The 230,686-nt window shown below is 38.0% G+C and carries 184 protein-coding genes, 1 tRNA gene and 1 pseudogene (2 of these 186 only partly in view); 127 read left to right on the forward strand and 59 right to left on the reverse strand.

Annotated elements, in window-relative coordinates; genetic code table 11:
* Together ACFOOI_RS13580 and ACFOOI_RS13585 are read right to left on the reverse strand one after the other, a co-directional pair.
* A protein-coding gene (locus ACFOOI_RS13580; protein WP_379838528.1) for a 3-keto-disaccharide hydrolase crosses the window boundary here: on the reverse strand, nt 1–443 show its 5' portion. It extends 229 nt beyond the left edge of the window; 443 of the gene's 672 nt are visible here — the first part of the coding sequence; it begins with the start codon at nt 441–443; the stop codon falls past the left edge of the window.
* Nucleotides 444–458: 15 nt separating this feature from the next.
* The gene (locus ACFOOI_RS13585) at nt 459–1,712 is read right to left on the reverse strand and encodes an acyltransferase family protein (RefSeq protein ID WP_379838529.1); all 1,254 of its coding nucleotides are present in this window, start codon (nt 1,710–1,712) and stop codon (nt 459–461) included.
* 173 nt (nt 1,713–1,885) lie between these two features.
* On the opposite strand from ACFOOI_RS13585, the gene ACFOOI_RS13590 reads away from it, so the two are divergent.
* The 8 genes from ACFOOI_RS13590 to ACFOOI_RS13625 all read left to right on the forward strand — a co-directional run bounded on the left by ACFOOI_RS13590 (nt 1,886) and on the right by ACFOOI_RS13625 (nt 9,646).
* Nucleotides 1,886–2,629: a hypothetical protein gene (locus ACFOOI_RS13590; RefSeq protein WP_379838530.1), complete on the forward strand. Its 744-nt coding sequence runs from the start codon at nt 1,886–1,888 to the stop codon at nt 2,627–2,629.
* Between the two features lie 24 nt (nt 2,630–2,653).
* Nucleotides 2,654–3,937, forward strand: a complete 1,284-nt coding sequence (locus ACFOOI_RS13595) for a D-alanyl-D-alanine carboxypeptidase (protein WP_379838531.1) — start codon at nt 2,654–2,656, stop codon at nt 3,935–3,937.
* A 426-nt stretch (nt 3,938–4,363) separates the two neighbouring features.
* On the forward strand, nt 4,364–4,975 hold the full coding sequence (locus tag ACFOOI_RS13600) for a Crp/Fnr family transcriptional regulator (RefSeq protein ID WP_379838532.1): 612 nt from the start codon (nt 4,364–4,366) through the stop codon (nt 4,973–4,975).
* 107 nt (nt 4,976–5,082) lie between these two features.
* A complete protein-coding gene (prfA, locus tag ACFOOI_RS13605; protein ID WP_379840223.1) occupies nt 5,083–6,153 on the forward strand; it encodes a peptide chain release factor 1 in 1,071 nt (356 codons plus the stop codon).
* A 14-nt stretch (nt 6,154–6,167) separates the two neighbouring features.
* Nucleotides 6,168–6,752: an RdgB/HAM1 family non-canonical purine NTP pyrophosphatase gene (gene rdgB / locus ACFOOI_RS13610; RefSeq protein ID WP_379838533.1), complete on the forward strand. Its 585-nt coding sequence runs from the start codon at nt 6,168–6,170 to the stop codon at nt 6,750–6,752.
* Between the two features lie 189 nt (nt 6,753–6,941).
* Nucleotides 6,942–7,802, forward strand: a complete 861-nt coding sequence (locus tag ACFOOI_RS13615) for a helix-turn-helix domain-containing protein (RefSeq protein WP_379838534.1) — start codon at nt 6,942–6,944, stop codon at nt 7,800–7,802.
* Between the two features lie 86 nt (nt 7,803–7,888).
* Nucleotides 7,889–8,731, forward strand: a complete 843-nt coding sequence (locus ACFOOI_RS13620) for a 1,4-dihydroxy-2-naphthoyl-CoA synthase (protein ID WP_379838535.1) — start codon at nt 7,889–7,891, stop codon at nt 8,729–8,731.
* A gap of 150 nt (nt 8,732–8,881) precedes the next feature.
* A complete protein-coding gene (locus tag ACFOOI_RS13625) occupies nt 8,882–9,646 on the forward strand; it encodes a hypothetical protein (protein ID WP_379838536.1) in 765 nt (254 codons plus the stop codon).
* A gap of 6 nt (nt 9,647–9,652) precedes the next feature.
* Here ACFOOI_RS13625 and ACFOOI_RS13630 read toward each other — a convergent pair whose 3' ends face one another.
* The 7 genes from ACFOOI_RS13630 to ACFOOI_RS13660 form a co-directional block, all read right to left on the reverse strand.
* The gene (locus ACFOOI_RS13630; RefSeq protein WP_379838537.1) at nt 9,653–10,225 is read right to left on the reverse strand and encodes a hypothetical protein; all 573 of its coding nucleotides are present in this window, start codon (nt 10,223–10,225) and stop codon (nt 9,653–9,655) included.
* A gap of 271 nt (nt 10,226–10,496) precedes the next feature.
* Nucleotides 10,497–11,111 carry a hypothetical protein gene (locus ACFOOI_RS13635; protein WP_379838538.1) on the reverse strand — a complete coding sequence of 205 codons (615 nt, stop codon included), beginning with the start codon at nt 11,109–11,111 and terminating at the stop codon, nt 10,497–10,499.
* Nucleotides 11,112–11,202: 91 nt separating this feature from the next.
* Nucleotides 11,203–12,096 (reverse strand): DUF4249 family protein, encoded by an 894-nt coding sequence (locus tag ACFOOI_RS13640; RefSeq protein ID WP_379838539.1) that lies wholly within the window; start codon nt 12,094–12,096, stop codon nt 11,203–11,205.
* Nucleotides 12,097–12,114: 18 nt separating this feature from the next.
* Nucleotides 12,115–14,415 carry a TonB-dependent receptor gene (locus ACFOOI_RS13645; RefSeq protein WP_379838540.1) on the reverse strand — a complete coding sequence of 767 codons (2,301 nt, stop codon included), beginning with the start codon at nt 14,413–14,415 and terminating at the stop codon, nt 12,115–12,117.
* Between the two features lie 49 nt (nt 14,416–14,464).
* Complete coding sequence (locus tag ACFOOI_RS13650) at nt 14,465–15,418, reverse strand: hypothetical protein (RefSeq protein ID WP_379838541.1); 954 nt, start codon at nt 15,416–15,418, stop codon at nt 14,465–14,467.
* 224 nt (nt 15,419–15,642) lie between these two features.
* Nucleotides 15,643–16,242 (reverse strand): Crp/Fnr family transcriptional regulator, encoded by a 600-nt coding sequence (locus ACFOOI_RS13655; RefSeq protein WP_379838542.1) that lies wholly within the window; start codon nt 16,240–16,242, stop codon nt 15,643–15,645.
* 84 nt (nt 16,243–16,326) lie between these two features.
* Nucleotides 16,327–17,655, reverse strand: a complete 1,329-nt coding sequence (locus tag ACFOOI_RS13660) for a DUF3667 domain-containing protein (RefSeq protein WP_379838543.1) — start codon at nt 17,653–17,655, stop codon at nt 16,327–16,329.
* 273 nt (nt 17,656–17,928) lie between these two features.
* Here ACFOOI_RS13660 and mraY point away from each other — a divergent pair, with 273 nt between their 5' ends.
* Nucleotides 17,929–19,119 (forward strand): phospho-N-acetylmuramoyl-pentapeptide-transferase, encoded by a 1,191-nt coding sequence (mraY, locus tag ACFOOI_RS13665; RefSeq protein ID WP_379838544.1) that lies wholly within the window; start codon nt 17,929–17,931, stop codon nt 19,117–19,119.
* A 58-nt stretch (nt 19,120–19,177) separates the two neighbouring features.
* Nucleotides 19,178–20,005 (forward strand): ion transporter, encoded by an 828-nt coding sequence (locus tag ACFOOI_RS13670; RefSeq protein WP_379838545.1) that lies wholly within the window; start codon nt 19,178–19,180, stop codon nt 20,003–20,005.
* Here ACFOOI_RS13670 and ACFOOI_RS13675 read toward each other — a convergent pair.
* The 5 genes from ACFOOI_RS13675 to ACFOOI_RS13695 all read right to left on the reverse strand — a co-directional run bounded on the left by ACFOOI_RS13675 (nt 20,002) and on the right by ACFOOI_RS13695 (nt 25,418).
* On the reverse strand, nt 20,002–21,057 hold the full coding sequence (locus ACFOOI_RS13675) for a hypothetical protein (RefSeq protein ID WP_379838546.1): 1,056 nt from the start codon (nt 21,055–21,057) through the stop codon (nt 20,002–20,004). The two genes, ACFOOI_RS13670 and ACFOOI_RS13675, sit on opposite strands and share 4 nt — an antisense overlap.
* Entirely contained in the window at nt 21,039–21,596 is a 558-nt protein-coding gene (locus ACFOOI_RS13680) for a hypothetical protein (protein ID WP_379838547.1), read from the reverse strand. Before ACFOOI_RS13680 ends, ACFOOI_RS13675 begins: the two co-directional genes overlap by 19 nt.
* Nucleotides 21,597–21,709: 113 nt before the next feature.
* The gene (locus ACFOOI_RS13685; RefSeq protein ID WP_379838548.1) at nt 21,710–22,585 is read right to left on the reverse strand and encodes a hypothetical protein; all 876 of its coding nucleotides are present in this window, start codon (nt 22,583–22,585) and stop codon (nt 21,710–21,712) included.
* 20 nt (nt 22,586–22,605) lie between these two features.
* A complete protein-coding gene (locus ACFOOI_RS13690; protein WP_379838549.1) occupies nt 22,606–25,110 on the reverse strand; it encodes an Hsp70 family protein in 2,505 nt (834 codons plus the stop codon).
* Between the two features lie 8 nt (nt 25,111–25,118).
* On the reverse strand, nt 25,119–25,418 hold the full coding sequence (locus ACFOOI_RS13695) for a hypothetical protein (RefSeq protein WP_379838550.1): 300 nt from the start codon (nt 25,416–25,418) through the stop codon (nt 25,119–25,121).
* Nucleotides 25,419–25,735: 317 nt separating this feature from the next.
* Here ACFOOI_RS13695 and dinB point away from each other — a divergent pair, with 317 nt between their 5' ends.
* The 3 genes from dinB to ACFOOI_RS13710 all read left to right on the forward strand — a co-directional run bounded on the left by dinB (nt 25,736) and on the right by ACFOOI_RS13710 (nt 28,742).
* Nucleotides 25,736–26,968 carry a DNA polymerase IV gene (gene dinB, locus ACFOOI_RS13700; protein ID WP_379838551.1) on the forward strand — a complete coding sequence of 411 codons (1,233 nt, stop codon included), beginning with the start codon at nt 25,736–25,738 and terminating at the stop codon, nt 26,966–26,968.
* A gap of 391 nt (nt 26,969–27,359) precedes the next feature.
* Nucleotides 27,360–27,896 (forward strand): hypothetical protein, encoded by a 537-nt coding sequence (locus ACFOOI_RS13705; RefSeq protein ID WP_379838552.1) that lies wholly within the window; start codon nt 27,360–27,362, stop codon nt 27,894–27,896.
* Between the two features lie 252 nt (nt 27,897–28,148).
* On the forward strand, nt 28,149–28,742 hold the full coding sequence (locus ACFOOI_RS13710; protein WP_379838553.1) for a hypothetical protein: 594 nt from the start codon (nt 28,149–28,151) through the stop codon (nt 28,740–28,742).
* Between the two features lie 41 nt (nt 28,743–28,783).
* On the opposite strand, the gene ACFOOI_RS13715 is transcribed toward ACFOOI_RS13710, so the two are convergent.
* Nucleotides 28,784–28,972 (reverse strand): hypothetical protein, encoded by a 189-nt coding sequence (locus tag ACFOOI_RS13715; RefSeq protein WP_379838554.1) that lies wholly within the window; start codon nt 28,970–28,972, stop codon nt 28,784–28,786.
* A 315-nt stretch (nt 28,973–29,287) separates the two neighbouring features.
* Here ACFOOI_RS13715 and ACFOOI_RS13720 point away from each other — a divergent pair, with 315 nt between their 5' ends.
* The 4 genes from ACFOOI_RS13720 (at nt 29,288) to ACFOOI_RS13735 (ending at nt 31,080) form a co-directional block, all read left to right on the forward strand.
* Entirely contained in the window at nt 29,288–29,455 is a 168-nt protein-coding gene (locus ACFOOI_RS13720; RefSeq protein WP_379838555.1) for a hypothetical protein, read from the forward strand.
* Nucleotides 29,456–29,467: 12 nt separating this feature from the next.
* On the forward strand, nt 29,468–30,244 hold the full coding sequence (locus tag ACFOOI_RS13725) for a hypothetical protein (protein WP_379838556.1): 777 nt from the start codon (nt 29,468–29,470) through the stop codon (nt 30,242–30,244).
* Between the two features lie 31 nt (nt 30,245–30,275).
* On the forward strand, nt 30,276–30,803 hold the full coding sequence (locus ACFOOI_RS13730; protein ID WP_379838557.1) for a hypothetical protein: 528 nt from the start codon (nt 30,276–30,278) through the stop codon (nt 30,801–30,803).
* Between the two features lie 118 nt (nt 30,804–30,921).
* Nucleotides 30,922–31,080, forward strand: coding sequence for a hypothetical protein (locus tag ACFOOI_RS13735; RefSeq protein ID WP_379838558.1), 159 nt, complete (start codon nt 30,922–30,924; stop codon nt 31,078–31,080).
* Nucleotides 31,081–31,148: 68 nt separating this feature from the next.
* Here ACFOOI_RS13735 and ACFOOI_RS13740 read toward each other — a convergent pair whose 3' ends face one another.
* Nucleotides 31,149–32,381, reverse strand: a complete 1,233-nt coding sequence (locus ACFOOI_RS13740) for a hypothetical protein (RefSeq protein WP_379838559.1) — start codon at nt 32,379–32,381, stop codon at nt 31,149–31,151.
* Nucleotides 32,382–32,390: 9 nt separating this feature from the next.
* A complete protein-coding gene (locus tag ACFOOI_RS13745; protein WP_379838560.1) occupies nt 32,391–32,951 on the reverse strand; it encodes an RNA polymerase sigma factor in 561 nt (186 codons plus the stop codon).
* Nucleotides 32,952–33,102: 151 nt separating this feature from the next.
* On the opposite strand from ACFOOI_RS13745, the gene ACFOOI_RS13750 reads away from it, so the two are divergent.
* From ACFOOI_RS13750 to ACFOOI_RS13770, 5 genes are all read left to right on the forward strand, one after another.
* A complete protein-coding gene (locus ACFOOI_RS13750) occupies nt 33,103–33,522 on the forward strand; it encodes a QcrA and Rieske domain-containing protein (RefSeq protein ID WP_379838562.1) in 420 nt (139 codons plus the stop codon).
* 10 nt (nt 33,523–33,532) lie between these two features.
* Nucleotides 33,533–34,423, forward strand: a complete 891-nt coding sequence (locus ACFOOI_RS13755) for a DUF5777 family beta-barrel protein (protein WP_379838563.1) — start codon at nt 33,533–33,535, stop codon at nt 34,421–34,423.
* Entirely contained in the window at nt 34,420–34,962 is a 543-nt protein-coding gene (locus ACFOOI_RS13760; protein WP_379838564.1) for a YceI family protein, read from the forward strand. The genes ACFOOI_RS13755 and ACFOOI_RS13760 overlap by 4 nt, the downstream gene beginning before the upstream one ends.
* Nucleotides 34,963–34,986: 24 nt before the next feature.
* Nucleotides 34,987–35,769 (forward strand): hypothetical protein, encoded by a 783-nt coding sequence (locus ACFOOI_RS13765; protein ID WP_379838565.1) that lies wholly within the window; start codon nt 34,987–34,989, stop codon nt 35,767–35,769.
* Between the two features lie 193 nt (nt 35,770–35,962).
* Nucleotides 35,963–37,381 (forward strand): amidohydrolase, encoded by a 1,419-nt coding sequence (locus tag ACFOOI_RS13770; protein ID WP_379838566.1) that lies wholly within the window; start codon nt 35,963–35,965, stop codon nt 37,379–37,381.
* A gap of 80 nt (nt 37,382–37,461) precedes the next feature.
* Here ACFOOI_RS13770 and hemA read toward each other — a convergent pair whose 3' ends face one another.
* Nucleotides 37,462–38,718 carry a glutamyl-tRNA reductase gene (hemA, locus tag ACFOOI_RS13775; RefSeq protein WP_379838568.1) on the reverse strand — a complete coding sequence of 419 codons (1,257 nt, stop codon included), beginning with the start codon at nt 38,716–38,718 and terminating at the stop codon, nt 37,462–37,464.
* Between the two features lie 170 nt (nt 38,719–38,888).
* On the opposite strand from hemA, the gene ACFOOI_RS13780 reads away from it, so the two are divergent.
* The 3 genes from ACFOOI_RS13780 to msrA all read left to right on the forward strand — a co-directional run bounded on the left by ACFOOI_RS13780 (nt 38,889) and on the right by msrA (nt 43,064).
* On the forward strand, nt 38,889–40,082 hold the full coding sequence (locus tag ACFOOI_RS13780) for a sensor histidine kinase (RefSeq protein ID WP_379838570.1): 1,194 nt from the start codon (nt 38,889–38,891) through the stop codon (nt 40,080–40,082).
* Between the two features lie 159 nt (nt 40,083–40,241).
* Nucleotides 40,242–42,440, forward strand: a complete 2,199-nt coding sequence (gene ppk1 / locus ACFOOI_RS13785; protein ID WP_379838571.1) for a polyphosphate kinase 1 — start codon at nt 40,242–40,244, stop codon at nt 42,438–42,440.
* A gap of 81 nt (nt 42,441–42,521) precedes the next feature.
* On the forward strand, nt 42,522–43,064 hold the full coding sequence (msrA, locus tag ACFOOI_RS13790; protein ID WP_379838572.1) for a peptide-methionine (S)-S-oxide reductase MsrA: 543 nt from the start codon (nt 42,522–42,524) through the stop codon (nt 43,062–43,064).
* A gap of 64 nt (nt 43,065–43,128) precedes the next feature.
* Here the strand turns inward: msrA and ACFOOI_RS13795 are convergent, their stop codons facing one another.
* Both ACFOOI_RS13795 and ACFOOI_RS13800 read right to left on the reverse strand, forming a co-directional pair.
* Nucleotides 43,129–44,304, reverse strand: coding sequence for an acetyl-CoA C-acyltransferase (locus ACFOOI_RS13795; protein WP_379838574.1), 1,176 nt, complete (start codon nt 44,302–44,304; stop codon nt 43,129–43,131).
* Between the two features lie 37 nt (nt 44,305–44,341).
* Nucleotides 44,342–46,750, reverse strand: coding sequence for a 3-hydroxyacyl-CoA dehydrogenase/enoyl-CoA hydratase family protein (locus ACFOOI_RS13800; protein ID WP_379838575.1), 2,409 nt, complete (start codon nt 46,748–46,750; stop codon nt 44,342–44,344).
* A 238-nt stretch (nt 46,751–46,988) separates the two neighbouring features.
* Between ACFOOI_RS13800 and ACFOOI_RS13805 the strand changes: the two genes are divergently transcribed.
* The 8 genes from ACFOOI_RS13805 (at nt 46,989) to ACFOOI_RS13840 (ending at nt 54,380) form a co-directional block, all read left to right on the forward strand.
* On the forward strand, nt 46,989–47,384 hold the full coding sequence (locus ACFOOI_RS13805; RefSeq protein ID WP_379838576.1) for a MerC domain-containing protein: 396 nt from the start codon (nt 46,989–46,991) through the stop codon (nt 47,382–47,384).
* A gap of 183 nt (nt 47,385–47,567) precedes the next feature.
* Entirely contained in the window at nt 47,568–48,599 is a 1,032-nt protein-coding gene (locus ACFOOI_RS13810) for a rod shape-determining protein (protein WP_379838577.1), read from the forward strand.
* A gap of 76 nt (nt 48,600–48,675) precedes the next feature.
* Nucleotides 48,676–49,530, forward strand: coding sequence for a rod shape-determining protein MreC (gene mreC / locus ACFOOI_RS13815; protein ID WP_379838578.1), 855 nt, complete (start codon nt 48,676–48,678; stop codon nt 49,528–49,530).
* Complete coding sequence (locus ACFOOI_RS13820; protein ID WP_379838579.1) at nt 49,531–50,049, forward strand: hypothetical protein; 519 nt, start codon at nt 49,531–49,533, stop codon at nt 50,047–50,049.
* Between the two features lie 5 nt (nt 50,050–50,054).
* Nucleotides 50,055–51,245, forward strand: coding sequence for a serine hydrolase domain-containing protein (locus tag ACFOOI_RS13825; protein ID WP_379838580.1), 1,191 nt, complete (start codon nt 50,055–50,057; stop codon nt 51,243–51,245).
* Nucleotides 51,246–51,256: 11 nt separating this feature from the next.
* Nucleotides 51,257–52,579, forward strand: a complete 1,323-nt coding sequence (locus ACFOOI_RS13830; protein ID WP_379838581.1) for a vanadium-dependent haloperoxidase — start codon at nt 51,257–51,259, stop codon at nt 52,577–52,579.
* 49 nt (nt 52,580–52,628) lie between these two features.
* A complete protein-coding gene (locus ACFOOI_RS13835) occupies nt 52,629–53,462 on the forward strand; it encodes a 1-acyl-sn-glycerol-3-phosphate acyltransferase (RefSeq protein ID WP_379838582.1) in 834 nt (277 codons plus the stop codon).
* A gap of 9 nt (nt 53,463–53,471) precedes the next feature.
* Nucleotides 53,472–54,380 carry a DMT family transporter gene (locus tag ACFOOI_RS13840; protein ID WP_379838583.1) on the forward strand — a complete coding sequence of 303 codons (909 nt, stop codon included), beginning with the start codon at nt 53,472–53,474 and terminating at the stop codon, nt 54,378–54,380.
* On the opposite strand, the gene ACFOOI_RS13845 is transcribed toward ACFOOI_RS13840, so the two are convergent.
* Together ACFOOI_RS13845 and priA are read right to left on the reverse strand one after the other, a co-directional pair.
* Nucleotides 54,377–54,739 (reverse strand): phage holin family protein, encoded by a 363-nt coding sequence (locus ACFOOI_RS13845; protein WP_379838584.1) that lies wholly within the window; start codon nt 54,737–54,739, stop codon nt 54,377–54,379. The genes ACFOOI_RS13840 and ACFOOI_RS13845 overlap by 4 nt on opposite strands.
* A gap of 13 nt (nt 54,740–54,752) precedes the next feature.
* Nucleotides 54,753–57,248 carry a replication restart helicase PriA gene (priA, locus tag ACFOOI_RS13850; protein ID WP_379838585.1) on the reverse strand — a complete coding sequence of 832 codons (2,496 nt, stop codon included), beginning with the start codon at nt 57,246–57,248 and terminating at the stop codon, nt 54,753–54,755.
* Between the two features lie 365 nt (nt 57,249–57,613).
* Here priA and ACFOOI_RS13855 point away from each other — a divergent pair, with 365 nt between their 5' ends.
* Genes ACFOOI_RS13855 through ACFOOI_RS13865 form a run of 3 tightly spaced genes read left to right on the forward strand, consistent with a single transcriptional unit; the run spans nt 57,614 to nt 60,489 of the window.
* Complete coding sequence (locus ACFOOI_RS13855) at nt 57,614–58,135, forward strand: RNA polymerase sigma factor (RefSeq protein WP_379838586.1); 522 nt, start codon at nt 57,614–57,616, stop codon at nt 58,133–58,135.
* Between the two features lie 38 nt (nt 58,136–58,173).
* Entirely contained in the window at nt 58,174–59,640 is a 1,467-nt protein-coding gene (locus ACFOOI_RS13860) for a phytoene desaturase family protein (protein ID WP_379838587.1), read from the forward strand.
* Between the two features lie 12 nt (nt 59,641–59,652).
* Nucleotides 59,653–60,489: a phytoene/squalene synthase family protein gene (locus tag ACFOOI_RS13865; protein WP_379838588.1), complete on the forward strand. Its 837-nt coding sequence runs from the start codon at nt 59,653–59,655 to the stop codon at nt 60,487–60,489.
* 48 nt (nt 60,490–60,537) lie between these two features.
* Here ACFOOI_RS13865 and uvrA read toward each other — a convergent pair whose 3' ends face one another.
* From uvrA to ACFOOI_RS13900, 7 genes are all read right to left on the reverse strand, one after another.
* Entirely contained in the window at nt 60,538–63,390 is a 2,853-nt protein-coding gene (gene uvrA, locus ACFOOI_RS13870; protein WP_379838589.1) for an excinuclease ABC subunit UvrA, read from the reverse strand.
* A 192-nt stretch (nt 63,391–63,582) separates the two neighbouring features.
* Nucleotides 63,583–64,653, reverse strand: a complete 1,071-nt coding sequence (locus ACFOOI_RS13875) for a DUF3810 domain-containing protein (protein ID WP_379838590.1) — start codon at nt 64,651–64,653, stop codon at nt 63,583–63,585.
* Between the two features lie 133 nt (nt 64,654–64,786).
* Nucleotides 64,787–66,301: a Do family serine endopeptidase gene (locus ACFOOI_RS13880; protein WP_379838591.1), complete on the reverse strand. Its 1,515-nt coding sequence runs from the start codon at nt 66,299–66,301 to the stop codon at nt 64,787–64,789.
* A gap of 182 nt (nt 66,302–66,483) precedes the next feature.
* Nucleotides 66,484–66,906, reverse strand: a complete 423-nt coding sequence (locus tag ACFOOI_RS13885) for an Hsp20/alpha crystallin family protein (RefSeq protein WP_379838592.1) — start codon at nt 66,904–66,906, stop codon at nt 66,484–66,486.
* A gap of 260 nt (nt 66,907–67,166) precedes the next feature.
* On the reverse strand, nt 67,167–70,736 hold the full coding sequence (locus tag ACFOOI_RS13890; RefSeq protein ID WP_379838593.1) for an ABC transporter permease/M1 family aminopeptidase: 3,570 nt from the start codon (nt 70,734–70,736) through the stop codon (nt 67,167–67,169).
* A gap of 5 nt (nt 70,737–70,741) precedes the next feature.
* Nucleotides 70,742–71,626 carry an ABC transporter ATP-binding protein gene (locus tag ACFOOI_RS13895; RefSeq protein ID WP_379838594.1) on the reverse strand — a complete coding sequence of 295 codons (885 nt, stop codon included), beginning with the start codon at nt 71,624–71,626 and terminating at the stop codon, nt 70,742–70,744.
* A gap of 449 nt (nt 71,627–72,075) precedes the next feature.
* Entirely contained in the window at nt 72,076–72,735 is a 660-nt protein-coding gene (locus tag ACFOOI_RS13900; RefSeq protein ID WP_379838595.1) for a response regulator transcription factor, read from the reverse strand.
* 524 nt (nt 72,736–73,259) lie between these two features.
* Between ACFOOI_RS13900 and ACFOOI_RS13905 the strand changes: the two genes are divergently transcribed.
* Nucleotides 73,260–74,027, forward strand: a complete 768-nt coding sequence (locus ACFOOI_RS13905) for a sensor histidine kinase (RefSeq protein WP_379838596.1) — start codon at nt 73,260–73,262, stop codon at nt 74,025–74,027.
* 61 nt (nt 74,028–74,088) lie between these two features.
* Entirely contained in the window at nt 74,089–74,832 is a 744-nt protein-coding gene (locus ACFOOI_RS13910) for a LytR/AlgR family response regulator transcription factor (protein ID WP_379838597.1), read from the forward strand.
* Here ACFOOI_RS13910 and ACFOOI_RS13915 read toward each other — a convergent pair.
* Nucleotides 74,822–77,857, reverse strand: coding sequence for a lantibiotic dehydratase (locus ACFOOI_RS13915; protein WP_379838598.1), 3,036 nt, complete (start codon nt 77,855–77,857; stop codon nt 74,822–74,824). The two genes, ACFOOI_RS13910 and ACFOOI_RS13915, sit on opposite strands and share 11 nt — an antisense overlap.
* Nucleotides 77,858–78,163: 306 nt before the next feature.
* On the opposite strand from ACFOOI_RS13915, the gene ACFOOI_RS13920 reads away from it, so the two are divergent.
* The 27 genes from ACFOOI_RS13920 (at nt 78,164) to ACFOOI_RS14050 (ending at nt 106,667) form a co-directional block, all read left to right on the forward strand.
* Nucleotides 78,164–78,469 (forward strand): TOMM propeptide domain-containing protein, encoded by a 306-nt coding sequence (locus ACFOOI_RS13920; RefSeq protein WP_379838599.1) that lies wholly within the window; start codon nt 78,164–78,166, stop codon nt 78,467–78,469.
* 107 nt (nt 78,470–78,576) lie between these two features.
* Complete coding sequence (locus ACFOOI_RS13925; RefSeq protein WP_379838600.1) at nt 78,577–80,514, forward strand: adenylate/guanylate cyclase domain-containing protein; 1,938 nt, start codon at nt 78,577–78,579, stop codon at nt 80,512–80,514.
* A 457-nt stretch (nt 80,515–80,971) separates the two neighbouring features.
* Nucleotides 80,972–81,301 (forward strand): NHLP leader peptide family RiPP precursor, encoded by a 330-nt coding sequence (locus tag ACFOOI_RS13930; RefSeq protein ID WP_379838601.1) that lies wholly within the window; start codon nt 80,972–80,974, stop codon nt 81,299–81,301.
* Between the two features lie 12 nt (nt 81,302–81,313).
* Nucleotides 81,314–81,493, forward strand: a complete 180-nt coding sequence (locus tag ACFOOI_RS13935) for a hypothetical protein (protein ID WP_379838602.1) — start codon at nt 81,314–81,316, stop codon at nt 81,491–81,493.
* A 33-nt stretch (nt 81,494–81,526) separates the two neighbouring features.
* Nucleotides 81,527–81,874 (forward strand): TOMM propeptide domain-containing protein, encoded by a 348-nt coding sequence (locus tag ACFOOI_RS13940; protein ID WP_379838604.1) that lies wholly within the window; start codon nt 81,527–81,529, stop codon nt 81,872–81,874.
* Nucleotides 81,875–81,905: 31 nt separating this feature from the next.
* The gene (locus ACFOOI_RS13945) at nt 81,906–82,271 is read left to right on the forward strand and encodes a class IIb bacteriocin, lactobin A/cerein 7B family (protein ID WP_379838605.1); all 366 of its coding nucleotides are present in this window, start codon (nt 81,906–81,908) and stop codon (nt 82,269–82,271) included.
* A 17-nt stretch (nt 82,272–82,288) separates the two neighbouring features.
* Nucleotides 82,289–82,675 (forward strand): class IIb bacteriocin, lactobin A/cerein 7B family, encoded by a 387-nt coding sequence (locus ACFOOI_RS13950; RefSeq protein WP_379838607.1) that lies wholly within the window; start codon nt 82,289–82,291, stop codon nt 82,673–82,675.
* A gap of 95 nt (nt 82,676–82,770) precedes the next feature.
* Complete coding sequence (locus ACFOOI_RS13955; protein WP_379838608.1) at nt 82,771–82,920, forward strand: hypothetical protein; 150 nt, start codon at nt 82,771–82,773, stop codon at nt 82,918–82,920.
* Between the two features lie 201 nt (nt 82,921–83,121).
* Complete coding sequence (locus tag ACFOOI_RS13960) at nt 83,122–84,309, forward strand: hypothetical protein (RefSeq protein ID WP_379838609.1); 1,188 nt, start codon at nt 83,122–83,124, stop codon at nt 84,307–84,309.
* Between the two features lie 40 nt (nt 84,310–84,349).
* On the forward strand, nt 84,350–84,964 hold the full coding sequence (locus ACFOOI_RS13965) for a class I SAM-dependent methyltransferase (RefSeq protein WP_379838610.1): 615 nt from the start codon (nt 84,350–84,352) through the stop codon (nt 84,962–84,964).
* A gap of 46 nt (nt 84,965–85,010) precedes the next feature.
* Nucleotides 85,011–86,546 (forward strand): type 2 lanthipeptide synthetase LanM, encoded by a 1,536-nt coding sequence (locus tag ACFOOI_RS13970; RefSeq protein ID WP_379838611.1) that lies wholly within the window; start codon nt 85,011–85,013, stop codon nt 86,544–86,546.
* A gap of 307 nt (nt 86,547–86,853) precedes the next feature.
* The gene (locus ACFOOI_RS13975; protein ID WP_379838612.1) at nt 86,854–88,200 is read left to right on the forward strand and encodes a glycosyltransferase; all 1,347 of its coding nucleotides are present in this window, start codon (nt 86,854–86,856) and stop codon (nt 88,198–88,200) included.
* Nucleotides 88,197–89,807, forward strand: a complete 1,611-nt coding sequence (locus ACFOOI_RS13980) for a cysteine peptidase family C39 domain-containing protein (RefSeq protein ID WP_379838613.1) — start codon at nt 88,197–88,199, stop codon at nt 89,805–89,807. The genes ACFOOI_RS13975 and ACFOOI_RS13980 overlap by 4 nt, the downstream gene beginning before the upstream one ends.
* 257 nt (nt 89,808–90,064) lie before the next feature.
* Nucleotides 90,065–92,332, forward strand: a complete 2,268-nt coding sequence (locus ACFOOI_RS13985) for an alpha/beta hydrolase family protein (protein WP_379838614.1) — start codon at nt 90,065–90,067, stop codon at nt 92,330–92,332.
* Between the two features lie 375 nt (nt 92,333–92,707).
* Complete coding sequence (locus ACFOOI_RS13990; protein WP_379838615.1) at nt 92,708–93,016, forward strand: transposase; 309 nt, start codon at nt 92,708–92,710, stop codon at nt 93,014–93,016.
* Nucleotides 93,013–93,648 (forward strand): IS3 family transposase, encoded by a 636-nt coding sequence (locus ACFOOI_RS13995; protein WP_379838616.1) that lies wholly within the window; start codon nt 93,013–93,015, stop codon nt 93,646–93,648. Before ACFOOI_RS13990 ends, ACFOOI_RS13995 begins: the two co-directional genes overlap by 4 nt.
* Complete coding sequence (locus ACFOOI_RS14000) at nt 93,611–93,934, forward strand: integrase core domain-containing protein (RefSeq protein ID WP_379838617.1); 324 nt, start codon at nt 93,611–93,613, stop codon at nt 93,932–93,934. The genes ACFOOI_RS13995 and ACFOOI_RS14000 overlap by 38 nt, the downstream gene beginning before the upstream one ends.
* A gap of 398 nt (nt 93,935–94,332) precedes the next feature.
* Nucleotides 94,333–94,986, forward strand: coding sequence for a helix-turn-helix transcriptional regulator (locus tag ACFOOI_RS14005; protein WP_379838618.1), 654 nt, complete (start codon nt 94,333–94,335; stop codon nt 94,984–94,986).
* A gap of 14 nt (nt 94,987–95,000) precedes the next feature.
* Nucleotides 95,001–95,279 (forward strand): hypothetical protein, encoded by a 279-nt coding sequence (locus ACFOOI_RS14010; protein WP_379838619.1) that lies wholly within the window; start codon nt 95,001–95,003, stop codon nt 95,277–95,279.
* Nucleotides 95,280–95,413: 134 nt separating this feature from the next.
* Nucleotides 95,414–95,935, forward strand: coding sequence for a cyclic nucleotide-binding domain-containing protein (locus ACFOOI_RS14015; RefSeq protein WP_379838620.1), 522 nt, complete (start codon nt 95,414–95,416; stop codon nt 95,933–95,935).
* Nucleotides 95,936–95,951: 16 nt separating this feature from the next.
* The gene (locus tag ACFOOI_RS14020; RefSeq protein WP_379838621.1) at nt 95,952–97,523 is read left to right on the forward strand and encodes a TolC family protein; all 1,572 of its coding nucleotides are present in this window, start codon (nt 95,952–95,954) and stop codon (nt 97,521–97,523) included.
* 12 nt (nt 97,524–97,535) lie between these two features.
* Nucleotides 97,536–98,801 (forward strand): NHLP bacteriocin system secretion protein, encoded by a 1,266-nt coding sequence (locus ACFOOI_RS14025; RefSeq protein WP_379838622.1) that lies wholly within the window; start codon nt 97,536–97,538, stop codon nt 98,799–98,801.
* A 15-nt stretch (nt 98,802–98,816) separates the two neighbouring features.
* Entirely contained in the window at nt 98,817–101,024 is a 2,208-nt protein-coding gene (locus ACFOOI_RS14030) for an NHLP family bacteriocin export ABC transporter peptidase/permease/ATPase subunit (RefSeq protein WP_379838623.1), read from the forward strand.
* An 11-nt stretch (nt 101,025–101,035) separates the two neighbouring features.
* Nucleotides 101,036–103,936, forward strand: coding sequence for an NHLP bacteriocin export ABC transporter permease/ATPase subunit (locus ACFOOI_RS14035; RefSeq protein ID WP_379838624.1), 2,901 nt, complete (start codon nt 101,036–101,038; stop codon nt 103,934–103,936).
* Nucleotides 103,937–103,939: 3 nt separating this feature from the next.
* Nucleotides 103,940–105,064 (forward strand): DUF7005 family protein, encoded by a 1,125-nt coding sequence (locus ACFOOI_RS14040; RefSeq protein WP_379838625.1) that lies wholly within the window; start codon nt 103,940–103,942, stop codon nt 105,062–105,064.
* A gap of 71 nt (nt 105,065–105,135) precedes the next feature.
* Nucleotides 105,136–106,020: a YitT family protein gene (locus tag ACFOOI_RS14045; RefSeq protein WP_379838626.1), complete on the forward strand. Its 885-nt coding sequence runs from the start codon at nt 105,136–105,138 to the stop codon at nt 106,018–106,020.
* 56 nt (nt 106,021–106,076) lie between these two features.
* Complete coding sequence (locus ACFOOI_RS14050; RefSeq protein ID WP_379838627.1) at nt 106,077–106,667, forward strand: HD domain-containing protein; 591 nt, start codon at nt 106,077–106,079, stop codon at nt 106,665–106,667.
* A gap of 286 nt (nt 106,668–106,953) precedes the next feature.
* Here the strand turns inward: ACFOOI_RS14050 and lpdA are convergent, their stop codons facing one another.
* On the reverse strand, nt 106,954–108,345 hold the full coding sequence (gene lpdA, locus ACFOOI_RS14055) for a dihydrolipoyl dehydrogenase (RefSeq protein ID WP_379838629.1): 1,392 nt from the start codon (nt 108,343–108,345) through the stop codon (nt 106,954–106,956).
* Between the two features lie 169 nt (nt 108,346–108,514).
* Between lpdA and ACFOOI_RS14060 the strand changes: the two genes are divergently transcribed.
* The 3 genes from ACFOOI_RS14060 (at nt 108,515) to greA (ending at nt 111,297) form a co-directional block, all read left to right on the forward strand.
* Nucleotides 108,515–109,423, forward strand: coding sequence for a DUF4249 family protein (locus ACFOOI_RS14060; protein WP_379838630.1), 909 nt, complete (start codon nt 108,515–108,517; stop codon nt 109,421–109,423).
* 110 nt (nt 109,424–109,533) lie between these two features.
* The gene (locus ACFOOI_RS14065) at nt 109,534–110,544 is read left to right on the forward strand and encodes a hypothetical protein (protein ID WP_379838631.1); all 1,011 of its coding nucleotides are present in this window, start codon (nt 109,534–109,536) and stop codon (nt 110,542–110,544) included.
* Nucleotides 110,545–110,826: 282 nt separating this feature from the next.
* A complete protein-coding gene (gene greA / locus ACFOOI_RS14070) occupies nt 110,827–111,297 on the forward strand; it encodes a transcription elongation factor GreA (RefSeq protein ID WP_379838632.1) in 471 nt (156 codons plus the stop codon).
* 59 nt (nt 111,298–111,356) lie between these two features.
* On the opposite strand, the gene ACFOOI_RS14075 is transcribed toward greA, so the two are convergent.
* Together ACFOOI_RS14075 and ACFOOI_RS14080 are read right to left on the reverse strand one after the other, a co-directional pair.
* Nucleotides 111,357–114,203 carry a T9SS type B sorting domain-containing protein gene (locus tag ACFOOI_RS14075; RefSeq protein WP_379838633.1) on the reverse strand — a complete coding sequence of 949 codons (2,847 nt, stop codon included), beginning with the start codon at nt 114,201–114,203 and terminating at the stop codon, nt 111,357–111,359.
* A 228-nt stretch (nt 114,204–114,431) separates the two neighbouring features.
* Nucleotides 114,432–116,063, reverse strand: a complete 1,632-nt coding sequence (locus tag ACFOOI_RS14080; RefSeq protein WP_379838634.1) for a carboxylesterase/lipase family protein — start codon at nt 116,061–116,063, stop codon at nt 114,432–114,434.
* 107 nt (nt 116,064–116,170) lie between these two features.
* On the opposite strand from ACFOOI_RS14080, the gene ACFOOI_RS14085 reads away from it, so the two are divergent.
* Together ACFOOI_RS14085 and ACFOOI_RS14090 are read left to right on the forward strand one after the other, a co-directional pair.
* A complete protein-coding gene (locus ACFOOI_RS14085) occupies nt 116,171–116,875 on the forward strand; it encodes an NUDIX hydrolase (protein ID WP_379838635.1) in 705 nt (234 codons plus the stop codon).
* A 144-nt stretch (nt 116,876–117,019) separates the two neighbouring features.
* A complete protein-coding gene (locus ACFOOI_RS14090) occupies nt 117,020–118,228 on the forward strand; it encodes a pyridoxal phosphate-dependent aminotransferase (protein WP_379838636.1) in 1,209 nt (402 codons plus the stop codon).
* Nucleotides 118,229–118,310: 82 nt separating this feature from the next.
* Here ACFOOI_RS14090 and ACFOOI_RS14095 read toward each other — a convergent pair whose 3' ends face one another.
* Nucleotides 118,311–119,174 carry an AraC family transcriptional regulator gene (locus ACFOOI_RS14095; protein WP_379838637.1) on the reverse strand — a complete coding sequence of 288 codons (864 nt, stop codon included), beginning with the start codon at nt 119,172–119,174 and terminating at the stop codon, nt 118,311–118,313.
* A gap of 320 nt (nt 119,175–119,494) precedes the next feature.
* Between ACFOOI_RS14095 and ACFOOI_RS14100 the strand changes: the two genes are divergently transcribed.
* The 4 genes from ACFOOI_RS14100 to ACFOOI_RS14115 all read left to right on the forward strand — a co-directional run bounded on the left by ACFOOI_RS14100 (nt 119,495) and on the right by ACFOOI_RS14115 (nt 125,044).
* Nucleotides 119,495–120,637, forward strand: a complete 1,143-nt coding sequence (locus ACFOOI_RS14100) for a Gfo/Idh/MocA family protein (RefSeq protein WP_379840224.1) — start codon at nt 119,495–119,497, stop codon at nt 120,635–120,637.
* A 30-nt stretch (nt 120,638–120,667) separates the two neighbouring features.
* Nucleotides 120,668–122,044, forward strand: coding sequence for a Gfo/Idh/MocA family protein (locus ACFOOI_RS14105; RefSeq protein ID WP_379838638.1), 1,377 nt, complete (start codon nt 120,668–120,670; stop codon nt 122,042–122,044).
* Between the two features lie 206 nt (nt 122,045–122,250).
* Nucleotides 122,251–123,600, forward strand: coding sequence for a 3-keto-disaccharide hydrolase (locus ACFOOI_RS14110; protein WP_379838640.1), 1,350 nt, complete (start codon nt 122,251–122,253; stop codon nt 123,598–123,600).
* Between the two features lie 106 nt (nt 123,601–123,706).
* Nucleotides 123,707–125,044, forward strand: a complete 1,338-nt coding sequence (locus ACFOOI_RS14115) for a Gfo/Idh/MocA family protein (protein WP_379838641.1) — start codon at nt 123,707–123,709, stop codon at nt 125,042–125,044.
* Nucleotides 125,045–125,388: 344 nt separating this feature from the next.
* Here ACFOOI_RS14115 and ACFOOI_RS14120 read toward each other — a convergent pair whose 3' ends face one another.
* On the reverse strand, nt 125,389–125,745 hold the full coding sequence (locus ACFOOI_RS14120) for a hypothetical protein (protein WP_379838642.1): 357 nt from the start codon (nt 125,743–125,745) through the stop codon (nt 125,389–125,391).
* 275 nt (nt 125,746–126,020) lie between these two features.
* Between ACFOOI_RS14120 and rlmF the strand changes: the two genes are divergently transcribed.
* The gene (rlmF, locus tag ACFOOI_RS14125; RefSeq protein WP_379838643.1) at nt 126,021–126,950 is read left to right on the forward strand and encodes a 23S rRNA (adenine(1618)-N(6))-methyltransferase RlmF; all 930 of its coding nucleotides are present in this window, start codon (nt 126,021–126,023) and stop codon (nt 126,948–126,950) included.
* 7 nt (nt 126,951–126,957) lie between these two features.
* Here the strand turns inward: rlmF and ACFOOI_RS14130 are convergent, their stop codons facing one another.
* Nucleotides 126,958–127,839 (reverse strand): MerR family transcriptional regulator, encoded by an 882-nt coding sequence (locus ACFOOI_RS14130; RefSeq protein ID WP_379838645.1) that lies wholly within the window; start codon nt 127,837–127,839, stop codon nt 126,958–126,960.
* Between the two features lie 260 nt (nt 127,840–128,099).
* On the opposite strand from ACFOOI_RS14130, the gene ACFOOI_RS14135 reads away from it, so the two are divergent.
* The 9 genes from ACFOOI_RS14135 (at nt 128,100) to ACFOOI_RS14175 (ending at nt 144,003) form a co-directional block, all read left to right on the forward strand.
* The gene (locus ACFOOI_RS14135; RefSeq protein ID WP_379838646.1) at nt 128,100–129,986 is read left to right on the forward strand and encodes a helix-turn-helix domain-containing protein; all 1,887 of its coding nucleotides are present in this window, start codon (nt 128,100–128,102) and stop codon (nt 129,984–129,986) included.
* Between the two features lie 153 nt (nt 129,987–130,139).
* Nucleotides 130,140–131,273, forward strand: coding sequence for a glycoside hydrolase family 53 protein (locus ACFOOI_RS14140; protein ID WP_379838647.1), 1,134 nt, complete (start codon nt 130,140–130,142; stop codon nt 131,271–131,273).
* An 82-nt stretch (nt 131,274–131,355) separates the two neighbouring features.
* Nucleotides 131,356–134,277, forward strand: coding sequence for a SusC/RagA family TonB-linked outer membrane protein (locus ACFOOI_RS14145; protein WP_379838648.1), 2,922 nt, complete (start codon nt 131,356–131,358; stop codon nt 134,275–134,277).
* Between the two features lie 18 nt (nt 134,278–134,295).
* Entirely contained in the window at nt 134,296–135,873 is a 1,578-nt protein-coding gene (locus ACFOOI_RS14150) for a RagB/SusD family nutrient uptake outer membrane protein (protein WP_379838650.1), read from the forward strand.
* Between the two features lie 21 nt (nt 135,874–135,894).
* On the forward strand, nt 135,895–137,226 hold the full coding sequence (locus tag ACFOOI_RS14155; protein ID WP_379838651.1) for a SusE domain-containing protein: 1,332 nt from the start codon (nt 135,895–135,897) through the stop codon (nt 137,224–137,226).
* A gap of 251 nt (nt 137,227–137,477) precedes the next feature.
* On the forward strand, nt 137,478–138,875 hold the full coding sequence (locus ACFOOI_RS14160; RefSeq protein ID WP_379838652.1) for an alpha-amylase: 1,398 nt from the start codon (nt 137,478–137,480) through the stop codon (nt 138,873–138,875).
* A 6-nt stretch (nt 138,876–138,881) separates the two neighbouring features.
* Nucleotides 138,882–140,729 (forward strand): glycoside hydrolase family 13 protein, encoded by a 1,848-nt coding sequence (locus ACFOOI_RS14165; protein WP_379838653.1) that lies wholly within the window; start codon nt 138,882–138,884, stop codon nt 140,727–140,729.
* 250 nt (nt 140,730–140,979) lie between these two features.
* Complete coding sequence (locus ACFOOI_RS14170) at nt 140,980–142,587, forward strand: GMC family oxidoreductase (protein ID WP_379838654.1); 1,608 nt, start codon at nt 140,980–140,982, stop codon at nt 142,585–142,587.
* Between the two features lie 12 nt (nt 142,588–142,599).
* Entirely contained in the window at nt 142,600–144,003 is a 1,404-nt protein-coding gene (locus ACFOOI_RS14175; RefSeq protein WP_379838655.1) for an aldehyde dehydrogenase family protein, read from the forward strand.
* Nucleotides 144,004–144,193: 190 nt separating this feature from the next.
* Here the strand turns inward: ACFOOI_RS14175 and metG are convergent, their stop codons facing one another.
* On the reverse strand, nt 144,194–146,266 hold the full coding sequence (gene metG / locus ACFOOI_RS14180) for a methionine--tRNA ligase (RefSeq protein WP_379838656.1): 2,073 nt from the start codon (nt 146,264–146,266) through the stop codon (nt 144,194–144,196).
* Nucleotides 146,267–146,325: 59 nt separating this feature from the next.
* Between metG and ACFOOI_RS14185 the strand changes: the two genes are divergently transcribed.
* The 7 genes and pseudogenes from ACFOOI_RS14185 to ACFOOI_RS14215 all read left to right on the forward strand — a co-directional run bounded on the left by ACFOOI_RS14185 (nt 146,326) and on the right by ACFOOI_RS14215 (nt 152,580).
* Nucleotides 146,326–146,529, forward strand: a complete 204-nt coding sequence (locus ACFOOI_RS14185) for a hypothetical protein (protein WP_379838657.1) — start codon at nt 146,326–146,328, stop codon at nt 146,527–146,529.
* Between the two features lie 158 nt (nt 146,530–146,687).
* Entirely contained in the window at nt 146,688–146,900 is a 213-nt protein-coding gene (locus tag ACFOOI_RS14190) for a hypothetical protein (RefSeq protein WP_379838658.1), read from the forward strand.
* A 70-nt stretch (nt 146,901–146,970) separates the two neighbouring features.
* Nucleotides 146,971–147,177 carry a hypothetical protein gene (locus tag ACFOOI_RS14195; protein ID WP_379838659.1) on the forward strand — a complete coding sequence of 69 codons (207 nt, stop codon included), beginning with the start codon at nt 146,971–146,973 and terminating at the stop codon, nt 147,175–147,177.
* A gap of 141 nt (nt 147,178–147,318) precedes the next feature.
* Complete coding sequence (locus ACFOOI_RS14200; protein WP_379838660.1) at nt 147,319–148,638, forward strand: Gfo/Idh/MocA family protein; 1,320 nt, start codon at nt 147,319–147,321, stop codon at nt 148,636–148,638.
* A gap of 209 nt (nt 148,639–148,847) precedes the next feature.
* Nucleotides 148,848–148,970: pseudogene (locus tag ACFOOI_RS14205) on the forward strand (HIT family protein); the annotation flags it as partial.
* 82 nt (nt 148,971–149,052) lie between these two features.
* The gene (locus tag ACFOOI_RS14210; protein ID WP_379838661.1) at nt 149,053–152,070 is read left to right on the forward strand and encodes a 3-coathanger stack domain-containing protein; all 3,018 of its coding nucleotides are present in this window, start codon (nt 149,053–149,055) and stop codon (nt 152,068–152,070) included.
* A gap of 120 nt (nt 152,071–152,190) precedes the next feature.
* Entirely contained in the window at nt 152,191–152,580 is a 390-nt protein-coding gene (locus tag ACFOOI_RS14215; RefSeq protein WP_379838662.1) for an HIT family protein, read from the forward strand.
* Here ACFOOI_RS14215 and ACFOOI_RS14220 read toward each other — a convergent pair.
* Nucleotides 152,575–154,089 carry a lipopolysaccharide biosynthesis protein gene (locus ACFOOI_RS14220; RefSeq protein ID WP_379838663.1) on the reverse strand — a complete coding sequence of 505 codons (1,515 nt, stop codon included), beginning with the start codon at nt 154,087–154,089 and terminating at the stop codon, nt 152,575–152,577. The two genes, ACFOOI_RS14215 and ACFOOI_RS14220, sit on opposite strands and share 6 nt — an antisense overlap.
* Before the next feature lie 178 nt (nt 154,090–154,267).
* Here ACFOOI_RS14220 and ACFOOI_RS14225 point away from each other — a divergent pair, with 178 nt between their 5' ends.
* From ACFOOI_RS14225 to ACFOOI_RS14250, 6 genes are all read left to right on the forward strand, one after another.
* Nucleotides 154,268–154,897: a hypothetical protein gene (locus ACFOOI_RS14225; RefSeq protein ID WP_379838664.1), complete on the forward strand. Its 630-nt coding sequence runs from the start codon at nt 154,268–154,270 to the stop codon at nt 154,895–154,897.
* 3 nt (nt 154,898–154,900) lie between these two features.
* Nucleotides 154,901–156,127, forward strand: coding sequence for a hypothetical protein (locus ACFOOI_RS14230; protein WP_379838665.1), 1,227 nt, complete (start codon nt 154,901–154,903; stop codon nt 156,125–156,127).
* Between the two features lie 171 nt (nt 156,128–156,298).
* On the forward strand, nt 156,299–156,940 hold the full coding sequence (locus ACFOOI_RS14235) for a response regulator (RefSeq protein ID WP_379838666.1): 642 nt from the start codon (nt 156,299–156,301) through the stop codon (nt 156,938–156,940).
* Nucleotides 156,930–158,630, forward strand: a complete 1,701-nt coding sequence (locus ACFOOI_RS14240) for a sensor histidine kinase (protein WP_379838668.1) — start codon at nt 156,930–156,932, stop codon at nt 158,628–158,630. Before ACFOOI_RS14235 ends, ACFOOI_RS14240 begins: the two co-directional genes overlap by 11 nt.
* Nucleotides 158,631–158,945: 315 nt before the next feature.
* Complete coding sequence (locus tag ACFOOI_RS14245) at nt 158,946–162,851, forward strand: endo-1,4-beta-xylanase (protein WP_379838669.1); 3,906 nt, start codon at nt 158,946–158,948, stop codon at nt 162,849–162,851.
* A 57-nt stretch (nt 162,852–162,908) separates the two neighbouring features.
* Entirely contained in the window at nt 162,909–163,214 is a 306-nt protein-coding gene (locus tag ACFOOI_RS14250; RefSeq protein WP_379838670.1) for a LytR/AlgR family response regulator transcription factor, read from the forward strand.
* A gap of 145 nt (nt 163,215–163,359) precedes the next feature.
* Here the strand turns inward: ACFOOI_RS14250 and ACFOOI_RS14255 are convergent.
* Nucleotides 163,360–163,432, reverse strand: a tRNA-Phe gene (locus ACFOOI_RS14255).
* Between the two features lie 180 nt (nt 163,433–163,612).
* On the opposite strand from ACFOOI_RS14255, the gene ACFOOI_RS14260 reads away from it, so the two are divergent.
* Together ACFOOI_RS14260 and ACFOOI_RS14265 are read left to right on the forward strand one after the other, a co-directional pair.
* Nucleotides 163,613–164,944: a 4Fe-4S dicluster domain-containing protein gene (locus tag ACFOOI_RS14260; protein WP_379838671.1), complete on the forward strand. Its 1,332-nt coding sequence runs from the start codon at nt 163,613–163,615 to the stop codon at nt 164,942–164,944.
* Between the two features lie 70 nt (nt 164,945–165,014).
* Nucleotides 165,015–166,211 carry an anhydro-N-acetylmuramic acid kinase gene (locus ACFOOI_RS14265; protein ID WP_379838672.1) on the forward strand — a complete coding sequence of 399 codons (1,197 nt, stop codon included), beginning with the start codon at nt 165,015–165,017 and terminating at the stop codon, nt 166,209–166,211.
* A gap of 21 nt (nt 166,212–166,232) precedes the next feature.
* On the opposite strand, the gene ACFOOI_RS14270 is transcribed toward ACFOOI_RS14265, so the two are convergent.
* The 3 genes from ACFOOI_RS14270 to ACFOOI_RS14280 all read right to left on the reverse strand — a co-directional run bounded on the left by ACFOOI_RS14270 (nt 166,233) and on the right by ACFOOI_RS14280 (nt 169,914).
* Entirely contained in the window at nt 166,233–166,661 is a 429-nt protein-coding gene (locus ACFOOI_RS14270) for a DUF2141 domain-containing protein (RefSeq protein ID WP_379838673.1), read from the reverse strand.
* Nucleotides 166,662–166,724: 63 nt separating this feature from the next.
* Nucleotides 166,725–168,356: a DUF1501 domain-containing protein gene (locus tag ACFOOI_RS14275; RefSeq protein WP_379838674.1), complete on the reverse strand. Its 1,632-nt coding sequence runs from the start codon at nt 168,354–168,356 to the stop codon at nt 166,725–166,727.
* A 7-nt stretch (nt 168,357–168,363) separates the two neighbouring features.
* Nucleotides 168,364–169,914 (reverse strand): DUF1800 domain-containing protein, encoded by a 1,551-nt coding sequence (locus ACFOOI_RS14280; RefSeq protein ID WP_379838675.1) that lies wholly within the window; start codon nt 169,912–169,914, stop codon nt 168,364–168,366.
* Nucleotides 169,915–170,119: 205 nt separating this feature from the next.
* Here ACFOOI_RS14280 and ACFOOI_RS14285 point away from each other — a divergent pair, with 205 nt between their 5' ends.
* Nucleotides 170,120–170,812: a 3-keto-disaccharide hydrolase gene (locus ACFOOI_RS14285; protein ID WP_379838676.1), complete on the forward strand. Its 693-nt coding sequence runs from the start codon at nt 170,120–170,122 to the stop codon at nt 170,810–170,812.
* Nucleotides 170,813–171,039: 227 nt separating this feature from the next.
* Here ACFOOI_RS14285 and ACFOOI_RS14290 read toward each other — a convergent pair whose 3' ends face one another.
* A complete protein-coding gene (locus ACFOOI_RS14290; RefSeq protein ID WP_379838677.1) occupies nt 171,040–171,528 on the reverse strand; it encodes a methylated-DNA--[protein]-cysteine S-methyltransferase in 489 nt (162 codons plus the stop codon).
* A 70-nt stretch (nt 171,529–171,598) separates the two neighbouring features.
* On the opposite strand from ACFOOI_RS14290, the gene ACFOOI_RS14295 reads away from it, so the two are divergent.
* Complete coding sequence (locus tag ACFOOI_RS14295; RefSeq protein WP_379838678.1) at nt 171,599–172,888, forward strand: UDP-N-acetylmuramoyl-tripeptide--D-alanyl-D-alanine ligase; 1,290 nt, start codon at nt 171,599–171,601, stop codon at nt 172,886–172,888.
* Nucleotides 172,889–173,010: 122 nt separating this feature from the next.
* Complete coding sequence (locus ACFOOI_RS14300) at nt 173,011–173,463, forward strand: SRPBCC family protein (protein WP_379838679.1); 453 nt, start codon at nt 173,011–173,013, stop codon at nt 173,461–173,463.
* 69 nt (nt 173,464–173,532) lie between these two features.
* On the opposite strand, the gene ACFOOI_RS14305 is transcribed toward ACFOOI_RS14300, so the two are convergent.
* Nucleotides 173,533–174,984: a UDP-N-acetylmuramoyl-L-alanyl-D-glutamate--2,6-diaminopimelate ligase gene (locus tag ACFOOI_RS14305; protein ID WP_379838680.1), complete on the reverse strand. Its 1,452-nt coding sequence runs from the start codon at nt 174,982–174,984 to the stop codon at nt 173,533–173,535.
* Between the two features lie 161 nt (nt 174,985–175,145).
* Between ACFOOI_RS14305 and ACFOOI_RS14310 the strand changes: the two genes are divergently transcribed.
* The 14 genes from ACFOOI_RS14310 to ACFOOI_RS14375 all read left to right on the forward strand — a co-directional run bounded on the left by ACFOOI_RS14310 (nt 175,146) and on the right by ACFOOI_RS14375 (nt 201,027).
* Complete coding sequence (locus tag ACFOOI_RS14310) at nt 175,146–176,366, forward strand: MFS transporter (RefSeq protein WP_379838682.1); 1,221 nt, start codon at nt 175,146–175,148, stop codon at nt 176,364–176,366.
* 139 nt (nt 176,367–176,505) lie between these two features.
* A complete protein-coding gene (locus ACFOOI_RS14315) occupies nt 176,506–177,168 on the forward strand; it encodes an ABC transporter ATP-binding protein (protein WP_379838683.1) in 663 nt (220 codons plus the stop codon).
* A gap of 15 nt (nt 177,169–177,183) precedes the next feature.
* The gene (locus ACFOOI_RS14320; RefSeq protein ID WP_379838684.1) at nt 177,184–178,488 is read left to right on the forward strand and encodes a TolC family protein; all 1,305 of its coding nucleotides are present in this window, start codon (nt 177,184–177,186) and stop codon (nt 178,486–178,488) included.
* A 106-nt stretch (nt 178,489–178,594) separates the two neighbouring features.
* Nucleotides 178,595–179,926, forward strand: coding sequence for a sigma-54-dependent transcriptional regulator (locus ACFOOI_RS14325; protein WP_379838686.1), 1,332 nt, complete (start codon nt 178,595–178,597; stop codon nt 179,924–179,926).
* Complete coding sequence (locus ACFOOI_RS14330) at nt 179,923–181,248, forward strand: sensor histidine kinase (protein ID WP_379838688.1); 1,326 nt, start codon at nt 179,923–179,925, stop codon at nt 181,246–181,248. The genes ACFOOI_RS14325 and ACFOOI_RS14330 overlap by 4 nt, the downstream gene beginning before the upstream one ends.
* A 145-nt stretch (nt 181,249–181,393) precedes the next feature.
* Nucleotides 181,394–182,644 (forward strand): efflux RND transporter periplasmic adaptor subunit, encoded by a 1,251-nt coding sequence (locus ACFOOI_RS14335; protein ID WP_379838690.1) that lies wholly within the window; start codon nt 181,394–181,396, stop codon nt 182,642–182,644.
* Nucleotides 182,645–182,689: 45 nt separating this feature from the next.
* Nucleotides 182,690–183,367, forward strand: coding sequence for an ABC transporter ATP-binding protein (locus ACFOOI_RS14340; RefSeq protein WP_379838691.1), 678 nt, complete (start codon nt 182,690–182,692; stop codon nt 183,365–183,367).
* 59 nt (nt 183,368–183,426) lie between these two features.
* Entirely contained in the window at nt 183,427–185,862 is a 2,436-nt protein-coding gene (locus ACFOOI_RS14345; protein WP_379838692.1) for an ABC transporter permease, read from the forward strand.
* A gap of 56 nt (nt 185,863–185,918) precedes the next feature.
* On the forward strand, nt 185,919–188,276 hold the full coding sequence (locus ACFOOI_RS14350) for an ABC transporter permease (protein WP_379838693.1): 2,358 nt from the start codon (nt 185,919–185,921) through the stop codon (nt 188,274–188,276).
* A gap of 51 nt (nt 188,277–188,327) precedes the next feature.
* Complete coding sequence (locus ACFOOI_RS14355) at nt 188,328–190,754, forward strand: ABC transporter permease (protein WP_379838694.1); 2,427 nt, start codon at nt 188,328–188,330, stop codon at nt 190,752–190,754.
* Between the two features lie 48 nt (nt 190,755–190,802).
* Nucleotides 190,803–193,196 carry an ABC transporter permease gene (locus tag ACFOOI_RS14360; RefSeq protein ID WP_379838695.1) on the forward strand — a complete coding sequence of 798 codons (2,394 nt, stop codon included), beginning with the start codon at nt 190,803–190,805 and terminating at the stop codon, nt 193,194–193,196.
* A 225-nt stretch (nt 193,197–193,421) separates the two neighbouring features.
* Nucleotides 193,422–195,836, forward strand: a complete 2,415-nt coding sequence (locus ACFOOI_RS14365; protein ID WP_379838696.1) for an ABC transporter permease — start codon at nt 193,422–193,424, stop codon at nt 195,834–195,836.
* Nucleotides 195,837–196,035: 199 nt separating this feature from the next.
* Nucleotides 196,036–198,507, forward strand: coding sequence for an ABC transporter permease (locus ACFOOI_RS14370; protein WP_379838697.1), 2,472 nt, complete (start codon nt 196,036–196,038; stop codon nt 198,505–198,507).
* Between the two features lie 54 nt (nt 198,508–198,561).
* Entirely contained in the window at nt 198,562–201,027 is a 2,466-nt protein-coding gene (locus ACFOOI_RS14375; RefSeq protein ID WP_379838698.1) for an ABC transporter permease, read from the forward strand.
* A gap of 155 nt (nt 201,028–201,182) precedes the next feature.
* Here the strand turns inward: ACFOOI_RS14375 and ACFOOI_RS14380 are convergent, their stop codons facing one another.
* The gene (locus ACFOOI_RS14380; RefSeq protein WP_379840225.1) at nt 201,183–202,058 is read right to left on the reverse strand and encodes an alpha/beta hydrolase; all 876 of its coding nucleotides are present in this window, start codon (nt 202,056–202,058) and stop codon (nt 201,183–201,185) included.
* A gap of 198 nt (nt 202,059–202,256) precedes the next feature.
* On the opposite strand from ACFOOI_RS14380, the gene ACFOOI_RS14385 reads away from it, so the two are divergent.
* On the forward strand, nt 202,257–203,354 hold the full coding sequence (locus tag ACFOOI_RS14385) for a Gfo/Idh/MocA family protein (RefSeq protein WP_379838699.1): 1,098 nt from the start codon (nt 202,257–202,259) through the stop codon (nt 203,352–203,354).
* Between the two features lie 227 nt (nt 203,355–203,581).
* Nucleotides 203,582–204,763, forward strand: a complete 1,182-nt coding sequence (locus ACFOOI_RS14390; RefSeq protein WP_379838700.1) for a mechanosensitive ion channel — start codon at nt 203,582–203,584, stop codon at nt 204,761–204,763.
* 142 nt (nt 204,764–204,905) lie between these two features.
* Here the strand turns inward: ACFOOI_RS14390 and ACFOOI_RS14395 are convergent, their stop codons facing one another.
* Nucleotides 204,906–205,106: a helix-turn-helix transcriptional regulator gene (locus ACFOOI_RS14395; RefSeq protein ID WP_379838701.1), complete on the reverse strand. Its 201-nt coding sequence runs from the start codon at nt 205,104–205,106 to the stop codon at nt 204,906–204,908.
* Nucleotides 205,103–205,438 carry a hypothetical protein gene (locus ACFOOI_RS14400; protein ID WP_379838702.1) on the reverse strand — a complete coding sequence of 112 codons (336 nt, stop codon included), beginning with the start codon at nt 205,436–205,438 and terminating at the stop codon, nt 205,103–205,105. Before ACFOOI_RS14400 ends, ACFOOI_RS14395 begins: the two co-directional genes overlap by 4 nt.
* Nucleotides 205,439–205,851: 413 nt before the next feature.
* Here ACFOOI_RS14400 and mnmH point away from each other — a divergent pair, with 413 nt between their 5' ends.
* From mnmH to ACFOOI_RS14415, 3 genes are all read left to right on the forward strand, one after another.
* Nucleotides 205,852–206,880 carry a tRNA 2-selenouridine(34) synthase MnmH gene (gene mnmH / locus ACFOOI_RS14405; RefSeq protein ID WP_379838703.1) on the forward strand — a complete coding sequence of 343 codons (1,029 nt, stop codon included), beginning with the start codon at nt 205,852–205,854 and terminating at the stop codon, nt 206,878–206,880.
* Nucleotides 206,881–206,892: 12 nt separating this feature from the next.
* Nucleotides 206,893–207,933: a selenide, water dikinase SelD gene (gene selD / locus ACFOOI_RS14410; RefSeq protein ID WP_379838704.1), complete on the forward strand. Its 1,041-nt coding sequence runs from the start codon at nt 206,893–206,895 to the stop codon at nt 207,931–207,933.
* Between the two features lie 66 nt (nt 207,934–207,999).
* Nucleotides 208,000–209,886, forward strand: a complete 1,887-nt coding sequence (locus ACFOOI_RS14415) for a mucoidy inhibitor MuiA family protein (protein ID WP_379838705.1) — start codon at nt 208,000–208,002, stop codon at nt 209,884–209,886.
* 114 nt (nt 209,887–210,000) lie between these two features.
* Here ACFOOI_RS14415 and ACFOOI_RS14420 read toward each other — a convergent pair whose 3' ends face one another.
* The 7 genes from ACFOOI_RS14420 to ACFOOI_RS14450 all read right to left on the reverse strand — a co-directional run bounded on the left by ACFOOI_RS14420 (nt 210,001) and on the right by ACFOOI_RS14450 (nt 219,143).
* Nucleotides 210,001–211,362 carry an NAD-dependent succinate-semialdehyde dehydrogenase gene (locus ACFOOI_RS14420; protein ID WP_379838706.1) on the reverse strand — a complete coding sequence of 454 codons (1,362 nt, stop codon included), beginning with the start codon at nt 211,360–211,362 and terminating at the stop codon, nt 210,001–210,003.
* Nucleotides 211,363–211,523: 161 nt separating this feature from the next.
* Entirely contained in the window at nt 211,524–212,459 is a 936-nt protein-coding gene (locus ACFOOI_RS14425; RefSeq protein ID WP_379838707.1) for a polysaccharide deacetylase family protein, read from the reverse strand.
* A gap of 14 nt (nt 212,460–212,473) precedes the next feature.
* Complete coding sequence (locus ACFOOI_RS14430) at nt 212,474–214,798, reverse strand: acyl-CoA dehydrogenase family protein (RefSeq protein WP_379838708.1); 2,325 nt, start codon at nt 214,796–214,798, stop codon at nt 212,474–212,476.
* Between the two features lie 158 nt (nt 214,799–214,956).
* The gene (locus tag ACFOOI_RS14435) at nt 214,957–215,925 is read right to left on the reverse strand and encodes a glycoside hydrolase family 16 protein (RefSeq protein WP_379838709.1); all 969 of its coding nucleotides are present in this window, start codon (nt 215,923–215,925) and stop codon (nt 214,957–214,959) included.
* A 776-nt stretch (nt 215,926–216,701) separates the two neighbouring features.
* Nucleotides 216,702–217,835 (reverse strand): DEAD/DEAH box helicase, encoded by a 1,134-nt coding sequence (locus ACFOOI_RS14440; protein WP_379838710.1) that lies wholly within the window; start codon nt 217,833–217,835, stop codon nt 216,702–216,704.
* Between the two features lie 85 nt (nt 217,836–217,920).
* Nucleotides 217,921–218,781, reverse strand: a complete 861-nt coding sequence (locus ACFOOI_RS14445) for a dienelactone hydrolase family protein (RefSeq protein WP_379838711.1) — start codon at nt 218,779–218,781, stop codon at nt 217,921–217,923.
* Between the two features lie 41 nt (nt 218,782–218,822).
* Nucleotides 218,823–219,143 carry a hypothetical protein gene (locus ACFOOI_RS14450; protein WP_379838712.1) on the reverse strand — a complete coding sequence of 107 codons (321 nt, stop codon included), beginning with the start codon at nt 219,141–219,143 and terminating at the stop codon, nt 218,823–218,825.
* 231 nt (nt 219,144–219,374) lie between these two features.
* Between ACFOOI_RS14450 and ACFOOI_RS14455 the strand changes: the two genes are divergently transcribed.
* The 3 genes from ACFOOI_RS14455 (at nt 219,375) to ACFOOI_RS14465 (ending at nt 222,813) form a co-directional block, all read left to right on the forward strand.
* Entirely contained in the window at nt 219,375–222,119 is a 2,745-nt protein-coding gene (locus ACFOOI_RS14455) for a glycoside hydrolase family 2 protein (RefSeq protein ID WP_379838713.1), read from the forward strand.
* Between the two features lie 104 nt (nt 222,120–222,223).
* Nucleotides 222,224–222,508: a hypothetical protein gene (locus ACFOOI_RS14460; RefSeq protein ID WP_379838714.1), complete on the forward strand. Its 285-nt coding sequence runs from the start codon at nt 222,224–222,226 to the stop codon at nt 222,506–222,508.
* 74 nt (nt 222,509–222,582) lie between these two features.
* Nucleotides 222,583–222,813, forward strand: coding sequence for a hypothetical protein (locus ACFOOI_RS14465; protein WP_379838715.1), 231 nt, complete (start codon nt 222,583–222,585; stop codon nt 222,811–222,813).
* 91 nt (nt 222,814–222,904) lie between these two features.
* On the opposite strand, the gene ACFOOI_RS14470 is transcribed toward ACFOOI_RS14465, so the two are convergent.
* Together ACFOOI_RS14470 and ACFOOI_RS14475 are read right to left on the reverse strand one after the other, a co-directional pair.
* Nucleotides 222,905–223,498, reverse strand: a complete 594-nt coding sequence (locus ACFOOI_RS14470; protein WP_379838716.1) for a methyltransferase domain-containing protein — start codon at nt 223,496–223,498, stop codon at nt 222,905–222,907.
* 99 nt (nt 223,499–223,597) lie between these two features.
* Entirely contained in the window at nt 223,598–224,887 is a 1,290-nt protein-coding gene (locus tag ACFOOI_RS14475; protein WP_379838717.1) for an alpha/beta hydrolase family protein, read from the reverse strand.
* 276 nt (nt 224,888–225,163) lie between these two features.
* Between ACFOOI_RS14475 and ACFOOI_RS14480 the strand changes: the two genes are divergently transcribed.
* The 3 genes from ACFOOI_RS14480 (at nt 225,164) to ACFOOI_RS14490 (ending at nt 228,482) form a co-directional block, all read left to right on the forward strand.
* Nucleotides 225,164–225,976 (forward strand): metallophosphoesterase family protein, encoded by an 813-nt coding sequence (locus ACFOOI_RS14480; protein WP_379838718.1) that lies wholly within the window; start codon nt 225,164–225,166, stop codon nt 225,974–225,976.
* 89 nt (nt 225,977–226,065) lie between these two features.
* Nucleotides 226,066–227,130, forward strand: a complete 1,065-nt coding sequence (locus ACFOOI_RS14485; RefSeq protein ID WP_379838719.1) for an alpha/beta hydrolase — start codon at nt 226,066–226,068, stop codon at nt 227,128–227,130.
* A 182-nt stretch (nt 227,131–227,312) separates the two neighbouring features.
* Entirely contained in the window at nt 227,313–228,482 is a 1,170-nt protein-coding gene (locus ACFOOI_RS14490; protein WP_379838720.1) for a PepSY-like domain-containing protein, read from the forward strand.
* A 90-nt stretch (nt 228,483–228,572) separates the two neighbouring features.
* Here ACFOOI_RS14490 and ACFOOI_RS14495 read toward each other — a convergent pair whose 3' ends face one another.
* The 3 genes from ACFOOI_RS14495 to ACFOOI_RS14505 form a co-directional block, all read right to left on the reverse strand.
* On the reverse strand, nt 228,573–229,247 hold the full coding sequence (locus ACFOOI_RS14495) for a 3-keto-disaccharide hydrolase (protein WP_379838721.1): 675 nt from the start codon (nt 229,245–229,247) through the stop codon (nt 228,573–228,575).
* A gap of 7 nt (nt 229,248–229,254) precedes the next feature.
* Nucleotides 229,255–230,055 (reverse strand): glycosyltransferase family 92 protein, encoded by an 801-nt coding sequence (locus ACFOOI_RS14500; RefSeq protein ID WP_379838722.1) that lies wholly within the window; start codon nt 230,053–230,055, stop codon nt 229,255–229,257.
* 85 nt (nt 230,056–230,140) lie between these two features.
* On the reverse strand, nt 230,141–230,686 hold the 3' portion of the coding sequence (locus tag ACFOOI_RS14505; protein WP_379838723.1) for an NIPSNAP family protein. It continues 204 nt past the right edge of the window; 546 of the gene's 750 nt are visible here — the last part of the coding sequence; the start codon falls outside the window, past its right edge — the gene reads right to left on this strand; the stop codon is at nt 230,141–230,143.

The following is a 230,686-nucleotide window of genomic DNA, read 5'->3' on the forward strand; positions in this document are numbered from 1 at the left end:
CCGGCAGGTTTAACTACATTCATGTTTAATGGAGCTTCGATGTCGTAATTAGCACCTGTTTTTTGGCTATCTTTTATTTTATCTGGATAATTTTCATCGTCAATAATTTGAAATTCTGGGCCAGAGGCATAAGTGGCAAAAAGGCTTTTATCTTCGTCGTTTTCCAAAACTTTATAAATCACACCGCTATTTCCTTTGGGAGCACACTTAAACTCAAACTCTAAGATATAATCACCGTATTCTTTATCCGAAACCAAGTCGCCGTTTCCGCCATGCGTCATTAAGACGCCGCCCATTACGTGCCAACCTTTTACTTCATTTAGTTTCCAGGTATGCCAACCGTTTGTGGTTTTTCCATCAAATATATTTTGCCATTTCTTCTTTTGGGCGGATGCCAAAAAACAGATAAAAACTAAGGGTAAAATTAAACGTAAGGTTTTCATAGATAAATTGTATAATTATACTTTAAAGATAAGATTTTTCTTTTTAAAGATTAACAAAATGACGGTCCATATCCCAACAAAACAAAGTGCTCCAACCAAGGAGCTAACTTTAGGTTCTGAAAACAAGGGAGATATCCAGTCAAAATAAATATAGTCTGTTAGGCCTTCTTGCTCAGGGCCCACTTTTATCATATTTAAAGCCCGAGGCACAATACCCGAACCAAAAAACACAATCATAGGGTTAACGCCCCACATTACCAAAAATGATGCTACCTTGTTTTTTTCTTTCACTCCAAAAACTACTTCTATCAATGTAAACACCAAAATGGCCCACCCGCCGGCGTATAGCACGTACGAACTCGTCCAGAGGGCTTTGTTTATAGGAAAATATACGTCCCAAAGCTTTGCCACCAACAACAAGCCTAAGCCAATCCCAAACAACTTAGCCCTAAGGTTTTGAGGTTTTGAAAGGATAAACTCGGTGGTCCAGATACCTAACAATACCGTAACTACTGCTGGAAAAGTGCTCAATATTCCTTCAGGATCCCAGGTTTTTGAAGAAGCCCAAAGATGCCCCGGCAGCAGGAAGTTATCTAACCATGCCGCAAGGTTTGTGCCTACTTCATAGTTGGCCGCACCCACACCCGGAACCTGAATTAAACCCATAGCAGCCCAATAGCCAAGTAGTAGAACCGCCGCCGCCACTAGCCTCCATTTAAAAGTCAGCGTTAGTTGAATAAGCATAGCCAAAAAATACACAATACCGATCCGCTGAAGCACACCCGGAATCCGCACATTGGCGAAGTCTTCTGGCCCCAAAAAGGCTAAACCAATCATTCCGAAAAAAATACTCAAAGCAAGTACAAGTTTAGTTTTTGAAGAAAAATTACCCAAAAGAGCTACTCCAACTAAAACAGTTACTGCCAGCCTTAAAACCATCAAAGGGATTCCTTCTAAGCCAAAAAAGTGGATTTTGGAGAAGAAATTTAAGAACAGGCCAAGGTTAAATATGCGTAATGAACGTGTTAATATTTTTATAAAAAGAGCTTTATCTAAAGTTGTTTGAGTTTTAACCGCAAACGGAACTGCCATGCCCATAGTAAAGACAAAAAACGGAAAAACAAGATCGGTGGGCGTACATCCGTGCCAGTGGGCATGAAGAAATGGCGGAAAAACGTTATCCCAATCACCGGGATTGTTTACGATGGTCATCAAGATCATAGTTAGACCTCTAAAAATATCAATTGACTGAATTCTTGGTGCTTTCAAAATGGCTTGATTTAGGTTAGGTTAAGGACATCAATCAAATATATTAATTTTTTTTAATAATATATTACATTTCTCTTCCTCCAAAACACAATCCTTAGATAATTGACCTAAAACAAACGACGTAATAAATAATGCCTTATTTTGCATATTGATAAAACACTTAATAATCGACAATGAAAAAAATTTACAAAATCCTCCTTATAGTTTTAGGACTTATAATAGTAGTATTAGGAGGTTTATACTTAGCCTTCAACGAAAAAAAACCAACAGGAATAGTCAGTAAAGACGCTGACACTTTAGCACTAAAAATGACCACAGCATTAGGCAAGTCTGTTTGGGATAGCACAAATGTAATAAAATGGACATTTAAAGGCGTTCACACTTATGTTTGGAACAAAAAAGACGAGCAAGTATTGGTAAAGTGGGACGAATACGAGGTGTATTTAAACCTAAAAGATTGGCAAAAAGGCAAGGCTTTTGAGAATGGCGTAGCTGTTGCAGATAAAAAAATGGACATTTACAGAGGGCGTGCTTATGAGTTTTTCTGCAACGATTCGTTTTGGCTTATGGCACCATTTAAGGTTTTTGACGAAGGTGTAAGTAGACAAATAGTAGATACACCCGAAGGCCAAAATCTGCTTGTAAGTTATACCTCAGGCGGAGTTACGCCTGGCGACAGCTACCTGTGGCAAATCGGTGAAGACGGCAAGCCCGTTTCATATAAAATGTGGGTAAAAATCATTCCGATTGGAGGCGTAAAGGCCACTTGGGAAAGCTGGATAGAAACTCAGAAAGGGTTATTTTTGGCACAAAACCACAAACTAGGCTCACTTAGCCTAGAAATGGAGAACATAAAAACAGGGCAGTCGCTTACCGCAGTTGGCGAAAGCGAAACTCTTTTTGATAAAATAAAGTAAAACCCTTTTGCAGCAGAAAGGCATATGAAAACATATTCTTTGATAATAGGACTGGCACTCAGCCTCGCCTCGTGTATAGGCCAAGGACCTCGGTTACAAAACCAAGTAAACTTAGAAAAAGTAGTAGCCGAAAATAACCTGGGCGAAAACCACCATTGGGGCCTTATGCTATTTGACCCACAAACGGGTGAAACTGTATATTCAAAAAACGCCAACATGTATTTTGTACCTGCATCAAACGTGAAAATCTTAACGCTTTTTGCAAGTTTACAAGTCTACGGCGACAGCCTTCCTGCCATGAAATATATACAAAAAGGTGACTCCACGGTCTTTTGGGGACTAGGCGGCCCTGGGCTTTTTCACCCTTATTTGCCTGATATTAATCCTTTTGGCAAATTAAAGTCAGGTTCAAATTTATTCTTTTCGGGAGTAAATTTTAGAGAACAAAAACTGGGGTCTGGCTGGTCGTGGGACGACTACAACGACGACTACCAAGTGGAACGTGGCTCGTTACCTGTATTCGGGAATATTCTGAAAGCCACCCAAGAGAAAAACTATATTTCGTATACGCCTAATCTGAGTTTTTTTAATTCAAAAACAGAATCAGAAATAACCGAAATAAAAAGAGACCTAAACAAAAATGACTTTGGTTTGCCCGTAAATTTCAAGAAAAACCAAGATGTGCCGTTTGTTACTTCAGATAGCCTAACACTTGCAATTTTAAATAAAACACTAGGGACAGAAATAAAAAGAAGCAGCCTAGTTTCAGAGAAAAACGCAGAGATCATTTATGGCTATAAAGCCGACACCGTGTACCGAAGAATGATGCAAATCAGCGACAATATGCTGGCTGAGCAGTTACTATTGGGCACTTCGAGTACATTTTCAGATACCCTTTCTACCACCCATGCGATTGCGTATTTTCAAAAAAACTACTTAGCAAATACACCACAAAAAATCAAATGGGTAGACGGCTCGGGCCTTTCGAGGTACAACCTTATTACACCGGAAACTTTGGTGTATATCTTGAATCAACTTTGGCAAAAAACCGACCACGACTACCTGTTGTCATTACTGGCATCGAGCGAAGCAGAAGGAACACTCAAAAACCTCTATGGCAACCAAAAAGCGGCCATATTTGCTAAGTCGGGGTCTATGTCGGGGGTTTATAACCAAAGCGGATATATGTATACCGCCACAGGTCGCTTGCTGATTTTTAGTGTAATGAACAACAACTTTACGGCATCTGTGAGCCAAGTGAGAAAAGCTACTTCAAAACTCATCTCGGAGCTCTCGAGTAGCTTATAATAATTTACACCCAACGGTCAATCAGGGTTAAGTGCGGTTTATCTACTTTTAACTGTACCCTATTTTAGTACAAAAAATTAAGTGGTATTTAAATAAACAAGCAATAAAAATAAAACACCCGAAGCATCGATTTTTATAGGGTTTTTCTAACAAATGTTAGTTTTAGTCCTAAAAAACAAATACTTGTTTGTAATTGATAAAAAACAAAATCACATTTGCTAAAATTTTTCTATTCCGTTACTAATTATTCGCAAAAAAGAAATTTTAAACACTGCTCTACATCCACACAGAAAAAAAGGCTCGTGACTTATCACGGGTCTTTTCATTGTTAACTTAAATTTTTTTTTAGAATAGATTTATAAAATTACCCATACTAGCAGACAACCGGCTAGAATTAGAAAAACATAACCCGCTCTATAAAAGAAAATGAAAATCTCACGAAGCTTCTTAAGAGAATTTGTAAACCAATACATATCACTTAAAGGAGAAGAATTTCAACAGTTTGCAGATATTTTTACCGAAATTAATTGTAAAAAAGGCTCTATTTTAACCGAAAGTATAGACATTGACGACAAGATAATTTTGATAACAAAAGGAATAGTAAGGGAGTATTCCATCATAAATAATGAAGACCACACCATTTGGATTAATGGCGTAGGAGAAATAGTGATGGACCTCAGCACCCTGGCAGTAGATTCCCCAAACAATATAATGGCCGAGGCTCTCACCAATGTGCACCTTTTGGTTGCCGAAAAATCAGCTTTCGAAGAGCTGATGATTAATATGCCTAAAATCAGCATTTTAATGAACATGGTATATCAACACACGCTGTCTTCGTTTCAAAAACACATGCTACTTCTCAAAATTTCGCCAACCATAAAAAGAGAAGAAATGCTTTTTAAACTCAAGCCTTTTTTGTTTAGAAAAGAAGTAAAAGTGAAGCATTTAGCCTCTCTTCTAAACGTACACCCAAACTCTTTGAGCCGCATTCACAACCAAAAAGTGGTACCAAGTTTAGAGGAAAACACCACATTTTAAGGTTTTAAGTATCAAAAACTAATCATTTAGGGAATTTACAAACCGCTAAATGCATTATCTATTTATTAAATCGTAATTTTGTCACGATTTTAAGAAATTACAATATGATACTAGAACAATTAGCAGCTATCCAAGAACGCTTCGAAGAGGTGTCACAGCAGATTACCATGCCCGAAGTAGTCTCTGACATGGACAAGTTTAAGAAAATCAGTAAAGAATACAGAGACCTCGAAAAAATAGTAGAGGAATATAAAAAATATCAGCTCATACTTGCCAATATAGATGAAGCGAAGCAAATTCTCGTAACCGAAAAAGACGAGGAGATGCGGGAAATGGCCAAAATGGAGCTAGATGAACTTCAGCCCAAAAAAGCAGAGCAAGAAGACCTATTAAAGGAGATGCTCATACCCAAAGACCCCAACGACTCCAAAGACTGTATATTAGAAATTAGAGCCGGAACTGGTGGCGACGAGGCCTCTATATTTGCGGGAGACTTGTTTAGAATGTACCAAAGATTTGCCTCTACCCAAGGCTGGCAATTTAATGTAATGGATTTCACAGAAGCTCCATCGGGTGGATACAAAGAAATAGTAGTCAGCGTAAAAGGCGAAGACGTATACGGAAAACTCAAGTTTGAGTCTGGCGTACACCGGGTGCAGCGAGTTCCCGCTACCGAGTCACAAGGCCGTATACACACATCTGCTGCCACTGTGGCCGTAATGCCCGAAGCTGACGAAGTGGATGTACAAATAAACATGACCGACATAAGAAAAGACACCTATTGCTCGTCAGGAGCTGGTGGTCAATCAGTTAACACCACATATTCGGCCGTAAGGGTAACACACATACCTACGGGACTAGTGGTGCAATGCCAAGACGAAAGATCACAAATCAAAAACTTCGATAAGGCCATGACCGTTTTGAGGTCGAGGTTATTCGAAATAGAACTTGCCAAACAAAACGCTCAAATAGCTGGCGAAAGAAAGTCCTTGGTAGGCTCGGGCGACCGCTCAGACAAAATTAGGACGTACAATTATCCGCAAGGCCGCGTAACTGACCACCGCATTGGGTTTACGGTATACAACCTGCCTACCGTAATGGAAGGTCAAATAGGCGAGTTTATGGAAAAACTCCGTATTGCCGAAAATGCTGACAAAATGAAAGAAGGGGTAATCTAAATTCAATAAAAAAAATGTCAAAAACAACGATTTGTGTTGCCTCAAACAACACCCATAAAATAGAGGAATTGCAGCAAATGCTTGGTGCTCAGTTTGACCTAAAAACTATGGCCGAAATCGGTTGTCATGACGAAATAGAAGAATACGGCACCACATTTCAACAAAACTCACAGATAAAGGCTGAGTATATTTTTCAAAAATATGCCCTCAACGTAATCGCTGACGACTCGGGGTTAGAGGTAGAATATTTGGATAACAAGCCGGGCGTATACTCTGCCCGATATGCGGGTGAACCCACCAACCACGCGGCCAATATTCAAAAACTGCTCCAAGAATTAGGGGATGCGTCTAACAGAAATGCGGCTTTTAAAACTGTGATAACCTTAATTTTAGACGGAAACACCTACTTTTTTGAAGGAGAAATAAAAGGAACTATCACAAAAGAGCTCAAAGGAGAAGGCGGCTTCGGCTATGACCCTGTTTTTGTATCCGAGGGTTTTGAAAAAACATTTGCCGAACTGGGCTCAGAAATAAAAAACAGCGTTAGCCACAGAGGAAGGGCAATAGCCAAAATGCTTGATTTTTTGCAAAAAAAATAGCGAAGACCAACTCCCCGCCATTTCTCAAAAAAGGTATATTTAGTATTTTCAATCTTCGAAAGGCATTCCTTTCAATCATTTATACAAAATTCTAAAAAAAATATACACCATACTACATCCATATTTTCAAAAAATAATGCCATATTAACATCAGAATCTATTTTTTACAAGAAATGACGTTAATTAAGCATGAAAGTAGAGTTTGAAAAAATAGCTCCCGACCAAGGCAGTTCCTTTAAACTGATACACTGGAGGTCGCAAGACGACCGTTTTTTTTGGCACCAACACCCACAATATGAGATCATTTACGTAAAAAAAGGCTCCGGAAAACTTCACGTGGGCAATCACCTTGGGCAGTATACCGAAGGCGAAGTCATGTTTATTGGCCCCAATTTGCCACATTCGGGACTTGGCTATGGCGTTATTGGTAAGCGTGAAGATATTATAGTTCAACTAGATGAAAATTTCCTGGGACAAGACTTTATGAATGCCCCCGAAATGGTACACGTCAAAAAAATGTTTGAGCGTGCCATTTACGGAATAATATTTAGGGGAGAGGCACGAAAAAAAATAGGAAAAAAGATAGAAGGCTTACTAAACAAAAGTGGCCTAGAGCGACTCATATTACTCATGGAGATTATTAGGCTTATGTCTGAAACCTCCGACATACAAATACTCAACGACCTCGACTCCCGGTTTGCATTTAGGCATCAAGACGAAGAGCGAATTGACCGAATCTACACCTTCGTGGAAAACCACCACCAAGCCGAAATAAACATAGAAGAAGTGGCGACATTGACCAACCTGACGGTACCATCGTTTTGTAGATATTTCAAAAAAATGACCAACATGACCTTCACCGATTTCTTAAATGAATTTAGGATAAACAAGGCTTGCAAACTCCTTCACGACGAAATGAGCATATCTCAAGTGTGTTTTGAGAGCGGATTTAACAACATCTCGCATTTTAATAAAACCTTTAAAAACCAAAAAGGCCAAAGCCCCCGCGACTACCGAAACGAGATACGACTCATGGAAAATCCAAACTGATTTTAATCCATTTAAATATTAGCTTCCACTTTTGTGGATGCGTTTCATTATTTTTAGCTTTGTAACGTAAACTTTAAAACCAATACATGTCAGAAATAAACTGGATAACCGCCAAAGAATACGAAGACATTACCTACAAAAAGTGTAATGGAGTAGCTCGAATAGCATTCAATAGACCCGATATAAGAAACGCCTTTAGGCCCAAAACCACATTTGAACTATACGATGCTTTTGAAGACGCCACCCATGACCCCAAAGTGGGCGTGGTATTGTTATCGGGCGAAGGCCCTTCATCAAAAGACGGCAAATGGGCTTTTTGCTCAGGCGGGGACCAAAACGCCCGCCAAAAGGGTGGCTACCGTGCCGAAGATGGCAGAGACAGACTAAATATACTGGAAGTGCAGCGTCAAATTCGCTTCATGACCAAGCCAGTGATAGCCGTAGTGCCAGGCTGGGCTGTAGGTGGCGGACATAGTTTGCATGTGGTGTGTGACTTAACACTTGCCAGCAAAGAACACGCAATATTTAAACAAACGGATGCTGACGTGGCCAGCTATGACGCCGGTTATGGTTCGGCCTATTTGGCCAGACAAGTGGGCCAAAAAAGAGCTCGTGAAATCTTCTTTTTGGGTAGAAGCTATTCGGCTCAAGAGGCTTACGACATGGGCATGGTAAATGCCGTAATACCACACGATGAACTGGAAGACACCGCCTACCAATGGGCACAGGAGATATTAGGAAAAAGCCCAATGGCAATCCGTATGCTCAAGTTTTCGTTTAACTTAATTGACGACGGCTTGGTGGGTCAGCAGATATTTGCGGGCGAGGCCACACGCTTGGGTTACATGACCGAAGAAGCTCAAGAGGGCCGCAATGCCTTCTTAGAAAAACGTAAACCAAACTGGGACGATTTCGAGCGATATTCTTAATACACAATATTCATTAATACAAGAAACTAAAAACGGTGTTTGGGAAACTTACCACTGCTTTTAGTTTCTGTTTTGTAACAAAACAAATTCTGATTTTTTCAATAAATCAAAACCGATTACGTTCCTTTCTTTTTAAAATAAACTGACTTAATGAAAAAGCTTTTAATACTCTTAACTACCTCGATCATTGTGTTTTCGTGCGGAACATCTGACTCTGACACTAGTACCGAAGCACCTAAAAAAAACAATTACACCTTGGTGTTTTTTGATAAAACCCAAAGCGTAGACCTCGATAAGCCATTTGTAAGAAACAAATACGAAAACGCCCTAAAGGCACTTTTAGACCAACATATACAGAAAGAAGGCGACCAACTAGATGTGTATTATATCCACGAAAACACACAAAAGTCAAAAGCCGTTAGCCTGATAACCCGTACCACTAAAGAGGAAACCGAAGGCTTGAGCCAAACAGACAAAGAAGCCGCCGAAACCAACTATCAAATGAGCATACAGAAAGAACGCAAAATGATGCTTCAGATAGTTACACAAAAGATGCTAGAAAAAAACACGGGTTCTTCAAATGCCGAAACCAATGTATCAGCAAGTGTGCCGGCAGTTTCTGCAGCTGGAGAAGGCGGAAAGTTGGTATTTGCTTACTATTTCTCTGATATGGTAGAAAGCCTAAAAAATGGCCGAGACTTTCACAAAATGGCACCTATCAGCCACGACCAAGCCGAAGAGTGGGCAAAAGCAGACATAGAAAACTACAAAAACTACAGCCTAATTAACTCCAAAGTGTTTATCGTATTGCCTTTTGAGCCTACCAGCTCAACAAAAGAAAACAACCCAAACGTAACCGATTATTGGAAGGTATTTTTTGACGGTTTGGGGGTTAGTGGGGTTACGGAGATTTGAACCAGTTTATTTGAAATTATATAAGGTAGTAATTCCAAGGATAGAATTGCTACCAACTTTTTTGAATGTTGAAAATCCAAAAGAGCCAACTATTGAAATTTTTTTAATTATTGCTATATCAATTTCAGAATATAAACTTAGTCCGACATTGACTTCTTTTGTCATAATCTTTTTATATTCAATAATCTGATTTGGGGAATCCAGTGAAAACCTTATTTGCTTAACTAAATCATCATCTCTATACCAAAATGATGGCCCAGCCCCAATCTTAAAATAATTGGATTTATACTTCAATACAGCAAAACTAGGCCTTATATCCAACATAATCCTTTTCCTATTTTCAGGTATTGACTGTGAAAAACTGTCTTTGCCTGAATAATTAACGTATCCCATTTTGGTTGAAATAAATAACCTTTTATTAAACTGCTTTTGATAATTTATGTTAGGTGAAAAAACCATGTCGTCTGGCAAATCCAAAGACAAATAATCTATTCCCATACCAATTCTTCTTTGGCTCATTTGAGCTTTCAGACAAAAAACGAAGAGCAAAAAGTAAATTATTAAAAATATTTTTTTCATGTGATTTTAGTTTTTATTTATCTAATAATAAGCATATTAAAATCCTATTTTATAAGAGTCTTTAAAGAAAGCATGATAGTAATTGGCTCTTCAAATCGATTAAAGTATTAAAAATACCAAAATTTCAAACATTGACCGTCAGAAGACCGATTAACACCACTTCATAGTCAGAAGAATCGAAGTAGAGTGAAGAAAATCGACTGACACTTATTCTTAGACCAAAATATTGAAGATAAGGGTTTTAAAAAAACTAGAAAATCAAAAAGATAAACTACTTACTTAATTTGTATTTGAAATTAATAGGAAATGACCAAATAAGAACATCCTTAAGTTGTAAATACGAAAAAGACAAACCGACAATTGCATTTTTCGAAATTGAATACTGACAATTAATATTTGCTGTGGGGCCAATAGAAGTGTTTTTTAGTTTATCTTGATAATAAATTTGATATATTGGTAAAGAGAAATTCGTAATATCTGGAAAAACAATTGAATACTCATTCGGACTGGTTGTTATTGTTCGAGAAACAGTACCAGCAACCCCGATAGCAACTTTAAATTTATTATCTATCACATAATAATTAAGCCCTAAGTCAATATGATTAATCAAAACTAAATGTCTAAACTCTGCTAATTGATCAAATGGTCCGGAGCTTGTCGTTCTATAATAATACTCATCTGAACGAGAAAATTGATAACTTCCCAACATTACATTTGCCTCAAAATTCTTTTTCAATTTCTTTTGAAGACCTATTTGAAAATTATTCCCCCTAAAGTCTCCTTTTGAATAAAAGGAGCGGCTATATAAAGTATTTATAGATATTTGAGAAAAGGAATAAACTGGCATAAAAAATAAAAGAATTTTCAGAATGCTATTTTTAAACATAAAAATAAATTGAAAATGATAAAATTAAATTTGAAAAACAATACGGCTGCTGTATTGAGTCTGAAGACTGAGGAGAGCGAGACTTTTGTATTTATTTATTTATGTTAATTTCATAAGAAACTTGGTTAATTGATCCTGCAACACCCAAGCCATTTTCTATGTTGGAATATGAATTAGAAACATTATTAAAAATTCTTTCTATTCCTTCAGGAAGGAAATCAGATATTAAACTTTTGTAAGATTCAGAAATATGTTGAACTTTAATCTTTATTTTAGGGATCTCCACATATTTGCTCAATTTTTGTGAATAACCTCGTATTTCAAATCCAAGATTTAAACGAAGAATAGAGTCAGTTGCACAACTACTATCATACCAATAGATTCCATAATTTACTAATTGTCCACACGGATCTCCTATCTCATTTGATTTATATGGATGAAAGACATTTACAGGAATTACTTCATTACCATTTAATCCTACTATTTGCATTGCATAAAATGGATTTGTAAAGTCACTAATTTTTACTTCTATTTCTAAAGAATATGCTTTACTGTTTCCAAATGGAGACTCAACTTCTATTAAGTCATGAATGCCTTTTACAATAGGCTTCTCAACAAATTTTATTTCAGGTGTTATTATGGATTGGTTGTTGTTTTTAACCTCAACTTTATATGTAAATTCTGGGTTGGGTATTAGTGTTTTTGAGGCAAAATTGTTTTGACCAATGTTTTTTAAGGTTTCCACTAATTTTTCATTCTCATAAAGGAGCACAATTGGCTCAAAGTTTGTATAATCGGGATAAACCTTACCAATTGATGGAAAGGTTTTATCAACTATTAAATGGACGGGTTCCTCACTATTTAATATAGCATAAAGTACAGTCTGTTCTTCAAAATTTGTATTATCAAAAATTAGTTGTTTTTCGCAAGCCAGAAGACCAAAGGATAACGAGGTTAGTACGATTATTGTTAGTTTATTTTTCATAATTCTTCAAACTAATTATTACCTTAAGGTTTTACTAAAATTAAAATACGGTAAAAATGGAAATATACTATAGCCGATTAAACTGCCCTCAAATCCGGTTGTCTTTATTATAGATCCATTTTGTTCATAAATATTTTTAACCTTGTAATCTGTATAGAATATGTTTTTAGTAAAAAGGGCATTATATATTCCAAAAGTTATTGATTTATCAGATTTGCCTTTGGCAATAAAATGTTTGGTATAGCTCAAATCTACCCTATGATAAGTTGGAAGTCGATATTTGTTTTTTCCCGGGGAATAGTACTTGGCAGTAATTCCAAGAGCTTGATTATAGGAACGATAAATTGATTCTGGGAAATTTATTGGCACTCCTGAAGAAACTGATAATAGGAGATTAATTTCGTATTTATTTGACGGTTTATAAGCAATATTACTAGAAATATAAACAGGTTTGTCAAAGTTTGCATTGTACCAGTCACCATTATTTAAATTATCAAATTTCCTTTTATTTTTCATTAAGGTTAATGAAAACCAGCCACTTAATTTTCCTTCATTTTTTTTGAGCATAAATTCCAGCCCTGTAGATTTTCCAATCCCACCTGTTTCAACATTGTTTTCATATGGATTAGTATAGTTTGTCAAAAAACCTGATCTTGAATTATATTCAATCAAATTGGAATATTTTTTATAAAATCCTTCAATTGTTAATGAATAACTATTTATCTCTTTCTGAAAACCCACAGAAAATTGTTTTACTTGCTCCGGTTTGATTTTTTGGCTTGACGGTATCCATACATCATTCGAAATGCCGGAATTGTTGCTAAGAAGATGTATGTTTTGAGATCCAGATAAATAACCTAGGTATAATTCTGAATTATCATTAATGGGGTAGGCAATCTTTAATCTTGGCTGACTTGAAAAATATTGGTTCATGCCATTTCTGAAAATCACATTTCGCAAGCCAATATTAAATACGAAAGGTTTTGATAATATTTTTGCCTCTGTAAATTGCACAACTTCTTGAGCATTAAATTTTCTATTTATGGTGTTTAACAAGTCCATATTAAATGAATAGGACGTATTTATAGCTGATGGCTGAAATAAATATTTGACAAGCTCAAAACCAATATTGATTGAAAGCTTGTCGTTACAATAGATATCCAAACTTTGTTTGATAGTAATATCATGCAATTTCGAATTCGCCTTAAAATCGCTTGTAGTAAGTTTTAGTTCTGATTCCTTTAATGAAAACCCAGAATTGTAATTAGAATATGTCAATATTGACTTTGAAAATACTTTTGGCCCTAATCTGGTGATGTATCGAAGTGTAGCTGTCTGATTCGTCCAACCAAATGTATTTTTTACCTCTACATCTTCATTCTTAGATTTACTTAGAAAAATATCTTTGCCTGAAAAAAAAGACAAGAATAATTGCTGATTGTTTTTCAGTTTAATGTTGTATTTGGCATTTATGTCATACATCCAATAGTTCGAAATATTGTTTCTTTTATCATTTTTGTATTGTAAATAAAAAGGGAGTGCTAAAATACCCAGATATGAACTTCGTGCTGCTATTAAAAAGGAGGATTTTGAATTAATTGGACCTTCAGCAATGACCCTTGAGTTTATTAGTCCTACCGAATACTTTAGTTTGAATTTTTCTTGAGTACCTTCACGCATAGACAAATCGACAACGGAGGACAACCTGCCTCCATATTCAGCTGGGAAATACGATTTATATAACTTAATATTGTTAATAGCATCGGGATTGAAAGTAGACACTAGGCCAAAGAGGTGATTTGTATTATAAATGATCGCCTCGTCTAGTACTATTTGATTTTGATCTGGGGTTCCACCCCTTACAAACAAACCACTGCTTCCCTCTCGTCCATTTAATACCCCTGGAAATGTGGTTAAGGCTTTTAATAAATCAGGTTCCCCCATTAACATCGGAATCGCACGAATACTTTCTGAATTAATGTTGATCATGCCCATTTCATTTTTTTGGCTTTTAACTTCTATTTCTTTTAATTGTGTAACGAGGGTTTCTAAATAAATTTCTTTTAATTTAAATTCCGAGGAATCTAATTTATAGGATTGATATCCTACACAACTGAGTACTAATGCCAATGTACTTTTGGGGGTAGAAATAGTAAATTGTCCATACTTGTTAGTAACAATTACCTGACTTTCTGGAATGGTTTTTATAATAACATTGACTAATAGTTCTTTACTGTTTTTATCTTTCACTATTGCAGATATTGTATTTTGGGCAAAAGCCGAGACTGAGAAAATAATTAGTAACAATATTTTATTCATAATCTGAGAAGAATAAATAACAGGCGGCAGAAACCTGTTATTAATTAAATTAAAGATTTACTTGTTTCCAGTTTCCATCCAAACCTATACCTTTATGTGTTGTACTTGATCCAGTCACTATGCCTGATGAGCAATACGTTCCGCCAGGAACAGGACTACAATAACTTGGGACATAATAATTAGTATTTGAGGCGTTAGTGGTAACCATATTAATTGATACTGGACTGTAATCAACATAAGCAGTTCCGGATAAGGAAATAGTACTTATTACCGAGGTGTACCAAATAAAGCCTAAGGTTCTAGTTTGATGTTCCGTTGTAAAAGTAGTATATGTTTTCCCACTGATTCCTGGAGAGTAATATAAAGAATAATTTATTATACCACATAAACGTCTTTCATTTCCTGAATACCGATATTGATCACAGGATTTGATTTCTGCACTCGGTTTTAAATTTTTCAATTCTTTCAATACAACCTTATGTTCTACAGGATAAGTTTCGTTTACAGAACTTATTCCTGTGGGTGCGTAGCTAGCAACAAGAACTTTATCGTAAAAAAATTGGTGAATTTTGTTACCAATAATTACTTTACCTTCTTTATTTATTAGCAAGCCTAATGGTGCATATGTAATGTTTCTAACAATTTGAGGTTCGCTACCGTCAACCCTTTGAATGTTTAATATATTTTCGTATCCACTAGTTTTATTTGATTTTGAAATTTGAGAAAACTGACTTTCTGTAATATTATCATAGGCTTGATAATTTGATTCGTAATTTTCAAACTCAACAATTGCACCTGTCATTTTTTCAATGTCTTTCATTAATGATAACTTTGAAATAGTAAGTTGAAAATGATCTTCATCAACAAACTTTAGGATGCCATTTTCCACTTTAATATTTTCCATTAAACTAATTTGATTAGCATCACTGGGCTTTTGTATGTCTTGGTTATTACAAGCCACAAAAAATAATGATGCTGTCATTAAAATAATAAATTGTTTCATACATTTACATGTTTAATTTTGTTAAAAGATTAAATAGCCAAAGCCTCCCTGTGTCTGCCAAGATCTTCGGGGGGCTTTGTTGCTTGTAAAGGTCTGAAAGGTTTTTGAAAGAAAAAATTGCCAAATGTTAATAAAAAAATTGCCAATTGTTCATTTGGAGGGCTTTGGGGGATTATTATTATTGGGGATTAAATAACAATAGCTGATGTTTTACCAAAAATTATTTACCCATGGGCTCGTTTGTTTCTAATGCGGCTTAGCTGCTGAGGTGTAACGTTTAAATAAGAGGCCAAAACTTTACCAGATACACGGTTTTGGATATTGGGCTGCATTTTTTCAAAAACTTCTAAACGGAGTTCGGCACTTTTGATTCGGTGAAAGGCATTACGGTGTTCAAGTTGTAAAAGATATTTCTCATAAATTTTTATCATTACATAGGCCAAAGAAGGTATTTCAGAAACGAGGCGTTCTAAGTCTTGCTTTATTATGTAAAATGCCTTAATGGGGCTTAGTGCTTCAATACAACACGCTGAAGGTTTTTCTAAAAGGAAACTTTCTATTTGATATATCCACTCATTTTCGGCCAATATATGGTGGGTTAAAGTTCTTGTGTCTGTGTCTGTGTCTGTGTCTATGTCTGCATCAATATAAGAAAATTCTCTTAGAACCCCTTCGTAGACATAATATACCTTATTGCAAATTTCCCCTTCGTTTAACAATAATGATTTGGCATCAAATGAAATAGGTACAAAAGCATTACAAATTTTCTCGACTTCAGCTTCATTGAAAGTATTGAAGCTTTTTATCAAATTGGTGATTATCATATTTTTTATACTTGTTGTGATAACCAAAATTAAAAAAACAAATCAGTTTTAAATCATAAAAGTGAGATTTAAAACAGCTTTAAATCAAAATAAAGCGGAAGCAAGAAACACTACAAAAGCCAACCCAAATAATGTAAAAAAATACAAAACTGCGGTTATGCCGCCTTCTAAAATTGTTTTAACGCGAGAGGTTCCGTAGAAATATTTCTGGGCTTTATAATAATAGAAATATATGCCTGCAAAGAATATGATAAACAGCCAAGCGATTAGATCTGTGTCAAATTTATATTTCTTAATTAAGGAGCTTATGCCTATAAATATTGAGATGCAAATAAAGATAAAGGTGTGTAAATGCATTGAAAACAAAAAATGAGGAAAATAGTATTTTTGCCTTCTATAAAACAATAAAAACAAATACAAAGCAGAAAGGGGCATCATAATATACATAGCGATGGAGCCGTATTTGGTAACATTATGCGATATTTTCTCTAAAACTACTTTCTTTTCGAGCACATTACCAAAAGTAAAAATATAGCCTAATTTGAAGTTGTTCTTTTTCGCCATTTTCTTGTACCAAGGCAAATCACTTTTAGCTATAAGTGAGTCTAACTTATGTTCGTCATTATAATAATCCTTTGCATCAAATTTTGTGATGCTTAAGCCTACGGTATCATATTGTGGTTTTACTGAAAAAGAAAGTCGGTAACGTATACTGTCAACCTTATCGGTTGTTAGCTCTTTTTCTTTTCCCATTACATTGACAGTAACCTTAGTCTTAAGTATTGTTTTTTCTAAAACAATATCTGTTTTTCGTGCTTCCAATGAAACTGAATCATACGCGTTTTTATTAATGAAATCCGAAAACATAGCCTTTGATATCACTTGTGTTTCATTACCTTCTTTGTCTTTTTTATCTAAATCAATTTTATTGGTTTTCACCATATCCAAAACAGCCTGTCTTAGCTCATTCTGACTCTTCCATTTTTTTAAATCTTCATACTGAGCTTTATCTATTCCTATTTGGTGTGTAGTACCCACTTTTTTAATCGAATCTAACTGTTTGCTCGAATCCAAAATAGATTCCACCAGTTTTGACAAAACGATATTCATCACAAAGAAGAAAATAAAAGCTACAAAAATATAAAGGCGGACAGGCGGCACATATCGGACGCGTTTGCCCTCAATAAAATCTTTGGAAAGCTTGCCAGGAGAAACAAAAAGTGTTTTTAGTGAACTAAATACTTTATTGTCGAAATGGGTGATTCCCTCTACAAACTCATAAAGCATGGCTTTTATGGTGAGGTGGTGGTCGTGGTTTTCTTGTCCGCAGTTGGGACAATAAGAATCGTCGGCTTTAAGCTTTGCTTCACAGTTTCTACATTCTACCATCGGAACCCTATTCTTTCTCGCCATTTTACTTGTTTTGTTATATGGATTGCAAATAAACCAAAATAATAATTTTCAAACAAAAGAATTCTTCGTTCAAGTCAATTTTGATAGACCGACCACTTTTTTATCAAGAAAACAAAAGAATAAGCCAAAGGATTTTAAAAATATAGAAGAGCCTAATTGCGAAACCACATCTGTACTATATTAATTATTTCTGTTCACATTTTTACACGTTCTATAATTTGCCAACAAAAAACTTTAACTTTGCTTACCTAGACTAAAATACGACCATAATTTATGCTTTACTATTTATTTAGTTATCTCGACCAAATGTTCGACTTCCCGGGTGCGGGTGTTTTTCGATATATTTCATTTAGAGCCTCTGCAGCCACTATTTTATCGCTTTTTATTGCGGCATTTTACGGCAAACCCATTATAAGCAAACTGCAAAACCTGCAAGTAGGCGAAAGCATCAGAGACCTTGGCCTTAAGGGTCAGCTTGAGAAAAAAGGAACGCCAACCATGGGCGGTTTCATTATTTTGGCCTCACTAATGATTCCAGTTTTGCTTTTTGCCAAACTAGAAAACGTCTATATCATTTTGCTTATCACCGCTACCCTTTGGACTACCTTAATCGGCTTTATAGATGATTATATAAAAGTTTTCAAGAAAGACAAAGAAGGCCTCAAAGGCACATTTAAAGTTATCGGGCAGATAGGCTTGGGGCTAATTGTAGGCCTTACGCTTTTTTATAACGACAACGTAAAGGTGCGAGAGTACGTAAACGGTCAAGCCGTAGACATAGACAAGCTGACCACCACGGTTCCGTTTCTGAAAGGAAACGAACTTGACTATACTTTCCTTTCTAGTTTTTTTCCAGAAAGTTTAGCTTGGGTGCCCTATGTATTCATCTGTATTTTTATCATCACGGCGGTATCTAACGCGGCCAATATCACGGACGGTATAGACGGACTAGCGGCTGGTACCTCGGCTATCATCGGACTTACGCTCGCTATATTTGCATATTTGTCTGGCAACCAAGTTTTTGCCGAATACCTAAACATCATGCTATTGCCAAACACAGGCGAAGTCGTAATATTCTGTGCGGCCTTTCTGGGTGCCTGCATCGGTTTTTTATGGTATAACGCGTACCCCGCTCAGGTTTTTATGGGCGACACCGGCAGCCTTATGTTAGGTAGTGTGATAGCTACTCTGGCTTTGATTTTAAGAAAAGAACTTATGATACCTGTTATGTGTGGTATTTTCTTGGCTGAAAACATTTCGGTGATACTTCAGGTGGGTTATTTTAAATACCAAAAGCGTAAAAAAGGCTTGGAATATGCCAAAAACAACCGCTTGTTTTTAATGTCACCACTGCACCACCACTTTCAGAAAAAAGGCTACCACGAAGCCAAAATAGTTACCCGATTCTGGATAGTGGCCATAGTGTTAGCAGTAGTGAGCATTGTGACACTTAAGTTGAGATAATTGTATTCCTTTCAAAGGGACAGCCATTTTATAAACCGAATTTTTTTTGAAATAAAACATGGCACAAACTATTCGAAATAAGGTATTTAATGCCTTAGAAATCAGTTATTCTAAAAGAAAAGGATTGAGTTTTGCGGTAAACATTACGCTCTCAATCCTAATTTTTTTCAATTCTATTGCCATAATATTATCCACGGTGCCCACCTTCTCGGCCTCGTATCACCACCTTTTTGTAGAGTTTGAGCTGCTGTCCGTATCTATTTTTACGGTAGAATACTTACTGCGTATTTGGTCTTATGTAGAAAACCGACAACACAGCCACCCGATAAAAGGAAGGCTGTCTTATTTCTTTTCGTTTTGGGGCTTAGTAGACCTCCTGGCTATAGCTCCGTTTTACTTCACAATGTTTACGGCTGACTTCGGTTTTATCCGAATATTGCGACTACTCCGAATTCTTCGTTTGTTTAGAATGAGTCGTTATTTTCATGCATTTCGGGTGATAAACAATGTGCTTAGGAGCAAGCGAGAAGAGCTCATTTTGAGTTTTTCGTTTATCTTTTTCTTAATGATTATTTCCAGTTCGTTGATGTATTTCATCGAGCACGAGTCTCAGCCAAAAGTTTTCACTTCTATTCCTGCGGCACTTTGGTGGGGAGTAAACACCATGACTACAGTGGGTTATGGCGACATTTACCCCGTCACCAAACTCGGAAAAGTATTGGGAGCATTTATTGCTATAGCCGGTATTTCGCTTTTTGCTATGCCAGCTGGTATATTAGCCTCGGGCTTTAGCGAGCACATAAAAGGCTCCAAGAACAAGGATGGAAAAATAAAATGCCCGTATTGCGAATCAGAGTATTACATCTCCGAGAGTCGCAAACACTAAAGCTTTTCTAAGAGTGCATAAAACTCTTTTTCGGTGGTGGGTGCCAAAAGTATCTTTCGTGTTTGGTTTGGGGCTACTTTAAACTCTTCGTAAAACGAATAGTATTCCTCCTTCTCGGTTTTACCCACAACTACCAACTTAACCTCTTCGCCTACCGGAACAGCCAAAGAAAGCCCATCGAACACCTGAATTATAGAATTGATTTTAGGCAAAATCATAAACACCAGCATGTTTTTTAAATCTGGATATTCAGACGCAAACTTAACTTGTGTTTTTTCGCCTGTGTAGTTATAAAACTTATCGCAGTTTATCCAACCAAACTTACTCGGAAACAGAGAATAGTACCCTTTACCAAAAAACGTAATTCCTTCTCTTTCCTTTGTTGGACCTGGGCCTGCAACTTGGGGACCTTGCGTAGAATCAGAAACTACCCAGGTAGCCCTTTCTACTGCATCAAACCCTTCGTAAAAAATCTTCATTTGAGTATCTAAAGCTTTAGCCGAAGGCACCTGTATTTCTGGATAGAAATTTGGGTTTGGCCTTAGGGTTTCATTTCCTTGGGTTACGTTTACATAAAATGAACCCGCGGTAACTATAATCTTGTCAAAAGAGGTAGTGGGCTTACTGTAAAGCAACATGTCTTTAAACGTATAGAGCTCTATAATTTCAACATCAAACGGATAGTTTACTCCTGCTCCGTTTGGCTTAACTAAGGTATAATTATTAAAATACAACTTTGTGCCTTTTGGTCCAATAATTGGCAAATCAGCATTGCTATTTACCGTTATTTTTCGGCGTAAGGGCTCTAGTTTTTCTAGTCCCAAACCTGAATTTCCATTAAGAAATACCTTAGTTTTAATATCCGGAATCGTATCTTTTGCTGGCGGCGGTGTGGGTAGTGGCAAGCCTATCACAATGCCCGTATTTGGATTAGACTCAATAGGACTTAAGCGATCGGTAGAACACGAAACCATGAAACCTACAAAAAGCAGTGCAATCAAAAAGCGAAGTAAAATGGGATTTGTTTTCATGTTTATTTTATTTTCGGACATGATGAATATCTGTTTTTTCTGATTGTACCCGGAAAAACCAAAAGGCCTATTTCGCCAAATGTTTCATTCCAAAGTACATTATATTTTGCTTCGGCAAAAAGTCTTACACTACTATTTCCTATAGCAGCACCGAGGCCCACATTGCCCAATATGTTATTTTTCTTAGCATTTTTACTCAAAGTCGGCAAATAGTTAATCCACTGATTGTAGGCCACTTCTATAGTGGTATAAACGGTGGGTTTGTTGTTTTTGTATATATATCTTTTGTGCCCTCTTTCTTGGTAGGGGTTAAGTAGGTTATATTGAAAAGCCACTGCCGCATAAACTTCATTAACTTGGTTTGATTTAGGGAAGTATCTTACTTGGGGACTAACCGCCATTTTTACACCCAGTGGTATCTGGCTACGCACACCTACTCCGATAGATTTGAGTGGAAAATTATATGCCCCCGAAACTCCCACGCCCCAAGAGTCTTGAGCCCTAGAGACAGAAGTGCTAAGTATGAAGGCTATGCAAAGTAAAAGTACGTGTTTTGTCAAGTGGTTTCTGTTTGGTTTCGAGGCAACAAAAGTAATACTCTAAAACTGAAAAGAAAACGCAATTTCCCAAAAAGGAAAATTAAACGACAATCATCTGAAATGAAACTAGCCTTTTAGGTGGCACAGGCAATCATTCTAAATAAAATAAACCCTACCCAAAGTATAATTTTAATGTAGCCCCATGAGCTCGTTTCACCTCCTCCGGCAGATGCATTAGAATCTAATATTTTCTGATTGTTTTCTATGAGCACCTTTAACTCGTAATCACATTCGGTTTGAGTGAGCATATAGTTTATCTCGTAGGCAAACTGAGCGAAACTTTTATGAATAACCGAAATATAATTAATGGCTGTTCTGCAATATTCGTTTCTTATTTCTTCAAATCCATCGGGTAAATAGTTGAGAAAGTCTGCCCAGTCTGGCTCAGCAATAAACCTAAAGTTGACTTTGTCCATGGGCACATTGGAGGCGTGTGCTCGAGTTGACAAATCTTCTACAATGAAATGAATTTCGTTATAGAGTTTGTCGTAATATGGACTTATGTCGGTGTAAGTTAAGCTAGTAATTATCACTAAAACATCGCTGGAATCTTTAAATTTTCGGCTTTTTACTTTTTTAAATAAAAAATCAAACAAGGCCAAACCCACTGTGTCACCATAAAAAGGGTCTTGTTCTTTTCCTTTCAAAAAATTAATGAAATCGTACTTAAAAAAGTGCGTTGGGTTGGGAGACTCTATCCAATTAAGTAGGGTTTTGTTTTGAAAAATTCTCAAATGCGAATCCAAATTCTCTAGATCTTTTAGCTTATCTATCGTTTTCAGAATCTCATCTTTCGAATACTTCTTTCCGCCTATATCGATAGTTACCTCTCCGCTAAGGTTAAAGTCTGCGAGTAGCTTTTTTCTAAGTCTTATTATTCCTTCCGCATTTAACTCATCTGGATTAATATCTATACTTTCTAAAATGTGCAATGGAGACAAATAGCTCATGTGATTGTGTGTGTGTTATTTTAGCTTAATCCAGTTCCTTTTATTTTAACTTCTAAAGGCTCATCGCTTTTTGATAAGCTACTTAAGCTCAAAAGTATCCCTCTGAGTTCTTCATAGTTTTGTCTTTCTATGGCTTTCTCTCCTTTTGCTATCTCGGTCTGAGCACGCCTGTAATCCGAATATTCTTGAGGCGAAAGCGATGCATAGATATGGAAATACGAAATCAGCAACGTGGGTGTATAAAGTATTACGTTATTGACTAATTTATTGGCCTTGGCATTTTGTCCTTCTACTATAAAGTAGTTGTTGCTTTTGGCCACTTCGTGTTTGTTTTCCATCAATTCTTTTATGCCTTCTTTAAACCTATCCGGAATATCCTGAAAGGTTTCTATCCACGACTGAAGCAGCTCCACTGTCTCATAAAAACGCTCTTTTATGCGATACACTTTGGTGTTAGACGAGCCCAATGCGTAAAGTTGCTGAGCAAGTTTTCGCTTAGCTTCGTCTATTTGATATTTCTCGTCTGTAAGGCCCTCGTTTCTAATGCTTTTAGCTTGCTCATACAAGTGCTGCACTTTATCTATTTTGGTTTGAATTTGAGCCGCAAACTCAAACTCTTCGTTTCGGAGTGCCTTGTCTAAGTCCAACCTTAGCTGCCCCCTGAGTTCACTTATTTCATCTTGCAGTTTTAGGGCACTCACATATCTTTTTGTTGGGCTAAAAACCTCATTGAAACTTTGGTTGGTCATGCCCAGCAGTAAACTCACTTTTATGTCTCGCGACTCCGACATCTCCACCAAAAGCTCTACTTCTGAGCCTTTAATGATATCATTTGTAAGAAATTCGGCTTTGATTTCGATAACTCCAATAACCTTATTGGTGCTCGGGTGTTGGCCTCCGTCTCCTTCCAAAAGGTTAATAAAGATTACATCATCGGAGTTTTTTCTGATTGTTTTACTTATCTCTTTATACAAGGTTTTGGTCAAAGGCAAAATACTATTTCTAGCAAAAACCACCTCGCACTTGGTGGCGTTATTTGACAGGTCGTCTACCTCAATACAAATGTCTTCGGGGAGTGGCTGACCGTATAAATTAAACAGTCCGTGTGTTATTTCTATAGGAGAAAAAACTGCATCAAGTGGCGTAGAAAACTCATCGAATAAACGAATATTAAAGACATTTTTACGATTTGGCAACACCAACAAAAACTCCCCAAAAGTAGGCGTTAAGGCTTTGAGGCCCGAGTCAAAACCGCCGTCTTCCCTGCTAATTCTATAAAAACAACCGCTCTTAAAGTTAGTCACCGACAGTGAAACGTACTCTTCCGAATCTTTGGTGGTTTTGTTGTATCCAAATTTTAATCCAATAGCCCCCGAGTCCTCGGTGTTTTCTTTTGGCTTAACCTCTGCTTCTCTTTGTTTGGGTTTATTTCCGGCAAAATAAGCAGCACCTACCACCACCGCCGTGGTTGGGTCAGCTTTGGTGTTAATCACTATCCCGGTTTCGACCGCTACGCTCTCTCTTACATAGGGTATATATGTGCTTCCGCCAATCATAATTAGCTCCTCTATATCATTTTTGGTGAGATTATTTCGCTCCAAAATATCTAAAATCATGGCAATAGTACCCTGGATTTTATCAGCTATTACGGCATTTAGCTCTTCGCGGGTTACTTCTATAACAAAATCCTCTATGTTACCATTTTCAAGCTCATACTCGACCTCAACTTCGGTAAATGCCGAGCTGCTCAACTCTTTTTTTGCCTCTTCGGCTTTAAGCAGCAACACAAAATAAAGCTTCTCAAAAACCTTTTGCCTGCTTTTGATTTGCTCGGTCATCTGCATATTTCCTGTTAGTCTAATTAACTTAGGCACAATGACATCCATCACTATCAAGTGGTCAAAATCTACGCCACCCAGGTAGTTGTCTCCTTTGTGATCAATGACCTTCATCTCGTTGTTTTCAATACCCACCAAAGCGATATCGAATGTGCCACCGCCGAGGTCATACACCAACCATTTTCCTTTTTCTTTTGACTCCGAAAGGTGTTTGTTAAAAAACGCCAAAGACGCCGCAATGGGCTCTTGCAGCAAGGCCACTTCTTTAAAGCCCGCCTCATAACCGGCTTGCTTAGTAGCGTTACTTTGGATGGTATCAAAACTCGCCGGAATAGTTATGACTACCGCCTGTGGCACCTCTCCGGTATGCACAAAGTTTTTCATCTCTTTGAGTACATGAGCCGAAAGTGCAATGGGGCTTATGGTGTCGTTTTGAGAGGTAATGTAGTAGTTTTCATCCGTCCCCACTTTTCTTTTGAAACTCGCAAAAACATTCATAGGGTCTTTGAGGAGCCACTCTCTGGCTTTATCTCCCACAATTATGCGTTCGCCCCGAAAGGCCACACAACTGGGTATGGACTCTTTTAGGCCCAATGGATTTTTATAAATTTCTACGCTTCCATCTTCAAATTTGGCAATCAACGAGTTGGTGGTGCCTAGGTCTATTCCAAAGTTTATCGTTTCCATGTGTATTGTTATTTGCCTTCCACTATTACTACGCCCATTTGTACTACTTTATCATCCTCAAAAACTATGGGTTTTATAGCCTGCGTTATCACAAAATCGGTTTTGCCATCGCCTACTATGTTGGCTTCTATGTCTGTTCGGGTATCGGAATATTTTTCGCCTTCAGGGTCATGAAAGCTGATTTTTAATTCCGAAAGTGACTGTTTGATTTTTTGAATATACCTAGCGTATTGGTCGGAAACTCCGTCTTTTGTGAGTTTTTTTTCTATTTGAAAGATCTGATTAGCTATCTCAATGAGTGGGTTCATTTAATATGATATTTGGTTATTGTGCGTCGTAAAAGTATGAAATTATTTTAAAGGTTTTTCCAATTTTCACCTCCGCTTTTTAGCCCAATTTTCGTGCCATCTACAAAATTTCCTCATTTGTGTTTTCTGGTCTATTTTTCCAAAAAATGTTTTTATCTAAAATACTGAATACGAAATAATAGTATACATCCACCCATTTCTCCATGCTATTAAAAAAACTATCTACAAACCTTAGCAATATATAGCCTTGCTAAAATTACGAGCAATGTTTTGCCAATATTTTTACCAAATTTGAAACAGAGAATACTACTTATAAAATGAAACAAAATACACCCACGCGTACAATCGCCCACTTTGACTTAGACTCGTTTTTTGTGTCTGTGGAGCGGCTCAAAAACCCCGAACTGCTCGGCAAACCTGTGATAGTGGGCGGCATGAGCGAGCGAGGCGTAGTGGCCGCCTGTAGCTACGAGGCCAGAGCCTTCGGCGTAAGCTCAGCTATGCCCGGCAAAATGGCCCGCAGACTCTGCCCAGACGCCATCTGGATTCGGGGCGACTTTGAGAGCTATACCCGCTACTCAAACATGGTGACCGAAATAATGGAAGGCAGCCTGCCTCTGCTAGAAAAAGCCTCTATAGATGAGTTCTATGCCGACTTTACGGGCATGGACCGATACTTTGGCAGCTACAAATACGCCACCGAACTCCGCCAGAGAATCACCAAAGAAACGGGGCTCAACATATCGTTTGGCATGAGCACCGGCAAGACCGTCTCGAAAGTAGCCACCAACGAGTCAAAACCCAACGGACAGCGGTTTATCAAGGTGGGCGACGAACGCTCGTTTCTGAGTCCACTGCCGATACACAAAATGCCCATGATAGGAAAAGTTACGGGGCAGCAACTCCGCAACCTTGGCATCACAAACATAGGCATGCTGGCCGAAATGCCCCGAAAAATGCTGGAGGCGGTGTTGGGACAAAACGGAATAAGCCTTTGGGAAAAAGCAAACGGTATAGACCACAGCCCGGTTATCCCCTACCGCGACCAGAAGTCGATGTCGAAAGAAATGACGTTTGACAAAGACACCACAGACATGAGCTTACTGCGGTCTATACTCGTAAAAATGACCGAGGAACTCTGTTACGAGCTCCGTAGAAAAAACCGCTGCGTGGGCCAAATCTCCGTCAAAATCAGGTATTCTAACTTTGACACACACCTACGGCAGCTGAGTGTGCCCTACACCGCAAACGACCACGACCTACAAGAAAAAGCACTAGAGATATTTGAAAAACTCTACGACCGCCGTCTCCTTATACGGCTCATCGGCATAAAGTTTGGAAAAATGGTGCCCGGCTTTAGTCAAATACAGCTCTTTGACCAGTCAGCCCACATGGCCGACCTCTACCAAGCCATGGACCGCATCAGGCTCAAACACGGCATCAAAGCCGTGGGGAAGGTTTTTGGTATGCAGATGTACGAGCGTCGCAAAGAAATCCGAGTAGAAGGGGCAGGCCTACCCGCTGGAAAACTGAAGCGGATGTATCACTGATAATATGTGATAATTTGGTAATGTTTTAATTCGTTAATTGTAGAATGAAGGTGAGTCTGGAAAAGAGATTAAGTTCATGAAAACACAAACTTCAGCAATGCGAAAATACAATTAATGATACACAAAAATGATTAAATGACATCATGTATATTGCTGAAAATAAATATTTTACCATAAACAATACCGCAAAACACAGTCAAAATCAAACAAAGGTTAGAAGAAGGAAAGGTAATGAAAAAAATATTTGCAAATCCCACCCACCCCAAGCATAAATTGAGCCAGAATTCATAACTTTAGATTTCGAAATCAATATCACACAGGCGTCAGTCTTTACTGATAGGCTATCGCTTTTCCTCCTTTATAGAAGCACAAACTTTTAAAAAATAACACGATGAAAAATTTATTTTCAGGATTACTAGCTGTACTATTTTGGGGATCATGTAAAGAAAATGTTTCTCTGGATTCTAATTGCGATAGAGCCTATATAAGTTATTTTCAAAATCATACCGTAATGCTCGAAAAAGTAGATGGGAATGGAAATGATTTATTAAAAAATTCGAAAATAGATATATCGAAAATTTATATTCAAAGAATGGAAAACACTGGATTCCTTAGCGTAACCAGAAAAATTAATCCAGTTAAGTTTGAGGGTATTAATTATCCGCCGTTTAGTGTTAAACGAGAGGATTGTTTAGTTGGCGACATGAACTATAAAGAAATAATAAGCTATCCAAATGGAGATAAAGACACATTAAGTATTGTGTACCTCCTAGGGAGTGATCCAAGTCTTGCAGCCAAGTGTATTGTAAAATGTTCAGAAAATAGTAAATTCGGTGCAGGAATTGATATAAAAAGAAATGGCAAAAGTGTTTTTAAAAAACCTGAATATACTAGTTTAAGCACGGAATATAAGCTAATAAAATTGTGAAAACAAAGAAGGATGCACGAAGAAACTTTCAAAGGTTGATATAAGAATATTTGTCTTTACAAAAGACGGAGTCCTTCACAGAAGAAGGTGACCATATTAAAAAATGAAGAAGCCTCCGAAAGATTTTTCGCGGGTCCCAAACGACCCTGCCACTCACAACTAAGCTTAAGAATAATATTATACTAGCATATGGAAGGAGCTGCTGGTAGTAATCAATTAAATAACACTCTTTCACCAAAATGCTAAATCAACATGAAGAATATAATATTACTATTTTCATTTTTTTCACTTTCGAACCTGTTTGCTCAAGAAAATTGCAAAAAAAGAACACTTAACGATGTCGAAAAGGGCATCATTAGAGAGTATATAAGTGATGCTAGAAAAAACAACTGGTATAAAAACGATATTGGTATTGTACTAGTAAAGGAAGACATATCGCAATTACCATACTTTGAATGGAATATGAGTGTAGTTTTAGACGACCAACAGGCAAACATTGACTCAACCTTCACTTATGCCAAATACCATTCGGAGATAATTCTTTTCAAAACAAACACAAAAGAAAATATACCAATCCACAAAAGCACTTCAGGCTGTTGGGCAGATATAATAGGAGATAGACTTTACATAAAACCACCCAAACAAAACCGACCATATATTCTAACTTTCGACGGCTGGGAAGACGGGAAACCTATATTGGATGAAAATAAAAAAATAAGGATAATCCAAGACCCAGCAAGATATAATAGACTTGATGGAGATGATTCTTTTAGAATATATCAATTTTCCTTAGAAAAAGGAGTAATAAGTAAAAGTTCGTTCGCCCGTAAGAAACTTCCTAAATGACGAAGCTGGATTAAAAATATTTCCCGTCTATCTGTTTTTTCTCATTGAAAACACCGTCCTGTCCATTTTGGGTGTGGGTTGTTGATATCAAAATTATACGCCACAGAATTGAGATAAAAAGCAGCCTCCAATCGCTGTCTAGGAGTTGTTTGAGGCCAATACTCTTTTAGCCTTTCCTCGTTTTCATCAAATTTACCAGACCAATGAAAACTCCTGTCCATTTTTTCCATTCGCATAATTTTTTATTAAACAAAATTACATTTTAGAAACTCAATGAAAAACTAAAGCTAAAAATAATCCATTATTGCAAAAAGTTCGAAGTCCAGGAAAAGTATCATTTTCATTAAACATCTATTAATTCGAAACCGAAAATCGACAACCGAAGGTCTTACTTGAAAAGTGGTGAAGTTGGTGAGGATAAAAACTTCAGCAATGCGAAAATACAATTAATGATACACAAAAATGATTAAATGACATCATGTATATTGCTGAAAATAAATACTTTACCATAAACAATACCGCAAAACACAGTAAAAATCAAACAAATGTTAGAAGAAGGAAAGATAATGAAAAAAATATTCGCAAATCTCTCCCCCCCTGCATACATTGTGACAGAATTCATAACTTTAGATTTCGAAATCAATAACACAAAGGCATCAGTCTTTACTGATAGGCTATCGCTTTTCCTCCTTTATGGAAGCACAAACTTTTAAAAAAATAACACAATGAAAAAGATTCTAGTTTTAATCTTAATTCTACAAAGTCTCAATTCTTGCAAAGATGACAAAACATCAACAGTTTCGGCCCCTAAGAATAGTTCAAACATAATTGATCAAGTCGATTTTTCGACAATTAGCGACGAACAAATTGAATTTATTAAATCTCAAAAAGACATTTTATATTCAAAAAATTTAGAGAAAAAAGATTTTGACAAATTTGCCAATGAGTACGAAACTAAGTTAAAATCCCCAATGGCATTTACATTTGAAAAGTATTCTAAAGGAATGCAAAGACTAACAATGGAAAATAATGAGGCAAGGATGTCATTAACATTAGATGATAAAGTGTTTAGTAAAGATGCCATTTCATTAGTTGAAAAAATACGAGATTTATTAAACAATTCTGGTGATGAAAAAAGTTTTGAAAAAAACTTTAAGGAGGCTAGGAAATTAATTCTAGAAAACAATAAAATTAGTGCAAATGAGAAAAAATTATTCACTATCAAACTTGATTTTCTAAAAGAAATAGCCTCAACATCAACATCGAATGCAAGATTGAAAAATATTACTGAAGGTCCTAAATGTAAATGGTATCAATGGGGTTGCGTATTTTATATGACAACAGCACAAGTACCGGTTATTTTTGGTATATGGGCTGCAAATGATTTATTAGGAAATTATCAATTAAGCCTTTTAGTGTCTGAATACGGATTAGATTATATTGCAGAATGCTGCGGTTTTTGTGGCTGCAATTGTCCCGATGGTTGTCCAAGATGGGTATGAATTAATATTTAAAAATTAAATGAAAAACAATATGAAAAAATTATTTTTTTGCACATATTTTTTTTTAATACTAATAAATACTAATGCCCAAAAAAATGCCCTCCTTCGGAACGAAATTGGAATTGGAGTATTTGGTTCAAGTCTTAAAATGCCAGATAAAAAATTTTATATTATTGACCTACATGCCGAGCATAGAATTTCGCTTTTGAAAAACAAATTAGGACTCGGCTTTAGGTACACTTCAGTAAAAAATAAAAATGATGCAAATTCTGAATTTGCCATTGGTCCAATACTAAACTACCATTTGGTGAGTTCTGGCAAATTTGACCCATATCTAGGTATAAGCCCTGTTTATTCTAAAAGAACAAATCAAGGAAATCCCGTAGGTGAAAACTTTCAGCTGAAGTATCAATATGGAGCTAGATATTTTATAACAAACCATATAGGTTTCACATTCGAAATATCAAATTACAAATTTGATGGCGGATTGTTGCCAACTGATAAGCAAAAACGAATAAGCGGAATATTTCCAACCCTTGGGATTCAAATTAAACTTTAAGATAAGCAATACAAAGTAGAAGAAGTTCAAAGCCCTTTTTGGTTTAGAGATAAAACTAATATTAGGGAATAAATACACAGGTTTATAATCTAAGCTTCGTAAACAACCTGAAACCTCCGTGATAATTTTCGGAGGTTTTTTTGTAGAATTTATATGCCAACAAATAATTAAAGCCGTGGGGAAGGTTTTTGGTATGCAGATGTACGAGCGTCGCAAAGAAATCCGAGTAGAAGGGGCAGGCCTACCCGCTGGAAAACTGAAGCGGATGTATCACTAAAAAAATACAGGGTCAGACACAAAGGTGGAAACCGAATGTCTGACCCGAAAAATTCAATGTTCCTTTTTTTACTTATTCAACTTCAAAAACACACCCCCACTTAGTGTAAACACACCGCCCGATTTCTGAAAATCTACTTCTCTGAAGTTATAGGTAAACGAAGGCGTAAGTTTAAATATATAGTTCTGACGGCGATACTGCAGGCCCAAACCGAAAATCATATTGTGCAATAAATCTGTATTACCTTTGGTTTGTATTTTTTGGTAAATGCTCTCTCCTTTATAGTCATACTCAGCCTTAAGCGACTGATAGCCTTTTATGTCGAGATGGGTACCGTAGCTTAGCATCAGATCAAAATCCTGCTTTAGCGGCATATAGTAGTTAACTTTTAAGGGTATCTCAAATGCTGTATTTTTTATATAAATATCTTTGATATTGTCGTAAGCCGAAATCTGCGAGCCATACAACTTTACGAAGTCTTTGCCCGTGGCTTGGTTAAAACCTTGCGTGCCAAAATACTCCATCTCTCTAAAGTTATGAATTTGGGCTCCTGCAGTTACACTCATACTGGGATTAAAAAAATACTCAAACACAGGCCCAAGCACAAAACTTTGCTGGCTAGAAACTCCGGCTTCGAGGCCCAGTCGAGACTCCACTTTTGGTAAAGAAAACTTCTTTTTGGCTGGTACTCCCTCGGCTTCAGGAAATCGCCGATCAGGTACCAAAAGCGAATCTTCACGCAGTTTTTTCTCAGTCAAAAGCGGAGCTTCTTCTATCGCTTCTATCACTTTTTGGTTATTGTCTGTCATGGTTTTAACCAGCGTCTTTAGCTCTTTTGCCGATTCTTGGTTTTTCGATTCCGTAACCCGCTCTTCTTTTTCAACTTTGGTCACCAAACCGTCAAATTCTTTTTGTAACTGAACTACATATTTTGTCAATTCACTTAGCTTGCTATCATTTAACGCCACTTGAGAGCCTTGCTTTAGGTAGATGGTCTTTTCTATATACACGGTGTCTTTATGCACAATGGTTTGCACCGTACTTTCTCGGTTTTCAATTTGTAAAAACCGATCTCCCAGCGTGTCTACTTTTTGATTCAGTTCTTGGTTTTGAAACAACGAATAACCCAAAAAACCAGTAGCCAAAGCGGCATACAAAGGCAAGGCATATTTTTGAAGAAAGATAAGCCACCAGGCTGTACCCAAAGTTCTGCTAAGCTTAGACCACGCCTCGCTACTAACGGGCTTGTCTATTTGCTCAAACTTTTCTCTTATTTTTTTATCAAATAAATCTTCTTTCATATAGAATTTTTATTGTCTTTTTAAATAGTCATTAATCCAAACTTGCAGTCGGCCTTTTGCCTTCGAAAGGTTCGCCCTAACTGCACTTTCTGTTACCCCAAGCATCTCTGAAATTTCAGGAGATGAATAGCCGTCAATCACCGCCAAAGAAAACACCGTCCGATACACCGGAGATAGTTTTCTGACAAAATCCAAAATCTCGTCTACAGACAGCAAGTCCAAGCTTTCTGGAGCGAAATCTACGTTATAAGCCTCCTCAATAGTTGTAAATGCGATTCTCGAATGATTTTTTCTGAAATAATCAATCGAAGTATTTACCATAATCTTACTAAACCACGCCCCAAAAGGAAAACCCTCGTCATACTTGTGTATGTTTTTAAAAACCTTAAAAAAACCGTCCATAATCATCTCTTCCGCCTCCACGTCATTGGTGGCGTATTTGGAACAAATCCGCATAGCAAGTCTACTGTAGTTTTCGAACAATAACTTTTGTGAAGCAGGAGCATTGTTTCGGCAGCCCGCTAAAACCTCGGTTAAATCAAAAACTTTATTTCTTTTCTTAAAAAACACAGATTCTTATATAAGATATGGGAGTAAAGGTACTTTAAAACATATACGGAGTATTTTCTTTTTTGCTTCCACTAAAAAAAATATTATCTAAGTGGAAGCATTTTTTTTAAAAGTCCGTATAAGAGAATAAAGCAAACAATTTAATAAACATATGAAACTACAAGAAAAAATCAGTCGCAACAACTTCCTTAAGCAACTTGGCTTCACGGGAGCTTCGCTTTTAGCTATTTATGGACTAGACAGCTGCGTAAACGAAAGTGGTACCACGCCAATAGGCAACGTAACCGTAGACTTGAGTGCAGCCGAAAACGCGGTATTAAAAAACAACGGCGGCTACAAAGTTATCAACAGCATAGTGGTAGCCAACAACAACGGCACCTACGTAGCAGCCACTCTGACTTGTAGCCACGAAGGCCAAAGACAAATTACGTTTTCTAACAAAGAATGGTATTGCACCGCCCATGGAGCCAGATTTGACACAAGCGGAAAAGGACTAAACAGCAATGGAAGCAAAGGATTGACCGTTTACCAAACAAGCCTTTCGGGTACCACATTGACCATTACTTCATAACAAAACAACCATGAAATATAGAATTCTGCTCTTCATACTATTGGCTGGCCCCGCGGTTTTTGCTCAAGACCTATTTGACGAAATAGACAAAAACGTGAAGCAAACCAAAAAATATACCAGTGCCACTTTTAAGTCAACGCGTGTAATAAATGGTCATTCGGTAGAAACAGTTGCTAAAAACCATTTGGATTTTAGGATTTCGCACAGGTTTGGTAAACTAAACGATGGGGCTTATAATTTCTTTGGCCTTGATCAAGCCACTATGAGACTTGGCTTAGAATACGGCCTCACAGACAAACTGATGGTGGGCTTGGGTAGAAGTACCTCTCAAAAGACGTTTGACTCCTTTGCCAAATACAAAATACTCCGACAGGCAAGTGGCAAAGGGGCATCGCCCGTGAGTTTAACAGCTTTAGCCACTTGGGATGCTATCTCGCTTTCTACTAGTCCGCAGTTTATGTTTTATAACAATTTCGAACGTTTCACATATACCGGTCAGTTGCTCATCGCTCGAAAAATGAACGACAAACTTTCGCTACAAGTAAGCCCTACGTGGGTGCACAGAAACAAAGTAGAAACCACCCTTGACCCCAACGACGTGTTTTTGGTGGGCGTAGGCGGCCGAGTAAAAATTACCAAAAGAACGACCTTAAATGCCGAGTACTTTTATAGACTACCGACATCGCTCGAGGCAGGACTAAAGCCTAATACGGCAAATTATAATTCGCTTTCTATGGGTTTTGACATCGAGACCGGCGGGCACGTGTTTCAGTTGCATTTCACCAACTCCCTGGGCATGGTAGAACGTCAGTTTTTAACGCAAACTGCGGGTTCGTGGCTAAAAGGTGACATACACTACGGTTTTAATATTTCAAGAACATTTAGCTTTGATAAAAAATGAAAAAGATAAAAATAATACTCGCTCTTAGTTTGATTAATTTCGGAGGTTTTGCTCAAAATATTTACCTCTGCAAAGCAGGAGAAACCAGTTTCTTCTCAGAGACTCCTTTAGAAAACATTTCGGCTCTTAACAAAAAAGTGGCGGCAGTAATTGACATTGACAAGAATGAGGTTGCAGTAAAAATGACCATGGTTGATTTCAAGTTCAAGAATCATCTGATGGAAGAGCACTTCAACGAAAACTACATGGAGTCAGACAAATATCCGATTGGTACTTTTAAAGGGAAGATTCAAGAATTGATAGACTATTCTAAAAATGGAACCTATCTGGTAACGGCCAAAGGTCAGCTCGTAATGCATGGCGTAAGCAAAGACAGAACGCTTAGCGGAAAGTTAACAGTAGCAAACGGCCAAATAACCTTAACATCAGATTTTCTGATACCACTCAAAGACCATAAAATAGACGTACCAACCTTAGTAATGGCAAAAATAGCGGAAGAAATTTCTGTGAAATGCAAGTTCGTTTTTCAAAAAAAATAATCGCATCACCTAAACATCCCACCTATGAGAGTACTAACAAAAGCTTGTTTTTCATTTATCCTGATATACACCTTACAAAGTTGTTTATATAAAAAGAATGACGCAGTTCCTGCCGGAAGTTCAACCACAAACACTACCGATGGAACTACGGGTGGAACTGGAAATACCGGAGGTACGGGTTCAACGGGCGGCACCTCAAATCTTACGTGTAGTTCGCCTTCGTCTGGCACAGTGACTAACCCAACAGGCGTGTGTTTTAACACACAGATATTGCCTTTTTTTCAGTCAAACTGTGCTAAAAGTGGCTGCCATGACACCAAAACAAAAGCTGAAGGGTATGACTTAAGCACCTATGCGGGAATACTAAAAAAGGGAATATCGAAGACCAACCCTGCCAGCAGCACACTGTATAAAGTGATGATAGATACAGGCAAAAACAGGATGCCGCCTTCGCCTGCAGCAAAACTTACTACCACGCAAACAGACTTAGTTTTAACCTGGATAAAAGAAGGAGCAAAAGAGACAAACTGCACGGTGGTTATCAACTCAGAAAACCCAACTTACAGTGGAACAATCAAACCTTATTTGGATGTAAACTGTGTCGGTTGCCATCAATCGGGCAATGCGTCGGGAGGTGTAATATTAGACAACTATAACAATGTGAAGGCGATGGCCACAAATGGCACATTTGTGGGTGTAATTAGCTACGCAACCGGATATAGGCCTATGCCACCAAGTTATAAGTCGAGCGACTGCCAAATAACAGCCGTACAAAATTGGATAAAAAACGGTGCAAAAAATGACTGATAATCTTTAACCGTAAAACGAATACTGAAGCTACTTTTAAAGAAATTTGAAAGTAGTTTTTTTATGTAAATAGTAAACAAAAAGAGTCCTTTAATTAATTTCATCCATATAAAAAGATGTTTTAGCCACACATCTAATTAATAGTTTTTCAAATTTCATATATTTGATATAATGAATCAATAAACCTAATCTAATGAAATTAAAACTATTAACGCTATTACTAATAGCAGGTACTGCATTGGGTCAAACCAAAACTCAAGTTGCAGACAACCTCCAAAAAAGACAAGCCGAATACGGCGACCTTGCTCTCCAAATCTGGAACTATGCCGAAGTAGGTTACAAAGAATACAAAAGCTCAGAACTGCTTCAAAACAAACTCAAGTCTGAAGGATTTAATGTTGTAGCGGGTGTAGCAGGTATACCAACAGCATTTACTGCTACTTTTGGCTCAGGCTCGCCGGTGATTGGCATATTAGGAGAATTTGATGCATTGCCCGGCTTATCGCAAGCGGCAAAGCCAGACAAAGAATCTCTCAATGGCGTGGCGGGTCATGCCTGTGGGCACCATTTATTTGGAGTGGGTTCGGCAGCAGCGGCTATTGCAGTAAAAGACTGGATGAAAAAAACAGGACAAAAAGGCACTATCAGATTTTATGGTACACCAGCCGAAGAAGGCGGATCAGGTAAGGTATATATGGTTAGAGAGGGCCTATTCAAAGATGTAGACGTAGTGCTTCATTGGCACCCAGGTAGCCAAAACTCGGCAAATGCGTCAAGTTCATTGGCAAACAAGTCGGGCAAATTTAGATTCTACGGTCGCTCGGCACACGCAGCAGCTTCACCAGAAAGCGGTCGCTCGGCCCTTGACGGAGTAGAGGCAATGACTGACATGATAAACATGATGCGTGAGCACGTACAAGAGGACTCAAGAATACACTACGTAATCACCAATGGTGGCAAGGCACCAAACGTGGTACCCGACTTTGCGGAGCTATATCTTTATGTACGACACCCAAACAGAACCAACGTAAAAGAAATGTGGACTTGGATAGAAAACATAGCCCAAGGTGCTGCCCTAGGAACCGGCACACGTGCCGAATCAGAGATATTGGGTGGTGTATATGACCTTCTGCCAAACGAAACGCTTTCGACCATCATACACCAAAACATGAGCACGGTAGGTGGATATATATTAACTCCAGAAGAGAAAATTTTTGCGGAAAAAATACAAACCACAGAAGGCGTTAAAAAAACTCCTTTGGAATATACGAGTACGGTTCAGCCACTTAGTTTTGAAAAATCGGCAAACGGCGGCTCTACAGACGTAGGCGATGTAAGTTGGACTGTGCCTACTGCTGGCCTAAGCACTGCCACTTGGGTTCCCGGCACTCCCGCTCATAGCTGGCAAGCAGTAGCTGCTGGTGGCACACAGATAGGGGTAAAAGGGATGATGACTGCAGCCAAAACACTTACGCTAAGTGCTATCGATTTGTTTGAAAAACCAGAACTTATCAAAAAAGCTAAAGAAGAATTCAATTCCAAAACCGAAGGTGGTTTTAAATACGAGTCGCTTCTAGGCACCAGAAAACCCGCTTTAGATTATAGAAATTAACGCTATTTCTTTTCAGAAAATAAAATAGAAAAGGCGGTTCATATGAGCCGCCTTTCTTTATAAACAAAAAAACAAATCTACTAAATATTAACCTTCTCTAAATCAAAAAGGTCGTTTAAGACATCTATCAATGTATCTGCCTCGCCACGCTTACAAGCAGCCTTTAGCTGCAATACAGGTAGCTTAATTATCTTTTGCATCATGCTCGCTGTTAGCTTATCTACTTTCTCAGCTTCAGCTTCTGACATGCCTTTCACAAAACGAGCCATCTCGTCTTTTCTGATTTGCTCAAGAGCACTTTTTAGTTTCTGTATAGTCGGAGATACCATAAGTTCTCTCGACCAGTTTTCTATTTCAGAAACCATTTCGGCTATAATGCTTTTTACTTGTGGTATAGCTTCCATTCTTTTTTTCAAAGCCTCGTTTGCTCTGTTCTGAATTTCATCTAAACCATATAAAACCACACCTGGTAATGTTTCCACTTCAGGGTTTATGCTTCTAGGTACCGACAAATCAAAGAAATAGGAAACACCTGCTTTTGTTCCTGCTATTTGACTTGCGTTTATTGTATAACTCTCTGATCTTACCGAAGAGATCACCACATCGTATTTACCAAGTTTGGCGGCAAGTTCTTCAAAAGGCAAAATATCCGCCCCATACTGAGGTGCAAGTTCTTGGGCTTTTTCTAAAGTACGGTTGCAAACTGTTATGCCTTCGTGACCTTTTTCAAAGAGTGTTTTGGCAATATCTTGTCCAATTTCTCCTAAACCCAAAACCAAAATTTTAGGATTCTTGATCATTTGCAAGAAACTCTCCATCAGATCTACCGTGGCGTATGAGGTAGAAGCCGCTCCATCTCTAAAGCTGGTTTCTTGAACTACACGTTTATTTGCAAAAAAGACTGCGTGCAATAATCTATGTAAAAACGGGCCCGCCATCTGCATATCTGCGGCATATTGGTAGGCATTTTTTATTTGATTTGGTATCTGAAGATCGCCTACAACTTGCGACTGTAAACCCATAGCAACCTCAAACAAATATTGAGTAGCTTCGGCTTCAGTATCAATAAACTCAAAGTAAGGCATTAATGTATCCGAACTCAAACCTTTGAAGCTTACTAAAAGCTGCACCAAAGTATCCGAACAATTTTCTTCTGATCTATAATATATTTCTGTTCTATTACACGTAGACAACACCAGGCACTCCTGCAAACCCAACACGTCTTTCAGTCTCAAATAAAAGGCTTTGGTCTCGTTTTCGTCAAGGGCAATTTGCTCCCTAACCTCTAACGGGGCTCTTTTATATGTTAATGAAATTACTTTTAAAGACTCGGCCATTTCTCGAATTATAAAAATTTATACAAAAATACACTCATACCCATATATATTTGTTATGACATCGGACAGTTTTTCTAATTTAGAAAAATTCTAAACTATCAATTTTATATTGGATACCCCCGATTTACGTTAATTATTTACAAAAAGTTTACTCACCACCAAAAATATTAATGCAGAACCGAAGGCTATTTCACGACATGTACCAAAAACTATCTACAACTAAACTAATTTTGATATTGGTATTGTTTGTATTTGTAGCGGGTATTTTAATGTATTTTAACGATGTACGAAAATCGCTCGAAGACAGAGAGGAAAAATACGCTCGACTATATGCCGAAAGCATAAGCTTTTATATCGAAAAGGCAATCGACAGCTCATGTGACTACACCTTTGTACAAGAGGTACTCTCGGCCAATGAAACCGTGCCTACTATTTTGGTAACTGACGGAAGTCCAATAGATTATAGAAACATTCCTGAGCTAGACGACTCCACTAAAAAGTGGACGCCCGAAGCCAAAGAGAAGTACCTGTACACCAAAATTTCGCAAATGGGCGAAGAGCATCAACCCATAGAATTTGTGGTAGGCAAGAGTCGTGGATATGTATATTATAGTAATTCTACAATCGTCATTCAGCTCCGATACTTCCCATATGTGTTAATATTTACTTTCTTGATTTTTGGGTCAATGGCCTACATCGCGTATTCTTCTTCCAGAAAAGCGGAGCAAAACCGTGTGTGGGTGGGCTTAGCAAAAGAAACCGCCCACCAACTGGGAACGCCTATTTCTGGCTTAATGGCATGGGTAGAGGTATTAAGAATCGACCCTGATTTTGATGAAAGCATAGCCGAAGAAATGCTAAAAGACATAGCAAGGCTCGAAACCATCACAAACAGATTCTCTAACATAGGCTCTACCCCAAGCATGAAAGAAGAGAATATTCCTAACTTGGTGGAAGACACAACCCAATATTTGAAAAAACGAATCTCCACAAAAATCAATTGGTCATTTAAAAACAACTTGACAGAGCCATATATAGCCAAAGTCAACAAAAACTTGTTGGAATGGGTAGTAGAAAACCTATGTAAAAACGCTGTGGACGCCATGGTGGGTGTGGGTGATTTAAGCCTAGAAATAAACCCTGGCCCCAAAGGCAAAATAACCATCGACGTTACCGATACAGGCAAAGGAATGACCAAGTCGGTTCAAAGAAAGATTTTCAACCCAGGATTTTCAACTAAAAAAAGAGGATGGGGATTGGGTTTAACTTTAGCAAAAAGAATAATAGAGACCTATCACAACGGCCAAATATATGTGTACGAAAGTAGCCCTGGAAAAGGCACCACCTTTAGGCTAATTATCTAACATGGTCTTTAAATCCCAAAAGTGACTTTTAAAAAATAGATATCTAAAAAATATCATAAAAAGATAAAGCGAGACGTTTTGAGTAACGATTATAAATCTCGAAATTCGCAAAAATAAAAAAACGTTTGGCTAAATCAGTTTCAAACCTATAATGTTGATATGAGTAATGTGTCCTCTGGAGTAATATCCTTCTTCAAAAATTTGCTTGACTTCAGTTCTGAAGAAAGTGAGTATAAATATAAACCCACCCAAAAAGTACAAAAATCAGAGATAAACATCGAAAAATCTAATCTGATTAGTAGAGATCTTAGCTGGCTTACTTTTAACGAACGCGTGCTTGACCAAGTCAGAAAACCCTCTTTGAACCTGTTTGAAAAATTCAAGTTTATGGCCATAACAGCCTCAAACCTTGATGAGTTTTTGACAGTTAGGGTTGGAAGTTTATACAACTACATCGACTATAACAAACAACGAATTGACTATTCGGGTCTTCGTGAAACCCAGTTTAGAAAAGTACTTTTGAGCAAAATCAAAAAGTTTATAGACGAACGAAATAGGATTTTCAGAGAAGAGCTAAAGCCACAGTTTGAAGAAAACGGCTTTAGAATAATCAGTTACAGCCAACTTCAAAAAAACCAATTGGCCGAAATTGAAACCTATTTCGACCATACAATATTTCCGATGTTGACTCCTATGGTTTGTGATCATACACACGCCTTCCCGATTTTACTTGCCAAAAATCTAATATTAGGCGTGGTATCCACAGAAAACCAAACGACGCTTTTTACAGAGACCGAAGAAAACAAAAAACTGTCATTTGTACAGATACCAAGCAACTTGCCTAAGTTTTTTGTATTTGAAGGTGAGGAGTTCACGGACTTTTTACCCATCGAAGAGCTCATCAGAAACCAAGTTTATAAATTATATAAAAACATTACGCTTGAGTCAATAGACTTGTTTAGAATCATACGAAATGGTGATTTTACCATGGACGAAAACGATGACGTGGACGCCGACTTTGTGGATGAAGTAAAAGAAAAAATCAGAAGCCGCCAAGCAGGTAGAGTCGTGAGTATCGTGATAGAAAATAACCCATCAAAATGGATGCTAGATACGCTGATTAAAAAATGGGAAATTGACAAATATAATATCCATGTCAACCACGAATTGATGGATTATACGCGTTTGTTTCAGATTATAAACCACCATGAGTTTAAATCTGAAATGCCGATTCCGCCGGCTACTATTTTGCCGAGAAATTTCCATCGCGACCTAAATATTTTTGATGCCATTAAAGAGAATGACATCTTATTGCATCACCCTTACAATAACTTTGAGCCGGTACTACAACTTATCGAGCGTGCGGCCGAAGACCCTAATGTGCTTTCTATAAAACTGACCATTTATAGGTTAGCCAAAAACTCCCGAATTACGGCAGCATTGCTCAAAGCAGCTGAAAATGGAAAACATGTTTCGGCTCTATTTGAGATAAAAGCACGGTTTGACGAGGAAAATAATATTAGAGAAGGAGAAAAACTTCAGAAGGCCGGTTGCTTTGTGATATATGGTATTGGTTGGCTAAAAACGCACACAAAGCTGATGCTTATAGTGAGAAAAGAAGGACCAAATGTGGTTCAATACGCTCACCTTGCAAGTGGAAACTACAACGAAGACACCTCAAAGTTATATACCGACATCGGCCTATTAACCGCCAATGGCGACTACACGAGAGATATTGCGGAGTTTTTTAATGTAATAACAGGTCATTCGCAGCCAAACGAATACAAAAACCTTATTACCTCGCCTAAAAATATGCGAGCGGCACTGATAGATTATATCAGAAAAGAAGCCGACAATGCCGAGCAAGGCAAACCTGCGGGAATCTGCTTTAAAGTAAACTCGCTAGAAGACAAAGACATCATAGAGGAACTATATGCGGCTTCGCAAAGAGGCGTAAAAATAGAGCTTATCGTTCGGGGAATCTGCTGTTTAAGACCAGGTAGAGTTGGGCTTTCTGAAAACATAAAAGTTCGATCGATAGTGGGTAACTTCTTAGAGCATGCCCGTATTTTTTACTTCCATAATGAAGGGCAACCACGCGTATATGGCGGAAGTGCAGACATGATGGTTCGTAGTTTTGATAAGAGAATAGAATCGCTATTTGAATTTATCAACCCAGATATTAAAAAGCAGTTGATTCAGATTTTATATGCAAATATAATGGACAATGTAAACGCTTACGAGTTACAAGAAAACGGCGAGTACCTAAAAAGTGAAACTATTGGAGAGCCTCTGGATATCCATACCTACTTTTTTGATAAAGACAAACAAGATATCCTGAGAGATTCGCTTTTTTGACCTATCAGTCTCAAACAAGAATTTTAGAAAACAGGAATCAAATAAGGGTTGGCTTTTGTTATACCTTATAAAAAAAGAAATATGTCAACAAATAAAGAAATAGCAACCCTAGCAGCTGGGTGTTTTTGGTGTGTAGAAGCCGTGTTTCAGCAGCTTAAGGGAGTTGAAACAGTAGAGTCGGGCTACACAGGCGGCCATGTAAAAAACCCAAGTTACAAAGACGTTTGCTCGGGAGAAACAGGCCATGCAGAAGTTATCCAAATATCGTATGACCCAACGGTTATCACGTTTAATGAGATACTGAAAGTGTTTTTTAAAGTACACGACCCTACTACACTAAACAGACAAGGTGCCGACGTGGGAACTCAATATCGCTCATCTATTTTTTATCACAACGATACCCAAAAGGAGATAGCAGAAAAAACCATTGCAGCCCTCAATGAGTCTGGAGCTTATGCTGACAAAATAGTTACGCTCGTAGAGCCACTAAATGACTATTACAAAGCTGAAGATTATCACCAAAACTATTTCAACGACAACGGCGACAAAAATCCGTATTGCCAAATGGTAGTTAGGCCCAAAGTAGAAAAATTTGAAAAGGCATTTGCCGAAATGCTTAAATAAACCGAAAAAGGCATCCTCCTCGCGGAAGATGCCTTTTCGATATTTCTCACCTTTATTTAATCCATTACAAGAGTTCGTAAATACCAGCCACACCCTGACCACCACCTACACAGGCAGTCACCATTCCGTATTTCTGATCTCTACGTTTCATCTCGTTCAATAACTGAACGGTAAGCCTAGCACCTGTAGAACCCAAAGCGTGCCCCAAAGCAATAGCTCCACCATTTGGATTTAGTTTTTCTTGGTCTATCCCCAACTCTTTCACTACCGCCAAAGCTTGAGCTGCAAAAGCCTCGTTAAGTTCTATTTGGTCTATATCTCCAAGTTTCAAACCCGCTTGTTTTAATGCCTTCGGAATAGCAAACACTGGCCCAATCCCCATTAAACTAGGCTCACATCCTGCTACGGCATAAGACATCATTCTAGCCTGAGGCTCCAACTTTAACTCTTTCATTAGTCTTTCAGACATAACAATAACAAAAGCAGCACCGTCTGAAGTTTGAGAAGAGTTACCAGCAGTAACCGAGCCTCCCGCAGCAAATACAGGTCTTAACTTATTCAACGCCGCTACGCTTGTTCCAGCCCTAGGGCCTTCATCTACTGAAACTATCGTTTCTTTGGTTTTCTTTTTGCCAGAATTTTGGTCAAAATACGTTTCTTTAACCGTGATAGGCACCATTCCGCTATCAAAATATCCTGCTGCCTGAGCCGCTAGAGCTTTTTGGTGCGAATTAAACGAAAACTCATCTTGTTCCTCTCTACTGATTTTAAATTTTTGGGCTACTTGCTCCGCTGTCAAACCCATCCCTACATAGTAATCTGGGTGCTCCGATGCTATATCAAAGTTCAAGGCTGTTTTGTAACCGGTAGTAGGCACAAGCGACATAGACTCTGTTCCACCTGCTATAATGCAGTCTGCCATACCAGCATTGATTTTGCCAACCGCCATTGCGATAGCTTCCACACCTGAGCCACAGTATCTGTTGATTGTAACACCTGGCACCGCCACTCCTAACGAAAGAAGCGAAATGTATCTTGCCATTTGCATTCCTTGTTCTGCCTCAGGCACCGAGTTTCCTACAATTAGGTCATCGACACGTGAAGGGTCTAAAGCGGGCACTTTTGCCATCAAAAACTTGATAACATCAGCTGCCATATCGTCTGGTCTTGTAAATCTAAAAACACCTTTAGGGGCTTTGCCCACTGGTGATCTATATCCGTCTATTATATATGCGTCCATAATTTGCTAAATTTTCTTTTTAAAAAAGGTTGATAAATTAGTTTCTTGGTGGTTTTCCTCCGCTCAATAGCCCTTGCATACGCTCCATGGTTTTTCTTTCACCACATAATGACAAAAATGCTTCTCTTTCTAATTCAAGCAGATATTTTTCGCTAACCAACTGTGGGTAACTCAAGTCTCCTCCACAAATCACGTATGCTAATTTCTCAGCAATAAGTGCATCGTGGTCAGTAATATATCTGGCCATTTGCATAGATTTTATACCCGCTTTAAACAAGGCTATTCCCGTTTTACCTTGAACTTTTATATCCGTTCTTCGTGTCGGTTGGGTATATCCATTTTCGGCTAATTCTATAGCTGCTTGTTTCGCTTCAGCTATCAATCTACTTCTGTTTAATACTATCTGATCTCTGTTTGTTACCAAATAATTCATATCAAAAGCTTCTTGTGCTGAAGTGGAAACTTTTGCCTGAGCAATATTCATAAAAGAAGCCTGAAGTATATTCAATTCAGCATCGCCTGGTTGATACATGTCAGAAGCACGAACGGCCATTTCTTTGGTTCCTCCACCTGCTGGTATTAAACCAACACCTAACTCAACCAATCCCATGTAAGTCTCGGCAGAAGCCACCACTTTGTCGGCATGTAGGTTTATTTCACAACCACCACCTAAAGCTAGTGAGTGAGCCGCCGTAACCACTGGAATAGAAGAATAACGTGCACGCATCATGGTTTCTTGGAACTGAGAAATCATCATATTAATCTCATCATACTCTTGCTCAATCGAAAACATAAACAACATAGCCAAGTTTGCTCCTGCCGAAAATGCCTCGTTGCTGTCGTTTCCTATTACCAAACCTCTGTAGTCTTTTTCTGCTAAAGCATACGCCTTGTTTAGAGCCTCGATTGGCTCTGCACCTAGTGTGTTCATTTTTGATTGGAACTCAACGCCTAAGATTCCATCGCCTAAATCAAAAATAGACGCCCCTGCGTTTTTCCAAACAACATTGGTTTTTCTGATATTATCTAAAATAATGAAGCTCTCTGTTCCTGGTATCAACTTATATGTTTTAGTATCTAAATCATAATAGTGTTTTTTACCATTTTCAATTTTGTAGAACGACTCATTACCTGCTGCTAGCATGTCATATACCCAAGCAGCTGGCTTTTGGTCAATTGACTCCATCATCGCCACAAAGTCTTTAACACCTACTGCATCTGCAGTGGCGAAAAGTCCCATTTGCCAACCAAAACCTGCACAAATGGCGTCGTCAATTCTATAAAGTTCGTCTGCTATTTCAGGTATTCTAAACGTAGCATATTTAAATCCTTCGGCAAATGTTTTTCTATAAAAATCACCAGCTTTGTCTTTTCCTTTTAATAATACTGCAAACCTATCTGCTAACTTATCAATACTTTTTGTAGCTTCTAAAGTTGCAAATTTGGCTTTAGCTGAAGGTCTATATTCAAGTGTTTCTAAGTCTAAAGCTAGTATAACGGTTTTGCCTTTTTCGTCTTTGGTCTTTTTGTAGAAACCTTGACCCGTTTTGTCGCCTAACCAATTGTTATCTTGAAGCGACTTCATAATAGCCGGCAACTCAAATGCGGAAACAGATTCGTCGTTTTTAAGAACGGCACTTAAGTTATTGCAAACGTTGATAGTTGTATCAAGCCCCACAACGTCACTTAGTCTAAACGTACATGATTTTGGCCTACCTACTACTGGCCCTGTAAGTTTGTCAACTTCTTCAACTGTTAATCCAAATTCGGTAGCTGCTCTGATAGTTTGCACCATGGCAAATATCCCCAATCTGTTGGCAATAAACGCCGGAGTATCTTTACACAATACAGTTTGTTTACCCAAAAACAAATCTCCGTAAGTCATCAAGAAATCAATTACAGCTGGGTCTGTTTTTGGCCCAGGTATAATTTCTAATAATCTTAAATATCTCGGAGGGTTGAAAAAGTGAGACCCACAGAAGTTTTTCTGAAAATCTTCGCTTCTACCCTCAGACATTAAGTGAATAGGTATACCAGAAGTGTTGGAAGTTACCAAAGTACCCGGTGTTCTATGCTGCTCTACTTTTTCGTAGATGATCTTCTTTATTTCTAATTTTTCAACTACTACCTCTATTACCCAATCCACATCTTTGATTTTGACCATATCATCATCAAAATTTCCTAGCGATATTCGAGTGATAGATTTTTGGCTATAGATAGGTGAAGGACTTGCTTTGCAAGCTGCTGTAAATAAATCTTTTACAATTCTATTCCTTACAAACGGACTCTCAAGGGTCAAACCCTTTGCTTTTTCAGCTTCGTTTGGCTCTCTTGGCACCATGTCTAACAATAAGACATCGCACCCGATGTTTGCGAAATGTAGGGCAATTCGGCTACCCATAATGCCCGCTCCTAATACGGCTACTTTTTTAATTGTTTTTCTCATTATATTCTAAGTTGAATTTTTCTTTGTGTATTATTAAAACAAATATATGGTAAGTTTTATTCAAGTAATATTAAATTAAATTTTACCAAAAAATAGTATGCTTGCATACCAATTACAAATCTAAAGTTTAAAATAATATTATGCAAGCATACTAATAAAAAATAATATTTGTGCTAAAACTAAAAATATCTGGCACTTTTTGTATTTTTGCATCGTTGTTGCATTAACAACACAAAGTATGCTTAAAAAATTAAAAAAACATTCGCACCTGTTACACAAAACAGGCTTTTACCTATCAATAGTATGTTTAATACATTGCTTGGCTACGCCGTTTATTGTAACACTTTTACCTTTTGTTGGAAAAAATCACATTAGTCATAGCTCAGAAATCGTTCTAGTTGGGGTGAGTATACTAATAGGAATATTTCTTTTAACGAAAGACTACCAAGTACATCACAACAAGTTACCTTTTTATATGTTAAGTGCGGCAGTACTTTTCCAATTTTTAGGTTTTTTTTGGGTACCTTCAAACTTAGAAACGCCATTTGTGGTGTTGGGTTCTTTATTTATGGCAGTGGCCTATGTGCTTAACTGGAGACTACACCGAACAGTATGTCATACACATGAGCATTAAATACTAAAAACCTAAGCATCATCCTAATATGAAATATCTGAATGTATATTTCGTGTTTTTCTAAGTCACAGTATTTCTTTCTTTCTATTTTATTCAATTATTATGTCATGTTTAGGCATTATTGAAAAAATAAATTATAAATTTGCACCGTTAATCATATATATTCTTAACCAAATAGCTTAAATGGCTGGATTTTTCAGTTTTCTTACTAGTGATATTGCAATCGATTTAGGTACAGCCAATACCCTCATTATTTATAAGGATCAGATTGTTGTAGACGAACCATCTATCATTGCCCTAGACAAGGTGTCGGGCAAAGTGCTTGCTATTGGCCACAAAGCCATGCAAATGCACGAAAAAACAAACGAGAACATCAAAACCATCAGACCTCTTAAAGACGGAGTTATTGCAGACTTTACAGCTGCAGAACTTATGATCAGAGGAATGATAAAAATGATAAATACAGGTAGAAACCTTTTCTTCTCTCCCTCTCACCGAATGGTGATATGTATACCTTCTGGTATTACTGAAGTAGAAAAAAGAGCCGTAAAAGATTCTGCTGAGCATGCAGGTGCCAAAGAGGTTTATATGGTACATGAACCAATAGCTGCGGCAATTGGTATCGGTATTGATATAGAGCAGCCTAACGGCTCGATGATTGTGGATATCGGTGGTGGAACTACCGAAATTGCGGTTATCGCCCTTTCTGGTATTGTTTGTGAATCATCGGTGAGAATTGCGGGTGACTTGTTTACACGTGACATCGTAGATTATATGCGTAGAGAGCATAACCTTTTAATAGGTGAGCGTTCTGCTGAATTTATTAAAATCCAAGTGGGATCTGCATTGCCAGATTTAGAAAATCCTCCTGCTGATATCGAAATCAGAGGTCGTGACCTAATGACGGGTATTCCGAAAGAAATAAAAGTTACGTACAGTGAAATCGCTTACGCTTTGGATAAATCTATTTCTAAAATAGAAGAAGCTATAATGAGGGCCTTAGAAATGTCGCCTCCAGAGCTTTCTGCAGATATTTACGAAAACGGAATTTATCTAACCGGAGGAGGAGCACTTCTTCATGGATTAGACAAAAGACTTGAAATAAAAACTAAACTTCCGATACACGTTGCTGACGACCCGTTAAAGGCCGTAGTAAGGGGAACAGGAGAGGTTTTGAAAAATATAGAAAAATACCAGGCTGTATTAGTACAATAGACCTTGTATTCAATGAATTCAAAAAGGTATCCAAAGAAATCAAAATTGGATACCTTTTTTTAAATAAAACAAACGGATGTCTCAGTTATTTGGCATATTATATAAGCTCCGAAACCTGTTTTTGTTTATTTTTCTTCAAATAATAAGTTTTTATTTGATTGGAAAAAACAATCTCTATTGGGATGTAACATTCTTCAACACCACCAACACAATGGTGGCGAAATCGCTCCAAATATCTGCAAACGTTAAGGAGTTTATGAGCCTTGGTACGGTAAATGACCAACTGGCTAAGGAAAACATAAAACTTAGGACCGAACTTTCAAAGTCGCAAGAGCTATTGGCACTTAACCAAACCGGTTACAAGCCAGACTCTACACTAGCAAGTAGATACGACTATACGGTAGCAAAAGTAATCTCTAACACAGTAAACCTGACAGATAATTATATTACTATTGACAAAGGCACAGCAGATGGCGTTAAAGCCGGAATGGGCGTAATATGTCCTCAGGGTGTGGTCGGACAAGTGATGTCTTGTGGGGAGCATTATTCAAGAGTATATTCTATCTTACACTCAAGTTTTACGATTTCGTCTGAGGTTCAGAACCGGAAGTTGAGAGCCAATAATCAAACTGCCCTAGGAATAGGCAAATGGAATGGAAACAGTCCTAAAATGATTAAGCTCACTACGATAGACAGATTTAAGCCAATTTATAAAAACGACACTGTTTTAACCTCAATGCAAAATGCGATTTTCCCCCCAAAAATAATGGTAGGTAAAATTAGCAAAATCAGTTCAATAAGTAGTGAGGCGTTTTATAACATAGATGTAAAACTATCAACAGATTTTAATAATTTGGTGTACGTTTACGTCGTAAACAACAAGCTCTTAGATCAACAAAAAGCAGTAGAAGTAGAAAACCCAATTCAATAAGTGAATACGCAGACGTTAATAAAAATTATAGGAACGGTATTTTTATACCTATTTATCCAACTTTTTGTTGTCAGAAACTTGGTGTTTTTTGACCTGGCATTCTGTTTTGTTTATATATCGGTAATTCTGTTTTTACCAAACAACATTTCTATTTCAGCCCTTTTACTTATAGCGTTTTTAATTGGATTGCTGGTGGATATGTTTTATAACACAGCAGGTATTCATGCTTCTGCATGTCTATTCATAGCTTTTTTAAGAAGTTATATTCTAAAAATTTTGTTTCCTACACGAGGGCTCGAAACCGAACTGGTAATATCTGTTGATGGTATGGGCATGGAGCGTTTTATACGTTACGTTATCATTATGACCTTTATACACCACAGTTTTTTATTCTTTGTGGAAGCAGGCTCGTTTCATTTTTTCTTAAATACCTCCCTTAAGATAGTAGGCAGTGTACTGTTTACTTCATTGGTTATTTTTCTGTTTCATATTTACTTCAAAAGTCTTCAAAATTCTTAGTGTTGATGCGTGTTTTTTTACAGTTTTTAGTGTGTGTGGTATTGGGTCTGGGTGTGTTGAATTGCAAAACTGATAATTCGAAAAACACAGTACAAAAGCCCGAAGCAGAGGTGGCAATAGATACCGCCAAAGTAAGAAAAGAAATAAATGCAGACCTAAAAACACAGCAAATAAAGGCCGTCATAGACCACAAGATTGCCCAAGGATTTAACGGAAATGTACTTATTGCTCAAAAAGGCATAATACTATACGAAAACTCACATGGCTTTGCCAATTTTGAAGACACTGTAAGGCTCACCAAAGACTCCAAATTTCAATTGGCCTCTCTTTCAAAAACTTTTACAGCGGTGGCCGCAATGAAACTCGTAGAAGACGGTCTCATAGGCCTAGACAACGAAGTTAAAGACTACTTCCCTTGCTTTCCATATTCGGGGGTAACAATCAGGAGTTTGCTAGATCACCGCTCAGGTTTGCCATACTATCAGTACGAATTTGACAAAAAAGTAAGGTCAGAAAACAAATACCCTACTAACCAGGAAATGATGAGCTGGTTTTGCTCAGCTGTACCTACTCCAAAAGCATTAAACCTACCAGATCACAATTTTACATATAACAATACCAACTTTGCGGTTTTAGCCGCCATAGTTGAAAAAGTTTCTGGAAAGTCATTTGATGTATACCTTAGAGAAAAAGTTTTGGTTCCGGGAGGGATGAATGAAACTTTTGCTTTATCTACTACAGACTCCAGCATAAATGTAAACAGAACCTATGGATACCAATATGGCCGCAGGTTACAAAAAGATTTTTATGATAACATAGTAGGCGACAAAGGAATTTTTTCTACCTCACACGACTTACTTAAATGGTACAATGTGCTAAAGTCAGAAAAAGTACTTTCGAAAGAAAGCCTAAGAGAAATGTATACGCCGCGAAGTTTTGAACACCCAGGCCTAAGAAACTATGGATATGGCTTCAGACTTTGGGTAAATGAGCATCAGCAAACAGAATTTATTTACCATACCGGCTGGTGGAAAGGATACAACACCATCATGTTTTTTGACCTCCGTCAAGATTTTGTAATTATTTTGCTTAGCAATAGATACAACAAAGGAGTGTATAATTTAAAAGAAATTGTAGATATATTGCAAGGAAATAACAAAAGCTCTTCGCTAGAAGAGAATATTTTAGACCAATAAAACCTTAATCGATGAAAAAGTTTATACTTCTGTGCTTAGTTGTTTTGGCTGCTTCTTGTAGCGAAAAAGATCCAAAAGAGTATGCTGCTGCTGCCAGCAACCCCATGTTTATTCATAACGCCTATGAAAAACTAACAGATGTAATCATTCATGATATTTTCTCTCCGCCGGTTTCTTCAAGAATATATGCCTATGCAAGTATAGCTGGCTATGAAGCCCTTATAACCGAAAACGAAAACTATAAAAGCTTAGCAGGTCAACTTCATGGATTAGAGAATTTTCCTAAACCAGAAAAAGGAGAACAATATTGTTATCAATTGGCGAGTATAAAAGCCATTATGACGGTAGCGAGAGCATTAACTTTCACCGTTAATAAATACGACGATTTTGAAAAAGAAACTTACAAGGCATTTGAAGATGCAGGTGTGCCATCAAGTGTGATGGACCGCTCTATGGAATTTGGCGAGGCAATAGGAAAGCACGTTTTGGCATACTCGAAAGGGGACAATTATTTACAAACGAGAGGATTAAGATATACCGTAAAAACAGAAGGAGACAAATGGGTGCCAACGCCACCGCAATATGCTGATGCCATGGAACCTTACTGGGCCACTATACGCACCATGGTAATTGACTCTGCTAGTCAGTTTCCTCCTGCTCCAGTTATTCCTTATTCGAAAGACAAAAACAGCCCATATTGGAAAGAGCTTTTACAAGTTTATGACACCGTAAACAACCTTACAGAAGAACAAAAAAGCACCGCTTGGTTTTGGGACGACAATGCGTTTGTTATGAACGTGCAAGGTCACGTAATGTTTGCTAACAAAAAAATGACTCCAGGAGGTCATTGGATGGCAATAAGTAGGACAGCATGCAAAAACGCAAAAAAAGACATATATGAGTCAGCAGAGGCTTATTTAAAAGTAGCATTAGCTTTACACGAAGCCTTTATTTGCTCATGGCACGAAAAATTTAAATCAGAAAAAATAAGACCCGAAACTGTTATTAATGCTGAGATTGACCCTAAATGGGCTACTTTTCTACAAACTCCCCCGTTTCCTGAATATACCAGCGGCCACAGTACAATTTCAGCAGCATCTGCCGAAGCTCTGACAAGCCTATTTGGAGACAACTTTGCGTTTACAGATTCTACCGAGTTTAAATATGACCACGGAATTCGCAAGTTTGAATCATTCAGAAAAGCTGCTCTCGATTGTTCAGTAAGTAGACTCTACGGCGGAATCCACTATTGGTCGGGCTGCGATGAAGGAAACAAAGCTGGTGTAAGAATAGGGCAATACGTTTCTGAAAAAGTAAAAACTAAAATAAAATAATAACCCAAAAGCCCATTTAAAATGGGCTTTTTTCTTGAAAGAAATTTCTATGATATATATCGTAATGCGGCAGTTTGTTCGCTTTGTTCTGAGGTTTTATATTAAACAAATTGAAGTTAACGGTCTCGAAAACTTGCCAACAAAAGGCCCTATAATTTTAGCCGGGTTTCACCCCAATTCGTTTTTAGATGCCTTAGTAATAAACTGCACGGTTGACCGACCTATCTGGTCTTTGGCCAGAGGAGATGCCTTTAAGAAGACTTGGGTAAAAAAAATTCTTTCTAAATTTTACATGATGCCCATTTACAGGATATCGGAAGGAAAGGAATATTTGGGAAAAAACGATGAAACCTTTGAAAGGTGTTCCGAAATATTTAATAATGGCGGGCAGGTTTTGATATTTAGTGAAGGACTTTGTACGAACCAAACAGAACTTTTACCTCTAAAAAAAGGCACCGCAAGGTTAGCTTTTCAAACTTGGCAAACCGAAGTGGCCCTTAAAATAGTGCCGGTGGCCATCAACTATGATACATATAATAAAATTGGCAAAAACATAGTGCTTAATTTCGGCCCCGCAATTTCAAAATCTGACTTTGAAAATTTTGAGGTAGATGGTGGAAACATTAAGACATTTAATGAAAAACTTAAGCAAACTCTTACGCCTCTAATTACAAGGACCTTTAAACCCGTAAAGGCAATTAACATTATCATTTTTGAGATTATTTACTTTTTGCACTTCCCTGTTTATAAACTTCTTGGGGGTTTTGTAGAGAAAAAAACCAAGCGTACCGTATTTTTTGATTCTATATTCGCTGGTTTGCTAATAATAGCTTTACCCATCTATTGGCTGTTATTATTTGGGATTTATAATCTTGTGTTTTAAAATATACTCGTGAAATCAGAAACACAAAAAGGCCTTCTGTATATGCTGATAGCAGCTTTTTGCTTTTCAGTATCAGGAGCTTGTACAAAAATATTGGGTAAAAGAATCAGTTCGGTGGAGTTGGTGCTTTTCAGAAATAGCATTGGGGTATTGTTTGTGCTTTTTTCTATCTATAAAAAACCGATGGTGCATGTGGGTGGCAAACTCGGCCTTTTGGTTTTTAGAGGCATAATAGGCACCTTGGCTCTTTACACCTTCTTTTTCAGTGTAACCAAAATCGGCCTTGCTGAAGCCATAACCTACCAACAGTCCTACCCAATCATATTAGCCTTAATAGGTGTTTTGATTCTTAATGAAAAACTAGACTGGCAAAGCTGGATAGCCGTAATGGTGGGTTTTGCAGGAATATGCTTTATTTTTCTTCCACAGTTTAAAGTAGACCTTATCTCTATAAAATACCACAGCTTTGGCTTGGCCAATGCCATCATGACCGCCTTGGCATATGTAAGCATTAAACAATTAAGTGCATTTTATGACTCCCGTGCCATCGTTTTGTCATTTATGCTTTCGGGCATAATTCTCCCCATATTTTCTTTAGTAGCGGGCCAATACATATACATTGACTCTTTGGAGTTTATGTTTGGTACTTTTCTTTGGCCGGCTGGCATTGAGTGGCTGTGGATAGGCATTTTAGCCTTTGCGGCACTGATTGGACAGATTTACCTCACCAAAGCTTTTACGTTTGGAAACTCAACCGAGGTTTCGGCCATTGGTTACTCAAACATTGTATTTTCCATTTGCTTCGGAATCCTATTAGGTGACACACTTCCCAGCAACTTGGGGCTCATAGGTATCGTATTAATTATAGCATGTGGAATTTTTATTTCTTCCAAAAAAACCAAAAAAATAACGGTTTAAATACCCGCACTTTCTATTCCTTCTTCTATTTTAGCTATTACAGTTTCTTTAATAATATCTTTTTTGAAATAAAAGAAAGTAGCGATAGAACTATAAATAACTAACAAAATCAGATAGCCCAACCAAATGGTATCTGAAAGTTGATTGATACCAATGGCAATCAAAATATTGAGCATGATATATGCTAAAAACACAAAAACGCCTATCAGAAATTTAACTACAACATCTGCTAAAATACCCTCTAGTTTTCCTTGAACTTCTAGTTTTTTTAACTCAAACTTTGCTTCTAAAAGAGTCAAAAGGTTTAACTTGAGCTCATCAACTTTTAAGAAATCCGATATACTACTTTTAATACTCATAATTCAATATTTATTAGACTGCGTCTACATTTACTATTACCTGAACAGACTTAAATTTTTTGTCTGTCACCAAATTTACTATTTCTTTTTTGAGATATTCTTTCGTGGCCTGAATATTCATTTTATCTTTTTCGAGTTTTAACCACACCTCAAACAAGAATTTATTCCTGATTCGCTCCACCAATGCTTTTTCTGGCCCTTTAACACGCTCCCTGCCTAGTCTGATAGACAAAGCCTCAGCGAGTTTATTTGCCGCTTGATGTGCCAAAGTTTGGTCCACGTCTTTCACTGTGATTTCTATTATCCGTGTAAAAGGCGGATAGCTATACCCTTCCCTTTCTATGAGCTCCGACTCATAAAAGCCCACGTAGTCGTTATTGATCACAAACTGCAAAATACGATTTTGCGGACTTCCGGTTTGAATAAGCACCTTACCCGGAATCTCCCTCCTACCGGCACGACCACTTACTTGAGTAATCAATTGAAACGCACGCTCAGCAGCCCTAAAGTCAGGAAAGTGAATCATTTTGTCGGCATTATAAATACCAACTAAACTCACACGATCAAAATCTAAACCTTTTGATATCATTTGGGTACCTACCAGTATATCTACCTCACCACTTTCGAAATCACCTATAATATTCTGCAAGGCATTTTTAGCTCGGGTGGTGTCTAAGTCCATACGGCTGATTACAGCCTCCGGAAAAATCTCGTGTAAGTCATCCTCGATTTTTTCGGTACCCACACCTACTGATTTCACATTGGTTGAGCCGCAGTCTGGGCAGGTTTTACGGGTAGACTCTCTATGTCCGCAATAGTGACAAATAAGCTGCTGACTTTGCATGTGATAAGTCAAAGTAACCGCACACTGATCACACTGCCCTATCCAGTTACACTCCTGGCAGTTTAAATACGGTGCATAACCCCTTCGGTTCTGAAATATTATGGTTTGCTCTTTATTTTGGAGATTACTCGAAATCTCGTTGAGCAGCAATTGAGAAAAGTCTTTTACGAGCGTCTTTTCTTTTCTATCTTTTTTGACATCAATAAGTCTTATTTCTGGCAACTGTGCGTTACCAAACCTTACGTTTAAACTTACAAGGCCATATTTATTAGCCTTGGCCTGAAAAAACGACTCAATAGAAGGAGTGGCTGAACCCAAAAGTACCTTAGCGTGCTGTTTTATGGCTAGCATTATGGCCACATCTCTGGCGTGATATCGTGGGGCGGGATCAAACTGTTTGTATGAAGACTCGTGCTCTTCATCTACTATAATGAGCCCGAGGTTGTCAAAAGGTAAAAATATAGAAGACCTTACGCCGACTACAAACTGATAGGTACCATCCAAAACTCCTCGCCAAACCTCCACCCGCTCGTTATCCGAAAACTTAGAATGGTAAACCGCCATAGAAGACCCAAAAACACGTTTTAGTCGGGTAACTATTTGAGTAGTTAAGGCTATTTCAGGCAACAAAAAAAGCACTTGGGAGCCAGACGCCAATACTTGCTGGATGAGGTCAATATAAATTTCGGTTTTCCCGCTTCCAGTAATACCATGAAAAAGCACCACTTGCTTCTCTTGAAACTTTTCCATGATACTGTTTGATGCCTCACGCTGTGCATCAGACAACTCAATAACCTTATTGGGATTACCAGCTGACTCCTCAAATCTCGAAATTACAACTTCTATTTCTTCTAAAATACCTTTGTCTTTAAGTGTCTTTAGCGAAGAATCTGAAACTCCCGCCTCTCTTAATTTTGTTTTTTCTACGCCTGCCTTGTTTTTTTCAGGTAAATCTTGAATCGGAATATGGCTTAGATATTCTAAAATGAGCTCTTGCTGTTTGGTAGATTTTTCTAAAGAATCAATCAATTGAAGTACCTCTTCTGACCCTTCATAAACACGCTTTAATCTTATTTTCTTTAAAATCTTGGGCTTATACTTATACTTTAATTCCTCAAAAACTATAATGGCGTGCTTCGCCACCAAGTCTTTGATTACTTTATTTACATCTTTCTTTTCTAAATACCTGCCCACCTCATCGTAGGTCAAAGAGTCTTGGGTTAACAAAAACTCAAGAAAAGTATTCTCTTCAGAGCTAAGTAACTCAGGGTTATTAAAGTCTGGATTGTATTGAATTTTAGACTGACTTGAAATTTTGAGACCCGCTGGCAAAGCAATGTTCATCACCTCACCTATGTGACACATATAATATTCTGCCACCCAACTAAACAGCCAAAGCTGACTAGGGGTAACCACAGGAATTTGGTCTAATAACTCGAGAATGTACTTGGCTTGATACTTAGGAGGAGGATTATGATGAACCACCGCGATAATGGCGGTCAAAACGCGTGATTTCCCAAACTCTACCACAACTCTACTGCCAACTTGTACATATTCCGAAAGCTCGCGTGGAACCCTGTAGGTAAATAGCTGAGGAATAGGCACAGGCAAAACTACGTCTACAAATACAGTTTGTTCCATGGAATCGCCTAATTCTTGTCTCATTTACAAATATAAAAATCGAATAAGAGAATACATACGTTTTGTTTTTAATAAATAGAAATTCTGGTAAAAGATCCCAAACCGCTGAATTTACGTAAATAATTAAAGAAAGTGAATAATTTCATTACTATTGTTTAATCAATATGTACACAACATAAACAAGACTTAAAGATTTTTTTGTTTAACATCAACCACATATAAATAAACAAAAATGACAAATATTGATATTTTGTTTACAAAAAAGCCATATTTCGTCTATACAAATTAAACATTTGTAAAATATTTTCATAAAACGTTTGGAAGTTTGTTTAATCTTTATGACATTTGTTTAAACAAAAACAAAATATAAACATAAAACATATATCGCTATGACAGCAGTAGAATTTAATTACGCTCTTCAGAATAGCACTAAGACTCTTAAGCCTTTCGCTATGAGACTGACAAAAGATTACGACGACGCCAACGATCTTTTACAAGATACATTGGTAAAAGCTTTTTTAAATAAAGATAAATATACAGACGGCACTAATCTAAAGGCTTGGTTGTATACTATCATGAAAAATACATTTATTACAAACTATCAAAGAATGATGCGTAAAAACACATTCATAGATACTACTGACAATTTGCATTACATCAATAGTTCGTCGAGTATGGTTGATAACAACGCTCTTTCGAACTTTGCAATGGAAGACATAAACCATGCAGTAGAAAAATTGGACGAAAGCTATAGAAATCCGTTTTTGATGTATTTTAATGGATTTAAATATCACGAGATTGCACAAAAATTAAACATCCCTATTGGAACAGTAAAAAATAGAATTCATATTGCACGTAAAGAACTAAAAGATGCATTGAAGATCTATTCGTTCTCCAGAGGCTTAAACTAAGCAAGGGGTTTTACAAAGAATTTTAACTGTAGCAATTTTTGAAAAAAGTAATCGTAATAGGATCGGGGTTTGCAGGTTTAGCCGCCGCTACCAAAATGGCAAGCGAGGGCTTGGATGTAACGTTATTAGAAAAAAACGAAACCCTAGGCGGAAGAGCTCGCGTATTTGAAGTAGACGGGTTTACTTTTGACATGGGTCCTAGCTGGTATTGGATGCCCGATATTTTTGAAAACTATTTCAAAGAATTTGGCAAAAAAGTAAGCGATTATTACGAGTTAGTAAGACTTGACCCTTCTTACAAGGTTATTTTTTCAAAAACAAAAGAAACGAACTTACCTGCTGACCAACGATCATTGAAAGCATTGTTTGAAGAAATGGAACCGGGTTGCGGAGAAAAATACGATGCTTTTTTAAAAGAATCAGAATACAAATATAGAGTGGGCATAGGTGAGTTCGTTTGGAAACCCTCACTTTCGGTAACTGAGTTTTTTGATTTTAGACTTATAAGCAAAGCACTTAGTTTAGATTTGTTTGCATCATTTGGAAAACATATACGTAAGTTTTTTAAAAATGAAGACATTCTTAAAATAATGGAGTTTCCTATACTGTTTTTGGGAGCTACACCAAATGATACGCCGGCACTTTACAGTCTCATGAACTTTGCTGAAATGACCATGGGAACTTGGTACCCAATGGGCGGCATGCACGAAATAGTCAAAGGAATGGTGAGCCTTGCAGAGGAAAAAGGAGTTAAAATACTGACCAATCAAAAGGTAACGGGGTTTTCATTCGACGGGAAAAAAATAAAAAAGGTTCTTACTGAAGATTCGGCATATTTTGCTGATATTGTGGTGGGCGGAGCGGATTATCATCACATAGACAAAGAATTATTACCTGTAGAATTTAGCAACTATTCAGAAAAAAATTGGGACAAAAGGCTCATGGCCCCCTCATCGCTTTTGTTTTATTTAGGAATAAATAGAAAAGTAGATAGACTGATACATCACAATTTGTTTTTTGATGAGGACTTTGCACTTCATGCCGAGGAAATATATAAAACACCACAATGGCCCTCAAAGCCTTTGTTTTATGTGTCGGCACCGTCAAAAACAGACGATTCGGTAGCACCCAAAGGCTCAGAGAACTTATTCATTTTGGTGCCTTTAGCACCCGACCTTGAAGACAACAACGAAATCAGAGAAAAATATTTTGATATTTTAATCGCAAGACTTGAAGATTACGTAGGTCATTCTATCAAAGAACACATAGTTTATAAAAAAAGCTATGCGATAAACGACTTTAAACAAGACTATAATGCCTACAAAGGCAACGCTTATGGGCTGGCGAACACTTTGCTACAAACGGCATTTTTGAAGCCACAGATAAGAAATAAAAATATAAAAAACCTGTTTTACACCGGTCAACTCACCACTCCAGGCCCAGGGGTCCCCCCTTCGCTAATATCGGGATTGGTAGTAGGCAAGTATGTAATAGAAAACTATTAAACCCTAATTGGCATGTTTGGAATCTATGAAAAATCAACTTTTGGCTGCAGTAAGCTCGTGACCGAGTTATACAGCACCTCCTTTTCTTTGGGCATAAAAACCCTGAACAAAAGATTTCATGACCCTATTTACGGTATTTACGGTTTCGTAAGATACGCCGACGAAATAGTGGACACATTCCATCAGTTTGACAAAAAAATGCTGCTGAATCGGTTTAAACAAGACACGTATACGGCCATAGAGGAAGGCGTTAGCTTAAATCCGATTTTACATTCTTTTCAGAAAGTAGTACACGACTACAAAATAGAGCGAGACCTAATCGATGCTTTTTTGACAAGTATGGAAATGGATTTGTTAAATGTGCATTATGATGCAGACAAATACAACGAGTATATATACGGCTCAGCTGAGGTAGTGGGTTTAATGTGCCTTAGGGTTTTTGTAGAAGGAAGTGCCGAGCTTTATGATAAATTAAAAACTGACGCAAGGAGCCTTGGTGCGGCATTTCAAAAGGTTAATTTTTTAAGAGATATAAAGAGTGACTTCGAAGATCGAGGACGAGTGTATTTTCCCGGTGTAGATTTTCAAAATTTTTCGGGCGACGCCAAAAAGGCCATAGAAAATGATATTCAAATAGACTTTGACAATGCACTAAGAGGAATAATGGGCTTACCAGTTGGGGCACGAAGCGGTGTATATTTGGCCTACATTTATTACTTAAAACTATTTAAAAAAATAAAAAGTACGGCGGCTTGCAGAATTCAGCATGAAAGAATAAGAGTGCCTGATGCCATAAAGTTTACGCTTTTAGCTAAAACCTTAGTAAAAGGCTCTTTGGGAGTTTTATAAATTATACTTTTCTTCAAACATTAAAAAGGGCCTTATCGGCCCTTTTTTTTATTTCATCCCTAATTCTTTTTTCAAGAAGTATCCCGTATAGCTTCCTTTTACTTTAGCTACCTGTTCGGGAGTACCTTCTGCTACTATTACTCCTCCTTTATTTCCGCCTTCTGGCCCCATATCTATTACATGGTCGGCTATTTTAATGACGTCTAAATTGTGCTCAATTATCAAAAGACTATTCCCCTTGTCTGCGAGTTTTTGAAGCACATCAAGTAATTTTCTGATATCCTGAAAGTGCAAACCTGTGGTGGGCTCATCTAAAATATACATGGTTTTCCCCGTGTCTTTTTTCGACAGCTCCTCCGAAAGTTTCACTCGCTGAGCCTCTCCACCCGAAAGCGTAGTGGCATGTTGCCCAAGCGTAATATATCCCAAGCCTACATCATTCAAAATCTGCACCTTCCGGTTAATACGAGGTTGGTTTTCAAAAAACGGAAGTGCTTCTTCTACAGTCATATCCAAAACATCCGAAATGGATTTCCCCTTAAACCTAACCTCAAGCGTCTCTCTATTAAATCGCTTTCCTTTACAGGTTTCACACATGATATGCACATCTGGCAGAAAGTCCATTTCTATTTTTTTCATACCGCCACCTTCGCATGCTTCACAACGGCCTCCTTTAACGTTAAACGAAAAACGCCCCGGCTTATATCCTCTAATTTTAGACTCAGGAAGCTCCGCAAAAAGTGCTCGGATATCGGTAAACATACCCGTATATGTAGCAGGATTACTTCTCGGAGTTCTTCCGATAGGTGACTGATCTACTTCAATAACTTTGTCTATGTGCTCTAATCCTTCTACCTTTTTATAAGGCAGAGGTTCTTTTTTAGCTCTAAAGAAATGGTGATTTAGAATAGGAAACATAGTTTCATGAATAAGCGAGGACTTTCCGCTACCGCTCACCCCGGTGATACAAACCATCATACCCAACGGAAGCTTCATGCTTACATTTTTGAGGTTGTGGCCCGTAGCTCCTTTTATTTCTAAAAACAGACCGTTTCCTTTTCTTCTCTTTTCAGGAACTGCTATACTTACCCTATCGCTCAAATAATCGGCCGTAATACCTCCTTTGGCTATAAATTCTTCTGGAGTACCGTAGCTTACCACTTTGCCGCCATGCCTACCTGCACCCGGTCCGATGTCTAAAATATAGTCTGACTCGAGCATCATGTCTTTGTCGTGTTCAACCACTAAAACCGTATTTCCAAGATCACGTAAGTCTTTTAGAGCGGTAATAAGTTTTACGTTATCACGTTGATGGAGGCCAATACTTGGCTCGTCCATGATATACAAAACCCCCACAAGCTGGGTACCTATTTGGGTAGCCAGTCTTATACGCTGAGCCTCTCCACCCGAAAGGGTCCTCAGGGCACGATTTAGCGTTAAATAGTCAAGCCCAATGCCGTATAAAAAACCAATACGTTTTTTGATTTCTTTCAAAATCTCAACTGCTATCAAGTTTTGCCTATCCGAAAGTCGCTCTTCTAGGTTTTCGAACCAAGCGGCCAAGTCGGCGATATCCATCTGAGATAGTTCTGCGATATTTTTTCCATCTATCAAAAAATGCAACGACTCTTTCTTAAGCCTTTGACCGTTACACTCAGGACAGGTCTTTATCAACATGAAGTCTTTTAGCCAGTCCTGAATTTTGTCTGAATCAGAATCTTGCTGACGCTTCAAAAAGGTCAATATCCCTTCGAAATTCGTGTTCCAGTCGGTTCCTGGGTGTTTTTTAGATGGCACCGCAACAGGCTCCTTGCTGCCATGCATGATAATGCGAAGTGCCTCTTCGGGTATTTTTTCTATCGGAACACTGATAGACGTTTTATATTTTTTAAGGATTATTTCTATTTGCTTAAAGATCCACAACTCGCGATACTCGCCAAGCGGAGCTATTCCTCCACGCGATATACTTATACTTTTGTCAGGAATAATAGCCTCTTCGGTTATCTCTTCAATCATCCCCATGCCTCCGCAACTTGGGCAGGCCCCGTAGGGCGTATTGAATGAAAACGAGTTGGGCGAAGGGTCTTCGTAACTGATACCCGCCTCGGGGTCCATCAGGTTTTGAGAGAAATACTGAACTTCATTTTTGTCATTTAGCAATAACAAAGAACCCTTTCCTAACTTAAGGGCCGTACCTACCGACTGACTGATTCTAAAGCGATCTTCTTGCTTAGGAATGACCCGATCTACCACAATCTCAATGTCGTGAATTTTGTATCGGTCAAGTTGCATTTTAGACGTGATGTCTTCTATCTCACCGTCTACTCGCACTTTGGTGTAGCCCATTTTGGTGATTTGCACAAATAGCTCTCTGTAATGCCCTTTTCTTCCTTTGATCAAAGGTGCCAAAATCGCTATTTTCTTGTCTGTATATTGATCGAAAATTTGCTCTACAATCTGGTCTTGGGTTTGCTTAACCATAGGTTTGCCCGTAACATAACTGTACGCTATACCTACGCGAGCAAAAAACAAACGGAGAAAGTCATAAATTTCGGTGGTGGTACCTACTGTAGACCGAGGATTTTTTGAAGTGGTCTTTTGCTCAATACTGATAACCGGCGAAAGTCCATTGATCTTATCAACATCCGGACGCTCCATATCGCCAATAAAACTCCTCGCATACGACGAAAAACTCTCCATGTATCTTCGCTGCCCTTCGGCATAGATGGTATCAAACGCCAAAGATGATTTTCCGCTGCCGCTAATACCCGTTACCACCACGAGTTTGTTTCGTGGAATAACTACATCGATGTTTTTGAGATTATGTTCACGGGCACCGTAAACTTCGATTTGGTCATGCCCTGTAAGTTCAATATCACTAAGTTTTTTATCTACTGCCACGCTAGTTTTGAAGGAATGTTGTCAAACTCCAAATTTAACCTTTTTTCAGGTACAAAAGTTGGAAGGATTATAAATAAAAGGAAAAAAGAAAGTAAAACAACCCAAAATGCAAGGGTTTAGGTTATTTCTGCTATTCAAACACTTAAATAGACTTTTTAGAATTTCAATACTATCTGGCAAAAAGCAAACCTTTTATTTGGCCTTATTTTTTCTACGCTCAGCCACAAGCAACTCTATGACCAAGTCATAGCTTCGCGACCCCTCTTCTTGACCATTTGACTTTAAAAACAAATCGTAAAAAGGGGAAACGACATACACTTGCACCGGGTTTTTGAATCTTTTCCAAATGGCTCGCTCAGCCGCAAAATCTTGCTTTACCAGAGAATCTAGTTTGTTGTAATACGACTTAGAAAGTGTACTGTCTATTTCCCAAACTTTATGGATGGCACGATACACTACGCCGTAATTTCCAGAATATCTAAAAACAGGGTCCGGGTGATTTTTACAAGCCAAATACCCTAAAAAGCTCGCCTCGTCTTCGGAAGCGAAACCCATCTGATGGGCCATTTCGTGAGACGCCACATAAGGCACGTCTATGGCCAAATTGTTGGCATTAACATTAGCCTCGCCACTTAAAAACATATAAATACCACTGGTGCTCATATAACTAAGCAAGTCGCTGCCCACTGCTTTTTTAATAGATGGAGCTGTATAATTAATAAATGGATAATCAAGCTGCTGATAGCCTTCTGGGGCCTTCTGAAAGGTCGAACTCAGGCTCGCCGCCTTAATCATTTCGGCATTTAGGGCTCTTCGAGAAACATTGGTTTCCTCCACTAAGTCTTCACACAGTTGTATCAGTTCTTGGTCTGTTATGTTTTCTTTGTTTAGGTGCATCAACTCTTCTAAGGGCACTTTGTGATAAGCCAAACCCCACGTAAGCATATATATAAAATACAAAACCGAAAGTCCGCCCAAAAGCTGAAACGCAAAAGACTTAAAATACTTCTTTGACATATACAGTTGATAGATGTTTTTCCCTAACCAAAAGATAAGCAAAGCACTTAAAACATACACCAAAACCAAACCAACAGAAATGCTTGTCAGAGAAGTCAGTTTCCTTAGGCCAAGTGTGAAATATTTAAAAAAACCCGCTGTATAATATTGCTCCACCCAAATCGGGTTACTCGCAAAAACTCGAAACGCAAAATACTGAATAGGCAATGAAAACACCAACCAAAACCGCCACCCTTTTAATTTCATAAATAAATATCGCTATGTTGTTATTCCACCCCAAATATCGATTAAAAATAGACATTCGAGACTTCTTCCTAAAAAAAACAAAAGGCTCACTTTGTAAAAAAATGAGCCTTTTGAAATATATAAATCTGAGTGATTACTGAATAGTTACTCCAAAACAATAGTTTTTAGAATACCCTTCATAAACACCACACATTAAGACGCCTTCTTCGCCTTGCTTTTTGGCGGTTTCTATAACTTCTTGCACTTCTTTTACTGAGTTTACCTTCGCATTTCCTACTCGAGTGATAATGAAACCTTCTTCGATGCCATCGTTTTCTTGAGCAAAAGTACCCGTTGGGTCTATTCCGGTAATTCTTACACCATTTCTCAATCCTATTTTCTCTTTTTCTTTGGCCGAAAGTTCTTCTATTTTCAGCCCGAGTTTACCATAAGCCGAGTTGTTTTTAGGAGCAACTTTAAGCACGCCTTTGCCGCCTTCGCTGTTTCTTAAAACAACCGAAATATCTTTAACGCTTCCATTTCTGTTTAAGGTAATATCCGCTTTGTCGCCTGGTCTTTTTCTGCCTATTAGCTCTAAAAATTTCGGCATCGAAGTAATCGCAATACCGTCTACTTTAGTTATTACGTCACCTTTTTTGATACCTGCTGCCGCAGCTGCACCGTCTTCAGGCACGCCGTAGACATATATTCCGCTTTCTAAATCTGTATCTAGTTTAAGTTCTTTTTTGGCATCTCTGCTTAGTTCCACAGGATTTATTCCTAAGAAACCACGCTGTACATTCCCAAACTTAATAAGGTCCGTAGAAACTTTCTTTACGATAGTAGAAGGCACCGCAAACGAATAACCAGCATACGCTCCATTTGGCGAAGCGATGGCCGTATTGATTCCGATCAACTGTCCGTTTAGATTTACCAAAGCACCACCACTGTTACCCGGGTTTACCGCGGCATCTGTCTGGATAAACGACTCAATAGGAGCGTTTGTATTACTTTGATCTTTGTTTTTAAGAATATTGATACTTCTACTCATAGCACTGATAATACCTGCCGTTACGGTAGACTCCAAGTTAAACGGATTACCAACCGCAAGCACCCACTCTCCTACTTTGACATCGTCAGAGTTAGCAAATACGATAGATGGCAACTTAGCCGCCTCCACTTTGATTACCGCAATATCCGTAGATGGATCTACCCCAATTACCTTAGCTTCATACGTTTTCTTGTCGTAGGTTACTACTTCAAGCTCCGTGGCTCCTTCCACTACGTGGTTGTTGGTTACAATGTATCCGTCTTCAGATATAATCACACCCGAACCCGAAGATTCTTGTTTTTGGTTACGCGAGCCACCGAACTCATCGTCCATTCCAAAAAACTGATCGAAGATAGATGGCATCTGACGTACGGTACGGATAGACTTGGCCTTGATATGCACCACCGCAGGAGCAGAAACACCCGCTGCATAGGTAAAGTCGCCGGGTTGGCCAACGGGCATATCGTTATAGTTTACCAAACTAGTGCCAGCCTTATTAGAGCCTGCTTCGTTGATGATTACATCGTTTTGATAGCCCGAAATGGCTTTGTAGCCGGCTATAGTAGCCACACTAGTAGCCACAGCGATTAAAGCGGTTTTCCAAGAGTTACTTATCATATTATTAATGCTATAGTTATATTTAAAGGATTTCTGAAATTTCTAAACTGCAAATTTATTTTTGCCTGACTTTATAACGCAAATCTTTTAGATAAAATTTACTATTACTTGTAGTTCTTAACAATTATTAACTAAAAAAGCACCGTAAAGTTTTTCACGGTGCCTTTTCTGAGTGCCAAAAATTAGTTAACCGAAATCAACTTTGGCTCTTTTGGTTTTGCTTCCTCCTTTTTAGGAATACTTAAAGTTAACACACCGTGGTCATAGTTGGCCGCAATGGCGTCAGTTTCCACAGTTTTTGGCAACCTAAATGAACGAGAGAATGCCTCAAACCCAAACTCTTTACGTAAGTATGTTTCGGTTTTCTCTTCTTTGTTTTCTTCTTTCTCGGCCCATACTTTCAATGTGTTTTCACGGACTTCTATTTTAAGGTCTTCTTTTTTGAAGCCCGGTATAGCCAATTCAATTTTAAACGAAGCCTCGTCTTCTATGATGTTTGCAGCTGGAGCTGTTTTGTTTGGCGTGTGAGCAGCCTCATTAAAAATCTCATTGAAAATTGCTGGTAAACCGTTTAATGTGTTCGCGTTTCTTACTAAAGTGTTCATATTGTTAATTGTTGTTTTATTTAAAAATTATTTTATTCACTATGAACAAATCACATTCCAAGTCAAAAAATCAGACAAAATGACCGACTTTTGAATGTAAAACAAAACCATACATGACACATTGGCCGATTTTAATTTAAATCCAAATAAAAAAACTGACAGATTTTACATTCTGGTTTTGGGTAGAAACAAAAAAAACAACAGCAACAATTAAGCTACTGCTGTAAACGTGTTGTGGATTAAAATAGCAAACTCTTAGTTTAGTCAATATCAAGGATATTGTCGCTTGGCACTTTATCAATCATGATAAGCAGGGGATCTATTCCGCCTTTTTTAGGCTTTTCTTTTACCCAAACTTTTATATTTTGCTGGCCCTCTTTTATTTTATGGCGTTTGTAATAAATCAGATTTTCTTTGCCCCCTCTATTTTCACCATATAAACCTACCCAAATCCACTCATTAAATTTCTGCGGACTTTCTTTGCCAATTTCATCGGCATAAAGTTTCTCTGCACTAATGTCTAACGAAACCTCGTATCCCCCATTTAGAGATTTTTGGCTTGCTTTGTTGGTTTGGAAATTATACAAAGTGATTTTTTGAAAAAGATCAGTAACTAAGTAACTCAAGCTATCTGGCATCACTGCCCGCACTTCTCTAACCAAATCTTTAGATGTAAGGTAAATGGGCTTCGGCTGATTCAAACCGTTTTTAAACTTGAATAAGAAGTTTTTCAAACCTTGATTAAGTTTTTTTTCTCCGATATAATCCTGAATAGCATAAAGCACCAATGAGCCTTTTGTGCAATGTGTATTAGCTTGATTTTCGAAGCCCCCCAAAGGCACCTCTTTCTTTAACTCTCTTGGCCTGCTAGAAAGATATTCTTTAAGCTCATATTTAAGGAAATTTTCCATTTGGAGAGCATTTGAGTTTTTGCTCATTACCATCAAAGCAGAATACTCGACAAGCGACTCGGGGAGCATTAAAGAGCCCGCTTGGTCCGCAGGCACATTTTGGTGCCCCCACCATTGATACCCAACCTCTTGAGCAGTTACAAAAGTGACAAAATCAGGATCTATGGAATCGTCTATTTTTGAAACAAAACCCATGATTTCGCTGTAAGAGACGGTATTTGCAAACGACAGTGCGAAAGTCATAAATCGAGGAAATTCCATTATTCGCAACTGACTATACTGATACGGACCAAACTCTTTTTGATAATAATCCAGCGTGTTTTTCATAGCCGTCATCATACGGCCTATGTTAGCAGCGTGTTTTCGGTGATAAAAAACCTCCAAATTTACACCATTGTGGTTTTCTCTTTTTACTTCATATCTAGCAGAAACTATGGAGTATAAATTAACCATAGGCTTATTCATTTTATATGAAAAATACCTCCTATTATTTTTTATCCACTCTTTTTGCAGATATCCAGGTGTAATAGCTATTTGGTCTAACTCAGTACCCACTGTAGCCTCGAAATTAACAAAGTCTGCCCCCTGATTAAAGGCTGAACGTGAAAGCCCATTTTTACCCTTTCTCTTCAAAACCCAGTCATTGGCTTTCAAGCCTTTCTCTTTTCGCTTTTTTGGGTCTTGAAGTTCCATAATAGACATATAACCTATGGTAGGAAAATAACTATTATTAATAAAAGTACCATTTTCTGCTGCTTGAACCTTTCCAAAGCTTTTTTCAAACCCATTAGTTTCATGTTTTATTTCAAAATCAAGCAAAACGCTATCTCCATTTTGTAAAGGCTTATCCAGTTTAAAAATATAAAACCCATGTTTTTTAACATATTTATCATCCAGCTTATTAGCCACATTTATTTTTAAAGCATTAACCAAGAGTTGATTATCAAAATTTTGCTGAACGTACACCTCCAGTATTAGCTCCTCATTTTTGTTTTTTAACCAGTAATGCCCTTGGACAAAAAAATCTCGGGTAGAGGGATATAGTTCCATATTTAGCTTTACATCTACCACTTTAGGCTGGCTAGCATTATCATATTTTTTCAAATCCTTTTCAAACGCCACTTGTTCGTTTATATCTTCCTCTTCTGTTTGGTAGGTGTTGAGCACTTTTGTGTTGTAATATACTACGCCACCTAAACCTAAAGCCAATATTGTTAATAGACCAATCGCAGTTTTTTGAAATCCATTTGTTTTCCCGGTTTTAACACGCGTTAAAATGCTCTCCTCGGCACCTCTTACCATCCATTTAGCTGCTAAAATAAAAAGTATAACGGCTATAGCTAACCAATAAACGGTAAGACATAAATACAACGGCAAAGAATGCCCAAAGCCATTCATGTCAGAATACTTAGCCAATGAACCTGAACCAAACTTAACAAAAGGGGTTAAAATACCTAATTTACTGAATACAAAATCACTAAATATTACTGCCAAAAATATTGCGTGACCTAAATATTTATTATTGACAACAACATGAATAAAAAATCCCAGAAACATCAAGATCAGAAGGTTGATATAAAAATTTCCTAGAATCAATTGAAGATAAAGATTCAATTGAAAATCAAAAAAGCCCCTTACCGTTTGAAAATAAACCCCAGCCAAGATTCCTAAGCCCATAAATACACCAAAAGCCAAAGCCAAACCTAAATATTTGGCCGTCAAGATTACCCAAGAAGGCACAGGCAAAGCGTCTTGAATCATATTAAACTTAACGTCTCGCTCACGCCATACCAAATCACCCACAAAGATGATCATCAACACGAGAGCGAAAGTACCCACTATATCACTAAGTGGTTCTAAAACAATACTGACATAAGGCACCAGGCCAGAACCATAGCTACCCTTAAGGTTATTGCCCAACACAAAAAATATAAGGACCATTAAAATAGAAAACGCCACAAAAGGAATGCTTTTTACTACTTCCAAAAAGTATACTTGAGCCATGCCCAGCACTTTGTCTTTATGCTCATAGAAGTTCTTGTAAGCATAAGGCATGGGAGCTCCACCAAACCGTCTTTTTTCTTTTGTTGCAACATTGCTTTGGGGTTTGCCTGAATTGATGATTGTTTTAAACGAAAACAAATAATAGGTAAGCATCAAGATTAGCACTCCTACAAAAAGCCATATCAAGCGATTGAATAGAAAATCGCCTCTGAAGGGAATACTACTCACATTTTTTTGACTGATAGTCCAATATTTAACAAGGGAAAAATAGGCCTCAAACCCAAGGGGGTTCATATAAGAAAGTGTTTTTTCTAGCTCTATTTTTGTAAAGAGCTTACTGAGCGACTGATTTAAAACAAAGAAAACCAAGGCTTGAAGAAACACATAAATCATTTTTCGACTCAAAGCCCCGACCATAAAAAACACCGCAGACAAAATAAAGGCATTTGAAAGAATATAAAAAAAGTAAGGATTAAAATAATTAAACAAACGAAAAGGACCCAATCGGTGTGCCTCTTGCCAAGGCATAGCCTGACCCAGCATCAAACCCAAGGGGATACTTAATAAAATAAGGCATAGCACAATAAAGGAGCCTATAAACCTACCAAATAGATAATCAAACTTTTTGATATTGGTAGTAAAAAACAAGGCTTCCATGTTGTTTTCAAAGTCTCTTAAAATAGCCCCCCCCATAACAAAGGAAATAATAAAGATAGAAATGGTACCCATAATGGTGCTTAGGCTATAAATCCCATAAGTTCCGTTTTCTTTTATTTGCTCGCTAAAGAGAAATATTTCTTTGACTGGTGTAGCAGTAAAAACAAAAGCTAAAAAAAATAATAGAAAAAAAGAAACGTAAGTAGCTGGCCTAGCTTTTCGGTAGCTAAACTCAAACTTTAAAAAGTTTATCCACATGGCGATTAGAAGGTTTGTGTAGGTGAAACAATGTGTTTGAAATATACATCTTCAAGGTCTGCCTGAACGAGTTTAAATTGCTCGAGTTTTTTCTCCGAATAAATATGAAAAACGGGATCTCCCATTTTCATTTTTTCAGAAATTACGTTATATCCATTTTTCAAAAACTCCACCTCTACATCTTTGTTTTTGGGCATAGCTTCATATATAAATCCATCTATATCATTAATGGCATCAACCAGACGGCCTTCGTAGACAACCTGACCTTTGTTCATGATCGCCATTTTTTTACAAAGTTCCTTTACGTCTTCCACTATGTGGGTAGAAAGTATAATCACACGGTCTTCGCTGAGGTTAGACAAGAGGTTATAGAATCGATTTCGCTCAGCGAGGTCGAGGCCTGCGGTGGGTTCGTCTACAATAAGCAGCTCTGGGTTTCCAAGTAAGGCTTGGGCTATACCAAACCGCTGTTTCATACCTATAGAGTAACTTCCCAGCCCCTTGGATTTGTGAGAGGTTAGATTTGTCTTTTCTAAAAGATAAGCCACCGTATCTTTTCGCTGTTTGCTATCGGTAATACCTTTTAACAATGCCAAGTGGTTTAGTAGAGTTTCAGCACTAACTTTTGGGTACACACCAAACTCCTGAGGCAAATAACCCAATACCTGTCGAATCTCGTCTTTTTGATTTACTACGTCTATATTATTAAAAAACACTGTGCCGCTGTCTGGCTCTTGTATAGTAGCGATTGTCCGCATCAAAGAGGATTTGCCGGCACCATTAGGACCCAAAAGTCCGTAAATGCCATTGGGAATATTTAGGTTGACATTATTAAGTGCCTTTACATCGTTGGCATACGTTTTCGAGAGATTTTGAATTATTAAAGTCATTTGATTCTTGGTTCAATCTGAGGATTTTATATTTAAACAAAAAACTATACTTTCTTTCTAACCTTAAAAATTAAAATATCAAATGAAGTATTCCCTATACGAATACTAATTTTCCAATAAAGTGAGAGTACATGAAAAAAAAATGGAGTTTCAGATATTTGGGAAAATATACCACTCAAAATACTACTTACGTAAGTGAAGAATATGCCGCCCCTCTCCATGAGATTCAGGAGAGAGGGCGGTTATTTCTTTTTGACTTCTATTTTTTGTGTGGCAGTGCTATTATTAAAAATTGTGTGTGTAATGTTTAAAACAAGTTGTGTGGAACTTATTCTATTTTTAAGTGTGTGGACACTAATAGCGTGTCTTGATTTATGATTCAAAGGTGCGATTATTGAAAACGGTTTGCAAAAAAAATGTACCAAATTGGATATTGCCTATACGAAAACCTATGCAACCCAAGAATAATACGGCTTTAAGGCAATTGCAATTCCCATTAACTGATTTCTACCTTTAATATCTAGTTTTTGCATAATATTGGCCCGATGGTTATTTACTGTGGCCGTACTAATAAACAAGCGACTAGCAATTTGAGGAGTTGTAAAAGAGTTAGCAAGTGCTTGCATAATTTCAATTTCTCGGCGAGTAAGTGCCTTCAATAATGTGGCATCCGTAACCGAGACACTCTCATTGTCTGGAGTTTGATAAAACATTTTTTCGATAGTAGGCGAGGTGTATTTTCTACCTACAGAAACCTCTTGTAGTGCATAAAAAAACTCGCTCATACTTACATATGTAGGAATATGTCCTTCTACTATTAAATTATGAAACACAGTTTGTGCTTCGTTAACATCTTTTGACATAAAAAGACACTTAGTAGCGGAGTTGGCTTGTTGCATTTCTTTTATTACTTCTATACCAGACATGCCCTCCAACGAGTTACTGATAACCAAAATGTCAGGTTGAAAGAGCATTCGTTTTTTTTGAAAATCAGCTCCAGAGGTAGTATATGAAACTACATTATACTGGCGGTGCTCGAGAGCTTCTCTCAACACCTCACATAGCAAAGTACTACGGTGGCCAATTAATATTGTTTGTGAATTATTCATTTTTTCTTAAAAGAAATAAGTAGTAAATATAGTTTCAAATTCCCTTTTGGATCCTGATCTGAAACCAGTTACATTGCCGAGTTTAGTAATTGTACTTTTTTTAATAGTTAACTTTGTAGATTTCATAATTTCATTTAATTTGTGGAATGATTAATTTTAATGATTCAAAGAAAATTGGTTAAGGTTTCTCTGCAAATTATATTACACCAATTCATCCATTATATATGCAAAATGAAATAATCCACCTTCAATCCAAATTTTTAAAATTGCTATATGGAATTAACCAATTCGTACGTAACAACAAACAAATAATCAAGAAACACATCTTGGGTTGGACAATTTATTGTTTAATTGAGTTTTGCTTTTCAGTCAGTATAGCTGCAATAATCCCCAGTAGCTTTATTAAAAACATAGTATACTTTATTCTATGCTTTTATGCAATATTGTTTGGGGCTTTTATACCTCAACTTCCTAAGAAAATACTTAAGGCAATTATAGTTAGCTTTTTTTTAGTAATTTTATTAGTGGCATTTAAATACTTTTTTGATTTTTATATTTATAAAATAAACTTTCCAAAAGATAAAAGTATCTTAAAAAACTACTTTGCATATGAAATTTGGAGAATTTACCAGCCTACCATTTATGCTTACGCATATTGGGTATACCTCAACTCAATTAAAGATCAAAAACTTAGACTAGAGGCAGAAAAAAAACTATTAAAAACTGAAATAGATTTTTTGAAAGCTCAGATTAACCCTCACTTTGTGTTTAACACCCTTAACTTTGTTTATAACAAGGTGGCGAGTATAGATAAAGAGTCAGGAGAGGCCATCATGAGCCTAACAAGACTAATGCGAAACAGTGTAGAAAGTACCAAGCATGAGCAAGCCACGATAGCAAGCGAGGTGAATATGATTGAGGAATATTTGTATTTACAAAAGCTACGATTTGGCAATAGGCTATGCGTGGAGTTTAAAAAAGAAGGACTATTTTCTTTTTTTGCTATTCCTCCCCTAATATTAATAAGTTTAGTAGAAAATGCTTTTAAATATGGCATAATAGATGACGCTGAAAACCCCATTTACATTTCGATCAAAGTAGATAAAGATGCGTTATATTTTGTGTGTAAAAACAAAAAACGTGTCGATTTTGAAGACAAAGAAACCACTGCTATAGGCTTGGGGAATATTAAAAGACGACTTGAAATATATTACGACCATAACTACGATTTATATGCCAACGAAACAATCGACATCTACGAAGTGTTTTTGAACATTAGGTGGAAAAAATAATGTTTTATTTTGATATATACTTAAATTACAGAATCAATAGTAACCCTAACCATATAACTAAATGAACACAGACATAAATTGTATAATTGTTGATGACGAAGAGGCCGCCATCGCTATTCTTTCAAACTATGTTGCAAAACTTTCGTATCTAAACCTTAAGGCTGCCTTCTTAGACCCAATAGCAGCTCTCAATTATGCCCAAGAAAACGACGTAGACCTAGTTTTTTTGGATATTAATATGCCTAATATATCCGGAATAGGTTTTTTAGAGTTACTTAAGGGAAAGTCGAAGGTTATACTAACAACTGCCTACACCGACTATGCTCTAGAAGGATATAAATATGACATAGTAGACTACCTCACAAAACCCATCCCATTTGAGGCTTTTTTAAAGGCCTGCCAAAAAGCACAATTGAGGCTTGGGACATCAGAAACAAATAAAACCCAAAACTCTAAAGACACCCTCGATGATTTCATTTTAGTAAAGGCCGACCGCAAAGGTAAATTTGTCAAAATTTTATTTTCAGAGATTATGTATATTGAGTCTATGAAAAACTATGTGGCCATATATACCAAACAACGCGAACAAATCATAACGCTTTTGTCTATGAGGGAACTCGAAGAACGCCTTCCTAGTGAGCATTTTTTCAGAACCCATAAAACTTACATAATAGCCCTTAATCAAATTAAAGTTATAGATGGAGGAGAGATTGTATTGTTAAATGAAAAAGACAGAATTCCGCTTGGCATCACTTATAGAGATAGTTTTTTTGCAATGCTAGAAAACAAAATGCTTAAGCAGTAACCGTTTGTTTTTTCTGTCTTGCAATTTGTGAAATATAGTTCCGCAGCAAAAAATCATACATCAAAAGTTCATGCAGGCGTTGATTAGAGCTAACTAATCTATTGATATGCATATGAATAAAACTTGCTAACAGCTGATCGACTTTAGGGTTTAGTGTTCCAATTTCATTCGCAGTTTTTTCCAAAACACCCATTCTAGAATCCCAAATCTCGTCTAAATAATTATCGCTATTTTCTAAAAATTCACCAATCTCTTTTTTGTTTTCTCTATATTTTTTATCCAGTTGGCTTTTTAGATCTTGGTTCATCCGAAATTCTGCTGCAAACCCATTTCTAATACTTTCAACCAGATTTTTTTTGTTTTGTAAAGAATACCCAAAAATGTTCAAAAGTTTATCTATTGACCTTAAGCCCCAAAGCCATTTAGTACCCTCACGAAGGTCTCCGTCAGTAGCCTCCAAAAAATCTAGATAGGCTGTGCTGTCTAGGTAAAAAATAGTCTCCGCTTGCGAAATTGTATTATACCCATATCGCTCCAGCTCTCTTTTGTATGTATCTGTTTGTATTTTCCAAATACCTTCAAATGGCTTAACGTAAAGCTTTACAAGATCTACTATAGACTGCAGATGAGAACTATTGGTTAAGTGAAACCGCACTCTAATATGTGAGTTAGGGTCAGTATATCTTATAAAAAACCATTTATCTATCCATTTTTCACTTTGAGCCTTTTCAACTACCCACTTTATTCCATTTTGTAATATGTTATCAGCAGATTTGGCACCACAATAAAACTTTAAATAAAGCCATTCTGAGCCTATGCTAAAGTTTCGCTTTATTTCTTCGTTGTTTAATTCCAAATTAAGATTGGTATATACAGGCTCATTACGAATAAGTGCAGCAACAAACTGATTAGCAACATGCTCACCCTGAGCATTTTTTGTTGGCATGGCGTTATTTAAAAAACTCTCTTTTAAAACCACCCACGTTTTATTTTTTATTGCACTTTTAAAAATATCAAACAAAACACAGTTTGAAGTATCAATAAAAAGCTCATTATCACCTTCGGTAAATAAAAAAGTAGACGGAAGACTTTCTTCGTTTCTCCATTTCAAAATATCCTCAACTGATTCTAATTTACAAATTCTTAAGATTTGCCTATGATTAAACTGCCACATGGCAGGGCTTAGTATTACGTTGTCTAAAACTACCCTTGGCAAAAAAGTAAATTCCTTGCCAATGTCCCCCCAACTAAAACCAACTCCTGCCTGAAAATTTTGTGTCTGCAAGTCACATAAAAACTGATAAACCGGCAATGCATTATAAGTAAAATTATGAGCAGACCCCAAACGGGGAACAATGAGTGTATTGGAAGGTTTGTGTCTTAAAAAAATCTTATTATGTCTGACTGAAATAAAAATATCTTTCAATAAAAATTGATGGTCAATATCCTTAGAAGAATTCGCCAAAAAAGGAATTTCATAGTCCCTGAATCCTGGACGTAACAATATATTACCAATTCTACTTTCTGGCAAATGTACAATTTCAGCAAAAACCACCTCATTATTTAAATCCTGCTCCTGTTGGGCTATATCTATCACCATAGCTTTTATACCTGCATGAGCATGAGCAAACCTACCTATTAGATTTGCGGCACTACTGCCGCCTACGTTTTCTAAGACTATTTGTTTTTCATTTACTATTCTAAACATAACCGAAGAAGAGGCACACAAATCAGGTTTGACATTTGACTCTTCAAAGCCAAACTCTGAAAACATAACTTCGTACTTTTTATTTATATAAGTTCTGTTTAATAACCTAAATATTTTTTTTTGGTTTTCTGTCCAGGAAATCTTATCAATGCCTTTCGTCTCGGTAAGCCTAACTCCGTCTATAAGCGGCGTAAAGTCTCCTGCTATATTGTCTAAATAGCCTACACCCATTTCGGTATCTAAAGCGTGTAGCAATGAAACTTCTTCGTCTTCATATCTGTCATAAAACCTAGCAATAAAATTTGAGATATTGGGCCTTTGTAAATCACCGCTTAGAGAGCTGAGCTGTTTAATGGCATTCAAAATCCCCAATTGAAATTTTGAATCTATTGTACTTGAGGAAGTTACAATATTTTTATCTACTTGAAAAAGCTTACTTTCATCAAACGGCACCCCAATAGCTTTAAGTAATTCTATAATTTGCAGATAAAAATCCGTCCCATTGGCCATTCTATTATCAAGCTTTAATAACAGTGCCTCCGTTTTACATAGCTTATCTAATATTGAAACTAGTTGAGGGTCTTTAAGCCTTACCTGATTTAAAACAGAAAGAATTTGAGATAAAAACTCTGCACCCGTTATTGCAGGGTCCAATTCACTTATTAACAACTGACAATCTATTAATTCGTTTACAAACGAAAAAGCCTCCTCTTCAGAAATATCTTCGGAACCAATAGTGGAAACAATCTCTTGCATATTAGCTCCCGACCTCGCTATGGACAAAACTGCACTAATGTATTCGTTATTTTTTATCGAGCTAATTTGATGCTCCCTAATACCGCCAATGTAGTTGTATTCAATATACCTAATGTCATCATCAATTAAATAAATACTTGAATTGGGAGAAAAAGAAACACTTTGCCTTACGCAGTCGATTTTAACTAGATACAAGGCCAAGGCACATAAATAGTCCATATCGAGACGCGTATGCCTATCAGAACAGTTACTAATGGTAATGTTTGTACTAGAACCCCAATTTACCACTCCTACCCCTGCAAAAAGACCAAAAGGCGTACAGCGGGTTCTACTACGCATCAAATATTTTGCAAGAGAATAGGCGATGTTTTGATTTTCTTTTAATGAAAAATCCTTAACATCCATTGCTGCCCTAAAAAGCACAGGTGAGGCTAAGTATACAGCTTCCATAAAAGCTCTGTCTTTTATTGCTTCACTGAGCCTTTCAAAGTTAATATTAGTATCAAAACTTGAAGTAGGGGTTCTCAACACGAGTTGCGGATAAAAGGAATAGTTATGCATATTGTAAGAAAAAAACTTAATCTTAGTAGAAAATAAAGTTACTAAAAATATATCTTAATGTCCATATCGCCAAGTGTTTCCAACTCAAAATATTAGCTTAATGATTAAAATTCATACTCTTGATTGATTTTACCCAAGTCGCCAAAGGAAAATAGGCACATTTAACTATTTGAATGACCGATTTGGCAGTTTTGTCTTATTTTTTGTCTGATTTACGCCTAGCGTGATTCCTACTTTTACATATAAATAGTTTTCTCTTATCGAAAACACTAGTAAAATTTATTATCACAAAAAATTAATACGATTATGGACTTATCAAAAGATTCAAAAAGCTTAAACGAAATTATTTACAAAGCCTGGGACGACGCCAGCTTCAAAAACAATCTTATTAACAGCCCAGTATCTACTTTGCAGGGTCTATTAGGAAAAGACGTAAAACTGCCCACAGGCAAGAAAATAGCAGTAGTAGACCAATCAGATGATACTACTTTCTTTATTAATATTCCTGCAAAACCCAAGAAAGAGGAACTAGATGTGGAATTAAATGAGGCCCAATTGGACTTTATTTCTGGGGGTGGGGATCCTATCAGGACTCAAGGACCCATAGGATGATTTTTAAATAATTATTTGTATTAAATTATTTAAACGTATATTATCATTAATTTGAAATATACGTTTTTTTTTGACTACCGCTATATTATTTTCATGTGAAGCATTTAATGTTAATATTCATACTATTTATCTTTTTAGATTCTCAAATTGGTGTTGGGCAACAAGAAAAGAAAGAATTTAAAAAAAATGACAAAACATCCGATTCTGCGGATAGTCTGTATAAAATAGCAGTGTCAAATTATAAAAATGGCGATTTAAAAAAAGCATTATTAAATTTTGAAAAAAGCCATAAATTATATAACCAACTCCTTGCTTTTAGAAAAATAGGAGAATGCAATGAGAACATGGGTTTGTTAAATTTTGACTTAGGTGATTTTGATAAAGCTGAATATTATTTTGTTAATGCTTTAGCTGCATATAAAAAAGAAAATTATAAAAAAGGAGAATCAGGAATTCTCAATAATTTTGGAGCATTGAGCTATAGTGTTGGTAAATACTCTCAAGCTATTGAGTATTATTTAAAAGCTTTAAAGGTTCAAGAGGAAATTAAAAATGAAATTTTGTCAGCAACTATTATATCAAATATTGGTGGTATTTATTCAAAATTAAAAGATTTCAATAATGCAATAATTTACTACAATAGAGCTTCTGTTATTTATAAAAAACTTAATGATAAAAAAGGTGTTGCCAAAATACTACTAGAAAATGGTTATATATTTATGAAGCAAAAAAAAAGTAGCGAAGCTCTTTCAAACTTTAAACAAGCACTAGCCATAGCAGAAAAAGAAGACGACAGACTATTAGAAATAGAAATCCTTTCAAATCTTGGAGAATATTATTTTACAGAATCAAACTATGAAAAAGCTCTGTTTTATTATAATCGCTGTTTAAAATTTGCTGAAGAACAGAATAGCTTACAATATAAAAGTAGTGCTAGAATATCTATAGGAACTGTATTAATAAAACAAAACAAATACAAAGAGGCTGAAGAAAAATGTAAACTAGGCTATAAATACGCTCTACAGTTAAAAGCAATAGCCATACAAGAAGAGGCCTGCAAATGTCTTTATCAATCATACAAGTTTATGGGTGAAACTCAATTAGCTTTAGAGTATCACGAAAAAATTAGTAGCTTAAACGACAGCCTGAAAATTGAAGAAACTTCCAATAAAATGATGACCATGGAGTTTCAAAAGCAACAGTTAGTAGACAGCCTGTCTTTTGTAAAAAAGCAGCACTTGGCCGAGCTGAAGCATAAAGAAGAAGTACAACGAAAAGAAAAACAAAGAAATTATATAATAGCCACTTTGTGTCTAATGATGCTTGTGGCGGGCGGTTTGTGGAGTAGTTTGAATTTTGTGAGGAAGTCGAGGGCCGCATTAAAAATAGAAAAAGATAGATCTGAGGAGCTCTTGCTCAACATCTTACCTGAGGAAATAGCCGAGGAGCTTAAAGAAAAAGGGAGCGTAAACACCCAAGAACACAACTTGGTGTCTATCCTTTTTACAGACTTCAAGTCCTTTACCCAAACGGCCGCCAACATGACCCCACAAAGTTTGGTTGAAGAAATAAACGTATGTTTTAAAGCCTTTGACCTCATTGTAGAAAAATACCAAATAGAAAAAATAAAAACCATAGGCGACGCCTATATGGCGGCCGGCGGGCTGCCGCATCCTTTTGAGCATTCATTTAGGAATGTACTTTTGGCTGGCCTAGAAATGCAAGATTTTATCACCATAAGAGTGGCTGAAAATAAGCAGAATAACATACCCGCCTTTGAAATGCGGCTCGGAATACATGCAGGACCCATAGTGGCAGGTATAGTGGGGGTTAAAAAATTCCAATACGACGTATGGGGCGACACCGTAAATACCGCTAGCCGAATGGAAAGCAACTGTGAGGTTGGTCGTGTAAATATCAGCGAGACCCTTTATGACATCGTAAAAGACTACCCAGAGTTCGATTTTGAATACCGAGGCGAAATTGCCGCCAAGGGCAAAGGGGAGGTAAAAATGTATTTTGTGAACTTGAAGACACAGACCTAATAGCGAAGCAACTGCTATATCCCCTCAAAAAACTACTCTACTTAAAATCAAAATCCAATTATTCTAGCACTCCGCATAGAACGAAATACAGCTACATAATTTAATCTATCTGTTCTCCCTTTTAACTTCTTGCTATTACAAAAACACGTATTGTCTTTTTTGTACTAACTTCTGGCAGATTTGCCTATAAAACCCTCATTATCTTTATATTATCAAAATAAAAAACAGTATTTAAGTAACTGAAATACTAGTATTTGATAAAAAAGAAAGCTAAAGCCTAAATGTCATTTTTCACAGTTATTTTGGCATTTATACCTTAAAAACCAGCGATACATTTGTAACATAGAAATTAGAAAAAGAAAAAAGTTAAGCTAAAATATAAAAGTCATTTTTCACGGTTATTTTGGCAATTATGACATAAAAATCAAAGATAAATTTGTAAAACAGAAACAAAGAAATGGAACATAAAAAGCAACAAGTTTTACAGGCAATAATTTCCAAAGCATGGGAAGACACAAACTTTAGAAAGGCTTTGATAAGCAACCCAATAGAGGAGATAGAAAAGCTTACAGGCGTAAAGGTGGAATTGCCCGAAGGACGCGAGTTAGTTATCATTGACCAAACTGACAAGTCTAAAGTATATGTAAACATACCCGCTGAGCCCGAAATGGAAAACATGGAATTGTCAGAAGAGCAATTGGAAAATATAGCTGGTGGTGGACAAATGATGTGGAACAAGTTGGTACAAGACTTATTTCCAACCCTAGAAAAATTTATTAAAATTTAAATATTAAACAAAATGGAAAACGCAAAAAAAACAACGGCCAAAGCTACTGAAAAGCCAGAAAAAAAGTCGATAGATGTGGAATTGGATGATAATCAGTTAGATGCAGTATCTGGTGGTGTTATTTATATACCAAACATTCCAGATTTAAGAGATTTAATAAGAAATCCAAAATTAGATGGAGGTACTCAATAAATATATTTTTTAACAAATAATCAATTAAGCAAAATGGAATTTTCACAAGAACAAAAACTGTACGCAGAAGTGGTACAAAAGGCATGGGATGATGCAGATTTTAAAAATGAATTGACGGCAAACCCAGTAGCTGCTATTGAAAAATTGACTGGGGAAAAGTTGAATATACCAGCGGGGAAAACATTGTTGGTACGTGACCAAATGGATGAATCAACTGTTTATATCAATATCCCTGCAAAACCCGAGATGGACTTTGAACTAAACGAGGATCAACTAGAGGCTGCAGCGGGGGGAGTTGTTGGTGGACCTAATGGAGAAACCTGTACACCAAATCCTTTTCCAGGAACAATTTACAATCCGCCGACAATTACTTTCAAATAATTTATTTTAAAAACTTAAACAATTATATATTATGGAAATTACACAAGAACAAACAATGTTCGCTGAAGTTGTACAAAAAGCGATGGAAGATGATGCATTTAAAAAAACATTGATAGCAAATCCCGTAAATACAATTGAGACTTTTATAGGACATGAATTAATTATCCCTAATGGTCTAACCTTGGTTGTACAAGATCAATCAGAAGAGTCTACAATTTATTTAAACATTCCGAAAAAGGGTCGCATTGATGAATTAGAATTAACTGATGAACAGTTAGAAATGGTTGCAGGTGGATCAACTCCTTGGTGCTTGTATGCAGGATATTTTGTAGTATGTGCTGCCATGGTAGGTGCAGGTGTTACTGTTGGTAAAGGAATTGGGGAGGCTTTAAGATAATTAAAATTAAAAATATTATGAACATTACAGAAAATAAAAGTCTTTTTAATGGATTAATTTCACAATCTTGGAAAGACGAATCATTCAAAAAAAGCCTCATAAATAATCCAATTCAAACAATTGAAAATTTTATAGGAAACCCTATTTACCTTGAAGGTGGAAAACAAAAAATTGTAGTCGAAGATCAAGGTGACAACAATATTATTTATCTCAATTTACCTTCACGAGCAGAGTTTAGTGAATTAGAATTAACCGATGAACAATTAGAAATGGTTGCGGGTGGTAGCACTCCGCTTTGTTTATATGGAGGATGTTTTCTAGTTGGACTTGTTATTGGAATTGCTGCTGGGAGCAAAGGTGGTGGTGGTACTACTAATAATACTACCATTATTAATAATTATTAATATTAACATGAAAACGAATTTGAAACACTTTGAAATCATATTTAAGATAAAATTTGTTTCAAATTTGTTTTACATTTACCTTATTTTCTAAAAAAATGAGTAAAAAAAATATATATCTGTTTAGTGGTTTCGCTTCGATTTTCATAGCTCAAATTTTCGACAATCCATACATAATGATTGGATTGGGGCTTTTAGGAGCTATTTTATTATTATTGTCTGGTACGTATAAAAATAATAAAAACTAATTGGCTAATGTGCTTATATACTGACTTTATTCATCAAATTAAATAGCCATTCACAAGTCAATCAAATAGTGCACTTTAAAAATCAATTAAAAATAATACTGATTTTAAAATTATTTGATTTGACAATTATCCAAAAAATTGTCAAAACTTTAATATTCACTAAATTTTTAAAATTAGTATAAGAAAAAGCATAAAAATCTTATGAATATTTTAAATATACCATATTTTGCTGGCGGACTATCTCATTTAATTCCTTTATATGTTTTACACCATAAACATTTAAAGAAGAACACTGAAATTAAAAACCATTTTTTAGTCAGCAAGAATATTCAAAACTTTCTTAAAATTCAGGGTATAAATTGTGTCTCATCAGATTTTTTTAATGATGAAAAAGAATGTATGCTAATGTCTAAAGATAATTTGAAAATAATAAAATATGTAATAGAAAAAGAGAAAGAAGCATATGAAAAATTAAAGCCAAGGCTGATTATTGAGGATGCTTCTTTTACGACTCCTCTCATAGCAGAAAAAAACAATATCCCCAGAATTTCTATTCAAAGAACAGGTAATTTTAGATCTATTGATAATAATTTTAGGAATAGTAATCATGTACATTCATTACAGAAAGGCGAAAAAACAGATATATCTTCTTTTGGTTTAAATACCAATAATTCCGAAATATCAGAATTCGATCACTCTGACAAGTTCTTTTTACAAAAATACATTAAACCAAAAGCAAAAATTATTCCTGGGATACCATCTATTGAACTTTTACCAAAAAATATTGAAGATAAAGAATCCTATTTTTACTCTGGTCCTCTTCTTGTAATGGACAAGCCCTCAAAAAATCTGTCTAATGGACTAGATGAGTTTTTTAACAATAATAATAAAAAATTAATTGTATTTATCACAACTGGCACAATAGATAGGACACCAATAGAAAATTTTATAGAGTTCTTTGTAAAACGTAATTACGCTGTTATTACTACTTGTAACTGCAAAATAAATGAAGAATATAAGCAAGAAGTTTTTTATAAAAAACTTCTTCCATTAAACTATATCTGTAGAATTTCAGATCTTGTTATTCATCAATGCGGTTCAGGAATGTACCATTATCCGATTATGAACAAAGTTCCAGCTCTTACAATAGGTACACTGTGTTACGACCGTGAAGATATAGCTCAGAGATTACAACAACTTGGGGTATCGGGTCATATTCCACACCCAGACGATAATTCTAATTACTGGGGTATTTTTCTCGAATTGGTTGATAGGTTTGAGGAAAATACATTGGTAGATTTTAAAATGATAGATAAGTTGAGATTCGAAATAAGTGAAACATCATCAAATTTTCGAATGGAGCAAGTTATAGAATATGCTATGAGTTAAAAATCTTCACAAAACTCTCATTTAATCAAATTTACAGATTATGATAAAAGAAATAGTTAAAGGCAAACCCTCTTCGAGAACTGAAATGCTAATATATGAGCCTGTTAGCAAAAAACGCCCCGAAAAAATGATAAATATTTTCTCAGCTTGGAGAGGATTAGAAATAATAATTGAGGATATACTTGTCCAATTTAATATAGGTAGAGAATCTTGTATTGAATTTGGGGTCGAATTTGGTTATTCAACTGTGGTTCTATCCAATTTTTTTGATAAAATTATAGGTATAGACACCTTTGAAGGTGACAAGCATACATTTTATAGAGGAGGGCATTTTGATAAAACAAAAGCAAGACTGTCTATTTATGAAAACATAACTTTAATTAAGTCAGACTATCAGAATTGGATACCAAATGATACAAATCATTATGATTTTGCTCACGTTGATATTGTTCATGACTACAAGGAAACATATGAATGTGGACTTTGGGCTGCTCAAAATAGTGATTGTGCTATTTTTCATGATACAGAAAGTTTCCCAGAGGTTAAACGTGCTGTAATTGATATTGCTAATGCAACTGGCTATAGAATGTTCAATTATCCTTTTCACTTTGGACTTGGGATTTTAGTAAATCCAAACATAATGCCTCTTGATTAAAACTACCATTAATTTTCCAATTCACTCAAAAAATAACAATCAGAAGATGATCCAGCAAGCCCGATATTTAATTAATGAAAATTTCAAAACAATCCCGTTTGTTGAGGTTATTTTACCTTATACAGAAAGTTTAATAATTAATCCTGATTTACAATTATCAATCTTGGTAATGGATAAATTAAAACACAAATTATTGGAAGAGTTAAGCTCTACTGCAGAGGTTACTTTGCAAACAAAATTGGAAAATTTTATTGAGAATGGAAATTCTAATTTCGATGAATTTATAAAGACAATAAATTTGTCTTTGGTAAGAGATTATCCTGTTTTAGATAAAATTCTAATGATTAAAACCAATAATTTTTCAAAACATATTGAAAACATCTTTACCCGTTTTCAAGAGGATATTGAAAAATTAAAAACTAAGTTTAACTTAGGTAAAATTAAAATTGTTGATATTGATACAGGCCTAGGGGATGGTCATAATGGTGAAGGTACCGCTTTATTACATTTATCGGATGGTACAAAGCTAATATACAAACCGAGAAATATTGGTATAACCAATTCTTATAACTCTTTTATTGATTGGGTTAATCTTAAACTAAAAACAGACCTAAAAACTTTTAAAATTGTGGATTGTGTGAATTATGGATGGATAGAATTTGTAAGAAGTGAAAAATTAAATTCAGATGAAGATTTAAAAGAATATTACTTTAAATCTGGAATATTATTAGCGGTTACTTTACTTTTAGGTAGCAAGGATTGTCATCATGAAAATGTAATTGCATCAGGGAATAATCCTGTAATGATTGATCATGAAACTATTATTCAGCCCTTTTTTGAAGACCAATCTTTTCGGACTTGGGATTTTCAACATAAAATACCTCCTTTTTCAGTTTTAGAAAGTTTTTTAATCATAAATCCAAACTCAGGAACACCTATAGATATTGTTGGATATGGAGTGAATGGGAATATTGAAGTATCGGAACTAGTGAAAACATTTATAAACTCAAATACAATAAATTCGAAAAGAACAACTCGCTTCACAACAAGAAAAATAGTAGACAAAAATATTCCTGTCTTAGATGGTACATACATTTTTGCAAATGATTACAAAGAACAATTCATTAATGGTTTTTCTTCTGCCTACGATATGTTTTTCAACTCAAAAGATGAATTAAAGTTTAGTAATTCCCCATTACATCTTTTTAACAACAATGAGGTTCGTTACGTTTGGCGACCAACTTTTGTATACTTCAAAATTTTAAAATATATGAGATTACCTGCTTTCATGTCAAGTTTTGAAGAATTTACCAAAAAACTGCGATTCTTATTATCGAAAGCATTTCAAGGAGGCAATATGGAAAAGTTCAAGTTTATCCTTGATTTTGAAATGAAGCAAATGCTCAATGGAGACATACCAATTTTTACTCTTGGCAGTCAAAATAATTATTTAGAAAGTGAAAATGCTTTAAAAGTATTTGAAAAAAATTGCATGGAAAATATTTTTCATAGAATTGACTTACTTTCCATAGAACATAAAGATGAACAGTTGATCTATATTAATAGATGGCTGAATATGTGATTTTTTTTTGATTCTTCTAAATCATTTAAAAATAAATCAATAGACAATCAAAAATAAATGACTTTTTAGTCGAAATTCAGCAAGTCGGTGTATAAAATTTGAAAGTGATTATTAAAGAAACCGATTTGTGCATATTCAAAGAAAAAACACTAAATTAATTGCTGTCGAGAAAAAGAAAGCAGAGCAAAAAAATTGACTACAATAGTTTGCTTAAAGTTGTAGATTAGTGAAGAATATTCAATGGCCAACAGGTTTTTATAAGATAAAAAAACAAATGTCTGTTCAACAATTTTGTTAACTATTATCTATGAAAAAAAAAGCTTTATTTATTCCAGCTTCAATCAGAAGTCACATATTACCTTCTTTTTACTTGGCTGATATGCTCTCAATAGATTTTGAGGTTACTTATGCAGTAACTGATAAAGTATTAGCTGAGTCTGCTCACAAAAACGGATTCAAAACTTGCAAAATCTCAAGATTTAAAGCAGGTTGTAATAATGAAAAATACTTTATCCTAGACCAAAGGAAGAATGCAAGTTTTCTAACGATACTTAAATGTTATTTTAAAAATGAATTGTACTGGAAACGTAAAAATGAGATCGATGAGTTACTAGAACAAGTAAAACCAGATGTTGTATTAGTTGATGTTTACTGTAGCACTGATTTTTTATTTCTTTATTTACATTCAAAAAAAATAAAAATAGCGTTTTTTAATCCAATGCCATCAACCTATAATGTTGAGGGTTATCCAAGTGTTGATGATAATGTTTGGTTGAAAGATAATAACAAATATTCTACAAATAAATCCATAAAACTATCAGAGTTAATAATGTCTCCACAAAATGCAATCCTTAAATGGGTTTCAGAAAAACAAATGCAAAAACTGATAAGATGGAGCAAGATCCCATCAGAACACAGTCTCATTGAAAATAAATTTATTAAAGCCTTTAAGAATATACCTGAATTATTACTTCTTCCTCTTGAATTTGAGTTTTCTCCAGCAATTAAAAAAGATTATCAACATTACTTGGGGCTTAGCCAACATGAAAATAGAGTAGATACTGAATTAGATAGTGCTTTTGATGAAAAATGGGAAGGTGTTTTAGAAAAAAAACATGAAGGAAGTAAAATAGTCTATTGCAGCTTTGGGACATTTTTCGAGAATGCTCATCCACGATTACTAGATTTTATTAATATGGTATTGGAAGTTATAGATTCTATTCCAAATGTTTTTTTAGTTTGTTCTGTAAATAGATATGTAGTTCAGACACTATATGCACAACACAGAGTATTTAAAAATGCTGCATTTTTTTACAAGGTACCCCAACTTCAGGTTCTGAAAATCGCTGATTTATTTATTACCCATGGAGGTCTAGGAGGAATAAAAGAAAGTATATATTATAAAGTGCCTATGTTGGTTTATCCTCTTGATATACATTATGATCAATGTGGAAATGCTTTAAAAGTTGAACATCATGGCATTGGACTGAAAGGTAATTTTATGTACGAACAAAAAAACTATATGCAGGCAAAAGTAAAAAAACTACTGTATGATATAAGTTTCAAGATAAAAATAAATGAATTCAGGGCTAATATTAATACTGTATATACCAATAAATATCATGAAGACTTACTAAACAAGATATTAGCATGACACTATCAATTAACGAACTAAATACGTTGGGAGTCATTAAACGACTTTTTAGTCTTAAAAATGTAAAAGTAACATCCTCAAGCTTAATGAACAAGATTGTAGAGGAACCGACTTTCCCTAGTTTGATGTCTTTAAGCAATATTCTTTCTGAATTTAATATTTTCAATGCACCTTTGGTGATTAATACGAAGCAATTAGGAAAAATACCACTTCCTGCTATTGCTCATTTTGAAAATGGTAATGGTTACATATTAATTAATAGTGTTGACGTAGAAAATAATGAAATAGAGTGGTATCATGAACAGCAGGGAACGACAATAGAAAGCATAACAGAATTTTCCCATAAATGGCAAGGAGTTGTTTTGATAGCAAAACCCATTGAAGGTTTAGAAGAAGAAAATTATAAATCTAAATTGATCGCTGAGAAACTATCTAAACTTCGAACACCTTTTATCTCTGCTTCTTTAGCTATCATTTTAGGTTATTTAGTATTTAATAAAAATATATCATCAGGTCAAACGATAACTTTTTATGCCATTTTGTTTTTAAAAATTATAGGTTTGATATTATCTGCAATTCTTGTTCGATTGACTATAGACTCAGATAATAGTATAGAGGAAGGCTCTACTAAAGCAAAAAAATTAAAAAATGATATTATCATAAGCCTTAATTTAGACAGTAGAAAAATAGTTGGTGAGCCTGTTTGGACTGAAATTGGACTAATCTATTTTATTTCTAGTTTAGCGACTTTATTGTTTTTAGACTCTGACCAAACATTAGTTTTTCTTAAATGGCTTAATCTATTAACAACACTTTACATAATATGGAGTTTGTATTATCAAATAGCAATATTAAAGAATTGGTGTTTAATATGTTTAGGGTCCTTAGCATTTGTTCTAACCGAATTTGCAACCTTATTTAATGTCCCTCTTTTTGATAAAAATATAAATCCTTTTTTGATAGGGCAAAACCTAATTTTAATCCTCCTAGTTGTGGTCTTTTGGGTATTTATTAAAAAGCATTTGTTTCACTCAGTTGTTAATGAAAATTTATTTCATGTACATAAAAAAATGAAATTTAATACTGAGTATGTAAAAGCAATGTATAGAGATAAGCAAACACTTCCCCCCATTTTTAAAGAGATGAAAACCGTCAATATTGGGAATGAAGAAGCTGAACATAATTTATTGGCTGTTTTAAACCCAAATTCCATTCTAAGTAAATTAAGATTTCTAGAATTATTTGATCTATCCACAAAAAATCACAATATAAATATAAAAATTATACTTGTTCCAGATTCTCCTGAAGATCAAAGAGGAAAATCAATAATAAGACATATTTTGAGTATGGAAAATGAAGAAAAGAAATTGGCTTTAATTAATTTTTTTACATACGAAAAGGATATAAAAGGTTTTTTTAGTAACACAGAGGCTAACAATCCTGAAATTTATAATGCTTTAGAAGCAAATATGAATTGGGTTTTCTTAGCAAGAATTCCACTAATAAACCCAAGTATATTTTTTAACAAAAATTTATTCCCAGACACATATAAAATACATGAGATACCAAAACTTATAAGGATAATATCAAGTAAAAATCAGGTCTAATCTTATTATATATCATGCTTTCTGTTTTATTCTAAGAATTAAATGATTATCCTAAAAATAACCATAAAATAGTTAATGTTAGCCATTATATCAAAGTAAAAATGACTAGCTTTCATTATTTATCTTTTTCTAAGATAGCATTAATTTTAGAGAGTTGTTTTTCATAACATAATACAAAAAAACGCTCCTTTATAAAAAAAACATCTACAATTAAAAAAAACTAATAATATAAAATTTCAAATAACACGTTAATGAAAATGAAAAAAACAATCACACTAATTTTACTTATTTTTATAAGTATTTACAGCTACGCACAAGATTTTACCGGAGACTGGAAGGGCACAATAGAGGTGCAAGGCACCAAGGTGGAATTAATTTTTCACATTACAAATGGTAACGACGGATTAGCTACCACTTTAGATGTACCCATGCAAGGTGCAAGCGGTATACCCTTAGACAAAACAACGAGCGAGGCTAATGAAGTCACAATTTCATCTAGCAAAATGGGCATTACCTATGTTGGCAAATTAGAAAACAGCCAGCTTTTGGGTACATATAAACAGGGAGGTATGGAATTGCCGCTTAGTTTGGCCAAGTTTGAAAACAAATTGCCTGGCAATACCGCTTTGCCAAGTACTGAAGCAGAATTAAAGGCTCTAGCTGCTAAAGACCTAGGTAATTATAAATATAAAGTAGAAGACTATTTTGCTAAGCCAAAAGCATCTTCGTTCCAGCTTTCGCCAGATGGCAACTATATGTCCTACAAAGAAAAGGACGCTAATCTTAAAAACCACGTATATGTAAAAGACATAAAAACGGGCGAAATAAAAAAGGTAATAGAAGAAAAAGAAGAACTAATACGTGGGTATGGCTGGGTAAATAAGAGTCATTTAATTTATGTGATGGACAAAGGCGGAAACGAAAATTATCATTTGTTTTCAGTGAAAATTGATGGCACCAATAATAAAGAACTAACGCCTTTTGATGGTGTAAAAGTTGGCATTTTGGCATTTCTAAAAGAAGATCCTGAGCATATTATTATTCAGATGAATAAGAATAATCCACAAATTAATGAGCCTTTTAAATTGAATGTGGAAACAGGTGAACTAGAACAACTCTTTACCAACAACGACCCACAAAATCCTATTGCAGGTTATAATTTTGATAAAGAAGGGAAATTGAGGGGTTACTCAAAAATTAAAGATGGAATTTTTACCCAATACTATTATACGGTTGATGGAGGCAAAACTTTTAATCTATTGAAAGAACTTGCGATGGAAGAATCTTTTAGCATTTTAAGTTATAATTATGCTTCTGAAAATCCAGATGATGCCTATGTGGCCACTAACCTTAATTCTGATAAAACTGAAATTCAGTTGTACGATTTAAAACTAAATAAGCCTATAAAAACAGTTTTTTCAAACCCAGAATATGATGTAAGCGGAATTTCTTTATCTAGAAACAGAAACTACGAAGTTGCTTATTTTTCATATGAAGGTGAAAAATCAGTTGTGATTCCACAAAGTGCATATTTTAAAAAATTGGATAAGACAATCAGTAAGCAATTTCCGAACTACCAATATATAATCGCTGACTATACAGATGATGAGTCTATGTATCTCATAGCTCTTACAAGCGATAAGTTGGTCGGGAAATATTATACCTATGATTCGAAGAAAAACGAATTTAAATTTCTGTATGATTTAATGCCTCAATTAAAAGAGGAAGACATGGCCGAAATGCGTCCTATAACCTTTAAAAGTAGAGACGGTAAAACAATACATGGTTATATAACATTACCAAAAGCGGCTTTAGAGGGTAAAAAAGTCCCTTTAATTGTAAATCCTCATGGTGGGCCACAAGGTATTAGAGATCATTGGGGCTTCAATCCTGAAACACAATTGTTTGCAAGTAGAGGCTACGCTACTTTACAAGTAAACTTTAGAATTTCGGGGGGGTATGGTAAAGAGTTTTTTAAGTCTGGCTTTAAGCAAATAGGTAGAAAACTAATGGACGATGTGGAAGATGGTTTACAATATTCTATCGACCAAGGCTGGGTAGACAAAGAAAAAGTGGCCATTTATGGTGCAAGTCATGGCGGTTATGCTGTCTTGAGAGGAATGGAAAAAACGCCTGATTTATATACTTGTGGCGTAGACTATGTAGGCGTTTCTAATATCTTTACGTTTATGAACTCTATGCCTGCATATTGGAAGCCTTACCTAAAAATGATCAAAGAAATATGGTATGATATTGAAGATCCAAAAGAAGAAGCTATTGCAAAAGAAGTTTCACCTGTTTATCACATAGATGCTATTAAAAAACCACTGTTTGTAATTCAAGGAGGAAACGACCCAAGAGTAAACATCAACGAATCGGATCAGATTGTAGAAGGGTTACGTAAAAAGGGATTTGAAGTGCCTTATATGGTAAAATACAATGAAGGACACGGATTTGGCAAAGAAGAAAACCAAGTAGAATTGTACAAAACTATGCTAGGTTTCTTGGCCGTAAATTTAAAATAAGTCGTTTTTTAACAAATTAGATTTTCCTTTTTTTTGAAATATACTAATCGCTTATTTAGAAAAAATGTTATTAAAGAGAAAAACTCGACGCATTGCTACGGTTTTTCTCTTTTTTATTTTCCCTATTTCAAACTTTAAAATCGCCATTTAATAATTTTCTCAAAGCGTTTATTTGTTGATCCTAAAAAGTTACAATACTCAGAAATTACTCAAAGCCGCTTTTTTAACTATACCAACCTAACATATCCGCCAATTATTTATTGGCTTAAATTGGGTCTACTAAATGTCAATTAAATATCTATAAACAATCCATTACCTGATAGGTCGATTAAAACTTGGACACAAAACTAAGTTAACAATTAATTAGATTTGTGTATGTCAAAGCATCGAAAAACATGGTCGCCAACAGAGAAGGAGAAAATAGTTCTTCATTCTATTCAACATGGCGTTAGTGAAGCTTCCAGGGAGTTTGGGGTTTCATCAGTGAGTATTTACAATTGGAAAGAGAAGTTAGAGCATCTAGGCAAAAGTGGTTTGCAATCGGGAGCGATGACTGACTCGGAGCGAGAGCTAAAGTTGTTACGTCGTGAAAATGAAGCTCTAAAAAGAATTGTGGCTGAGAAAGAATTAGCTATTCAGATTAAGGATTCCCTTTTAAAAAAAAGTCAATCAATAAAGAAATGAAAATCATGGTAATTGATGAGTTTTTGGAGCAAGGTAAGCCTAAACACTTGGTATTGAAACATGCTGGACTATCAAGAAGTAGCTATTATTATTCCTCTACTGGGACTAAACCGGGTAAAAGGGCATCTCGATTTGTATACGACATTGAGGATAATAAGCATGACTTAAGTTATGTGATAAAAGAAATCAAAACAGTATTAAATGGAGAGTTCGTTGATTATGGCTATTACAAAACATATAGTTACTTAAACCATGAAAAAGGCTTGAAAATTGGGGCTTATAGAACTTATAAGCTTATGAAAGAGCATAATTTATTAAAATTTCAACGAAGTAAATCTAAAAAGACAAATAGGAATTGGGTAAAAGATTTGGTTCCAAACGTTCAAAGTGAATTTAGCTTTTTAGAGTTTGATATTAAATATGTTTACATTCAAGGAACGCACTCAAACGCACAAGTATTGACGATTTTAGACGTATATTCAAGATGGCAATTAGGACAATATATAGCAAATTCAATTAAATCAGAAGATGTAATTAACCTATTCGAGCAGGTTTTTGATACTTATCCTATGCCTCAACAATTTATCGTCAGAAATGATAACGGATCACACGGGGGCGACCTTTCGCTTTGAAGCAACAATTGTACAAGAGTACTTAAGAAAAAAGGGCGTTATTCAGGAGTTTACCAAACCTGCAACACCAGAACAAAATGCTCATATTGAGTCTTATCATTCAATTATGGAAAGTGCTGTTTGTCAGCGATTTGAATTTGAAAATATAGTAGACTTTAAACAAACAATGACGAGATGGAAGAAATTTTATAATTTCGAAAGAATTCATGGCGGATTAGGCTACAAAAGCCCAAGTAAATTCCTCCAATCAATTGGTGTCAAAATTGACCCAAAATGGGAAAAGTAAATTAATTATCGTGTCCAAGTATTTGCGTTTAAGACAATTATTATGGTTCATTTTGTGAACGTCATGGGATTATAAATACGCATACTTTAACACTAAAAACAGGCTCTTTTTTTTAGCACGAATTACCTTAACTGCGTAAACTCAAAAAAACACTTGTTATAATATCTACCATCATATAGTTAATATTCATCATAGTTGCTATACAAAAACGATAGCCTTTCACTATTTATCTTTTTCTAAGATAGTATTTACTTTACAGTGTTGTTTCTGACAAAAGAAGTAGATATAAATTCAATACTAAACAGGGTACTAAACCTGAGTAGAATTGACTGACTTAACAAGCTTCCATTTTAATGAAACAAAATCCATATAACTATAAATTAAAAAAAACCTACACCATGAGTTCTCTAAGTAATGTAAATATTGACTGGTCGTCGCCAAATGTATTGGAGCAAATTGTTCAAAACATAAATGGCCCACTTCAAAAAATAATGAATGCCAACCAGGACCACACATTTAACAACCCCAAAAATCTTGAAAAAATAATATTTTCAAGTAGTAAAGAAATTAGCGAAATTATTGAAGAAATAATGATGAAATCTAAGGCTAAATCACTTAGTCTAACTTTTCAGGAGAACCCAGAAATATTTGAAATATACGAAACAAACCAAAATGTTAGAGAGATGTGTACGGGCTCTATAAATCCACAAAAAATGGCCAAAATTGATAAAGATTGGCTGCTTGACCTTGAAAAGGAAATACATAGCTCTATCACACAAAATGACCTTAATCTTTACGATTTGTCTTTTAAAATGGCCGTAAGCGAGCGACAGCTACATAGAAAAATATCAAATCTGATATTTATGACTCCAAACAAATACATAAGAGTGCTGAGGCTACACAAAGCAAAAAAAATGATTGACAGTTACATTGATAGGTCCATTTCTCAAATAGCTTACAAGGTTGGCTATAACGATGTAAACTATTTCTCGAAGATTTTTATAGAACAATATGATATTTCTCCAAAGGAAATGATAAATGCATTACGCTAAGAATTCGAAACCTTATGAATCTTTCAAAAAACCAAATAAAAGGGAAAGGGGTATATCAAAGGATAATATCTGAAGCCTGGAAAAATGAGCATTTCAAAAATTCATTGCTCAAAAATCCAGAGCAGACTTTGGAGATTTTTTTTAGAGGAAAACTTCCATTTGGGAAAAAAATAAAAGTTACTGATCAAACTGACAACGAGTATCTCTACATCAACATACCTGTAATACCAGACGGGTTATTGTCAGAAGATACCGAACTTAAAAAAGCAGCAGAAGAAGTCTCTTCTAAATAGAATATTAGAAAATAGACTAACCTATGGGGCATTGAAAAATCAGAAACCAAAACTGGCAGGATTGTCGGCGTTTTTGTCTTACTGTTAAGGTGGTTAACTTATAAATTTACTAAATATTTAAACACATACACAAAATGAAAAGAGTACTTTTTTTCTTGGGTCAATTAAATGACAGAGATGTAGAATGGATGCTAAACAATGGCAGCAAAGCAAATCTTAGCGTAGGTGATAAACTGATTAGCAAAGGCGAAGAAATCAATAATTTATTTATAATACTTTCGGGAAAACTGGCTGTTTATACCAGCGACGATCCCCACCAGGTAATAGCTACTTTAGAAGCAGGTGAAATAGTTGGCGAAATGTCTTTCTTAGAATCCCGACCACCTTCTGTATCTGTAATCGTAACAGAAGAGGCAGTAGTTTATCAAATACCGAGAGAAGCTATAAATAATAGATTTAGAACAAACATGGAGTTCAAAGCTAATTTCCATTACGCTTTGGCACTTTTCTTATCTAATAGACTTAGAAAAACCACCGACCAGCTGGGCTATGGTAACCCTGAAGAGGAAGACTATATAGACACTAATGTATTAGATGGTGTGGCTAAAGCTGGATCTCGATTTGGGCAGATTTTGCATAAGTTTTCGGAGGTTTAATTAAAAAAAAATAGAAATGAGACTTTATAAATTCCTTTTTGTTTTTCTTTGGCTTATTTGCACAAAACAAGCAAATAGCCAATCAAACATTAAATGCAATTTATCTGAATTGATAAACAAAGCATTTAATAATAATCCTACATTAAAGAGAAGCGAATTAGTGATTAAGAGTTCGGAAGCTAATTTCCAAATTCAAAAAAGCATTTTTGATTATAATTCTTTTGCTAGGCTCTCCAATAATTTTTCAAGGAATAATTTATTAGATGCCGATCCCCGAAACACCTATTTAAATGATTTTTTAAAAACAAAAACTTGGGATTTTTCGGGAGGAGCCAATAAAAAACTCCGAACGGGTCAAATAGCAGAGGTTTCAGTGAACTACGGTTTTAACTCCAGCAATTTTCCAATCAACAGTTTTAGTCAAAATATAGGCCCATATGTTGGAAATCATTCATCCACAATAAATTATTCGCTGACACAGCCTTTATTAAGAGGAAGAGGAAGAAGCATTGCCACAGCTTCAGAAAGGTCTTCGGTGCTATACTTGGAAAACTCCAAAAGGGACTTTGAGTTCTCAAATTCTCTTCAAATACTCCAGATCGGCCTGGCTTATTGGAACTACTATGTTGCGTATAAAAACGTAGAAATTTATAAGCAAAATGAAAACAGAGTTAGAAATGTCTTAGAAATAACCAAGGAATTAGTTAAAGCTGACAAAAAACCCAACGGAGACATGGTTCAAATAAATGCCGACTTAGCTAACCAAGAAAAGCAGACTTTTATAGCACAACAAAGCCTATATGCTGCAAAAGTAAATTTAGGCAGAGAGGTTGGTTTAAGTAATGGAGAAAGTTTAATGCTAGATGTGCCATTAAATGAACTCCCTACACTAGAAGGTTCTATGTACAAAACCGACCTAGATAAAAGTAGTTTTATCAAAACTGCCAAGGAAAAAAGAGCAGATTTAAAAGGTAACCAAATAATCACGGAATCGTTAGAACTGCAATATAAACTTGCTGAAAACAACACAAAACCACAGCTCGATTTAAGTGGGTTCGTATTTCATGGAAGCCTAAGCACAGGTTCAGGAATAGGAGAAACATTTTCGTCTTTCACTAATAATCAAGGGAGCAATTATGGACTAGGGGCTCGTCTTTCTTTTACTTTTCCGGTAAATAATAATTTAGCCAAAGGAAATCTAGCAAAAAGTGTTATCGCAATAAAAGACCAGCAAGTATACAATGACAACCTTAATAGGAATATAGAATTAAATATCAGCAACGCACTTAATAACCTAAACAACAGTGTCTTGGTGTTAGAAAAAGCTAAAGAGGCTTTAAATAACTATAAAGAAGCTTTTGCAAACGAGCAGGTAAAGTTTCAAACTGGGTTAACAACTATTTTAAGTTTGATTTTATTCCAAGAACGCCTAACTACCTCTGAGCTACAATATTTATATGCCTATCAACAGTTTGCAAATGCAATAATAATACTAAGGCACGAAACAGGAACACTTGTTTCTCAAGAGAAGAATGGCTTCACGGTAGATCCAAGAGCTTTTTATATTATTCCAAATTCAGAATTTTAAATAATCAATATTATGTCAGCAGGATTTTTCAGAAAATCAGCCCTAGAAAAACTTTCCACACCAGAAAAGTTAGATCAATTAATAAAGGTAACAAGCCCCAAAGCTTGGATAGCACTGTTTACCGTTTTTTTAGCACTTAGTACAGGTATAGGTTGGGCTATATTGGGTAAAGTAAAAACGAAGCTCAATGCAATAGGGGTTGTATTAGGCGGAGAAGTGCATGAGGTGGTATCTACCTCTCAAGGGCAACTAATAAAACTCAAAATTGCCATGGGTGACAAAGTAAACAAAGGCGACATTATTGCGGATATTCAACAGCCCGAACTTTTGCAGCAAATAGAAGACGCAAAGGCTGTACTATCAGACAGAAAACTAGAAATGAGCAAGTTGAGGTCTTATGGTAGCCAAGGAAGTGTGCTCGAAGACGAAATTATATCTCAAAGCAGAGTAAGTATTCAAGGAGAGATAGAGTCTGAACGTAAAAAATTAATATTTCTAAATAATCAACTCGAATCAGAAAATAACCTTTTAAGTAAGGGCTTAATAATCAAGTCTCAAGTAGCTAATACTAAACAACAAATAGATGCTTCGTTAAATACCATAGAAAGACTTAAAACACAAATTGTTGAAACATCTAGCAGGCAGCACAATATAGGGTTTGATCTACACCAAAGAATATCTTTACAAAACCAAAGAATATCAGAATCAGAGAGAAACCTTCAGTTTTTGCAAGAACGATTTGATACACAGTCAAAAATAAGAAGCCCGTATAACGGAGAAGTGGTAGAAGTTCTTACTGATGCAGGAGTGGTAGTGGGAGCAGGAACACCTCTATTTAAATTAAAGAACTTAGTTGGGGATAATTTGTCAAACAAACTAAGAGGCGTACTTTATGTTCCTTCGCAAGATGGTAAAAAAATCAAAAAAGGCATGGAGGCGTTTGTTGTACCCTCAACTGTACAGCCTCAAGAATACGGGTTCATGAAAGGAAAAATTACGTATGTTTCGGACTTCCCAATAACTCAGCAGGGCATGATGACTTCGGTTAAAAACGACCAATTGGCGAAAGGCTTATTATCATCGGGGCCACTGTTTGAAGTACACGTAGAATTTGAAAAAGACGAAAAATCCTTTAGTGGTTTTAAATGGACATCAGCCAATGGTCCTGATATAGCGATAAAAGAAGGTACGTCTTGTATGGGTAAAATCACCATTAAGCAAGAAAACCCAGCGGCGATAGTTGTACCTGCATTAAAAAAATTCTTTGAACTCTACTAAAACCACTTTAAGAAAATGGATAGCAAAACTAAATATGTAATAGAAAAGCAGGCTCGTCCAGTAAAGGTACCAACAGTTTTACAAATGGAAAGTGTAGAGTGTGGTGCAGCAGCTTTAAGTATCATATTGGGATATTTTGGAAAATTTGTTCCTTTAGAAAAACTTAGAATTGCATGTGGAGTATCCCGAGATGGCTTAAAAGCTACAAACATACTTAAAGCAGCAAAAGAGTTTGGTTTAGAAGCAAAAGGGTATGCAAAGTCAATAGAAAAATTAATGCAAATTCAAACCCCTGCTATTATTTTTTGGAACTTTAACCATTTTCTTGTTTTAGAAGGATTCACCAAAAACAAAGTTTACTTAAGCGACCCTGCTCAAGGAAGATACGCTGTTTCACATCAAGAATTTGATGATTCTTATACGGGTGTCGTTTTAACCTTTAATCCATCTGAAAATTTCGAAAAAGGAAATGAAAAAAGGGGAATGATGGCAGCATTGGCTTCTAGAGTTTCTAACTCTAAACTAAGCATAGCTTACATTGTATTAGTAAGCTTATTTTTGGTTATCCCTGGACTTATTATTCCATCTTTTATACAAATATTCATTGACAAATATTTAATAAACAGCTATTCGGGCTTTGTAATGCCTCTTTTGTTAATAATGGGTGGTATTTTAATAATTAATTCCGTATTGGTATATCTACAACAGTATTATTTATTAAAACTAGAAACCAAGCTCGCACTAACTACATCTAGCAAATTTTTGTGGCACGTATTTCATCTACCAATAGCTTTTTTTACACAACGCTACAGTGGAGAAATAGGAAGCAGAGTATCTTTAAATGATAAAGTAGCAAAGCTATTAAGTGGTGATTTAGCCAATTCAGCATTAAATGTAATTGTAGTCATTTTCTATGCTATGCTTATGTTCTCATATGATATTTCCTTAACACTTATTGGCATATTTATGGCATTACTTAACGTAGTTGTCTTAAGGTTTGTCTCAAGAGCTAGAAAAGATGGAAACCGTAGGCTTAGTAATGAAAATGGCAAACTATTAGGTACCACCACTTCTGGTATTAGTATGATAGAAACCCTAAAAGCATCTGGACGAGAAAATGATTTTTTTGCAAATTGGGTTGGATATCTCGCAAAAACTATGAATTCACAGCAAGAGCTTGGTTGGCTAACCATTAGGCTTAATATAATTCCTCCTTTACTTGCATCTTTAACTACCACTTTTATTCTAGGTTTTGGTGCATTAAGGATTATGGATGGCGAAATGACCCTAGGAGCATTGGTTGCATTTACTTATCTAATGGGTAATTTTATTTCTCCAGTAAATCAATTAATTTCTGTAGGCACTATGTTACACGAAACCGAAAGTGATCTAGGACGTATTGACGATGTTTTGAATTATGAGACAGATGATCAATTTACAGAAAAGGCAAAACCGAATGAAATAGCTACCAATAGTACAGAAAAGATAAATACTGACAGTAAGTTAATAGGTTATTTTGAAATGAAAAATGTGACATTTGGTTATAATACAACTATGCCCGCATTGATTGAGAATTTTAACCTTAAACTCAGACCTGGCAGCAGGGTTGCATTAGTTGGCGGCTCCGGAAGTGGAAAGAGTACTGTTGCAAAGGTTGCATCTGGTCTATATTCTCCTTGGGAAGGAGAGATTTTGTTTGATGGTAAAAACAAATGTGATATACCCAGGCACGTTATTAATGAATCATTGGCAGTAATAGACCAAGAGGTACTCATTTTTAATGGTACTATTAAAGAAAATATTTCTTTTTGGGATGCCACTATTACAGACAAGCATATTATTCAGTCTGCTCGTGATGCTGCAATTCATGATACGATAGCAGTCCGAAAAGATGCATACGACAGTATGGTACTTGAAGGCGGCGGAAACTTTAGTGGAGGTCAACGTCAAAGATTAGAAATTGCGAGAGCCCTGGCTACCAACCCATCAATTTTAATAATGGACGAAGCTACAAGTGCATTAGACCCTACTGCAGAAAAACTTGTAATGGATAATATTAAGAAAAGGGGCTGTACATGTTTGATCGTGGCCCATAGACTTAGTACAATCATTGATTGCGACGAAATAATAGTTATGGAATATGGCAAAATAGTAGAGAGAGGAACGCATCAAGACCTTATAAATAGAGATGGGGTTTACGCACAATTAATAGAAACCAAATAAAACTTATTCTTATGTCTTTAAATGAAAAAATACATATTGGCGTTGAGAATCCATTTATTCTAAATGAATCCGATAGGTTTTGGATGGTACTATCCGGCGAAGTCAATGTTTTTTATACTAAAATAGATGAAAACGAAAATTATTTAAACGCGTTAAATCATCTTTTCACCGCTAAAAAGGGAGAGTTAGTATTTAGTCTTTTACAAAAAGAAAATATAGACAATACCAGACTAGTTGTTTCTTCTGCAAATGCTACGCTAATGGCCATAGATAAGTCCAACCTCTTAGAAGTAGATCATTTCTTTCTAAAGAATATGATTAATAAGTGGATTATAAAATCGGCCTCAAAGTTAAATACCAATAATAGCCCAAGAGTATATAAGTCATTAGGTGAATATACCATTACTAATCTAGAAAAAAATACAATCGCATTTCCTTCTAATGGAATCAGTTGGATACAGTTATTAGAAGGGCAATTAGAAGTTTTTTCCGAAAGCACGAATATATCACATGAGCAATATTCGAGCTTTATTGCTCCAGTTTCAAATAAACTTTGGATAAAAGCATTAACTGACTCAGAAATACGAGTTTTAAGTACTAGTGAACTCATTAAAGAAGATGAAATATACTTTTTACTTTCTTTGAGCAAGCTTGAAAGCCATTTCTATGCTCAGCTTAATAAAATATTGGAAAACCAAAAGATAGATGAAGGTAAGCATTTTCAAGAAAAACTTATTCAAGAAGAACAAGGACTAAAAAATACTTTAGATAAAATAAAGTCTGTTGTATCTGGAAAGGAAAAAGGCGTAGCCTCAATTAACCATACAAGTCAAAATACTTTATTTGCTACATGTCAATTAATTGGAGAAAAAATAGGGTTCAATTTAGAGCAGCCTAAACATTTAGATACTTATGAAAACAGTATCTCAAATCAATTATATGCTATTGCAAAAAGTTCAAAACTTAGAATTCGTAAAATAATTTTGAGAGATACGTGGTGGAAAGATGAAAATGGACATTTGTTAGCTTTCTTAAAAAAAGACAAAACACCCGTTGCCCTAATTCAAAAAAGTCCAACAAGCTATACCCTAATAAACGCTCAATTAGGAACCGAAACCATTGTTAATAATGACATTGCTAGTACTTTAGAGCCAATTGGATTTATGTTTCTCGCTGGTTTTGACGGTAAAATGACCTCCATCAAGAAAGTATTTTCTTTTGCAATTAAAGGAGTGGAAAAAGATGGCAAAACCCTGATATTAGCAGCTTTATTAGGAAGCTTGATAGGCCTAATTGTTCCTGTGCTATCTGGTATGATGTATGATGACGTTATACCTACAGCAGATCGAAGTTTGCACTTTGAAGTTTTTGCATTAATGATAATGATTGGCCTAATAAAAGCAGGCCTACAGTTAGTACAAGGTGTTCTTCAATTAAGGTTAGAATCAAAATCAAGTATAAATTTACAAGCAGGAGTAATGGATCATATGCTAAGACTACCTGTCACTTTTTATAAAAAGTATTCTACAGGCGATCTCACAAACAGGGTTTTAAGTATAAATGCTATTCGCCAAATTGTTTCAAGTGTTTTAATGACGGCCGTTTTGAGTGGTGCTTTTTCATTTGTAAACTTAATACTCCTCTTTTATTATGACTCCAAACTAGCTTGGATTGGTGTTCTTCTCGGATTAGTAGCAACTATATTTATGGTGTCTGTTGGATTTATTAAGTTAAAATACGACAGACAGGTATCTACTCTTCAAGGAGAGATTCAAGGTTTTTTATTTGAATTTTTATCTGGAATTACAAAAATAAGAATTACAGGAGGAGAAAAAAGAGTGTTTACACTTTGGGCGAATAAGTTTTCTCGATTAAAACAACTTGGTTTTAGTTCAGGTAGCTATCAAAATTTTGTTGAAACATTTAATGCTTCTTATCCCCTTCTAACGAGCATTTTCTTTTTCTCATTTATTTATTATACAATTACAAATTCTGCAGGAGCAGCAACTATGTTATCAGTGGGGGCATTTATGGCTTTCATATCGGCTTTTAATCAGTTTTTAAATGATAGCTTAAGACTTAGTATGGCTTTAATTACATCATTAAATGTAGTCACGCTGTACGAAAGGGTAAAACCAATTTTAGAGGAGGAAACAGAATCAGCTGAGCAAAGTATTGACCCAGGAGAGTTTTCAGGAGAAATTGAAATGAACTCAATTTCATTTAGATATAAAGAAGATTTGCCTCTTGTATTAAATGATGTAACATTTAAAGTAAAACCAGGCGAAATGATAGCCTTTGTGGGTGCTTCAGGTTCTGGAAAATCCACCATTATGAGGTTACTTTTAGGATTTGAACAAGCTGATGCTGGTTCAATATATTACGATGGTGATTCTTTTGAATCTATGAATAAAGAATTGGTAAGGAGACAAATAGGAGTAGTCTTACAAAATGGTGCATTAATGTCTGGTAGTATTTATCAAAATATTGTTGGCAATTCAGAATTAACACTAGACGACGCTTGGGAGGCTGCTCGTATGGCGGGAATGGAGGACGACATAAAACAAATGCCTATGGAAATGCATACCGTAGTCAGTGAAGGTGCTGGGACATTTTCAGGTGGACAAAGACAGAGACTAATGATTGCTAGGGCAATCGTTCATAAGCCTAGATTGTTATATATGGATGAAGCCACAAGTGCATTGGATAATAAAACACAGAATATAGTTTCGGAAAGTTTAGATAAATTACAAGCTACACGGATAATTATTGCCCATAGACTTAGTACTATTAAAAATGCTGATCGAATTTATGTATTGGATAAGGGCACAATAGTAGAATCTGGCACTTATGAAGAATTAATGAAAAACGACGCTCTCTTTTCACAATTAGCTAAGCGGCAAATTGCATAAATTATGGTGAATATTAAGGACAAACTTAATCAAACTGAAAATAAATTCCCTAATGAATTTATTACGTACTTTGAAAATAAATTTCATTTTCAAAATATTGAACTAAGTGAATTACTAAAAGAAAACGAAAGAATTGCGTATTGGGAAGAATTTTACGCTCAATCAATAGAATCAAATGCAATAAGTTTCTTAAAAAAATGTTTCCCTCAATTACGTTTTCCTATTGCATATGAAATTGAAAAAAGTCAAATCTATAAAAATGCCGTACTTAAGGGCCAATTTGAGATATTAAATTTAGAGAATGAGCTTCAACTCATTAATGCTGAGCAAATAAAAATAAGTATTTATGATAGTTTTGCCGGAAAAATCCCCGTTATATTAATCCCAAATGAGTTTGATTTTATAAAAATAGTGCAATGCTTACTTTATAAAAACAACCCTACTCCTGTTCCATTATCCATGGGGGCTTTAATGATAAATGGAATAAATAATTGGGATAGGTTAAATAAACTAAAAAAAAGCTGGACGCCTTCTAATTTAAAAGACCAAGATAGTTTATTGCAAACCATTCAATCATATCCACATTTATATAAAGATAGGTTAATAATTTGCAGCACCAAACCATATAGTAATGTTGCTGCTTCAAAACTAAAAATGGGTAATGAGGAGTGGCTAAATGCCTCCTACATTATACGACTTGAGCATGAATGTACACACTTATATACATTAAAAAACTACGCCTCTGCCTCTAATAACCTACATGATGAACTCATTGCAGATTATATTGGAATCACCAAGGCATTAGGTAAATTCAAAAAAGAATGGATGCTCGAGTTTTTAGGTTTAGAAGACTTTCCTAAATATAGGAAAGGGGCGAGACTTGAAAACTATTTAGAATCTATTAATCTAGATTCTGAAAGTTTTGGGTACTTTTCTCATATTATTTATAGTGCAATTGAAAATATCTCAATTTTCGATGATTCTTTGGGAGAAATTCAATCAAATGAAGATCGATGCATTAGAATAAATTGCCTTTGTGAAACAGGATTATTAAATATGGCATCAGAAAATGGTGGGAACATACTTGTGGAAAATTACAAAAAACTAAAATTATCAAATCAGACTTAGGCTGAATAAATTCTTTTTTTAAAATACTTTAGACAAAAAAGTGCTAATTTTAAGTCTTAATATTTAATCAAATGGACCAAAAAGAATCTATCAACTGGGCACAAGTTTTTTCAACAAAGTCTATCATTTTTACAATAATTGGCACTTTTTGTGCCGCAATTGCAATAAAAGGCTTTATGTTACCGAATCATTTTATTGATGGCGGCATTACAGGAATATCTATTCTTATTCATGAAATTTTTCATGTAGATGTTAGCTTTCCATTAATTATCCTTAACATCCCATTTATAATTATTGGGTATTTTAAAATTGGAAAAAACTTTGCATTACATTCATTTTTTGCAATTATATTATTGGCCTTTTTTTTACAATTAGTAAATATTCCCGTCGTCACTCATGAAAAGATTTTAATAGCATTATTTGGAGGTTTTTTTATAGGCATTGGAATTGGCTTCGTAATTAAAGGAGGTGGAGTAATTGATGGACTGGAGGTAATTGCAGAATACAGCAATAAAAAATTCGGAATTACAACTTCAGAAATAATTATGCTCATAAATACAATCTTATTTTTAACCTCTGCAATGATTCTAAGTCTTGAAAAAGCTATGTTTTCAATTTTAACTTATTTTACTGCTTTGCAAGTATCAAAATATATAGTGGATGGCTTTGAAGAGTATACCGCCCTTACTGTAATTTCTAAAGAAGCCGAATTAATAAAATCAGTTATTGTCAATGACTTAAACAAAGCCATTACCGTATATAAAGGAGAAAGAGGTTTTTTACCTGGAAGTTTTGAGATAAGTAATAACTGTGACATTATTATGACCGTAGTTACTAGATTGGAGATTCATACTATTAAGAATGCAATTTACAAAACAGACCAAAACGCATTTATTTATATACACAGTATAAAAGAAGTTAGTGGAGGCGAAATTAAAAAACTTCGTGTCCATTAACTTTTAATTATCCAATCACACAAATACTAACTTTAAATTCTTATCCCCATTATTTTATGAACTCATTGAGGAATTTTGTTGAAGAAAAATTAAAAAACAATTTATCCCATAATTTAAAATACCATGGGTTTCATCATACGTTAGATGTAGTAAAAATGTCTCTTAGCATAGCTAAATCTGAAGGCATTATTGAACAAAAAGAATTAAATATTTTAGAAGCAGCCGCCTGGTTTCATGACATTGGATTTATTTCAACCTTTATCGGACACGAAGAAGAAAGCTGCAAGATTGCGGAGGAAAACTTGCCAAAGTTCGGATTTTCCAAAAGCGATATTACACGGATAAAGAATTTAATAATGGCTACAAAAATTCCTCAAAATCCAAAAAACAAACTTGAAGAAATTTTAGCAGATGCAGACTTAGATTACCTAGGTAGAGAAGACTACGATAAAATTTCCGAAACATTATTTTATGAATTACAAGAAAGATTAATAGTCAAGGATTTAAATGATTGGAGAAAAACTCAAATAAAATTCCTTAAATCACATAAATATTGGACAAAGACCTCTATTAATAATAGAGCCCCTAAAAAAGCCGAAAAGCTTCAAGCTTTATTGTTAGAAGAAAAGCAAATTACATCCTGTTAAACCGTAGGAACCGTAAATTCTGAAAAAATATATCGGCTTCTCAAAAAATCTTAAATTGCTCTAATTAAAAAGGTGCAAATTTTTAAAACTCATTCAAGACGACTATACAAAGAATAGAAATTAAACTCTAGAAAATGAAATTTACAGACTCTTTTCTAATGACTTAATGTGAGTAAGATTCAAATAATAATTCTTTGTATACATATATTGACCAACCGACACAAAAAAAACAGTAGCAAACTAAACGCTTACTACTGTTTTATTATAGACCTAATTTCTCGAAACCTTACAAGTGAATAACCTCACCATAGGCAGCTGCTGCGGCTTCCATGATGGCCTCTGACATAGTTGGGTGTGGGTGAACTGACTTCACTATTTCCATACCGGTAGTCTCTAAGTTACGAGCTACTACTGCTTCGGCTATCATTTCGGTTACGTTTGCTCCTATCATGTGGCAGCCTAACCACTCGCCATATTTGGCATCAAAAATCACCTTAACGAAACCTTCTGGCACTCCGGCAGCTTTTGCCTTACCCGATGCCGAGAATGGAAACTTACCTACTTTGATTTCGTATCCGGCTTCTTTGGCGGCTTTCTCGGTCATACCTACTGATGCTATCTCAGGCGAACAGTACGTACAGCCCGGTATGTTTCCGTAATTTAACGGTTGTGGGTGGTGACCCGCTATTTTTTCTACACAAATGATACCTTCAGCAGATGCTACGTGAGCCAATGCCTGACCCGGCGTTACATCACCGATGGCATAATACCCCGGTACATTTGTTTGATAATATTTGTCTACTAATATTTTGCCTCTGTCTGTAGCGATACCCACATCTTCTAAACCGATGTTTTCGATATTTGCTTGGATACCCGCCGCAGATAATACGATATCAGACTCAATCTGAATCTCACCTTTTGGCGTTTTTACGGTAGATACACATCCTTTGCCCGAAATATCCACTTTCTCAACACTCGAGTTAGTGTGAATTTCAATACCCATTTTTTTGTATTGCTTCGCTAGTTCTTTCGAAATATCTTCGTCTTCTACCGGAACTATATTTGGCATAAACTCTACGATGGTAACTTTTGTGCCCATGCTTGCATATACATACGCAAACTCAACTCCAATAGCTCCCGAACCAATCACAACCATAGATTCTGGTTGTTTTTCAAGGCTCATCGCTTTGCGATATTCTATAACTTTCTGACCGTCAATCGGCACGTTAGGTAGCTGTCTTGCTCTTGCTCCAGTAGCTACTATTATGTTTTTTCCTTCTACTGTGCTTTTGGTTCCGTCTGCTGCAGTTACTTCTACTTTTTTGCCTGCAAGCACTTTTCCGTAACCCATTATGATGTCAATTTTGTTTTTCTTCATCAAAAACTGAACACCTTTACTCATGCCGTCTGCCACACCTCTAGAGCGAGCTATAACGGCATTAAAATCTGCAGAGGCTTCGCCCACTGTGATGCCGTAGTCTTTGGCGTGTTGGATATATTGAAAAACCTGGGCCGACTTAAGCAAAGCCTTGGTAGGAATACATCCCCAGTTTAGACAAATACCACCCAAATTTTCTTTTTCTATAACGGCTACTTTCAAACCTAACTGAGAGGCTCTAATGGCAGTCACATAGCCACCAGGGCCACTTCCAAGAATTACAACATCATACTGTGCCATATACTAATTAGTTTATTTACAATTTGGCTGCAAAGTTAATGAATTATCTGCAAACCCAAATCATGCGTTTATCTTAAAAACTACCGTAAAGAAAAGAACAGCCAAACAAAATGAGTTTAAAAGGCAATAAATATTTTTATTTAGGGGTTTAGATTAAAAAACTTATCCATTGAAACTAGAAAACTATTTAATCCAAACCCTACAAATTGACCGTGAAACCGCACACCTGATCTGTCAATATTTCGAAAAATCAAGCTACAATTCAAGCGACCTTTTACTCAAGGAAGGGGAAGTGTCTAACAAAATTTTTTTTATCGATAAAGGACTGGCTAGAGAGTTTTCAAGCGAAGAAACGGCAACCACCGCTGACCTTCACCAGACCCATTGGTTTATAAAGGAAAAATGGAAAGAAACACTGGTTCGAAACAAAGCAACTAATATGTATATTTCTCCAAGTGGATATAAACCCGTAGTTGGCAAATCGTATTATTTTAAAGTAAAAGCCGACGGTTTTCAAGATGCAAAATCTAAACCTCAAATAATTCCGAATCCAATAGAAGTTTCAAGTGTAGGTTTTAGCGACGAAAAAGTCACATCTCCACTTAATGTTAGCAGCCCAACTAAACTTTTAAAAATAAAATTCAAAAAAGTAGATCAAGACAACCTTTATGTTGCTGTAGAAATTACAGGTCGCTACAATGAAATTAATACATCAAATAATATTATTTCAACTAAATCACCTGCAGAGTTCGGAGATCCTTGTATCTATGACTTAGCGTCATATTTAAAAATTTACAACACCAAATGTTACAATAAAGAAGAAAATGAAATAACTTTTTATATTGAAATGTTAGGGTATACAGAACTACCCAAACCTGGTGAAAAAACCATTACCGACTTGAAAATAAAATTAAGCATCGTAAGCTCTTTCTACTACGACTATATTTCAACTTATAATCCACCTGACGGCATTTTCAAGGCATTTCAACCCATAAACCCTACACTAACCAACATAGAGAACGGTTTTGGTGCTGTTTTGGGCAAAAATGAAAATGTTATTTATTATAAAATACCTTAAAAATCTTCCCCTTTTTAACTACAAAATAAAGAGCTAAAAATAAGAAACAAAACCACCATACCAAATTCAATTTCTGACTATATTGCGTAAAATCTTACACATTACGTATTATGAAAATCCTGATTATTGGTGGCTCGGGAGAGCTTGGCTCTCAAATACTTAAAGCCTGTCAACTGGGCAATTATGACATTTCGGTTAGCAGTCGGTCTCCCAAAGCCAACCAAGTGCAATTTGATTGGCAGCGTGCAGAAACGTTCGTATCCTTAACACCATTTGATGTCGTAATTAATACCGCACCTGTATCTGACTTTGAGGGTTATTTTAGGCTAATCAATGATTTACTTGCCCAACAAAAAACTATCCTAGAAACTACCGCAGCGGCCGATTTTGTTGCAGAGATTATTCGTTTTCAACATAAATCTATAAATCAGCAATCGGGGCTATACCTCCACGGCGTGGGGCTTTTTCCGGGCATTAGCAATTTCCTCTGTGAACTAGCCCTTGAAAAACACCCCGATGCCAAGTCGATTCACTTCAATATCAAGTATTCGATTTTTAGTAAGGCGGGCAAAGACATGTGCCAACTGATGGCCGAAAGCCTAAGTAAACCGTCTGTATATTTTGAAAACGGCACTTTAAAAACCGCGAAGCCGATAGGCCCAAACCACGTATTTGGCTACCAAAACAAACAATGGAAAGGTTTCTTGGCTGAGCTGCCCGACACATTTTATTTTAACCAAGTAGCACCTAAACTTCAGTTTATTGGTTCCTATTTCACGCCTTTGGGTGCGGCTTTATACCCGTTTGTTGGCTTGTTAAATTTTCTGCCTAGTGCTCCTTCTTTTGTAAAAATGTATGCTGCTTGTTTTTATTTTATGAGAGGAAAAATCTTTAAAAATAAACAGTCCGAAATGTTAATTTCTTTGGTAATAGACCAAAAATACAGCTTTAGGCTACACACTCCAGCGGCACTTTATGCGGCGGGTCTTGGCGTGGCGGCTTTATTGCCTTTACTCACAAACCAACGGGGAGTTTTGAGGGCTGACCAGGCAATAGGGCATACAGATTTTTTTAAGAGTTTATCAAAAACTGACCCTGCAGGCATCCAATTACTAGGCTAAAACATTGATTTTAAAGCCCTAATATTTTTGGTTAAATACCTTAAAATACTGCTTAAAAACCTCTTGACAATACAAATGTATTTGTTTATCTTTGTTCACAAATTAAGATAAATGGAACAATTGAAATCTAAATATTTGATACAAACAATAACTTAGAAGAGTTTCTGAAATACATATAGTTTTCAGGAACGGTCGATTGTCGCCGTTCTTTTTTTTTCTACCCCCCTTAACAAAAGGAGGGTTATTTTTTTTTAACATCTAACATAAATTACTTTAAAAAACATGTCATTTCAATATTACACCCAGGAAGGATATGATAATTTGAAAAACAAATTAAACGACCTTAAAACCCGTGGCCGTAGAGAAATCTCTGCTGCCATAGCTGAAGCCAAAGACAAAGGTGATTTATCAGAAAACGCTGAATACGACGCCGCCAAAGATGCCCAAGGCCACATGGAGAGTGAAATTTCTAAGTTAGAGGTGTTGTTTTCAAGTGCGAGAATCATAGACGAGTCAACCATAGATACCTCTACGGTATCGCTAATGAATAAGGTGCAAATCAAAAACCTTAAAAACGGGGCAATGATGACCTATACGCTAGTGGCTGAGGAAGAAGCTGATCTAAAACAAGGCAAGATTTCTATAAATTCGCCTTTTGCTAAGGGCCTGTTAGGCAAATCAGTAGGCGACAAAGCCCAGATTCAAGCTCCTGCAGGACTAGTAGAAGTTGAGGTAGTAAGCATCTCGATTTAATTCAAATTTATTTCCTTTAAAAATATAATGGGGTGCCCCTTTCGAGACACCCCATTTTTTTATCTTCTGAGACTTACATACCCTTTATAAACCTTAGTGGTTCCTTCTTCGCTGAGCTTTTCGAAACTCACGGTTATGTTATAATAATATACGCCCGTTGGCATGTCTTTTCCATTGAGGTTTTTTCCGTTCCAGCTCATTTCTGTCCCTGTCCCTTCAGCTACCAAAAGTCCCGAAGAGGCATAAATTTCATATTTAATACTCTTTATAAATGCCGGACAGTTCATTGGCGTAAACGTGTCGTTTATGTTATCCCCATTGGGCGAAAACACATTCGGGAAACTTAGTTTTTCGCAGTTATCAAAACATATTTTTTGACTTACTGGACTTTCTATGTTTTGGCTACTTACGGCCGAAATATAATAACATCCCGCAAAACCATCTTTCGAGTTTCTTCTGTGGTTAAAAGTAGTACCCAAAGCTGCGTCTTGAATGGCTATGAGGGCAGGTTCTTGGCTTTCATAGCGTGCATAGTATATTTTAAACGAAGACAAGTCCGTACGGCAAATTCCACTTCCCGAACTAGCAGGCATAGACCACGCTACTTTGTTTGTAAATGTGCTTTCGTTACAAAAGTCTTTTGAGTCTAAGGTTTCGCAAATATTGGTTTGTGAAATATTGGTAGGCGTACACGGCGGGCTTCTATCTGCAGGACTTGCACATATTATCTGTGAGTAGTTCTCAAGTTGACCTAAGGCTGGCAGTTTCTCGTAAGAACCATACGTCACCACTTTGTAACAATACGTTTCGCCATTCTGAATATCATACGAAATGTCGCCATCTTCGGGGCTTTTATCCAAGCCAAAATCTACATAGTTATAGGTAGTGGCATTAGAAACCTTCACTTCCGTAATTTTATTATAGGTACCCGGTTTTAGTTTGTCTTCTCTATAAATAATGTGCGTGTTATTGTCATTTGACCAAGGCACATTGGCCTCCCACGAAAGCCTCAGTGACTTATCTTCTGGCGATGCACTCATTCGCACCGAAGACGCCGCAGCGGTAGTTCCATAAAGCTCCGTACCTTTTATCAGCATCTCAATTTTGTAGCGATACACCTTGTCTTTGGTATTTAAGCCTGTATCATTAAATACGGTATCTGCGGCAGTAGTCAAAGTAGTAGGTTTGGTATAAATCAACTGGAAGTTTTCGCCCCCAATGCCTTCTGCACGATAAAGTTTGTAAGTATATGGCCCTTTAAATGCCGTGGTGTCAAAACCCAACGGGCGGGTCCATTTCACTTGAATTTCGCCCGTGGCCACATCTGTTTTGTTTACCGTCACATTGGTGAGCACTGTCATGCCCGACTTGATTTCGCTACCGATACAAAACTCGGTGCCTGGAGGGCTCTGCATATTTAAAAACTGATTCACTTTTAAATCAGAAACCAGTCTGTAGCTGTAGATAGTCCCTTTTTCTACGTTTTTATCTACAAATACACTGTCTGTAGCATTTACAGTACCTATCAGCACATAGCCCCACTCTGCGGGCATACCTGCAGTACATGCTCCGGGGTTAAGGCCGCTACATCCATTTTTTCTATAGATAAGTGTTTTCCCTTCAAAACTACATTTGGTATTTGATTTCCATTTAAGGTCAATGACCCCTTCGTTTTCGGTAGCAGTTAAACCCAACGGACTAGGTGGCAGCACTTTTATTTTCACAGTTTTGATGTCTACCAATTGCGTAAGGAACCTCCCTGGGTTGTCTTCTACTTTAAACAACACGTCATAACTCTGGTCTCGCACATGCAAGCAATTGGTATTCCATGTAAATGTACCCGTAACTGGGCTTACGGCACTAATGCTCTTAAATACTGCAGATTCAGGCTCCACAAATTTAAAGAAGAACCCACTCGCGTCTACGTTGTACACCCCACCAGACGAGGTCAGCTTTAGTGTGTTTTTATCTTTGTCTTTTCCAGTGACTTCAAACTCCACTTTTTTGCCCGCCTCCACACAAATATCGGCTGGCACCTCCAACTCGGGCCGGTGGTTTTCGGACTCTACCACTATTATTTGCATGTCCCTGACTATTTCGCCTATTTTAACATAGGATCCATCGGGGGCTTTTCGCCATTCCTCTATTATAAAAGCCACGTTGTATTGCCCAATCTCTCGAGGTGAATCCCAGAGCAAATCGCCAGTGAGGGCATTAATTTTGAAAGAGGCTGGACCTGTGCCAGCCTCATTGAGTATGGGTACTTTTCCCAAACTACTCGGGTCTTTATATCCTGTTATAAACTCTCCAATACCGGTGTCTACCCCTTTATCTTTTTTAGGAGTGGTGAGTTTATACGACAAACTATCGCCGTCTATATCATATGCACCCGGGTTATGGATAAATCGCTGCCCCACCACGGCGGAGTCAAGCGGAATATTTAATAAAACAGGCGTAGAGTTTAATCCAAAACTAGAGCTAATAACTATGGTAGACTGTACAAAAAAGCTAATGTTTTCAGAAGGTTGCGGCAAGTTAATGGTTCGCTCGTTTCGGTTTACTATACCACAGCTGATGGTGTAGGTTCCCGGTGCTGGAAATGTAAACGTGGTATCGTATACATTACACATGGTAGCCGGATTTATCAGCAATTTCTTTTTTCGGGTAACTTTAAAAGCCTCCACTTTATTGGTAGAAAAACCAAAATAAAAACTCACCGATTCCTGCCCGTCATTTGCGGCTTTACCGTTTATTTGGTCTGTGTAGGTGGTTAGGGTGACTTTATACGTAAGTTCGGTGCTCGATATTCTTTTCGCTGTGATTTCTCCGGCTCGTAAGTGCGTAGCAAATGACAGCATAGGCATTGCCAAAAGCATCAACAAGACCAAAATATAGTTTTTCTTCATTTCTTAAGGTTTTCTAAGCTTGATGGTATGTACGTTAAAAAAACGAAATACGTCTAGGATTATTTAATCCAAAAATAACCTAAATGGTTTTAAGAAAACGAGTAATGAGGGCAAAATATTCTAAAAGGAGGTAATTAGAAGTGGGGATTCACGAAAAGAAAAATCAAAATCTGGTATTTTATTAATTTGAGTATAATGAAAAGGGGCCCGAAAGCCCCCATTTTTCTACTATTTATTTTTGTAAGCCCTATCAAAAAACTCATACCGAGCTTCTATTTGAGAGTCAATCATCTTGGTTTCTGTATCAATCACAATCACCTGAGTAGTCTTCAAGTCTTTACTCAAAGGTTTCCAATCTGGTAGTTTGCCGCCATTTGGATTTCCTGTTTTTATAAAATTGGCGAAATAATCAGACATCGTTTCTGAAACCTTGAAGTCGTTTGCCGTCCACTCAAACTCCTTAATCAAAGGCAAATTTCCCATCGCATATTCTATTTCGCATGCATGTGGAGCACCTACCGCTTTTGGTTTTGCTGCATTTTCAGCACTTTTTAACGTTCCTCCTGCTAATCCTGGAGTTAAGCTATTATCAATTAATTCAGGTCTAAGTTTACTGTATAAATACCTATACACCGGTTGTTCACTATTATGGCGGTGCAGCTCTGCCCATTTCCAAGTACTGTAGGCTATAAACCTATCGGCGGCCATTGCCGTAGCCGAAATTTCTACTTCCTCAGGAGTGGCATGAGGAAAAAGTTTCAAAACTTCTTCGTGACTATCGGGGTATTCGGTTTTTACTCTTTTTATAAAATTTTCAGAGGTGTAAGGCATACCATACATAAACGCCTGACCGGGTATTTCGGCGGAGTTCCAGCCAACTAACAGTGGCACTTGGGCTTGTTTTTTAGCGGCAAAAGTTTGGGGTAAATAATCGTTCAAAAAATAATTATCCAAGACCACCGGAAAACCAAACCGCTTCGATTCATTATAAATTTCATAAACCTCTCGGCTTGTAAGGGCTCTTAATTGTTTCAAAGTAGGAACGCCTGCTTTTTGAGCAAATTCTAAGCCTATTTTTTCGGCTTCTGCCAATGTAACAGGAGCCATAGTTGGGTTAATACCTGCACCACTTTCACCGATAGCCCCCGCTATAAGGCCTTGGGCAAGTGGAGAGGCCATTTGATAACTTACAGAAATTGACCCGGCTGACTCACCTGCAATTGTTACTTTTTTTGGATTCCCTCCAAAAGCGGCTATGTTTTTCTGCACCCATTGCAATGCAGCCACTTGGTCGAGATACCCATAATTTCCAGACGCTTTATATGTGGCTTCTGCACTAAGTTCGGGGTGTGCAAAATTTCCAAAAATATTGAGTCTGTAATTACATGTCACTACCACTATTCCTTTTTTTGCCATAGCCTCCCCGTCATATCTTGGCTCTGAAGCATCACCTGCTACATTTCCGCCTCCATAAAAATAGACCAAAACTGGCAAATCTTTGGTATTTCTGCTTGCGGGCGTCCATACATTTAGATATAGGCAATCCTCGCTAAGGCCTTCTGAGCGAGAATTCATATCGCCGAAAACTATAGCCTGCATCGGTCTTGCCGAAAAAGTCTTGGTTTGTTTTACACCCGACCAATTTATAACTGCTTGTGGGGCTTTCCATCTTAAATTACCAACCGGAGCTTGGGCAAATGGGATGCCGAAATACTTTTGAATATTGGTTTTGGTGTCGTAGTTTCCTTCTATTGTTCCATTGGCAATTTTGGTTTGAACTGCAAAATTATTGTTGTTTTGAGCAGATCCAATTGCAATAAATCCAAGATGGATCATGCAGGTTAAAAATAGTTTTTTCATTTTTTTGAAAGGTTGAATATTTATTATTGTCGCAAACTGAGACAATAATACTTCTTTTTAAATTTTAAACAAAAAAATATGCTACATTTGATTTTAAAACTTAAACATTGAACCCAAATAAATATTTAAAACATATCGCGTTTGACAATGTAATTTTTGGATATTCTAATCAAAAATTACAGGTTCTTGTCATGGAATATCACAATACTGGTCTTTTTGCTTTGCCAGGAGGGTTTGTAGCAAAAGACGAAAACCTACAAGATGCAGCAAAACGAGGATTAAAAGAAAGAACTGGCTTAGACCAAATTTACTTGGAGCAGTTTCATACGTTTGGCTCTGTGGCAAGACACCAAGCCGAAGTTATGCAAACCATCATAAACTCAAATCCATGGATTGACGGAGATGCTTCTTGGCTTTTGGAAAGGTTTATTTCAGTGGCCCACTATGCCCTCATAAATATTCTGGAGGTTACGCCAACCCCAGACGCCCTTTCAGATTCCTGTGGCTGGTACGATGTAAGAGCACTACCAAGCTTAATATTAGACCATTCTGAAATCATAGAAAAGGCACTAAAAACCTTACAGCAAAACCTTAACACAAAATTGGTTGGAGCAAATCTTTTACCCGAAAAATTCACCATGAAAGAGCTTCAAGGCGTATATGAAGCCATATTTAACGAAAAACTTCACCGCGGAACCTTCCAACGAAAAATGCTGAGTTACGGGCAGCTGGAGCGATTTGAGAAACAGTTTTCGGGGGGAGCTCATAAAGCACCGTATGTGTATAGTTTTAAATCTGACACAGAAGTGTAAATCCTTCATAACTAATGGGCTAAATTGTATTATATAAAATTTTAAAATTCTAAGGCTAATCCATTTTATAATCGTAATTTTGCAGCCGAATTCTAAAAGAGAGCCTTTTAGAGGGTTAATAGGGAAAATAACAAAAACAACAAAATGGAGGTCTTAACATCAAATTTGCTAGCCGACAGAATCAATAACCTTGAAGAGTCTGCTACGCTCGCAATGTCTAAAAAATCTAGAGAATTGGCTGCATTAGGTCACAAAGTGATCAACCTATCTATTGGTGAGCCAGATTTTAAAACTCCTAAGCACATTTGTGAAGCAGCCAAAGACGCTATCGATGCTGGTTTTCACTCATACACGCCAGTGGCGGGTATTCCTGAGCTTAGAAAAGTTATCGCTGAGAAGTTTAAACGTGACAATAATATAGATTGGAAACCTGAGAACATAATCGTTTCTACTGGAGCTAAACACTCGCTTGCAAACGCACTAGCGGTGATGCTAAACCCTGGCGACGAGGTGATTATATTTGCCCCTTACTGGGTGTCTTACTCAGAAATGGTAAAACTTGCTGAAGGTACCTCGGTAATTTTAGAAGGAGCATTTGACAATGATTTTAAAGTAACCCCAGCTCAGCTTGAAGCTGCCATTACTGACAAAACAAAAATGATTATGTATGCATCGCCAAACAACCCAACGGGGTCTGTATACAGCGAAGCAGAACTAAGAGCTATAGCAGAAGTAGTGGCAAAACACCCAAACATTTATGTTTTGGCTGACGAAATTTACGAATACATCAACTTCCGCGAAGAAGGACATTTCTCTATGGGCTCTATTCCTGAAGTGAAAGACAGAGTAATAACTGTAAACGGAATGGCAAAAGGATTTGCGATGACCGGATGGAGAATCGGATATATCGGTGCTGCTAAATGGATAGTAGACGGCATAGACAAACTTCAAGGCCAAGTAACTTCTGGAACTAATCACATCGCTCAACGTGCTTCTGTAGTAGCTTGGGACGACATGACTGCTCCAGAAACCATGAAAAGAGCTTACCTGTTAAGAAGAGACTTAGTAGTTGGTTTGCTTAAAGACATTCCAGGATTTAAGGTAAACGTACCTGAAGGAGCATTTTATGCATTCCCTGATGTAAGTTATTATTTCGGAAAATCAGACGGAAAAGTAACCATCAAAGACTCAGACGACTTGGCTATGTGGTTACTTGAAAACTCATATGTAGCTACAGTTGGTGGTTCATCTTTTGGTGCACCAAACTGTATCCGTATCTCTACGGCGGCTTCTGACGAGGCCTTGACTGAGGCGGTTTCAAGAATCCGAACTGCAGTAGAGTCTTTAAAATAAGAATCTAAGGTTTTTTATAAAAAATAGCCTTCACGTTTCCGTGAAGGCTATTTTTGTATATAACGGCAAAACGAAAGTCTCCTTAATCCAAATAATTCATACGGTAAGCCAAAGGCGTAATTTTTTTGATCGACTTAAACTGCCTGTTGAAGTTTGAAAGATTATAAAATCCGCTGTCGAAGGCAATCTGGGAAATACTCATTTTATCGTTTTGGAGTAGCTTACACGCGTATTCTATTCTGATTTCGGTCAAAAAGTTAGAGAATGTTTTACGTGTACGTTTCTTAAAATACCTACTAAAAGCCGATTCGCTCATGTTGGCCAACTGGGCCACGTCGTCAAGCATAATCTGGTTTTGGAAGTTTTCACTTACGTGCTCCAATACCTTTTTTATTCGGTCAGAATCTACCTCGTTTCTAATTTGAATAGGATCTGTGGTGAGGTATTCAATATCTTTACTTTTGGCCAATTCATCCAATATTTCGAGAAACAATAACAGGCGGGACATGCCTTCTACCTCCGAAAGTTTACGCAACCTGTCTTCCACTTTTTTAGAAGTTTCGGAGCTAAACTGAATGCCTCTTTTTGAGCGTTCTAAAAGGGCTTTAATGGCGAAACTCTCTGGTGCTTCCCAGAAAGGCGTTCCGACAAAATCAAAGTTAAAATGACAAACGATAGACCGTGCCCTTAGCTCTTCGTTGTTTTTATGATACTCCTCGTCGCTTTTGTAATAGTGAGGCAGCAAGCCACCAATCAAGCATAAGTCACCCGGCTCGAAATCCGTAATACTACTTCCGACATATTTTTTGCCTGTACTTTCTAGCATTAACACTAGCTCTATTTCGGGGTGATAGTGCCATGGCGTAGGAAAAAAAGGTGCATCTAACCGCATTAGGTTAAATGAAGTATCTGCCGGATTAGAGATTTTGAGTAACTGAGGCTTCATAACTTATGATGTTTTTTTGTCAAAAATATTAGAATGACGGCATAAAACTATCATTATTTTTTGAAAAATAAGACAATTTTTACAATTATTTGATAAAAGTGGTCATAATAACACTATAAAAAGGATGCATAGGAATACGCAAGCCTTCTTTTTTATTCATATTTTTGTCAGATAACAAGTATTAATATTATTTTTCAAAGAGTGCGAATTGCGGAATCATGCGGTAGGGATAGCAATGAAAAGCCCACAGCTGGCGTAGCCGCGAGGACTTGTAATGAATAGCCCGACCCTTTAAGGTACCGCCCAAAAAATAAAAACAAATAAATGATATGGCCATAGACAGAAGAAAATTTTTACAAAAATCAGCTCTTAAAGCCTCAAGTTTGGGCATGTTGCCTTTCTTGAAAGAGCGTGATTTTAAATATTTTAAAGAAGCCGCTCCAAAAGAAATGACACTCGCTCCGAAAATAAAAATTGGGGTGGTGGGCATAAACCACGGCCACATATATGGCATGGCGGCATCGGTAATAAGGGGAGGGGCAGAACTGAAGTCTTTTTATGCATTAGAAGACGACTTGGCGGCGGATTTTTCGAAAAGATTCCCATCGGCGGTTCGTGCAAAAACCGCTCAGGAAGTATATGAGGACAAGGAAATTCAGATGATTTTGAGCTCTGCAATACCAAGCGACAGGGCCCCGATAGGCATACAAGCGATGCTTCATGGCAAAGACTATATGGTAGATAAACCGGGCATAACCGACCTAAAGCAGCTAAAAGAAGTTAAAAAAATACAGAAACAAACAGGGAGAATATTCTCGATATCGTACAGCGAAAGGTTTGAAAACAGAGCAACAGAAAAAGCGGGCCAACTGGTAAAAGACGGAGCGATAGGAAAGGTGATACAAACGATAGGTTTGGGACCGCACAAAATGAACCCGAAGTCGAGGCCGCAGTGGTTTTTTGAAAAAGATAAATTTGGCGGAATAATAACAGACATTGCCTCACATCAGTTTGACCAGTTTTTGTTTTTTACCAACTCTACCGAAGCCAAAATAATAGCCTCACAAGTGGGCAACGTGAACCATCCGCAATATCCAGGATTTGAGGATTTTGGCGATGTGATGCTGAAAGGAAACGGAGGCACGGGTTACATACGTGTAGATTGGTTTACGCCAGATGGTCTAAATACTTGGGGCGATGGTCGACTGACTATACTGGGAACCGAAGGATTTATTGAGATTCGTAAAAACATAGACATTGGAAGGTTAGACAAAGGAAACCAACTGTACATGGCCAATCAAAAAGAAACGGTACACATAGACTGCAACGACGTGCCCCTTACCTATGGCGAAAGGTTAGTAAACGATGTAGTAAACAGAACAAACACCGCCATGAGCCAAGAGCATTGTTTTTTGGCGATGGAATTAGCCCTACAGGCTCAAAAAATGGCAAGCAAAATATAACATTCATTAATTCAACCCTTACTTATAAATATGAAAAGACGTTCGTTTTTAAACAATACTATAAAAGGTGCCGCCATGATGGCCATACCTACTATAGTGCCATCGTCGGTTTTTGGAAAAAATGCTCCAAGCAATAAACTCAACATTGGGCAAATAGGCGTAGGTAGAATAGCCCGCGACCACGATTTGCCAGGTACTTGGCAACACGAAGCTGCCCGCATAATGGCCGTGTGTGACCTGGATAGAAACAGATTGGAAGATGGCAAAAAACTGGTAGACGGCTACTACGCCAAGAAAACCGGAAACGCCAAATATATGGACACCCGTATGTATGACGACTACCGCGAAATGTTGCTAAACAAAGACATAGATGCGGTAATAATTAGTACTCCCGACCACTGGCATTCGCAACCAGCCATAGAAGCTGCTTTGGCGGGGAAAGATGTATACTTACAAAAACCAACTTCCCTTACCATAGCGGAAGGAAGGCTTTTGGCGGATATTGTTAAACAAAAAGGAACTATTCTACAGGTAGGAACGCAGCAGCGTTCATCACCTCAATTTAGAATAGCGGCAGAGCTCGTAAGAAACGGCCGTATAGGAAGATTGCATACCGTTAGAATAGGCTTGCCGGGCGACCCCGCGGGGCCTGAAGCACCCGAAATGCCAATACCAAAAGGACTAAATTATGACATGTGGCTAGGCTCTACGCCCTATGTGCCTTATACCGAAATTGGGGTGCATCCGGCAAAAGGATACGATAGACCGGGTTGGCTACGCAGAGAGCAGTTTGGAGCGGGTATGATTACCGGCTGGGGACAACACCACTTTGACAGTGCCGCTTGGGGTATGGATACCGAATATACAGGACCAATAAGTGTGGAGTCTGTAGCTGAGTTTCCGAGGTCGGGCCTTTGGGATGTGCACGGTGACTTTATGGTAAAAGCCGAATACGCAAATGGCATAAATATGTATACGAGTGGCGGTTACACAAACGGTATCCGATACGAAGGAACTGAAGGCTGGATTTTTGTTTCGAGAGGAAATTATGTGGCGTCATCGAGCGATCCGGTTTCGGCGGCCAAAAGTGCAAAAGCATTGGATGCAAGTGATCCTAAAATACTAACCTCGGTTATTGGTGAAAACGAAATACATCTCTACAAGAGTGATGAACAACATGGCAACTGGCTAGACTGTATCAAAAGCCGCAAACAACCAATTTCTCCAGCTGAAATTGGGCACCGAGCATGCTCGGTTTGTTTGGTAAGCCATATAGCGATGAAACTTCCGAGAAAACTGTATTGGGATCCGGCAGTTGAGCGTTTTAAAAACGACGATGAAGCAAACAGTATGTTAAGCAGATTCCAAAGATCTCCTTATGGTACACATAACATAAAACTGAAATAAGCTTATTTTGACCATAAATTAAATTTTTACGTCAGAATAATACTAAAATGCGACGAGTTTCGTCTAAAAGGATGTTCATATAAATCTTAGATTTGTAATATATTTTAAGAAAAAATAAACATTTAGATTTAAAACTTTAGAAATAAACGCATAAGTCCGTGTCTGTTTTTGATTAAAAGAAAATCACCTTTAAAAATTCTAAAACAATGTTTAAAAAGTTAGTATTTGTTGTGTCAGCATTGGTTTTATCTAACAATTTGATTGCCCAAAAATGGACGAATCTTTTTGATGGAAAAACGCTCAAAGGCTGGAAACAACTAAATGGCCAAGCCAAATATACGGTAGAGAATGGCCAAATAGTAGGAACTACGGTAAAAGACACCCCTAACTCGTTTTTGGTAACCGAAAAAGAATACGGCGATTTCATATTTGAAGTAGACCTTAAAGTAGACGACGCCATGAACTCAGGGATACAATTTAGGAGTCTTTCTACCCCAGATTACAAAGACGGCAGGGTGCATGGCTACCAAATGGAAGTAGATCCAACTGCAAGAGCATGGTCAGGGGGTATTTATGACGAAGCACGCCGCGACTGGTTGTATATTCCAAACATAAATCCAGAAGGCCAAAAAGCTTTTAAAATTGGCGATTGGAACAAATACAGAATTGAAGCAATCGGAAACGTGATTCGTACATTCATAAACGGCATTCCGGTATCGTACTTGGTAGATGACATGACAGCCAAAGGCTTCATAGCTCTTCAGGTACATGCTATTTATGGCAGTATGAACGAGGGAATGAAAATCAGATGGAAAAATATCAGAATCCAAACGGAAGATTTAAAGCCAAGTCCACTTGACAATACGCCAGTGGTAAACTTGTTGCTAAATAACCTATCGGACCAAGAGAAACACCAAGGCTATAGCCTACTAATGAATGGAAAAGATTTTGATGGCTGGAGGGTGGTACACGGCACAGCAGAGCCAAACAAAAGATGGGCGATAAAAGACGGAATACTTTCGGTAGGAAGTTCAGACGGGTCGGAGACTGGCAACGACATCGTTTCCAAAAACACATATGGTGCGTTTGAGTTAGATTTTGATTTTAAACTTACCGAAGGAGCAAACTCAGGCGTAAAGTATTTTGTAGACGAGAAATTTGACTCAGGTGGTAGATCGGGTGTAGGACTAGAGTATCAAGTACTTGACGACGAAAAGCACCCAGATGCTAAAATGGGAGTTGTAGGAAACCGTACCATGGCGAGTTTATATGACCTGATACCTTCTACCAAACTTGACAAGAGATTTCAAAGAAAAATTGGTGACTGGAACCAAGCAAGGGTAATCGTATACCCTGACAATACGGTGCAGCACTGGCTAAATGGCTTTAAAGTAGTAGAATACCAAAGAAAAAGCAACATCTACAATGCATTGGTAGCGAGAAGTAAATATGCAAAATATGATGGATTTGGAGCATCGGATGCAGGTCACATTTTGATTCAAGACCACGGAGACAATGTGTTTTATAAAAACATAAAAATTAAAGAAATAAAATAAGACTTTGAGCTTAAAGGTTAGAAACTACAATCTATGCCTTTAAGCTTTTGTTAATTAGTAAGATATTATTAAATTTAGAAACAAAATTTTCAACCAAAATAAAACTATGACCTCAAGAAGACAATTTATTAAAAAATCGATATTGGCCACTGCTGCCACCGGTTTTTCGGTGAAAAGCTACGGAAAGATATTAGGTGCAAACGATAGAGTTAGAGTAGCCTGCGTTGGTTTCTCAGACAGACACCGTGCATCGCACGTAGGACCATTTAAAGAGCTCATGAAAGAAATGAACTTCGAAATGGTGGGGCTTTCTGACATTTGGAACAAAAGAAGAGAAGAAGGAAAGGCGTTTTTGGATAAACAACTGGGAGCTGATGTAAAAGTATACAGAAACAACGAAGAGCTTTATGCCTCTAAGTCTGTAGATGCGGTTATGATGTCAACGGCCGATTTCCAACATGCACTGCACACAATAGAAGCCGTAAAAGCGGGGTGTGACGTGTATGCAGAGAAGCCACTAGCAGAAACTATGGCCGATAACAGAGCGGTATTAAAAGCAGTAAAAGATTCGGGTAAAATAGTACAAATAGGTTCACAAAGAAGATCAGGACCAAACTATCATGCAGCCGAAGACTTTATTAAGTCTGGCAAGTTTGGTGACATCAAAATGGTGGAACTAATGTGGAACGTGAACCAGCCAGGTAGATGGAGAAGACCTGACTTAGTAGCAAACCTAAAAGAATCGGATGTAGATTGGAAACGCTACTTAATGAACAGACCGTACGAAGCTTTTGATGCTCGTAAATACTTGGAGTACAGACTATTCTGGCCTTATTCGTCAGGAATACCTGGACAATGGATGAGTCACCAAATAGATACCGTACACTGGTTTAGTGGACTAAAACACCCAAGAAGTGTAGTAGCAAACGGTGGAATATACCAATGGCAAGACGGCCGTACAAACGCCGATACCTTAACGGTGGTATTTGATTATGGTCCAAGCGATCAGCCACAAAATGGATTCCAAGTGCAGTTTACAAGTAGATTCTCAAACTCTGCTGGTGAAACCAAAGAACTATACTACTCAAACGGTGGAATGATTAACCTTGACACCAACGAGATTTCGGATACGGGTGGACTTCGTGAGCGTGAAGCAAGAGCGATGGGCATGCAAGCCAATTTGCTTAAGCCAATGAAACTAGAGGGAATAAAAGTTGCGACAGACGCAAACACAGGCGGTGACCCACTAACGCATGCTCACATCAGAAACTGGATGGAATGTGTACGTAGCCGTAAAACACCAAATGCTCCAATAGAAGCAGGGTACCAACACTCAATAGCCACTATGATGTCAAACGCGGCATACAGAACTGGACTAAAAGTTACCTTCGACGAAAAGACGCAGGAAATACTAGTAGCTGGAAAGCCTTGGAAGCCTTTTTGAGTAAACGATTAAGCATGTTTTTTATACGAAGGAGGGTCATTTGGCTCTCCTTTTTTTGTGTGATCTTTTTGATAGATACACAAAATTTAAACCCGATTTACGCATTAAGAAATCTATTTCGACCTTAAATTGCTGCAAATCAGCATGTAACCCCCTTAAGTTTATGCCCTCATAAGGAAGTACTAATGCATAAACAGGGTTAAATAAATACATAAAAAGACCTTCAACTCTGGGAGCTAAAGGTCTTTTTGGTTTTTAGGGATAAAGTGTTTTGCTTATTTTTCAAAGCTAGGTATAGGGTTGTTATATCTTTTTATCAGCACAAAACTGATGCATATGAAACGTTAGATTCTTACTACTTCTGCAAGTTCAAGTTTGTTAGACAAGTCACGGGCATATTTTAGATTACCTGTTGGTGCCATTAAATACAACTTAGTATTTTTGGCTTTGGCCAATGTATGGAAAAGCTCTATTTGTGTAAACATATTGGTATCCTCTTCTTTCTTTTGTACAATATGAAAATAGTGCTTTTTGTTGTTGCCATTTAGAGCCGTTAAATCAGGAGAAAATGAGAGGCTGTCGCTAGAGCGAGTAAAATTGAATGGCTTTTCAAATCCGTCTACCAAATCAGTTTTAATATTTGAAAATCCTTTTTTCTTTGCCCATTCGATTGTTTTCTCTACGTGTTTAGTCTTGCTCATATGTATTTTTGTTTTATGCCTCGATTTCAGCTTTCAAAAGAGGCGGTGTATATTGTAATTATACAATTATACGAAAAAAAAAGTCCTAATTCCTAATGAGTATCCAACAAAACCCCTATATTTAGCCATTTTGGGCACATTTCACTCGAAAATTAAAAAAGAACATATAACAGAGAAGAAAAAAGAAAATTATCTCTCAAAAGCTCAAATATTAAAAAACACAGACCGAAATAGTCATCTAAAACTTCAATTGGGCTTAATTTATAAATACATTTGTGGCAGACAAACTACATATGCAAAAGAAACCCGCTTCGTCAAAACAGTCGTTACATCCCAGAAACCAACACAATGGCAACTATGACCTAGCGGCACTTACCACAGCCACACCAGAGCTTGGGCAATATGTTTTTGAAAATCAATTTGGAACACAAACAATCAACTTCGCGGAGCCTTTGGCGGTAAAAGCACTCAACAAGGCCTTGCTTTATCACCATTATGGAATCCAACATTGGGATATTCCGGCAGGGTACCTTTGTCCACCCATACCGGGTAGAGCAGACTACATTCATTATATAGCAGATATTTTAGCCGAAAATAACAAAGGAGTCATTCCAAAAGGAAATACAATAAAGTGCTTAGACATAGGCACAGGAGCAAACTGTATATATCCTATTATAGGGCATCAAGAATACGGTTGGAATTTTGTGGGAGCAGATATTGACCCTGTTTCCGTAAAGTCAGCGAAGGCCATAGTAGCTGCTAACGAAACATTGAGCAACAACATTGAGATTAGACACCAAGCCGACAAAGGGCGGTTTTATAAAGGAATAATAAAATCAGGCGAAAAGTTTGATATCACCATGTGCAATCCACCATTTCATGCCTCGCAGCAGGAGGCTCAAGCACAGAACATGAGGAAAGTAAAGAACCTAACGGGCAAAACTAACCAAAAGCCTAGCCTAAACTTTGGTGGAAAAAACAACGAACTGTGGTACGAAGGTGGCGAATACATATTTGTGAAAGCCATGATAGAAGAAAGCCAAGAATTTGCTGCCTCTGTAAAATGGTTTACGAGTTTGGTTTCTAAAAAAGAAAACCTGCCGGCATTTCAGAAACTACTAAAATACCTAAAGGCTACCGATGTAAAAATAATAGAAATGACACAAGGACAAAAAATCAGCAGACTGATAGCTTGGCGATTTTAACTCCGAATTATTCGCCGCTAGCTAATTCAATGAGCTGCTTTACGTTGGGAACTACCTGCACATTAGCCGGCAAAACTAAACCTTGGCCAATAACCTGATATCCGGAAAGTAAAATCTGAACCTCTGGAAACGCAGTTGACAAATTATTTATATAGGCCTGCACCTCGTTTTGACCAGGCGTAGTAGTAATAGAGGTAAACATATAGTCAGGCTTGTGAATATCTGCCACAAACTTAAGCTCATCAAATGGTAGACTTTGACCCAAATAAACGACCTTATTGTCTCTAGCTCTAATGATATAGTTAGCAAACAAAACCGCTATTTCGTGTAACTCGCCCTCTGGCGTAAATAACACATATTTTTTAGAACTTGGCTTATTTTTCACGACCTGACCGTCAATCGCCACAATCATTTTTTGACGAATTAGGTTTGTTATGAAGTGCTCTTGAGCAGGACCAATAGAGCCCGTTAACCATAATGTACCTATTCTACTCAAAAACGGATAGATAATATTAATCATGGTGTTTTCAAATCCAAACTGTAAGATATTGGTGGACATGATTTTCTCAAATCTTTCTTCATCCATATCTATCATCGCAATAGTGAGGGCATGAATTTGGTCTGGGTAATTGAGCTGTTTGTCCGAAAGGGCCATTACCTCTTGACTCAATTGCTCCAAAGTAAGCTTCGCTATTTCGGATATTTTGTATCCGTGATCTTTAAGAAGAGAAATATTTAACACCAATTTTAAATCCCTATCGTCGTAGAGTCTAATATTAGTATCTGTTCGTTTCGGATTAATAATATTATATCTTTGCTCCCAGATACGAATCGTATGGGCTTTTATACCTGAAAGGTGCTCAAGATCTTTTATTGAATAGCTGCTCATTATTTTTGGTTTGAAAACATATCCTAATGTTTAATATTAGTTTAACTTCGTAAAAAGCCCTATTGTTTCAGCCTGAATGTATTGTTTGACAATTTTTATTTAGTCGCAAAGATAGATTTTTAAAAAGAATAAATTAACCTCAATAAGATATATTCGAAGTATATTCAAAAAAATACCTAATGGTTTTATTATCAATCTCTCGGGATATTGAGTTATTACCTTAAAGATTCGATTTTTTAATAAAAAAACAGCAGTCAAAATTGACGAAAAGAAAGACACTTTGGACACTAATATTGCTAACCATCTTTATGGGTGGACACAATGTCTTTGCCCAAATTCAGATAAAAGTTAAAATAAAAGCAACTCCGCTACAAAAAGATCAGCCCATTTTTATTGCTTTAGATTATAACAATTGGGAGCCCGGAGACATAAAATACAAGCTCAATAAAGATAATGATAGCACCTATAAAATAACGCTGACAAACACACCCTCGGTTTTTGAATACAAGTTTACCCAAGGCAGCTGGCTATTTGTAGAAGGCACACCTGAAGGCGAGAGTTTACCCAACAGAACATTTAACCTAAATACACAAAACACCAAGCAAATAGAAGCGAACATTTTGGGTTGGGAAAAAATAATCTCCTACGACATATTTGTTAAGTCGCTCCCCGAAAACACGCCTAAAGACGCCAAAATTTCAATCACCGGAAACTTTAACAACTGGGAGCTCGGAGACCCAATTTATGATTTAAAAAAATCTCCTAGTGGCACCTATCATGTTAAAATATATTCGGACCTCGAACGAATTGAATACAAGTTTACCCGAGGCAGCTGGGAGTCTGTGGAGTCGAGAGAAAGTGGAAAAGCAAGACCAAACCGCGTTATTTTTAGAGAAACTGTAAAAGACAACAACGAAATAAACGTAAACATAGACGGCTGGGAAGACCTCTTGGGTTCACTGCATGTATACTCGCTTTTTGACTTTTTGCTTTTGTTCTCTGTTTTCCAAGGCATACTACTAATTATTGTGCTGCCCACGCTGCAGTCTACCAACAAAGACGCAAACCGCTGGTTGATATTTTCTATTTTGATAGCTTCCTGTGGTGTGTTGTGCTACATCATGGGCAACTTCCAGATATTCGTAAATCGCTACCCGAGGTTGGTTGTTTTGCCTGACTTGGTGTACTTCTTGTTTGGTCCTATTTTCTATTTCTATTTACTAAAACTGCTCTATCACGTTAAGTTTTTGCCTTCCCGGTGGTACTTACACTTTATCCCGTTCTTGATTCAGTTTTTTGTGTATTTACCTTTTCTGCTACAAAACAACCGCACGTTTTTGCTTGATCTTATGAATCAAAAGCAAGAACTGATGATTATTTTTGGCGGTTCGGGCATTTTAGGGCTTTTATGGAACATTTACTATTGGAATCTTTTTAGAAGAACCCTCAAAACTTACAACACGGAATTCCAATCGAAGCTTTCGTATGAACAAAATCTAAGTTATCTAAACGGCGTATTGATTGTAATGTTTATCACCATTTGCGTTTGGGGCTTTACATTATTGTTGATGTTTTTGCAAAATGTAATGGGGTTTGAGAACACCCTAATTATAGAAAATAGTGTAGATTTTACATGGCTGATGTTTTCGTGCATCGTGTATTTTGTTGGCTACTTTGCCATACAGCAGTCCGAAACATTTAAAGTTAACCCACGTCAGATTTCCATTTTTGACGACCCTATGGATGCATCGCTGTCGAGCACTACAAAAGCACCAGAAGAAGAAAACCACGACGACATGCTAGAAGAGATTCAAAAACTTGAGGCATATATTGAATCTGAAAAACCATATACCAATCCCAAAATCACCCTCAGCGAACTCGCCCATCAGCTAGATTTGTCTACGCATACCCTATCAAAAATTATTAACGACCACTACCAGCAAAACTTCTTTGACTTCATTAATCATTACCGAGTAAAAGAATTTCAGCTACTGATTCAAAGCCCTAAACACGCCAACCTTACTTTTTTAGCATTGGCATTTGAGGTAGGCTTTAATTCCAAAACTTCGTTTAACCGAGCCTTCAAAAAAATCACCAACCAAACCCCTCGCGAGTACTTGGAGTCATTCAACAACCCAAAAAAATAGGTGCCATTTTATAAACTGGCACTTGCGGCACGGCTAACACCCTACAAATCAAGTATATAAAAATTTATTTTATTTATTAGAAAAATACCAATTGGGGCGACCGCCATACTCTAGTGCCCTAATTTTGTGACTGAAAATAATATTATTTAATCAGTGCAAAATACTAATTTCAAAAATTCAACTCTGCTCCTTGGTGCCTCATTGCTTTTGGTAGTTGCTACTAGTTGCATAAAAAAAACCAGTCCGTCGCCAGATTTTTATTTGGGGGCAGACCTCTCTTATGTAAATGAGATGCAAGACTGCGGCGGTGTTTACCGTGAAAACACCAAGGTGGTAGACCCTTTTGAGTTTTTTGCTAACAAGGGCTCAAACATAGTTCGAGTAAGGCTTTGGCATACGCCAGAATTTGGGAATTACTCATCTATAGAAGATGTGGAAAAAACCATTGGGCGGGCTAAAAAAGAAAACCAAGCCATCCTTTTGGACTTTCATTATTCTGACAATTGGGCCGACCCGTCGAAACAAATAATGCCCCGTGCCTGGCAAAAAATAACATCACTTCAGGTTTTAGGAGACTCCGTTTATAATTACACTTTATCAACATTAAATCAGCTAAAAGCTAAAAACCTAACGCCGGAGATAGTACAGGTAGGAAACGAAACGAACATTGGCGTTATTCAACACCCAGACTCCGCCTCAAACGGCCCTATCAACTGGAAACGAAATGCTTTTTTGCTAAACAAGGGCATTGAAGCCATCGAGGCTTTTAATAAATCTACTGGCTTACATATACAGTCAATGCTGCATGTGGCTCAGCCCGAAAACGCCCCTGCGTGGTTTGCCGACGCACTAAAAAACCAAATCGGAAACTACGACTGGATTGGCCTAAGCTATTACCCAAAATGGTCAACTTATGACCTCGAGAAACTTTCGCAAACCATTAGCGACCTGAAGAGCAGATATAACAAAAAAGTGATGATCGTAGAAACGGGTTACCCCTACTCTACCAAAGAATATGACCCAGCCAATAACATGCTAGACGCTGGTGCTCAAATAGCCAAATATCCCATTTCGCCCGAAGGGCAACTAAGCTTCATGATAGACTTAAAAAATATCACCCAAAAAGCAGGAGCATCAGGTATAGTCTATTGGGAACCTGCCTGGATAAGCACCAAATGCAAAACTCAATGGGGTGTGGGTTCACACTGGGAAAATGCCGCTTTTTTTGATGCTGGCAATGGAAATGAGGCCCTTCCTGTATTCAAGTTTTTTAAACCAACCTTTTAATATTTCAATACTTTAACTTTAAATTTTATTTCAAATGCAAAAAAACAAACGAAATCAAAGTTTAAAAACTAAAAGCTTAACGATGAGGGCCTTGGGCCTAGTGGCTTTTATGTTTTTTGCTTGGAGCAATGCCGCTTTTGCTCAAAAAACTGTAACCGGAAAAGTAACAGACGGACAAGACAAGTCCGAAATGATTGGCGTAACAGTGTCTGTTAAAGGCACCAACATAGGTACCCAAACAGACATATCGGGTATGTATAAACTAAACGTACCTAACGACGAGTCAGTTTTGGTATTTAGCTTTGTAGGAAAAATAGCCCAAGAGGTGGTGATTGGAAACAAAACCACCATAAACGTAACCTTGGCCGACGACGCCTCTGTGCTGGGTGAAGTAGTGGTGATCGGATACGGATCTCAGAAAAAACGCGACCTAACAGGCTCCGTAGTTTCGGTTAGTTCAGAAGACTTTGTCAAAGGACAAATAACCTCTCCAGAACAACTCGTATCGGGTAAAATAGCAGGTGTACAAATCACCTCAAACTCAGGAGCACCTGGCTCAGGCAGTACTATAAGAATCAGAGGAGGCTCATCGCTAAACGCCAACAACGATCCTCTCATCGTATTAGACGGAATGCCACTAGACAACTCTGGTATAAGCGGAGCATCAAACCCATTGGCGATGATAAACCCGAATGACATAGAGACTTTTACGGTACTGAAAGACGCCTCTGCAACGGCCATTTATGGTAGCAGAGCCTCTAACGGTGTGATTTTGATTACCACGAAAAAAGGAGCGAAAGGAAAACCACAAATTAACTTCAGCACGCAGTTTTCTTCAGCTTCACCGGTGAAGTATGTAGACGTACTTTCGGCAAGCGAATTTGCGGCTTTGGTGACCGAAAAAGGGAACACTACCATGAAAAGCTACTTAGATACTGCAGACACCGATTGGCAAAAACAGATATACAGAAACGCCCTAACTACAGACAACAACCTAAGCATCAGCGGCACAAAGGGCAATTTGCCATACCGTATTTCGGTTGGTTATTTAAACCAAAACGGTATTTTGAAAACCTCAAATATGGACCGAACTTCAGCTTCAATTGGTTTATCGCCAACGTTTCTTGACAAACACCTAAAAGTAGACGTAAACCTAAAAGGCTCAAAATCAAACAACAGATTTGCAAACACAGGAGCCATTGGGGCTGCGGTGTCATTTGACCCGACGCAACCTATTTACAGTGGAAGCGAAACACTAGGCGGATACTACGAATGGCTTGACCCTTCTACCGGAAAACCAAATACCTTAGCTACCCTAAACCCACTTGGTCAGCTAATGTTAAGAGATGACAGATCGGATGTATTGAGAAGTATCGGAAACGTAGTTTTTGATTACAAATTCCACTTTTTACCAGAACTTAGAGCCAACCTTAACCTTGGATATGATATTTCGAGAAGCAACGGCTCTGTGGCTATTCCTGCCAATGTAGGGATGTCGTTTGCTAGAGGCGGCACAAACAATGTGTATGATCAAAATAAAACCAACAAAACCTTAGAGTTTTATTTGAACTACGTAAAAGAACTTCCGGGCATACGAAGCAAAATAGACGTAATGGGCGGTTACTCGTACCAAGACTTTTTAAAGGATAATTCTAATTTAGAAAAAAACATAGCCGGAGACGTATTTTTAGATTATTTCTACAAAACACAAAACACCTTGGTGTCGTTTTTTGGAAGAGCAAACTACTCACTTTTAGACAAATACTTATTAACCGTTACACTTCGTAAAGACGGATCATCGAGGTTCTCTCCCGAAAACCGTTGGGGCTTATTTCCATCAGCAGCATTTGCATGGAAAATATCAGACGAAGGCTTCTTGAAAAATTCAAATACCATATCTGACCTAAAACTTAGATTAGGTTATGGTGTAACGGGTCAGCAAGATGTATTGGGCGACTACCCATATTTACCAAAATACACCATCAGTCAGTCTACCGCAGGCTACCAATTTGGCAGCAAGTTTTATAACACACTAAGACCTGAAGGCTATGACGCCAACATTAAATGGGAAGAAACCACTACCCTAAATGCCGGAATAGACTGGGCACTTAAAACGGCTAGAATTTCTGGAAGTGTGGACTACTACTACAGAAAAACCAAGGATTTGTTAAGTGTAATACCCGTTCCGGCAGGTTCAAACTTGACAAACCAAATATTAACAAACGTAGGAAATATCGAGAACAAGGGTATTGAGTTTAACATCAACACTACCCCTATTCATACCAAAGACTTTAACTGGGACTTAGCGTTTAACATCACACGAAACATAAACACCATTACAAATTTGACCAAGGTGCCAAACCCAACGTTCCCGGGTATATTAGTAGGCGGCATATCAGGTGGCGTGGGTAACACCGTTCAAATTCACACGGTAGGCTACCCGACAAACAGTTTCTTCTTATACCAACAAGTATATGACGAAAACGGCAAGCCGCTCGAAGGCGTTTATGTAGACAAAAACCAAGATGGCGTAGTTAACACCTCTGACCTGGCGAGATACAAATCTCCTCAGCCCGATTTTTACTTCGGTATTTCGTCACAGTTTACCTACAAAAAGTGGTTCGCAGGTTTTGTTACCAGAGGAAGCATAGGTGGCTATATGTATAACAACCTAAACTCTACCGCAGGTACTTTCAGAACAAGTTCGAATGCCTACTTAAACAATGTGGTAAGAAACGCAACCGTTACAGGTTTCGAAAACTCTCAGTATTTCAGCGACTATTATTTAGAAAACGCTTCATTCTTTAGAGCAGACAACATTAACCTCGGATACAGAATTGGCCGAATCAAAAACAAGATAGACGCCACCGTGTCTGCCAACGTGCAAAACGCCTTTGTGATAACCAAATACTCAGGCCTTGACCCAGAGGTTCAAGGAGGAATAGACAACAACATCTACCCAAGACCTCGCACATTTACTTTGGGACTAAACCTTGGTTTTTAATCTAAAAAAAGAACGACAATGAGAAACATAAAAAATATAAGCAAAATAGGTCTCTTGGTGGCAGCACTTGGCATCAGCCAGTCGTGTGTAAACGACCTTGACCGTACACCATTTATTGAAGTAACTTCAGCTACAGTCTACAAAGACCCTGCGAGTTACAAACAAATTTTAGCTAAAATGTATGCCGGCTTCGCGGTTTCGGGGCAGCAAGGCCCTGCAGGTCAGCCAGACATTAGCGGTATAGACGAGGGTTTTTCTACCTACCTTCGCCAATATTGGAAAGCACAAGAGCTCACAACCGACGAGTCAGTTATTGGTTGGAACGACGGTAACCTCCGCGACTACCATGATATGGATTGGACAGCCTCAAATGAGTTCGTAACGGCCATGTATAACCGTATTTTCTATCAAATTACCCTTACAAACGAGTTTATTCGTGAAACTACAGACGCTAAACTGGCCGAAAGAGGAGTGTCAGGATCAGAAATAAAAACCTACAGAGCCGAAGCAAGATTCCTGAGAGCATTGAGCTATTACCATGCATTAGACATGTTTGGCAACGTGCCCTTCGTAACCGAAGCAGACGCTGTGGGGTCTTTTCTTCCTAAACAAACCACACGAGCTGAGCTTTTTGCCTACATAGAGTCTGAGCTAAAAGCTATCGATGCCGAGCTTACCGCTCCCATGACAAACGAATACGGAAGAGCCGACAAAGCAGCTGCTTGGACCTTACTTGCCAAACTATACCTGAACGCCGAAGTATACACAGGCACTAAGAAATATACCGAAGCACTTACCTACAGCAAAAAAGTAATCGACGCCGGATATACACTAGAGTCAAAATATGCGAACCTATTCTTAGCTGATAACAACAAATCAAAAGAAATCATATTTCCGATTACTTTTGACGGCCTAAATACCAAAACTTGGGGCGGCATGACTTTCTTAGTCCACGCACCCGTTGGAGGCTCTATGAACCCTGCTGAGTTCGGTATCGGCGGCGGATGGGGCGGTGTTAGAACCACCAAAAACATCGTGCAAAAGTTTCCTGATGCTACCGGAGCAAAAGACAAAAGGGCCATGTTTTATACCCAAGACCAAAACTTAGAAATAGACGACTTATTTAAGTTTAACGACGGCTACGCTATTACAAAATACAAAAACGTAACCTCTACAGGAGCTAAAGGTTCTGACATAGAAGGCAACTTTCCCGACACCGACTTCCCGATGTTTAGAGTAGCAGACGTGTACCTCATGTATGCCGAAGCAGTACTTAGAGGCGGCGGTGGCAGCACAGCAGAAGCGGTTGGTTATATAAATAAACTAAGAGAGCGAGCCTATGGAAATACCTCGGGTAACATTACGAGCATAGACTTAAACTTCATATTAGACGAAAGAGCTCGTGAGTTGTATTGGGAAGGACACCGCAGAACTGACCTTATCCGTTTCGGAAAGTTTACGGGAGCGGCGTATCTATGGCCTTGGAAAGGAGCGGTAAAAGAAGGCAAAACTGTGCCTGAATACTTAAACCTATTTCCAATTCCGTCGGCAGACATCGTGGCCAATCCAAATCTAAAACAAAACACAGGGTATTAATTTTTTAATCTTACAAAAAACATGAAGAATATTTTTAAAAATATAGCGGTTTTCGTAGGGGCATTAATGTTAATGACCTCGTGCGAAAAAGACCAAATACAGGCAGTACTTAACTCTTCTGCTGCACCAGCAGTGTCTCTTTCAGCACCCAATGTGGTACTTACCAAAGATAAAGAAAACAACGACGTATTGACCATTTCGTGGTTAAAACCAGACTTTGGATATGACGCAGGACCTACATATACCATACTTTTAGACAAAAAAGGTGGTGATTTCTCTAAAGCATATAGCTACGCCAGCGGGTCTCAACTTAGCAAAAGCTTTAAAGGGGCCGAACTAAATGCTATACTTTTAAACCTAGGTTTAGCACCCGGCACCGCCAGCAATCTAGACGTAAAAGTACAAGCCAAACTAAGCGAAAAAGTGATACTTTCGTCGCCCATTGCGGATCTAAATGCCACCGCATATTTAGACAAACTTGACCTTTCTACCCCATGGGGCGTAGTGGGTAGTGCATTTAACGACTGGGGTGCCACGCCTGATGCTCCTTTTTACAAAACCGGCCTTGCAGGTGTATACGTATCGTATGTAACCCTAAAGGACGGCGAGTTTAAAATCCGAAAAAATAACGATTGGGGCGTAAACTACGGCGACACCGGAGCCGACGGAAAACTTGAAGCAGGTGGCGACAACATCGTTTCTAAAGCAGGCACTTACAAAATCACCTTTAACGAAACCGCCCTTACCGTAAAAATCGAAAAATATAGCTGGGGAATAGTAGGAAGTGCATTTAATGATTGGGGTGCCACTCCTGATGCTCCCCTAACTTACGACCCATACTCTGACCAATGGAGAGGAGTTGTAGCACTCAAAGACGGCGAATTTAAAGTTAGACAAAACTCCGAATGGAGCGTAAACTACGGCGACGACGGAGCAAACGGCACACTTGACGCAAACGGAGCAAACCTTGTGGCTACAAAAGGCAACTACCTGATAACCGTAAGCTTTACCGAAAACAAAATTTCGGTTCAAAAAATCACCAACCTTTGGGGCGTGGTAGGTAGCGGATACAACAACTGGGGAGCCACTCCTGACTTCACTTTTGTACCTGACTATGGCAACTTCACCAAAGATTTCGACACCAAGGGAATTTGGGTAGCCAAAAACATTAAACTCCTAACAGGCGAAATCAAGTTTAGAGCAAACAGCGACTGGGGCCTAAACTACGGCGATGACGGAGCCGACGGCACACTGGAAGTAAACGGAGCAAATATCTTAGTTACCGCAGGTACCTACGACATTACCCTCGACTTCTCGAAAGCCAAACCGGCCTATACCATCAAAAAGAAATAAAGAGAAAAAATCATAGGAAAGCCACAATCTGCACGGAGTATCTTCGTGCAGATTTTTTAAACCCAGTTTATGCATTAGGGCGTCACCCACAAGGGGTCGGGCTATTCGTTCCCGCTTTTTGTCGGCCAAGGCCAGTCAAAAGAGCTCCACTACTATCCCTGACGCAATACACAGCACATGAAAACATAAAAAATTAAGTCTTTAGTTTGCACCCAAAACCAGCAAAAAAAGAACAGAAAATACAGTTAACTATGCGTAGAATATTAAGTAAAATTGGGGCCACAGTTTTAGTGCTGATAGTAATATCGGCTTGCCAAAAAGCAGAACAAACACCCGCAGACACTACCCCAACAGACCTGACACAATACCTGAGACCAGAAGGTGTCATGATGCAAGGCTTTTACTGGGACGTGGAGCCTCGCGGCGACTGGTGGAATACCATTTCGAGCAAAGTAACCGCTTGGAAAAAAATAGGAGTAGACAGAATCTGGCTACCACCGGTATCTAAAGGCATGTCAGGTGGCTACTCCATGGGCTATGACCCAATGGACTATTTTGACTTCGGAAATTTTGACCAAATGGGAACTACCGAAACACGATTTGGCTCAAAAACCGAACTCCAAAGTTTAATAACAGCCGCACATTCGGCTGGCATTGACGTAATAGCAGACATCGTGCTCAACCACAACAGCGGCGGCAGCCTTGAGTTTAATCCATTTCGAAACAAAGACACCTATACGCTTTTTCAACCCAAATCGGGGTTTTTCCCACGCACCGCCAAGCTATTTCACCCAAACAACATACACGCCAAAGACGCCGAAGCACTTTTTTTTGAAGAGCAAGACCTTTGTCACGAACAGCCCGAAGTACAAAACTGGTTTTGGAAAAACGAAAACTCAGTAGCCAAATACTACAAAAACACCATGAAGTTTGACGGTTGGCGTTTCGACTACGTCAAGGGTTTTGACCCATCTGTAATAAAAGCATGGCTCACCGAAGTGGGAGGTTTTGCGGTGGTAGAAGCATGGGACGGCAACACCGACTACCTCAAGTCGTGGGTAGACAAAACCGGTAGCCGAGCCTTTGACTTTGCGGCATTTTATAATTTAGAGCAAGCCATAGACGGCTCAAATATGAGCATTCTCAAAGACCGGAACTCGCTTTTGCGAGTTGACCCCGAGCACGCCGTAACCTTCGTAACCAACCACGACACCGAAAAAGAAACCAACCAAGGAAACAGAATTGGCTCTGCTGAAAACAAACTTTTGGCATACGCCTACATACTGACACACCCTGGCTATCCGTGCATATTCTACTTAGACTACGAGACCCAACTCTCTAAACCAAAGCTAGAAAAACTGATTACCATAAATAGATCACTCGCAACAGGCACGTTGAGCGTACTTTTTGCAGATTTAGAATATTACGTAGCACAGCGAAACGGCGACTCCAAAGTACCCGGCCTAGTAGTAGCCATCAACAACGGAAACGCACCCAAAACTCAGCAAGTGGCCACCAAATGGAACAACGCCACCTTATATGATTACACCGGAAATGCATCTCAAACCATAAAAACAGACGCAAACGGCAGAGTGAGTATCACTACGCCCGCAAAAAGTTACACGGTTTGGTCATTGCAAAAGTTTTAAAATAACATGAAAAAAATATTTTTATTCCTTAGCCTCGTTTTGTTTTCTACCTTATCTCAAGCCCAGCAGGTTGAGCATTTTGAGCCGTCTTCGTGGTGGATAGGCATGAAAAACCCAAAACTTCAAGTACTCGTTCATGGAGTCAACATTTCGGATTTTAAACCGAGCACAAGCTATACCGGTGTCAAAATAACGAAAGTAAATAAAGTAGAAAATCCCAACTACCTGTTTTTAGACTTAGAAATTTCTTCTACCGCAAAACCTGGGGATGTCACCTTTATTTTTTCTGATTCAAAAGGAAAAAAAATAACCCAAAACTTAAGCCTAAATGCTCGTCAACAAAACTCCGCAAACAGACAAGGCTACAACGCTTCTGATGTAATCTACCTAATTACGCCAGACAGATTTGCAAACGGTGACCCAACAAACGACGGCATAAAAAACTACGAAGACCTACCTAACCGAAACGAAGAATACGGCCGCCACGGAGGTGATATTAAAGGCATAAGCAAGCATTTGGACTATATAAAAGACATGGGTTTTACTACGATTTGGCCCATGCCTCTCGAAGAAAACAATATGCCCAAACAGAGCTACCACGGCTATGCCATCACTGATTTTTATAAGATTGACCCACGCTTTGGCACCAACCAAGAATATTTAGAATTGGCACAAAAGGCGAATAATCTAAACCTTAAACTCATCAGAGATGTGGTACTCAACCACTGCGGTTCGGAGCATTGGTGGATGCATGACCTACCCTCAAAAGACTGGATAAACAACGAAGGCAAGTTTACCTCTACCAACCACGCCCGCGAAACCCACCAAGACATACACGCCTCTAGTTTTGACAAAGAAAAACAGGTGCGGGGTTGGTTTGTGCCTTCTATGCCAGACCTCAATCAGCGAAACCCGTTTATGGCAAACTATATCATTCAAAACACCATTTGGTGGATAGAATACGCCAACCTGAGCGGACTCAGGATAGATACATATCCGTACTCCGAAAAAGATTTCTTGGCCCGATGGTCAAAGGCCCTGATAGACGAATATCCAAACCTTAACATGGTGGGCGAAGAATGGTCTATGAAACCTTCGGTGGTTTCGTATTGGCAAAAAGGAAAAGTAAACACCGACGGCTATGTGTCTAACTTGCCTTCGCTAATGGACTTTCCGCACCAAAAAGCAATATCAGACGCGATGAACGAAGATGACGCTCAATGGGGAATGGGGCTAACAAAAATATACCAGACACTGACAGATGATTTTTTGTATGCTCACCCTTACAACCTCGTGGTGTTTTTAGACAACCACGACATGAGCCGTTTTTTTACCCAAATAAAAGAAGACCCGAAGCTTATGAAAATGGCCTTGGCGTATTTGCTTACCACACGTGGAATACCGCAAATATACTACGGAACGGAAATAGGCATGACCAACCCAAAATCTGACAGTCACGGCGAAATCAGAGGAGATTTTCCAGGCGGTTGGGCCGGAGATTCTGTGAGTGTTTTTGAAAATAAAAACCTAAACGATTCTCAAAAAGACCTTTTGGCTTTTACCAAAAAACTATTGAATTGGAGAAAAAACACTCCGACCATTTATAACGGAAAAATGGTTCATTTTGCCCCTGAAGGTGGCATCTACAGCTTTTTTAGGTTTGATAAAAACGATAAGTATTGGATTGTTTTAAATAAAAACTCAAAAGAAGTTACGCTCAATCTGGATAAATATAAAGAGTTGGTGCCTCAAAATGCAGAGCTTTTTGAGGTTTTAGAAAACGAAACTTTCAAAAACAGCGTGGTAGTTCCAGCAAAAGGATTCAGAATATTGAAAGTGAAACCTAGTAAATAAGTCACTCGTTTTTTATGTTTTAAAACGGCGTTTAATCGAAACGCTGTTTTAAAACCAAATCTCAGCAATATGAGCATTTTTCTTTCTCGAATATCAATCGTGAATATGCTTACGTTGAATGCAGCGTTTTTCATCAAAAACATAGAAAGTAAATTATTTGTAGAAAAAATAGTGTAATTTCAAGGCACAAATTAGGCATTCCAAGCGTTTAGTTTGTAGATATTTCAACAACCTAAAAGACCTTAAAATTATGACATTTGACCACATCGTGGTGGGTGCCGGAAGTGCCGGATGCGTGCTGGCCAATAGACTATCCGCAGACCCTTCGGTATCGGTATTGCTGATTGAGTTGGGCGGACCAGACTCCAAGCCCGAGATTCATATACCAGCAGGCTACGCCAAATTGCACCGAACAAAAGTAGATGCGGGGTTTTGGACAGAGCCTCAAAAGCACTTAAACAATAGAAAAATATACCTCCCCAGAGGAAAAGTATTGGGGGGCTGCTCCTCAACCAACGCAATGGCATATGTGCGAGGCAACAAACAAGACTATAACGACTGGGAAAACCAAGGCTGCCAAGGCTGGGGCTACCAAGATGTGCTGCCCTATTTTAAAAAATCAGAATTTAACGTAGACCACCAAGACGCCTTCCATGGCAACCACGGCGAACTTCATGTAGAATATGCCAAAGGCTTCAAAACACCTTTTATAGATCCATTTATTGCAGGATGTACCTCGCAAGGTTTTTATAAAAACCCCGACTACAACGGTCAAAACCAAGAAGGTGTAGGTGCGTTTCAGTTTACCATAAAAAATGCCAAAAGACACAGTGCCGTTGACGCGTTTTTGAAACCGGTGCTACACCGAAAAAACCTAAAAGTACTTACCAGCACACAGGTTCAAAAGGTAATTATCAAAAACGATAAAGCCGTTGGCGTAATAGCCTCTATAAAAAACGGGCCTCCACAAGAAATAATGGCCAACAAAGAAGTAATTCTTTCAGCAGGGTCGTTTGTTTCACCGCAGCTTTTGATGCTGTCGGGCATAGGAGAAAAAGAAGAACTCAACTCATTTGGAATAGAACTTAAAAAAGAACTTCCGGGTGTAGGAAAAAACCTACAAGACCACTTATTTTATGCAGTAAGTGGCCTTTCGAATATTCAAAAAGGTCAAAACCATCATGTAAAACCCTTAAATCAGGTTCTTGATTTAATCGAGTATTTTGCTTTAAAAAAAGGAGCTCTGACCATTGGCCCGCTCGAAGGGGTGGCATTTGGAAGGTCATCTCAAAGTCCCGACCGCGTAGATTATCAGTTCCATTTTGCGTCAATTCATTTGGGAAATGATTATAAAGCTGACTTGTATGACATCAGCACTTTTCCGACAACAGATGGTTTCACTATATTGCCTACTTTGCTTCGACCAAAAAGCCGAGGAACAGTTTCACTTGGAAGCAAAAACCCTTCCGACCATCTTAAGATTCAGCCAAATTTTTTGGAAGAAGAAAGTGACAGAAAACTATTGATAGAGTCTGGAAAAATAGCCTGGGAAGTATTAAACTCTGGGCCTTTTAAGCCCTATTTAGAGAAAATAATTACCCCTCCGCTCGGAACTTCGGACGAAGCCTTCTGGGATCACATCCAAAAGCAGGTTGAAACCGTTTATCATCCTGTGGGCACTTGCAAAATGGGCGTAGACCCAGCCACCGCGGTAGTAGATGCTCAGCTGCGGGTACATGGCATCGAAAACCTTCGGGTTATAGATGCATCGGTGATGCCTACCATTGTATCTGGAAATACAAACGCCCCAACCTACATGATAGCCGAAAAAGGGGCCGAATTAATTTTAAAATCTTAACCTAAATAAAAAATGAATACGCAGGAAATCAATTCAATTTTTGAAGCTCAAAAACAAAACCAATATAAGGTAGGGGCTAGTACAGTTTCGGAAAGAAAAACGAAACTTAAAATGCTTAAAAAGGCTGTGGAAGTAACCTACCGAAAGGCATTTCAAGAAGCCATGTGGAAAGATTTCCATAAATCTAAAGAAGAAGTAGACCTTTCGGAGATTTTTGTGGTCACCAACGAAATCAACCATACGCTGCACCACCTAGGGCAATGGATGAGAGACCAAAAAGTGCCTACGCCAATCTCGTTTTTAGGGTCTTCTTCTAAAATAAAATATGAGCCAAAAGGCGTTTGCTTGATTATTTCGCCATGGAACTTCCCTATCAACCTCTGTTTGGGGCCCTTGGTTTCTGCTATTGCGGCTGGAAACACAGCCATAATAAAACCCTCAGAAATGACGCCACACACAAGCGGGGTTATAAACGAAATGATATCGGCTATTTTTGACAAAAACGAAATCGCGGTGATAGAAGGAGCCGTCGAAGAATCTACCGCACTATTGTCTTTGCCTTTTAATCACATATTCTTTACGGGGTCGCCTGCTGTGGGTAAAATAGTGATGGCCGCAGCGGCAAAAAACTTGTCGTCAGTAACACTTGAGCTTGGAGGAAAATCTCCGACCATTATAGATGAAACCGCAGATCTCAAAACATCTGCAAGAAGAATATCATGGGGAAAATATTTCAATTCGGGACAAATATGCATAGCCCCTGACTATATTTTTGTGCACGAAAGCGTAAAAGACCAGTTTGTGGAAGAAGCCAAAAAGACCATTGAAATGTTTTTTGGTAGCCAACCGAGTCAATCCGAAGACTATACCCATATCGTAAACAAAGGCCATACGGCAAGGCTAAAAAACATGATTGCAGACGCCGTAGCAAAAGGAGCAACGGTAACCGCCGGTGGCACCTCAGATGAGGCAGCAAACTACATAGCACCCACAATACTAGAAAACTGCTCGCCAGACTCATTGGTAATGACCGAAGAGATCTTTGGTCCGATAATGCCAATCGTAACTTATAAAAACCAAAGCGAGGTAGTAAAACATATAAACGCAGGAGAAAAGCCATTGGCATTGTATATTTTCAGCAAAAGCTCTAAAAACATTGCGTATTTCCTAGATAACACCCGAGCAGGAGGAACCTGTATAAACAACAATGCCCTTCATTTTTTCAACAACGACCTGCCATTCGGCGGCTCAAACAACAGTGGCTTAGGCAAGTCTCACGGTCATTTTGGATTTCTGGAGTTTTCAAACGCAAGGGCTATTTACAAACAGCATATTCCGGGTGCATTAGAACTGCTGATGCCGCCCTACGGCAACCTAAAGTCTAAACTGATAGAACTAACCGTTAAATACTTTTAAACAAAACCCCTGATTAGCGAACAAATCTCTAATCAGGGGTAAATTCTTATGCACGGATTATTACTTTAAACTTCAAAAAAAAATCAAGCATTTTATCGTTGGCATTAAAATAATCGCCTTCGAATCTATGCTTGATTTTCTTCCTAATATCTTATTCTAAACATGCCCTTTGAGCATGAATAAATCATTCTTAGCTCACCCCTGCACCGCTCCATACCTCCTTATGAGGCTGCAAAAGTGCCAGAGAGCCGTCTTTGTCTTCCGCCATCAAAATCATACCCTGAGACTCTATGCCCATCATCAGCCTTGGAGCCAAGTTAGCCACAAACGTAACCTGCTTGCCCACCATCCCTTCGGGGTTAAAGTGTTCTGCTATTCCGCTCAAGATCGTCCGTTTTTCTAAACCATCGTCTATCAAAAACTTCAACAACTTCTTGCTTTTTTTCACAGGCTCAGCCTCCAAAATAGTCCCGATTCTAAGGTCTAATTTTGCGAAATCATCAAATTGAATATTCTCTTTTATCGGTGTTACCGTTTTTCCTTCTAGTTCGTTCATACGCTTTGCGTCCAATAATTTTTGTACTTGATTGTTAATCGTTTCGTCTTCTATTTTCTCAAAAAGCAATGTTCCTTCACCTATAGTTAAACCCACAGGCACAAGGTCGGCGTTTCCGGCATCTCTCCACTCTGCTTTACCACTTTCTCCTTTAAGCGACCACTCGCTCATTCTTAGCTGCTCATACAATTTCTGAGAAGTAAAAGGCAAAAATGGCTCCGCCACCACAGCCAGCGTAGCCGTAATCTGCATCGCTATATTCATGATCGTTTTTACACGCTCTTCGTCTACTTTTATGGCTTTCCAAGGCTCCGTCTCGGCCAAGTATTTATTGCCCAGTCGAGCTATTTCCATCATACCCGCCAAGGCATCTCTAAACTTATAGTTTTTCATGGCGTCAGACACCTGACAAGGCAACTCAGCCAATGCCTTAAGCGTAAGCTCATCTACCTCTAGCAGCTCGTTTCTTGCAGGCACTTTGCCATCATAAAACTTCTGGGTTAACACCACCGTACGGTTCACAAAGTTTCCAAAAATACCCACCAACTCCGAGTTGTTTTTGGTCTGAAAGTCTTTCCAAGTAAAATCATTGTCTTTACTCTCAGGAGCATTGGCAGCCAAGGCATATCGCAACACATCTTGCTTACCCGGAAACTCCTCCAAGTATTCGTGTAGCCAAACCGCCCAGTTTCTCGAAGTAGAAATCTTATCGTTTTCGAGATTCATAAACTCGTTTGCAGGCACATTGTCGGCCAATATAAAACTCCCCTCCGCCATCAGCATGGCAGGGAAAATAATACAGTGAAACACGATATTGTCTTTACCTATAAAATGAACCAGTTTGGTGTCTTCTGATTTCCAGTAGTCCTCCCAGTTTTTACCCGTCTGCGTAGCCCATTCTTTGGTCATCGATATATAGCCAATCGGAGCATCAAACCACACATAAAGCACCTTGCCGTCTGCTCCTTCTACTGGCACTTTTACGCCCCAGTCTAAGTCACGCGTCATGGCCCTAGGCTGCAAGCCCTGCTTTAACCACGACTGACACTGCCCAAACACATTAGGCTTCCACTCAGGGTGGCTGTTCACATATTTCTCAATATCTGGCTGCATTCTATCAAGGGGCAAATACCAGTTTTTTGTTTCCTTCATAACCGGCTTAGCACCCGATATCGTCGACTTCGGATTTATCAACTCCGTAGGCGAAAGCGAAGACCCACACTTTTCACACTGATCGCCGTAGGCACCCTCATTGTGACACACCGGGCACTCCCCTACTATATATCTGTCGGCCAAAAACTGCTGTGCCGTCTCATCAAAATATTGCTCCGTCACCACTTCGTCAAAGTAACCCTTGTCGTTAAGCGTCGTAAAAAAATCTTGAGATGTTTTGTGATGCACCGGACTAGAGGTACGCGAGTAAATATCAAACGAAATCCCAAACTGCTCAAACGAATCTTTGATTATCCCGTAGTATTTGTCCACCACAGCCTGCGGCGTAGTACCCTCTTTTTTAGCCTTAATGGTAATCGGCACACCGTGCTCATCTGTACCACTAATAAACGCCACATCTTTGCCTTTCAGCCTCAAGTATCGCACATAAATATCAGCAGGCAAATAACACCCCGCCAGGTGGCCAATGTGAATCGGGCCATTGGCATATATCAAGGCAGCAGTAACGGTATATCTTTTCGGATTATTCTTCATCGTATCTTGTAGAAAATTGAGGTGCAAATTTAGTATATTTTTCTGAGAAATCTGTGGGCATGCCCCCGCCACATTCCGCTATCGCTACATATGGCGGGGTCGGGCTCTCTGCTCCCGCTTTTGTGTCCGGCCAAAAGCCAGGCCCCAAAGAGCTCCGCGACGATCCCTCATGCGGAGTTGAAGAAGATCAGAAACTTTTAGAATATAAGACAAAACTCAAAATCCTACCTGCGATACTCACCTTAAGCTCAGATGACTTATGATTTCCAAAGATTACCTTGCTCAAAATATTAGCAAAACAGAGCAATATTTTTTAGCATTGAGTTTTTAACATACATTTGACTAACAAAAAAGCACTTGTAAGTACCTAAAGACCAACAAGTGGCTTGCTTTCAAATAAAAACTTAAAAATCACAAAGTCATGGCCAGAATCATTGTTCCGAAGCATTTAGTAGAGTCAAATCATGAGATTACCACTTTGCTAAAAAATCACTTTCCTGATTTATCGTCAGAGAGTTCAAGTTCGTTTAGTCATAATTTTTATGACACCAACAAAGGTGACTATCAAACCTTGACACCCATATTAAGAAGAGAAAAAGGAACATTAAGCATTATGGGGTTTGCTTGTTATTGAGCAAACCCATTCACAAGTTTTTTTTATTTAAATACGCTTGCAAGTTTTTACCTTCTAAATCGTCAATATCATGGCCAGAATCATAGTTCCGAAACATGTAGTTCAGTCAAACAGAGAAATCCCGGCTTTGTTAAAAGCACAATTTCCTGATTTACTCAAGATGAAAATCAAGTCCTACAGCCATTATTATTTCGGCACCCTAAACCAAGGTAACCAAACGCTTATGCCCATTTTCCAAAGAGAAAACGGCACACTAAGTATAAAGGGGTTTGTGTGATTTAGAATTAAAACACCAAACCACAATCTTAATAGAAATCAAAAAAATATTAATCCAATTTCAGAAAGCCAATTACGCATTTATTTTTGTTGACTTCCCTTTTTTCTCCTAACTTCATAATCTAATATTCAACCATAGAAAATGAAGAAAAAAGAAACACAAAATAGACGAAAATTTATCGGGCAGGCTGCTGCTGCCATTGGCGGATTAATGATTGTTCCTCGCCATGTTTTAGGTGGCAAAAATGCTTTCGGCGTCCCTTTTAAAGCACCTAGCGACATTATAAATTTGGGCGTTATAGGCACAGGTAAGCAAGCAAAAGGCCTTGCAAACTCATTCCTCCTGACGGGAGAGTGCCGCATAAATGCTATCAGCGAAGTATATAAGGCCAAAGCCGATCAAATGCTCGGACGCATCAAAGACATATATGAAAAAAATGAAGCCCTAGGCAAATCCGCCGAGATAGCCGTCTATAATGACTACCGCGAACTCCTAAGTAGAAAAGACATAGACGCTGTGGTAATCGCTACGCCTGACCATCAGCATGCAGTTATGGCCGTTAAAGCCGCACAGGCAGGAAAGGATATTTATTGCGAAAAGCCGCTTTCGCTTACCGTAAAAGAGGGCCGAGCGATGGTAAATGCCACCAGAAAATACAACCGAGTTTTTCAGACCGGAAGCATGCAACGCTCGTGGCCGGAGTTTAGACAAACAGCCGAGTTGGTCCGAAATGGCTATATCGGAGAAATAAAACACATAAAAGTAAACGTAGGAAAGCCACCTGTAAAATACAACCTACCTGCCGAAACCATACCCGAAGGCCTCGACTGGGACCTCTGGCTAGGGCCAAACGAGCCCGTAGCTTTTAACGCAGAATTGGCACCTCCCATAACCAAAGATGTATTTCCCAACTGGCGACTTTATAGAGAATTTGGTGGCGGCATGGTCACAGACTGGGGAGCACACATGTTTGATATTGTGCAGTGGGCTTTAGACATGGACAGCAGCGGGCCCATGTCTGTTACTCCGCCTGACGGTAATGAAACCAAGTTTTTAACATTCAAATACAAAAACGGCATCACTGTAAGCCATGAAACTTGGGAGTGGAATAACGCCATTCATTTTATTGGGACCGAAGGTGAGATAAAAGTCCAAAGAAAAAAACTGGTAACCGACCCTGCAGAACTTGCCACCCGAGTGATAGACGAAAAAGAAAAGCATGCTTATAAAAGCGAAAACCATTACAAAGACTTTTTACAAGCCATGAGGAGTCGCTCGAGGCCTATATGTGATGTAGAAACGGGTCATAGAACTGCCTCAATGTGCAACATCGCCAATATTGCCTACCAACTGGGCAGGCCACTAGCATGGAATCCAGAGAAAGAATTATTCAAAAATGATGCAGAAGCAAGTGCCCTTTTAGGCCGAAAAATGAGGGGTGAATGGGCTATAAAATTATAAGTTTGCGAAGGGTCGGCTCGGTGCCGACCCTTTACTTTTTTTGTTCAATTACCCAATCCAAATTATTTATGGCTGAATTAACAGCTACTTCATTTCAAAATAGTAAAAAATAACCTAATTAATCGTTTTCATTAAAAATGAAGTTTTTTTTTAACAGCCTACTAGTTTTAAATGACCATTCTTTAAATTGCGAACAAAACACCAAACCAATGCCTACCATATTTACGAAAATCATAAATGGCGAAATCCCTTGCCACAAAATAGCCGAAACCGAAGACTTCCTTGCGTTTTTGGATGTGTTTTCTTGTGCTCCTGGGCATACACTTGTAATTTACTAACGCAGATTTTATTAAATTTTAATCTTTTTTCAAGTATTAAATTTAAATTTGGAATTAATCATTTTATTAAAATTTTATGCGAAAGTGTTTAATATTGATCCTAACATTTAATATTTGTCACCTGATTTATTCACAAGACCTTGTTAAAGATATTATTAAAAACAACGCTGGCTCTAAACCATATAGACTATTAAAGGCAAATGATAATATTTTCTTTTTTGCCTTTCCAAATTCAAATAGTTCTGAAAGATTATTTAAAACTAACGGCTTGGCCTCCAATACGGTTTCAATTGATTACATACATGGAACAAGCTCACAGTCAAATATTTATTATTGGGGTGAATTATATAATGTTGGCAATAATGCTGTTTTTTTTGCCTATAGGCACGATCCAATCTTTGAGGGTACTGAACTGTGGGTTACCAATGGAACATCAGAAGGCACTAATTTATTAAAAGATATATACCCCGGGCCTAGGGGTTCAGAATCGAAACACCACATTAAATTTAATAACAAATTGTTATTCACAGCAGATAATGGCACTCATGGCAGCGAACTGTGGATTACTGATGGAACTGATTCTGGGACATTTTTACTAAATGACACCGAAGAAGGCCCAGAAAGTCCAACATACCAAAGGTACTATTCTGAATTCAAAGAAAACAATATAATTATTGGAGATAAACTTTATTTTAGAAATGGAAACTGGGCAACAGGAGCAGAACTATGGATTACCGACGGAACCATTTTAGGTACGCGAATGATAAAAGATATTGATCCAGGCCTAGGCGGCTCTAACCCAACATATTTAACAAATATTGGCAATTTGGTATATTTTCAATCATATAACCAAACAACTGGAGCAGAACTGTGGGTAACAGATGGTACATCACAAGGCACTTATTTGGTGAAAGATATATTTGACGGTGTTAATGGTAGTGCACCAAAGAGTCTAGTAAAATTAAACGAAAAAATAATATTTTCTGCTAATGACGGTATTCATGGCGACGAATTATGGATAAGTGATGGCACACCAATTGGCACAAAAATATTAAAGGACATATTAATTAATGGAAGTAGTTCCCCACGAAATCTCTATGTTCTAAACAACTTTGTGTATTTTACAGCCAATGATGGTATTCATGGTGAAGAACTTTGGATAACAGATGGAACGGAAATAGGAACTAAATTAGTCAAAGACATCAACCCAAACATTAATATTAGCGGTGAACAAACTTACTCTATCGATAATTTCAAATTTCACAAGTGTTCAACTAACAAAGTTTGCTTTGTAATAAAAGACGAACTAGAGAGGTATCAATTGTGGGCAAGCGATGGCAGTGAACTTGGAACTAAACATTTAAATCATTTAAACTTTGATGAAGAGGGAGCATACTTTAAAGATTTAATTGATTTTAACTCCAACCTTTACTTTGTTTCAAGTAATTCAATTGGAAAAAATAGACTTTGGAAAACAGACGGTTCCATAAATGGCACAAAATTAATAGAATCCAATACAGTTAGTAGCAAATTAGAAAACTCAAAAATCTTATTATCCACAGAAGACTTCCTTTATTTCTCAGCTTTTGATTCACTAGCTGGTGAAGAATTGTTTAAAACTGATGGTGTTGTTACTGAGCTTATAAAAGATATAAATAAATCTGTGCCAACATATAATGAAATGTTCATTGATGTAATTAGTAATGATAATATAATGATATTTAGTTATTCTGATGACTTAAATGGATTCCAATATTGGACAACAACTATTGACACTAAGGTCGCGAAACCATTAATTGACCTTAGTTCTAATCGTGATTTATTTTTTCAATTTTATGGAGAGAATCCTGTCCAAATTAAAAGGATACAAAAAGTCCTAAATGATTTTTATTTTAATTTAAATAACAAAATATGGAAATATCACAACTCTAATCTTCAACTTATTTATTCTGGCAGAAGCGTTTCGGAACTATGTGAAACAAATGGAAAAATAAGATGGATGGATACAAATAAAATTATGGAATTCGATGGTGTAAACGTTAATTTAATCAGTAATGTACAAGGGGTAGGCTACGCTGCAACAACCTTTAACGGATGCTCTTATTTTGTAGTTGAAAATGGCACTTATGGGGAAGAAATATGGAAAACAGATGGTACTCAACAAGGAACCATGCTACTAAAAGATATTAACCCTGGAATCACCGGTTCCCAGCCTACTAATTTTAAAAAGGTCGGTAATAAACTTTTTTTCTTTGCGAGAACCTTAGAGCATGGGAAGGAACTTTGGGTAACTGAGGGTACCACGGCCTCAACAAAAATGGTAAAAGACATTGATATCGGCACTGGAAATATTTTCCCTTATTCAGTAACGAACCTAGGTGATTCATTATTGATTTTCAATATTTATTACGAAGAGTTTGACAATATGGTATTTTGGGTGAGTAATGGAACATTCGAAGGAACAAATTTGCTAGCTGGAAACGATTTATCTTCAATAGTTTATCCTGTTGTAAATAGTTATGGATTACCTATATACAACAACTTATTGTATTTTACTGCTTTTGATGGAACTGACTTCTCCTTGTTTAGTACAAATGGGAAGTCAATTAATTTGGTTAAAAATAATGTTCATGCTACTGAGTTTGCTGTATTAAACAATAGATTATATTTTTCTAATAACTACTACAATGGTGAGTCCAATAATACAATTTGGGTATCAGATGGAACTGAAGAAGGGACAAAAAAACTGTTAAACACAAATGAATTAAATATATTCTCGAACAGGAAATTACATCCATCCCAAAATAGTTTATTCTTTATGGCAATGGATAATACGTACGGAGCTGAAGTTAGATACATATCTGTGTGTATTGATAGTTTAAATATTGAGAATAGCGTCCCTACTAACTTAGATTTCATAAGTTCAAACCTTATTTCTGCCGGGAAAGAAAACAAAATTCTCGAAGGGGTAAATGTGAAATACAGTACTGCAAATTCTATAATTCTAAATCAAGGATTTGAAGCAAAACTAGGATCGATTTTTAAAGCAGAAATTGGTGGTTGCATAAACAACTCTTTTTTAAATGTAAAATAGAACATTTGTAAATATCACGTTAATCCCTAATTGTGAAAAGAGGAAGTTTTACTTAACTCTAATCTTCAAAAAAATAAATATCTGATCTAATATTTTTCAATTTCAAAAAACACCAAACAAATGCCTACCATATTTACGAAAATCATAAATGGCGAAATCCCTTGCCACAAAATAGCTGAAACCGAAGACTTCCTTGCGTTTTTGGATGTGTTTCCTTGTGCTCCTGGGCATACACTTGTGATTCCTAAAAAAGAAGTGGACTATATATTTGACCTTTCTGACGAAATGTATGCTGGCCTTATGGCTTTCGCTAAGTCTATAGAGCCTGCAATCAGGCAAGCGGTACCTTGTAAGCGAGTTGGCGTAGCCGTAATAGGCCTTGAGGTTCCACACGCACACGTGCACCTTATCCCGCTTAACAGCATGGCTGACATGAATTTCGGAGCAAAAATTACCATGACCCAAGAAGAGCTAACCGAGGTGGCCAATAAGATAAAAGCCTTGCTATAAATTTACGTTGGCGTTAAGGTCCATTTTCTTAATCTTGAACTCGTACCAGTAGATTATCCCAATAAATAGAACAGACAACAAAAGGTGGTAAGGCACTGAAAGTGCGTAGTTGCTAATCTGAATTTTGGAATTAAGAAAAATCAAGGCTCCTCCACCCAAAAGGTATAGAATGGTAGAACCAAGCTCGTACGGAACTGGATAATATTTTTGTCCAAAATAATAACATGCACCTACCATCAAAAACGACGAAACGGCAAACGTGATAGCACAACCCAAATAGCCCATTGTGGGTATTAAAAGTAGGTTTAGCACTACCGTAAGTACCATGGCTCCGATGGTCAAATAGGTGCCGTATTGGGTTTTGTCAGATAATTTATACCAAATAGACATGTTGCCGTATACGCCAATAAACAAGTTTGCCAACAGCAAAATAGGCACGATAAACACTGCCGAACGGTAGGTTTCGCCTATCAAAAGTTGAATCCAGTCTAAGTTAAGACTCACCCCTACCCACAAAACTATGCAAGCAATGGTAAACCATTTGGTGCTGAGGGCAATCATGTTTGGAGAGTTTTTATCTCCCATTTTAGCAAAAAACAAAGGATCTGCTGCATAGCGATAAGCCTGCACCACCAAAGTCATAAAAATAGAGAGTTTGTACACCTGAGCGTAAATACTAAAGGCCACGTCAGGGTCTTCAAAACCCGGGTAAAAGCCATAAGGCAACAGGCCTCTAAACATAAGCCTATCGGCCGTTAGGTTTACCGAACCCGCTAAGCCCATAATCATAAGTGGGTAGGCGTACTTTAGTACCGGTTTTAGTTTTTCTAAATCAAAGACAAACTTGAAGCCTACAAACTCTTTCCACAATAAACCCAAGCAGATAAGACTGGCCACATAGTTGGCCCAAATGATATAGTCTGGCCCTACCGATGGCAAATAAAATATAGCGGCAAAAGACTTCAGTCCAGGCAAAAACGCCCCTTTTAAAATATTATGACACAGTATTAGGTAGAACACATTGAGTCCGATATTTATAAAAATCCAGGCAAGTTTAATGCTTACAAATCGCTTTGCTTTGTTTTGAGCCCTCAGTTTCACAAACGCTATGGCGGCTACTGCATCTACTGCCATAATGATCGCCAACATAATGACCAAGTGTTCATTGCCCGGAAAATTAAGAAACGTAACTATTGGCGTAGCAAAAATGATGATTACTCCCGCTAGTGTTACACTCAACACTATAATGAAGCTTAAGATTAGGTTGAAGTACTCGGATTGGTTTTCTTTTTTGGAGCCATACCTAAAAAAGGCGGTCTCCATACCAAAGGTAAACAGGATATTTAGTGGTACTACCCAAGTGTAAAGTTGGGCATTTTCGGTAAGCAAACTTTGCTGCTCAAACACCCGTGTGTGAACAATTACCAACAACCAATTTAACAAACGCCCCACTATGCTACTCATGCCGTAAAGCATGGTGTCGCCTGCTAATTTTTTAAATAAACTCATGTAAAACTATTCAAATTCTAATAAGAGAGCAATGTTCCGAATTTTTGGGGAGTATTGCAAAATATTAAAAAAGAATAAGCCAAAAATAGAAGCGTGAAAAAAATATTGCCTTTAAATAAGTTTAAATTTTTGAACTGTTCAAAAAACCGTTTAATTGGTACTATAAATCCAAAAGAATATGTGGCGAACCATACTTTTTTTCTGTTTTATAAGCACCGCTTGGGCCCAAAGCACAGACAGCCTTAGTGCCAAACCAAAGGGTTTTATTAAGCAAATTAGAAAAAACTCTGATGAATTTTTCTTTAATGAGCACCCACCCAAAGTCCACACCAAACCCAGAGTGCACAAAAACACAATATACCTACAAGCCATGGGCGACACTCCGTATATTGGCACGGGCTACCGCTATCGGATACTAGACAAAAAAACATGGAGTACAGAACTTGGGTTCGGACTTGGATTTTCTCCCCATATTTTTACCACACATATACCTCGTCCTAAAAACTATTCTTTTTCACATGGCTTGCAGCTTATTTACAAACGCCAACGCTTTGTGGCACCAAGCATTGGCTATTCGGGCATTTGGTTTAGCTTTGAATATTATAATGGAAAAACCTTTAATTACGAACCCGCACCTAACATTGGCCTTCGCTTCGGAAATTCCGACAGTTTTGCGTTAAACCTGCTTTGGTTTGGGTACTTCAAAAAATCAGAATATTCCAAACTATCTGCTGACGAAAAAATACAAACAGTACTCCGAAAAAACGTTTGGAGCATTCCATCTGCTAACCTCCAATTTTCTTTTTAAACCATGAAAAAACTATTGCTATTTGCCTTAATATGCGTTTCATGCTCTTCTTGCGGAGATATTATTTTAAAAGAAAAAGTACTCTCAGAAAGGCCATTTGATCCTGTATATAATTATCAGGCCTACATATTGGCAGCAAGCGATAACAATGTCTTTCTTTCGGTTCAAAAGAATGCTTTTGACCGCTCACAACTCAGCCAAAAGTGTAGCTCTCCATACAAATTTGAAAGCCTATTTTTATCTACCGACGAAACAGGAAATAAAATTTCGGAAAATAAACAAACGCCATTATTTAACACAGAAAATGTATTTTCCGACAAAAACCACTTTTACTATATCAACACTTACAGTATCACAGGAAACATTACAGTGGACACATATAGTCTTGGTTTTCAAATAGAAAAAACAAAAAGCATTGTCCTGAAATCATTTTTCAAAAATAACTATACGGAAGTTCTCACCAGTAAACCCGTTTTTAAAACAGCAGAAGACTTCGCCGTTATAGGACTTCTGAGAAAGCCAAACTCAGACGAAAGGGCCATATTTTGGGCAAATATAAAAAATGAGCAAGTGAGCGATTATACCCAATCAGATTTGGGAAATATTCAATATCTTGGCTTAAATGATTTCACAGAAATAAACGATAACAGACTGCTTTTACTCATTAACATAAGCGGCAAAAACGAAAGCGAATCGGCAATATATTCATTTGAAAAAGACAAAAAGGAATTCAAAAAAGAGATTTCGTTGACTTCAAAAAACGAAAGTTTCCAAGGCATAAACGCATTTGGTGTTGACAATGTATTTTTGCCTACGTATTCGTCAGAAAATACTGCTCCGATATATTACATATATGATGACCAGAAAAAAATACTTACTAAAAAAACATATACCCAACTTGACGGCATAAGCCCCGAAAGCATCAAGTCGGCTTACATTCAGAAAATCGGGGATAAATATTTGTTTAGAACCAACAACTACCAAAGCGGTGAAAGCTACGTATCGGAGCTTAGAAGCGACCAAAGCTTTAAGATATTGTTTAAAAAGAAGGGCACTTCGTCTCAAAGTTTTATAAATCAACGTTCAGACAAAAGCCTCCGTATGTTTGAACTCTCAAGTGGTTTAGAAAGTGGCAAAGTTGACTTAATAATTCATAAAGATTTAAATAACCAAACTATGAAAAATTTGTACGAAGGCATTCCGGCTAAGTATCCCTGTTTTTTCGATTAATTAAATCAGGTTTTACACTATATTTAAAAACACCAAAACCACAGTGGGTTTGTATTTTCATTTGGTTTAATTTAGCTTTACTAGCCAATAAACCTCAACCTTAACTTTCTGGTCTATTTTAAAACAAGATAGCTTATCAAAAGCTTCTGTAAAAAAATAGCCGTTAACTGTATGCAGAAAATACACGCTATCCTTATCATTGACGATCATTTACTTTTTGCACAAGGCCTCAAACTTCTCATTGAGTCAAAGCCCGAGTATAAGGTTTCTGAGATTATCCAAAACACCGATACGCTTGACAGCAAGATTAAGTCGCTCGAGGTAGATGTAATTTTACTTGATGTAAATCTCAACGGCGTCTTGAGTTTTGAAGTATGCAAAAAACTAAAAACTCAGCTACCCGAAACCAAAGTGATAGCCGTGTCTATGCACCACGAGTACAACATCATAAACCAAATGCGAAAAGCAGGGGCTGACGGCTATATTCTGAAAAACGCCAGCCAAGCCAGTATACTAACAGGAATAGACGAGGTGCTTTTGGGTAAAAAATATTTTGAAGAAGAGGTAAAGTCCATTATTTCTAACGCCAAAAATCAAAAGCCCGAAGGCATAGAACTACTCAACCCTCGCGAAAAAAAAATCTTGAACTTGGTGCTCAAAGACAACACCAACAAAAAAATAGCGGACGAAATGAAGCTGAGCATAAAAACCATAGAGTTTTACAGAAACAGCATCTACACCAAACTTGACGTAAAAAATCTCTTGCAACTTGTTCAAAAAACCAAAGAGCTAAATTACCGCTATGAAGACTAGGCTAACCCTTTTGATATTACTATGCACGCAATGGGTTTTTTCACAAAAACCAGTATTTGACTATTGGAGCCTTCAAAACATTTCTGAAGCTCAATTGGAGATCAAACTCGATAGTTTTTCACGTTTCAATGACCCCCTTGGCCAAGCTTTTGTATATAAGTTTTTGGCAAATAAATACAATGGCGACCGCTCAAACAGACTAAAAGTAGTGGAAATGAGCATGAAAGCCATTAAGCTTTTTGAAGGAAAAAATGACCTACAAAAAAACTGGCAGAAGCTGTTTTTAGCAAACCTTTTCACCGAATTTGGAGACGGAAAACAAGCCTTAGAGTATGCACAAACACTAACAAACGAAGCTCTAGCGTTTGCCCAAAAAGCAAAAGACCCAAAGATGCAACTGACAGTATACCAAACTTTTATTAGACTATCAGAAACACTAGAAACCCAAAATAATCAAATAGATGACCACCTAAAAAAGTGCGACAAAATAGTAGCCGATGGCATAGGCGTAGACGAAAATCAGCTCAAAGCATATTACTTTCAAAAGGGAAAATTTAATATAAACAAAAAAAACTATACGGAGGCAAATGTAAATTTCGATAAGTCTGAGCAAATAAGCAGATCAATTTCAGACACCGCTTTTCTGTTGGTTTGCCAAATGTTTAAAGCTCAAATAAAACGTTTCAATGGCCAAAACAAAGAAGCCTTGAAGGACTTAAACAATTTAATAAGTGAAGAAAAAATAAACGCCGATCTGATACTTAAAAGATGGAAATATCAAGAAACCGCTTTGGTTTTAGGAAATTTAAACCAACTAAAAGAAGCGAACCTAACGTGGCTTAGCTATTATAAAACCCAAGAAGAAATTGAAAAAGATGCTATTAACAACTACCAAATGGCGGAGCTTATCTCTACTTTTTTGATAACTGACCAAAAATACGAGAACGAAAAACTTCTCATGACCAATCAGGTAATAGACCTCGAAAACCAAAATTACATCAAACTTTTGATCATATTTGTGATGGTGGTCTTTGTTCTATTACTACTTTTTATAGTTCGAATAAAATGGCAAAAACTAAGGAGCGACAGCCAAAAAACCGAACTCTTGCTTCATGGACAAGAACAAGAGCGAAGCCGCTTAAGCCACGAACTCCACGACAGCGTAGGTAACTCTTTGGCTGCACTGAAAACCAATGTGTTTTTTACGGAAGACTCGCCAAACAAAGAAAACCTACTCAAAATATTAGACGAATTGTATAATTCCATTCGTAATATTTCACACCATTTGTACCCAAACCACCTGGTTCAAGACGGCCTTGAGCGAACACTCACAGACTATATAAACCTGATAAACGTTAAGAAAAACATAGTGTTTCACTCCTACGGCACACCAAAAGCTTTGTCTGAAAACCAAACACTCAATATTTTCAGAATTGTACAAGAACTATTAGGAAATGCCCAAAAACACGCAAACGCTACTCAGATAGAAGTGGATATTTTTAATAATGAAAATGGAATATCTATTCGGGTTCAAGACGACGGTGTGGGCATGGAAAAAATGCTGAACTCAAACGGCATCGGCCTCAAAAATGTGGAAAACAGAGTAAACCTTTACAAAGGCCATATTGAATATATTTCTGACCAAGACACCGGCACTACAGTAATTATTTCTTTTGAAAACTTGGATTAAAAACCATCCGCCGCTAAATAGCTAAAAACGTTTATATTTTTTTCTAAAAAATAGAACTTGAGAAGTCGTTTTTTCTTTAACAATAAAAAAATAATTAATTTATGATCAAAAAGTTAAAATAAAAATTCGGGTTCATCTATTCTGCGTTTATAAAATCAATCTAAGCCCAATTTTTATGAAACAAAAACCCCAGTTTGTCATTATTTAAAGAACTAATTATATCATTTCAATAGGGTAAACCCTAATAATATTTCCGAGCATGGGTGTTAGGTTTGTTGACAAGTGTAAAACTTTCGTATCAAAAACCTTTACAATATGTTTAAAACCTTACCTATAAAAATTACCTTTCTCGCCACTTTTCTATGTCTGTTTTGGGGAAATATATCCTTAGCTCAAAACCTACTTTCGAATCCCGGCTTTGAGCTCGGCTCTGGCGATAATTTCACCAATTGGGCCAAAACAAATGGAGCAACTTACTTAACAGCCACCACTGCTCCTACCGAAATACACGGGGGAACCCGTGCTCTAAAGTCTGCCGGGCCAGGCTATGCTGGTCAGCAGTACCAGGTGCAACTCGTAGGAGATGCTGCAGCCACCACTATTGGCTCTAGCTATACCTTAAAAATCTGGATAAAAGCAGCAACTGCCGGTGGAAACGTACGGTTTTCTACTCAGCCAAGTGCCATGTATAGTACAGATATGAGCGTACCAGACGGTGTTTGGACACAGTTGAGCTGGACTTTTACGGCCAATGTAGCCAGTACGCAAATAGCCCTTGACCTTGGACAAAGCAACGTAGTTTACTTTATAGACGATGCCGAACTGGCACTTTCGCCCGTAAACTTAGTGCCAAACGCAAGTTTTGAAAACGGCAGCGGAGATATTTTCACAAACTGGACCAAACAAAACGGAGCAAGTTACTTAACAGCCACCACCACTCCAGCTGAAGTACACGCAGGAAGGAGGGCCTTAAAGTCTGCCGGGCCGGGCTTTGCTGGCCAGCAATATCAAGTGCAACTTTTGAGCGATGCCATTCCCACTACTATTGGCACTTCATACACTTTTAAAATTTGGGTAAAAGCCGCTACAGCAGGCGGTACCATTAGATTTTCAAGCCAACCGAGTGCCTTATATAGTGCTGACCTAAGCGTACCTGACGGCGTTTGGACACAGTTGAGTTGGACTTTCACGGCCAATGTAGCAAATACCCAGATAGCCCTCGACCTTGGTCAAAGCAACGTGGTATATTACCTAGACGACATGGAAATGTTGGGCTCACCAGCACCAGCACCAACCGTAAACTTAACCAACTATGCCCCTAACTTTAGTTTTGAAGATGGCACCGGAAACACGTTTACAAACTGGACTGAGCTAAACGGAGCTGGTTCTTTTTTTGAAACTACGGTAGCCGGAGAAGTAAAAGTAGGCCTAAGGGCACTAAAAGTGATATCTGCAGTTGCTGACCCAGGAAACCCTTGGAAAGTACAGCTTGGAAGTGCTTATTTAAACACACCAATTGGCAAAAATTTTTCATATAGTATTTATATCAAAGTAGCCAGCGGCACGGGTAAAGTGCGTATTTCTACCATTTCACCTTTAGCAAACTATGGAGCTTACGGCTACTCAGCCACTACAGACATAGGCACAGAATGGCAAAAAGTCACCTTAAACTTTGTGCCAGTAGAGGCTACCACCCGTATAGCAATAGACCTGGGAGGTGCTGCAAACACCTATTTTGTAGACGATTTAAAACTAACATCTTCTGATGCAATTATAGTAGCAAATGGCGACTTTGAACTTGGGGCTGGAGATAATTTTTATAACTGGCAAAAAACCAACGGGGCGGCTTTTTTAACAAGCACTACTACAGAAACCCATGCGGGCACAAGGGCTCTACGTGCAGAAGTAACAGGCACGCAAGCTAATGCGGGTCAACCCTGGTCTGTTCAAATAAAAAATGACGCTATTGCGACCACCGTAGGGAATCAATATACATTTTCGGTTTGGGCAAAGGCAGCTGCCGCTGGCGGTCAAATTCGATTCTCAACGGATCCAAGCCCACAATATTCGGCAAACTTTGATGTAACCACCGAATGGAAAAAATTTAGTTGGACCATAACGGCTAACACCACTGCAACTAATTTCTTATTAGATCTTGGTAAAGATGCAGGTGTATATTTCATTGACGATATCAGCATAGTGCCGGCGGTGGCCAACTTGATAGTAAACGGAAGTTTCGAGCTGGGCACTACTAATGATTTTACTAACTGGGGCAAATGGAACGGAGCTGCCAACATAACCGCCACCACCACACTTGCAGAGGTAAACGAGGGAACTAGAGCCGTAAAAGTAATAAACCCCGCAGTAGGAAACCCTTGGGAAGTTCAGTTAGTGAGTGACCCAATGGCAACAGTGGTAGACAAAAATTACATCGCTACTATTTACGTTAAGTCAATGGCGGGTGGAGAAATTCTTAGATACTCTACAAATGCCACAGCAGGAGCTCAGTATGGCCCCGACTTTACCATCACTACAAACTGGACTGCCATGACCTGGACCTTTAAAGCCAACGATGCCAGCACACGAATAGTGCTTGATATGGGTAAAAGTGCGGGCACATTTTATGTTGATAACATCACCGTAGTAGAAGCAGATGCCTGTGCCATTAAATACCAAATTCCGGCAGGGCAAACCCCAATAGCAACTGGCAAAAACAAATTCTTAGGAATGATATATTCTTCGGCTCAAAGTCCAAACCTGAACAAATACTTTAATCAAGTTACACCCGAAAACTCAGGAAAATGGGCGAGTATAGAAGGCACCGAAGGTGTTTATAATTTTACTGAAGTAGACGCCGCCAGAGAATACGCCAAAGTAAATAACTTCCCTTTTAGATTTCACGTATTGGTGTGGGGAAACCAGCAACCTGCCTGGCTAAAGCCTATGACAGACGCACAAAAAGTAACGAAATTAAAAGCATGGTTTCAGGCTGTGGCAAACCACTATGATGGAAGCACCAACGCTAGAGCAAAGCTAGAATACATAGAAGTAGCCAACGAAATCATAAACGACCCTCCCTCTATGGGCTCAAATGGCGTATACTCAGACAACACCAATGACAGCGGTAGCGGTGGCTACGTAAATGCCCTCAAGTCTCTCAATGTAGAACTAGGCACAACTCCTAGCGAATGGGATTGGGTCGTAAACGCCTTTAAACTGGCCCGTCAGTATTTTCCATGTGAAACCAAACTTGTACTTAATGAATTTAATGCCGAAACCAACTATTTAAACATTACAGACAAATATGTTGAAATCATAAATTTGCTTAAGGCTGACAATCTAATTGATGTAGTCGGATTACAAGCTCACTCTTTTTCAACCAGAAAATACAATGCCGAACAATCGTTTGCAGATCATACTTTGTTTTTAAAGAGCAAAATAGACCAAATTGCCGAAACCAATATCCCATTGATGATAACTGAATTGGATATAGACGGAGATACCGATGACACCTACACGGTGACTTCAGACAAAGCCATAAGCGATGCATTTCAAAAATCTGAATATGAGCGTATTTTTGGACTTTACTGGAACCACCCATCTGTAATCGGAATCACGCTTTGGGGTTGGAGAACTGGACACTGGAGAACAGACCAAAAAGCATATTTGATAGACCCGTGCTCAGAAGATGAACGCCCTGCATTGAAAGAATACCTAAATAACACCTTGGCAAACAACCCAAGTAGTGTTAGAGCATCAGCGAACCCAGCCTTAACAGCCACAAGAGCTCCCGGACAGTGTGGCCTTACGGCTATCAGCCCTGCCAAAGCTGTGGTTTGTCCAAGCGGAAGTGTGGTACTTACCGCAAGCGGATGCACAGGCAGCATAACTTGGTCTGGTGGCACTTCGGGAAGTACCACATCGGTTACAGTATCGCCTACCAAAAACACAGTTTACACGGCAACTTGCTCAACTGGAGGCACTGTGGCTGTGGAAGTTAAAATAGCCCCAAACACAAATGTGATAGCGAGCGATATTAAGTCTGGCACACAGTTTGTTAAAGTTGTACAGACTATAGAGTCGGCCAAAAACATTGGAGACCTCAGCTACGCCAGCCAACCCAATGTGGCATACGAAGCAGGAAACTCAATAAGTTTGCTTCCTGGTTTTAAAGCTGAGAATGGCAGTGTTTTTAAAGCAGAAATAAAAACATGTTACTAAGGTTTTCAATTCAAAAACAATCTGCATTCAGTTGCAGGGTTTTACTATTTATTTAATATGAACAATTCAATACATGTAGGAGGGAGAACCTCAGTTCCTGTAAATGAAATACAATACCTTGAGGCAAAAGAAAACTACTCGTTGATTCATTTGTGCACAGGAAATAAAATATTAGTAGCCACCACACTCAAGACCCTTGAAGAGCGACTTTCGCCTTTTCAGTTTACGAGAGTCCGAAGAGGAATATTGGTAAGCGATAATTTTATAAAAAAAGTAGTAAACAACCGAGTAACACTAAGAAACAATCTAGTCTTGATGATTCCGAGAAGGAAGCTAGATAAGTTTAAATACTCAGGAGAATAAAAAGAAATAAATCAAGAGGTATAATTTAGATAGAAGCCAAAATCCAGTGTCGGTCTCGATGCTGGATTTTTTTTATGCTTTGGCACCACAAACCGAACCCAATAAACACAAAAAAGCCGACTCTTTCGAATCGGCTTTTTGAAGGTGGTGATGGACGGGATCGAACCGCCGACACAAGGATTTTCAATCCTTTGCTCTACCAACTGAGCTACATCACCATTGTGATTACACCACCATTCCCTCGTTTGGGTGTGCAAAATTAGACAAAAGATTTTTAATTACAAATTTCCTTGAAAAAAAATATTAAAAATTTATTTGTACCTTGTTTTTAATCTGATTTTTTCGATATTTGCAATGGTATGCATGCATACTAATTAAAATCTAAAAAACCTTACAATATGCAAGTGCTCAGTCAAGTATTATTTGTAGCTGCATTAGCCACAGCAGTTTATCTTATAGCTAAAAGAGTGGTTTTAATAAAAAAAACAATTCAGCTAGGTAGAGCCGATGATCGCACCGACAGACCTGCCAAACGATTAAAAAACATGATTTTTGTGGCTTTGGGTCAAAAAAAGATGTTTACAAGACCCAGTGTAGCCTTTATGCACTTAATCGTGTATGTGGGTTTTATCATCATTAACCTCGAAGTTCTCGAAATAATATTAGATGGCGTGTTAGGTACGCACCGTATTTTCCTTAAACCTTTAGGATCTCTTTATCCTTTTTTAATAAACACTTTTGAAATATTAGCCTTTGGGGTAATTGTAGCCTGTGTGGTGTTTTTAATAAGACGAAATGTTACCAAGGTAGAAAGACTACAGGGAAGCAAACACCGCGAAATGGGAAACTGGCCAAGCCTTGACGGAAACTTAATTTTGGTTTTTGAAATAATGCTGATGTCAGCTTTCTTAAAAATGGATGCCGCTGACGCAGTTTTGCAAAGCAGAGGTGTAGGCCACTTTGGCGAAGCCATCACAGGGAGCTTTGTAATAAGCCAATTTATAGAACCATTTATGCAGCCTTTCTCTGACGCTACACTTGTATTTGCAGAACGTGCCGCTTGGTGGTTCCACATTTTAGGTATAATGGGCTTTGCATTATATGTAACGTATTCTAAGCACCTCCACATTGCATTGGCGTTTCCTAACACCTATTTTGGCGACTTAGAGCCAAAAGGCCACATGAAAAACATGCCAGCAGTTAGCACAGAAGTAAAAATCATGTTAGGCTTAGAACAAGCCCCTGAAACCCCAGCCGAAATAGGCAGGTTTGGTGCCAAAGACGTAGAAGACCTTTCATGGAAAAATCTGATGGACGCCTACAGCTGCACAGAGTGTGGAAGGTGCACGTCTTCTTGCCCAGCCAACCAAACAGGCAAAGCCCTTTCTCCAAGAAAAATCATGATGGACACACGTGATAGACTTGAGGACATTCAAGCCGGTTGGAAGAAAAATGGAGCCGACTTCAAAGACGAAAAAACACTACTTGGCGACTATATCACAGACGAGGAGCTATTGGCATGCACAACCTGCAACGCCTGCGTACAAGAGTGCCCTATTATGATTAGCCCATTGGATATAATTTTACAACTAAGAAGATTTAGGGTGATGGAGGAAAGTCAGGCACCACAGTCGTGGAATATGATGTTCCAAAACCTAGAAACCAGCATGGCTCCATGGAAATTTTCTCCAGACCAGCGTTTTGATTGGGCTAAAGACCTCGAATCATAAAAAATATCAACACGAAGCGATATATTATTGACAAGGAAGATGGATATTTGGGTTCAGAAAATCAAACTTCATGAACTCAAATATTCAACGCCTTTACGAAATCGCTCAAAAACCTTCACGCAAAATCATTGGCCTTATGGCCGGAACTTCGCTTGATGGACTTGACATAGCCTTATGTACCTACCAAGGCAGCGGCCTACAAACCAAAGTAACCGTAGACGAGTTTGAAACTATTCCTTTTTCGGAAGAAGTTAAAAATGAAATCCGTAAAATATTCGCTAAAAAAGAGATTGAATTTGAGCAATTGTGTTTACTAAATCCTTGGATTGGCAACCTCCACGCCGAAATGATTAATGCTTTTCTTCAAAAAAGAAATATCCCAAATACCGAAATAGACCTAATAGCGAGCCATGGCCAAACGGTTTTTCATGCCCCAAAAATTCAGCATGCAAAAGCCAACTTCCCCAACGCTACTCTTCAGATTGGCGACGGCGACCATATCGCAGTTAAAACTGGTATTATAACCCTTTCTGATTTTAGACAAAAACACTGTGCTGCAGGCGGAGAAGGTGCTCCATTGGCGGTATATGGCGACTATTTGATATTTTCGGAGAAAAACAAAAACCGGATTTTACTTAACATGGGGGGCATCTCTAACTTCACTTTTTTGAGTGGAGACCTCGATTCTGAGAAAGTTTTTGCCACAGACACAGGCACCGGAAATACCATAATGGACGCCCTAATGCAAAGAGAATACGGCCTGCCGTATGATGAAGACGGAGCTAAAGCAAGTGCAGGAACCGTGAACAAAAGCTTATTAGAAGCGTTAAAAGACCATCCGTTTTTCACGAAAGAGCTACCCAAAACTACAGGACCGGAAGTGTTTAATTTGGCTTATCTCGCTAACGCTCAAAAAACTAGCAATACCCAGTCTGAAACTACAGAAAACATATTGGCAACTTTGAGTCTTTTTACAGCCGAAACCATAGCCGATGCCATAAAACAGTTGCCGAGTGGCGACCATCCAAACGAGGTATTTATGAGTGGCGGCGGCATGCATAACCCGGCCATTGTGAACAAGTTAAAGGCACTATTTCCCAAAACTACATTCTTAAAAACTGACGATATAGGCATAAACGGAGATGCCAAAGAGGCTGTTTTATTTGCGACTTTGGCAAATGAAGCCATCGTGGGTGGACATACCGATTTTGGCAAACGAGGTGGCGTACCTAGCGTAACAATGGGAAAAATCAGTTTCCCAAATTAAAACATTTCTATAGATTTTTTTTTAGTCCAAAAGGCTAATGTGACACTTGGTTTTGGCTTCCACAATATCGATGCTACAGTCTTCAAACTTTGGGGCAGAAACCCTAGGTTTAAAGTTCTTTGAAAAACCAAAAGGCTCGGTTGGATACCCAATAAAATTCTTGTCGATTTTCCTGTTGTCGTTTACATCATGAAAAATAGCTACGGCGTATTTCCCTTTGGGGATGTTGGGAATATCCACAAACATTTTACCAACTTTTACATCTGCAATACGGTTTTTTATTGTGATTTTTCCTTGAGGAAAATTGGCTTTACTGTCATAGATTGCCACCATCATGGCTCCTTTGCTACTTTTAATGTTGGTGATTTCTAAATGCAGATTCGCGGTATCGTTAGAGTCAAACGCAAAAAAAAGAATTCCCCCTAAAATACATAAAATGGTGTGTTTCATAGTTTAATTTTTTGTTCCTATTTCTGCTAACGAAAAATAGTCAACTATGTTATTTTGAGTATATTAATTTACTTTTAAGACTTTCAAAAAGTGATAGCGGTTGTTTACTTTTATAGTAAGCAAATACAGACCCGGGCCGCCTTTAAACTCTAAAAACACATTGTGCAAACCGGCTCTGTATGATTTTTTATGAATAACCCCAAAAGACTGCCCACCTACAAAGCTCTGAGAAATGGTCACATCTCCCGGAAAATAGAGCGTCATATTCATAAAACCCGCTGAGTTATCAACCGGATTGGGATAAACCACAAATACGTCTTGCTCCGTAATGTTTTTTGGATTCTCAGGGTTATTTGGAGCGTTTATATCTGCATTAGTAGGCGGAATAACAGGCGGTGGCGGCAGGGTAACATCAGGAACTGTGGTTTTTAAAAAGCCCCGTTGTTCCACATATGCGAACTTAGACCCCAGCACTTTTTGTGCAAACTCGGGCGTCTGCTCAAACCAGTTCACCATGAGTTCGTAGTATATACTCCGAAAGTCTGTAGAGAACCTTAGATTTTGATGATCTCTGAAAGGCAAAAAGGCAAAGTGCCCGCCAAAAATCTCGCCTTTTACTTTTTTCCCAAAAGCAAACATTACACTCGATGTACCGTGATCGGTACCTTGGCTGCCGTTTTCATACGGCCTTCTACCAAACTCTGAGGCAGTTATGCCCACAACTTTGTCTGCATGACCAAGTGCCTCTATATCAGACTGAAACGAACTTACGGCTTCGCTGAGTTCTGCCAATAGCCTTCCATGTACTCCGTCGATAGTACCTTGGTTGGCGTGCGTGTCATAACCCAAAACCTCCACATAATACACTTTCGACTTTAGGCCTCCATTTATAAGCCTAGCCACCAATTTCAGCTGATTAGAAAGACTTTTATTGGAGTAATTTTCTATGTTTTTACCTTTATCAAAGGCCGTTTTTATAACTTTAGAATACTCGTTTACTTGAATCCCAACTTCGTTTATATAAGCAAACTCGTCTTGGTAATATGTAGAGCCGCCTACATTAATTCGGTCGCTTTCTACATTTTTGGCTTGGTCAAACAGCTCCTCGGCATTTTCTAAGACAATAGACTTTTCGGTGGTTTCGCCCATAAACATAAGCGAAGGATTTTGACCTATCTGAATACAATACGGGCTCTCGGGTTTATCAAAGTTTCGGTATTTATCAAAATACCGCCCTAACCATCCTGTGTTTAGGGTCTGTGTGTCATTGCCGGGCACCACGCCACTCAGCCAAATGTCAGTTGATCTAAAATGCGAATAATTTGGATTTTCGTAGCCAACCCCATGTATAATCGATAGTTTTCCTTCGTTAAACAAACCCAACATTCCGTTTTTAACTCCCAATTTAAGATTGGGGTGCATGGCCATCCCGAGCTCTTTGCTGATAGGAAAAACCGATTTCTGTGGAATATTAAGCGTGGGTCTATACAGTGTATAATACGATTCCCACTCATAAGGCGTAATGGTGTTCATGCCGTCGTTTCCACCCATGAGCTGAATTATCACCACAATATTGTCATTTTCAGCATATCCTTGAGCCGGCTGGAAGCCACTCACGTGCATTTTGTCTAGCTTAAGGTTGGTGACCACCCCTAAGCCCATGGCCGACTGCTGAATAAAATTTCTCCTCTTCATATTTTTTTTAAAAAAGATAAAAGTCAGGTGCCTTTATAATGGCATTGAACAGTACGCGAATTCGCTGCCCCATCAGGTTGTTGTTTTTTGAGATTTCGTACCATTCATAGTCGGGAGCTCCGCCAAGCAACACATTCTCAAACTTCGCTTTTCGGTCGGCATTTAGCGGCCTTGCCAAAAACAGTTCGGTAATTTTTGATGTCAAAGTATGCACATCGCCATAATCTTTAAATTTAGCAGCCCATGCCCCAAACTGTTCGTCTTTGGTGCCGGAAAGAATTTCTCTCAAATAAAAAATAGTTTGAGGCAGTGTTTTGGTCGAAATCCAAGTGCGGTGACCTTTCCACCCTGACACGTTTGGCGGCCCAAAGGGCTCTAGGCCAAGAGTACTCATAATATTACGGGTATACATGTCTACATAAGGAAAATGACTCGTAATACCGATTATGGTTTCGGCAGGTGACTTTATCTGAACCCCCACATTGAGGTCATCAAAAAAGTGTTGACTTAGCAATAAGGTACGCACAGCCGGTTTAAGCTCAAAGTTGTTTTTCACCAACACATCCGCAAGGTCGGCTATTACTTTTTGGTCTCCCTTATCAGGACTCGCATATACAAAATATCGATATAGCTTATCTGCCAAAAACTTAGAAGCTACAGCTCCTTTTTTATTAAAAATGGTTTGTATAAGCTTGTTTACAGAATTTTTCTTTACGTTTTCTTCGTTGATTTCATAATCTACTGCAAAAACTTCGCCCATAAAAAGCTTAGCGTTTTTATCAAATTTATTGATATTAAACTTGGCTTTATAGGGTTGACTTTCGTCTGCATACATGCTTACCTCCCACCCTGTCAGAATCTTCGCTGCTTCTTTTATGTCTTGTTCGGTATAATTTCCTATCCCAAGCGAAAACAGCTCCATCAGCTCACGGGCATAGTTTTCGTTTGGCGACTCACTCACGTTTTCGTTTCCGTTTAGATACAAAAGCATGGCCCCGTCGAGCGTAGTTTTTTCTAATAATGTTTTAAAATTCCCTAAATGGTTTTTACGGTAAAGGTCATTTTGAAGATAGACCGATATAGCCGGAAAGCCGTTACAATTGTGAAAGGAGGTAGTCAAAAATCCATGCCAAAAGAGCACCATTTTCTCTAAAATACTTTGTTTGTCTTGTTGCATAACGCCTACCCACCAAGCCCCAAGGTCAAGGTTATAGTCTCCCCTAAGTTTACCCAGGGTGTCAGCCTGATCTTGTTTGGCTTTTTCACTTAGGTTTCCGGGGTTTTTAACCGTAAAACTTGCAAAAAATGGCGGTGTTGGAGAGGTGTTTTTAAAGGGAGATTCGAGCATATAGTCTACCAAACTAGCGGGCGACTTGCCTTCAAATTTGTCAATGAGCGTTTGATCCACAGAAAAACTACTGCGTCTCAAAAGATGTATAACTTCAAGTCGGCTGAGTGGTTTTGTGTTCTCAGCTATTCCCGTAGCTAAATGTTGTCTTTCTGACTCGGTTTTTGTAAAAATACTCTTAAAGAATCCCTCTCTGCTGATTGGCTCCATTCTAGTTTTCTAAAATCTATGCTAATAATGACGTAATTTAAGAGTTTTTGCTTAAAAATAAGATTAAATTTTGCTTAGGAAATGGAAATCTCTCGGCTATTTATCTCCAAAAAAACACCTTTTGGCACTTAGCCCGTAATTGTATTTGGCAATGAAACAATTAAGTGTAAATTTGAAAAAAATAGAAACCTTAATTTATCTAAAAATGAAAAACCTTACAGTAAGCTGCCTGCTACTTTTAATGTCAACGGCGGTTTTTGCTCAAAAATCAAAATGGCAAAAACTCACAGATGGCAAAACTTTTACAAACTGGCATATATATAACCACGCTGGCGAACAAGTTAACTCCAAATGGAAAATAGTAGACGGAGCGTTTGTTTTTGACCCAAATGGCAAAAGTGATTATAAAGTAAATGATTTGGTTTCGGACAAGGCGTACGAAAACTTTGAGCTAGAGTTAGAATGGAAAATAGAAGAAGGTGGTAACTCTGGGATTTTTTACGGCGTATTTGAAGACCCAAAATACGGAACGCCCTATCTGACAAGTCCTGAAATACAGGTACTTGACGATCAAAACCACCCTGACGCCAAACAAGGAAAAAATGGAAACCGAAGAGCAGGTTCACTTTATGACATGATTCCGTCGGCCAATGTAGCTAAACCCTATGGTGAGTGGAACAAAGTAAAAATCAAGAAGCAAAATAACGAGGTAACGGTTTGGCAAAATGGCAAATTAGCCGTTAAATATCCTACCACGGGCCCACAGTGGGAATCTATGGTGGCAGATAGTAAATTTAAAACATGGGAAGGCTTTGGTAAATATCCGAATGGAAAAATAGGCCTTCAAGACCATGGAAACGAAGTTGCTTTTAAAAATATCAGAATCAGAGAATTGTAAATTAGAGAACACGAATATGAAACCTCTCGATCTCAAAATCGGGAGGTTTTTTTTGTTATAACCCGATTTGTGCATTAGAAAATCTATTACGACCTTAAATAGCTGCAAATCAGTACGTAAACCCCCTTAAATTTAATTACCATAGCGGTGCTATGCTAATTAAATTTAAGTGTCTGATTTATTGCAATTTAAGCTCTCATAACGAAGTCCTAATGCACAAACCGGGTTTAAAACAAAGTCATTACGCCGTTGGCCACTTTATTTTCTAAGTCGAGAAGTAATCTTTTATTATTTAATCCACCTGCATAACCGGTTAAGCTGCCATTTGTACCTATTACTCTGTGACACGGAATCACTATCGCTATCGGGTTTTTGCCATTGGCTGACGCCGCCGCTCGTATCACCTTTGGGTCTCCTAGCGAATTTGCCATGTCTGCATACGAACATGTAGCTCCGTATGGAATGGTGAGCAGCGTGTTCCACACTTTTTTCTGAAAATCTGTGCCGTCGGGGTTTAAAATCAGCTCGAATTCCTGGAGCTTACCCATTAAATATTTTTCTAACTGAATGACCGCATCTTTCAGTATGGGCGGTGTTTCAGGCGAATTTTCTTCTATATTTTTCACAAACGAAATGGTCTTAACAGATACATCGTCGGTCTCTATTTTAAGAATGGTGTTTTCTACTTGCACAAAAGCGTGATATGGGGCACTCATATTTTTTTTGGAATAACTATAACGAAATTAAGTAAAAACATAGAACTTTGGTGCCACAATAATAAGCAATATGCAAATAGAGGGATTATACGAGATATTTAGAAATAGCACAGGAATAACTACTGACACTCGCAAAATAGGCAAAGGACAGGTGTTTTTTGCACTAAAGGGCGATAAATTTAATGCTAACAATTTTGCCGAGCAGGCTCTGGCACAAGGTGCCGCCTATGCCGTAGTAGACGAAATAGAGCACGCCCAAAACCCGCAGTGCATATTGGTAGACAATGTGTTAGCTACGCTCCAAACCCTGGCAAACCACCACAGAAAAACCTTTGACATACCCGTAATAGGCTTAACGGGCTCAAACGGAAAAACCACGAATAAAGAACTCCTCATGCGAGTTCTTGGTCAAAAATATAAAGTACACGCTACCAAAGGAAACCTAAATAACCACATCGGAGTGCCGCTTACACTCTTAGAAATGGCCGAAGATACAGAAATAGCAATAATAGAAATGGGGGCAAATCATCAGAAAGAGATTGCGATGCTTTCTGACATTTGTGAGCCTACGCATGGTTTTATAACCAACCTTGGCAAAGCCCACCTGGAAGGGTTTGGCGGGGTAGAAGGTGTTAGAAAAGGAAAAGGAGAGTTATTTGATTTCTTAAAAAAACACAGTAAAATAGCTTTTGTAAACGAAACCGACCCGGCTATTTGTAGCCTTGTAAAAGAGAAAGAAATGGCTCTTGTGGTCTATTTTGGGAAAGACGAATTTGCACTAAAAATGCTTGAAGAAAGCCCCGTGGTCACTTTTCAAACCCCTGACAATGAAGACATTTACACGACGCACATAAGCGGAGGATACAATTTCCAAAATATGCAAACGGCTTTTGCGGTTGGCCGATATTTTGGAGTGCCGCATAATGAGGCTGCACAAGCTTTGGCTGACTACAACCCAGACAACAACCGCTCTCAAGTAATAGAAAAAGGCAGCAATTCATTCTTAATGGATGCCTATAATGCCAATCCATCTTCTATGGCGGCTTCAGTGACGAATTTTGGTAAGCTAAAAACCGACAAGCAAAAAGCCGTGATTTTGGGTGATATGTATGAGCTTGGAGAAGTTACGGAAGAAGAGCACGCTGCCCTCGGCAAATTAGTTTCTGAGCAGAATTTTGATGTAGTGGTGCTTTACGGCGAACACATGAAACACGCCTTGGCTCACTTGCCAAAAGCTTACTATTTCACAGATAAATTTTCAATTCATAACTGGTTGATGGACTCCAAGTTTTCTAACACCTATTTTTTAGTAAAAGGCTCACGAGGTGTTGGCTTAGAAAGCATTTTGGGGGTGATGTGATTCAGGTCTTTTCTTTTTTGGTAAAAACACTGTTTCGTTTTAAAAGTAACCCGTACAAAAACATTTGGCCACTGGCGATGTTCTATATCTGAAGTTTAACTTCTTATAAAGAAAATCACAAAATGAAAAGAATAAAAGTAGAGCAGTTTTTACCGATAAGCATAGAAAAAGCATGGGATTTTTTCTCATCACCAAAAAACCTAAATGAGATTACGCCGCCTGAAATGACCTTTCAGATATTAAACGAAATACCTGAAAAAATGTATGAAGGCCTTATGATCAGCTATAAAGTTTCGCCGATGCTCAATATCCCACTCGACTGGGTTACCGAAATTACCCATGTCAAAGAAAATGAGTTTTTTGTGGATGAACAACGCCTCGGGCCATACAACATTTGGCACCACGAGCACCACTTTAAAGTGGTAGAGGGTGGAGTTTTAATGACAGACATATTGCACTATGACGTAGGCAAATGGATCTTTGGATGGATAGCGAGCAAACTATTTGTAGACGCCAAAGTAAACGGAATTTTTACCTACAGGAAAGCACTCTTAGAAAAGCTATTTCCTGCTTAAATAAAACGAAATAGGCCGAGTTGGATTTTCAACTCGGCCTATTTTTTAATCTATAAAACCTGACTCTATTTACGCCAAAAATGCTTTAAGTAGTTCTTCTCTATCGTCAAAGTGCGACTTTACACCTTTTATGTCTTGGTAGGTTTCGTGGCCTTTTCCGGCAATCAAAATAATATCTTCGGGGTTTGCTATTTCGCAGGCTTTTATAATCGCAGCACGGCGGTCTTCTATCTGCTGCACTTTTCTTCTTTGAGTAATAGAAACTCCCGCTTGCATATCGGCCAAAATATCTTCGGGCTCCTCGTTACGTGGGTTATCAGAGGTTAAAATAACCACATCAGAGTGTTGGCATGCAATCTTAGCCATTAGTGGCCGCTTGCCTTTGTCTCGGTTGCCACCGCAGCCCACCACTGTTATCACTTTTTGGTGACCTTCTTTGAGGTCTTCTATCGTTTCCAACACGTTTTCTAAGGCGTCAGGTGTGTGAGCGTAATCCACTATTCCCACCCGTTGGTCAGGTGCCGCTACTTGCTCAAACCTGCCAGGAGGAGGCGTAAGTTCCGAAAGAACCGTAAGCACATTTTCCGAGTTTTCTCCTAATAATATAGCCGCACCATAAACCGCCAAAAGGTTATATGCGTTAAATTTCCCAATAAGTTTAAACCAAACTTCTTGTCCGTTTACGTCCATTTGAAGGCCAAAAAGCCCACAATCCATTACTTTACCCTTAAAATTTCCGCTATTTTTTAATGAATACGAATATTTGGTAGCCGCGGTATTTTGCAGCATAACTTTGCCGTTTTTGTCGTCGGCATTGGTAAGTGCAAAGGCACTTTTAGGGAGTTTATCAAAAAAACCTTTTTTGGCTTTTATATAATTTTCAAACGTTCCGTGAAAATCGAGGTGGTCTTGTGTAATATTTGTAAATATTCCTCCAGCAAAATGTAGGCCTGTAATTCTGTGCAACTCCACCGAGTGCGAGCTAACCTCCATAAATACATACACGCATCCTTTTTGGTGCATAAGAGCGAGCAGTTCATTAATTTTTACAGAATCTGGCGTAGTATGCGTAGAAGGAATAACTTCGTCTTCTATCTGGTTTTGAACGGTAGAAAGCATCCCGCATTTGTAGCCCAGTTTTCTAAACAAATTAAATAATAAAGTAGCGATTGAGGTTTTTCCGTTAGTACCGGTAACGCCTATTAAGCCCAGTTTTTTAGATGGGTGCTGATAGAAATTTGCTGCACAAAGCCCCATTGACATGGCCGCATTTTCTACTTGTAAATATGTAATGTTAGGCTCAATAATTTCAGGTAATCTTTCACACAAAACTGCGATTGCACCCAATGATATGGCCTTTTCGATAAACAAATGCCCGTCTACCTGTGTTCCGGGAATGGCCACAAATAGCGAATTGGCTTTTACCTGCCTAGAGTCAAACTCAATTTGTTCAATGTTAATATCTGTTTTACCAGATACGGTACGTAAAGGAATGGTATAAAGTATTTCGCTGAGAAGCATATGTATCAAAATTTCTGGTAAAGATAAATGAGTAAATTGATTCCCTTCAATAAGTCTTGAGGAAATTTGAAAATAAACCTCGCGTCTTTAATGTGACTTTTAATTAAAAATAATTCTAAAGAATTATCAAAAGTAAATTTTAAAAGGTTAATTTAGAGATAATGAGTTCAAAAAGTAAAATTTACCACCTGACACTTTTAACATCTGTTTTGGCTTATATGTCCAATACGTTTGTTGGAAACATTCCATATGTGGTTACTGACGCCCCTATCCAAGAGTTTCACTTTTTACCTAAATTTTTCATTGATACAAGTGTAACAATTTTGTTTTTCCAACATCTTGGAATATTCATTGGAGCTATAGTTTTTAGTACTTTTGTTGATAAAAAAGGCCGCCTTTTTATCCTATTCCTTTCTGTTTTTATATACTCGTTCGCTACATTTCTATCCGGAATTGTTGATAATTATTACCAATTTTTGGTGTTGAAGTTTATTATTGGCTTTGGCTTAGCTCCGGAGCTGGGAATAGGAATAGTATTGGTAAGTGAAATTTATAGCCCTAAAAAACGAAGTTTAGTAGTGGCTTTAATAGGGGCAGTAGGATTTATGGCGGTAATAGCTCTTAGTTTTCTTGTAAAAGTTGTCTCTTGGAGAGACTTATATATCGGTGTTGGATTAGGGGGCTTATTAATCATGCTCTTGAGATTCTCAACATTTGAGTCAGATCTTTTCTTAAAAATCAAGAAGGAAAAAACAAAAGAAACCTCACTTAAAAGTATCTTATTCAATAAGAAATTTTTATTTCTATTGTTGTGTGTTTTTCCTATTTATGTTCTTACGGCTATTTCCACTTTTACCGTTTTTGAACTTTCCGAAAACTACCATTTAATAACCGAAAGGGCTACTTTAGCAAAGTTTTTCGCGGGTGGCATTATCCTAGGCTTTGTAGCCATGCCTCTTTTAAGTACATTTCTTAAATCCCGAAAAGTAATAATTCAAATATGTTTAATATCTCTTCTTTGCCTCTCTATATTTTTGTGTTTGCTTTCTGTTTTAAAGCCTAAGGAGCTCATTTATTTAGAGTTTTTCTACTTTCTCATTACCTGCTTTGGTTTCTTCGGCGGCTATTTATTTGAGTTTTTCATTTTTGCCCTCGAACAATTTGGCACCAATACACGTGCAAGTTCTGCTATGTTGCTATTTTCGTTTGGCAGAACCTCCGTTCTAGTGTTTTCTTATTTTATTTCAAAAACCAACGCACTGGTATTTAAAAACTACACCTACACACTTTTTGTGACTGAAATGATAGTATTTGGCATGGCTTTTTGGGCCATATCAAATTTAAAAGAAACCTACAACCGCGACCTCGACTTCGTGGACTAGAGGCTTGTCCATCTTCGTACAAAAACGTCCATTTTCGGACAAAATATTTTACAAAAAAATAGCTAATTATCTGTATATCAAACAAATGACCTTTTGGCACAGTATTAGTTTCTATTGTAACCAAATACATAGAAACAATATGATTGAGTTAACAGGCATAGGAAAATATTACAAACAGGGTTTTGGCAAAACTCATATTTTAAAAAACATAGGTTTAATAATAGATCAGGGAGAGTTTGTGTCTATCATGGGCCCTTCAGGATCTGGAAAATCCACACTTCTTCACATACTTGGGCTGCTCGAAGAGCCCTCAGAAGGCACGTATAATTTATTAGGCGAAAATGTAAATTCGCTTTCAGAAAAGCAACGCACCGAGATCCACCGAAGCACCATCGGCTTTGTATTTCAGGCCTATCACCTCATAGACGAACTCACCGTTTACGAAAACATAGAGACGCCCCTGTTGTACCAAAAAGTTGGTTCTTCGGAGCGAAAAAGTAGAGTTGCTGAATTGCTTGACAGGTTTCAGATCGTAGCCAAAAAAGACCTTTTCCCATCCCAACTATCGGGCGGGCAACAGCAATTGGTAGGCATAGCACGGGCCTTGATAGCTAACCCAAAGGTTATTTTTGCTGACGAACCTACGGGAAACCTTCACTCTGAACAAGCAGACCAAATCATGGAGGTTTTTCAGGAGTTAAACCAAAAAGATGGGGTTACGATAGTGCAAGTAACACATTCAGAAAAAAACGCCGCTTACGGCAATCGTATCATACGCCTGAAAGACGGCTGGTTAGTTTAAACTTTTTTATCAAGCATGAAAGCTATTATCATTTTTATATTATTGTTAATTTCGGGACAACTTATTGCCCAAAACACGTTATCGCTACAAGGCTGTTTAGAAAAAGCCGTGAGCAACAACCCGACTTTTAAAAGAGGTTTTTTGGATGCAGAACTGGCACATACAAACACACTAGCAGCTAAGGCACAAAAACTGCCTCAAACCCAACTTCAGTTTGCACAGGGCATGAACTTCGGACGATCCATTGACAGATTTTCAAACAGTTACATTAATCAACTGTATAACTCGAGCTATGGAAACTTACAAGTGGCAATGCCCATTTACAAGGGTTTTCAAAGACAGTATTTGACCGAAAGTGCTCAGATACTGGAACAAGCCCAAGAGCAAAATATTGCTTCAGAAAAAAACAAATTGACGCTGTTATTATTAAAAGCCTACCTAGATGTGTTAGCACAGCAAGAGCTTGTTCAAGCCGCAGAAAAACAACTTGAAAACTCAAAATACCAGCTAAGCAGACAAGAGCGTTTTTTGGAAGCGGGCACAGCTGGAAAACAAGAAGTTATTCAGTTTAAAAATCAGGTAGCTGCGGACCAAGGCTCGTTGATAGACGCTGAGACCAATTTAGAAATGGCCCGCTTGGCGATATTTCAGCTAATGAATACCACGCCAGACAACGCCATAAAGTTTGAAAAAATATCGGATAGTGAAATTTTACACACATCCGACACGCAAAACACACTTACACCTGAAAATTATTTGCCTCAGTTTAAAAGTTTCGATTTGCAGTCAAAAAGCCTTGAAAAACAACTGCGAGCAAACAAAGCCGAAAACAAACCGGAACTAAATCTGTATGGAAACTACAGCACATTTTATACCTCCACCAATCCGGAGAACGGTTTCTTCAAGCAGCTAAACGACACCCGAAACGGCTCCGTTTCACTTAATTTGTCCATTCCATTATTCTCAAGATTTGCCACATCGCCACGCTCGCAGCAAATCAGAGTTCAACAAAAAATAGTGGAAAACACACGTGCTGCAAGCAAAAACATACTTAATCAAGAAATAGAAACGGCAAGTCTGATGCTAAAAACACTCGAAAAAAAATATAAAAACGCGACACTTCAAATGAGCCTTTCGCAAGAAAACTTACAGATGATTGAGCGAACGATAGAAGCAGGAACCGTGAACCCTTTAGAATTTGCCTTGGCTCAAACCAACTTAGAAAAAGCCACTGCGAACCAGATTCAAACCAAATATAGATGGGTGCTACAAAACAAAATATTGTCGTTTTACCAAAGTGGAACCTTTGATTTATTGTAAAAAAACATCGCTCAGTTAAACGAATAATCAACCGTGTATCATTTCTATTTTAATATAAACGGTCTATTTTCTATCTTTAATTTTTAAAAAAACTACCGAGAATTTAATGGAAGGCAAGAATATACTAATAGTAGACGACGATGTGGATATTCTGAATGCAGCAAAAATGATTTTGAAAAGACATTTTCAAAAGGTAGATATTGAGAAAAACCCGGCTAAGATTCCATTTTTACTCAACAACTTCGAGTTTGACCTCATACTGCTAGACATGAATTTTAGCAGAGACGTAAACACCGGCGACGAAGGATTTTACTGGTTAGATTTCATTTTAGACCAAAAACCCACGCAAAACGTAATCCTTTTTACGGCATTCGGCGATATAGAAATGGCCGTAAGGGCGATTAAAAACGGAGCCCGAGATTTCATTCTTAAACCGTGGCAAAACGATAAGTTGCTCGAAACGCTTGGTGCGGTTTTTTCAAAAAATGACACCAAAACTGAGCCCATCGAAGAAGAGCCGAAGTCGCTCATAATTGGCGAATCAGACCAAATGAAAGAGGTACTAGCATTGATCAATCAAGTAGCTGCTACGGATGCCAATATTTTACTTTTGGGAGAAAACGGAACAGGTAAAGACCTAATAGCCAAAGAAATACACAGAATATCAGATAGAAGCCAAAAGCCATTTGTTCATGCAGACCTCGGGGCTGTAAGCGAAACCTTATTTGAGTCGGAGCTGTTCGGACATTCTAAAGGAGCCTTTACCGACGCCCGAGAAGAAAGAAAAGGGCGTTTTCAAGAAGCAGATAAAGGAACCCTGTTTTTAGATGAAATTGGGAATGTGCCCCTAACGCTACAAAACAAACTTTTGTTTGCCCTCCAAAACCGCACCGTAGTAAAAGTAGGAACCAACACCCCCGTAGGATTTGACGCCCGACTAATCTGTGCCACTAACGAGGCAATCTATGAGCGAGTGGCCGAAAAAACATTTAGACAAGACCTTCTTTTTAGAATTAATACGATAGAAATAAACCTTCCTCCACTTCGAGACAGAGGATCGGATATTTTGTTATTAGCTACTCATTTTTTAGAAATATATAACCAAAAGTATAACCGCAAAATAAAGGGACTAAGTGCCGGGCTACAGAAAAAACTTATGGCTTATCCATGGCCAGGCAATGTGCGTGAGCTACAACACGTGATAGAGCGTGCCGTAATAATCACCCAAAAACCACAACTATCTGAAGAGGATTTTAATATCCGAAAACCAGCAGGCAGCGAGGTTTTTCCGGTAGAAACTATGCAAATAGACGAGCTTGAAAAACAGCTGATTATCAAGACATTGAAAAAATTTAATGGAAACATAACCGAGGCCTCAAAAGAAATGGGAATAAGCAGGCAGGCTCTTTACAGAAGAATAGAAAAATTTAACTTATGAAAAACTTTGGCGTAAGTATTTTATTAAGAATATCGCTGATTTTACTTTTGGCCTTAGGAACCACCTATTTTTTTACTCAAAAATATTACGCATTTTCTTTCTCTATTTTTATAGTATTCCTGATTTCGGGTTACACGCTCTTCCATTATGTAACCTCACTAAACCGCAAAATGAAGCGACTATTTGAGTCTATTCAATACCAAGATTTTGCGATAACATTTAAGGCCGACAACAAAATGGGTAAGAGTTTTAAAGACCTCAACTCTGACCTCAACGCCGTTATTTCGAGTTTTAATCAGGTTAGGTCCGAACGCGAAGCAACGCTCCATTTTATCAACGCCATTATTCAGCAAATAAACGTAGGCATAGTGTCTTACAATACACTCGGCGAAGTGGAAATAAGCAACCAAACCGCCAACAAACTTCTGCGGGTGTATCGACTAAAAAACATCAACGACCTCAAAGCCGAACAACCTCACATATTTGAAGTATTGGAGTCGCTAAAACCCGGGGAGTCACGTCTGCTAACCTTAGAAGACAACGACCTCTCGTTTTCTATCACCGAAATTCAGATGCGTGGCCGCAGAATAAGGCTACTTGCGATACACAACATTCGCTCCGAACTGCAAATCAAAGAGTTAGAAGCGTGGCAAAACCTTACAAAGGTACTTAGACATGAAATAATGAACTCGGTAACGCCGATAGTTTCGCTTGCCGAAACCATGCGAGACATTGTAAATGATGAAATAAAACCCACTACAGCCACAGAAATAGAATCTGTAAACGACCTCAAAGAGGCCCTTGTAACCGTACAAAAACGCGGCCTCGGCATCATGAAATTTGTGAATGCTTATCGCGAGTTTACGTCTATTCCTTTACCCTCAAAAACACACATAGAAGTCACAGATTTGCTCAAAAGAGTGGAGGGAATTTTTGCCCCAAAAGTAGCCGAAGGAAACATAAAACTTAGCTTTGACTACGATGCGGACTTTGAAATATTCATAGATCAAGACCAGCTAGAACAAGTACTAATCAATATCATCAAAAATGCTTTTGAGGCAAACTACACTTGTGACTCTCCTGAGATATCGGTAAGAAGTAAACTCAAAAACGGAATTAAAACGATAGAGATATTAGACAACGGCACCGGAGTACCCCTTGACATACGCGAGAAAATATTCATTCCGTTTTTTACCAGCAAAAAACTCGGCTCGGGTATTGGCTTAAGTCTATCGAGACAAATTATGGCACTCAACGATGCCAAGATTAACTATCAGTCTATCAGCCCACAAGGCACTGCATTTATACTAGAATTTATCTAATTCTATCCGCTCAAAAACGGACAAAGAATGTCCGAAAGTGGACAAAAAAAAATAATCAATATTTTACAATTACCTTATTATTAGCACTTTGTGAGTTTGGCACGAAAAAGGCATTACATATATTAAAACAGTAACAAAAAAATAGATGGATAAGGTAATTGCAAAAAGGTTTTGGACAAAACAAAAAATGATATTCACGGGCTTAGGCTTGGCTTTGGCTGCATTTGTGATCTACTTGGCTTTCTTTTCTGACAAAAGAGCAAAGCTAAATGTAGAAGCCGAAAAGTTAACAATCAGCAAAGTCAGCGAAGGAAACTTCGACGAATTTATAATCGTGCAAGGCGTGGTTCAGCCGCTCAAAACCATTCAGCTCGATGCCATAGTGGGTGGATATGTAACCCAAAAATTGGTAGAAGGTGGAAACATGGTAAAGCAAGGCGACATTATTTTACGCTTAGAAAACCAGCAGCTAAAACTAAACTTTTTGCAGTCTGAAACCGAGGCAAGCCGATTGGTAAACGACCTCCAAAATACCAGACAACGACTAAAAGTAGAACGCTTTACGTTACAAAAAACTTTGAGCGACCTCGACTTCCAAATAGCTCAGGCAAAAGACGCTTTTGACAGAAACGCAAATCTTAAAAAAGACAACGTGGTTTCTGACATGGACTACCAAAAAACCAAACGTGAATATGAGCGTCTGAAAAGACAAAGAGACATTGAAATAGAGTCTCAAAAATACCAAGAAGAAAACTCAGGTTTACAAATAAAACAACTAGAAGGTACACTTACAAGAACACAGAAAAACGTGGACCTTTGGAGACAAACACTTGAAAACTTGGTGGTAAAAGCCCCCGTTTCTGGTTTGCTTTCATCTATCAATGTAGAAATAGGATCTAACATAAATCAGGGTCAAAATATAGGCCAAATAGACGACATGAACGGCTTTAAGCTCAGGGCGGAAATAGACGAGCACTATATCTCTAGAATATTTACAGGACTAAAAGCCAAGTTTGAGTTTAGCGGCGAAAGCCACCAAATGGAAATCATAAAAGTATACCCCGAAGTACTAAACGGAAGGTTTGCGGTAGATATGATTTTTACAAAAATTGCCCCTTCGGGTATTCGTAGGGGGCAGTCGTCACCGATACGACTTGAACTGGGCGAATCACAAAAAGCGAAGCTTCTACCCGTGGGCGGATTCTTCTCTGACACCGGCGGAAACTGGGTGTATGTATTAGAAAAAGACGGCAAAAAAGCAGTAAAAAGAAACATTACTTTAGGCAGAAAAAACCCACAGTATTATGAAATACTTGACGGTCTTTCGCCTGGTGACCAAGTGATTACGAGCTCATACAGTAACTATGGAGACAAAGAGGTTTTGGAATTAAAATAATTGAAGACAAATTGATTTTTTAAAAAAACATTTAACAAAAGAAATATGATAAAGACAAGCAACCTTCAGAAGATATTCACCACCGAGGAGATTGAAACTACCGCCCTAAACGGCATAGATTTAGAAATAGCAGATGGCGAGTTTGTGGCCATCATGGGGCCATCAGGCTGTGGAAAATCTACCCTACTAAACATACTGGGGCTATTAGACAACCCAACAGAGGGAAGTTATGATTTTTATGGCACAGAAGTAGCCCAAATGAGCGAACGCCAGCGTGCACAGCACCGCAAGGGAAACATCGGGTTTGTGTTTCAAAGCTTTAACTTAATAGACGAACTTACGGTTTTTGAAAACGTAGAACTTCCGCTTCTTTACCTAAAAACGCCAGCCGCCGAACGCAAAGTAAAAGTAGAAGCAGCCCTAGAGCGTATGAACATGATGCACCGCCGCAACCACTTTCCGCAGCAGCTATCAGGTGGGCAGCAGCAGCGTGTGGCCATAGCACGTGCGGTGGTAGCCAAACCCAAGCTTATACTAGCCGATGAGCCTACAGGAAACCTTGACTCGGCAAATGGCGAAGACGTAATGAAACTCTTACAAGAACTCAACAACGAAGGCACTACTATAGCCATGGTAACGCACTCACCGTATGACTCGGGTTTTGCACACAGAATCATCAATTTGTTTGATGGTAAGATAGTTACAGAGAACTTCCACGTGTAGGTTCCAAATATTCAGGGCGTACGTTTTTTACAAATCGAAAAAAGCTAAAACTTAAAAACATGAAACTAAATTCTTTAAAAATTGCCTGGCGAAGCCTCAAAAAACAACCCTTTTTTACATTCTTAAACATGCTCGGCTTGTCTATCGGAATGGCGGGTGCACTTTTGATTTGTCTGTACATAAGCGATGAATTAAGTTTCGACCGCATGTTTGTAAATTCAGACAGAATTTATAGAGTAAATGCGGACATAAAATTTGGAGGCCAAGCACAGGAATTTGCCACTACGCCGGCAGCCATGGCCTCTACTCTAAAAAAAGACTACCCACAAGTAAATGACGCCACGCGTTTCAGAACATGGGGCAGTATGTTGCTTAGAAAAAGCAATTCTACCGAAAACTTAAAAGAAGAGCAAAGCACATTTGCAGACGCCAACTTCATGGAGTTTTTTGGCATTAACCTACTCGAAGGCGATGTAAAAACAGCTCTTAGAGACCCTCAAACGGTAGTAATAAGCAAAGCTGCCGCTGAAAAATATTTTGGAAAAACTTCGGCTTTAGGTCAAAGTATATTGATCAACAACGAAGAAACATTTAAAATAACAGGCGTGATAGACGACCTACCCAAAAACTCATTTTTAAGAAATTACTCCGTATTTATGGCCATGGAAGGCTTTAAAGACGCCAAGGATTATGCAAACTGGGGAAGTAATAATTTTAATACATTTATAAAAGTAAACGAAGGCATTACCGCTGCAGATTTAAACGCACCACTTAACCAGCTCTTCGAAAAATACATCGTGCCTTTTGCCCAAGCCATAATGCCCGGTGTAACTCGCAAATCATTTGAAGCTGAAGGAAACTATATCAAATACCACCTAACGGCCTTAAACGACCTCCACCTGTCTTCAAATAGAGTGGCAGAAATAAGCACAAATAGCGACAAACAAACCGTATACATTTTTTCTTTTATTGCCCTGTTTTTGATTGTATTGGCTTCTGTAAACTTCATGAATTTGTCTACGGCTCAGTCGCTAAAAAGAGCCAAAGAAGTAGGTATACGCAAGACTTTGGGCTCGGATAAATTTGGCTTAATTGTACAGTTTTTGACCGAGTCCGGCCTTCTGACATTTTTGTCCCTGGGACTAGCCCTTATTTTCGCACTTTTGGCTATGCCTTTTTTCAATCAACTATCAGGCAAAGACATCTCAATTCCATTTTTGAACTCAATTTTCTGGTTAATCCTATTTGTTTCAACTATATTTTTAGGCTTATTATCAGGAAGTTACCCCGCTTTTTTCTTATCCAGATTTGTACCTATCAAAGTACTTAAATCTGCAGGAGTAAACAGTATCGGCAGCAGCAGAATCCGAAATTCTTTGGTAGTATTTCAGTTCTCTATTTCGGTGTTTTTAATGATGAGCACCTTTGTGGTGTACCAGCAACTCCAATACATTCAAAACAAAGACTTGGGCTATAGCAAAGAACAGCTATTGGTCATTGACGATGTATATGCGGCGGGCAATCAAGTAGAATCATTTAAACAAGAAATACTAAACCTACCAAACGTGAGCTCGGCCACACTAAGTTCGTTTTTACCAACTCCATCAAACAGGTCTGACAACGGATATAAGTTAGAGGGCTCGTCAGAACAAGACAAAACCGTGCAAATGCAAACCTGGAGTGTAGATCACGACTATGGCAAAACTTTAGATCTTGAAATAATAGCAGGACGAGACTTTGACAAACAGTTTATGACCGATTCGTCGGGAATAGTATTAAACGAAACCGCGGTTGGCATCTTAGGTTTCACGCCGCAAGAAGCTATTGGAAAAAGACTTTCGAATGCCTTAGACGATGAAAAAGGTGAGTTTTTCACAATAATAGGTGTAGCAAAAAACTTCCATTATACTTCTTTCAAAGACGAAATAGGAGCATGGAGTATGCACTTGGGCAAAACAGCCAATAAGCTTACGATAAAACTACAGCCGGGTGATTTTAAACAAACGCTAGAAAGCGTAAAACTAGCATGGACAAAAGTAGCTCCTGGGCAACCTTTTAACCATTATTTCCTTGACGACTCATTTAACAGCACCTACGACACCGAGCAAAGACTAGGCAAATTGTTTATCACCTTTACCATATTGTCCATAATAATAGCCTGTTTGGGACTATTCGGTTTGGCGGCTTTTAATGCCGAGAAACGTGTGAAGGAAATCGGGGTAAGAAAAGTAATGGGAGCCAGCGTAAGTCAGATAACCGTCAGACTATCAGCCGATTTTCTAAAGCTAGTGGGCATTGCCATATTGTTTTCTTTACCAATTGGCTGGTATGCCATGAACAAATGGCTGGAAGACTTTACCTACAGAATTAATATAGCGTGGTGGGTGTATGTTTCGGCCGCAGGCATAGCCATTCTAATTGCCGTTTTGACGGTAAGTTACCAAAGCATCAAAGCCGCAATAGTAAATCCAGTGGAGAGTTTGAGGGGGGAATAAAATGTATTTTTCTTCCCAAAAAAAAGACTATTCTCAAAAAAGAAAAAATTAAAAAAATGATACGAAACTATTTCAAAATAGCGTGGAGAAACATCCTTAAAAACAAGGCTTTTTCTGCTATAAATATATTAGGTCTAGCTCTTGGTATGGCGAGTAGTCTGCTCATATTTATGTGGGTACAAAACGAAAAATCTATTGATAAATACCACGAAAATAATACGCGGATTTTCCAGGTATTAAGTAACCAATTCTACGAAGGGCAGCCAAGCACAAACTTCGCCGGACCCGGAATTTTAGCCGAAAACATCAAAAAAGACATTCCAGAAATAGAAGCCGCAAGCCAAATTCTTTGGGAAGAAGAAACCCTCTTTACTGTCGGAAATATCTACGAAAAAGAACACGGCAGATACGTGCAAAATGATTTTCTAAACATGTTTTCTTTCCCATTAACAATGGGAGACTCAAGCTCTGCTCTTAAAAACCCAAACTCTATCGTTATTTCAAAAAAAATAGCTGAAAAGTATTTTGGGAAAACTAGTCCACTCGGCAAAAGCATAAAAATCAATGACAAAGAACTGATGACCGTAACCGGCGTATTGGCAGAGGTACCCCAAACGTCTTCGTTAAAGTTTGATTATTTGATGAACTACGAAAGCTGGATAAAAGACAACGAATGGGCCAAAGAATGGAGCAATGGTGGACCAAGGTGCTACGTATTGCTCAACAAAAACGCAGATGTAGCAAAGGTAAATGCTAAAATAAAAAACTACGTTTTACAAAAAGACCCAGACGCCAACAGAGAGATTTTCCTGGCAAACTTTGGGGACCTATACCTCCACGGCAACTACGAGGCGGGTGTGCTAACCGGCGGACGAATAGACTATGTCAACATATTCTCCATCGTAGCTATTTTTATATTGATTATTGCCTGTATAAACTTCATGAACCTTGCCACGGCTCGTTCGGTAACTCGGGCCAAAGAAATAGGCATACGAAAAGTAGGAGGAGCCCCTCGCTGGGTTTTGATAAGCCAGTTTATGGGTGAGTCCATTTTAATAGCGTTTTTCGCGATGCTCCTTTCGCTACTTATTGTGGTATTGGTTTTGCCTTCATTTAATTCCCTTACTGAAAAAACACTTTCAATTGACATTTCAAACCCTGTTTTTTGGATTCAATTAATATCTTTAACGGTCCTTACAGGCATCGCCTCTGGTTCATATCCGGCATTGTTTATGGCCTCGCTTAATCCTGTTGTGGTGCTTAAAGGTGCCCTTAAATTTAAGCCAAGTGCTACTTTTTTCAGAAAAGGACTCGTGGTATTTCAGTTTGGTTTGTCCATAATGCTCATATTGGGCATGATAGTAGTTTTTAAACAAATAGACTTTATCCAAAGCAAAAACCTCGGTTTTGACCGCCAAAACCTACTTTATGTACCTATAGAAGGAGACGTGAGAGTTAAGTTTTTTACTTTAAAACAAGAACTTGAAAACTCTCCTGGCATAGCCACGGTGTCTGCCAGCCAAGCCACCCCACTAGAGGTAGGAAGCAGCACTCAAGGCGTCAATTGGCCAGGAAAAGATACTACTCAAATAATGGTTTTTTCACAAAACCCAGTTTCGTATGACTACCTAAAAACCATGGACATCACGCTCTTAAACGGCAGAGAGTTTGATGCTAGTTTCGGTAACGATTCCTTGAGTTTTTTGATAAATGAAGCCGCCGCTAAAAAAATTGGATACAAAGACCCAATAGGAAAAGAGCTGACATTTTGGGACCAAAAAGGTCAAATAGTGGGGGTAACGAAAGACTTTCACCACGAAAACGTCAGAGAAACCATCGAACCACTTATCTTAAGATTAATGCCAAAAGCTGAGCATTGGGGCTATGCAATTATAAGAACCGAACCCGGAAAAACTAAGATGGCGATAAATAGTATTGAGCAAATATTTAAACGATACAACCCGAGCTATCCGGTAAACTATCAGTTTGCCGATTTAGAATTTAAAAAACTCTATACCACCGAAACCACCATCAGCAGCCTAGCCAGCGTGTTTGCTATTTTGGCCATATTTATCTCATGTTTGGGTTTATTTGGGCTCGCCACATTTACAGCTGAGCAGCGAACCAAAGAAATAGGCATCAGAAAAACCCTCGGAGCAAGCGTGGAAAGCCTTATCGGCATGCTCTCAAAAGACTTTATAGTTTTAATTCTGATCTCTACCATCATCGCCTTTCCGGTTGCTTGGTTTTACCTCCAAAACTGGTTAGAAAAATACGCCTATCGCATAGAAATGGAATGGTGGTATTTCCTGTTAGCCGCAGCTTCGGCGGTGATAGTGGCCCTCATAACCGTTAGTTATCAAGCCATAAAAGCGGCGTTTGTGAACCCAATTAAAAGTTTAAGAAGTGAATAGTGAAATGATACTTAACAAAGTATTTGATTATAAAGAAAAAGTTAAAATATTATGATACGAAACTATTTTAAAATCGCTTGGAGAAATATCCATAAAAACAAAGGATACAACCTCATAAATGTCTTAGGACTAGGACTTGGCGTGGCTACGGCCATTCTGATTTTTGCCTATGTGAGTTTCGAAAACTCTTACGACGACTTCCATAATAGCCCTGAAAAAATCTATCGTTTTGTCAGAAAAACCACTTCGCCATCTGGCCAAGTGGAGTTTACCCCTGGCAGCCCGCTTCCCTTCCAAAAAACGCTGTCTGAACAGCATCCAGAACTGGGGACATTTGTACCTGTATATGGAGTAGCTGGCCCTCAGATAACCGTCATGAAAGATGCCGCTACCGATAGTCCTGAAAAATACATGGAAGAAGCAGATGGTATCTGTGCCGGCCCTGAGTTTTTTGAGGTTTTTAACTTTCCTTGGTTAATAGGAAACCCAAAATCTATGGCGGAGCCCAATGTGGCTGTTTTGTCAAAAGATTTTGCAAAAAAATACTTTGGAAGCTACGAAAAAGCAGTGGGGAAATTTATAAAAGTCAACAACACAGACATAGTCCGTATAGTGGGTGTGCTTGAAGACGTTCCATTGAATACAGACTTCCCGATGAACTTGGTTTTCTCGTACGAAACCAAAAGAAAAAACCCAGACAAGTGGGGTTTCACGAAGTTTGACGACTGGGGCAGCACCAGCAGCAACGACCACATGTACTTTAAAATAGCCGACAATCAGTCAAAAGAAAAAGTAAATAAAACAATCGCTGAGTTTTCAACAGAAGCCTACAAAGATCGTGGCGACAAAGACGTTAAGGAACATTATATAACCGAACTTTCGGGCATGCACTTTGATGCCGAATTAGAGAATTTTAAAAGCAAAGTTGTTTCAAAATCTAAGTTAAGAGGCATCGCTTTTATAGGTTTGCTCATCATATTGATGGCGTGTTTTAACTTCATAAATATCTCTACGGCGATCATAAACAACCGCATGAAAGAGGTAGGCGTTAGAAAAACACTCGGTAGCCTTAAAAGCCAACTTTCAGCACAATTTTTAATCGAGACTTTTCTAATAGCCGGCCTTTCGCTTTTTGTTGGGGTTTTGGTGGCCATTTTATGTCAGCCATTTTTGAGCGACTTGTTTGATTTACCGAAAGACTACTCGCTGTTTTCGAATACTTTCTTATTGCCATTTTGTGTTTTACTGCTAGTGGCTATAAGCTTGTTGTCAGGCCTTTATCCTTCATTTGTGATGTCTAACTTTTCTCCTTTGGAGGCATTTAGGCAAGTCTCAAAATCAAGTTGGAGGGCCGGGTTTTCATTCCGAAAAGGTCTGATTGTATTTCAGTTTGCGATAGCCGTTTTCTTGATATTTTCTACTTTGATTAATATCGGTCAGCTCGAAATGCTAAACACCAAAGACCTGGGATACAGCAAAGAAGGCGTCTTTATATTTAACGTAGACCCCGAACTAAGCAACAGAAACGAAAGCCTTAAAAGTGAGTTTAGAAATATTCCAGAACTAAAGTCTGTGAGTTTTAACAGCGACAATCCGTCTACCTCAAACAACTGGCAATCAAACTTTGCATATAACCACAGGGCTGAAGATGAAGGCTATAACGTGAGTTTAAAATTTGCCGATGCCAGTTATTATGACACCTATAACCTAAAGGTATTGGCGGGTGTAATACCCCCAAACACAGACTCAAGCAAAAGGTACGTAGTAAACGAAACCTTCCTTAAAAAAGCCGGAAACATATCGCCTCAAGACGCCATAGGCAAAGAGGTAAGACTGGGCGGCAATGGCTGGGCACCCATAGCAGCGGTAGTAAAAGATTTTCAAACGGCAAGTGCCAAAGAAAGTATCAACCCTATATTGATTACAAGAAAGTCAAGTTTTATGTGGCTCTGCTCAGTCAAAATGCAAAGCAAAAACATTCAGGCCACAGTAGCCAAAATAAAAGAAGCCCACGACCGCGTGTTTCCCGAATATGCATTTAACGGGGAATTTTACGAAGAGTCTATTAACAATTTCTATAAAGCAGACAATCAATTAGGCTTAATGTACAAATACGCGTCTATAATAGCTATACTGATCGCGTGTCTAGGACTAATAGGCATGGCGGCATTTATGGCCGAGCAGCGTAAAAAAGAAATAGGCATACGCAAAGTTATGGGAGCAGACATCAGCAACATCATCGGCTTGCTGTCTAAAGATTTTGTGGTATTGGTTTTGGTGGCTACGCTCATTGGCTTGCCTTTGGCTTGGTATTTTTCTAAAGAATGGCTACAAGGTTTTGTGCATAGAATAGACATCAGTTGGGGGTATTTTGCTATCACTATTGCGATGGCATTTACTATCTCAATGCTGAGCGTGGCCTATCATTCGCTTAGCTCCGCACTTATGAATCCGGTTAAAAGTCTTAAAAGTGAATAAAACCCAAGACTCAGAATAAATAGAATTTGAATTAAAAAAAAATCAACTATGGTACGTAATTATTTTAAAATAGCTTGGAGAAACATTAAGAAAAATGGATTTTTCTCAGTTCTCAACTTGTTCGGCTTATCGGTTGGGCTCGCCATTTTTCTGTATTTATTTTTGTTTACCAAACAAGAACTATCGTTTGACAGCTTTCATAAAAACTATAAAAACATAGCCAAAGTGGGTGTCACGGCCACTTTTGGCGAGGAAGTAAATAAATGGGGAAATGTTCCGAATATAGTCGGACCCACCTTTGCACAAGAGCTACCTGAGGTAAAAGCCTATTCGCGTTTTCTTGCTCACTCGTTTGGCAAAACGGCTTTTATCAATGTAAATGATAAAAAATTTACAGAAAAAAACCTGATGTGGACCGACCCGGGCGTTTTTGAAATTTTTGATATCCCGATGTTACAGGGCAATGCCGCCACGGCTTTAGATGCACCTAATAAGCTGATGATAAGCAAGTCTACAGCCGAAAAGTATTTTGGCAGCGAAAACCCCGTTGGCAAAACCATGAGTATAGACCATCAGTATGATGTAATAGTTTCAGGCGTTTATGCCGATTTTCCAGCAAATTCTACCTTACAGGCAAACATGCTGGGCTCTTTTGCCACCATGGAGTGGGCCAGCAAAGAACTCCACTGGAGCAATGCCAGCTATGAAACTTATGTACTTTTAAACCCAAACACAAATATGGCCGCACTTACCAAAAAAGCGGCAGGAGTGCTAGATAAATATGTTCCAAAAAACGAGCAGTGGTTTAGTTTCTGGTTTCAACCATTTGAAGAAACTCACCTGTATTCTACTGACATTAGCAACCAAAGCACAAGTGGATATGGCGATAAAAACCAAGTAAATATTCTCATCGGATTAGCCTTGGGCATACTGCTGATAGCATGCATAAACTACATGAATTTGGCCACTGCACAGTCACAAAAAAACCAAAAAGAAGTAGGCATTAGCAAAGTGATGGGAGCCACACAATCTAGCCTAATAACACGATTTTATGTAGAGGCATTTTTGATGGTTTCGCTTGCTATGATATTGGGTATTGTAGTGTTTATAGTGGGCTTGCCCTTGTTTAATTATATCGCGAGCAATACCATAGGTGTACTCGATTTACTTGACCCAATGGTTCTTGTTTCACTCGTTTTGATTACCCTCGTTTTGACACTTTTGGCGGGCTCCTACCCTGCTTTAATGATCTCTTCGTTTTCGCCACTTTCGCTATTTGGCAGAAAAGAAAAAAGCTTTATTTCGGCAGAAGGAATTCGAAAATCATTGGTGGTTTTACAGTTTTCGGCTTCTATAGTCTTGATTATAAGCACCATTGTGTTTTTTACCCAATTAAACTTTATTCAAAACAAAAAACTTGGCTTTGATGTAAATCAGGTAGTGAGTGTGTCTACCGAAGGTGCCGAAACCTCCGCACAAATAAACGCCCTTATAAATAATCTGAAAGGCGAAAGCTTTATAAAAAGTGTGTCTCGTGCACAAACATACCCGGGGGCTTCGGGAAGTGGCAGAACACTTTCGATGCCCAATGAGCCTGAAAAAGTAATGTCTATACAATCCAATTTCACTTCGCCCGATGTCTTCGAAACACTGAATATACCGATGTTGGCAGGTAAGGCATTTGAGCCCAAAACCAACGACCAAGACACAACCGTGCAGGTGGTGCTAAACAAAACCGCGATTGACTTTTATGGCTTTACGCCAGAGGAGGCCATAGGTAAAACCGCCTACAATCTTTTTGGGTGGAACAATGCCAAAATAGTAGGCGTGGTAGCAGATTTTCATTTTGAAGATTTCCATAAGCCAATAGGTGCCTATGCATTTCATAACCATGCCTCAGAAGGCAGACCGAACCTACTGATACGCTGCGAAGGTGGAAACATCAAAAGTAACCTCGGAACCATAGAATCGCTGTTTAAGCAAAGTATACCTAACTCGGCTTTTGAGTATACTTTTTTAGATGATTTTACGGCAAAGCTGTATGAAAGCGACAAGCAAACGTATAGAATTGTGTTGTTCTTTTCACTTACGGCGATATTGATTGCCTGCTTGGGCTTATTTGGCTTGGCGGCCTACACAGCCGAACAACGCATAAAAGAAATAGGCGTGAGAAAAGTACTGGGAGCGAGTGTGTCTAGCATAGTGGGCCACCTGTCAAAAGACTTTTTGAAGTTGGTGTTTATTTCTATTTTGATAGCTACGCCGGTGGCTTGGTATTTTGTGAGTGCCTGGCTATCGAGTTTTGCATTCCATGTAGATATGCCGTGGTGGGCGTATGGTGTAGCGGGCATTTTGGCCATTATTATGGCATTTGCTACAGTGAGTTATCAGTCGCTCAAAGCCGCTATGGTTAATCCGGTGAAAAGTCTAAAAAGCGAATAAACGGTGTTAAGCCTAAAAGTCTCTTAACATATATGATTGAGAATTGGGAGTTAAAAATTTGAACGAGAATATTGAAAATTTAGGGTATGTCATGCAGCAAGGATAGGAGCATTGTTTGAGCTCCTTCCTCTGCTGGCATTTGCCGCAGAGGGAGAGCGAGTGCGGATAGCCTGCCCGGCTGCCCAAATAAAAAACCAGAAGCTTAGCGATAAAACACGTAAAAAAATGATAAAAAATTACTTTAAAATAGCCTGGAGAAGTTTACTTAAAAACAAAGCGATGTTTGGCATAAACATACTTGGTTTGGCGATAGGCATTGCTTCTTGTTTGGTGATTTCGCTATTTGTGGTGGACGAGCTAAGCTACGACAGGTTCAATGAAAACGCTGACCGCATAGTGCGGGTTACACTAAAAGCAAAATTAGGTGACGAAAACATCAGGGAGTCTTCGGTGATGGCACCTGTGGGTAGTACGCTGGAGCGGGAGTTTTCGGAGGTTTTGAGCAGCACGAGGTTAAAAAACACCTTTAATGTGCAAAAAGTAAACACGGGAACGAAAAAAATACGTAGCGGAAAAATGGCTCAAGTTGACCCAAATTTCTTTGATATTTTTACACTAAAATTTTTAAAAGGAAATGCCAAAACTGCCCTTGAGAACCCTGCCGGATTGGTGCTGAGTAGCTCACTGGCAAATACCTATTTTGGAAAGGAAGACGCCTACGGAAAAACCTTAGAATTAGAAGGGTTTGGAATTTATACGGTAAGCGGAATTATAGAAGATGTGCCCCAAAACTCTCATTTTCAGTTTGATATGTTTAGTTCTTTGGCAAACAACGAAGAAGCCAAAAGCCAAAGTTGGATGTCGGGGAGTTTTCATACGTACTTACTTTTAGATAAAAACACGAGCTCCGAGGCTTTGGAAAAAAAACTGCCAGTTATTGCTAAAAAATATATGGGTTCCGAAGTAAAGGCTGGCTTTGGAATGTCGTTTGACGAGTTTCTTTCAAAGGGAAATTCTATCGGGCTTTTTTTGCAGCCTTTAACCAAAATTCACCTCTCCTCCAACTTCACCAACCCTGACCTTTCGGCAGGTGGCGACATAAAAACGGTGTATATGTTTGGTGCGATAGCCTTGTTTATGTTGCTGATCGCGTGTATAAATTTCATGAACTTGTCTACCGCCGGAGCTTCAAAAAGGCTGAAAGAAATAGGCATGCGAAAGGTGCTTGGCTCGGCGAAAAAACAATTGGTGGTTCAGTTTTTGGCCGAATCGTTTTTGGTCACTTTGGTGGCTATGGTATTGGGCGTAGCTATGGTATTTGTGGCTTTGCCTTACTTCAATGACCTTTCTGGAAAATCACTAGATTGGCAACTAATTGTTAAGCCTTTAAACATACTTCTCTTCATAGTTTTAACCTTATTTATTAGCCTTTTGGCGGGAGCGTATCCCGCGTTTTTCATGTCTTCTTTTAAGCCTTTAGCTTCTTTAAAAAACAGGTTCTCGTCAGGCGGAAACAAGGGCATACGAAGTGGCTTGGTGGTGTTTCAGTTTTCGGTTTCGGTGGCACTGATATTGGCCACGCTTGTGGTGGGCCAACAAATGGACTACATAAACAAAAAAGACATGGGGTATCAGCGTGACAACCTGATAGTGATGCGACACGCAGGACTGTTGGGCTCAAACCTAAACGTTTACAAAGAGCAGCTGCTGAGCGATCCAAAAATTAAGAGCATCACGATGTCGGCGTTTATTCCTGCTGGCCCCACCGACGACGGCATGGAACTGATCACGACATCAGCAGCTTCGATGGAAAAGCTGCGAACTCGCTCGTACAGTATAGACGAAGCGTATATCCCCACTTTGGGCATGACCGTGGAAAAGGGGCGAAACTTTTCAAGCGATTTTTCTACCGAAAATCAGCATGTGATTTTGAACCAAACAGCTGTGAAAACCTTCGGCCTGAAGGGCGAGCCTGTGGGCCAAATGATATATAAACAAACCAAAGAAGGCAGTGTGCCACTGACGGTGATTGGTGTGGTGAAAGACTTTCATGCACGCTCGCTACACGAGCCGATTGAGCCTATGATTATGCAGTACAATCCGTACTATGGACTGATACTAAAAACCAACACCGCCGACCTAAAAAGTTTGCTTAGCAGCATGCAACAAAAATGGGAGGCGTTTGGCACTGGCGAAGCGTTTGAATATGCATTTATGGATCAATTATTTAACGAAACATACGTAAAAGAGGCCAACATGAATACCGTGCTGAGGTATTTTGCCCTTTTGACCATTTTTATAGCGTGTTTGGGCCTATATGGCCTTATCACGTTTACTACCGAACGGAGATTTAAAGAGATAGGCATTCGAAAATCACTGGGCTCTACGGTGCCACAAATAGTGGCCTTGCTTTCGAAAGACTTTTTAAAACTAATCGGCATTTCGCTTTTGGTGGCATTCCCTGTGGGCTACTATGTGATGAGTATTTGGCTCCAAGACTTTGAGTACCGCATAAATATGCAGTGGTGGTATTTTGCCATTGCGGGTGTTTCTACGGTGGTTATTGCCTTGTTTACCATAAGTTTTAGAAGTATAAAAGCCGCCAACATGGATCCGGTGGAGAGTTTGAGGGCGGAGTAGGCTATTTTTAATGGTGAATGCGGTGCGACGTTTCGCTGAATGCTGAATGCTGAATGCTGAATGTTAAATGCTGAATACTGAATACTGAATGCAATTCGATGTTTTTACTATAGAATGGAGAGCTGGGCGGAAGCGATTAAAGTGATGAGTAGTTTGGGTGATAAAGGACCTGTAAAACATAAATAACTAAACACAAGCGATGATAAAGAATTATTTTAAAATTGGATGGAGAAATTTGTTGAAAAACAAGGTGACCTCTGGCATAAATATAATGGGCTTAGCGATTGGCATAAGCACATGTTTGATAATTTTTTCGCTCACTCGGTTTGAGCTTAGCTATGAGGATTTTAGAGAAAACACCGAAAATGTATACCGCATTACGTCTAAGTTTAAAGACAAAGACGGCGGTTTTAGCTACAACGCCGGCATTTCGGCTCCTATACCTCCCGTGATGGTCAATGAAGTGAAGGGCATAGAAAATTCCACTTTTTTTAGGATTTTTTGGGCAAAAGCTTTAGTTCCAAATGGCAACAATCCGAAGTTCTTCCCTCAACCAGATTATGGGCCAAACACCCGAATAGACATGATAATTTGTCGGGATTCTTATTTTGACATTTTTAAAGCCGAATGGCTTGTTGGTTCAGCATCAAGTAGCCTTTCAGAGCCAAACAAAGTGGTTTTGACCGAGACAAAAATGCATAAATATTTTGGAAACATTGACCCTCAAAATGCCCTTGGCAAACAGGTTATCTATGAAGACTCGCTGCAAACTACGGTTTCTGGAATCATAAAAGACCTGCCTTATAACTCCGACTTTAGGTTCAACGATTACATTTCGTATGCTACCATAGAAAACCCGCGTTTTGCCGAACTCTTTAATTTTGACCAGTGGACAAACACAAACTCGGGCGACCAGTTTTTTATTAAACTAAATAAGAAATACTCTAAAAAGTCATTTGAAAGCTTGGTGGCTACTTTCTTAAAAAAACATTCAGACCCAAACGATAAATGGGCCTCCAATCGGACTTTAGTTTTACAAAAACTAGACGATTTACATTATAATACCGATTATCCTAGCGATTACAACCGCGTTATAAATCCGACTTTTATTTATATTTTGATGGGGGTTTGTTTCTTTGTGCTATTTATGGCCATCATAAATTTCATAAACCTGCAGACCGCTCAGGCTGTGTCACGAGCAAAAGAAATGGGCGTCAGAAAAGTATTAGGCAGCTTTAGGTCAAGTCTAATTATGCAAATATTTACAGAAGCATTTTTGTTGGTATTATTTGCCACCGCTCTGTCGCTCCTACTAATTCAGCCTGTTTATATTTATTTCAAAGATTTCTTTCCTGATACCTTCGTGTTTGATTTTTGGAGTTTAGACTTTATACTTATTTTAGGTTCCGTAATACTCGTAACTTCTTTTTTGTCGGGTATATATCCTGCTTTTCTTATTACGAGGCTCACCCCTACCGAATCACTAAAGCCACAGCTAAACACCCAAGGAAAAGGCGGCTCGGGTTTGCTACGAAAGTACCTAATCGTGTTTCAGTTTAGCGTAGCTCAAATATTTATTATGGGGGCTTTTATGGTGGTGCTCCAAAGTAAATATATGCTTAACAAAGACCTCGGCATAAAAAAAGATGCGGTGCAGTATTTTAACCTAAACTGGCATTTAGACGATTCGAAGAAAGGAATTCTAGCGGATGAAATTTCCAAATTGACTGAAATTAAACTACTGAGCTTAAGTGAAGTGCCTGCAAGAGATGGCTATTCTACAAGTCAAATTTCGTATTTCAACGATGAGAAAGAATACTCGGTCCAAGCACATCAAAAATACGTTGACGAGCACTACATTTCGCTATTTGGATTAAAGCTGACAGCGGGGCAAAACCTCACAAAAAGCGATACCATAAAAGAGTTTTTGGTAAACGAAAGCTTTGCCAAGGCCATTGGTTTTAATAAACCCGAAGAAGCCGTTGGAAAATACTTGGATTATTATGACAGTCACGGTACTAAAACCAAATTTCCAATAGTCGGGGTTTTAAAAGATTTTAACTTCTTGTCGCTGCACAACAAAATAGAACCCATGTTTTTGGCTTCTAGACCCCAATACGCCCGAAACATCTCATTTTTAAGCACTTCGCTAGAAAAAGATAAGAGACAAGCACTTCAAAGTCAAATACATGCGATTTATAAAAAGATATTTCCAAACGAAATGGTCATGCCAGAAATCGGGTTTTACAGCAAAGTTTTCGAGCAGTTTTACGAAACCGAAACCCGTTTGGCCAAACTGCTAAATACCGTCACGGCAATCGCGATACTTATATCGTGCATGGGCCTGTTTGGTTTGGTGGTTTTTGCTACCCAACAAAGAGCCAAAGAGATAGGCATTCGGAAGGTTTTGGGGGCAAGTGTAGCCAATATTTTGGGCCACATCACCAAAGATTTCCTCGTCTTGATACTTTTGGCGGTCGTTATTGCGAGTCCTATTGCCTACTTTTTTGTGCATAAATGGCTCCAAAGTTTCGCTTTTAGCATAGACCTAAAACTTTGGTATTTCGCACTTGGGGCATTGCTAATGCTCATTTTGGCCTTGGCCACTCTAAGTTTTGAAGCCATAAAAGCCGCCGTAATGAACCCCGCAGAGAGTTTAAAAAGTGAGTAAAAACCAACGTTGACAAGCAAAGCTGCCATGTCACTGATAAAAATACAAAAAGCTATGTTCAAAAATTATTTCAAAATCGTTTTTCGGAATTTCGCCAGACAGCCATTTTATTCTTTTATAAATGTAGTAGGGCTATCGATTGGCTTAGCGGCCTGCTGGTTTTTGGCTATGTATTTTTTCCATGAAAAGACGTACGACGCTTTTCTACCAAATGCAAATCGGATTGCTGCTGTGGCACTCGATCTAAAAATGGGCGACATGGAAGGCAAAACTACCAACACACCTCCGCCATTGGGAGCTCGCCTAGCCGAATACCCAGAAATAGAAACAACAGCACGTACATTTAATTTGGGTGAAACGCTCGTAAAGCGTGAAGTAAAAAACAGCGAGCCCTTGATCTTTAATGAGTCTGGTGCCGTAGCCGTAGATTCTACTTTTTTAGACCTCTTCGGTTTCGAATTTGTGCAAGGCAACACAAATGCACTAAATAGCCATTTGGGCTTGGTGCTTACCGAAACTACTGCCAAAAAGTATTTTGGAAATGAACCTGCTATCGGAAAAACCCTCTCATTTAACGACCGAAACTTTACGGTTTCCGGTGTTTTAAAAGACCTGCCGAGCAACTCCACCCTGCGGTTTGATTTCCTATTGCCCACCAAAAGTTTTAGGGTCATCGAAAACTTCGATTGGAGCTGGATTTGGCTTCAAATGGATACTTGGGTAAAATTTAAAAAGCCCATTACTGAAACTAATTTGGCCAAACTGGAGGCAAAACTACCCGAAATGGTTCAAAAATACGCTCCTTCGGCTTTCGAGAAAATAGGCATGAGCTGGGAAGACAAAATGAAACAAGGAGACAAATACAACGTAAAGTTTTTGCCCTTAACCAAACTTCACCTCGAATACGCCGATATAGACTCAAGGCTAAGCACGCTCGGTGACGGCAAACAAGTCAAAATGTTTGGTATCATAGGTATCATTATTTTACTTTTGGCATGTGTCAATTTCATTAACCTTTCTACGGCTCGCTCTATAAAAAGAGCGAAAGAAGTTGGCGTCAGAAAAGCCTTGGGCTCTTCAAAAGGCAGTTTGATCGGACAGTTTTTGGTCGAATCTTCTGTTTTCAGTATTTCGGCCTTGTTCTTAGCTACCATAATAACCGCTTTGTTTATCCGCTCTTTCAATGAACTCACGGGCATAACTTTCACAATATCATCACTGTATCAGACAAATGTGCTTCTGGTAGTTTTGATTTTACCGCTACTTACGGGTTTGGTGGCGGGGCTTTACCCAGCCTATTATTTATCAAAATTTGATACGATAGACACCATGAAAAAATCAACCGGAACAGGTTCTAGAGGTTTCAGTTCGGTTAGGAGCGGCTTAGTGGTTTTTCAATTTACAGTTTCTATAGTCTTGATGCTCGGCTCGATTATCGTGTATAGGCAGTTGAGTTTTGCTCAAAATTCAAAGACTGGAATACAGAAAGAAAATGTTTTGGTGATTAACAATACCCGAAATTTTAAAAGTATATCGGAGAGAGAAGTTTTTAGACAAAAACTATTACAAATACCTGAAGTAAAAAACGTTACACACTCCACTTTTTTACCTTCATTGGGTGCTTTTAATGATTTCTACGAACCCGAACAAGGCAGCCAAGCCAACGCGGTTGTCCAAAATATTGCCATCAGCTCATATTTGACAGACGAAAACTTTGTGCCCACACTAAAAATAGAACTAACAGACGGTCGAAATTTTAGAGCCAATAGTCAGAGTGACTCGGCATCGGTAATACTAAACGAAACCGCCGTAAAGGCCATCGGCTGGAAAAACCCAATAGGTCAATGGATGCGATATCCGGGAAATGTAAACCAGCGATTTCAGGTAGTTGGGGTAGTCAAAGACTTCCATTTGTATTCGGTAAGGGCAGCAATAGAGCCACTCGCTATATTCCATGAATCTTCAAAAACCTACCAAACGTGGGGTTCATACATGGCCGTACGTCTTTTGCCAAATACCGAAAAAGCGGGTATTGAAAAAATCTCAAATATTTGGAAATCAAGCATTCCCAATGTGCCTTTTGAGTATGATTTTTTAGATAAATCTTTTGCCCGCATGTATCAATCAGAAAATCAGATGGCTTCTATTCTCTTAGTGTTTACGGCATTGGCACTGTTTATTGGCTGTTTGGGTTTGTTTGCCTTGGCAACATTTACAGCAGAGCATCGCACCAAAGAAATAGGAATCCGGAAAGTGCTGGGAGCAAGCGTGATGGGAATAACGGCCTTATTGTCAAAAGATTTCCTAAAGTTAGTGGCGATTGCTCTCGTAATCGGCAGCCCCGTGGCGTGGTATTTTATGAATCAGTGGCTGGGCGACTTCGCCTACCGGATAGATATAGAATGGTGGATTTTTGCTTTGGCGGGTGTAACCGCTATTTTGATAGCCATAGCTACGGTTAGCTTCCAAGCTATCAGAGCTGCATTGATGAACCCAGTTAAGAGTTTGCGGTCTGAGTAGAAAATGAAAAAAGCCCTTTTAGTGGCTAACTAGTTTTGAATAATCAGTTTAAATAGCGATTAAAAAAGTAGCGTAAAACGAAATTTTTGAAACATAATTTTGGTAGAATTTAAACTAAATCCTACCAAAATTTATTCTTTATTGTTACTTCTTTACTAAAACTTATTCACCTCTAACCAATGAATAAAAGCATCAAACCAGCGGTTACTAGTTCTGTCAGGATTACCAAGACCAAAACCGTGGCCTCCATTTTGGTATAAGTGAAACTCAACTGGAATGCCCGCCTTGTACCAAGAATCTATTACGCCAAATTGCCCTTTGAAAAGGAAATCGTCTGTGGCAATAACGTTAAACATAGGCGGAGCATTTTTAGGAACTTCTACCGGGCCCATTCCTCCGTATATTGGCCCAATAAAAGCCAACTTCATAGTTTTCGAATTCAAAGTAACGTGCATAGTTAGCCCAGCACCAGCCGAAAAACCAATCATACCAATTCTTTTGGTATCAACTCCCCACTCTTTTGCCCTATTGATAATCATGGCATAGGCTGCTTCGGCATCTTGGAGCTGATTGTCTAAACTTGGTCGTGGCAACGGTGTGGCTGTTTTATTTTGTAAATCGGTCGATACGGGTGCCGTTGGACGAGGGCGATTCATCCAAGCAGAAAAATCATCTAATTTCTCTGGCGTTGGGTTTAGCCTGTATTTGAGCACAAATGCTGTTATGCCTTGCTTTGCCAAAGCTTCGGCCACCTCCCAGCCCTCATTTTTTAAAGACAACCAACTAAAACCACCGCCAGGTGCAACTATTACCGCCATACCGTTGGCTTTACCTGCCTCAGGAAAAAAAGGGGTTAAAGTCGCCGCCGTAATATTCCGAGCCATTGGGTCGCCCCACTGACGAAACCACGTTTCGGATGAAGGCTGATTTTCGACTCCTCCAGTTCTTAAAGGAATTGCATTAGGTTCAGCTGGAGTTTCCAAAGGGTAAATAGTGCCGTCTTGAGCAATCAAAACTCTCGATACACACATAAGGCAAACCACAGAGGCTACCCTGATCAGTTTTTTAGAATTTAGAATCATTTTTTAATTTTTAAAGGTTGAAAAATCAAATATAGTGTAATTTTGACACAATGTAAATATTTGTGTATTTTTATAATTTTTCGTTCATAACTGGGTTAGTTTTGTATTCACAGTCAGGCAATTAAAAACAATTCAATTTTTCTCAGAATGAAAAACGCCCTTAACCGTAGAACCTTCATAAAAGGAATTACAGCTGCATCTACTTTAATACCTTTAGCGGCAACGGCCGCAGAAAAGAAACCCTATTTAGGAAGAAAAATAAAGGTAGCTCTAGTAGGCCTTGGCCGATACGCCGAGTACATGGCAGCCCAAATGAAAGATTGTGAATATTGTGAAGTTGCGGCTTTGGTTAGTGGCACACCATCAAAACTGGAGTCTTGGGGAAAAACCTACAATGTGCCGCTCAAAAACAGATATAACTACCAGAATTTTGATTCGATAAAAGACAATCCCGACGTTGACTTGGTATATATAATTTTGCCCAATGCCATGCATAAAGAATATGCCATTCGTGCCGCAAAAGCCAAAAAACATGTGTTGGTAGAAAAGCCAATGGCGGTATCAGCAGCAGATTGCTTAGAGATGATAAAAGTTTGTACAGCAAATAAGGTGCAGTTGGCCATGGGTTACCGTTTACATTTTGAGCCATTTAACATGGAAATGATGCGTTTAGGACAGAAAGAAGTTTTCGGAAAAGTAAGAATAGTAGAAGCTTCTTTGGGATATTTTGCTGGCGAAAAAGGCGAATGGCGATTAAATAAAAAACTAGCCGGTGGCGGCCCACTTATGAACCTTGGCGTGTATTGTGTGCAAGCAGGCCGATACATCACAGGCGAAGAGCCTATGGCCGTAACCGCCCAATATGGCCCCATATTACGAAAAGAACTGTTTACAGAAGTAGAAGAAACCATCACTTGGCAACTGGAGTTTCCGAGTGGAGCTATTTGCACCTCCACTACGACTCTTTCTGCAGGTATTGATCGGATTTATGCAAGTGCCGAAAACGGCTCTTTTGAACTTAGCCCCGCTATTAGCTACGGGCCATTTAAAGGCCGAACACGTGAGGCTGAATTTGACTTTCCAACCATAAATCAACAAGCCACCCAAATGGATGCCATCAGCCAAATTTTATTAGAAAACAGAACCATGCCCGAGCACATTTCTGGCCTTGAGGGCTGGAAAGACTTGAAGGTTTTAGAGGCCATTTACAAAGCCGCGGATACGGGTACAAAAGTGAAAATTTAACCTCCAGAAAGTGTACTGTATTTAATGGATTATTTAAACTTTGCTAAACGAAACTTAGCAAAACACCCGCTTTTTATCCATTTAGTTTAGGTTTTCTGCCTTTTTTTACGTAAATTACTAAAACTCACCATATGTGGTCTGCTCTTTTGGCTCAATCTGCCAATCCAAATTCCTTACGCTTTACGTAGACCTCGGGTTTTATATATTTATTAATTTAAACTATTTTTATGAACTACCTAAACCAACTAACCACTAATCTCTCTGCTACTTTTGGAAGCCTAATTCCTGGAGTTTTTGGTGCCATTCTTTTTTTAATTATCGGCTTTATCGTGGCCAGTTTAATTAGAAAACTTATCATGAAAATCATGACCAAATTTAATGTGGATGAAAAAATAGGCTTCACATCTAAAAGCAATTTTAGACTTGACAAATTTCTTTCTATTTTGGTATATTATGTAGTGGTGGTATATACGCTTTTGATTGCCCTTAATATGCTGGGTGTAACCGGAGTTTTAGAGCCTCTTCAAGGAATGTTAAGCGAGTTTGTAGGGTATTTACCAAATGTAATAGGTGCTGGGGTAATCATTTTTGCAGGCTATATATTAAGTAAACTCGGTTCTGAAACCATCGGTTTTGTGTCACAGCAAATCGAGTCTTTCGGAAAAGGCATAGGCCTTTCTTCTGGCGTGAGTCTTTCTAAAATCGTTAAGCAAATCGTCTTTATTTCTATATTTATTCCGATATTAATAGTAGCCCTAGATACCTTAAACATGACGGCGGTGTCGGGTCCTGCTACCGAAATGTTAGAGTCGCTTCTATTGGCAGTTCCTAAAATCATAGCAGCGGCTATTTTGTTAGCTGTATTTTATATTGTAGGTAAATATGTGGTTTCTATTTTAACCGAATTACTGAGCAACATAGGCGTTGACAAATTCTCCGAAAATATTGGCCTTAAGTCGGTTATAGGCACAAGTAAGCTTTCTGCCTTGCTAGGAAACATCGCTTTGTTTTTTATACTTTTCACCGGAATAATAGCAGCCGCAGGAAAACTTGAACTTGCAGAAGTTCAGGGTATATTGACTAACATATTTAATGTGGCTGGAAAAATATTCTTTGGCTTGGTTATACTTATGGTAGGTGTATTTGTATCTAACATAGCAGCTAAAGCACTGGCCAAAACCCAAGCAAGTGGCGTGCTAGTACCCATCATGCGATTCGCAGTAATCGGCATATTTTTGGCGTTCTCATTACACACTATGGGAATTGCAGAAAGTATCGTAAACCTTGCCTTTGGACTCACCCTTGGTGCAGTAGCAGTGGCTTTTGCCTTGTCGTTTGGACTAGGAGGAAGAGAAGCTGCTGGAAAGCAAATGCAAGAGTTTTTTGATAGTTTAAAAAAGAAAAAATAACTTGATAAGTTAGTTTCTAGAAAGGCTGAATGCGGACTTTGCTTTTGGCCTTTTTTTTAACCAAAAATTAAACCTGATTTATGCTCCAGAAAATCTAACACAACCTTAAATTGCTTCAATTCAGCACATAATACGGTTTAAATCAATCCGTATCTTCTAATTCAAAGAGGTAGTTTATGTCAACTTTTAGTTCTTTAGCGAGTTTGAACGCAAGCATAACGGAAGGCGTAAACTTATTATTTTCTATAGCATAAATGGTTTGTCGACTCACCCCTATCCTTTCAGCTAAGTCAGTCTGTGAAATTTCAAGACGAGCACGCTCAACACGTATGAGATTTTTCATGATTCTGGAGTAATACTTCCTTTAAATAATTTATTTATAAAAAAATAAGAAAGTACCTGAATATCAAAAAGGTAGTCAACCTCAATTTTTAATTCTGGCTTAAAATATACTTGAAAACTAAAAAAGAGTATGGTACCTAAAAATACCAAAAACAAACTCTCTAATCTTAGTTTAAACATAAATTCATCAAACACTTTGTCTTTAGCAAAAACATAAATTAAAATCCCCAAATACTGTAAAACATGAAATTCTTTTGAAAGAAGTATGGGAGGAATAGCGTCGGACTGAGAGCCATAAGGAAGGTGTTCATGGGCTACAAAAAAGCCATTCAAAAAAGAGCCTAACACGGAAATAACAAAAAGAGATAAGCCAATAAATTTAAAGTAATGGGGTAAAAATCTCAAATTAAGCAAGTAATGTAAAGTTTAATAAACAAATGTAAATTATAGTTTACAATTTGACAAAAATAAATTCATCTCAGTTCTAAATAAAAATTAGATTTTAAACCTTTCATAAACTGTTTACCCTCTCCTATTTCGTTATATTCAGAATAATAATTAAATTGCAGAAGAGGTCAACATAGACTTCAAAAAACTTCAGCAAAATGGCAAAATCACAAAACGCCCAAAAGGTCGAAAAAAAGGAAGCTACAAAAACGCCCAAAGAAAAGAAAGAAGAGAAAAAAGCGAAAAAAGCTAGAAAAGACTACTAAAAACACCCTTGAGGTGTTTTTTTTATACAAATTATGATACAAAGAATAGACGTCTCAACATTTTTAGAACACCAAGATTCGGGCCTCATACTTGATGTCAGAAGCCCCGGTGAATACGAACACGCACATATACCAGGAGCGGTGAGCTTGCCCCTGTTTTCAGATGCCGAAAGAAAAGTAGTGGGCACGGCTTATAAACAAGAAAGTAGAGAAACGGCGATAAAAATAGGCCTAGACTACTTTGGCCCTAAAATGCGAGCCGTAGTAGAGCAAGTAGAGACTTTGACCGCAAACAAGTCTAAAAAAGTGCTGGTTCACTGTTGGCGAGGCGGCATGCGAAGCGGAGCAATAGCCTGGCTACTAGACCTATACGGCTTTGAGGTTTACCTTTTAGACGGCGGCTACAAAGCGTTCAGAAACTGGGTTTTGGCTAAGTTTGAAATCCCCTATTCGTTTAAACTAATCGGTGGTTACACCGGTAGTGGCAAAACTCCCCTTTTGGAGGCTTTACAAAACGAAAACTATCAAATCGTAGACTTAGAGGCTCTCGCAAGCCACAAAGGATCTGCTTTGGGAGGAATAAATTTGCCTCCGCAACCCTCACAAGAGATGTTTGAAAACCAACTTGCCGTAAAGTTTTCGGAACTAGATGCCGAAAAAATCATTTACCTCGAAGACGAAAGTCAGCGAATTGGCAATCGGAATATTCCGGCTGGAATATGGAAACAAATGCAGCCAAGCCAAGTTTACTTTTTGGATATTCCGTTTGAAAAACGACTGGATTATCTCTTAAAAGAATACGGCTCTTTGCCCCAAGACAAATTGGTTACGGCTATTCTCAGAATACAAAAAAGACTGGGCGGCCTTGAAACCAAAAACGCGATACAATATACCATAGACGGTGACTTGAGGTCGTGCTATGGCATTTTATTGAAATATTACGACAAATGGTATCACAAAGGGTTATTTACCCGACCAAATGCCGAAAACCTGATCACGAAAGTTTCGCTGACAGAAGTTGAAGTACAAAAAACACTAGACGTTTTAAAAAAACATTTATAAAAAATTGATTGCATGGAAGAAGTAAAACTAACCCAATATTCGCACGGAGCGGGCTGCGGTTGTAAAATATCACCACAGGTTTTGGATGTTATTCTTAAAGGAAACATAGCATTGCCAAACAACGAAAACCTCATAGTAGGAAACCATAGCAAAGACGACGCCGCAGTGCTTAACCTTGGCAATGGCTCGGCCTTAATATCTACCACTGACTTTTTTATGCCAATTGTAGACGACCCCTTTAACTTCGGAAGAATAGCATCTTGCAACGCCATTAGCGATGTTTACGCCATGGGCGGAAAGCCCGTTTTGGCTATCGCGATATTGGGTTGGCCCATAAATAAACTTTCGGCCGAAGTGGCACAAAAGGTAATAGACGGCAGCAGAAGTATTTGTTTAGAAGCGGGCATCTCATTAGCCGGTGGCCACAGTATTGATTCGCCCGAGCCTATATTTGGTCTTGCAGTAAATGGCATGGTAGCCGTAGAAAACATCAAGCAAAACAACTCAGCAAAGGCAGGAGATGTGTTGTTTTTAACAAAGCCTTTGGGCGTAGGCATATTAACCACCGCCGAGAAAAAAGCGATTTTAAAAGAGGAGCATAAAACTTTGGCACCAAATCAAATGATGCAACTCAATAAAATTGGAGAAGCCCTGGGTATGCTAAAGTCAGTTTCTGCCATGACCGACGTAACAGGATTTGGCTTGTTAGGCCATCTAACCGAAATGGCCGAAGGCTCTGGCCTCTCTGCAGTAGTAAACTTTGAGGCAGTGCCGATTATAACGCCTGAAATATACGACTACATAGCCCAAGGCTCGGTGCCCGGCGGAACCAACCGAAACATGGACAGCTATGGACACAAAATAGGCCCACTGACTGACCAACAGCGTGCTATTTTGGCAGACCCACAAACAAGCGGCGGACTGCTGATAGCTGTAAGCCCAGCGTCTCAAAACGAGGTAATAGAGGTGCTAAAAGCTCATGGACTTGCAGATTTTTGTACGCCAATTGGGTATATGAAAGCCGAAGGAGAAAGAACGGTTGAGGTTGTTTGATTTTTTCTTTTTTTAATTTGAAAAAAGAAAACTAGATTTAGCGGAAATTAAACAATCACAATTAAAATGAAAAAACTAATCCTAGCACTTCTTGTTCCGTTTGTAAGCTTTGGCCAAACCAAAATAGACTCAAAAGTGGCCGTTGTGGTTATTTTTACGTCTGGGGCTCAAGTAAAACGTGAAGCTACTATTGACTTAAAAAACGGCGAAAACTCCTTTATCATAAAGGGGGTTTCTCCAGAACTCGACAAAAATAGCATACAGATAAGTTTCTCAGATCCAGCCATTACCATAAACTCACTTTCTCATCAGTTAAGCCTAAACAATGAGCAGGATTTTAAAGAACTAAACACTAAGATTCAAGCTAAAAACACGGCAATTTTAAACGAAAAAAGCAAGATTGCCTTAGAAGAAAAATTACTTAACTACGAAGAAAAGTTGCTTTTAAATAATCAAAATGTAGGGGGTACTTACAGCGGCATGAAACCCGAGGACCTCATAAAAACAGTAGATTATTTTGAATCTAAAATGAAGAAAATTCTAAAATCAAAATATGTTTTAGAACAAAAAGTTGACTCGCTTGACGCCGAAATAAGAGAAAACAACAGAGCCTTAAATATCCTAAGTTTAAATAAAGAAAATAAACTTTCTGAAATACGTTTTGCCTTAAATTCGAAACAAACTATTAACAACTTAAAGGTTACCATTAGCTATTTCCTTAAAAACGCGGGTTGGTCGCCCATATATGATTTTAACGCCAAAAGCCTAAACCAGCCTATAACGGTGGTGTATAAGAGCAAAATATATCAATATTCGGGAGAAGACTGGAAAAACGTGAAGGTGACCTTGAGCAACTCTATCCCAAAAAAGAACTCTAAACTACCCGATTTAAAAACTTGGATTTGGGGATATCCAAACGACTACTCTAAGTATCTAAACGACAACACAGACATACAAAAACAAAATGAGGTTTGGGGAACTATAAAAGACGCAAACGGCGACTTGATTCCGGGTGCAAGTGTGGTTCTTGAAGGAACCTCTCTTGGGGTTGCTTCTGACATGAACGGTATGTTTAGGTTGAGTATTCCGGCAGATCGAGTTTCAATGAGTAATTCCATTAGAATTAGTTTTGTTGGCTATGTAACCCAAACAGTAGCTGCGGCAAACTCGCCAATAGAAGTTACGCTAAAAGAGGATTCGCAAGCACTACAAGAAGTAGTGGTAATGGGATATAGCCCTCAAGTTAGAAAAAATGCAACGGGGTCAGTATCAGTACCAGAATTATTAGCAGGAAGAGCAGCAGGCGTTTCTGTTTCTGGAAATAAAGCAATCAGCATCAAAAGCCTTATTGAAGAAAAAGAAAACCCAGTTTCGATGGAGTTTTCTTTTAAGGAAAACCTCACCCTGGAATCAGATGGAAAAGAAAAAAACTTTGACCTAAAAGAAATAGAGATACCGGCAGAATATGTCTACAAGTCTATCCCTAAAATAGAGCCCGCGGCGTTTCTTACTGCAAATATATTGGACTGGGAAAAGTTTAATTTTCTGCCTGGGGAGGCTAACTTGTACTTTGAGGGAACGTATGTGGGTAAGTCAAATTTAGACCTCTCAAATACCGACACCCTTACCATCTCATTGGGCAGAGACCCAAGCATAATAGTAGACAGAAAGCAAGTAAAAAGTTACTCGAAAAAGCAAGTTTTGGGTCAAAACATTAACTCTAACTATGGCTACGACATATCGGTACGAAACACTAAAAACCAAGAAATCAAAATTAGTATAGAAGACCAGTTTCCGATTAGCTCAAACAAAGTTATAGAGGTCTCTGACCAGAAAGCACCACAAGCAAAAATAGAAGAAACCACAGGTAAAATCACCTGGGACTTAAACATTCCAAAGGCCTCAGAAAAAAACCTAAGCCTAACGTATTCGGTTAAGTATCCTAAAAATTAGGTATTTGAAACACCCAAATACCTAATTCAAAACATAAAGTCCTTTGGATACCGAGTTGTTATTCCAAAGGACTTCATTATTTATAACTTATACGATCTAAAGAATAATTACCTATCAAAACTTCTTAATATACACCGTCTTTACATTCACAAACTCCAGGATTCCCTCTTGAGAAAGCTCGCGGCCGTAACCCGAAATACCCGTGCCACCAAAGGGCAAGCGAGGGTCCGACTTTACCAATTCATTTACAAAAAATGAGGCATCCGCCACTTGACTTATATATGTTTTTACTTTTTGTAAATCTTGTGTAAAAATGCTAATTCCAAGGCCAAAAGCAGTGTCTTTTGCTACGTTAAGAGCCTCTTCGGCGTTTTTAACTTTCATTATAGGTGCCACCGGACCAAAGACCTCTTCTCTAAAAACAGGCATTTTAGCATTTACATTTACCAAAATGGTAGGTGCATAATAAGCTCCGTTATAGGTTCCGCCTATCATAACCTCCGCTCCCATTTCTATAGAATCGGTAACTTGTTTATGTAAGTTTATCGCAAAATCGGCCTTAGCCAAAGTGCCAATTTGAATCCCTTCTTGCATCGGATCACCCGATTTAAGAGCTGCTACTTTTTCCTTGAAAAGAGACAAAAATGCGTCATAAACTTCTGCTACCACAATAAACCTCTTGCCTGCAATACAGCTCTGTCCGCTGTTTCTATATCTTGCGGCTATAGCCACATCTGTGGTTTTATCTAAATCTGCGTCTGCCAATACCACAAAGGCATTGCTTCCTCCAAGCTCCAAAAGCGACTTCTTGATGTTTTTGCCCGCCGCAGCAGCTACTGCACTACCTGCTCGCTCACTACCCGTAAGCGTAACCGCTTTTACAAAAGGATTTGCTATGAGCCTCTCCACAGTTTCGTGGCCTATTATTAGATTTTGAAAAACACCGTCAGGCAGCCCCGCTTCGGTTAAAATTTCTTCAATGTGAATGGCAGAGCCCATCACGTTGGCGGCGTGCTTTAGCAAGCCCACATTGCCCGCCATGAGCGTCGGTGCCACAAAACGAAACACCTGCCAAAACGGAAAATTCCATGGCATTATGGCCAACACTCCACCCAAAGGTTCATATACCACGTAGCTTTCGTGAGCGTCTGTTTCTATGGTTTTAGTGGCTAAAAAACGTTCTGCATTTTCAGCATAATATTCACATACCCACGCACATTTTTCTACCTCTAACCTTGCTTCTGCTATCGGTTTGCCCATTTCTAAGGTAATGGTTTGGGCGTATATTTCGGTTTTGGTTCGGAGAATCTCCGCGGCTTTAATAAACACTTTGGCTCTAACTTCAAACGAAACTGTTCGCCAAGCCTCAAATGCACTTTGTCCTTTTATAATTTTCTGATTTAAAGCCTCTTCGCTTAGTTCTGAATAGGTAGCAATCTGCTGATTTGTATATGGGTTAATGCTGATAAAGTCCATGTATAGTTAATCTTTTAATAAAATATCCAAGCCAAAACGAAGCCTTGGCTGGAATAAAAATTATAGTTTGTAAATGATGAATGTTCCTAAAATATAACAACAAGACAATCGCCTAAAATGTCTCATAAAACTGTAATTTGGCACATAAATAAATCAAATTTCTATTGATTGCTTAAATCTGAAATATACTTGGGGGGTTCGGGGTCGCCATCAAAAAAATCGCCGCTTTTACCTGCCGAAAGGGCCCAGCGGTCTATCCAAGAAATGCCATATTTACCATATTTGCTTATGGGAGTATCGTACGCTTTGTCTTTAAGTGCTTCTTCCATGCTTACAAACTGATAGTTGTTTCGCTGAAAAATATCCAATAACTTCAAGATGTAATCCGAGTTTAGCTCACTGGCATGAATCAACAAAATCTGTGATATTTGCCTTCCAAATAAAGCCTCAGATTGTTTTTCGTAAAACTTAACCTTTCTCTCCATATACGAGAGATACTCCTCTCCTATTTGTCTTGCCAATGAATCCGCTCCTTTTTTTAAGGCTTTTCTATAAGCATTTGCAAATAGATAATCGTCATTATCTATAGTTACAGGAGCCACCGTATATTTTTGTTTTTCTAAAAAAACAGACAAAGAATCGGCTCGTGGCTGAGTAGCTCCCACATGCAAAAACGGATGCCTAAAGTACTTCATTTCTTTGCCATATTGTGTCAGCAAGGCTTTGGTTTGTTTTTCTCCCGAAATAATATCTGAAGTAAAGCGGCTAAAGTCCGTGGTGTTATAATCTCTGTGCCTGAGTGTGTGATTTCCCAAGTCCATTCCTGACTGTAACCACATTTCTAAACACGTATTTTGGTAAGGCAAAAGCACGTTTTTGTCATCATACATTTTGCCTTCGTTTACAAAACCTATGGCCTGAACCTTATGTTTAGCTAAGCCCGAAAGCAGCTTTTCGGTAAGTTTCAAATGAAACTCTGGAGACGTATTTCCATAATTAACCACTGGCAAATCGTCGATGCTAATACACACGGTTTTATTTTGAGAAAAACAATTTTGACCCAAAATCCATACAATCAGCACCTTAACAAACTTCATTTTTTAATCTTTAATCACGCAATGGCTTTACTTACACTTGGCTTCACAATCTCAGCATTTCGCAGCACTTCTGGAATACCGAAGGCCTTCACAAAACTCTGAGCATTGGGACGAACTTGTCGGTAGCATTTTGCCAACACTTTTCGTATTGCCTTAGACTTGTCTCCATTCAGAAAATCGTTTTCTAAATACCACCCACGGTCTCTATAAATAGCATCTAAAGCAAAGATTTGTTGCATCAGTTCCAATGCTTTCTTTTCGGGAGAATCTTTTTGTTTGTTTAAAAAATCATTCGAACATTCAAAAATATACCGCTCTATGTGTGCCATGGCCAAAGTAACCATGTGAGTTTGGGTACGGAGAAAAATATCGTTGGGGTTCATTCTTTTTTTAATGAAATTTCGCATTCTATCCGAGAGACTAAAGAGCAGTTTTTGCTCTCGGTATCGCAGAGCCTGCAAGTGAAACTCAGCATTAAGCAAGTGTGCGGCATCGGTATTTCGTGCCGAAAACGGATTTCGGTCTACATACTCTGAACTTACTCTTTTGAGCACATGACGCACAATGGCCGAGTAGCCACCGTCATTAAATTCTTGTTTAAAATCAGTCAAAATAGACTTGGCCACCAACTGCAAAAGCACGTGATTGTCGCCTTCGAAAGTCGTAAAAATATCTGTATCAGCCTTTAAGTCAGACAGTTCGTTTTCAGCCAAATAGCCCTTACCTCCACATGCTTCGCGGCATTCTTGAATAGTGTGCGTAGCATGCCAAGAGGCGTAACTCTTTAAACCAGCGGCCAAAGCCTCCACCTCGCGTTTGTCGTCTAGTTGTAAGCTTTCCTCAAATTTTTCTCGCATACGCTCCAAAGCAAAAGTCAGCACATAGCTTTTGGCAACTAAAGGAAACAGCCGCTCTTGATGCGTTGGATAATCCAAAATCAGGGTTTCGTTTTCTTCGCTTAGGGTCTTAAACTGCCTGCGTTTTAGAGCATAAGAAATGGCAATATCGAGCGATTTTTTAGCAGCTGTGTTTGAGCCTAAAGCCACAGAAACCCTACCGCCCACAAGTGCTCCTAGCATGGTAAAGAACCTTTTCGAAGGGTTTTCTATTGGACTGGAATAAACACCGTCTTCGTTAATATCTCCGTATTTATTAAGCAAGTTTTCTACTGGAACCTCCACATTATCAAACCAAATACGGCCATTGTCAACGCCATTGAGGCCCATTTTGTAGCCGTTGTCTTTTACCGTAACTCCAGGTAGTTCTTCGTGGTTTTCGTTTCGCAGAGGCACCAAAACCGCATGTATACCATGGTTTTCGTTATTGACAATAAGTTGGCAAAACACCGCCGCCATTTTGCTGTGAAGGGCATTTCCGATGTATTCTTTGCCGGAAGCAAGCGTAGGCGAATGTATGGTTAAGCTTCTGTTTGATGCATTGTAAGTCGCGGTGGTTTCAAGATCTCTCACGTTTGATCCATGCCCAGTTTCGGTCATGGCAAAGCAACCCGCCAGTTTCATATATCCGAGGGCTTCCAGGTATTTTTGATGATGTTTTTCGGTTCCCAAAGAATATACCGCTCCACCAAACAAGCCAAACTGTACGCCATATTTTATAAGTAAACTCAGGTTTCCCATTGCCAGAGTTTCAAATATTGCCGTGCTGCCTGCGGGCGAGTTTTTGCCGCCGTACACTTCAGGAAAAGTATGTGCCCCAAAACCCTGCTCAGCCAAAGCTTTGCACTGTTCCAATATTTTTAGCCTCAACAAGTCCTTGTCTCTAAGGTCAGTTGGAATTCTAAAAAACTCATCCATAATGAGCTTCTTGGTTCTGTTTTTTAAATCTACCAAAGGCCCATCGAGCATGGCCTGCATTTTGGAAGTATCGAACCCTGCCTTTTCTATGGTTTCTACTACATTGTCAGGTGCAATGGCATTGTAAAAAGACTGCTGCGAGAGGCTATTGTCAAGGCCAAGTGTATGCTCCAAAGCCTCTATAGACTGATGCACCAGCGGTGCATCCCAAATGTGCCTTTCAGAAGCTGACGAAGATTTTTGGGCCATCTCTATACCGAGCTGAACCAAGTTTTTTCTTTTTTCAATATTGATTTCGGGAGTGTACGATTTTATGGCCACCAACCATGACTCAAAAGTCTCAGCAGAAGGAGGATTTTTCTGGTCTGTCCAGCTAAAGAGTAGGTTTTTATCGTCTACACTTAAGTTAGGAATCTTCTGAATTTGATTTCTGATCAGTTGCATCTCAGACGGACTTAAAACAGAGTCTGCCCAGCCCACATAAAAAATAGGCAATACACTTAATACTCCCGGCGAATATTTCATAATTGTTGAATAGATATTGTGAAAATTTAAATTACAAAAAGTGTCTCAAAGTCAAAAATTAAACTCGCTATTTACACTTTTAGTTTATGCATTAAACAAAAAAGGGTTTGATTAAAATAACCAAACCCTTTTCATTATTTCAACTAAATGTTTTATTATCAATTAAATACACGGACATAGTCTACTATCATTTGCTGAGGCAAAATAGTGGTGCCATCTGGACTACCAGGCCACTGCCCACCTACAGCCACATTGAAGATCAAGAAAAACTCTTCTTGGAATTCGCTCAAGCCCTCAGGAGTAGTATCTATCACATGAAATTGAACACCATCTAGGTACCAAATGATTTTTTTTGCATCCCAAACAATAGAAAACACGTGAAACTCGTCGTTAAATATACCCGTTGCTAACTTAGTGTTTCCACCGTATGAGGCGTGACTGTTGTTATTGTCCCAGTGAGCAGTTCCATACAGAACATTGTCTTTGCCTGCACCACCCACCATTTCCATGATATCCACTTCTCCGCATTTAGGCCAACCCACCGTATTGATGTTTTTACCCAACATCCATAGAGCCGGCCATATTCCTTGGCCTTTTGGCAATGCCGCTCTGATGTCTACACGGCCATATTTAAAATTAAACTTACCCTGAGTAGTAAGCCTAGAAGACGTATATGATTTACCATTTGTAACCTCAGATTTAGCCTGAATAATCAAATAGCCATCTTTTACACTTGTATTTTCCTTTTTGTAGTATTGTAATTCAGAATTTCCCCAACCGCAGTTTCCTGGGCAACCATCACCTATTTCGTAGTTCCAGCTTTTTTCATCAAGGCTTGTGCCCTCAAACTCATCTGCCCATAGTAGCTTTAGTCCGTCGTAGGTTTTGGGACTTGAATATCCTTTTGTGGGAATATTTATGGCCACTTTGGGCTCATCATCTGTATCGTTGGCATTGCTGACATAGCCATTGGGCTGCTCGCAGCTTTCAAAGCTATTTGCTTTATTACCAAGGCCATCACCGTCTTTATCAATATACCACGTGGTTTTCACACATGGAGTCTCTGCTTTTTGGCATGAAAAAATTACAGCTGCCAATGCCGTGCTAATCAAAACATTACGAATCATATAAAATTGGATTAATAAACCATAAAGTATAAAATTACGAATATTGTTTTTCGATTTGCAGAAAAGTAGAAAAAAGTTGCCTAAGTGGTTATTCTGTAAGGAAGAAAAAAAAGAGAATTTGGCTTTTAAGCAAAGGTTGTTCTTGTTTTTAAAGAGTTAATGGGTTCGAAATAAAGCACAAATTAGACTTTCCCCCTTACTTTTTGTAAACAGGTCTATCACAAACTAGTACTAGAAGCTTAGCTGTTTTTAACACATTCTTATTTGCACCTTTTACCTTTAAATAGCTTTGTAAAAATTCATGTTTTCAACTCTTTTTTTGTCCAAAAATAAAAAATCATGCTCCATATTTACTCTTAATTTTATTGATGAGTTTTGGTTTAAACTCCGAAGCTCAAATAATAAGCTCCAAAATAAACGCAGGATATAGTGCAGACAAATCGTTCGAGAATCAGAAACCTATCTATTTTTTTAAGAAAACGATCTTTATGCAATCTCAAAGGATGTGGAAATTACTATCCGGACATAAAACAGAGGTACAAGTGTAGTGAGGCATTTGACGCTCAATTTGGCTGGTATGCTTAAAATATTCGTTTAATAAAGTTAGCCCCGTAGCAAATTATAATCTACCTCTTGCATCAGCACTAAGAAAATCCTCGTTCCAAAAATTTTATCAATCTAACCTTGATTTGAGCTACAGGTTTTCAAAATAAAAAACCAAAAAACTTACAAACTTGAGTTGTTTAAAACAGGGAATGAACCAAGTTTAAACTCATTCAAAACTCCCAATTAGCGGTATCTATTTTCTCTACTTTTTTACCCATTTTTTTCTGGATAATATAAAAATGGTGCTCCTCTTCGGGGCTAAAAAGTGTTAAAGCTTCCCCTGTTGCGGCAGCACGACCAGTTCGGCCAATTCGGTGAATGTAGTCTTTGGGCGAGCGTGGCAATTCGTAGTTAATCACCACCGGAAGAGCCTCAATATCAATACCTCTAGATGCTAGGTCTGTGGCTACCAACACCTTTATTTTTCCTAGTTTGAAGTTTTTCAGGGCTTCCATTCTTGCTCCTTGCGTTTTTTTGCTATGGAGGGCTAAAGCCGTAATGCCGTTTTTCTTTAGTTTTTCGGTTACGTTATCTGCCGTTCTAACCGAAGATGTAAACACCAACACCTGCTTCATTTCTTTAGATGTTATTAGGTGTCTGAGCAGTGGTCCTTTTCGCTCAGGGGCACACAAATAAGCCGTTTGGTTTATCAATCCAATGTTTTGCTCCTCAGGTACAATTTCTATTTTAACCGGATCACAAAGTAAAGTATCTTTGATATAGTCAAGCTTGGTATCGAGGGTAGCCGAAAACAAGATGTTCTGCCTTTTTTTAGGCATCAACTTAAACAGTTGGGCCATTTCTTCCTGAAAACCTAGGTCTAACAACTTGTCTGCCTCATCTAAAACGAGGGTTTCTATTTTGCCCAAATGAACAGATTGTGTAGAAATTAAATCTAACAAACGACCAGGAGTAGCCACCAAAACCTCTGTGTTTTTGAGCTTCACCATTTGCTGATTTAATGGCACGCCCCCAAACACCGCGAGATTTTTTACTACTATCGGTAAATCAGCAGAAAAGGTACTAATTACCTCACTCACCTGCAGAGCAAGCTCACGCGTAGGAACTATAATCAATACCTTCAAATGTAAATTTCGGTCCGCTCTTTTTCTTTGAAACTTCTCCAAAATAGGCAGTACATAACTGGCGGTTTTTCCTGAGCCAGTTTGAGCCAAACCTTGCAAGTCTTTGCCCGCCAAAATAGCCGGAATAGCCAACTCCTGAATAGGAAAAGGCTGCGGATACTTTTGTGTTTCTATGGCTTTTAATAGAGGCTCTGAGAGACCAAGGGCTTTAAATGACATCTTGCTTTTTTTTGAATAAAATAAAAACAAAGGTACACCTAAAACTTCAATCTAGGTTTTTGTAAATGCCTTAATCGGGTTTAACTCATTTTAAAACCTCCGAAAACAAGCCCAAAGTACGCTCCCAGGCAAGTTTAGCCACTTCAGCGTTATACCTCGCTGGAGAAGAGTCGTTATTAAAAGCATGCTGTGCACCTTCATACACATACACCTTATAGTCTATTTTGTTGGCTTTAAGAGCCTCTTCAAAGGCTGGAATACCTTCGTTTATCCGTTCGTCTAAACCGCCATATTGCAGCAATAGCTTTGCTTTAATATTGGGAACATCAGCGGCATTGGGTTGGCGGCCATAATACGGCACTGCAGCCTTTAGCTGAGGATCTACTACAGCCATGGCATTTGCCATACCTCCACCCCAACAGAAACCCACCGTAGCGGTTTTTCCGTTACAGTTTTTTAAGCTACGAAGGTAGTCTAGGCCACTTTTTAAGTTTTCTATGTTTTGGCCCACATCCAACTTCGGAAACAACGCTCGGCCTTCGTCTTCGTTTTCGGGAGTGCCACCAAATGGCGATAGTGCATCAATGCCCAAAGCGATGTAACCCGCTTTGGCTACTCTTCTAGTCACGTCTTTAATGTGTGGGGTAAGTCCTCGGTTTTCGTGTATGACCATCACCGCCCCCAGAGGTACCGTTTGGTTTTTAGGCGAAACCAAGTAGCCCTTCATGGTGCAGTTTTTTGATGAAAAACTTATGTTTTCAATTTTGAGATCTTCGTCTTCTTCTGATATTTGGTTGGCAAAGGCGTACTTGCCTTCTAGTTGTGGCAGAATAGCCATGGCAGCGGCAGTGCCTCCCGCCATTTTTATTAGTCGAGCCAAAAAATCCTCTCTTTTGAGGGGTTTATGGGTGTATTCGTCAAATAGATTGATAATTTTCTGATCCATGGCTATTTTGTTTTTTGGTTAAAAGTTCAATAATCTCGCTTTCAAATCATTAGTTCGTCTACATCCAAGCCCGCTAATCGCATAGCTTCATACTCTACTTCTATCATAAACTCGGTTTCGTCTTGATTGAAATCTTCGTTGTTCCAATCTTTAAAAAACTGCTCCGTTTGTTCTTTTAAATCTGTGGCGTTTTTATCTATTTGAACCATCAAAAAGTTGGTAAAATACCACACTTCTTCGTTCATTGCTTTTACTTTTTCGTCACCTGGGTATTCCAGTTCGCGGTCTTCCCACTCGTCTAAAATAAACCATTCCTTATTCTTAAATTCTTCTAGTTTTGTTAATCGCTCCAATTTGGTCATGACAGATACTGTTTTTCTTTTTTTACAAAAATAAAGGATATTTCTACCTTCTAAATACTTTTACGGAGTTACCTCTCTATTTATTGAAATTAAAGATTAGTTTTTTTCAAAAATACACACAAAAGTTATTCATAAAAAACCAATTAATAGTCACATTGCTAGACTTTAAAGGTAAAGTTTTTTACTCTCCTGATTATGTTCTAACTTAGAATACAATTCAACCTTACCTATATGAAAACCTTACTACTTACTTTTTGTTTTTACTTACTTTCAAATTTCTGTTTTTCACAAAATATACCCCTTCCCGAGCACCCAAGGCCAGATTTTGAACGGCTAGAGTGGCTAAACCTAAACGGTTACTGGGAATTTGAATTCGATAGCCTAGATATAGGAAAAAACCAAAACTGGGCCACAGGAAATACTTCTTTTACAAAAAAAATATTGTTGCCATTTCCATGGGGTTCGCCCCTATCCGAAGTGAAAGACGAAGCAGATATTGCATGGTACAAAAAAGAAATTTCAATACCCAAAAACTGGTCAGGCAAACGCACCTTTGTTACTATTGGGGCCTCTGACTATGAAACATCGGTTTGGCTAAACGGAAAACTCCTGGGAACACACCAAGGTGGATATACGCCGTTTTCGTTTGAAATTAGTGATTTGATAAAAAAAGACGGTAAAGGCACCTTAGTAATGAGGGTAGATGACAAAAGAAGAGACTACGCCCTCTATGGCAAACAAGGCTACGGAAATGCCCGAGGAATATGGCAAACGGTGTATTTAGAGACACGTGGAACAGACTTTGTAAGTACGGCACATTTCACACCAAACATAGACAACGGCAGCGTAAAACTTGAGCTGACTTTTGAAGAACCACTAACACAAGATCAAAAAATAACCGCCGAAATAGAAACTCCTTCAGGCCTATTGAAAAAAGACTTTTTGGCTAAAAAAGGAGCAGAATATACCTCCACAAATATAGAAATACCAAACACACGACTATGGACTTTAAACGACCCTTATTTATACAAAACCAAAATAAAACTATCTGAAGATGAGGTTAGTAGCTATTTTGGTATGAGAAAAATATCGGTAGCAAAATTGCCCGGTACTGAAATTCCATACGTGGCATTAAACAACTCGCCGATTTACTTACAACTAACGCTAGACCAATCGTATCACCCCGAAGGGTTTTACACGTTTCCGTCTGATGAGTTTATGAAAAATGAAATTCAACTTTGTAAAAACATTGGACTAAATGGCCTTCGCACACACATAAAAGTAGATATACCACGAAAGCTGTATTGGGCAGATAAACTGGGTTTATTGGTCATGGCCGACTTACCCAACTTTTGGGGTGAACCAACACCTCAAGCACAAAAAGAGTCGGAATATACGCTCAGGGAAATGATTAAGCGAGATTACAACCACCCGGCTATTTTTTCATGGATAGTATTTAACGAAACATGGGGGCTCCGCACCAAAGTTAAAAATGAAACTTCGGGTAAAGAAGAAAACAAATATTTACCCAAAACCCAAAACTGGGTGGCATCTATGTATTATTTAGCTAAGTCGCTCGACCAGAGCAGACTGGCAGAAGATAATTCGATTTGCTGTGGTGCCGGACACACCGAAACCGACCTAAATACTTGGCACGAATACCTGCCCGGATATGCTTGGGAAGACCACATTAAAACCATAACAAAAAACACCTATGTGGGCAGCGAATTTCATTTTGAGAAGGGTTTTACACAAGGAAACCAACCGATGCTAAACTCTGAATGTGGCAATGTGTGGGGCTACGAAGGCAGCACGGGCGATGTAGATTGGAGCTACGATTACCACCGTATGATGAATACCTTTCGGATGTTTCCTCAAATGGCCGGATGGCTATATACCGAGCACCACGATGTGATAAACGAGTGGAACGGCTATTGGAGATTTGACCGAAGCATGAAATATACAGGCCTTAACGAAATAGCCAATGGCATGAATGACCGCGACTTCCATTCATTGGTGTACCTTTCTAATGGTCAGGATATTACGCATACTGTAAAAGCAGACGAGGAAGTTTCTGTTCCTATTTTTGTATCGGTTATGGAGGATATAAAAATACTCGACCGTGTGTTTTTGGCCGAATATAAACTTGCAGGAATAGACCAACTGGGTAACTCAAAAACCATAACTGAAGGCAAACTAAACCTCCCATATGAACCTTGGATGCAGCGGTCATTTGACCCACTCAAAATCAAAATGCCTAGCACAAATGGGCTGTACACTTTAACATTTACGTTAAAAGACAGCAAAGGCGGCACGGTGTATCACACAAACTTTGTGAGCTTTGAGGTTATCGATGGCACATTGCCCAAAAACATACAAGTTTTAGAGAAAAAACCCACCGAATACTCAAGTGCCACTTGGTCGCAAAAAACATGGACAGCCATGAATGGCCTCAAAGCCAATGGGGCTGGCAACGGGCAGTTTACGTATACATTTGAAGGCAAAACTACGGTTGCTTCGTCGGGGTATCTGCTAATGGAACTTGGTGCCAAAGCGTTGTTTTTTAAAGATCGAGCTGGCTCAGAAATCAAAAACACAGATTATATGCTCGGTGCAAAAGCCGAACCCAGCCAAAACCAAAACTCCTACCCTATGACCGACGAAAAGACGTTTCCGTCTGAGGTTAATATTTTGATAGATGGTAAACTAACTCAAACCGTAAAACTAGCCGACGACCCTGCAGACCACAGGGGCATATTGAGCTGGCACAACCAAGCTCAAAACCGAAAACTAGACGAAGCCGGAAGCTACGGGTATATGGTTAAAGTTCCTTTGACAAAAGCTCAAATTAAGTCATTGAACAAAACCGGAAAACTAATGGTAAAACTTGAAGTAAAAGGAAACGGAGGCTTAGCTGTTTATGGCAATCATTTTGGCAGATATGCATTTAACCCTTCGGTGGTTTTGGTTAGGTAAAATGTGGCTTTAAATCTTTTCTGACCGATAAATAAGTTTTGAAATAGGAATCGTATGTGTTTGAATATCTTTTGCGTTTAAAGCCCAAAAACTATTTACAAATTATGAAAAAACTAATTCACATTCTCCTTATTTTAGGTATTCACCAAGTTACATTTGGCCAGAGCCTCGGCAAATTTTCTCTAGGTGTGGGAACAGGTTTCAATGTCGGCTCTTATACTGGTTTCGGTGTTACACCAAACATCAGTTTCAGTAGGTTTTATGCCAAAAACTTAGAGGTTGGTTTAAAGGTTGGAGGAAACTATACTACTAAATCTTATTATATGACGCCAAATAATTTACCCTCTGGTTCTACCTCAGAAAAAAGTTTTTTAATGCTGCAATCTTAGGCAGATACCACATTAGCAATTACAGACTTAGGCCTTTTGTTTCAGCCGAAATTGGCTTAAGTAGCTATTCTATAATGAGTTATTATAACACTACACCAACTAGTAAAACCGGAACGGGTATTTCAGAAGCTTACATGTCATCATCTATAGGTGTAGGGTTTTCATATGCAATCACTAAAAAACGAAACTTGTTTTTAGATGGTTCTTTTAATACGTCACTGAAAAACAACACGGTTGGATATACGTTTACGCCAAGTCAAAACTCCACTAACTTAAACCTCCGGTACATATTTGGAAAACAATAATTAGGCATGTAAACCCAAAACTGAGGAAGCCGACATCCTTTTGCTTTGGGTTTTTGGTATAAAATACTTTTCTAAAAACTGAGAAGTAAATTTACTTTTTCTCTAAAATAATAAACAACTCCGTGCCTGCTCGAGGCTTAATGGAGTTATAACATGGCGTAATGGTTTTTATATTAAAATAAGGCTCAAAATACCCCAAATACTCCTGTGTGTGGCCACCAAAAGGTGGGCCTTCCGGTTTTTCCATTTCAAACAATAAGCCCGCTATTTTACCATTTGGAGCTAATATTTCAGCCATTTTAGAAGCATACTGAGGTCTTAAACTTGGGTTTATGGCACAAAAAAAGGTTTGCTCTATCACCAAGTCAAATTGGCCCTCTAGTTTAAAAAAGTCACCGTGAATAACTTCACATTTTCCAACTTCTATTTCTGCCGAAAACTTCTCTTTTAGGTTTTTTACCAAAACCTCCGAAATGTCTATAAGCGTCACTTTCTTAAATCCCGCGGCCAATAGATATTCAGCTTCGTAGGCATTGCCACACCCTGGAATCAGGATTGACAATTCTTTGCTTTTGAGCTGATCTACATACTCTTTTATAGGGGTAGAAATGGCCCCTAAGTCCCAGCCTGTGCTATTATTAAGATATCTATTTGACCAAAAATTATCGTCTAGCTGCTCTGCCATTGGTTTAATCCTTTTTTTAAAACATAATCCATAAAAAAGCTCAAAAGTTCAATCTTGCTTTATTGAACCTTTGAGCTAAATACGTATTTCTTAAACTTATTATTTAACAGCTTTTACTTGCTGAAGTGTCATACCTGTAGACGACCTTCCTTTGAAGCCCTTCCACGTTTTTTCGTTAGAATCTACCGCTAAATTTAAGTATTCGGAGTTGTCTTGAGCTTTTAGGTAGGTACCCATAAATGCCGTTACAAAATGTTGGTTAATGTTATTTAACCTTCTCTGATCCCACGATGGCTCAGCATAGCGATAATACTCGTCAAATGGCAAACCAGGAGCTAATGACTCCGCTGGCGGCGGATTTGGGGCTACGTTGTGACGAGCATTCATGTAGGTGAGCATAAACCTGTCAGAGCTAACGGCTCCATCAAAAATCGCTTTTATACCTTTTTCATATCCCGAAATATCGTCTTGACTTCCTGCCACAAAAAACGTAGGCACTTTTAAACCCTTAAGCGACTCCGCATCCCACACACCGCGTTCCATTCCCCATGGTGCAAATGCCACCACAGCCTTAATTCTTGGGTCTACCGTAGCTCTATACGCCGGATTTGAACCTGTTCTTTCTTTAAGGGCATCGCTACCAGCAGCCAATACTCCAAAGAGCTTAACAGAGCCATCGCTATAACCCGCACCTGCGGCATTAAGCACTCCATATCCACCCATCGAATATCCGATAAGGCCAGTTTGGTCGGCGTCTACTCCCCCACTCAAAAACGAGCCACTTCCTGCTTTTCCTAAGTCCGCAATTTGGTTAAGCACAAACAATACATCTTTTGATCTATTTAACAAAGTACTTGCAAAACCCGCGGCATCTCTAAACGTAGATTCCATATGGTCTATCGCCACTACCACGTATCCTTTTGAGGCCAAGTTTTCGCACAAATAACTCATTATATATCGAGAACCCACATATCCGTGAGAAACGATTATTAGAGGAAATTTGCCATCTGTCTTAAGCAAAGCCGCATCTCTGTTTGCTCTTCCATTAAACTTAAAAGGAATCAGCGGTCTTTTAGGGTCATTGTAAGTTCCCATAACTTCGTCATACGAAATAAGGTCTTTTTGGGCATCTCCTACTTTGCTTGGGTACCAAACTTCAACTTTTAAAGTACGGTCATACACTGGATCTACCCCGTCTTTTCTTTTCAATACATCCGTTTGGTTTTTATTGACTAGTTCCATGGTTTTTACACCTATACTATATTTGCCTCTTGGAGCCAAGTCAGGTGCATCTGGCAGGGCGTCACCGTATACAAAAACACCCTCAGGCTTCTGTCCTACGGCATTTACACTAACAGCAATTAAAACTAGAAAGCCTAGTTTTTTCATTTTTTGATTTAAATTCATTCGTTTTTAATTAAGGTTTTTGAAGTCTTGTTTACAAAAATTAAATGTACGGCTATTTATTTCTCGGGCAAAAAATAATTATTTATTTTCCCTAAAAAATACAACTTAAGGAGATGCCACTTTTCATAGTCAAAAGTATATCAAGTTTTAAACTGGTTTGCATTGAAAATACTTTTTTACAAAAAAATAATATCCCAAACGGTATTCAAATACATGATATTAAAGCCAAAACTGTTACTTTTAGAAAAAAACAAAAGCATGAAAAACAGACGCTCATTTTTAAAAACTTTTTCGCTTTCTAGTGCATTCTTACTTTCTGGCGAGGCATTTTCAACCACTGCATTTTTAGAATCAAGAAATAAGGTAAAACTACGGTTTTTAATAGCCTCAGATGCCCATTTTGGTCAGCCCAAAACAGATTTTGAAGGTATGACTTCTAGTTTTATAAAAAATGCAAAAGAGATACATAAAAAGCAAAAATTGGATTTCTGTGTAATAAATGGCGACTTAATTCATGACAAGCCCGAGTTTATGCCACAAGCAAAGGCAAATTTTGATGGCCTGCCTACCTCCTATTTTGTAACCAAAGGAAACCACGACCGCATTAGCGACCAAGCCTGGCTAGACCTTTGGAAAATGCCTGTGAATCATTATGAAGAGAAAGACGAATTTGGGTTAATATTTGGAAATACCTCAAACGAAAAAGGTGAATATCTATCACCCGACTTAGTTTGGCTAAAAAGCCAGTTAGAGAAAGCAAAAGCCTTGAAAATAGTCTTTATTTTCATTCATATTCCGCAAATGAAATGGACGCCAAATGCCATAGAAAACCCTGCGTTCTTCGAACTACTGAAAGGATATCCAAACATAAAGGCGGTTTTTCATGGCCACGAACATGATCAGGACGGCATAAAAACACATAACGAAATACCATATATATTTGACTCACACATTGGTGGCAACTGGGGCACCGAATACCGCGGTTATAGAATAGTGGAAGTATTAAAAAATGGCGACATATTGACGTATATGATGGATCCAACCAATAAAATACTTGAGGCAACGCTATAGAAAAAACATCAATCTATTTCCTTCTAAGGTATTTATAATTAAAACTTTAGAATATTAGATATATTTAAAAAACATATTCAACCCTATACATGAAAAAACTAGTCTTTGGCTTAATAATCCTTTTTGCTATATCTGCAAATGCCCAATATCCGGCCGTTCAAATTAATGGTTCACACATAAGAAAAATCACCTCAAAAATAGTAGAAGGGCAGGAGTACACCCTTCACATAATGCTGCCGAGTGGTTACGAAAAAAGCACCAAAAAATATCCCGTGGTTTTTCTGATGGATTCGCAGTGGGATTTCCCTCTCGTTTCTTCAATCTACGGCGAGCAATATTACGATGGCTTTATACCCGAAATCATCTTGGTAGGAGTGACCTGGGGAGGCACCAAACCAAACCCCGATAGCCTAAGGGTAAGAGACTATACACCCACGCTGGTAAACGGCCAAATACAATCGGGCAGGGCAGACAAGTTTCTCGGTTTTATGAAAAACGAGCTGTTTCCCTTTTTAGAAAATAACTATAAAGTTGACCCCGAAAACAGAACCCTCATGGGTTGCTCACTCGGAGGGCTTTTTACGCTTTATAGTCTATTTACACATGCCGATATGTTTAGCGGATATGTAGCCGCAAGCCCCGCCATTGCTTGGGACAAAGACGTGATCGCTTACTTTGAAAAATCTTTTTCTGACGTAAAACTTCAAAAAGCAAAGCGAGTTTATATGACAGTAGGAGAGGTGGAACTAGGCAAAGAACCGTTTGAAAGTTTCGCAAAAACAATGGATAGCCGCCATTATAACAAAGTTTCGCTCGCCTCAAAAGTATTGATAAATACGGGCCACTCGGGCACAAAATCAGAAACTTATACACGTGGATTGCAGTATATTTTTGAACGAAAAAAACTAGAATTGAGCGAAAGCCAGTTGGCCAACATAGAAGGAACTTATATCTCTGACCAAGGTAAAAAAATAACAGTTTTCACCAAAAACAAACAAACATTTGCTTCGATTTCACCAGACTTAACTGTGCCTATTTTTGCAAATTCTTCGGAGCATTTTTATGCTACTTTCTCATTTTTTAACTTATATTTTACATTCGAAAAAATTGAGTTAACCCAATATGGAAACTCTACTTTTTTCAAAAAACTATAAGGTAATTCTGTGCTAATAATGAAGATTTCTTTAATGCCTTTTTAATATCACAAGTGTTTATATATTAGTTTGTTACTGTTTTTAATATCCGCAAAAATATTTAATTAAAAAAGAAAATGTTTGGATTTAAATTTGCTGTAAAGTTTTGGCTATTTGATTGAATAGTTCTAAACATATACTACATGAAAAAACAAACCATTATGATAGGTGCATTGGGGATTGCACTTTCATTTTATGCATGTAAACAAGAGGATGTAAATGCGGTCGCAATTTCTAATTTGGAAAACGCAAACACTGCCGACTCATCGAATGTAAAACTTACTCTAGTTTTTCTTCCCGCGGTTGTCCAAACGTATCTGAACACCACCTATCCTGCTTACAAATTTGTGAAAGCAGAAAAAACATTGACAAAAACCGGAGAGGTGTTTTATCTGGTAAAAATCACATTTAACTCCTCAAACCTTGAGCTTAAGTTTGACAAAAACGGGGTTATCGTAGAAATGGCCAAAGATGGAAAATCACAAACACTACTGAAGTTAACCGACTTGAGTATCGCCATCCAAGACTACTTAAACCTAACCTATCCAGGATTTAAGTTTTTAGAAGCCGAAAAAAACGAGGTAAAAACCATCGGCATTGTGTATGAAGTTAGAATCAAAACTGCCACAGAACTGGTATCGCTGAAATTTGACGCAAGCGGCAAAAAACTGTCTGCCTTGACACTCACATCATACGAATTAAGTATAGCCAAAGGTGACTTGATACCAGCTATAAGCGACTATTTATTAAAGACTTACCCTACGTATACATTTGTTTCTGCTGAGAAAAACATTAAGTTAAATGTGGTGACATTTAAAGTCAAAATTAAGGTTGGAACGGTTATTTCTGAATTGATTTTTGACAAAGATGGCAAGCTACTTTCAAAGCCCGCTGCCTCAGAAACTCAGCTAACCCAAGACAAGCTTTTGCCAGCAATAATTACTTATTTAAATTCAAAATACGCTGGATTTAAACTTGAGTCAGCCACTAAATATGAAAAAGCAGGTGAAGTTACGTATTGGTTAAAAATTACCGTTTCAAAAATCACCTACTCATTGGTATTTGACTCTAAAGGCGTTCTTGTAAAAGTCACAGGAGACAACAAAACTATCGAGACCAAACTTGAGGCAAAAGAACTACCTACTGTAGCTCAAAGTTATCTTACTAAAACTTATCCTAAATATGTGTTTATAGAAGGAATAAAGCTAACCCTTGAATCTAAAATTACATACGTGATTAAAATAAAATTTGATTCGAAAGTTTATACCATTATTTTTGACTCTACAGGCAAAATGCTGAGTACAACAAAATAAAATTTCGAGGATTATTCCAAAAAACAAAAGGATACAATAAGCTAATTATTAGCATTTTGTATCCTTTTTTATATAAAAACTAACGTTTTGTTATTGCTTAATTTTGGTTAGTAAAACCTCTTTAAACTCCACCTCGGAGCCTTCTGCCTGAAGGGCTATTTGTCCTTTTGAAGCAGTAGCTATGCCTTCGTTTACCAAGTCTCCATTTAACCAAACCGTAATTTTATTTCCTTGGCACTCAACCTTCATTGTGTTCCATTGGCCAAGTGGCTTTTCCGAATTATCCGTTAAGTTTTTCACGCGTCTTTCTTTGCCTTCAGTTACTCCCCAATCGGCTTTGGGGCCTCGTCTTTCTTCCATGTTTGGCGTTACTATGTCTTCTCCTATACACCAAAAATCCCCCGCATTTTCATGCATCATTTGGCACTCAATAGACTTAGGAAACATTTTGTAAAGTACCCTAGGGGTAGAGCAATGCACCAAAACACCACAATTGCCAGGCTTCGCCGAAAATCTATAGGTCACATCTAATTCATAGTTTTCATATGCGGCATCTGTAATAATATGTCCCTGAGGAGACGCCAAACTCACTATTTTGCCTTCTCTAATAATAAACGGGCTTTTCGCGTCCGGTTTATTATCCATAGCGGGCACATCAATATGCCAGCCTGTAAAATCTTTCCCATTAAAAAGCGATACTTGTTTCTGCCCAAAACATGCCGTTGAAATAAGTAAAACTACAAGCGTGAAATACGTGTTTTTCATTTTATTTTTAGGTTGAAGAAACCATCTGTTTTAATTCAGAGCCGTATTTATCCCAAAGCTCGGAGTCAAAAGAAACAGATGTTCTTATGTGTTCATCAAAAATCCATGCATGATTTTCTTCATGCTCTATTCGCGTTTTACCAGTATCCGCCCTTTTTCTATTCAGCTTTTTCATGTATTCTTCGGTTGACTTGCTGTAATAGTGATTTAACTGAATAATATCTAAACAATATTCGTGATTTTCAAAACCAAAAATTTTATTTCCTTTGGCATTCACAACTTTCTTAAATGCCTTCAGCTCGGGTCTATGCGGGTGCTCAAGCTTCTTAATGGCTCTAGTTTGAGTAACACACTTATAATTAGCATGTTGCTTACCTTCAGAATACAAATAACTTTCGGTTACTAGTCCATTTGGTTTACTTTCATGCTTTCCATTTCCAAATATTTTCCAATTTATAGCGATAGAATCGTGCTTCTCATTTTGCTTTAAAAAAGCAAGCAACGTATCATTTGCTTTCGGCAAAACAAACTCATCAACGTCAAAAATAGCTATCCATTTGGTCTCATGTTTATATGTTTTTAACCAATGTTTATATGCAGCAGACTGAGCAAATTCTCCTTTTATCACCTCTATGGTACAAACATCAAGGTAATTTTCAAGTGTTTTATTTAATGGAATTTCGTTGTCGTTGTCGTACAAATAAAAATGCTCAACGCCTTGAAGTAAATAAAACTTAATAAACTCCACGATGTAGTCATCTTCATACTTCACAGGAACCAGCAAAGAGAGGTAATACCTATATTTCATATTTTAGATTCATGACTTTAAACGTGTCGTAAATTTACAATTTACTTCTCATTACGAATAAAAACAGCCATTCGTTAACCTCAAACTATTTAATTCTTGAAAAATCTGTAGCTGTCATGTATTTTGACTCTACTTTTTCCACTATTTTTCCACTTTCTTCTGAGGCTGTTCTTACTTTAACCCACTCAGAATCAGCTCTAAAAGCATCCCAAGACTTCTTTGCGTCTTCTTCAGAATTATGTTTGATAAAATAGAGTAGAGTAGGCTGACCTCCATTTTTTTCTATCGTTGAAAAATACATTATGTTTTTCATATTGTGCTTCTCAAAAAGTGCTCTTGTGTGGTCTTTAAATCTTGCCTCAATATTCGGGAATTTATCGGGGAAGCAAAAATACTCACGCATTTCGAACACACCTCCTGTCGCCTTTTTTGAAAACTTAATTTTCGATGTCAATGCCTCATCTAAGGTCATAAACTTTGACTCCACTTTGGCTACAATTTTGCCATTTTCTTCAGATTTTTTAGCTACTGTCTGCCATTCGGGGTCAGCCATAAATGCCTTCCAAGATGCATCTCTTGCCTCTTTGCTCGGGTAGCCTAATATGTAATAAAGTGTATTGTTACCAGCCGA

The sequence above is a fragment of the Lacihabitans lacunae genome (assembly GCF_042649125.1).
Lineage (GTDB): Bacteria > Bacteroidota > Bacteroidia > Cytophagales > Spirosomataceae > Leadbetterella > Leadbetterella lacunae.

Excerpts from the sequence above, each read along its gene's own strand:
- ACFOOI_RS13915 (WP_379838598.1), bottom strand. The coding sequence starts at position 77,857 with ATGCATAACTATTCCTTTTATCCGCAACTCGTGTTGAGAACCCCTACT.
- ACFOOI_RS14490 (WP_379838720.1), top strand. The coding sequence starts at position 227,313 with ATGAAAAAACAAACCATTATGATAGGTGCATTGGGGATTGCACTTTCA.
- ACFOOI_RS14390 (WP_379838700.1), top strand. The coding sequence starts at position 203,582 with ATGAACTACCTAAACCAACTAACCACTAATCTCTCTGCTACTTTTGGA.
- ACFOOI_RS14290 (WP_379838677.1), bottom strand. The coding sequence starts at position 171,528 with ATGAGTGCCCCATATCACGCTTTTGTGCAAGTAGAAAACACCATTCTT.
- lpdA (WP_379838629.1), bottom strand. The coding sequence starts at position 108,345 with ATGGCACAGTATGATGTTGTAATTCTTGGAAGTGGCCCTGGTGGCTAT.
- ACFOOI_RS14230 (WP_379838665.1), top strand. The coding sequence starts at position 154,901 with ATGAAAAAACTATTGCTATTTGCCTTAATATGCGTTTCATGCTCTTCT.
- ACFOOI_RS14495 (WP_379838721.1), bottom strand. The coding sequence starts at position 229,247 with ATGAAAAACACGTATTTCACGCTTGTAGTTTTACTTATTTCAACGGCA.
- mreC (WP_379838578.1), top strand. The coding sequence starts at position 48,676 with ATGTCTCAGTTATTTGGCATATTATATAAGCTCCGAAACCTGTTTTTG.
- ACFOOI_RS14435 (WP_379838709.1), bottom strand. The coding sequence starts at position 215,925 with ATGATTCGTAATGTTTTGATTAGCACGGCATTGGCAGCTGTAATTTTT.
- ACFOOI_RS14270 (WP_379838673.1), bottom strand. The coding sequence starts at position 166,661 with ATGAAACACACCATTTTATGTATTTTAGGGGGAATTCTTTTTTTTGCG.
- ACFOOI_RS13930 (WP_379838601.1), top strand. The coding sequence starts at position 80,972 with ATGGAACATAAAAAGCAACAAGTTTTACAGGCAATAATTTCCAAAGCA.
- ACFOOI_RS14215 (WP_379838662.1), top strand. The coding sequence starts at position 152,191 with ATGCCTACCATATTTACGAAAATCATAAATGGCGAAATCCCTTGCCAC.
- ACFOOI_RS13900 (WP_379838595.1), bottom strand. The coding sequence starts at position 72,735 with ATGAATAATTCACAAACAATATTAATTGGCCACCGTAGTACTTTGCTA.
- ACFOOI_RS13810 (WP_379838577.1), top strand. The coding sequence starts at position 47,568 with ATGGCTGGATTTTTCAGTTTTCTTACTAGTGATATTGCAATCGATTTA.
- ACFOOI_RS14450 (WP_379838712.1), bottom strand. The coding sequence starts at position 219,143 with ATGACCAAATTGGAGCGATTAACAAAACTAGAAGAATTTAAGAATAAG.
- ACFOOI_RS14080 (WP_379838634.1), bottom strand. The coding sequence starts at position 116,063 with ATGAAAAAACTATTTTTAACCTGCATGATCCATCTTGGATTTATTGCA.
- ACFOOI_RS14015 (WP_379838620.1), top strand. The coding sequence starts at position 95,414 with ATGAAAAGAGTACTTTTTTTCTTGGGTCAATTAAATGACAGAGATGTA.
- ACFOOI_RS13650 (WP_379838541.1), bottom strand. The coding sequence starts at position 15,418 with ATGAAACAATTTATTATTTTAATGACAGCATCATTATTTTTTGTGGCT.
- ACFOOI_RS14415 (WP_379838705.1), top strand. The coding sequence starts at position 208,000 with ATGAAAAAACTAATCCTAGCACTTCTTGTTCCGTTTGTAAGCTTTGGC.
- ACFOOI_RS13805 (WP_379838576.1), top strand. The coding sequence starts at position 46,989 with ATGCTTAAAAAATTAAAAAAACATTCGCACCTGTTACACAAAACAGGC.
- mraY (WP_379838544.1), top strand. The coding sequence starts at position 17,929 with ATGCTTTACTATTTATTTAGTTATCTCGACCAAATGTTCGACTTCCCG.
- ACFOOI_RS14130 (WP_379838645.1), bottom strand. The coding sequence starts at position 127,839 with ATGAGCAGCTATTCAATAAAAGATCTTGAGCACCTTTCAGGTATAAAA.
- ACFOOI_RS13830 (WP_379838581.1), top strand. The coding sequence starts at position 51,257 with ATGAAAAAGTTTATACTTCTGTGCTTAGTTGTTTTGGCTGCTTCTTGT.
- ACFOOI_RS14210 (WP_379838661.1), top strand. The coding sequence starts at position 149,053 with ATGCGAAAGTGTTTAATATTGATCCTAACATTTAATATTTGTCACCTG.
- msrA (WP_379838572.1), top strand. The coding sequence starts at position 42,522 with ATGTCAACAAATAAAGAAATAGCAACCCTAGCAGCTGGGTGTTTTTGG.
- ACFOOI_RS13600 (WP_379838532.1), top strand. The coding sequence starts at position 4,364 with ATGAAAATCTCACGAAGCTTCTTAAGAGAATTTGTAAACCAATACATA.
- ACFOOI_RS14280 (WP_379838675.1), bottom strand. The coding sequence starts at position 169,914 with ATGGAGCCAATCAGCAGAGAGGGATTCTTTAAGAGTATTTTTACAAAA.
- ACFOOI_RS14365 (WP_379838696.1), top strand. The coding sequence starts at position 193,422 with ATGATAAAAAATTACTTTAAAATAGCCTGGAGAAGTTTACTTAAAAAC.
- ACFOOI_RS14040 (WP_379838625.1), top strand. The coding sequence starts at position 103,940 with ATGGTGAATATTAAGGACAAACTTAATCAAACTGAAAATAAATTCCCT.
- ACFOOI_RS14190 (WP_379838658.1), top strand. The coding sequence starts at position 146,688 with ATGGCCAGAATCATTGTTCCGAAGCATTTAGTAGAGTCAAATCATGAG.
- ACFOOI_RS13865 (WP_379838588.1), top strand. The coding sequence starts at position 59,653 with ATGTTTGGAATCTATGAAAAATCAACTTTTGGCTGCAGTAAGCTCGTG.
- ACFOOI_RS13695 (WP_379838550.1), bottom strand. The coding sequence starts at position 25,418 with ATGAACCCACTCATTGAGATAGCTAATCAGATCTTTCAAATAGAAAAA.
- ACFOOI_RS13950 (WP_379838607.1), top strand. The coding sequence starts at position 82,289 with ATGAACATTACAGAAAATAAAAGTCTTTTTAATGGATTAATTTCACAA.
- ACFOOI_RS14425 (WP_379838707.1), bottom strand. The coding sequence starts at position 212,459 with ATGAAGTTTGTTAAGGTGCTGATTGTATGGATTTTGGGTCAAAATTGT.
- ppk1 (WP_379838571.1), top strand. The coding sequence starts at position 40,242 with ATGAGTAATGTGTCCTCTGGAGTAATATCCTTCTTCAAAAATTTGCTT.
- ACFOOI_RS13960 (WP_379838609.1), top strand. The coding sequence starts at position 83,122 with ATGAATATTTTAAATATACCATATTTTGCTGGCGGACTATCTCATTTA.
- selD (WP_379838704.1), top strand. The coding sequence starts at position 206,893 with ATGGAAGAAGTAAAACTAACCCAATATTCGCACGGAGCGGGCTGCGGT.
- mnmH (WP_379838703.1), top strand. The coding sequence starts at position 205,852 with ATGATACAAAGAATAGACGTCTCAACATTTTTAGAACACCAAGATTCG.
- ACFOOI_RS14260 (WP_379838671.1), top strand. The coding sequence starts at position 163,613 with ATGCAAGTGCTCAGTCAAGTATTATTTGTAGCTGCATTAGCCACAGCA.
- ACFOOI_RS14045 (WP_379838626.1), top strand. The coding sequence starts at position 105,136 with ATGGACCAAAAAGAATCTATCAACTGGGCACAAGTTTTTTCAACAAAG.
- ACFOOI_RS13590 (WP_379838530.1), top strand. The coding sequence starts at position 1,886 with ATGAAAAAAATTTACAAAATCCTCCTTATAGTTTTAGGACTTATAATA.
- ACFOOI_RS13615 (WP_379838534.1), top strand. The coding sequence starts at position 6,942 with ATGAAAGTAGAGTTTGAAAAAATAGCTCCCGACCAAGGCAGTTCCTTT.
- ACFOOI_RS13995 (WP_379838616.1), top strand. The coding sequence starts at position 93,013 with ATGAAAATCATGGTAATTGATGAGTTTTTGGAGCAAGGTAAGCCTAAA.
- hemA (WP_379838568.1), bottom strand. The coding sequence starts at position 38,718 with ATGGCCGAGTCTTTAAAAGTAATTTCATTAACATATAAAAGAGCCCCG.
- ACFOOI_RS13940 (WP_379838604.1), top strand. The coding sequence starts at position 81,527 with ATGGAATTTTCACAAGAACAAAAACTGTACGCAGAAGTGGTACAAAAG.
- ACFOOI_RS14420 (WP_379838706.1), bottom strand. The coding sequence starts at position 211,362 with ATGGACTTTATCAGCATTAACCCATATACAAATCAGCAGATTGCTACC.
- ACFOOI_RS13675 (WP_379838546.1), bottom strand. The coding sequence starts at position 21,057 with ATGTCCGAAAATAAAATAAACATGAAAACAAATCCCATTTTACTTCGC.
- ACFOOI_RS14275 (WP_379838674.1), bottom strand. The coding sequence starts at position 168,356 with ATGAAGAGGAGAAATTTTATTCAGCAGTCGGCCATGGGCTTAGGGGTG.
- ACFOOI_RS13730 (WP_379838557.1), top strand. The coding sequence starts at position 30,276 with ATGAAAAAATTATTTTTTTGCACATATTTTTTTTTAATACTAATAAAT.
- ACFOOI_RS14065 (WP_379838631.1), top strand. The coding sequence starts at position 109,534 with ATGAAAATCCTGATTATTGGTGGCTCGGGAGAGCTTGGCTCTCAAATA.
- ACFOOI_RS14010 (WP_379838619.1), top strand. The coding sequence starts at position 95,001 with ATGAATCTTTCAAAAAACCAAATAAAAGGGAAAGGGGTATATCAAAGG.
- ACFOOI_RS14050 (WP_379838627.1), top strand. The coding sequence starts at position 106,077 with ATGAACTCATTGAGGAATTTTGTTGAAGAAAAATTAAAAAACAATTTA.
- ACFOOI_RS14005 (WP_379838618.1), top strand. The coding sequence starts at position 94,333 with ATGAGTTCTCTAAGTAATGTAAATATTGACTGGTCGTCGCCAAATGTA.
- ACFOOI_RS13705 (WP_379838552.1), top strand. The coding sequence starts at position 27,360 with ATGAAAAATTTATTTTCAGGATTACTAGCTGTACTATTTTGGGGATCA.
- ACFOOI_RS13880 (WP_379838591.1), bottom strand. The coding sequence starts at position 66,301 with ATGATAAGTAACTCTTGGAAAACCGCTTTAATCGCTGTGGCTACTAGT.
- ACFOOI_RS14355 (WP_379838694.1), top strand. The coding sequence starts at position 188,328 with ATGATACGAAACTATTTTAAAATCGCTTGGAGAAATATCCATAAAAAC.
- ACFOOI_RS14380 (WP_379840225.1), bottom strand. The coding sequence starts at position 202,058 with ATGTGTGTATCGAGAGTTTTGATTGCTCAAGACGGCACTATTTACCCT.
- ACFOOI_RS13970 (WP_379838611.1), top strand. The coding sequence starts at position 85,011 with ATGATCCAGCAAGCCCGATATTTAATTAATGAAAATTTCAAAACAATC.
- ACFOOI_RS14120 (WP_379838642.1), bottom strand. The coding sequence starts at position 125,745 with ATGAGCAAGACTAAACACGTAGAGAAAACAATCGAATGGGCAAAGAAA.
- ACFOOI_RS13720 (WP_379838555.1), top strand. The coding sequence starts at position 29,288 with ATGTTAGAAGAAGGAAAGATAATGAAAAAAATATTCGCAAATCTCTCC.
- ACFOOI_RS14200 (WP_379838660.1), top strand. The coding sequence starts at position 147,319 with ATGAAGAAAAAAGAAACACAAAATAGACGAAAATTTATCGGGCAGGCT.
- ACFOOI_RS13945 (WP_379838605.1), top strand. The coding sequence starts at position 81,906 with ATGGAAATTACACAAGAACAAACAATGTTCGCTGAAGTTGTACAAAAA.
- ACFOOI_RS14165 (WP_379838653.1), top strand. The coding sequence starts at position 138,882 with ATGAAAAAAATATTTTTATTCCTTAGCCTCGTTTTGTTTTCTACCTTA.
- ACFOOI_RS13975 (WP_379838612.1), top strand. The coding sequence starts at position 86,854 with ATGAAAAAAAAAGCTTTATTTATTCCAGCTTCAATCAGAAGTCACATA.
- ACFOOI_RS14295 (WP_379838678.1), top strand. The coding sequence starts at position 171,599 with ATGCAAATAGAGGGATTATACGAGATATTTAGAAATAGCACAGGAATA.
- ACFOOI_RS13595 (WP_379838531.1), top strand. The coding sequence starts at position 2,654 with ATGAAAACATATTCTTTGATAATAGGACTGGCACTCAGCCTCGCCTCG.
- ACFOOI_RS14240 (WP_379838668.1), top strand. The coding sequence starts at position 156,930 with ATGAAGACTAGGCTAACCCTTTTGATATTACTATGCACGCAATGGGTT.
- ACFOOI_RS14145 (WP_379838648.1), top strand. The coding sequence starts at position 131,356 with ATGAGGGCCTTGGGCCTAGTGGCTTTTATGTTTTTTGCTTGGAGCAAT.
- ACFOOI_RS14220 (WP_379838663.1), bottom strand. The coding sequence starts at position 154,089 with ATGAGTTTATTTAAAAAATTAGCAGGCGACACCATGCTTTACGGCATG.
- ACFOOI_RS14075 (WP_379838633.1), bottom strand. The coding sequence starts at position 114,203 with ATGAAGAAAAACTATATTTTGGTCTTGTTGATGCTTTTGGCAATGCCT.
- ACFOOI_RS13955 (WP_379838608.1), top strand. The coding sequence starts at position 82,771 with ATGAGTAAAAAAAATATATATCTGTTTAGTGGTTTCGCTTCGATTTTC.
- ACFOOI_RS13690 (WP_379838549.1), bottom strand. The coding sequence starts at position 25,110 with ATGGAAACGATAAACTTTGGAATAGACCTAGGCACCACCAACTCGTTG.
- ACFOOI_RS14475 (WP_379838717.1), bottom strand. The coding sequence starts at position 224,887 with ATGAAAAAACTAGGCTTTCTAGTTTTAATTGCTGTTAGTGTAAATGCC.
- ACFOOI_RS13685 (WP_379838548.1), bottom strand. The coding sequence starts at position 22,585 with ATGAGCTATTTGTCTCCATTGCACATTTTAGAAAGTATAGATATTAAT.
- ACFOOI_RS13875 (WP_379838590.1), bottom strand. The coding sequence starts at position 64,653 with ATGAAATTAAAAGGGTGGCGGTTTTGGTTGGTGTTTTCATTGCCTATT.
- ACFOOI_RS14245 (WP_379838669.1), top strand. The coding sequence starts at position 158,946 with ATGTTTAAAACCTTACCTATAAAAATTACCTTTCTCGCCACTTTTCTA.
- ACFOOI_RS14195 (WP_379838659.1), top strand. The coding sequence starts at position 146,971 with ATGGCCAGAATCATAGTTCCGAAACATGTAGTTCAGTCAAACAGAGAA.
- rdgB (WP_379838533.1), top strand. The coding sequence starts at position 6,168 with ATGTCAAAAACAACGATTTGTGTTGCCTCAAACAACACCCATAAAATA.
- ACFOOI_RS14440 (WP_379838710.1), bottom strand. The coding sequence starts at position 217,835 with ATGTCATTTAAAGCCCTTGGTCTCTCAGAGCCTCTATTAAAAGCCATA.
- ACFOOI_RS13725 (WP_379838556.1), top strand. The coding sequence starts at position 29,468 with ATGAAAAAGATTCTAGTTTTAATCTTAATTCTACAAAGTCTCAATTCT.
- ACFOOI_RS14385 (WP_379838699.1), top strand. The coding sequence starts at position 202,257 with ATGAAAAACGCCCTTAACCGTAGAACCTTCATAAAAGGAATTACAGCT.
- ACFOOI_RS14020 (WP_379838621.1), top strand. The coding sequence starts at position 95,952 with ATGAGACTTTATAAATTCCTTTTTGTTTTTCTTTGGCTTATTTGCACA.
- ACFOOI_RS13920 (WP_379838599.1), top strand. The coding sequence starts at position 78,164 with ATGGACTTATCAAAAGATTCAAAAAGCTTAAACGAAATTATTTACAAA.
- ACFOOI_RS13630 (WP_379838537.1), bottom strand. The coding sequence starts at position 10,225 with ATGAAAAAAATATTTTTAATAATTTACTTTTTGCTCTTCGTTTTTTGT.
- ACFOOI_RS14375 (WP_379838698.1), top strand. The coding sequence starts at position 198,562 with ATGTTCAAAAATTATTTCAAAATCGTTTTTCGGAATTTCGCCAGACAG.
- ACFOOI_RS14370 (WP_379838697.1), top strand. The coding sequence starts at position 196,036 with ATGATAAAGAATTATTTTAAAATTGGATGGAGAAATTTGTTGAAAAAC.
- ACFOOI_RS14395 (WP_379838701.1), bottom strand. The coding sequence starts at position 205,106 with ATGAAAAATCTCATACGTGTTGAGCGTGCTCGTCTTGAAATTTCACAG.
- ACFOOI_RS13760 (WP_379838564.1), top strand. The coding sequence starts at position 34,420 with ATGAAAAAGATAAAAATAATACTCGCTCTTAGTTTGATTAATTTCGGA.
- ACFOOI_RS14110 (WP_379838640.1), top strand. The coding sequence starts at position 122,251 with ATGTTTAAAAAGTTAGTATTTGTTGTGTCAGCATTGGTTTTATCTAAC.
- ACFOOI_RS14170 (WP_379838654.1), top strand. The coding sequence starts at position 140,980 with ATGACATTTGACCACATCGTGGTGGGTGCCGGAAGTGCCGGATGCGTG.
- ACFOOI_RS13655 (WP_379838542.1), bottom strand. The coding sequence starts at position 16,242 with ATGATAATCACCAATTTGATAAAAAGCTTCAATACTTTCAATGAAGCT.
- ACFOOI_RS14430 (WP_379838708.1), bottom strand. The coding sequence starts at position 214,798 with ATGAAATATTCGCCGGGAGTATTAAGTGTATTGCCTATTTTTTATGTG.
- ACFOOI_RS13625 (WP_379838536.1), top strand. The coding sequence starts at position 8,882 with ATGAAAAAGCTTTTAATACTCTTAACTACCTCGATCATTGTGTTTTCG.
- ACFOOI_RS14480 (WP_379838718.1), top strand. The coding sequence starts at position 225,164 with ATGAAAAACAGACGCTCATTTTTAAAAACTTTTTCGCTTTCTAGTGCA.
- ACFOOI_RS13935 (WP_379838602.1), top strand. The coding sequence starts at position 81,314 with ATGGAAAACGCAAAAAAAACAACGGCCAAAGCTACTGAAAAGCCAGAA.
- ACFOOI_RS13770 (WP_379838566.1), top strand. The coding sequence starts at position 35,963 with ATGAAATTAAAACTATTAACGCTATTACTAATAGCAGGTACTGCATTG.
- ACFOOI_RS14460 (WP_379838714.1), top strand. The coding sequence starts at position 222,224 with ATGAAAAAACTAATTCACATTCTCCTTATTTTAGGTATTCACCAAGTT.
- ACFOOI_RS14345 (WP_379838692.1), top strand. The coding sequence starts at position 183,427 with ATGAAACTAAATTCTTTAAAAATTGCCTGGCGAAGCCTCAAAAAACAA.
- ACFOOI_RS14155 (WP_379838651.1), top strand. The coding sequence starts at position 135,895 with ATGAAGAATATTTTTAAAAATATAGCGGTTTTCGTAGGGGCATTAATG.
- ACFOOI_RS13740 (WP_379838559.1), bottom strand. The coding sequence starts at position 32,381 with ATGAAAGAAGATTTATTTGATAAAAAAATAAGAGAAAAGTTTGAGCAA.
- ACFOOI_RS14235 (WP_379838666.1), top strand. The coding sequence starts at position 156,299 with ATGCAGAAAATACACGCTATCCTTATCATTGACGATCATTTACTTTTT.
- ACFOOI_RS13965 (WP_379838610.1), top strand. The coding sequence starts at position 84,350 with ATGATAAAAGAAATAGTTAAAGGCAAACCCTCTTCGAGAACTGAAATG.
- ACFOOI_RS13635 (WP_379838538.1), bottom strand. The coding sequence starts at position 11,111 with ATGTTTAAAAATAGCATTCTGAAAATTCTTTTATTTTTTATGCCAGTT.
- ACFOOI_RS14115 (WP_379838641.1), top strand. The coding sequence starts at position 123,707 with ATGACCTCAAGAAGACAATTTATTAAAAAATCGATATTGGCCACTGCT.
- greA (WP_379838632.1), top strand. The coding sequence starts at position 110,827 with ATGTCATTTCAATATTACACCCAGGAAGGATATGATAATTTGAAAAAC.
- ACFOOI_RS14500 (WP_379838722.1), bottom strand. The coding sequence starts at position 230,055 with ATGAAATATAGGTATTACCTCTCTTTGCTGGTTCCTGTGAAGTATGAA.
- ACFOOI_RS13795 (WP_379838574.1), bottom strand. The coding sequence starts at position 44,304 with ATGGACGCATATATAATAGACGGATATAGATCACCAGTGGGCAAAGCC.
- ACFOOI_RS14445 (WP_379838711.1), bottom strand. The coding sequence starts at position 218,781 with ATGGATCAGAAAATTATCAATCTATTTGACGAATACACCCATAAACCC.
- ACFOOI_RS14225 (WP_379838664.1), top strand. The coding sequence starts at position 154,268 with ATGTGGCGAACCATACTTTTTTTCTGTTTTATAAGCACCGCTTGGGCC.
- ACFOOI_RS14250 (WP_379838670.1), top strand. The coding sequence starts at position 162,909 with ATGAACAATTCAATACATGTAGGAGGGAGAACCTCAGTTCCTGTAAAT.
- ACFOOI_RS13800 (WP_379838575.1), bottom strand. The coding sequence starts at position 46,750 with ATGAGAAAAACAATTAAAAAAGTAGCCGTATTAGGAGCGGGCATTATG.
- ACFOOI_RS14320 (WP_379838684.1), top strand. The coding sequence starts at position 177,184 with ATGAAAGCTATTATCATTTTTATATTATTGTTAATTTCGGGACAACTT.
- ACFOOI_RS13620 (WP_379838535.1), top strand. The coding sequence starts at position 7,889 with ATGTCAGAAATAAACTGGATAACCGCCAAAGAATACGAAGACATTACC.
- ACFOOI_RS13885 (WP_379838592.1), bottom strand. The coding sequence starts at position 66,906 with ATGAACACTTTAGTAAGAAACGCGAACACATTAAACGGTTTACCAGCA.
- ACFOOI_RS14470 (WP_379838716.1), bottom strand. The coding sequence starts at position 223,498 with ATGGCAGAGCAGCTAGACGATAATTTTTGGTCAAATAGATATCTTAAT.
- ACFOOI_RS14095 (WP_379838637.1), bottom strand. The coding sequence starts at position 119,174 with ATGAAGCCTCAGTTACTCAAAATCTCTAATCCGGCAGATACTTCATTT.
- ACFOOI_RS14265 (WP_379838672.1), top strand. The coding sequence starts at position 165,015 with ATGAACTCAAATATTCAACGCCTTTACGAAATCGCTCAAAAACCTTCA.
- ACFOOI_RS14030 (WP_379838623.1), top strand. The coding sequence starts at position 98,817 with ATGGATAGCAAAACTAAATATGTAATAGAAAAGCAGGCTCGTCCAGTA.
- ACFOOI_RS14310 (WP_379838682.1), top strand. The coding sequence starts at position 175,146 with ATGAGTTCAAAAAGTAAAATTTACCACCTGACACTTTTAACATCTGTT.
- ACFOOI_RS14465 (WP_379838715.1), top strand. The coding sequence starts at position 222,583 with ATGAGTTATTATAACACTACACCAACTAGTAAAACCGGAACGGGTATT.
- ACFOOI_RS13710 (WP_379838553.1), top strand. The coding sequence starts at position 28,149 with ATGAAGAATATAATATTACTATTTTCATTTTTTTCACTTTCGAACCTG.
- ACFOOI_RS14300 (WP_379838679.1), top strand. The coding sequence starts at position 173,011 with ATGAAAAGAATAAAAGTAGAGCAGTTTTTACCGATAAGCATAGAAAAA.
- ACFOOI_RS13645 (WP_379838540.1), bottom strand. The coding sequence starts at position 14,415 with ATGAATAAAATATTGTTACTAATTATTTTCTCAGTCTCGGCTTTTGCC.
- ACFOOI_RS14330 (WP_379838688.1), top strand. The coding sequence starts at position 179,923 with ATGAAAAACTTTGGCGTAAGTATTTTATTAAGAATATCGCTGATTTTA.
- ACFOOI_RS14150 (WP_379838650.1), top strand. The coding sequence starts at position 134,296 with ATGAGAAACATAAAAAATATAAGCAAAATAGGTCTCTTGGTGGCAGCA.
- ACFOOI_RS14105 (WP_379838638.1), top strand. The coding sequence starts at position 120,668 with ATGAAAAGACGTTCGTTTTTAAACAATACTATAAAAGGTGCCGCCATG.
- ACFOOI_RS13835 (WP_379838582.1), top strand. The coding sequence starts at position 52,629 with ATGATATATATCGTAATGCGGCAGTTTGTTCGCTTTGTTCTGAGGTTT.
- ACFOOI_RS14285 (WP_379838676.1), top strand. The coding sequence starts at position 170,120 with ATGAAAAACCTTACAGTAAGCTGCCTGCTACTTTTAATGTCAACGGCG.
- ACFOOI_RS14360 (WP_379838695.1), top strand. The coding sequence starts at position 190,803 with ATGGTACGTAATTATTTTAAAATAGCTTGGAGAAACATTAAGAAAAAT.
- ACFOOI_RS13925 (WP_379838600.1), top strand. The coding sequence starts at position 78,577 with ATGTTAATATTCATACTATTTATCTTTTTAGATTCTCAAATTGGTGTT.
- ACFOOI_RS14160 (WP_379838652.1), top strand. The coding sequence starts at position 137,478 with ATGCGTAGAATATTAAGTAAAATTGGGGCCACAGTTTTAGTGCTGATA.
- ACFOOI_RS13855 (WP_379838586.1), top strand. The coding sequence starts at position 57,614 with ATGACAGCAGTAGAATTTAATTACGCTCTTCAGAATAGCACTAAGACT.
- ACFOOI_RS13990 (WP_379838615.1), top strand. The coding sequence starts at position 92,708 with ATGTCAAAGCATCGAAAAACATGGTCGCCAACAGAGAAGGAGAAAATA.
- ACFOOI_RS14485 (WP_379838719.1), top strand. The coding sequence starts at position 226,066 with ATGAAAAAACTAGTCTTTGGCTTAATAATCCTTTTTGCTATATCTGCA.
- ACFOOI_RS14340 (WP_379838691.1), top strand. The coding sequence starts at position 182,690 with ATGATAAAGACAAGCAACCTTCAGAAGATATTCACCACCGAGGAGATT.
- ACFOOI_RS13845 (WP_379838584.1), bottom strand. The coding sequence starts at position 54,739 with ATGAGTATTAAAAGTAGTATATCGGATTTCTTAAAAGTTGATGAGCTC.
- ACFOOI_RS14315 (WP_379838683.1), top strand. The coding sequence starts at position 176,506 with ATGATTGAGTTAACAGGCATAGGAAAATATTACAAACAGGGTTTTGGC.
- dinB (WP_379838551.1), top strand. The coding sequence starts at position 25,736 with ATGAAACAAAATACACCCACGCGTACAATCGCCCACTTTGACTTAGAC.
- ACFOOI_RS13895 (WP_379838594.1), bottom strand. The coding sequence starts at position 71,626 with ATGACTTTAATAATTCAAAATCTCTCGAAAACGTATGCCAACGATGTA.
- ACFOOI_RS14035 (WP_379838624.1), top strand. The coding sequence starts at position 101,036 with ATGTCTTTAAATGAAAAAATACATATTGGCGTTGAGAATCCATTTATT.
- metG (WP_379838656.1), bottom strand. The coding sequence starts at position 146,266 with ATGAAGAATAATCCGAAAAGATATACCGTTACTGCTGCCTTGATATAT.
- ACFOOI_RS14455 (WP_379838713.1), top strand. The coding sequence starts at position 219,375 with ATGAAAACCTTACTACTTACTTTTTGTTTTTACTTACTTTCAAATTTC.
- ACFOOI_RS14305 (WP_379838680.1), bottom strand. The coding sequence starts at position 174,984 with ATGCTTCTCAGCGAAATACTTTATACCATTCCTTTACGTACCGTATCT.
- ACFOOI_RS14335 (WP_379838690.1), top strand. The coding sequence starts at position 181,394 with ATGGATAAGGTAATTGCAAAAAGGTTTTGGACAAAACAAAAAATGATA.
- ACFOOI_RS13910 (WP_379838597.1), top strand. The coding sequence starts at position 74,089 with ATGAACACAGACATAAATTGTATAATTGTTGATGACGAAGAGGCCGCC.
- ACFOOI_RS14025 (WP_379838622.1), top strand. The coding sequence starts at position 97,536 with ATGTCAGCAGGATTTTTCAGAAAATCAGCCCTAGAAAAACTTTCCACA.
- ACFOOI_RS13825 (WP_379838580.1), top strand. The coding sequence starts at position 50,055 with ATGCGTGTTTTTTTACAGTTTTTAGTGTGTGTGGTATTGGGTCTGGGT.
- ACFOOI_RS14185 (WP_379838657.1), top strand. The coding sequence starts at position 146,326 with ATGCCCCCGCCACATTCCGCTATCGCTACATATGGCGGGGTCGGGCTC.
- ACFOOI_RS14000 (WP_379838617.1), top strand. The coding sequence starts at position 93,611 with ATGATAACGGATCACACGGGGGCGACCTTTCGCTTTGAAGCAACAATT.
- priA (WP_379838585.1), bottom strand. The coding sequence starts at position 57,248 with ATGAGACAAGAATTAGGCGATTCCATGGAACAAACTGTATTTGTAGAC.
- ACFOOI_RS13765 (WP_379838565.1), top strand. The coding sequence starts at position 34,987 with ATGAGAGTACTAACAAAAGCTTGTTTTTCATTTATCCTGATATACACC.
- ACFOOI_RS13715 (WP_379838554.1), bottom strand. The coding sequence starts at position 28,972 with ATGGAAAAAATGGACAGGAGTTTTCATTGGTCTGGTAAATTTGATGAA.
- ACFOOI_RS13755 (WP_379838563.1), top strand. The coding sequence starts at position 33,533 with ATGAAATATAGAATTCTGCTCTTCATACTATTGGCTGGCCCCGCGGTT.
- ACFOOI_RS14325 (WP_379838686.1), top strand. The coding sequence starts at position 178,595 with ATGGAAGGCAAGAATATACTAATAGTAGACGACGATGTGGATATTCTG.
- ACFOOI_RS13670 (WP_379838545.1), top strand. The coding sequence starts at position 19,178 with ATGGCACAAACTATTCGAAATAAGGTATTTAATGCCTTAGAAATCAGT.
- ACFOOI_RS14175 (WP_379838655.1), top strand. The coding sequence starts at position 142,600 with ATGAATACGCAGGAAATCAATTCAATTTTTGAAGCTCAAAAACAAAAC.
- ACFOOI_RS13890 (WP_379838593.1), bottom strand. The coding sequence starts at position 70,736 with ATGTGGATAAACTTTTTAAAGTTTGAGTTTAGCTACCGAAAAGCTAGG.
- ACFOOI_RS13640 (WP_379838539.1), bottom strand. The coding sequence starts at position 12,096 with ATGAAAAATAAACTAACAATAATCGTACTAACCTCGTTATCCTTTGGT.
- ACFOOI_RS13750 (WP_379838562.1), top strand. The coding sequence starts at position 33,103 with ATGAAACTACAAGAAAAAATCAGTCGCAACAACTTCCTTAAGCAACTT.
- ACFOOI_RS14090 (WP_379838636.1), top strand. The coding sequence starts at position 117,020 with ATGGAGGTCTTAACATCAAATTTGCTAGCCGACAGAATCAATAACCTT.
- ACFOOI_RS13660 (WP_379838543.1), bottom strand. The coding sequence starts at position 17,655 with ATGGCGAGAAAGAATAGGGTTCCGATGGTAGAATGTAGAAACTGTGAA.
- ACFOOI_RS14350 (WP_379838693.1), top strand. The coding sequence starts at position 185,919 with ATGATACGAAACTATTTCAAAATAGCGTGGAGAAACATCCTTAAAAAC.
- ACFOOI_RS13985 (WP_379838614.1), top strand. The coding sequence starts at position 90,065 with ATGAAAAAAACAATCACACTAATTTTACTTATTTTTATAAGTATTTAC.
- ACFOOI_RS13780 (WP_379838570.1), top strand. The coding sequence starts at position 38,889 with ATGCAGAACCGAAGGCTATTTCACGACATGTACCAAAAACTATCTACA.
- ACFOOI_RS13980 (WP_379838613.1), top strand. The coding sequence starts at position 88,197 with ATGACACTATCAATTAACGAACTAAATACGTTGGGAGTCATTAAACGA.